Source organism: Alphaproteobacteria bacterium (assembly GCA_023898745.1).
GTDB lineage: Bacteria > Pseudomonadota > Alphaproteobacteria.
In genome coordinates this window covers 172,897-403,582 of record CP060237.1, presented here as the reverse complement: position 1 = coordinate 403,582, position 230,686 = coordinate 172,897, and the positions used below count along the sequence as shown (strand labels likewise).

The 230,686-nt window shown below is 38.8% G+C and carries 196 protein-coding genes, 14 tRNA genes, 3 rRNA genes and 1 pseudogene (2 of these 214 running past the window's edge); 114 read left to right on the top strand and 100 right to left on the bottom strand.

Annotated elements, in window-relative coordinates:
• A protein-coding gene (locus tag H6850_02005) for a hypothetical protein (GenBank protein ID USO02740.1) crosses the window boundary here: on the bottom strand, positions 1-126 show its 5' portion. The gene continues 1,062 nt to the left of window position 1, outside the view; only the first 126 of its 1,188 coding nucleotides appear in the window; it begins with the start codon at positions 124-126; its stop codon lies beyond the left edge, outside the window.
• A 185-nt stretch (positions 127-311) separates the two neighbouring features.
• Between H6850_02005 and H6850_02000 the strand changes: the two genes are divergently transcribed.
• From H6850_02000 to H6850_01980, 5 genes are all read left to right on the top strand, one after another.
• A complete protein-coding gene (locus tag H6850_02000) occupies positions 312-920 on the top strand; it encodes a hypothetical protein (GenBank protein ID USO02739.1) in 609 nt (202 codons plus the stop codon).
• A gap of 435 nt (positions 921-1,355) precedes the next feature.
• On the top strand, positions 1,356-1,979 hold the full coding sequence (locus H6850_01995; GenBank protein USO02738.1) for a hypothetical protein: 624 nt from the start codon (positions 1,356-1,358) through the stop codon (positions 1,977-1,979).
• A 103-nt stretch (positions 1,980-2,082) separates the two neighbouring features.
• Positions 2,083-2,445 (top strand): hypothetical protein, encoded by a 363-nt coding sequence (locus H6850_01990; protein ID USO02737.1) that lies wholly within the window; start codon positions 2,083-2,085, stop codon positions 2,443-2,445.
• 328 nt (positions 2,446-2,773) lie between these two features.
• Positions 2,774-3,040, top strand: coding sequence for a hypothetical protein (locus tag H6850_01985; GenBank protein USO02736.1), 267 nt, complete (start codon positions 2,774-2,776; stop codon positions 3,038-3,040).
• Between the two features lie 79 nt (positions 3,041-3,119).
• A complete protein-coding gene (locus tag H6850_01980) occupies positions 3,120-3,755 on the top strand; it encodes a MotA/TolQ/ExbB proton channel family protein (protein USO02735.1) in 636 nt (211 codons plus the stop codon).
• A 149-nt stretch (positions 3,756-3,904) separates the two neighbouring features.
• On the opposite strand, the gene H6850_01975 is transcribed toward H6850_01980, so the two are convergent.
• The 5 genes from H6850_01975 to H6850_01955 form a co-directional block, all read right to left on the bottom strand.
• The gene (locus H6850_01975; protein ID USO02734.1) at positions 3,905-4,948 is read right to left on the bottom strand and encodes a cysteine desulfurase; all 1,044 of its coding nucleotides are present in this window, start codon (positions 4,946-4,948) and stop codon (positions 3,905-3,907) included.
• 234 nt (positions 4,949-5,182) lie between these two features.
• Positions 5,183-5,407, bottom strand: a complete 225-nt coding sequence (locus tag H6850_01970; GenBank protein USO02733.1) for a hypothetical protein — start codon at positions 5,405-5,407, stop codon at positions 5,183-5,185.
• Between the two features lie 10 nt (positions 5,408-5,417).
• Complete coding sequence (locus H6850_01965) at positions 5,418-6,119, bottom strand: hypothetical protein (protein ID USO02732.1); 702 nt, start codon at positions 6,117-6,119, stop codon at positions 5,418-5,420.
• A 106-nt stretch (positions 6,120-6,225) separates the two neighbouring features.
• The gene (locus H6850_01960; protein USO02731.1) at positions 6,226-7,377 is read right to left on the bottom strand and encodes a hypothetical protein; all 1,152 of its coding nucleotides are present in this window, start codon (positions 7,375-7,377) and stop codon (positions 6,226-6,228) included.
• A gap of 212 nt (positions 7,378-7,589) precedes the next feature.
• Positions 7,590-8,621, bottom strand: a complete 1,032-nt coding sequence (locus H6850_01955; protein ID USO02730.1) for a type II secretion system F family protein — start codon at positions 8,619-8,621, stop codon at positions 7,590-7,592.
• A gap of 172 nt (positions 8,622-8,793) precedes the next feature.
• Between H6850_01955 and H6850_01950 the strand changes: the two genes are divergently transcribed.
• Positions 8,794-10,707 carry a hypothetical protein gene (locus H6850_01950; protein ID USO02729.1) on the top strand — a complete coding sequence of 638 codons (1,914 nt, stop codon included), beginning with the start codon at positions 8,794-8,796 and terminating at the stop codon, positions 10,705-10,707.
• Here H6850_01950 and map read toward each other — a convergent pair.
• Positions 10,694-11,446, bottom strand: coding sequence for a type I methionyl aminopeptidase (gene map, locus H6850_01945; GenBank protein USO02728.1), 753 nt, complete (start codon positions 11,444-11,446; stop codon positions 10,694-10,696). The two genes, H6850_01950 and map, sit on opposite strands and share 14 nt — an antisense overlap.
• 128 nt (positions 11,447-11,574) lie before the next feature.
• Positions 11,575-11,662, bottom strand: a tRNA-Ser gene (locus H6850_01940).
• 346 nt (positions 11,663-12,008) lie between these two features.
• Between H6850_01940 and rpoZ the strand changes: the two genes are divergently transcribed.
• From rpoZ to H6850_01925, 3 genes are all read left to right on the top strand, one after another.
• Positions 12,009-12,377, top strand: a complete 369-nt coding sequence (gene rpoZ / locus H6850_01935; GenBank protein USO02727.1) for a DNA-directed RNA polymerase subunit omega — start codon at positions 12,009-12,011, stop codon at positions 12,375-12,377.
• Between the two features lie 376 nt (positions 12,378-12,753).
• Positions 12,754-13,158: a hypothetical protein gene (locus H6850_01930; GenBank protein USO02726.1), complete on the top strand. Its 405-nt coding sequence runs from the start codon at positions 12,754-12,756 to the stop codon at positions 13,156-13,158.
• A 40-nt stretch (positions 13,159-13,198) separates the two neighbouring features.
• On the top strand, positions 13,199-13,738 hold the full coding sequence (locus H6850_01925; protein ID USO02725.1) for a 4'-phosphopantetheinyl transferase superfamily protein: 540 nt from the start codon (positions 13,199-13,201) through the stop codon (positions 13,736-13,738).
• Positions 13,739-13,743: 5 nt separating this feature from the next.
• On the opposite strand, the gene H6850_01920 is transcribed toward H6850_01925, so the two are convergent.
• Both H6850_01920 and H6850_01915 read right to left on the bottom strand, forming a co-directional pair.
• Positions 13,744-14,034, bottom strand: a complete 291-nt coding sequence (locus H6850_01920) for a hypothetical protein (GenBank protein ID USO02724.1) — start codon at positions 14,032-14,034, stop codon at positions 13,744-13,746.
• A gap of 19 nt (positions 14,035-14,053) precedes the next feature.
• Positions 14,054-14,713, bottom strand: coding sequence for a hypothetical protein (locus H6850_01915; protein USO02723.1), 660 nt, complete (start codon positions 14,711-14,713; stop codon positions 14,054-14,056).
• Positions 14,714-15,163: 450 nt separating this feature from the next.
• On the opposite strand from H6850_01915, the gene H6850_01910 reads away from it, so the two are divergent.
• Positions 15,164-16,393, top strand: coding sequence for an MFS transporter (locus tag H6850_01910; GenBank protein USO02722.1), 1,230 nt, complete (start codon positions 15,164-15,166; stop codon positions 16,391-16,393).
• 2 nt (positions 16,394-16,395) lie between these two features.
• The gene (locus H6850_01905; GenBank protein USO02721.1) at positions 16,396-16,917 is read left to right on the top strand and encodes a DUF1013 domain-containing protein; all 522 of its coding nucleotides are present in this window, start codon (positions 16,396-16,398) and stop codon (positions 16,915-16,917) included.
• Between the two features lie 205 nt (positions 16,918-17,122).
• On the opposite strand, the gene H6850_01900 is transcribed toward H6850_01905, so the two are convergent.
• Entirely contained in the window at positions 17,123-18,250 is a 1,128-nt protein-coding gene (locus H6850_01900) for an ATP-binding protein (GenBank protein USO02720.1), read from the bottom strand.
• 605 nt (positions 18,251-18,855) lie between these two features.
• Between H6850_01900 and H6850_01895 the strand changes: the two genes are divergently transcribed.
• Together H6850_01895 and H6850_01890 are read left to right on the top strand one after the other, a co-directional pair.
• The gene (locus tag H6850_01895; protein ID USO02719.1) at positions 18,856-19,557 is read left to right on the top strand and encodes a Bax inhibitor-1/YccA family protein; all 702 of its coding nucleotides are present in this window, start codon (positions 18,856-18,858) and stop codon (positions 19,555-19,557) included.
• A 228-nt stretch (positions 19,558-19,785) separates the two neighbouring features.
• The gene (locus H6850_01890; GenBank protein ID USO02718.1) at positions 19,786-20,349 is read left to right on the top strand and encodes a hypothetical protein; all 564 of its coding nucleotides are present in this window, start codon (positions 19,786-19,788) and stop codon (positions 20,347-20,349) included.
• 112 nt (positions 20,350-20,461) lie between these two features.
• Here the strand turns inward: H6850_01890 and dnaA are convergent, their stop codons facing one another.
• The 4 genes from dnaA to H6850_01870 all read right to left on the bottom strand — a co-directional run bounded on the left by dnaA (position 20,462) and on the right by H6850_01870 (position 25,605).
• Positions 20,462-21,793, bottom strand: coding sequence for a chromosomal replication initiator protein DnaA (dnaA, locus tag H6850_01885; GenBank protein ID USO02812.1), 1,332 nt, complete (start codon positions 21,791-21,793; stop codon positions 20,462-20,464).
• Entirely contained in the window at positions 21,784-22,146 is a 363-nt protein-coding gene (locus H6850_01880; GenBank protein USO02717.1) for a hypothetical protein, read from the bottom strand. The genes dnaA and H6850_01880 overlap by 10 nt, the downstream gene beginning before the upstream one ends.
• Positions 22,147-22,302: 156 nt before the next feature.
• Positions 22,303-23,547 carry a hypothetical protein gene (locus H6850_01875; protein USO02716.1) on the bottom strand — a complete coding sequence of 415 codons (1,245 nt, stop codon included), beginning with the start codon at positions 23,545-23,547 and terminating at the stop codon, positions 22,303-22,305.
• A 285-nt stretch (positions 23,548-23,832) separates the two neighbouring features.
• Positions 23,833-25,605, bottom strand: coding sequence for an ABC transporter ATP-binding protein (locus H6850_01870; protein USO02715.1), 1,773 nt, complete (start codon positions 25,603-25,605; stop codon positions 23,833-23,835).
• Between the two features lie 287 nt (positions 25,606-25,892).
• Here H6850_01870 and H6850_01865 point away from each other — a divergent pair, with 287 nt between their 5' ends.
• Both H6850_01865 and H6850_01860 read left to right on the top strand, forming a co-directional pair.
• Complete coding sequence (locus H6850_01865) at positions 25,893-26,780, top strand: transposase family protein (GenBank protein USO02714.1); 888 nt, start codon at positions 25,893-25,895, stop codon at positions 26,778-26,780.
• Positions 26,781-26,976: 196 nt separating this feature from the next.
• On the top strand, positions 26,977-27,528 hold the full coding sequence (locus H6850_01860) for a cob(I)yrinic acid a,c-diamide adenosyltransferase (protein USO02713.1): 552 nt from the start codon (positions 26,977-26,979) through the stop codon (positions 27,526-27,528).
• A gap of 394 nt (positions 27,529-27,922) precedes the next feature.
• Here the strand turns inward: H6850_01860 and H6850_01855 are convergent, their stop codons facing one another.
• The 3 genes from H6850_01855 to H6850_01845 form a co-directional block, all read right to left on the bottom strand.
• On the bottom strand, positions 27,923-28,348 hold the full coding sequence (locus tag H6850_01855; protein ID USO02712.1) for a hypothetical protein: 426 nt from the start codon (positions 28,346-28,348) through the stop codon (positions 27,923-27,925).
• Positions 28,349-28,468: 120 nt separating this feature from the next.
• Positions 28,469-28,792: a hypothetical protein gene (locus H6850_01850; protein ID USO02711.1), complete on the bottom strand. Its 324-nt coding sequence runs from the start codon at positions 28,790-28,792 to the stop codon at positions 28,469-28,471.
• Entirely contained in the window at positions 28,765-29,277 is a 513-nt protein-coding gene (locus tag H6850_01845; protein ID USO02710.1) for a phage gp6-like head-tail connector protein, read from the bottom strand. Before H6850_01845 ends, H6850_01850 begins: the two co-directional genes overlap by 28 nt.
• Positions 29,278-29,463: 186 nt before the next feature.
• Here H6850_01845 and H6850_01840 point away from each other — a divergent pair, with 186 nt between their 5' ends.
• Entirely contained in the window at positions 29,464-30,285 is an 822-nt protein-coding gene (locus H6850_01840; GenBank protein ID USO02709.1) for a hypothetical protein, read from the top strand.
• A 23-nt stretch (positions 30,286-30,308) separates the two neighbouring features.
• The gene (locus H6850_01835; GenBank protein USO02708.1) at positions 30,309-30,980 is read left to right on the top strand and encodes a hypothetical protein; all 672 of its coding nucleotides are present in this window, start codon (positions 30,309-30,311) and stop codon (positions 30,978-30,980) included.
• A 136-nt stretch (positions 30,981-31,116) separates the two neighbouring features.
• On the opposite strand, the gene H6850_01830 is transcribed toward H6850_01835, so the two are convergent.
• Entirely contained in the window at positions 31,117-33,072 is a 1,956-nt protein-coding gene (locus H6850_01830) for a ribonuclease J (protein USO02707.1), read from the bottom strand.
• Positions 33,073-33,282: 210 nt separating this feature from the next.
• Positions 33,283-34,962 (bottom strand): hypothetical protein, encoded by a 1,680-nt coding sequence (locus H6850_01825; protein USO02706.1) that lies wholly within the window; start codon positions 34,960-34,962, stop codon positions 33,283-33,285.
• A 148-nt stretch (positions 34,963-35,110) separates the two neighbouring features.
• On the opposite strand from H6850_01825, the gene H6850_01820 reads away from it, so the two are divergent.
• Both H6850_01820 and H6850_01815 read left to right on the top strand, forming a co-directional pair.
• A complete protein-coding gene (locus H6850_01820; protein ID USO02705.1) occupies positions 35,111-35,941 on the top strand; it encodes a GNAT family N-acetyltransferase in 831 nt (276 codons plus the stop codon).
• A 99-nt stretch (positions 35,942-36,040) separates the two neighbouring features.
• Positions 36,041-36,847, top strand: coding sequence for a hypothetical protein (locus H6850_01815; protein USO02704.1), 807 nt, complete (start codon positions 36,041-36,043; stop codon positions 36,845-36,847).
• Here the strand turns inward: H6850_01815 and H6850_01810 are convergent.
• Positions 36,810-38,171, bottom strand: coding sequence for a hypothetical protein (locus tag H6850_01810; protein ID USO02703.1), 1,362 nt, complete (start codon positions 38,169-38,171; stop codon positions 36,810-36,812). The two genes, H6850_01815 and H6850_01810, sit on opposite strands and share 38 nt — an antisense overlap.
• Before the next feature lie 122 nt (positions 38,172-38,293).
• Here H6850_01810 and H6850_01805 point away from each other — a divergent pair.
• The 6 genes from H6850_01805 to H6850_01780 all read left to right on the top strand — a co-directional run bounded on the left by H6850_01805 (position 38,294) and on the right by H6850_01780 (position 48,424).
• Positions 38,294-38,381: transfer RNA gene (locus H6850_01805), tRNA-Leu, on the top strand.
• Positions 38,382-38,826: 445 nt separating this feature from the next.
• On the top strand, positions 38,827-40,071 hold the full coding sequence (locus tag H6850_01800) for a hypothetical protein (GenBank protein ID USO02702.1): 1,245 nt from the start codon (positions 38,827-38,829) through the stop codon (positions 40,069-40,071).
• Entirely contained in the window at positions 40,068-41,318 is a 1,251-nt protein-coding gene (locus tag H6850_01795; GenBank protein ID USO02701.1) for a hypothetical protein, read from the top strand. Before H6850_01800 ends, H6850_01795 begins: the two co-directional genes overlap by 4 nt.
• Complete coding sequence (locus H6850_01790; protein USO02700.1) at positions 41,315-46,171, top strand: hypothetical protein; 4,857 nt, start codon at positions 41,315-41,317, stop codon at positions 46,169-46,171. The genes H6850_01795 and H6850_01790 overlap by 4 nt, the downstream gene beginning before the upstream one ends.
• Positions 46,172-46,237: 66 nt before the next feature.
• Positions 46,238-46,909, top strand: coding sequence for a TVP38/TMEM64 family protein (locus H6850_01785; protein USO02699.1), 672 nt, complete (start codon positions 46,238-46,240; stop codon positions 46,907-46,909).
• Between the two features lie 327 nt (positions 46,910-47,236).
• Positions 47,237-48,424 carry a dicarboxylate/amino acid:cation symporter gene (locus H6850_01780; protein ID USO02698.1) on the top strand — a complete coding sequence of 396 codons (1,188 nt, stop codon included), beginning with the start codon at positions 47,237-47,239 and terminating at the stop codon, positions 48,422-48,424.
• Here the strand turns inward: H6850_01780 and H6850_01775 are convergent.
• The 3 genes from H6850_01775 to H6850_01765 form a co-directional block, all read right to left on the bottom strand.
• Positions 48,415-49,128 (bottom strand): hypothetical protein, encoded by a 714-nt coding sequence (locus H6850_01775; GenBank protein USO02697.1) that lies wholly within the window; start codon positions 49,126-49,128, stop codon positions 48,415-48,417. The two genes, H6850_01780 and H6850_01775, sit on opposite strands and share 10 nt — an antisense overlap.
• Before the next feature lie 207 nt (positions 49,129-49,335).
• On the bottom strand, positions 49,336-49,926 hold the full coding sequence (locus H6850_01770) for a hypothetical protein (protein ID USO02696.1): 591 nt from the start codon (positions 49,924-49,926) through the stop codon (positions 49,336-49,338).
• Between the two features lie 349 nt (positions 49,927-50,275).
• Positions 50,276-51,700 carry an ABC transporter ATP-binding protein/permease gene (locus tag H6850_01765; protein USO02695.1) on the bottom strand — a complete coding sequence of 475 codons (1,425 nt, stop codon included), beginning with the start codon at positions 51,698-51,700 and terminating at the stop codon, positions 50,276-50,278.
• Between the two features lie 336 nt (positions 51,701-52,036).
• On the opposite strand from H6850_01765, the gene H6850_01760 reads away from it, so the two are divergent.
• Entirely contained in the window at positions 52,037-53,626 is a 1,590-nt protein-coding gene (locus tag H6850_01760) for a leucine-rich repeat protein (GenBank protein ID USO02694.1), read from the top strand.
• An 89-nt stretch (positions 53,627-53,715) separates the two neighbouring features.
• On the opposite strand, the gene H6850_01755 is transcribed toward H6850_01760, so the two are convergent.
• Positions 53,716-55,935, bottom strand: coding sequence for a hypothetical protein (locus H6850_01755; GenBank protein USO02693.1), 2,220 nt, complete (start codon positions 55,933-55,935; stop codon positions 53,716-53,718).
• Between the two features lie 266 nt (positions 55,936-56,201).
• Between H6850_01755 and H6850_01750 the strand changes: the two genes are divergently transcribed.
• The 4 genes from H6850_01750 to H6850_01735 are packed head-to-tail and all read left to right on the top strand — an operon-like array spanning position 56,202 to position 58,366.
• The gene (locus H6850_01750; protein USO02692.1) at positions 56,202-56,540 is read left to right on the top strand and encodes a hypothetical protein; all 339 of its coding nucleotides are present in this window, start codon (positions 56,202-56,204) and stop codon (positions 56,538-56,540) included.
• Positions 56,540-56,815: a hypothetical protein gene (locus H6850_01745; protein ID USO02691.1), complete on the top strand. Its 276-nt coding sequence runs from the start codon at positions 56,540-56,542 to the stop codon at positions 56,813-56,815. Before H6850_01750 ends, H6850_01745 begins: the two co-directional genes overlap by 1 nt.
• Before the next feature lie 56 nt (positions 56,816-56,871).
• Entirely contained in the window at positions 56,872-57,162 is a 291-nt protein-coding gene (locus tag H6850_01740; GenBank protein ID USO02690.1) for a hypothetical protein, read from the top strand.
• A complete protein-coding gene (locus tag H6850_01735) occupies positions 57,140-58,366 on the top strand; it encodes a hypothetical protein (protein USO02689.1) in 1,227 nt (408 codons plus the stop codon). Before H6850_01740 ends, H6850_01735 begins: the two co-directional genes overlap by 23 nt.
• On the opposite strand, the gene H6850_01730 is transcribed toward H6850_01735, so the two are convergent.
• From H6850_01730 to H6850_01715, 4 genes are all read right to left on the bottom strand, one after another.
• Positions 58,312-59,517: a hypothetical protein gene (locus H6850_01730; protein ID USO02688.1), complete on the bottom strand. Its 1,206-nt coding sequence runs from the start codon at positions 59,515-59,517 to the stop codon at positions 58,312-58,314. The genes H6850_01735 and H6850_01730 overlap by 55 nt on opposite strands.
• A gap of 326 nt (positions 59,518-59,843) precedes the next feature.
• Complete coding sequence (locus H6850_01725) at positions 59,844-60,368, bottom strand: hypothetical protein (protein USO02687.1); 525 nt, start codon at positions 60,366-60,368, stop codon at positions 59,844-59,846.
• A gap of 505 nt (positions 60,369-60,873) precedes the next feature.
• Positions 60,874-60,950 (bottom strand) — tRNA-Met (locus H6850_01720).
• A gap of 8 nt (positions 60,951-60,958) precedes the next feature.
• Positions 60,959-61,036 (bottom strand) — tRNA-Glu (locus tag H6850_01715).
• Positions 61,037-61,516: 480 nt separating this feature from the next.
• Between H6850_01715 and H6850_01710 the strand changes: the two genes are divergently transcribed.
• Together H6850_01710 and H6850_01705 are read left to right on the top strand one after the other, a co-directional pair.
• Positions 61,517-62,101 (top strand): NifU family protein, encoded by a 585-nt coding sequence (locus tag H6850_01710; protein USO02686.1) that lies wholly within the window; start codon positions 61,517-61,519, stop codon positions 62,099-62,101.
• 255 nt (positions 62,102-62,356) lie between these two features.
• Positions 62,357-62,659, top strand: coding sequence for a GIY-YIG nuclease family protein (locus H6850_01705; GenBank protein ID USO02685.1), 303 nt, complete (start codon positions 62,357-62,359; stop codon positions 62,657-62,659).
• Positions 62,660-62,965: 306 nt separating this feature from the next.
• Here the strand turns inward: H6850_01705 and H6850_01700 are convergent, their stop codons facing one another.
• The gene (locus tag H6850_01700; GenBank protein ID USO02684.1) at positions 62,966-64,198 is read right to left on the bottom strand and encodes a serine hydroxymethyltransferase; all 1,233 of its coding nucleotides are present in this window, start codon (positions 64,196-64,198) and stop codon (positions 62,966-62,968) included.
• Between the two features lie 13 nt (positions 64,199-64,211).
• Between H6850_01700 and H6850_01695 the strand changes: the two genes are divergently transcribed.
• Positions 64,212-64,361, top strand: a complete 150-nt coding sequence (locus tag H6850_01695; GenBank protein USO02683.1) for a hypothetical protein — start codon at positions 64,212-64,214, stop codon at positions 64,359-64,361.
• A gap of 135 nt (positions 64,362-64,496) precedes the next feature.
• On the opposite strand, the gene H6850_01690 is transcribed toward H6850_01695, so the two are convergent.
• Positions 64,497-66,401: a leucine-rich repeat protein gene (locus tag H6850_01690; GenBank protein ID USO02682.1), complete on the bottom strand. Its 1,905-nt coding sequence runs from the start codon at positions 66,399-66,401 to the stop codon at positions 64,497-64,499.
• A gap of 349 nt (positions 66,402-66,750) precedes the next feature.
• On the opposite strand from H6850_01690, the gene H6850_01685 reads away from it, so the two are divergent.
• The gene (locus tag H6850_01685) at positions 66,751-67,635 is read left to right on the top strand and encodes a hypothetical protein (protein ID USO02681.1); all 885 of its coding nucleotides are present in this window, start codon (positions 66,751-66,753) and stop codon (positions 67,633-67,635) included.
• 322 nt (positions 67,636-67,957) lie between these two features.
• Here the strand turns inward: H6850_01685 and H6850_01680 are convergent, their stop codons facing one another.
• Both H6850_01680 and H6850_01675 read right to left on the bottom strand, forming a co-directional pair.
• Positions 67,958-69,097 carry an ATP-binding protein gene (locus H6850_01680; GenBank protein ID USO02680.1) on the bottom strand — a complete coding sequence of 380 codons (1,140 nt, stop codon included), beginning with the start codon at positions 69,095-69,097 and terminating at the stop codon, positions 67,958-67,960.
• Positions 69,098-69,297: 200 nt separating this feature from the next.
• Positions 69,298-70,377, bottom strand: coding sequence for a phage portal protein (locus H6850_01675; GenBank protein ID USO02679.1), 1,080 nt, complete (start codon positions 70,375-70,377; stop codon positions 69,298-69,300).
• A gap of 237 nt (positions 70,378-70,614) precedes the next feature.
• Between H6850_01675 and H6850_01670 the strand changes: the two genes are divergently transcribed.
• The 3 genes from H6850_01670 (at position 70,615) to H6850_01660 (ending at position 72,853) form a co-directional block, all read left to right on the top strand.
• Positions 70,615-70,690 (top strand) — tRNA-Phe (locus H6850_01670).
• A gap of 77 nt (positions 70,691-70,767) precedes the next feature.
• Positions 70,768-72,303: a hypothetical protein gene (locus H6850_01665; GenBank protein USO02678.1), complete on the top strand. Its 1,536-nt coding sequence runs from the start codon at positions 70,768-70,770 to the stop codon at positions 72,301-72,303.
• A 64-nt stretch (positions 72,304-72,367) separates the two neighbouring features.
• Positions 72,368-72,853 (top strand): hypothetical protein, encoded by a 486-nt coding sequence (locus H6850_01660; GenBank protein USO02677.1) that lies wholly within the window; start codon positions 72,368-72,370, stop codon positions 72,851-72,853.
• 67 nt (positions 72,854-72,920) lie between these two features.
• Here H6850_01660 and H6850_01655 read toward each other — a convergent pair.
• Positions 72,921-72,995, bottom strand: a tRNA-Val gene (locus H6850_01655).
• Positions 72,996-73,423: 428 nt separating this feature from the next.
• On the opposite strand from H6850_01655, the gene H6850_01650 reads away from it, so the two are divergent.
• The 5 genes from H6850_01650 (at position 73,424) to H6850_01630 (ending at position 78,187) form a co-directional block, all read left to right on the top strand.
• The gene (locus H6850_01650) at positions 73,424-73,981 is read left to right on the top strand and encodes a DUF2628 domain-containing protein (protein ID USO02676.1); all 558 of its coding nucleotides are present in this window, start codon (positions 73,424-73,426) and stop codon (positions 73,979-73,981) included.
• 26 nt (positions 73,982-74,007) lie between these two features.
• Complete coding sequence (locus tag H6850_01645) at positions 74,008-75,312, top strand: hypothetical protein (GenBank protein USO02675.1); 1,305 nt, start codon at positions 74,008-74,010, stop codon at positions 75,310-75,312.
• Between the two features lie 21 nt (positions 75,313-75,333).
• Positions 75,334-76,482 (top strand): LD-carboxypeptidase, encoded by a 1,149-nt coding sequence (locus H6850_01640; protein ID USO02674.1) that lies wholly within the window; start codon positions 75,334-75,336, stop codon positions 76,480-76,482.
• 174 nt (positions 76,483-76,656) lie between these two features.
• Positions 76,657-77,316, top strand: coding sequence for an rRNA maturation RNase YbeY (gene ybeY, locus H6850_01635; protein USO02673.1), 660 nt, complete (start codon positions 76,657-76,659; stop codon positions 77,314-77,316).
• A complete protein-coding gene (locus H6850_01630; GenBank protein USO02672.1) occupies positions 77,306-78,187 on the top strand; it encodes a CBS domain-containing protein in 882 nt (293 codons plus the stop codon). The genes ybeY and H6850_01630 overlap by 11 nt, the downstream gene beginning before the upstream one ends.
• A 247-nt stretch (positions 78,188-78,434) precedes the next feature.
• On the opposite strand, the gene H6850_01625 is transcribed toward H6850_01630, so the two are convergent.
• Together H6850_01625 and H6850_01620 are read right to left on the bottom strand one after the other, a co-directional pair.
• Complete coding sequence (locus H6850_01625) at positions 78,435-79,862, bottom strand: protein kinase (protein ID USO02671.1); 1,428 nt, start codon at positions 79,860-79,862, stop codon at positions 78,435-78,437.
• 432 nt (positions 79,863-80,294) lie between these two features.
• Positions 80,295-81,011 carry a hypothetical protein gene (locus H6850_01620; protein USO02670.1) on the bottom strand — a complete coding sequence of 239 codons (717 nt, stop codon included), beginning with the start codon at positions 81,009-81,011 and terminating at the stop codon, positions 80,295-80,297.
• Positions 81,012-81,116: 105 nt separating this feature from the next.
• On the opposite strand from H6850_01620, the gene H6850_01615 reads away from it, so the two are divergent.
• Both H6850_01615 and H6850_01610 read left to right on the top strand, forming a co-directional pair.
• Positions 81,117-82,811 carry a leucine-rich repeat protein gene (locus H6850_01615; GenBank protein ID USO02669.1) on the top strand — a complete coding sequence of 565 codons (1,695 nt, stop codon included), beginning with the start codon at positions 81,117-81,119 and terminating at the stop codon, positions 82,809-82,811.
• A gap of 882 nt (positions 82,812-83,693) precedes the next feature.
• The gene (locus tag H6850_01610) at positions 83,694-84,428 is read left to right on the top strand and encodes a hypothetical protein (GenBank protein USO02668.1); all 735 of its coding nucleotides are present in this window, start codon (positions 83,694-83,696) and stop codon (positions 84,426-84,428) included.
• A 260-nt stretch (positions 84,429-84,688) separates the two neighbouring features.
• Here H6850_01610 and H6850_01605 read toward each other — a convergent pair whose 3' ends face one another.
• Entirely contained in the window at positions 84,689-85,357 is a 669-nt protein-coding gene (locus tag H6850_01605; protein USO02667.1) for a glutathione S-transferase family protein, read from the bottom strand.
• Between the two features lie 151 nt (positions 85,358-85,508).
• Here H6850_01605 and H6850_01600 point away from each other — a divergent pair, with 151 nt between their 5' ends.
• Entirely contained in the window at positions 85,509-86,198 is a 690-nt protein-coding gene (locus tag H6850_01600) for a DUF389 domain-containing protein (protein USO02666.1), read from the top strand.
• Here the strand turns inward: H6850_01600 and H6850_01595 are convergent.
• Positions 86,172-86,438: a hypothetical protein gene (locus H6850_01595; protein USO02665.1), complete on the bottom strand. Its 267-nt coding sequence runs from the start codon at positions 86,436-86,438 to the stop codon at positions 86,172-86,174. The two genes, H6850_01600 and H6850_01595, sit on opposite strands and share 27 nt — an antisense overlap.
• Positions 86,439-86,584: 146 nt before the next feature.
• Here H6850_01595 and H6850_01590 point away from each other — a divergent pair, with 146 nt between their 5' ends.
• A complete protein-coding gene (locus H6850_01590) occupies positions 86,585-87,166 on the top strand; it encodes a hypothetical protein (protein ID USO02664.1) in 582 nt (193 codons plus the stop codon).
• 135 nt (positions 87,167-87,301) lie between these two features.
• Here the strand turns inward: H6850_01590 and mtaB are convergent, their stop codons facing one another.
• From mtaB to H6850_01575, 3 genes are read right to left on the bottom strand one after another with little or no spacing between them, the layout of a single operon-like run.
• Positions 87,302-88,498, bottom strand: coding sequence for a tRNA (N(6)-L-threonylcarbamoyladenosine(37)-C(2))-methylthiotransferase MtaB (gene mtaB / locus H6850_01585; GenBank protein USO02663.1), 1,197 nt, complete (start codon positions 88,496-88,498; stop codon positions 87,302-87,304).
• A 54-nt stretch (positions 88,499-88,552) separates the two neighbouring features.
• Positions 88,553-88,843, bottom strand: a complete 291-nt coding sequence (locus tag H6850_01580) for a type II toxin-antitoxin system RelE/ParE family toxin (protein USO02662.1) — start codon at positions 88,841-88,843, stop codon at positions 88,553-88,555.
• A complete protein-coding gene (locus tag H6850_01575; protein USO02661.1) occupies positions 88,833-89,081 on the bottom strand; it encodes a type II toxin-antitoxin system Phd/YefM family antitoxin in 249 nt (82 codons plus the stop codon). The genes H6850_01580 and H6850_01575 overlap by 11 nt, the downstream gene beginning before the upstream one ends.
• Positions 89,082-89,660: 579 nt before the next feature.
• On the opposite strand from H6850_01575, the gene rpmE reads away from it, so the two are divergent.
• From rpmE to H6850_01560, 3 genes are all read left to right on the top strand, one after another.
• A complete protein-coding gene (rpmE, locus tag H6850_01570; GenBank protein USO02660.1) occupies positions 89,661-89,885 on the top strand; it encodes a 50S ribosomal protein L31 in 225 nt (74 codons plus the stop codon).
• A gap of 6 nt (positions 89,886-89,891) precedes the next feature.
• On the top strand, positions 89,892-91,952 hold the full coding sequence (locus H6850_01565) for a UvrD-helicase domain-containing protein (GenBank protein USO02659.1): 2,061 nt from the start codon (positions 89,892-89,894) through the stop codon (positions 91,950-91,952).
• A 247-nt stretch (positions 91,953-92,199) separates the two neighbouring features.
• Entirely contained in the window at positions 92,200-94,428 is a 2,229-nt protein-coding gene (locus H6850_01560; protein ID USO02658.1) for a tetratricopeptide repeat protein, read from the top strand.
• Here H6850_01560 and H6850_01555 read toward each other — a convergent pair.
• Positions 94,422-94,568: a hypothetical protein gene (locus tag H6850_01555; GenBank protein ID USO02657.1), complete on the bottom strand. Its 147-nt coding sequence runs from the start codon at positions 94,566-94,568 to the stop codon at positions 94,422-94,424. The genes H6850_01560 and H6850_01555 overlap by 7 nt on opposite strands.
• Before the next feature lie 342 nt (positions 94,569-94,910).
• Here H6850_01555 and recG point away from each other — a divergent pair, with 342 nt between their 5' ends.
• The 4 genes from recG (at position 94,911) to H6850_01535 (ending at position 100,855) form a co-directional block, all read left to right on the top strand.
• Positions 94,911-97,022, top strand: a complete 2,112-nt coding sequence (recG, locus tag H6850_01550) for an ATP-dependent DNA helicase RecG (protein USO02656.1) — start codon at positions 94,911-94,913, stop codon at positions 97,020-97,022.
• Between the two features lie 516 nt (positions 97,023-97,538).
• Positions 97,539-99,170, top strand: a complete 1,632-nt coding sequence (gene recJ / locus H6850_01545) for a single-stranded-DNA-specific exonuclease RecJ (GenBank protein ID USO02655.1) — start codon at positions 97,539-97,541, stop codon at positions 99,168-99,170.
• A gap of 263 nt (positions 99,171-99,433) precedes the next feature.
• Complete coding sequence (locus tag H6850_01540; GenBank protein USO02654.1) at positions 99,434-100,402, top strand: hypothetical protein; 969 nt, start codon at positions 99,434-99,436, stop codon at positions 100,400-100,402.
• A 288-nt stretch (positions 100,403-100,690) separates the two neighbouring features.
• Positions 100,691-100,855, top strand: a complete 165-nt coding sequence (locus H6850_01535) for a hypothetical protein (GenBank protein ID USO02653.1) — start codon at positions 100,691-100,693, stop codon at positions 100,853-100,855.
• A 176-nt stretch (positions 100,856-101,031) separates the two neighbouring features.
• On the opposite strand, the gene H6850_01530 is transcribed toward H6850_01535, so the two are convergent.
• On the bottom strand, positions 101,032-101,967 hold the full coding sequence (locus H6850_01530; protein ID USO02652.1) for a hypothetical protein: 936 nt from the start codon (positions 101,965-101,967) through the stop codon (positions 101,032-101,034).
• Positions 101,968-102,178: 211 nt separating this feature from the next.
• Positions 102,179-103,909, bottom strand: a complete 1,731-nt coding sequence (locus H6850_01525; GenBank protein USO02651.1) for a leucine-rich repeat protein — start codon at positions 103,907-103,909, stop codon at positions 102,179-102,181.
• A 123-nt stretch (positions 103,910-104,032) separates the two neighbouring features.
• On the opposite strand from H6850_01525, the gene H6850_01520 reads away from it, so the two are divergent.
• Entirely contained in the window at positions 104,033-105,226 is a 1,194-nt protein-coding gene (locus H6850_01520; protein USO02650.1) for a tyrosine--tRNA ligase, read from the top strand.
• A gap of 118 nt (positions 105,227-105,344) precedes the next feature.
• Here the strand turns inward: H6850_01520 and H6850_01515 are convergent, their stop codons facing one another.
• The 3 genes from H6850_01515 to H6850_01505 form a co-directional block, all read right to left on the bottom strand.
• Complete coding sequence (locus H6850_01515) at positions 105,345-106,754, bottom strand: sel1 repeat family protein (GenBank protein ID USO02649.1); 1,410 nt, start codon at positions 106,752-106,754, stop codon at positions 105,345-105,347.
• Positions 106,755-107,166: 412 nt separating this feature from the next.
• Positions 107,167-107,733, bottom strand: a complete 567-nt coding sequence (locus H6850_01510; protein ID USO02648.1) for an NUDIX hydrolase — start codon at positions 107,731-107,733, stop codon at positions 107,167-107,169.
• Positions 107,734-108,006: 273 nt separating this feature from the next.
• Positions 108,007-108,795: a DUF547 domain-containing protein gene (locus tag H6850_01505; protein ID USO02647.1), complete on the bottom strand. Its 789-nt coding sequence runs from the start codon at positions 108,793-108,795 to the stop codon at positions 108,007-108,009.
• A gap of 320 nt (positions 108,796-109,115) precedes the next feature.
• Between H6850_01505 and H6850_01500 the strand changes: the two genes are divergently transcribed.
• From H6850_01500 to H6850_01490, 3 genes are all read left to right on the top strand, one after another.
• Positions 109,116-109,682 (top strand): LON peptidase substrate-binding domain-containing protein, encoded by a 567-nt coding sequence (locus H6850_01500; GenBank protein USO02646.1) that lies wholly within the window; start codon positions 109,116-109,118, stop codon positions 109,680-109,682.
• A 110-nt stretch (positions 109,683-109,792) separates the two neighbouring features.
• Positions 109,793-112,486 (top strand): translocation/assembly module TamB domain-containing protein, encoded by a 2,694-nt coding sequence (locus tag H6850_01495; GenBank protein ID USO02645.1) that lies wholly within the window; start codon positions 109,793-109,795, stop codon positions 112,484-112,486.
• A 427-nt stretch (positions 112,487-112,913) separates the two neighbouring features.
• Complete coding sequence (locus tag H6850_01490) at positions 112,914-113,708, top strand: hypothetical protein (GenBank protein USO02644.1); 795 nt, start codon at positions 112,914-112,916, stop codon at positions 113,706-113,708.
• Between the two features lie 580 nt (positions 113,709-114,288).
• On the opposite strand, the gene H6850_01485 is transcribed toward H6850_01490, so the two are convergent.
• The 3 genes from H6850_01485 to H6850_01475 all read right to left on the bottom strand — a co-directional run bounded on the left by H6850_01485 (position 114,289) and on the right by H6850_01475 (position 116,720).
• Positions 114,289-114,711 (bottom strand): hypothetical protein, encoded by a 423-nt coding sequence (locus H6850_01485; protein USO02643.1) that lies wholly within the window; start codon positions 114,709-114,711, stop codon positions 114,289-114,291.
• Positions 114,711-115,148: a hypothetical protein gene (locus H6850_01480; GenBank protein USO02642.1), complete on the bottom strand. Its 438-nt coding sequence runs from the start codon at positions 115,146-115,148 to the stop codon at positions 114,711-114,713. Before H6850_01480 ends, H6850_01485 begins: the two co-directional genes overlap by 1 nt.
• Before the next feature lie 258 nt (positions 115,149-115,406).
• Complete coding sequence (locus tag H6850_01475) at positions 115,407-116,720, bottom strand: hypothetical protein (protein ID USO02641.1); 1,314 nt, start codon at positions 116,718-116,720, stop codon at positions 115,407-115,409.
• Positions 116,721-116,837: 117 nt separating this feature from the next.
• Between H6850_01475 and H6850_01470 the strand changes: the two genes are divergently transcribed.
• On the top strand, positions 116,838-118,160 hold the full coding sequence (locus tag H6850_01470) for a hypothetical protein (protein ID USO02640.1): 1,323 nt from the start codon (positions 116,838-116,840) through the stop codon (positions 118,158-118,160).
• On the opposite strand, the gene H6850_01465 is transcribed toward H6850_01470, so the two are convergent.
• On the bottom strand, positions 118,157-118,549 hold the full coding sequence (locus H6850_01465; protein ID USO02639.1) for a hypothetical protein: 393 nt from the start codon (positions 118,547-118,549) through the stop codon (positions 118,157-118,159). The genes H6850_01470 and H6850_01465 overlap by 4 nt on opposite strands.
• Positions 118,550-118,580: 31 nt before the next feature.
• A complete protein-coding gene (locus H6850_01460) occupies positions 118,581-119,090 on the bottom strand; it encodes a winged helix DNA-binding protein (GenBank protein USO02638.1) in 510 nt (169 codons plus the stop codon).
• Positions 119,091-119,197: 107 nt separating this feature from the next.
• Here H6850_01460 and H6850_01455 point away from each other — a divergent pair, with 107 nt between their 5' ends.
• From H6850_01455 to H6850_01445, 3 genes are all read left to right on the top strand, one after another.
• Complete coding sequence (locus H6850_01455; protein USO02637.1) at positions 119,198-119,611, top strand: TraR/DksA C4-type zinc finger protein; 414 nt, start codon at positions 119,198-119,200, stop codon at positions 119,609-119,611.
• 63 nt (positions 119,612-119,674) lie between these two features.
• Entirely contained in the window at positions 119,675-120,130 is a 456-nt protein-coding gene (locus H6850_01450) for a hypothetical protein (protein USO02636.1), read from the top strand.
• A 125-nt stretch (positions 120,131-120,255) separates the two neighbouring features.
• Complete coding sequence (locus H6850_01445; protein ID USO02635.1) at positions 120,256-120,918, top strand: hypothetical protein; 663 nt, start codon at positions 120,256-120,258, stop codon at positions 120,916-120,918.
• Between the two features lie 86 nt (positions 120,919-121,004).
• On the opposite strand, the gene H6850_01440 is transcribed toward H6850_01445, so the two are convergent.
• The gene (locus tag H6850_01440; GenBank protein USO02634.1) at positions 121,005-121,205 is read right to left on the bottom strand and encodes a hypothetical protein; all 201 of its coding nucleotides are present in this window, start codon (positions 121,203-121,205) and stop codon (positions 121,005-121,007) included.
• A gap of 263 nt (positions 121,206-121,468) precedes the next feature.
• On the opposite strand from H6850_01440, the gene H6850_01435 reads away from it, so the two are divergent.
• Positions 121,469-124,354, top strand: coding sequence for a hypothetical protein (locus H6850_01435; protein USO02633.1), 2,886 nt, complete (start codon positions 121,469-121,471; stop codon positions 124,352-124,354).
• A gap of 423 nt (positions 124,355-124,777) precedes the next feature.
• Here H6850_01435 and rodA read toward each other — a convergent pair whose 3' ends face one another.
• The gene (rodA, locus tag H6850_01430; GenBank protein ID USO02632.1) at positions 124,778-125,830 is read right to left on the bottom strand and encodes a rod shape-determining protein RodA; all 1,053 of its coding nucleotides are present in this window, start codon (positions 125,828-125,830) and stop codon (positions 124,778-124,780) included.
• A gap of 213 nt (positions 125,831-126,043) precedes the next feature.
• On the opposite strand from rodA, the gene ruvB reads away from it, so the two are divergent.
• Positions 126,044-127,009: a Holliday junction branch migration DNA helicase RuvB gene (gene ruvB, locus H6850_01425; protein ID USO02631.1), complete on the top strand. Its 966-nt coding sequence runs from the start codon at positions 126,044-126,046 to the stop codon at positions 127,007-127,009.
• A gap of 128 nt (positions 127,010-127,137) precedes the next feature.
• Here the strand turns inward: ruvB and H6850_01420 are convergent, their stop codons facing one another.
• On the bottom strand, positions 127,138-127,725 hold the full coding sequence (locus tag H6850_01420) for a hypothetical protein (GenBank protein ID USO02630.1): 588 nt from the start codon (positions 127,723-127,725) through the stop codon (positions 127,138-127,140).
• 147 nt (positions 127,726-127,872) lie between these two features.
• Here H6850_01420 and H6850_01415 point away from each other — a divergent pair, with 147 nt between their 5' ends.
• From H6850_01415 to H6850_01405, 3 genes are read left to right on the top strand one after another with little or no spacing between them, the layout of a single operon-like run.
• On the top strand, positions 127,873-128,187 hold the full coding sequence (locus H6850_01415; GenBank protein ID USO02629.1) for a hypothetical protein: 315 nt from the start codon (positions 127,873-127,875) through the stop codon (positions 128,185-128,187).
• A 30-nt stretch (positions 128,188-128,217) separates the two neighbouring features.
• A complete protein-coding gene (locus H6850_01410; GenBank protein ID USO02628.1) occupies positions 128,218-128,514 on the top strand; it encodes a hypothetical protein in 297 nt (98 codons plus the stop codon).
• Between the two features lie 19 nt (positions 128,515-128,533).
• Positions 128,534-129,085 carry a hypothetical protein gene (locus tag H6850_01405; GenBank protein USO02627.1) on the top strand — a complete coding sequence of 184 codons (552 nt, stop codon included), beginning with the start codon at positions 128,534-128,536 and terminating at the stop codon, positions 129,083-129,085.
• 3 nt (positions 129,086-129,088) lie between these two features.
• Here H6850_01405 and H6850_01400 read toward each other — a convergent pair whose 3' ends face one another.
• Complete coding sequence (locus H6850_01400; GenBank protein ID USO02626.1) at positions 129,089-129,682, bottom strand: triosephosphate isomerase; 594 nt, start codon at positions 129,680-129,682, stop codon at positions 129,089-129,091.
• A 233-nt stretch (positions 129,683-129,915) separates the two neighbouring features.
• Here H6850_01400 and H6850_01395 point away from each other — a divergent pair, with 233 nt between their 5' ends.
• Positions 129,916-131,424, top strand: coding sequence for a peptidyl-prolyl cis-trans isomerase (locus tag H6850_01395; GenBank protein USO02625.1), 1,509 nt, complete (start codon positions 129,916-129,918; stop codon positions 131,422-131,424).
• Positions 131,425-131,663: 239 nt separating this feature from the next.
• Here H6850_01395 and H6850_01390 read toward each other — a convergent pair whose 3' ends face one another.
• Together H6850_01390 and H6850_01385 are read right to left on the bottom strand one after the other, a co-directional pair.
• The gene (locus H6850_01390; GenBank protein ID USO02624.1) at positions 131,664-133,295 is read right to left on the bottom strand and encodes a hypothetical protein; all 1,632 of its coding nucleotides are present in this window, start codon (positions 133,293-133,295) and stop codon (positions 131,664-131,666) included.
• A gap of 267 nt (positions 133,296-133,562) precedes the next feature.
• The gene (locus tag H6850_01385) at positions 133,563-134,786 is read right to left on the bottom strand and encodes a DUF21 domain-containing protein (GenBank protein USO02623.1); all 1,224 of its coding nucleotides are present in this window, start codon (positions 134,784-134,786) and stop codon (positions 133,563-133,565) included.
• A gap of 195 nt (positions 134,787-134,981) precedes the next feature.
• Between H6850_01385 and H6850_01380 the strand changes: the two genes are divergently transcribed.
• Together H6850_01380 and ruvC are read left to right on the top strand one after the other, a co-directional pair.
• Positions 134,982-135,058 (top strand) — tRNA-Arg (locus H6850_01380).
• Between the two features lie 110 nt (positions 135,059-135,168).
• Entirely contained in the window at positions 135,169-135,639 is a 471-nt protein-coding gene (ruvC, locus tag H6850_01375; protein ID USO02622.1) for a crossover junction endodeoxyribonuclease RuvC, read from the top strand.
• A gap of 88 nt (positions 135,640-135,727) precedes the next feature.
• Here ruvC and H6850_01370 read toward each other — a convergent pair whose 3' ends face one another.
• Complete coding sequence (locus H6850_01370; GenBank protein USO02621.1) at positions 135,728-136,819, bottom strand: D-alanyl-D-alanine carboxypeptidase; 1,092 nt, start codon at positions 136,817-136,819, stop codon at positions 135,728-135,730.
• A 202-nt stretch (positions 136,820-137,021) separates the two neighbouring features.
• On the opposite strand from H6850_01370, the gene H6850_01365 reads away from it, so the two are divergent.
• Entirely contained in the window at positions 137,022-138,443 is a 1,422-nt protein-coding gene (locus H6850_01365) for a replicative DNA helicase (GenBank protein USO02620.1), read from the top strand.
• On the opposite strand, the gene H6850_01360 is transcribed toward H6850_01365, so the two are convergent.
• From H6850_01360 to H6850_01350, 3 genes are all read right to left on the bottom strand, one after another.
• Positions 138,409-138,645 (bottom strand): hypothetical protein, encoded by a 237-nt coding sequence (locus H6850_01360; GenBank protein ID USO02619.1) that lies wholly within the window; start codon positions 138,643-138,645, stop codon positions 138,409-138,411. The two genes, H6850_01365 and H6850_01360, sit on opposite strands and share 35 nt — an antisense overlap.
• Before the next feature lie 213 nt (positions 138,646-138,858).
• Entirely contained in the window at positions 138,859-140,007 is a 1,149-nt protein-coding gene (locus tag H6850_01355; GenBank protein USO02618.1) for a hypothetical protein, read from the bottom strand.
• Between the two features lie 142 nt (positions 140,008-140,149).
• Entirely contained in the window at positions 140,150-140,383 is a 234-nt protein-coding gene (locus H6850_01350; protein ID USO02617.1) for a hypothetical protein, read from the bottom strand.
• 118 nt (positions 140,384-140,501) lie between these two features.
• Here H6850_01350 and H6850_01345 point away from each other — a divergent pair.
• Positions 140,502-140,586: transfer RNA gene (locus H6850_01345), tRNA-Leu, on the top strand.
• Positions 140,587-140,729: 143 nt separating this feature from the next.
• Entirely contained in the window at positions 140,730-142,121 is a 1,392-nt protein-coding gene (locus tag H6850_01340; GenBank protein USO02616.1) for a hypothetical protein, read from the top strand.
• 346 nt (positions 142,122-142,467) lie between these two features.
• On the opposite strand, the gene H6850_01335 is transcribed toward H6850_01340, so the two are convergent.
• Entirely contained in the window at positions 142,468-142,728 is a 261-nt protein-coding gene (locus tag H6850_01335; GenBank protein ID USO02615.1) for an RNA-binding protein, read from the bottom strand.
• Positions 142,729-143,039: 311 nt separating this feature from the next.
• On the opposite strand from H6850_01335, the gene H6850_01330 reads away from it, so the two are divergent.
• From H6850_01330 to H6850_01315, 4 genes are all read left to right on the top strand, one after another.
• Positions 143,040-143,603, top strand: coding sequence for a hypothetical protein (locus H6850_01330; protein USO02614.1), 564 nt, complete (start codon positions 143,040-143,042; stop codon positions 143,601-143,603).
• A 171-nt stretch (positions 143,604-143,774) separates the two neighbouring features.
• Positions 143,775-145,949, top strand: coding sequence for a hypothetical protein (locus tag H6850_01325; GenBank protein USO02613.1), 2,175 nt, complete (start codon positions 143,775-143,777; stop codon positions 145,947-145,949).
• 69 nt (positions 145,950-146,018) lie between these two features.
• Positions 146,019-146,094: transfer RNA gene (locus tag H6850_01320), tRNA-Lys, on the top strand.
• A 48-nt stretch (positions 146,095-146,142) separates the two neighbouring features.
• Positions 146,143-146,481 carry a hypothetical protein gene (locus H6850_01315; protein ID USO02612.1) on the top strand — a complete coding sequence of 113 codons (339 nt, stop codon included), beginning with the start codon at positions 146,143-146,145 and terminating at the stop codon, positions 146,479-146,481.
• 237 nt (positions 146,482-146,718) lie between these two features.
• Here the strand turns inward: H6850_01315 and H6850_01310 are convergent, their stop codons facing one another.
• Positions 146,719-147,546 carry a ribose-phosphate diphosphokinase gene (locus tag H6850_01310; protein USO02611.1) on the bottom strand — a complete coding sequence of 276 codons (828 nt, stop codon included), beginning with the start codon at positions 147,544-147,546 and terminating at the stop codon, positions 146,719-146,721.
• A 215-nt stretch (positions 147,547-147,761) separates the two neighbouring features.
• Between H6850_01310 and H6850_01305 the strand changes: the two genes are divergently transcribed.
• The 4 genes from H6850_01305 (at position 147,762) to H6850_01290 (ending at position 153,039) form a co-directional block, all read left to right on the top strand.
• On the top strand, positions 147,762-149,465 hold the full coding sequence (locus H6850_01305) for a protein kinase (GenBank protein USO02610.1): 1,704 nt from the start codon (positions 147,762-147,764) through the stop codon (positions 149,463-149,465).
• 140 nt (positions 149,466-149,605) lie between these two features.
• A complete protein-coding gene (locus H6850_01300) occupies positions 149,606-151,288 on the top strand; it encodes a serine/threonine-protein kinase (GenBank protein USO02609.1) in 1,683 nt (560 codons plus the stop codon).
• A 39-nt stretch (positions 151,289-151,327) separates the two neighbouring features.
• Positions 151,328-151,630, top strand: a complete 303-nt coding sequence (locus tag H6850_01295; protein USO02608.1) for an iron-sulfur cluster assembly accessory protein — start codon at positions 151,328-151,330, stop codon at positions 151,628-151,630.
• A gap of 155 nt (positions 151,631-151,785) precedes the next feature.
• On the top strand, positions 151,786-153,039 hold the full coding sequence (locus H6850_01290; protein USO02607.1) for a serine/threonine-protein kinase: 1,254 nt from the start codon (positions 151,786-151,788) through the stop codon (positions 153,037-153,039).
• Here H6850_01290 and H6850_01285 read toward each other — a convergent pair.
• Positions 153,029-154,222 (bottom strand): M48 family metalloprotease, encoded by a 1,194-nt coding sequence (locus tag H6850_01285; protein USO02606.1) that lies wholly within the window; start codon positions 154,220-154,222, stop codon positions 153,029-153,031. The two genes, H6850_01290 and H6850_01285, sit on opposite strands and share 11 nt — an antisense overlap.
• Before the next feature lie 341 nt (positions 154,223-154,563).
• Here H6850_01285 and H6850_01280 point away from each other — a divergent pair, with 341 nt between their 5' ends.
• Entirely contained in the window at positions 154,564-155,355 is a 792-nt protein-coding gene (locus tag H6850_01280; protein ID USO02605.1) for a hypothetical protein, read from the top strand.
• A 226-nt stretch (positions 155,356-155,581) separates the two neighbouring features.
• On the top strand, positions 155,582-157,783 hold the full coding sequence (locus tag H6850_01275) for a hypothetical protein (protein USO02604.1): 2,202 nt from the start codon (positions 155,582-155,584) through the stop codon (positions 157,781-157,783).
• 1 nt (position 157,784) lies between these two features.
• Here H6850_01275 and H6850_01270 read toward each other — a convergent pair whose 3' ends face one another.
• On the bottom strand, positions 157,785-159,011 hold the full coding sequence (locus tag H6850_01270) for a histidine--tRNA ligase (protein ID USO02603.1): 1,227 nt from the start codon (positions 159,009-159,011) through the stop codon (positions 157,785-157,787).
• 314 nt (positions 159,012-159,325) lie between these two features.
• Between H6850_01270 and H6850_01265 the strand changes: the two genes are divergently transcribed.
• Entirely contained in the window at positions 159,326-160,510 is a 1,185-nt protein-coding gene (locus H6850_01265; GenBank protein USO02602.1) for a DNA-packaging protein, read from the top strand.
• Positions 160,511-160,879: 369 nt separating this feature from the next.
• On the opposite strand, the gene H6850_01260 is transcribed toward H6850_01265, so the two are convergent.
• Together H6850_01260 and rpsT are read right to left on the bottom strand one after the other, a co-directional pair.
• A complete protein-coding gene (locus H6850_01260; protein USO02601.1) occupies positions 160,880-161,887 on the bottom strand; it encodes an NAD(P)/FAD-dependent oxidoreductase in 1,008 nt (335 codons plus the stop codon).
• Positions 161,888-162,003: 116 nt separating this feature from the next.
• A complete protein-coding gene (gene rpsT / locus H6850_01255) occupies positions 162,004-162,294 on the bottom strand; it encodes a 30S ribosomal protein S20 (protein USO02600.1) in 291 nt (96 codons plus the stop codon).
• Positions 162,295-162,797: 503 nt separating this feature from the next.
• Here rpsT and H6850_01250 point away from each other — a divergent pair.
• From H6850_01250 to H6850_01235, 4 genes are all read left to right on the top strand, one after another.
• Complete coding sequence (locus tag H6850_01250) at positions 162,798-163,742, top strand: hypothetical protein (GenBank protein ID USO02599.1); 945 nt, start codon at positions 162,798-162,800, stop codon at positions 163,740-163,742.
• Between the two features lie 212 nt (positions 163,743-163,954).
• Positions 163,955-164,422 carry a 50S ribosomal protein L13 gene (gene rplM / locus H6850_01245; GenBank protein ID USO02598.1) on the top strand — a complete coding sequence of 156 codons (468 nt, stop codon included), beginning with the start codon at positions 163,955-163,957 and terminating at the stop codon, positions 164,420-164,422.
• Positions 164,422-164,850 (top strand): 30S ribosomal protein S9, encoded by a 429-nt coding sequence (gene rpsI, locus H6850_01240; GenBank protein ID USO02597.1) that lies wholly within the window; start codon positions 164,422-164,424, stop codon positions 164,848-164,850. Before rplM ends, rpsI begins: the two co-directional genes overlap by 1 nt.
• A gap of 3 nt (positions 164,851-164,853) precedes the next feature.
• Entirely contained in the window at positions 164,854-165,510 is a 657-nt protein-coding gene (locus H6850_01235; GenBank protein ID USO02596.1) for a hypothetical protein, read from the top strand.
• A gap of 15 nt (positions 165,511-165,525) precedes the next feature.
• Here H6850_01235 and der read toward each other — a convergent pair whose 3' ends face one another.
• The 5 genes from der to H6850_01210 form a co-directional block, all read right to left on the bottom strand.
• Positions 165,526-166,857 carry a ribosome biogenesis GTPase Der gene (gene der, locus H6850_01230; GenBank protein ID USO02595.1) on the bottom strand — a complete coding sequence of 444 codons (1,332 nt, stop codon included), beginning with the start codon at positions 166,855-166,857 and terminating at the stop codon, positions 165,526-165,528.
• A 146-nt stretch (positions 166,858-167,003) separates the two neighbouring features.
• Positions 167,004-168,164: a PQQ-like beta-propeller repeat protein gene (locus H6850_01225; protein USO02594.1), complete on the bottom strand. Its 1,161-nt coding sequence runs from the start codon at positions 168,162-168,164 to the stop codon at positions 167,004-167,006.
• A 73-nt stretch (positions 168,165-168,237) separates the two neighbouring features.
• Entirely contained in the window at positions 168,238-168,939 is a 702-nt protein-coding gene (locus tag H6850_01220; protein USO02593.1) for a tetratricopeptide repeat protein, read from the bottom strand.
• Between the two features lie 115 nt (positions 168,940-169,054).
• Positions 169,055-170,554, bottom strand: coding sequence for a hypothetical protein (locus tag H6850_01215; GenBank protein USO02592.1), 1,500 nt, complete (start codon positions 170,552-170,554; stop codon positions 169,055-169,057).
• Between the two features lie 89 nt (positions 170,555-170,643).
• A complete protein-coding gene (locus H6850_01210; protein ID USO02591.1) occupies positions 170,644-172,170 on the bottom strand; it encodes a hypothetical protein in 1,527 nt (508 codons plus the stop codon).
• A gap of 110 nt (positions 172,171-172,280) precedes the next feature.
• Between H6850_01210 and pheS the strand changes: the two genes are divergently transcribed.
• The 7 genes from pheS to H6850_01175 all read left to right on the top strand — a co-directional run bounded on the left by pheS (position 172,281) and on the right by H6850_01175 (position 181,855).
• The gene (pheS, locus tag H6850_01205) at positions 172,281-173,225 is read left to right on the top strand and encodes a phenylalanine--tRNA ligase subunit alpha (protein ID USO02590.1); all 945 of its coding nucleotides are present in this window, start codon (positions 172,281-172,283) and stop codon (positions 173,223-173,225) included.
• Between the two features lie 68 nt (positions 173,226-173,293).
• Positions 173,294-175,357, top strand: a complete 2,064-nt coding sequence (locus tag H6850_01200) for a hypothetical protein (GenBank protein USO02589.1) — start codon at positions 173,294-173,296, stop codon at positions 175,355-175,357.
• Positions 175,358-175,423: 66 nt separating this feature from the next.
• Positions 175,424-176,272 carry a tRNA lysidine(34) synthetase TilS gene (gene tilS / locus H6850_01195; protein ID USO02588.1) on the top strand — a complete coding sequence of 283 codons (849 nt, stop codon included), beginning with the start codon at positions 175,424-175,426 and terminating at the stop codon, positions 176,270-176,272.
• A gap of 14 nt (positions 176,273-176,286) precedes the next feature.
• Positions 176,287-176,363, top strand: a tRNA-Pro gene (locus H6850_01190).
• Positions 176,364-176,526: 163 nt separating this feature from the next.
• A complete protein-coding gene (locus tag H6850_01185) occupies positions 176,527-176,766 on the top strand; it encodes a GIY-YIG nuclease family protein (GenBank protein ID USO02587.1) in 240 nt (79 codons plus the stop codon).
• A gap of 570 nt (positions 176,767-177,336) precedes the next feature.
• Positions 177,337-179,859, top strand: a complete 2,523-nt coding sequence (locus H6850_01180; protein USO02586.1) for a hypothetical protein — start codon at positions 177,337-177,339, stop codon at positions 179,857-179,859.
• Positions 179,860-179,998: 139 nt separating this feature from the next.
• A complete protein-coding gene (locus H6850_01175; protein ID USO02585.1) occupies positions 179,999-181,855 on the top strand; it encodes a hypothetical protein in 1,857 nt (618 codons plus the stop codon).
• 11 nt (positions 181,856-181,866) lie between these two features.
• On the opposite strand, the gene H6850_01170 is transcribed toward H6850_01175, so the two are convergent.
• The 3 genes from H6850_01170 to H6850_01160 form a co-directional block, all read right to left on the bottom strand.
• The gene (locus tag H6850_01170) at positions 181,867-183,039 is read right to left on the bottom strand and encodes an MFS transporter (protein ID USO02584.1); all 1,173 of its coding nucleotides are present in this window, start codon (positions 183,037-183,039) and stop codon (positions 181,867-181,869) included.
• A gap of 122 nt (positions 183,040-183,161) precedes the next feature.
• Positions 183,162-184,868 carry a hypothetical protein gene (locus tag H6850_01165; protein ID USO02583.1) on the bottom strand — a complete coding sequence of 569 codons (1,707 nt, stop codon included), beginning with the start codon at positions 184,866-184,868 and terminating at the stop codon, positions 183,162-183,164.
• Positions 184,855-185,196, bottom strand: coding sequence for a hypothetical protein (locus H6850_01160; protein USO02582.1), 342 nt, complete (start codon positions 185,194-185,196; stop codon positions 184,855-184,857). The genes H6850_01165 and H6850_01160 overlap by 14 nt, the downstream gene beginning before the upstream one ends.
• A 137-nt stretch (positions 185,197-185,333) precedes the next feature.
• On the opposite strand from H6850_01160, the gene H6850_01155 reads away from it, so the two are divergent.
• A tRNA-Arg gene (locus H6850_01155) sits at positions 185,334-185,410 on the top strand.
• Positions 185,411-185,536: 126 nt separating this feature from the next.
• Positions 185,537-186,883: a deoxyribodipyrimidine photo-lyase gene (locus H6850_01150; GenBank protein ID USO02581.1), complete on the top strand. Its 1,347-nt coding sequence runs from the start codon at positions 185,537-185,539 to the stop codon at positions 186,881-186,883.
• Here H6850_01150 and H6850_01145 read toward each other — a convergent pair.
• The 8 genes and pseudogenes from H6850_01145 to H6850_01110 form a co-directional block, all read right to left on the bottom strand.
• Entirely contained in the window at positions 186,870-187,103 is a 234-nt protein-coding gene (locus tag H6850_01145) for a hypothetical protein (protein ID USO02580.1), read from the bottom strand. The two genes, H6850_01150 and H6850_01145, sit on opposite strands and share 14 nt — an antisense overlap.
• Before the next feature lie 313 nt (positions 187,104-187,416).
• Positions 187,417-189,779, bottom strand: a pseudogene (lon, locus tag H6850_01140) (endopeptidase La).
• A gap of 204 nt (positions 189,780-189,983) precedes the next feature.
• Positions 189,984-190,808, bottom strand: coding sequence for a metal ABC transporter permease (locus H6850_01135; protein USO02579.1), 825 nt, complete (start codon positions 190,806-190,808; stop codon positions 189,984-189,986).
• Complete coding sequence (locus tag H6850_01130) at positions 190,798-191,376, bottom strand: ATP-binding cassette domain-containing protein (protein USO02578.1); 579 nt, start codon at positions 191,374-191,376, stop codon at positions 190,798-190,800. Before H6850_01130 ends, H6850_01135 begins: the two co-directional genes overlap by 11 nt.
• A 204-nt stretch (positions 191,377-191,580) precedes the next feature.
• Positions 191,581-192,330, bottom strand: coding sequence for a response regulator transcription factor (locus H6850_01125; GenBank protein USO02577.1), 750 nt, complete (start codon positions 192,328-192,330; stop codon positions 191,581-191,583).
• A gap of 135 nt (positions 192,331-192,465) precedes the next feature.
• Positions 192,466-193,281: a hypothetical protein gene (locus tag H6850_01120; protein USO02576.1), complete on the bottom strand. Its 816-nt coding sequence runs from the start codon at positions 193,279-193,281 to the stop codon at positions 192,466-192,468.
• A gap of 12 nt (positions 193,282-193,293) precedes the next feature.
• Positions 193,294-194,025 carry a hypothetical protein gene (locus H6850_01115; GenBank protein ID USO02575.1) on the bottom strand — a complete coding sequence of 244 codons (732 nt, stop codon included), beginning with the start codon at positions 194,023-194,025 and terminating at the stop codon, positions 193,294-193,296.
• A 591-nt stretch (positions 194,026-194,616) separates the two neighbouring features.
• Positions 194,617-196,212 carry a hypothetical protein gene (locus H6850_01110; protein USO02574.1) on the bottom strand — a complete coding sequence of 532 codons (1,596 nt, stop codon included), beginning with the start codon at positions 196,210-196,212 and terminating at the stop codon, positions 194,617-194,619.
• A 130-nt stretch (positions 196,213-196,342) separates the two neighbouring features.
• Here H6850_01110 and H6850_01105 point away from each other — a divergent pair, with 130 nt between their 5' ends.
• The 5 genes from H6850_01105 to miaB all read left to right on the top strand — a co-directional run bounded on the left by H6850_01105 (position 196,343) and on the right by miaB (position 200,984).
• Positions 196,343-196,876, top strand: coding sequence for a hypothetical protein (locus H6850_01105; GenBank protein ID USO02573.1), 534 nt, complete (start codon positions 196,343-196,345; stop codon positions 196,874-196,876).
• A 103-nt stretch (positions 196,877-196,979) separates the two neighbouring features.
• Entirely contained in the window at positions 196,980-197,852 is an 873-nt protein-coding gene (locus H6850_01100) for a class I fructose-bisphosphate aldolase (protein ID USO02572.1), read from the top strand.
• 73 nt (positions 197,853-197,925) lie between these two features.
• Complete coding sequence (locus H6850_01095) at positions 197,926-198,522, top strand: hypothetical protein (GenBank protein USO02571.1); 597 nt, start codon at positions 197,926-197,928, stop codon at positions 198,520-198,522.
• Positions 198,519-199,367: a lipase family protein gene (locus tag H6850_01090; protein USO02570.1), complete on the top strand. Its 849-nt coding sequence runs from the start codon at positions 198,519-198,521 to the stop codon at positions 199,365-199,367. Before H6850_01095 ends, H6850_01090 begins: the two co-directional genes overlap by 4 nt.
• 195 nt (positions 199,368-199,562) lie before the next feature.
• Positions 199,563-200,984 (top strand): tRNA (N6-isopentenyl adenosine(37)-C2)-methylthiotransferase MiaB, encoded by a 1,422-nt coding sequence (miaB, locus tag H6850_01085; protein ID USO02569.1) that lies wholly within the window; start codon positions 199,563-199,565, stop codon positions 200,982-200,984.
• Between the two features lie 197 nt (positions 200,985-201,181).
• On the opposite strand, the gene H6850_01080 is transcribed toward miaB, so the two are convergent.
• The 4 genes from H6850_01080 to H6850_01065 form a co-directional block, all read right to left on the bottom strand.
• The gene (locus H6850_01080; protein USO02568.1) at positions 201,182-201,619 is read right to left on the bottom strand and encodes a hypothetical protein; all 438 of its coding nucleotides are present in this window, start codon (positions 201,617-201,619) and stop codon (positions 201,182-201,184) included.
• A gap of 188 nt (positions 201,620-201,807) precedes the next feature.
• Complete coding sequence (locus H6850_01075; GenBank protein USO02567.1) at positions 201,808-203,370, bottom strand: alkaline phosphatase family protein; 1,563 nt, start codon at positions 203,368-203,370, stop codon at positions 201,808-201,810.
• Entirely contained in the window at positions 203,367-203,828 is a 462-nt protein-coding gene (locus H6850_01070; GenBank protein ID USO02566.1) for a hypothetical protein, read from the bottom strand. Before H6850_01070 ends, H6850_01075 begins: the two co-directional genes overlap by 4 nt.
• Positions 203,829-204,064: 236 nt before the next feature.
• Positions 204,065-205,651: an alkaline phosphatase family protein gene (locus H6850_01065; protein ID USO02565.1), complete on the bottom strand. Its 1,587-nt coding sequence runs from the start codon at positions 205,649-205,651 to the stop codon at positions 204,065-204,067.
• A gap of 224 nt (positions 205,652-205,875) precedes the next feature.
• On the opposite strand from H6850_01065, the gene H6850_01060 reads away from it, so the two are divergent.
• A complete protein-coding gene (locus H6850_01060) occupies positions 205,876-207,300 on the top strand; it encodes a leucyl aminopeptidase (protein ID USO02564.1) in 1,425 nt (474 codons plus the stop codon).
• A 66-nt stretch (positions 207,301-207,366) separates the two neighbouring features.
• Here H6850_01060 and H6850_01055 read toward each other — a convergent pair whose 3' ends face one another.
• Entirely contained in the window at positions 207,367-207,789 is a 423-nt protein-coding gene (locus tag H6850_01055; protein ID USO02563.1) for a hypothetical protein, read from the bottom strand.
• Positions 207,790-208,194: 405 nt separating this feature from the next.
• Here H6850_01055 and H6850_01050 point away from each other — a divergent pair.
• The 6 genes from H6850_01050 to H6850_01025 all read left to right on the top strand — a co-directional run bounded on the left by H6850_01050 (position 208,195) and on the right by H6850_01025 (position 214,507).
• Positions 208,195-209,692 (top strand): 16S ribosomal RNA (locus H6850_01050).
• Positions 209,693-210,122: 430 nt separating this feature from the next.
• Positions 210,123-210,199: transfer RNA gene (locus tag H6850_01045), tRNA-Ile, on the top strand.
• Between the two features lie 7 nt (positions 210,200-210,206).
• Positions 210,207-210,282 (top strand) — tRNA-Ala (locus H6850_01040).
• Positions 210,283-210,778: 496 nt separating this feature from the next.
• Positions 210,779-214,046: ribosomal RNA gene (locus H6850_01035) — 23S ribosomal RNA — on the top strand.
• A gap of 78 nt (positions 214,047-214,124) precedes the next feature.
• Positions 214,125-214,239 (top strand): 5S ribosomal RNA (gene rrf, locus H6850_01030).
• Together the 16S, 23S and 5S rRNA genes with 2 tRNA genes alongside form the textbook arrangement of a ribosomal RNA operon.
• Before the next feature lie 97 nt (positions 214,240-214,336).
• Entirely contained in the window at positions 214,337-214,507 is a 171-nt protein-coding gene (locus H6850_01025) for a hypothetical protein (protein ID USO02562.1), read from the top strand.
• 463 nt (positions 214,508-214,970) lie between these two features.
• Here the strand turns inward: H6850_01025 and H6850_01020 are convergent, their stop codons facing one another.
• On the bottom strand, positions 214,971-215,474 hold the full coding sequence (locus H6850_01020; GenBank protein USO02561.1) for a hypothetical protein: 504 nt from the start codon (positions 215,472-215,474) through the stop codon (positions 214,971-214,973).
• Positions 215,475-215,530: 56 nt separating this feature from the next.
• Positions 215,531-216,913, bottom strand: coding sequence for a DASS family sodium-coupled anion symporter (locus H6850_01015; GenBank protein ID USO02560.1), 1,383 nt, complete (start codon positions 216,911-216,913; stop codon positions 215,531-215,533).
• Positions 216,914-217,063: 150 nt separating this feature from the next.
• Between H6850_01015 and H6850_01010 the strand changes: the two genes are divergently transcribed.
• Entirely contained in the window at positions 217,064-217,978 is a 915-nt protein-coding gene (locus H6850_01010; protein ID USO02559.1) for a hypothetical protein, read from the top strand.
• A 174-nt stretch (positions 217,979-218,152) separates the two neighbouring features.
• A complete protein-coding gene (locus H6850_01005) occupies positions 218,153-219,004 on the top strand; it encodes a glycine--tRNA ligase subunit alpha (protein ID USO02558.1) in 852 nt (283 codons plus the stop codon).
• 36 nt (positions 219,005-219,040) lie between these two features.
• On the opposite strand, the gene H6850_01000 is transcribed toward H6850_01005, so the two are convergent.
• The 3 genes from H6850_01000 to H6850_00990 all read right to left on the bottom strand — a co-directional run bounded on the left by H6850_01000 (position 219,041) and on the right by H6850_00990 (position 220,466).
• Positions 219,041-219,589 carry an NAD(P)H-dependent oxidoreductase gene (locus H6850_01000; protein USO02557.1) on the bottom strand — a complete coding sequence of 183 codons (549 nt, stop codon included), beginning with the start codon at positions 219,587-219,589 and terminating at the stop codon, positions 219,041-219,043.
• A gap of 149 nt (positions 219,590-219,738) precedes the next feature.
• Entirely contained in the window at positions 219,739-219,951 is a 213-nt protein-coding gene (locus tag H6850_00995; GenBank protein ID USO02556.1) for a helix-turn-helix transcriptional regulator, read from the bottom strand.
• Positions 219,948-220,466, bottom strand: coding sequence for a hypothetical protein (locus tag H6850_00990; GenBank protein USO02555.1), 519 nt, complete (start codon positions 220,464-220,466; stop codon positions 219,948-219,950). The genes H6850_00995 and H6850_00990 overlap by 4 nt, the downstream gene beginning before the upstream one ends.
• A 270-nt stretch (positions 220,467-220,736) precedes the next feature.
• Here H6850_00990 and H6850_00985 point away from each other — a divergent pair, with 270 nt between their 5' ends.
• The 3 genes from H6850_00985 to H6850_00975 all read left to right on the top strand — a co-directional run bounded on the left by H6850_00985 (position 220,737) and on the right by H6850_00975 (position 223,151).
• A complete protein-coding gene (locus H6850_00985) occupies positions 220,737-221,648 on the top strand; it encodes an aspartate kinase (GenBank protein USO02554.1) in 912 nt (303 codons plus the stop codon).
• Positions 221,649-221,699: 51 nt separating this feature from the next.
• The gene (locus tag H6850_00980; protein ID USO02553.1) at positions 221,700-222,422 is read left to right on the top strand and encodes a hypothetical protein; all 723 of its coding nucleotides are present in this window, start codon (positions 221,700-221,702) and stop codon (positions 222,420-222,422) included.
• A gap of 144 nt (positions 222,423-222,566) precedes the next feature.
• A complete protein-coding gene (locus tag H6850_00975) occupies positions 222,567-223,151 on the top strand; it encodes a hypothetical protein (GenBank protein ID USO02552.1) in 585 nt (194 codons plus the stop codon).
• A 105-nt stretch (positions 223,152-223,256) separates the two neighbouring features.
• Here H6850_00975 and H6850_00970 read toward each other — a convergent pair whose 3' ends face one another.
• Both H6850_00970 and H6850_00965 read right to left on the bottom strand, forming a co-directional pair.
• The gene (locus tag H6850_00970; GenBank protein ID USO02551.1) at positions 223,257-225,743 is read right to left on the bottom strand and encodes an AAA family ATPase; all 2,487 of its coding nucleotides are present in this window, start codon (positions 225,741-225,743) and stop codon (positions 223,257-223,259) included.
• Between the two features lie 63 nt (positions 225,744-225,806).
• Positions 225,807-226,994 (bottom strand): hypothetical protein, encoded by a 1,188-nt coding sequence (locus tag H6850_00965; GenBank protein USO02550.1) that lies wholly within the window; start codon positions 226,992-226,994, stop codon positions 225,807-225,809.
• A gap of 101 nt (positions 226,995-227,095) precedes the next feature.
• Here H6850_00965 and H6850_00960 point away from each other — a divergent pair.
• Positions 227,096-227,181 (top strand) — tRNA-Leu (locus tag H6850_00960).
• A 188-nt stretch (positions 227,182-227,369) separates the two neighbouring features.
• Here the strand turns inward: H6850_00960 and H6850_00955 are convergent.
• From H6850_00955 to dprA, 4 genes are all read right to left on the bottom strand, one after another.
• Complete coding sequence (locus H6850_00955; protein USO02549.1) at positions 227,370-228,401, bottom strand: hypothetical protein; 1,032 nt, start codon at positions 228,399-228,401, stop codon at positions 227,370-227,372.
• Between the two features lie 53 nt (positions 228,402-228,454).
• The gene (locus H6850_00950) at positions 228,455-229,603 is read right to left on the bottom strand and encodes an ATP-binding protein (GenBank protein ID USO02811.1); all 1,149 of its coding nucleotides are present in this window, start codon (positions 229,601-229,603) and stop codon (positions 228,455-228,457) included.
• 124 nt (positions 229,604-229,727) lie between these two features.
• Complete coding sequence (locus tag H6850_00945) at positions 229,728-230,060, bottom strand: 2Fe-2S iron-sulfur cluster binding domain-containing protein (protein ID USO02548.1); 333 nt, start codon at positions 230,058-230,060, stop codon at positions 229,728-229,730.
• 43 nt (positions 230,061-230,103) lie between these two features.
• On the bottom strand, positions 230,104-230,686 hold the 3' portion of the coding sequence (gene dprA / locus H6850_00940) for a DNA-protecting protein DprA (GenBank protein ID USO02547.1). It continues 506 nt past the right edge of the window; only the last 583 of its 1,089 coding nucleotides appear in the window; its start codon lies beyond the right edge, outside the window — the gene reads right to left on this strand; the stop codon is at positions 230,104-230,106.

Genomic DNA, 230,686 nt, shown 5'->3' with positions numbered 1-230,686 from the left:
TTTTAACTCAGCAACCGTGGTGCAAACAGTGACAGGACACATATCAATGCATTGCGGCGCCGCTGCAAGAAAATCCAAAACATCTTGAAAAGAAACAGTTCCACACGGACATAACAAAGCTTTCATTGGTGTAAAGATATAAGTTTAATATTTTCATCTTATCGCTTAAATACAAAATTTAGAATAAATTTATAACGAATACGCTTTGTTTTTATATAAAAACTTGAAAAAACGCTGATTTTCTGGTATAATGGGGGCTAAGAGCTACGCTATTGTAGCTCCCGTAATTACATATAAGGAGACATAATAATATGGTAAATGTTTATTTTTACACACCTTTGGAATTAACAACAGGTTCAGCTATCGCCCTTTCACAAGGCCAAAGCTTAGCAACAACAGGCGTGCAAGTATTCACAGGTCCGCTAAACGTACCATTCGTGACGTTTTCAAACACTGTTAACGCTATTGCAAACACCTTTAGAACAAGCAATGCAAATTCTCTAAATGTTGATACAAAAACAACAGATGATATATTTTTAGATGCAGTTTTGTCTGTAGAGACAAATCTTTTATTGGGTGGAACTATTGCCGCAACTATGCCTACGGGCGGTGCAGGAGCGGCAGCAGCAATCGCAATTATTGAAACTTTGTTAGCAGGTGGAGATGATGTGGCAGCAGAAGCAGTGGCATTATTAGCTGGCGCAACTGATCTAGTCGAAATAGCGGCCGGAATCGCACAAGCAAAAGTTGTTATTGCAGCAACACAACCTGTAATTGTTGCGCAAGTGCCAACATTCTCCAGAGACCAAGCGGTTTGGAGCGGCATTGCACTTATGAGTTCAGCATTAAAATTCTCTAATGTGCCATTTAATACAAATGGAATTGATTTACTTCCATTTTCAGCATTCCCATACTCTTAAGTATGCGATCATGAGCGCTTTTTGCGCTTCATGATATCTGAGATACTTTGAAAAAATCTCACTTAAGTATCCTCTAACTAACAGGTTTATATAAACTTCACACTGAATTTAGTAATTTCGCAACCCCTACAGGATTTGCAGGATATAAAAATAGACTCTTCTAAACAAATGGTAGAAATAAAACAATTTGTTCAGATATAGACCCTCTCACTAGACCTAAACAATAATTAAAGGCATCTTTTAAAATAGACCACAGTTTATCACTATCGTTCCTGAAGAATTTTTAGTACTATATGCGCTCATCCTACCACAACCTTAAAGGTTTTGTTCCAAGTCTTTTTGCGCATAAAATATAGACAAAATCCATTTTTTATGATATAATGAAACCTGAGAGCTATATCATTAGCTCTCAAAAATAAAAAAAGGAAACATAACATGGCAGAGTATTTTTATATGCCATTAGAGGCAACAATAACACATACTATACAACTTTCAACTATGCAGTCATCAAATTTGAAAAGCTTGCATATTTTCTTTAATAGCAATACAAACCTTCCGTTTAAAACTGCAGGAAAATCTATCAAAGAAATAGCCAATATCTTTAGAACCCACTCTAACGAAGGAATTAATTTGACTTTCGGGCTCAAAGATATTACTACATTTGTAGAAGACAAAGAAGCTGCGGCTGCAGAAAAAGCTATAGAGGTGTTAACATTTCAGAGAGGGATGAGCGCTTTGCCTGCAGATAGTACAATTCTAGAAGCTGCGCTTGTAATAGGCGCACAAGTCGCTCAAAATGCTGGCTTTACAGCCACTGTCAATGCTGTAATCAATCAAGTGCCAAACATTATTGTGCCCCCTATAATAACTGCAGGAGAAGTTGGATTAGCAGTAGAAGAAGCGGAAACTGTTTTTCATCAAATAACTGATGGCAAAGTCGTTTTAATCGCTGAATGTCCTGCATATTCAAGAGATCATGCGTTTTGGACTGGACTAAGCTTGCTTAACAGAATTTCTAATATTCAAGCAATGCCGTTTACAGCATTTCCATACTCTTAAAAAATAATGAGCGCAATTTCTCGCTTATTATTTCCCAAAAAAACCTTTATTTAAAATAAATTTCGTTATATACTTAATATAGAAGATATATAATAACGTATAAATGTCTTTCTTTTTAATCAAACAAGAGCATGGGCTCGCACTATTAAAGCAAGCGGTTTTGTCGCAAGCGCCTGATATGCAAATCGATATCTTGGGTATTGAGCTTATTGGTGATTTTAACATGGATAATCTATGTGCGTTGTTAGAAAATCCTGCTGCACCCTTGCAGCATTTTGATTTAAAAGACGGAGATACGGTAATTTTTGAATTACCACTTTATGTATTTGATCATGTGTTATGGACAGGCATTGTGCAATACAAAAAGGCTATTGACAATAAATTACAGCAATTATCTGGCAATACTAATGACTCTATTAATGTAATTCCTATGGCATGCCCCTCAAGCAGTTTGCAAAATTGTTAAATGATGAATATCGTCACCACGAGTGTTCTTTAGAACACATGGTGATCCATTATGGATTGCCACACTCTCTGCGAGAGCTCGCAATGACGGCGCTCTGTGCATAACGTCATCACGAGGAGCGAAGCGACGTAGTGATCCATTATGGATGGTCACGACCCTAAAGGGTCTCGCCATGACGGAAGTGCGTCATCACGAGCGTTCCTTGGAACGCGTGGTGATCTATTATGGATGCACCATGAAGGTATTCAATGACGATTTTTTTCACTTTACCCTTGAAACCTATTTTTTATTTCCTATAAACAAATACATTCACTTTAAACTTTAGAAAATGTTATTATTTTTAACTGCAAGCTCCTCTTACACTGCAACTCCTCAAAACGTACAACCGTTTTTTGATGCGATTGTATCCGAAAGAGGAATCACGGAACAAATGCTCGAAAAAGAAGATTTCGCACATGAAATCTTTGCTGAAGCAACCATGAAATATATAAAAATGAATGGAATTATTCCTTCAAGACATGCGCCTGACACACACCCAACAGAAACCCGCTCCCCAACAGCTGAAGATGGCTCTGAAGCGCATAAAGACCAATAAGTAAAGGGTATTAAAGAGCTGTTTACATCTACTACACAAACGTTCTACCCTAAATTAAATAAATCGCGCCTCATATCACATGAATTATTTCAATATTTTCGCACATGCACCTATCAGCATAAAATTTATATTAATCAGTCTTGTAGCCGCATCTGTATGGTCCTGGACTATTATTTTTGCCAAGTTTTTTATTCTCACTCGCATGCGCGCAAAATTTCAACGATTTGAACGACTGTTTTGGTCAGGAGATTCTTTAGATGATATTTATGCTATGTTGCAAAACAGAAAAAATGACCCTGTTTATAGTATCTTCATTGTTGGCATGGAAGAATGGGGTGCCAATGCTTCAAATACGACATCTCAAATAGATCGCATTGAAACCATCATGACAGCGCATTTAGATCGCTCTGTAAACGATGTTTCACGCGGTCTAAGCTTCTTATCTAATCTTGGAACAAACGGTGTAATTGTAGGATTATTTGGAACCGTTTTAGGTATTATGAATAGCTTTCAAGCCATTGCGCAGCAGAAAAATACCAATCTTGCAGTTGTAGCACCTGGCATTGCGGAAGCATTGTTTGCTACAGCTGTAAGCCTTGCAGCTAGCATTCCTGCAGCCATTGCATACAATAAGATTGAAAATGATATTGAAACATATGCGAATGATGTGCGTTGCTTTATTAAGGAGTTTAAGACGATTGTAGCGAGGCAGTAAGCAGAGCTTCGTCATGGCCGAGCGAAGCGTGTGAAGTGGATGTCTCGCCGAAGCTCTTTAGAGCGTAGGCGGACACCTCCATGGATCACCACGCCTTGCTATGCAAGGCTCGTGATGACGTCTGCGCATATTTAATTCGTGGGGATACGTCAGCTCGTGATGACGGAAGTCAGAGCATCCACCTCATCTTCTGTCACAAACCGACTCAACGAAATCCGAAATGAATGTGCAATTTCATCTTCGGTTAACCCCATTTCTCTCAATACATAAGAGGGCTCTTTAAGGCATGCAGAGCCTTGAGACATAGCGACATTTTTTATAAACTCCGCTGGTATTTTTCCTTGAAATCGCACATTAAAAACATCTGGAACACGATATTTATTATCACCATTCAATATAACACCATAATTCTGTAGCGCTTTATAAAACCGCTCATAATATTCGGTAGGATAGGGTGTTTGCATCATGAGTTTACATGCCGCACCGAACCCTATACATAACGCTGTTGGGGGTGTACCAGACCTTTCAATATGTAATCCTTTTCTCACATACAGCGCACCAACGCCTTGAGGGCCATAGATTTTGTGTGCTGTGAAACTCATAGCGTCTACCATATGCGCATCTATATCAACCTTACCGACCGCTTGAGATGCATCAGTATGAAAGGGAATGTTATGCTTCCGACATATGGCTGCAATTTCCTGGATTGGCTGAATAATACCGGTTTCGTTATTCACCCACATAATTGATACCAAGCCTGTATCTGCTGTAATGGATTTTTCTAATGTGTCTAAACAAATGCGCCCATCTTTTTTCACAGGAACATATGTTATTCTAATGTCGAGATTTTTGCATGCATATAAAACAGATTTATGCTCAATCACACTCGTGATAATGTGTGTTTTTTTGTTCAATTGCCTTATCGCAATATGATTTGCTTCTGTTGCTCCACTCGTGAACACAATTTCCTCTGGGTCAGCCTTTATCAAGCGTGCAATTCTGGTTTTAGCTTTTTGAATCGCGTGTTTTGCTTTCAATCCAAAGGCATGTTTGGAATTTGCATTTCCATAAGGCAGACCCCAGTATGGCTCCATTTTTTTGACAACTTTTGGATGACATGGGGTGGTTGCTGCATAGTCTGCATAAATGGTTTCATTGTGATCTTTAACACAAAGGGCGAATAGGGTAAGCATGGTGTGTTGTCATAGCGAGCGAAGCGTGGCCATCCATCTGGATCACCACGTCGCTCCGCTCCTCGTGATGACGATGTTGCTGATTTAGATTGACACAACTTTCACCCTCACTTCAATTGCACTTTCGCCTTCACGTTGCTCGTCATGGCGAGCGAAGCGTGGCCATCCATCTGGATCACCACGCAGCTCAGCTCCTCGTGATGACAGTAAATTTTGCGCTCCTCGTAAAGACGGTTATTTTAATTGCACTTTCGCCTTGACCAACCCCTTATGCTTGTAAATCTCAAACTCTTGCAAATACGGATATATCTTCTCCAAGCACTCATAAATCTCTCGATCATCACACGCCGTCAATGTATTATCCACTAGCTGAATATGCGGATAAGGTTTCATCAAAGCCTCTAGGGTAGGTGGTTTGCGAAAATAATTCGCACCAAGATATCCCACAAACAAGAACATACAAGTCATATTAATTTTTCGTAGTGTTAACATAATGCGGAACTCCTTTCATAATTTCGTCGGGCGTATCGACATAAAAATTTACATTTAACACCCTTGGTTTATTGGTAATTTTTTTGACACTATTACTGGGTTGTTGTTCTAAATAATTAACCATCTCAAAGAAGTTGTGCTTACAACACAGATTTTGGGACGTCTGTGTAAAAAGTGTAGCAAAACCAATAAAAACAAGAGCTGCAGTATGCGCAATATCTAAAAGTGGAAATTTTGCATTCAGATTAAACTGAGAGATAAAAGCGTTCTGAAACACAGCGTGCTTAATGTTCTCAATGTGACTTTTCTTGTTATAGATCACATTGTGTGATTCTTGCTCATCAAACCCAAATCGATGAAGGTAATCATATAATTCGCTAAGATGTTTAAAGTGTTTGATATCTTTAAAAATCCTATACCCTTTGGTGATGAGCGCTTTTGTGCCATAAATCACAATATTCCATCCTTTTTGTAGCTTCTTATAGGCGTGAAAATAAATGATATGACTATACGCAAACACAGGTTGAGTGGTTTTTGGCAGGTTTTTGATGTCAAACACATTCATCATCATGTGTTTAAAGCGCTGTCCTTTTTCTGTGAAGGGTAAGTAGACTTTTTTATAGATATAAGAAATATCCAGCTCATCTGTGATCAGGCAATTCTTATGTTCAAGAATCAATTATGTAGCAAAAAATGATGCATTTGCTCGATTATCTCAAGGTTTGTTGTGGAATTTGAGATGAGGTGAAAAAAATGTGAAATATTTTGTGTGGGGTAAGGGTTTATTAAGAATTAAGACCTTGATCAATTTTTCTCGGTAAGTTTTGAGCGACTACGTCATAAAATGCATCCGTCAGACCATCCGGCATAGGAACTTTATAGTTGTTTTTAGCTTTTGCCCATTTAAAGAGCGCCAAATTATATGCTTCTGGTTGATGGCCAGAATATTGTTGCTTTAATGTAAGCAATATATTAGAAACATAGGACTGCCCATTAGATGTTCCAGCAACCCATTGGCCGTTTATCAGATATGCTATAGGCGCTCTTATGAAAAGAACATTTGAGCGCTCTATTTGTTCAGACGTTAGATTATTTGCTATAGCATCCCATTCGCTAGGCGTACCGTCCCAATATCCCCCTACAATCATAACTCTAGGGTTGTGTTGCGCAATACTTAATATATCACGATATACTTTAGGCGAAAATTGTGTCTTTTTTGATGAATTGCCATCCGCAATAGTCTGCATATTATCTCCATCATTTCCAGCTATAACCACAGCAATTCCTTTTTCTGCACATCGGCTAATTTTTTGAGTTAGTGTTTCACCTATAAGCCATTCGAACATTTTTTCGTGAAACCATGTAAAAGTATCAATCATGCAAGAAAATCCGAAAACCTCTGTTGTGTCAGGAGCATGATCGGATGACCCCTGTATAGGACATACAAGAGGCTTTGAAGGGCTTGTAGAAAGTTTAGAGTTATGGACGGACGAAGAAGGATTGAGATTTTCCTTAACATTATCTTGTAAAACCGCCCTGAAAGCATTCGAAACTTCAAAAGTTCTGGGAATCTCTGCAGCATGCACCTCTAAAGCTCGAGCGCCTGATGAATGCAAAAACAAAGACCCAAAATAGGCAAGTGTTTTAAATCCAGTAAAATAGGCGGCCCACTTCCAATAACTTGACGGACGAAAATAACATTTAACAGCGGCAATAGTTGCAGCATTGGTCAAACAATAGACGGGGGTATTATATTTCGATGTAAAAGCTAATAGACTGAAGATTTTGAAATCAGTTGCTAAAGCACTAAATGTAAAAGCTGCGGCAAAATATGAAGGTGTTACCATATCTGCAGAAAACACCTGCTCAAAAGTCACATATTTTGTTTCAGCTGTTTGAGGTTTAGGGTCAGTTGCAGCGATAAACAATAAAAACATAAGATTTTGATAATATGAAACTTCTACAAAATTATAGGAAGGTTTGTTTCATATTTCAAATCATTTATGGATCACCACGCAGCTCAGCTCCTCGTGATGACAACTCACCGTCATTGCGAGCATTCGTTAGAATGCGTGGCAATCCACATGGATCACCGAGTCGCTACACTTCTCGTGATGACAGCATTACAGAAGCTCCTCGTGATGACAACTCAGCTTACCTCATACAACGGCCCCCATATCGCCATAACAATCATAAAAATCACACCACCCAAAATCACAATTAACGCAGGTTCAAGAATCTTGATGAAAAGGTCAATGGTATCATTCACCTCCTTCTCCTTAATCACAGATAACTTCTCTAACCCTTCTTCTAAAAATCCATATTCCTCCGCCATGCGAATGAAATCTTTTTCATACGGAATCACATCATAAAAATGTTGCCCTTGATCTAATCCTTGTAAAGCTACTGCAAATTTATCATGTAAGGTGCGGTTCACAATCACAGAATTTGCATATGTCAAAGCATCTGTCAGAGGAATTTTTTCTTGCAGGAATAACGCGGTGATTTTGAAATATAAGCTCACATAATATTTCTGAATCCATCGTCCAAAAAACGGAATTTTCAAAATCAAATAATCCGATTTTATGCATCCATATAAACCCAATAACATGAAACCTAAACCATAAGGCGCATATTTTGTGAACATAACCAAAACATAGGTTAGGGTAGGGATTGGTTTATTTTGCTCTGTCAAAAATATCATGAGCTCTGGCAACAAAAACTGACTCAATGTGTATAACAGCACAAACAGGAATCCCAAGATAAATGCTGGATAAATCAGCGCACGTTGGAGGCGCTTTTGGAAAGCTTGTTTGGTTTGCAGATAAATGTAAATCTGATGAAAATAATTTGCACCTGTTTGCTCAGAAAGCGCTATGTATCTAATAAAAAGTGGATCAAATATCTTAGGGTAATTTTTTAATGCATCAGATAAAAGTGTCCCATTTTCTAATTCACTTATAATGTTTGTAATCGTGCGTCTTAAGGATTTCATGTTCGTGGCGCAGCATTTTAATGCTTCGATTAAAGGAATTTTGAGGGCTATGAGTTGATTCATAGAATAAGCAAAATGAATGAGCTCGTCTTTGATCATGCCACCCTCGTCATCCCGGAGCGAGCCAAAGGCAAGAATCCGGGATCCATACAGCGCTGCTTGGATCCCGGGATTTAGCGTAGCCAAAGACCCAGGATGACAGCTTTTTTCTTAGGATGATAGGTTTTAGACTCTCTACAAATGCAATAAAACAAAAACTCAAAATATTTCCTCAACGTAACAATTTGTTAAAACTCTTGAAATAGAAGAAAAATTTCTTTATAAATATAGAACTACGCACATGGAGATAAATTAGAATATGTTTTTGTTTTTGAGTTTATGTGGAAGCGCTCCAGAACCAATTCCGCACCATGAAATTTACGGAACTTATGATTGCGCCGCTCCAACTGAAGCGCTTTATTTGAGCATTTTGAGAAGCTCTGCGACTGCATGCCAAAATACTATTAGCAGCTCAGCTCAAGATATGTTTTTATGCTCTGGAGAAGCTTTGGGAAAGACTCCTCTAGAAGCTGCAGCATTTCAATATCAAGCAGCTAAGGATAGATATGAAGCGATACGAGGAAGAAAGTTTAAAAGAGAAAATATAGATAAAAGACTCGCGGAACTTTATTGTCGTTCTGATGCAACAGCTGAAATGAAAGCCTTTGTAAACACAGAAGTTCTAGAGTCGCCTGAACAGCTAGAGAATTTTGCTATAGAATGCGGCCTAATAAAATGGGATGTTAAAACTCTTTACTCTCAAGCTGAGAAATATGAAACTTCAGACACAGTAAAAAGTCTAAAATTATATCAAAAAATTATCTCAAACCCACAAAACCGTTCTCAGTCTAAACAATTTTTTGATTACAGTTTAATTAAACTCAGTTTTCTTTATCATGATAAACAAGACTTTCACAAAGCAAGGGATGTAATTAAGGTCTATTTAGAATTAAATCCTGTAGATCGAGAAAATAGCGAAGTAAAAATGGGTGCATATGCAAACCTACTTGTTTTATTAAGACAAACTGGAGAGTTTGCGGATTTCAATCGATATATGAATATGGCTTTGCAAGAACCTCACAAAGAAAAATATCCCGCAAGATGGGCAAATATTTATATGTCGAAAAGCTCTGTCCATATTTTAAAAGAGGAGCATGAAGCAGCTATTGATGCCGCCACTAAAAGCGTTGAAATATCTCAAAAAACAACCGATGCGCGATTAAAAGCGGAAGCAAGATTGCAATTAGCAGTAGCATACACACAATCAGAAAAATTTATGCAAGCTGAGAAAATACTGCAAACTCTTGCTAAAGAAATCAACATTGTAACGCTAGGAGAAAATTTTCAATTTGTTAACACTCAAATAAATCAAGAAATGGCTCGTATGTATTGCAAGAAAGGTTCTTATCACTTCTTTCAAGATAACTTTAAACAAGCGAAGGAGTTTTTTGAACTTGCTCTAAAGCAACACATGAAAACTTCAGGAGTAGAAAATTACTCTAAAAGATTTTTATTTTATATTGATCTTTTAGAAGAAGGCGTATTGCAAGTTGTAGACCAAGATCTTATCGAACGCACCTATTATTCATCCGTTCAACAAACTATTTTACAAAACACAAAACTTTCCACATCTGAAGCAACAAGTGCAGCAGCTACAGAAAAAATACACTCTCAAGCAAAACCAAAAGAGGATCAAGCTGTCTCAGAAAATGAAAACCAAGAATTTTTAGAAGAAGCACTGCAAGAAAAGAGAAAAAGCTGGAAAGAAATGGTTGAGGAGTTACGAAAAAACAAAGCAGCAATCAAAGCTGCAGCTCGAGCTGAACAGAAAAGCAATCTTATACCCACAGTCCAACCTGCGCCAATAACTCTAACAGAAGATGATTACAATTTAGCTATGAGAATATGGGGGAAAGCTAAAGGCCCTGAAGCACACATTTCTCACACACCAATTGAGCATTTTGGTAAACTTTTAAAAGCATTAAGTAAAGATAAAACACGCTCAGGATACGTTCAGAAAAATACCGCTTCTGGCACTCAATATGTGTTCGTTTTAGAAAATAGGACTAACCCTGGAGTTTTTGAAGAAGGATTTTTACACAGAAAGCACGGCAAAACTGCTGGGAGTCAAAACCAGAGTCTTCAATTAGCTGGTTATGATAACTGGATGGCGAAAAACTTACTTGAAAGAGGGGGGTACCTTGACGAAACATCTGTTATTACGAAACCGTAAACACCTCAACCCCATCCTTCGTCACGCCCATCGTGTGTTCATACTGAGCAGACAAAGATGAATCCCGAGTAACCGCTGTCCACCCATCAGCCAGAACTTTGGCATGGTATTTACCTGCGTTAATCATAGGCTCGATCGTGAAAAACATACCCTCTTCCAACATCTCACCTTCTCCAGGGCGACCAAAATGCAAAACGGAGGGTGGGGCATGAAAAACTTGACCAATACCATGGCCACAAAAATCGCGTACAACGGAGAAATTTTTAGACTCTGCAAGTGTCTGGATGGCATGCCCAATATCACCCAAATGCACACCTGGCTTAACCATATCAATGGCACGCATGAGACATTCATAGGTTGTATCCATTAAGCGCTTTGCTAAAAGTGACGGCTTTCCAACTGTATACATACGACTTGTATCACCATACCATCCATCTAAAATCACCGTAACATCGATATTCAAAATGTCACCTTTTTGCAATTTACGATCTCCAGGAATTCCATGACAAATCACATGATTCAAAGATGTACAGATAGATTTTGGAAATCCTTTATAATTTAAAGGCGCAGGAATCGCCTTATGTTCAATAATAAAATTATGACATAAATCATTTAATTCAAGCGTTGTTACACCTTCTTTCACATAGGGCTCAATATAATCAAGAACTTGCGATGCAAGCTTACCTGCTTTGCGCATACCTTTAAAATCGTCTTTTGTGTGAATAGTGATGTTGCTCATAATAAACCTTTATTGTTTTTGAGGGCCCGCCTTCGCTCTTACGAGCTTCGGCGAGGCATCCACTTCGCACGCTACAACGCAGTCGCGTCGTAGCTAAATTTTGTCTTCGACAAAATTGCGAAGACGGATGGCGGATGGAGTGAGATTCGAACTCACGAAAGGTTTCCCTTTGCCGGTTTTCAAGACCGGTGCCTTCAACCACTCGGCCACCCATCCTCACTTAATTATAGGAAGTTTATACGTCAAGCTCAAGGATTATTAATACTATCGTCATTGTGAGCGTTCGTCAGAATGCGTCGCAATCCATCCGTCTTCGCATCTCGCCATAGCCCTTCGGGCGACGGCGGATAGCTACGACGAGATGATTTATCATCAAGTCGGAGCGTGTGAAGTGGATGCCTCGCCGAAGCTCAAAGAGCGTAGGCGGGCTATCTCAATGGATCACTACGTCGCTGCGCTCCTCGTGATGACGGCAGAGCGCGCGCTCCTCGTGATAACGGTATAGCCTTTTCTCTGCCAATCATGTAAACTGATTGAGAAGATCATTATTTTGAACAGATTTATGACACAAATTACCGTTGATGATTGTCTGCGCGTTGTACAAGACAGATTTGAGCTTGTGCTACTTTGCGGAAAACGCGCTAGAGAAATTGCTATGACTGTTGGTGAGCGTCATGACAAAGATGATGTTGCAGCCTTGCAAGAAATTGGTTCAGGATATTTGGATATCAATGACTTAAGACAAAGGTTATTATATGCCATTCATGACATTCCATTTATGTCAAAAGAAGAGTCCGAAGAATTAGGTGACTTAGAAATGTACGTGACTGATTTAGCTGGATATGAAGCAGCGCCTGCAGACTTTTATAATGCAGAGCTTGAAGACACCGAAGAGAACAAGCTTCGCGTTGATGATCACAGCAGTTCTTAGGTCGCCTATTGAATAACCGTCATCATAGAGAATAAGGCAGAGTCATGTCATCACAAACTAATTCATCCCCACGAATTAAATATGCGCAGATGTCATCACGAGCCTTGCGAAGCAAGGCGTGGTGATCCAGAAAACATGGATGGCCACGCTTCGCTCGCCATGACGGCGTTCCACAGATCGTCATCACGAGGAGCGCAGCGACGTGGTGATCCATAATAGATCGCCAGGCATTCTAACGAATGCTCGCAATGACAGGCTGAGTCCACGCTACGCTCGCCATGACGGCTCCGAGGGTCAAAACTTAACCGTTCGTTAAGAAAATCTTAATTCTTTTTTTACCATTTCAACTTGGAAGTCATTTATTTAGGACGCTTCTGTGTTTTTAAATTTTATGTTACTTTATGCAGAACTTTCACATACCTGTCCTTCTGAATCACCAAAAAAAGCTTGTATTACATTTGATGAACCAGCTATCACTCAATATTGCAGCAGTTGTTTATCACATGCGAAGAAAACAAATGTAACACACTTGATATTAGGGCCAGAAATTGGATTTATGGCTGATACAATTGGAAAACTTAGAAGCGCTATACTGCCCAACTTAAAAAGAATATCTATCTCTGGAAAACTTAAGGAAGCTGATATAATAGAGCTATTAGTCTGCCTCGCAGCAAGCGAATGGCATAATAAAGAAATAAATGTACATATGAGGCAAGAATGTTTAGGTGCTAGCGCTGATTTGTTGAAACAGTTTAAGAATATTTCCTTTATGCCGGGTTAGTGCTGTAGTATGTACGTATGATCAATACGCGAAAAATATTTTGACATTTAAGCGGGAACTATTTCAAGAAGATCATTCGGCTATACCTCAGGATGACGTGTTTTTGTTTCACGAGAATTATCAAAATCAAAAAGGTGAATCTGAGCAATTTTTACGTCAGATATTAAAAGAGCATTTTAATCTAGAAAATTTCATATTAGAACGAACAAAAACAGGTAAACCATTTATTCAAGGCGGCCCACATTTCAACCTTAGTCATAGTCATAACAAAATTGTTTTGGCTGTTTCTTTAAATGGATCAGTTGGTGTGGATATTGAGTATATACGACCACGACCCAAATTTCAGAAATTAATGCAGCGGCATTTCACCAAAGAAGAGCAAGAATTTGTTGGCGACTCTCTGGAAAAATTTTACGACTTATGGACACAAAAGGAAGCGCTGGTGAAATGTTTAGGGAAATCAATCTTGTCGACTGAATTCAAACATCATGGACAAATCAACACTTCGTACCATCCTATAAAAGCAGAAAACTTCAAAGGATGCGTTTGTTTCTCTCATTACACAAAGGACCCGATTTAGGTTGCTCAATCATCGCAATTAGGTTCATCAGATACAGATAGATCAGGGATCTTCGTTTCTTCTGTTGTTTTTTTAGAGCGTATAAAAGCTTGATAGTTTTGTAGAGCCGTATCAAATCTCTTAGTGCCTACAGATCTTGCTAACCCTAAAATACCGTTACGCGCCTCATTTGCAGATTCCGCATCACCACTTTGACTAACTTCTATAAGACCTGCAAGGGCTTCATCTAAAGAATTTTTGCTCCTCAGGACAGTTGTCTCTAGCCGTCTGGTAGGAGAATAAAAGAAATAAATCAAGGCTATAGCATAACCTCAATTACCTTTTAACTCCTAATTTGCGTATTTTTGCATCAATCTTGCCTGATAACTCCAAAAATAGCTTCAAAACGTTGCCCTTTGTATACCCCATGCTATCCTCAAAGGTATCCATGCTCTCTTGAGTTTTTCGCTGTAAATCAGCTAACTCCTTTAAGTTGCGCGCTTGAGTCAACTCCTTTTCAAGAGCTTTGTAATACTTAATATACTCTAATTCAATATTGCAGAGTTGAACTGGATGAGGTTTCCGCACTTGCAGTGCATCTTTAGAATTCGTAGAATCACTATCCTCAATTCCAGCTTGCTCTCGCCTCACATTAAAAGAACTACCAGATTGCAAAGACCTCTGTGGTCCTTTAGAATCAACACGGGCAGCATCACATTCAGAAAGAATGAATGATTGAAGGGCCTCTTTAGAGTCCGCAGAATCACTCGCTTGATAAATTCCTGTTGATTCTCGCTTTAAGTTGAGAGAGCTGGATTGTGTGACCTTTTCAAAATTCAATGATGATTGAGATTGAGATTTACTTTCCTCAACGACATGTAAATTCGGCAAAATCGCCTTTTGAAAATTGCCCCCTTTTCTTAAAGCTTTCACATACCCCTTTGGTAAAATTACAGCATTCGCAGGACTTTCTGACGCGCCTAAAAATAAAAACATAACACCTCTGATAATTTTCTATCTCTCCTTCATAATAAGGTTAATAAAAGTATTAAAAAATGGTAAATTTTCATATTAGAACGAACAGCAACAGGTAAACTATTTATTCAAGGTGGCCCACATTTCAACCTTAGTCAAGGAAGCGCTGGTGAAATGTTTGGGGAAATTAATCTTGTCGACCGAATTTAAACATCATGGACAAATAGTCGCATCATATGAAAAAATTGAAATTTCAGGTTTTAAGGGATGGGTTTGTTGCCAATTTCGTGATAAAAACTCGTCATGGCGAGCGTAGCGTGGCTATCCATAATGGATCACCACGCCTTGCTTGGCAAGACTCGTGATGACGTCCTGCTATTTCGCTCCTTGTGATGATGGCCATGCTTACCTGCTTGCAACAACCTCAAAATTTTTCTATTATAACTCAGATGACAGCATTCCATTTTATTGATGCTCGAGAGCCAGACTACGAAGTCTAAAACTTCCCCAGAACACCAAGCGAATCATAAACCGACTGTTCTTTATATGAGCGTTGCGATGTTCTTAATGAATGCATCATTCTTGATGGTGTTCAGTTTATTCCCAGCATACCTCATGTCTCTTGGATACTCTCAAACAAACATTGGTATTCTTGAAGGGGTCTTTGAATGTCTATCTCAATTACTCAAATTCGGCTCTGGATTTATCAGTGATATATTGAGAAAGCGCCAAGCTTTGATTTTCTTAGGTTGTGGTATTATTTTCCTTGGACGTTCTATGATCGCATTTTCCTCCAGCTTTTTTTATATCCTGATGGGTCGATCGATTGATAGAATTGGAAACGGTGTATACTCGATTCCTAGAGATTCCTTGATTTCTGCCGCATCCTCCAAAGAAACACGCGCACAAAGTCTTGGATTTGTGAGAAGTTTAGGACAATTGGGCAGCGTTGTTGGCGCTGTTATTGCTTCGTTACTCATGAAACGTGCAGGATTTGGATTTAGAGATGTGTTCCAATTTGCTGTTGTGCCGGCATTTATCATTTTATTGATCATTGCTTTTAAGGTTAAAGAAATACCATTCAGTCAACCAAAAACAAACGGTAAACGACGATTCCGTTTGTCAAAACTTAAAGAAATGGGAACAAGCTTTATTTTGCTTATGATTGTGAATGCAATTTTCATGCTAGGTCGTTGTAATGAAGCTTTTATGGGAACTTATGCCATCCGCAACTTCAATATGGCATACGAAAATGTTCCATACATTATGATAGTATTTAACATCAGCTGGGCGTTATTTTCTTACCCAATCGGTGTTTTATCTGATAAGTTTGGTAGAAGAAAAATGCTTTTGGTTGGTATTTTTTCTATGCTTGTGTCTGACTTTTTCTTCTTTTATGCGACCTGCTTAAAAGGCTTCTTTTTGGGTGTCATTTTCTGGGGTATGCAAATGGGTATCACAACCAATACGTTCACAGCCCTAACAGCAGATGTGGTTGACCCTGATGTAAGAGGAACAGCGTTTGGTGTATATTACCTCATTAATGCAATTTGCTTATTTAGCGCTGATGCTTTTGGTGGATATATCGCGGATGTGTATGGAAATTCCTATGTTTATTTCTATAGTTTCATCTGGGGCGCTTTATCTTTCCTCGCATTAATGATAATAATGAGATATCGAGATTTAACACACCAGAACTAGATATGGCAAATGCATCTAGCGCATCACCTCTAATGCCAAAGGGAACAGCATTGTGGTTGATTCGAAATACAGCGCTATCATTTAAACAAATTGCAGATTTTTGTGGATTGCATGTTTTGGAAGTACAAAATTTAGCTGATGATGAGCATACATCTATCGCGCCATTTGATCCTATCGCCTCAGGGCAATTAACCGCACACGATATTGAAGAGGGTGAAAAAAACACAAATCGCTCCCTATCTTTAGCTAAAGCCACACCGCTTGTGAAAAAGAAAGGCGCAAAAAAGTATGTGCCTGTTGCACGCAGAAGCGACAGAACAAATGCAATTCTTTGGATTATAAAAAATTATCCAAAAATCCCAGATTCTAAGATTGTAAAATTATTAAGCTCAACTTTGAAAATGGTTCAATCCATTCGCGACAAATCCTACTGGAATTATGCAAACTTGGAGCCGCACAATCCTGTGAGTTTGTACTTATGTAAAGAGTTTGAACTTGAAGCACTTGTGGAGAAATATAGTTAAGAAGCATAACGCCGTCATGGCGAAGCCCTGAAGGGGCTGTGGCCATCCCCCATATGGATCACCACGTCGCTTCGCTCCTCGTGATGACGGAAATATTGCGCTCCTCGTGATGACGGTAATATTGCGCTCCTCGTGATGACGGCCTCTGCGGAGTTTCGTCATTGCGAGCATTCATAAGAATGCGTGGCAATCCATGATGACCAGGTTACAGTGTTGTCCACTCTAAAAGTGGAACCACATCAATCCCCTCATCCAAAAAATAAGATTTCTCACCAGGATACACAACATACAACTGATCCAACTTTAAGAGATCACGTGCAACCTTCATAGAGTGTGTTAACCGAGGTGCGTCTGCCATTTTAAACTCAAACCCAATTCTTCGCCCTTCATGTATAATCAGAAGATCTAGCTCCGCACCTGAATGTACAGCCCAGAAATAAAAATGATCCTCGCCTTTGAGTTGATAGATACGTATGATTTGCTCCAACGCAAACCCTTCCCAAGATGCGCCCATTTTAGGGTGTGTATAGATATCTTTAATACCTAGAAGATAATGAAATACACCGCTGTCTCTGAAATAGATTTTTGGCATTTTGACTTGGCGTTTTTTGATGTTCTCATGCCATGGCTGCAAAACACGTATCATTAAAGTATCTGATAAAATATCAACATAATGCTTTACAGTCTTATGTGAAATATCTAAAGAATTCCCTATTTCAGATGCATTCATAATCTGCCCATGATAGTGTGCTAACATCATCCAAAAACGGCGCATCTTGCTTGGCGCAATCTGAAAACCAAAGCTTGGAATATCTCTTTCTAAAAAAGTCTTTTCATAAGCTTTGATCCATTGTGTAGCTTGTTCATTTGTATCAGCCAAATAAGCTTTTGGGTAACCTCCTCTGAGCCATAATTTTCTCATATCATCCACTTCAAATAGCGAGAATGGTGGAAGCTCTATGTATTCAATTCGCCCAGCTAAAGTTTCAGAAGATTGCATCAATAAATCACGAGACGCGCTTCCAAGTATAAGAAATTTGGCTTTATTATTGGGTCGATCAACAAGAACGCGTAGCAATTCGAATAATTTCGGCCTTTTTTGCACCTCATCAATTACAATTAATCCTTCTAAATTTTCTAAAGCGCGCTTTGGGTGCTCAAGTTTAGAAAGATCTTCTGGATCTTCGAGATCAAAATAATTACTGTCTGGAAAATGAGAAATATATTGCCTAGCCAGCGTTGTTTTTCCACACTGTCTTGGGCCTAACAGACCAACAATAGGATGAACTTCAAAAGCTTTTTGAATTCCTCGAAAGAAAATATCACGATTCATTTATTTGAAATTTGGAAGGCTTACTTCCAATTTTCATATTTTTTTACCTCAAATGTCAATTTTTCTTTGAAATTTGGGAGAGTGGCTTCCAATTTTCATGCTTTTTCGCAACAGCAGTCATCATCGCGAACTGGCCCATCCTCACGAATTAAATATGCGCAGATGTCATCACGAGCCTTGCATAGCAAGGCGTGGTGATCCATAGAGGCGAAACATCCGTTTCAAACACTCCGACTCAATCAATCTCGTCGTAGCTAAATTTTACCTTTGGCAAAATTGCGAAGACGGATGGATGGCCACGATTTTCTTTCGAAAATCTCGCCATGACGGCAACTGTCCTTATATTTTTCTGTCTATTTCTCCAGAAGAAAAGCTTGTATAGTTAAGCGTTCGAGACTTTTTTTGGATTTTAGAAAATTCGTGGGGATAGGTCAGATCGCGAACTACCTCCATAGATCACCACGCCTTGCTATGCAAGGCTCGTGATGACGTCTGCGCATATTTAATTCGTGGGGATGAATTAGCTCGTGATGACGATTATGACATTGCCATCCTTCAAAAAACTCTGCTAATCTACACTAGTATCACGTATCAGTAAGGGTTTCATGGCTATTACTCGTAGAAAAACTATTGTCTCAGGCCGTCAAGTAGATGGTTTGACATCTTATATCAACGCTGTATTTGCGCACATGAGCTTTGGATTATTTCTCACAGCTTTTGTAGCATACTTTATCAGTACATCTCCGCAATTGATGTATACAATCTTCAGCACGCCACTGCGTTATATTGTATTGTTTGCGCCAATTTTGTTTGTAATGTTCTTAAGCGCACGTATTCATATGCTATCTAAAGGTGCGGCGATGGGGCTGTTTTATGCTTATGCTACATCCATTGGTATTTCGTCATCTTTGATTTTTATTGTGTATTCTATGCCTAGCATTGCCAATGCATTTCTCACAACATCTGTTTTATTTGGTGTCATGAGCATTTATGGTTATGTCACAAAAACAGACCTAACCAATATGGGCTCCTTCTTAATGATGGGGTTATTTGGATTGGTAATTTCTTCCATTATCAACTGGTTCATGCAATCTCCTGGATTAGCATATGCTTTATCTATGATAGGATCTTTGATTTTTGTCGGTTTAACAGCTTATGACACACAACGCATTAAGAATATGTATTATATGACAGATGAAGATTCTCGTAGCAAAATGGCTATTTTTGGTGCTTTGATTTTATATTTGGATTTCATCAACTTATTTTATATGTTGTTACATCTTTTAGGGGATCGTAACAAGCGTTAATATAGCTCCCGTCATCCTGAATGAGCAAAACGAGTGAAGGCTCTTACTGTGAAAAACTCAAGAAGATCCTGCGCTACACTCAGGATGACGCTCCTACATTTTGTCTGCAAATACCAGTATTAAACCACATTGCTCCGTCTAGCATTTTTTGCTATAGTGAAGGCTAGCGAACCAACATAACTTTCAATTTTTCCCTTTATATCACTGCAAGCAAATACATTTGATCATGTGATTTACGCAATAGAAAATCATACACTTTCCCAAAGAGAGCTGAATCTTAGCGCAATGCAACTTGGCGATGCAGAAGTTAAAACTTTAGCCGATGCGCTTTGCAGCAGTGAAAGTATACAAATTACAAGACTCGATCTTAGTCGTAATAGATTTGGGCCTAAAGGTGCAAAAGCGTTAGCCTGTTGGCTCGCAAGAACCCAAACCCTAGAAGAACTGATATTAGAAGAAAACTCCATAAAATCTGATGGTTTAATATATTTAGCAGACGCTCTTATCACGAACAAAAGTTTGAAAACGCTTAATTTTAACTTCAATAAAATAGAAGATGAGGGAGCAATCTACCTTATCAGGGTGCTAACTTTAGCAACCCAGCTTATTGATATTTATGGCATACAAACTGCATCAACCAACACACAAACAACCTTAGCCCTATTAAGTCTAGAAAGTTTTGGAAACTTTATTGAGCCTTTAACAGAATTTAACCTTAGCCAAGCTATAGAAACGCTCAATCATACAAGGCAGAAATGTTTACAACAAGACAAAACAGTCCAGAGAATATAGCATAGAATTACCATCCATGGATCACCACGCCTTGCTACGCAAGGCTCGTGATGACATCTGCACATGTTTAATTCGTGGGGATGCGTCAGTTGGTGATGACGAACTTTGCGAGTTATCGACGCAAATTCAAAGATGCTCTTAGTGTATCCACATCAGATTTATAACTCTCATCTGTCTCTAGATATGTCTTCACTTTATTCACAGAATATAAAACGGTTGTATGATCTTTGCCGCCAAATTCTGCGCCAATGTTAGGGAAGGATTTATCAGTAAGCTCTTTAGCTAAGAACATTGCAACTTGTCGAGCGCGCGTAATACTTTTCACACGTTTGGCAGAGTCTAGTTCTTTGACCTTCACGCCAAAATATTCGCATACACGTTTTTTGATTTCATCGATGGTCATTTGACGATCAGTATCTTTGATGACACCTTTTAAGATTGTCTTGATAGAAGCAACATCTAAGGAACGGCCCATCAAATCTGCGTGAGCTGCAACACGATTTAAGGCACCTTCCATTTCACGCACATTGCAATCCGATAAATTGGCCGCCATGAACTCTAAAACTTCATCACTAATATTGAGATGCATTAATTCAGCTTTGGATTGCAAAATACCTAAACGCAATTCATATGTAGTTGGATGAATATCCGCAACCAATCCCCAGCTCATACGAGACTTTAAGCGATCTTCGATGTTGACCAACTCAGTAGGAGGTTTGTCTGCTGATAAAATGATTTGTTTTTTTGCATCAATGAGCGCATTAAAAGTATGGAAAAACTCTTCTTGTGTTGTCGTTTTTGTGCTGAAAAATTGCACATCATCAATCATCAATACATCAATATTGCGAAACTCTTCTTTGAAGGCCACCATGTTTTTAAAACGCAGCGCCTTGATAAATTTGTACATAAACTTTTCAGCGGAAATGTACAAAACCGTTTTCTTTGGATGTAGCTCTTTGATTTTTAAAGCAATCGCATGCATCAAGTGGGTTTTACCAAGCCCAACGCCTCCATAAAGAAACAAGGGATTGTAAACCATCTTCTTACTCTCAGCCACACGCAATGCCGCTGCATAAGCAAATTCATTCGGTTTGCCTACCACAAAGTTTTCAAAACTTTTAACTTGATCAATACCATCATCGGCTTTTTCAAGAGCTGCAACCGTTTCTTTTTTTTGCGGTTGCGTTAGTATTGCATCTTCAACAAATGTCACAATCTCAATGCTTGGATCTATCTTTTTAAGCGCTTCTAAAATAAAGTGCGAATAATAAGTTTCAACCCAATCTTTGGTGAAAGAGTCTTTTGCAGCGATAAATACTCTGTTGCCAGCCTGCTCTTTAAATACAAGATCTTTGACCCAAGACCCAAATTGCTGCTCTCCAACTTTTGCTTTGATATCTGCACTAGCTTTTTGAAATACGTTTTCCACGGTTATTATCCTGATTGTCCATCTCTGATCAACTCTACATAATCTTTTTTAAAGACCATGCGAATTTCAAATTCTTGACCTAACATATATTTTTGATTGACATTGACCGTGTTGTAACGCGCAAAAATAACGCCACCCTTTGCGCCAGCTTTTTTGGGTGTTACAACCACCGTATCTTGGGCACTTCCTGGCACAACATCAAATTCAATCACCTCAACTTTGCTCGGGAATTCTTTTTTGAGATCATTATATTCTTCAAAATATTGTGTGCTCGTTTTGTTACTAATTTTATTCATATAAGATTCATCGTAAAAATACACAACATGAACTTTGATTGGCACGCTATTGTTGGCGTTTTTTTCTGCCATCCAGGAGATTTTTTCCAACCATATTTTGGAAAGCGCAAGAGGATTAAATTGATCACATGAAACAAGGGCTAAAAATAGGAGGATAAAATACATAAACCCTTGTTAAGTTGGTCATTACTACATAAGAGTTTAGCAGTATGAGGGGAGGGGGTCAATTTAAGATTCATCGCCTAGATCGAAAAGCGCTTGTATTTTTTCAAGCTCATCTCTATGGGATGTTTTTTCTAAAGCTCTTCCATGTCTTTCGACATACGTTATAACACCATCGCCCAATGCTAAAGACCAGTGAGAACTTCCCGTAGATTTATCTAACTTCCCGCCTAAAAGTTTCAACGCCTCTCTTATAACCCGATCTAGCTCTCTTTTTTTACATGTACGTCGAAGTTTTAGATCTTGTATCGTTTCTTTTAATGCCGCAATTTTCATAGCTTGCTCTTTTTCTTGAGTATGATCTGCTGCAACATCTTCAGCTATCTCTTCTTCACTATCGCTTGCATCTTTATCAGATGTATCTTCTGGCTCTTGCTGATCTTCAGTTCCTTCAACTGCCTCAATACGCTCCAATCCCTCGTCTAATTTCTGCATAGAACTTTTCAATTCTTCCTCTGCTAGATCTTCTTCTGAATCAGTTGACTTGGAATTTACAAACATTAAAAAATGTAATAAAAATTTCGCATCATTTGAAGGCTTCAATGCAATCGATCGCTCCAAGTATTCTCTTGCTTTTGCTATATTTTCATCAACTAAACCATCAGTTTTGTTGAGATAAACTAAAGCTTTTTGAAAATTAATGATGCTGAATAACTTCGCAAATCTAGGCTCAGCAATCTCTTTATCGATACCCATCAAATAAGCTATAGGATCTTCTTCTAAAAATGGATTTTCTTGGAGTAGCTTATACATTTCAAATGCAGCCCAACATTTTAAAACTTTTGCTGGAATTACGCTAACGCATTTTTTGCTTTCATCTTGCGCAATTGTATTCTTTAATAATTTATAGCGCATTTCTGCGATATGCTTTCTGTTTTTACTTTTTCTATTTTTATAAGCTTCTGATAGATAGAAATCTACACTTCGGAATTTTTCCTTCACAATAGCTGGCAACGCATCAAAATACTTTATCCCTTTTGAAAAAAATCCATGCTCTGCCAAAGCAAAACCGTACTTTACTTTGCAAGCATCATACTGAGTGCTATTAAGTTGTTTAAGCGTATGCTCCAACTTGGACAATACGCCCTCTTCTTCAAAGAAATGTAGTATCAACGCCTCAATTGCAGCAACTTTTTCCTTTACATCAACAGATCGCAAGGAGTTCTCCAGTTTCTCTTTCACTATCTTTTTCTCTTCAGGAGACATAATTTCTTCAGTCTCTTGAATCAGACGAAGAAACTTGAAAAGCATTTATATGAATTAATATACTATGTCCCATATTTATAAGAAAAAAATTTGTTTAAAGCAAGAGTCCCGTCATGGCCAGCGAAGCGTGGCTATCCATCCGTCTTCGCTAATTTTACCGAAGGTAAAATTTAGCTACGACGAGATGATTTATCATTGAGTCGGAGCATGTGAAGCAGATGTCTCGCCGAAGCTCAAAGAGCGTAGGCGGGCTATCTCCATGGATCACCACGTCGCTTCGCTCCTCGTGATGACGATATTCCGTGGTCTACTCGTAATGACAGAATTAAATTACTTCTTCTTCCCCTTCATTTTCTTCGTATCACCAATAAAACCTTTTTGTTGAGCCTTCCACAATTTTTCATATAGGCCTTTTTTCTTCATTAATGTATTATGCGTTCCCTCTTCCACAATCTGACCTTGATCAAATACAACGATACGATCCATAGATAATAGTGTAGATAAACGATGCGCAATGACAATTACTGTTTTTTCTTCCATCAAACTTTCCATCGATTCTTGAATCAATTTTTCTGTTGCAGAGTCTAATGCCGATGTTGCTTCATCCATCAGTAGGATAGGGGCATCTTTCAAATACGCACGCGCAATCGCAATACGCTGCCTTTGTCCGCCAGACAATTTCGCACCACGTTCACCCACAATTGTTTCGTATTTCTCAGGCAACCTTTCGATAAATTCATGACAGTGTGCCATCTTGCACGCTTCTTGAATTTCCTCTTTCGTGGCATTCAATTTTCCATACCGCAAGTTCGATAAAATGCTGCGATTAAATAAAACAGGATCTTGTGGAATATATGCAATAGCACTGCGTAGAGATTTTTGCGACACTTTTGTAATGTCATTTCCATCAATCAAAACACTTCCAGAATCTGGATCAAACAAACGAGAAATTAGGTTGATGAATGTTGTTTTTCCACCGCCAGAAAATCCAACCAAGCCAACTTTTTCTCCCCCAAAAAACTTGATGGATAAGTTCTTTAAAACAGGTTTTTTATTGTAACTAAAATTCACATTTTGAAATTCAATCGCACCGCGTCTTACGCAGAAATCTTGATCCGCATATTTATCTTCAATTTCTAACGGATCACTCATCAAAGATGCGCCTTGTTTCGCTGTTCCCCAACGGGTGGAAAATTCGGAAATTAATTCCATGATGAAAAACATTTTTTCAATCAATGAGATAGACGTTAACATCACAAACGCAAAGTCACTCATCACAACCCAACCGTTTTGCGCACCATACACAAGAAGCAACAACATGGTAATTTGTAAAATTAATGCAAACCCACCAAGAAACACCCACATTAAGATTTGTTGATAACGTAGATTGCGATCTTGATTCACATATACATCAAAACTTTCATATTGCTTTTGAATTTCATAATCTTGTTTACCAAACAAACGAATTGTCATGATATTAGCCAAACTATCAACAATACGACCAAACGTTGCGCTTCGAGAATATGCGCGATTCAAAACTTGCACCTCTAAACGTGATGCAATGATAGAGGTGACAAACAAAAACATGATAATCCATACCACTACAACCATCGCAAAATAGAGGTGAACTTTTGCCATAAAAAATATTGTCACACACACACCTACAGTCATGCGGAAAAAGTGCATCAAGATCGCTAAAATACGCTCAACACCTAACTGCAAATCAGCAATTTTTGTGGATAACGTTCCGGGCATTTTTTCTTGGAAATATCGGTGTGATTGCTTTTGCAAATATTTAAACAAATGCATGGCGATATTTGTTTCTACATATGGAATCACGGATCGTTCAACCACATGTTTCACTTGCCATGAAAGCGAATATATAATTCCACCCAAAGCAAAATATGCGATATAAGGAACCACAGAAAAAAACAAGTTAGGCCCTTGATGATGGGTCACTTTATCAATAATCATTTTGAGCAAATATGGCTCAAGTGAAATATAACTTCCGACATAAGTCATAGCAATAAGAATTGCCATGTAATGAAAACGATATGGTCTTATGTACTGATAAATTAGTTTTGCAAACTCTCGGTTAGTCATAAGTTACCTCCTACTTACCTATAGTATAGCGCCTTTTTAAGTTCTGTTCTATGATGATCACTGGGAATTTCGTCATCACGAGGAGCGAAAAATTTTACGTCATCACGAACCTTGCGTAGCAAGGTCCGCTCGCCATTATAAAAGTTCATTAATTCGGTTCTAAATTCTGTAAACTAACACAACAGAATTTAGGAGACCTTAAATGAAGAAAGATGGTAAGAGTCGCGGTCAAAATACCACTATAGAAAAGAGATATATTCACCATATGCTAAGTTATATAGATGAATATGAACAAATCAAAAGAAAAGAGCATCCAGAGCTCAACACAGCTAAAGCGTTTTATGAGAAACACCAGATCTGTTATCAAAACTTTCTTAAGCTATAGGCGCTATATCAATGCAGGAAGAGATATAGATAAACTTATCCCTAAAAAGGTAGGGCGTAAGTATAAATCTACCATTGCCTATATGCCTGAAGTCTTAGATACCATTAAGCTTTATAGAAAAACAGGACACAATAAGTTTGAGATCAGTTCTTTTGTATATAAAGATCACAGTGTTGCAATATCTCCCAGTTCTATTTATAGAATAACAAGACACCTTGGTATCAATAAGCTAAACCCAAGACTTAAAGAAGCAAAAAGGAGAATTATTAAGATGTATGCAGGAGAGATGGGGCACATAGATGTTCATCATGTCACAAAAGGAACCGTTAAAGATGTGGGTAACAAGAAGCTCTACATCGTAGGGCTTCTTGATAGTTATTCACGTGTATGTTGGTTAGAAGTGGTAGATTCTGTTAAATCTATAGATGTTATGTTCTCAAGTCTAGATTGTTTACTTAAACTCAAACAAAGATACGATATAACGTTTAAAGAGATTCTTAGTGACAATGGAGCTGAGTTTAGCAGTAAAAACAATATACAACATCCATTTGAACGTATGCTTAAGTTCTATGATATTAAACATAGATATACAAAACCTTGTAGACCACAGACTAATGGTAAGATAGAACGATTCTGGAAAACATTAGAAGATGAATTGCTACAAGATGAGACCTTCGAGACGTTGCAAGAATTTAAAGAGCATATCTTGGGTTATACCTTGTACTATAATGAGCATAGAATGCATCAAGGCATTCATCTTAAAACACCTAAAGAGATGTTGGTATCATAGACTATGAGTGCTTGTTTTTATGGTTTTAGGTGAGGAAATGTTCTAAGTTAACTTAGAAAGAAAACTTTCTCGGATTTTAGAACCGAATTTGTGAACTCGTACAGCCATGATATCACGTACAATCCGATAAGAATGATTGACAACAACCCAGTCTAAAGATTATAAATAGATATCCCATATAAAAGCTTTCAGAAAAGTGGTTAAACTCACTAAGATTTACACGAAAACCGGAGACAAAGGAAAAACGAGTTTAGCCACAGGAATACGCCTCGACAAATGCGACGACTACTTCAATGCCATTGGTGACGTGGATGAGTTGAACTCTCACATCGGTATGATTTTCTCATACACAGATGATGAAAAAATTAAAGAGGCATTATGTCGCATTCAAAATGACTTGTTCGATATTGGAGCAGATTTAGCTACACCAATAGACCAAGTACTAGAAATTCGCATTAAAAAAATGCAACATATTTTTTTAGATCAATTGATTGACTTTTATAATGAAGAATTACCTGCGCTAAATTCTTTTGTTATGCCACGCGGAAGTATTTTGGTGAGTCAAATCCATATCGCCCGCGCTGTATGTCGTCGCGCTGAACGTTCATGCGTTTGTTTAAAACGCAAGCACTCTATTAATGATGATGTTGTCATTTACCTGAACCGCTTGTCGGATTTGATGTTTGTCTTGTCTCGTTTTGTCACTAAGATGGAAGAAGAGCTTTGGAAGCCTGCGCTGTATCAATAATGTAGGGACTCGTCATAGCGAGCGGAGCGTGACCATCAATGGATCACCATACCTTGCGACTCCGAATCGTCATTGCGAGCAGTCTTTAGAATGCGTGGCAATCTATATGGATCACCACGTCGCTCCGCTCCTCGTGATGACGATCTGTGGAACGCCGTCATTGCGAGCGTTCGTCAGAATGCGTGGCAATCCGTTATGGATCACCACGGGACTTCGTCCCTCGTAATGACGTTTTACGCCGTCATGGCGAGCGCGCCGTAGCTTTAGCGAAGGCGGCGTGGCCATCCATGTGGATCACCACACCTTGCTTCGCAAGGTTCGTGATGACGAAATTTAGATGTATCTCGTGATGACGGTAAGTTGTGCGTTCCTCGTGATGAAGGACTTGCGCGAATCAACCATAATTATCCCAAACTTTTTGCCACACAACAGCTTGATAAAACTGTTGCACACTTCTTGGATTTTGAATCAAAGGAAGGTCAATCACGTTACCCGTTTTGCGCAGATTTGCTAGGTGTGTGTTGGAGAGTTTCATGGATGTACCATTGATCGCTTTTTCAACATAACTGCCAATTTCAAGAGATTCACGGATGGTCGACATATGGCTCATGATGGTGATGCGGAAGTTGATGCGAGCTTGCGCTTCATTAAATCCCGCCTCACTATCTTCCCAAATTTCATCGATGTCTAACAAGATAAGGGGAAACTTGGTTTTCACAGGTAATGTGAAATGAATAGAGCTAGCCAACCCCGCTTTCTCAATTCCCTCATCGTTTGCAAGCACATCTCTGATTGTTGTTAATAGACCATAATCGACCATGATTGTCCCCTTTGTATGTATATAGAATTATGTATGCTGATTCTGAACGTTGGACTGGACTGAACGTAGGGCATCGTCATGACGACCGCTATAACACTCTCCGTGATTGCGTTTCCCTGTTCACGATGATACTGAGGCAATATCTTCAAACGCCTGACAAATCAGAAGATGTGGCGTTAATTTGAAGACCTGAAATGTAATATATCTCTTACAGTTCCAAGTTAGACAAATGGTCGAATTAGGTCTACTGTGAATGTAAAAATTTTTAGGAAAAATAAAAATCACTCTTGCCTTTGTAGCAGATTTGCTCTCACTGGCATCCAGCATAGTCTCAGCATATGCAAGGCTCTCAAGCCCCTGTGAGTCAGGCTCTCCGCACATAGTAATTTTGATATGTTCGCGTAAATCACGTAATTTTATATGCTTAAATTTTCTTTGTAACATTTCAAAAGCTCCATGCTTGGATGATTTGCGATATCTTTATCTTCAAAAAACGCTTGCGCCACCATGCAAATTAAATTGCGATATTCTGTATCTAAATCTTCTGGTTTTTCTGCCATGCCTGCTTTATAAATAAACTCAACATGATAATAAAGATCATTGATGCAAATATACCTTTCCATCTCTATGGTATATCTGCGAATACGATTGTTCATGGTTAGATCAGTCAACTTATCAACTGTTTTTACTGGCGTCATAGGCATTTTTACAGCTTGATAAATACTCGCCTCTGAAGGCTGCTTCCATACATATTTATAGGTTTTTAGAAGAAAGCTTTTGCCAAGTGTGCGCTCCACAAAACGTGTGGCAAGCTTGATGTAATTGATAATACTTTCGTTAAACATATCATCTTGCAAATTCAAAAACTGTTTCATTTCTTGAACCGATACGGCTAGATATGGGCTATCTTCTATAACATCGATGGTCATGTGATTTTCCTCCTGAGTGACACTTGGTTAATGTATACTCAGATTTGAACATCAAGAGAGGGTAGGGTCAAACATTTTAGCCCATAAAATGCATAGAGTTTTTTATATCCCAAGTTCTTTATTCGCTCTTGTTTTGTAAAACATAAAACCTATAACTGAAATATACAAAGAAACTTAAATGAAAAAATGATGTTTTTATTATTTTGCAGCACTCCACCTACCCCATTGACCAACAGCTCACCTGCTGGCACTGAAATGCAGGAGTCTCAAACGAATGATGGGTGGCATTCTATGCAGCATTTATCTGATTTAGCAGGATTAGTCACGGATCCTAATGTCGACAACTTAGCGAATAGAGATGACTTCACAAGAAAAACTATTGAAGGCATAAAAGGCGCTATCGAAGCTTCTAAATATAAAAGTGAATTAGAGACAGAATTTTCTCGTACATTTAAAATTGATCGCGCTGTTAGCGCAGACTCTGCAATGGACAGCTTATTCAACCTAAGTCTTTTTGATAAACATATCTGGACTTTAAATTTAAATATTCTACAAGATATTTGTGATTATCTCATTTACAAAAAATTCTCAAACGAACCCATGAAAAGGCTAGAGGCTCGCGATAAAGAATGGCATAAATTAAAGGAAAACCCTATAGCAAAAGATTTGATTGCTTTGGAATGGTGGAAAATGGTCGGCAATTATTTTGTTTGCATAACAATAACTGCAGGTCTTTTAACGTTGATGTTTGATTCCTTCGTTAAATCCGGCCAGATGTTAACAAATGTCACGCAAATTGTTACAACAGGAAATCCTGCTAAGGTCTATCCTGCAATTGAATGGGCTGCGTCAGGCGTGTTTGTGTTTTTTACTGTGATGTTCGGCATTAACGGTGAAAATGCTCGTTTAAAAAGAAAAAAGCATTACGATGATTACAAAAAGAAAACAGACAACGAACTTTCGAGGGATGCGCTTGCAGAAAGTACACTTTCTATTTTAAAATCTTAACAAGCAAATCAATAGAAATTATAATGTTTTTACTTTTTAGCTCAACAACCAATCAAGCTTCGGACTCTACTATAACTATTCCTGAAATTACTATTGTGCAAAGCGGGCAACATTACGCCACACAACAACAAAATACAATTCGAAACCTCAGAAACTTAAAAGAAACAGCCTCAAAACTTGAGAATTATTCAGATATAAGTGATTCCATACAAGCAATAATGAGCCTGTTTGGCATGCGCCCTAAAGAAATCGATGCGCAACTAGAAAAATGGGACATATCCTCAGGCCATAAAAACAAAGGCATGCATTTACAACTCATGGTAATGCGTGCGCTAGCTAAACGCAGCAATCAAGGCTGTCATCAAAGCGCATTCTGGCTACGGAATTACATAGACACGACTCCTACCTGGTACTTTAGAGGCAATGAGGCTGTAAAAACCGCTCTTGCAACATACAAAGAGCAAATTTCAGAGAAACGCGTTGACACAAAACCTATGGGAACCAAACGTACATTTGAGAGTTTAGACGCTATGGTCGAGTATTTCACAAAAACTTATGGCATATCTTATGATTACAAGCCGGAAGGTTGGGATTGGGTTTATCAACAAAGTCGTGCGTTAGTAGATAGTCTATGTTGTTGGCCTTGGTTACGTGCATCAGAACCTGCACAAGAAGAAAAAGTTCATTCGGAATAATTTAAGATATTACACTACCGGGCACAGATTTATGCTTGAGAACTCGTCATTCTGAGCGTAGCGAAGAATCTTTTCCTGAGACGTATTCAAGAAGATCCTTCTCTCGCTACGCTCGCTCAGGATGACGGCGCAAGGATTACAAAAAGTGCACCTTAACTTCAGGCGACTTGCTCAAAAGATTCATGGATAGTTGTTTCACGCGGTCGATAATACGCGCTTCTTTAAGTGTTTTATTTTGTGCAGTTTCATTGTCTATCACAATTTTACGCACACTGTCGCGGATACGCTTATTGTATTCTTCAAAATTTTCTTCTAACAATCCATGACTGCTCACAAAAACAAAGTTCGTGCCTTTGATAGAGACAAACACAGCGCCATCAGTTCCCATCAAACGACGCTCTTTCACGATAGAGGATTCATAGTTGATGAAACGATTTCCATCCAACACAATACGACCAATGCTGTAACGCTTTAAAATTTCACGCTTTTTCAAATCAATCAGCGTTCCATTTTCAGGCGCGAGCGCATCAAACCCACAGCTTTTCGCAAATTTTGCATGCTCATAAAGGTGACGGAATTCTCCATGCACTGGAATCACATAGGATGGTTTTACCCAGTTGTACATGTCTTTCAACTCATCTTGATTGGGGTGACCGGATACGTGAATATCAATATCTCGATCTGTTACGATATCTACCCCCAAACGTGTGAGGTTATTTTGCAACAAGTTAATGCGACGCTCATTTCCTGGAATAGTTTTGGATGAGAAATAAACGATATCACCTTTTCCAAGTCGCAATACACGATGCACACCACGTGCGATACGTGCAAGCGCTGCATTAAGATCACCTTGCGAACCTGTGCATATGTATAGTACTTTCTCAGGTTTTAATCTTGATGCGTCAACATCAGAAATAAATTGATCCACATGCAATGGGAACTGACATTGATCTGCCGCCTCTGACATTTTGTGAAGTGAGCGACCTAATAGACAAACTTTTCTGCCATGCTTTTTTGCCAAATCTGCGATGATTTTTACGCGACCAATATTGGAAGCAAAGCATGTAACAGCAATACGCCCACGCTTTCTTGCGGCAAAGAGTTTATCAAAGTTTTTTGCTACCACTTCTTCTGAGCCGGAGCGACCTTTTGACATTGCATTAGTAGAGTCGCATACCATCGCTAGGATATTTTGTTTCGCAAGGTTCTTATAGCGATCTGCGTTAACAGGCTCACCAATACCTGGGTGCATATCTAACTTCCAATCACCCGTGTGGAACACTGTTCCAGATTTTGTTTTGATGGTAAGCGCATTAGACTCAGGAATAGAGTGGGTGATATCCAAATATTGGATCTCGAAATCTCCTACAGTTACACGGCCATGTGCTGGAATTTCGTGCACATAATATTTCATCAATTCTTCCGCATAAGGTTTATTTTCCAACTTGCGCTCTAAAATTGCCTTAGAGAATTTTGTCACATAAACGTGAAACTTAAAGTAAGGCCAAATTTCATGCACACCACCAATGTGGTCTTCGTGCGCGTGTGTGATGATCACACCTTTTAACAAACGACCAATGGATGTGCTTTTGATAATATCCAAATTTGCTGTTACAAGATCAAATCCATAAGGCTCATCCGCAAAGGTAATACCCAGATCCACCATAATCCATTGATTGTTATGACCATAAAGGTTTACGTTCATACCGATTTCACCAGATCCACCAATTGGCAAGAAAAAGAAATCGTTTTCTTTTGGCGTAGGAATTTTTGTGTAATCGTCGAACTTGATCATTTCTTTTGGTTCATCACGACGACGTCTGTTACCACCACCGCTGCGACCATAATTAGCAATTTGTCCGTCACGTCTTTGACCTGGAAGGGAGCTTTTTTGCCTTTGATCTGGACGACCTCTATTGTTTTGATATTGTCCAGGCCCCTTAGAACGCGCTGCATAATCGCTTTTTTTCTGATCTCTTTGTTGTTGAGGTCTTGGTTTGTGAATTTTTTGCTCTGTCGTTGTTTCTTTTTTGCTGTCAGATTTACCTTCAGACCTTCTGTTTAAAAACCCTTTCTTGAAAATGTTCTTCATGTACGAATCCCTTCATTGCTCAGGGATTAAAAACATAAAAAGCACTCGTCATGGCGAGCATAGCGTGGCTACCCATGGATCACCACGTCGCCTGCGCTAACGCTGCGGCGGACTCGTGATGACGTGCTTATATTGTATTCTCAATCCCATTATTATTTTTATTTTTTTGGTTGATTCATTATAGCAATGTTTTTGAGGAAAATGGAATGCTTATACCAAAGCTCCACCACATTCAAAAGAACCCTCTGTGTTAGACGATGTTTGCCGCCCTCCTGCAAGATCTCTGCTAATTCTAGGACCTGAAAGTTTGTTTGATATTCCAAGCGAATTATCTGCAGCTCCAGGATTTTGTCCATTTTCAAGATTTGTATCAACGCTTGCCTTATCTAAAACATCACTTTGTGTAACATTTTGAGAATGAAGGGGGTTTTGAGGGTCTGCGTTTCTATCCTTCTCTCGCCTATTTTTATCTGCTTGTTTTTTTTGTTGTTTTGCTTCTTCTTTTAATGTGGCGTTTTGGTTCACACCAAAAAGCTGATCAGGAGAAATTTTAGGTGGAATTGATTTACGTACCTGTGTAGGAGAAGCTGCAGAAAACTCTCCTTTTTCAACGGTAACAGCATTATCAGAATTAAGCTTTGACTGCACATTAGAAAACCTTCTTGCTTCAGAATTTACATCTATTTTCACAACAGCTATTTCACCTTCAAAAGTTATACCTGTATTAATATTTATAGAACTGAAATTGACTTGAAAATCAGTACTAATGCCAACTTTTGTTGTTGTAACAAACTCCCCATTACAACCTCTCTTCAATTGAGCAGCAGTAACACGACCTGCGAGATCATCTACTGCGCTATCAATTGCTTCTTGCACTTTCTCTTCAGCAATTGCCATAGCTTGCTCTGTCATAAACCCTGCTTCAGCACCAGCTGCTCGGGCCATTCTGTCATTTATTTTCATTTTCATTGTTTGCATTATTCCGATATCTAAATCACTTTCTCGCGTTGTTGCATCTGAGTTGTCCATTGGAGTGTAAATTGTTAAAAATGTAGGAAGTGTAATAAAGGGCATACCTGTGTCAAATTTTTGCTCAGATACAAACACCCCTGTTAAAACATCAAACTCAGCTGAGTAAATCGCTCCACCTATACCGTCAGCCCAAAACAGTCTGTTGCCACTCACAACCACATCCTTAACATCAATAGGTGCAGTCATAATGTTTAACTGTTGTTCCGCTCCTGTAGCAACACCAGTTGCATCAAACAAACCAGAGTATATGGTACCGGTAAATTCATTACTCCAAAACAATCTCTCCCCTAATACTGCCAAACCAAAAGGGGTAGTAACGTCTACAAACCCAAGTTGCGTTTCACCACCACTCATGGTTCCATCAGGATTAAATAACGCAGAATACACTGTTCCACCAAATGTATTGGCCCAAAAAATACGATTTGTAGAAGACGCTATAGCTAACGCTGCAAGTCCATCAACATTTGTAGCACCAAAAGCAGAAGGTGCGCCAACAATATCTCCACTTGCATTAAATGCCGCTGTTTGAATGCCTACTAAATTGTTAACGTTGCTCCAAAATAGCCTTTGACCTGAGATCACAAGATCTTGCGCCCCAAGAACAACATTAACAAATAATTTTGGTGAACTGTTTATAACGCCATTATCATCAAATGTTGCAGTATAGATTGCGCTCAATAGTCCATTGATCCAGAATAATCTTTTGCCTTTGCTATATACAGCTGCGCCTAAAGGAAAAGCAATCTCAGGAATTGCAGTTGGATTGAAAAGTGTTGCGTTCGTCGCAATGCCATTTTCATCAAATGCAGCGGATGCGATTGTGTCAGTTCCTGTGTTGCTCCAAAAAAGTCTTTGCATGACCAAAACTGCAATGTCGTAATGTTACCCCTATTATACCTTAGAATGGTAATTTTTTCAATGAATTTTATTGTCATACCGCTTAAGCACTTGATTATACGCTGAAAAATTGCTATGTTCTGATAGTTGAAATTGAAAGGAATCTGCAATGTTTTTTGCATTCTTAATGGCTTCAACTCTTTTAAAACAACCTTGCGCTAAGTCTTTTTTTTATTTTCCTGGTATGCGTACTACTGCCAATGTGGGCTTACTGGGTTCTCCTTTCTATAATACTCAAAAAAGATTTTATCAGGCATTTGAAACTTTGGAGTGCGAGACTTTTAATCCTCAGAATGATAGTGATTCGGAAGCATTTTTAAGAATCGGCTTAACAGAAAAAGTAAAACGCTCTTACGGAGGAAACACACACCTTGGTCAATTAAATGTCATGGTTGGACTACTAAATGAGTTTCAATATATGGTGAATATTGGAAGTGGACAAGGACCTTATGTGTTTAGAAACAAGCAAGGGGTTGTTGTTGGGTTTTTTTGGATGAATGCACCTCATACAGGAGCGCCCAATACACAAAATGCTATATTATTTGTTTCCGATGAATTTCAAAGCCAAGGATATGGCCTCAAAATAGCAAGTACCGTAATTGGGGATATTTTACCAGAAATAAGACGCATAGGTGAATTAAGTGCACAACAGAGGCTTGGGCCCATTTTTCATGATTGTCCTGGGAAGACCATATTAAGAAGGGTTGTTGCAACAACTGATCCGGAGAATGCTCCTATGTTACGGATATTAGATCAGTTAGACTTTCAGCCAGATTTTACCCCTTCATCAGATGGTGCCCAACCTGCAGAGATAGACGGGGCAGGAAAATTGAGAGCATTGTTAAGGGCAAAAGATAGTGGTAAAGGCGGTGAGCGCTTTTGTTTTATTAAAGAAATACCTGCAGCAGAGCCAGAAGGAAAATATAAAAAAATAAAATGAATTGTGATAGATGATACTTTTGTTATTGCCACATAAAGGTGTTGCTTTAAACGAACGTTTTATTTAGACTATCCTTGACTCTGGCAGAAATACAAATCAATGTTATTGTCATATTTTATCGTTCATATTGACGCTTGCACAGGTTTATTTCTACCTTCTAAAGTGGCACGATGTCCAACAGGTTCAAACAGCTACTCTCTGCATCACTCAAATTACTTTTCAATTGTGTCAGGCCGTCAAAGATTTTTTTGCACGCATGAAGATCTTACTTTTCGAACTTTTGTGCCAAAAAAAGATTCTCGCGCTTTTATGGAAATGCATCTTCCAAAATCTAATACCCCAAAAGATTTCAGGAGTATAACGCAATCATTAAACCAATTTGAGCAATATTATGAAAACTCACGTTTTGAAACCCCTATTACACTTGAGGAGCATCAAAAAAATATTGCGTATTTTTGGATAAGCGCACATATGCCCGCAATAGGACGGTTAAATTTTTGCATAAATCCAACTCAAGAAAATTATGCAGAGATCTTGGGTATCGCATTCTTTTTTATGACTAAAATTTATGGGCCAGAAGTAAGACGTATCGCAACCATGGGCAGAGAAAACGGAGCGCCTATTTTTGATACACTACCTCAAGCAACCAGTTTAGAAGCATTGTATATAGAAGTTCCAGAAAATGATAAGCCGCTTTTAAGGCAAGCAGAAAAGCATATGCGTCCATCTTTTGCATCTTTTGATGATGCTCAAGGTGTGCATATTTCTCCAAGACAAGAGATTTATCAAGGCAAACAATTCGCTATTTATAACTCACCAGAAGGTAAGAAGTTTTGTTTCTGTGCTGATGTGCCGCTATTCAATGATCCTATTGATGCGAACAGTTTGTTTTCTGACAAAAAATAAATCTGGTTATGGTATACAAAATAAAATTGGCTCCTAATCCAACGATTAGCTCATGAATATGCGTCTGTTTGTCTAACCCTAAAATCACCCAAAGCGCCATAACAAAAACTGTTAACAGCATTATTATAAAAAATGCCCATCCAGGAATAGTTTTTTTATAAAAAATACCTAAAATAGGTGTTAAAAATAATGGCCCCCAGAGTTTATATATAAAAAATAACATTTTCAATCTAGAGCTTGAGAGAATGAAAAATGCAATGATAAAAGATAATCCGCCAAAGAAAAGTGCGCTTGTGTATATTATAATCTTTAAATTTTTTGCGCGACAACGAAAGGGTGTGAGAACATCATTTATCAAGGCAACAATGGAAATGTTAAGCAAATTTACAATTGATGATAAAATAGCTATCAACAATCCAATTGCAATAAAAATTTTTAAAAAAGGTGGCGCTTTTAAGAAAAGATTTTCAAAAGCGCTGGCTGAATTTATATCAAATGTCATTATTCCCATACCACATAACACCAAGAATGCTGCAAATACAGCAATACAAAAGCCGGAGAGAAGAAAGCTCATCTTAGCTTGAGCTTTGGTTTCTGCCATATGCAGCCCTTGAAATACAGAGGGCATAAGGGCATTACCTAACATCAACCCTATAAATATGGAAAATATTTCTACATAAGATTGAGAGTTTGAGATTGTCCAAGACTGCATAGGAATATGTGTTAAAAATTGCCCAAAGCTTCCATGATAGTAAACACTGAAACCCCATCCCATTAAGAGCGCTAGAAACATCAGTGTACATTGCAGAATGCTCATACACACGTTTAATATCATTCCTCTAAAACAGCAGTGGATTGCAAGAATGAGCGTGAGAGCGCTCATAATATAAGCTGTTGATGTACCGATAAAAAAAAATAGGGTGGTATTCATAGAGTATATGAGTGTTATAATAAGACCTAAATTAAAAATAATTACAATGAATCCTGTAAGGATTTTCATCCACTCGCCATAATGCGGTTCAAAAAAATCTCCTATTGTTACAATATTTTCTCTTTTTTTTGGCGCAATAAAAAATGCGATCAATATCAACTGTATAGGAAACCCTAAAAGTCCAAGTAAAGCAAAAATCCCATATGACGCGCCACTCTCAATCCCACCAATAATTGCGCCACTTCCTATATGAGATGCTATAATTGTAGCAGTCAATACATAAGAGTTTGTTGATATAAATGCGAATGTTCTCAAGCTTTTCATCTCTTTTTCAAAACGGATGGTAAATAAAAAAGATAAAATAAGAAATACAGTTATCGCGTAAATCATCATTTCAGCTACGAAACGCTTAACTCTTGGACAGATATTAAATTATTTCAAGTGTAATTTCAATATACGATTATATGCTCATACATTGACTTTTCTCTGAATTTTCTGCACCCTAAGCTTAAGGTGCCTGGGTGGCGGAATTGGTAGACGCAACAGACTTAAAATCTGTCGCTCTTTATGGGCGTGCCGGTTCGACTCCGGCCCTAGGCACCACTGATTAACTTCGTCATGACGAGCGAAGCGTGGACATTCATCCGTCTTCGCATCTCGCCATAGCCCTTCGGGCGACGGCGGATAGCTACGACGAGATGATTTATCATCAAGTCGGAGCGTGTGAAGTGGATGCCTCGCCGAAGCTCAAAGAGCGTAGGCGGGCTATCTCAATGGATCACCACGGGACTACGTCCCTCGTGATGACGATCTGCAAAACACCGTCACGGCGAGGCCCTTTAGGGTCGTGGCCATCCATAACGTATCACCACGCCTTGTTACGTAAGGCTCGTGGTGACGACACTGTCTCGACGTTTTTCCAAATTCATGATATAATGAACTTAAAATGGATGCTCTTCGTCATCCTGGGCCAGCTTCATGCCATCGTCCAGGGATAGCGATGCGCAGAAGCTCACTCAGGGTGACATAAACGATTGAAAGTTGTGTTATGTCAAACGACCCGAGGCAACAGATTCTTTCTTTATCTTATGACTACCAGCGTAAGTGGCTGTTCCGCAGAGACCATGAACTTATGCTTAAGGCAAAGAAAGAATTTTCTGACTGGGATTATGTTGACCAAAGGCTAGAATGGCATGCACGACCTGAGTTTCATAGAGATCCAGAGAAGAGTAAGGTGCAACCTAGAAAACCTTTACACTTACCACGTGATCCAAATTATATTCCAAAGCAGGAAACAATGGAGAGTTTGTGCTTTGTGACAGGCGCAAGCTCAAATGCTCCGTATTTCGATTTGGTTGTTCAGTTACTTGAGTCTCTTAAAACCACACGCTGGTATGCTGACGCTCCAATTAAGCTGCTCGACTGCGGCTTAACTGCTGATGATAAAGAGTATCTGATAAAACGCTTTGGATGTGAAATTAAAGATCCAGACTGGGATATCAACCCTTTTCTCATCATAAATAAAAAGAAATGGGGAGATATTAATGCATTCAAAGGCTTAGTCTCCAGACCTTATATCCATAAACATTTTCCTGGATATGACTATTATTTTTGGCTAGACGCTGACACCTGGATTCAAGATGATCTCACTCTAGATAAAATGATCTGTATTGCTGAAAAAAACGGCTTATCTATCACAAAAGATCATGATTGTTTCTGGGGCGACGAAACATTCTTTGCCAATCCCTGCATCACAAAACACGAGGCTAATTTTTTAAAACATAAAGACATTCTTACCAATAGTATTTACTGCATAAGAATTGATATTGCAGAAAAATACCCACCCTTATGTGAAGAGATGCTTGCACGAAGAGGGCGTTATCAATTTGGCTTTGATCTTGCATCACTAAACTATCTTTTTTACAAAGAAACATCTGGTATCGTTCTGCAAGAACTTCATTGGCATTACCTCAATATCTTCAGTAAAGGCGCAAAAGTAGATGATGCGCAAAATTTATATGACCTTGAGGGCAATCTTTTAGGGATTATCTGCTTAGCAGCAACCCTTAAATTACTTCCGCGTCGCTTGTTATTTGCGAATTCTGATATTGGCACAGATAATATCATGGCTATTCAAAAAGCAAAACAAATTGCTGCAAGCAAGGATGCAATATTCAAGGAAACAGAAGCTCATATTATATGCAAAACACATGGATGGAAACAGGGGAGTTACTTCTATCGCACCTATCTTGATCCTGAGCTACTCTGCGGGAAAATGGAGGCATGGTTATGACAGTCAAAACAAAAGAAAATATTTTGCAATTGTCTTACCAATATCAACGTGAATGGCGTTTTGAAAAAGATAAAGCGCTTATATTGGAAGCGAAAGAACTTTTCCCAGATTGGAATTATGCTGATTTGAGATTAGCGTGGCATGCACGACCTGAGTTTGATAGAGATCCGGCAAAAAGCAAGACGCAACCAAGACAACCTTTGCACTTACCACGTGATCCAAATTATATTCCAAAACAGGAAACAATGGATAGTCTATGTTTTGTGACCGCTTCTGGATCTGATCAACCGTATTTTGATTTATCTGTGCAGCTCTTAGAGTCACTTAAAGCGACGCGTTGGTATAAAGATGTTCCTATCAAAATTCTCGATTGCGGCCTTACGCAAGAGGATGCAGATTATTTAAGACAACGCTTCAATGCTGAGGTAAAAGATCCAGGATGGGATATGGATCCAGAAAAATTGTCTAAAGAAAAACAAGGTCCTATAAATGGATGGAAAGGTGCTATTTCAAGACCCTATATCCAAAAACATTTTCCTGGATACAAATATTATTTTTGGTCAGATACAGACAATTGGATTCAAGATGAACGTGCTATGGATAAGCTGGTTTGTTTATGTGAAGAGCAGGGTATCGCAGGTGTAAAAGAAACGCAATTTCCGCAGTTTATGCGCAATGATCCTTTTAATGTTGGGTATTTTCGCTCAATCCCCAAAGATTATTTGGATTTCATGAAAGTTGAGAAAGGCGTCAAAACTACATTGAACCCATCTATATTCTGCATCTCGGATACCATGGCGCAACGCATGGCTGAATATACAGACCATACTGTTTCTGTTATGCCAACAATCATTTGGGGCATTGATACTGCGATATTCAATTACACATTTTTTAAAGAAGTGGAGAACGGAAAGTTTTTTGATGATGACAACATTCATTATATTGACCTAGCTTTTAAGGGCGGGTTTTTTGATGAAGCGAAAAACATTTACCAAGATATTGAACGTCAACATGTATTGGGCGTTTTATCTCTTGGTGGACACACCAAAGGTTATGGATATTATATCTTATCTTCAAATACATCTGCGCAAGATAACATCCAAGCGCTTCACCTATCACAACAAAGACTCGATCATGAAACATTGGATCAGCATCGTGCAAAGCATGGTTGGACACATGGAACATATTTCTATCGAACATATTTAGACCCTGAATTAGTATATGGAAAAATGGAGGAATGGTTATGACAATCAGAACAAAGGAAGATGTAATAAAGCTGTCTTATCAATATCAACGTGAATGGCGTTTTGCAAAAGACAAAGCCCTGATGCTGGAAGCCAAAGCATTATTTCCAGATTGGAACTATGCTGATTTGAGATTAGAGTGGCATGCAAGACCTCAGTTTGATAGAGATTTAGCTAAAAGCAAAACACAACCACGACAACCATTGCACTTGCTAAGACTTCCTGAAGAAACGCCTGCAGAAGAAACGTTGAAGAGTTTATGTTTTGTGACAACTGGCAGCTCTAAAAGGTCGAGCTTTGAATCTGTTGTGCAGTTACTTGAGTCTCTTAAAACTACACGTTGGTACAAAGACGTTCCTGTAAAAATCCTTGACTGCGGTCTTACACAAATTGATGCAAATTATTTGCATGAACATTTTGGGTGTGAAGTCAAAAAAGTTAAAGATGCAACGCAAGAACATGTGCAACCTTATATGCATAAATATTTTCCAGGATATCATTACTATTTTTGGTTGGATCATACTGTATGGATTCAAAACGAACGTGCTTTAGATAAACTTGTCTATTTGTGCGAAAAACAAGGATTAGCTGCGGGAAAAAATGGCAGCAATGTTTGGACTGCTAAGCATTATGCAGCGCCTTCTATTGCGGTGGAAGACGTACAATTTATGAAAGGCAAGGATGTCCTTGCAAATGATATTTACTGCATAAGAGCTGACATAGCGCATAAACATCGCGGATTGTTTCGCAACATGCTTGAAGAAGCGGGTGCGTATAAAACAGGGTTTGATCTTGCGGTATTTAACTATGTTTTTTATAAAGAGGTTGCTGGGGTTATTTCAGAAGGGCAGTTTAATTTTGCTGCACAAGAGGTGAAGCTAGATGATGTTGGTAATCTGTGCGATTTAGATGGTCATATTTTAGGTATTGTGCATTTGAATACTTCAGCCTATCGTGGATTGTTTGCAAATTCAGATGACGTGAAAGAAAATTTGGATGCTATGCAAAGAGGTGTGCAACTTTTTGGCATGCAAAATGCTGAGTTTTCTGAATTGAAAATCGCTTCACTGTGTGAAAAACATGGTTGGAAGCAGGGGAGTTTGAGTTATCGCACGTATGTGGATCCTGTTGTGTTGTATGGGGAGATGGATCAATGGTTGGATTCGAAGTTAGATATTTTGAAACAATCTTACCAATTCCAACGTGAATGGCGTTTTGAAAAAGACAAAGAGCTTATGCTGCAAGCAAAGAAATTATTCCCAGATTGGGATTATGTGGATATTCGTTTGGAGTGGCATTCACGGCCTGAGTTTCATAGAGATCCTGAGAAGAGTAGAGTGCAACCGAGACAGCCATTACATTTGCCACGTGATCCTGATTATATTCCGAAGCAGGAGACGATGGAGAGCTTGTGCTTTGTGACGGGGACAAACTCTGCTCCTTTATACTTTAACCTTACGGTAGAACTTTTAGAATCTATCAAAGCCACTCAACACTACAACAATATACCCATCAAAGTTGTAGATTTTGGCTTAACCGAAGAAGATATTGCCTACTTAGAACAACGGTTTAATGCAGAGGTCAAAGATCCAGGATGGGATGTGGATGTATCAAAAATTGATTTTGGAACTACGTATTTTAAAAATAATGAGAAATTAGATTTAAGCAATGTACTAAAACTTGAAACTTCCAGAGGATACTATGACGTGCATTTCCCTGGATATGAGTATTATCTTTGGATTGAGTCTGATTTGTGGGTTCAAAATGACAGGGCTTTGGATAGGCTTGTGTGTGTTTGTGAGAAGCAGGGGTTGTCTTTGTTTAAAGGGTTTAATGAGAGATTTTTTGCAGGATTTTATGATATTCCTATAGTCCAAAATGCCTTTTCGATAGAGGATTTTGAAAAACACTTATCAGAAAAATCTGAAATGTTTAGCTCTTGTTACTGTATAAATAAAGAATTTTTACAACATTATCGAGATCATGAAAAAGAGGTAAGTAAATTCGTTATTGATTCTACCTGGCCTATTATAAACTATATCGCGCATAAACATATAGAAAATTTTGAAGTTATAAACGAGCTAGACTTGCATTTTCCACACGTACACATGATCAGCGCAAATAATGTGTTGTATACACCTGACAAAAACCCCATTGGAATAATTAATTTATATTTAGATATGAAACATTTTCCAAGGCGCATGTTATTTTCTGAACAGCCTTATCAGGAGGTGGAAAATACTATACAGCTGTCAAAAAAACTATACACAAAACCTACACATGAAGCAGAAAACGAGAAAAGTAAATTATGCGAAACAAACTATTGGTCACAAGACAGTTACTTTTATAGAACATATTTAGCTCCTGAAAAAATGCACGGCCCATTACATAGCTGGCTTAAAACAAAAAGCGATATACTGAAACTCTCTTACCAATATCAACATGAATGGTGCTTTGAAAAAGATAAAGAGCTTATGCTTTATGCAAAAACACTATTTCCTGATTGGATTTATGTTGATCAACGCTTAGAGTGGCATTCAAGACCAGAGTTTCACAGAAAGGCAGAAAAAAGCAAAACACAGCCAAGAAAAATATTAGACTTACCACGGAATCCGAATTATATTCCCAAACAAGAAACAATTGAAAGGTCTTGTTTTGTAACTGCCACAAGCTCTAACCCACCATATTTTGCTTTAGCTGTGCAGCTTATAGAGTCTATCAAAGCCACAAAAAATTATAATAATATCCCTATTAAAATCTTTGATTGCGGCCTTGCACAAGAAGATGCTCAATATTTGTATGAAAATTTTAACTGTGAAATTAAAGATCCGGGCTGGGATTTGGAAGAGCATTTGATTGATAAAAATGCATGGCACGACAACCCGAATGCTTTCAAAGGCTCCATTTCTAGAATTTGCTGCCATAAACACTTTCCAGGATACGAATATTACATTTGGATGGATTGTGATATCTGGTTTCAGACCGAGCTGAGTTTGGATCGACTACTAAGTATATGCGAAGAAAAAGGCTGCGCCGGAACAAGAAAAATAGAAGACTTTACCCCTATACATGCTTTTGATTTTTGTTTAACAGAGGCGCACCTGAACCTCATTGTGAATAAACCAGGCATGACAGGGGGCTTAATGGTTATGCATAAAAATTTCTTGGAAAATATGACACATGAAATGCACGCATTAACACAATCAGTGCCTTTTCAACATGGAACTGATGATGCGCTTATGATTTACACATTATATAAGTATATAAGAGACCCAATCATCTCAGACAATCGCACTTTTCATGCGATTGGATTATACCGATATGGTGTGCACGCTGATCTTGACGAAAATCAATACCTAAAAATAAACAACGAATACATACATTCAATATCCCTACATGACGACTTAAAACACTTACCTTATTGTGTTCCATTTTCTCAAAATCCCTCCGATCAAGAAAAAATAGTTCAATTTATGGATTCAATAAAAAATGAAACCCCATTAGAACAAGAAGAGATACTTCATCAAATGTGCTTAAAGCATGGCTGGAAAAAAGGAAGTTATCACTATCGCATATACCCCACACCTGAAAGTTTGTATGGCGCACTCGACAAACCGTTACTTATTAAAAAAGAGGATGTCTTAAGACTGTCATACCAATATCAACATGAATGGCGCTTTGAAAAAGATAAAGAGCTTATGCTTTATGCAAAAACACTATTTCCTGATTGGGATTATGTGGATCATCGCTTAGAGTGGTATTCACGGCCTGAGTTTCATAGGGATCCAGAGAAGAGTAGGGTGCAACCAAGACAACCCTTATATTTACCACGTGACCCAAACTATATTCCGAAGCAAGAAACAATGGATAGCTTGTGTTTTGTTATGGGCACAAGCTCTAATGAACCTTACTTCGATTTAGCCATACAACTCATTGAATCCATTAAAGCAACACAATCGTATAGCCATATACCTATTAAAGTTCTTGATTGTGGTCTTAGTCAGGAAGATAGCAACTATTTACATGAGCGCTTCGAATGTGAAGTTAAAGATCCCGGTTGGGACATTGATCCTAATATCATTAATAAGAATGCGTGGCATGATAATCTCAATGCCTTTAAGAACATGACAGTTGTACACTGCTTACACAAACATTTTCCAGAGTATCAATATTACATTTGGCTGGATTGTGATCAATGGATCCAATCAGAATTACTATTAGATCAACAAATTACTTTATGTGAAAAACAATCGATCGCTGGATCGTTTATACGAATAACTCCTGAAAGGTTGCGGCTATGTTGGGAGGGGCTTTTCCCAGAAGGGTATATGGATAAAATTGCAGAAAAACCATGCATAACAGGAGGATTTTGGGTTGCGCATAGGACATTCCTTGAACATTATAATCATGAAATGAATCTATACGTTCAAACAACAGGAGAATATCGTTATGGGTGCAACGACTCTATACTTTCCTATACTATGCACAAATACATAGAAAGCCCTCAAGTGTTCCAAGAAGAACACTTATGGCCATATTTTCCTGAACACCCTCTGCACATTGACCAGAATAAATCTCTTAAAATCAACAACGATTTTATTAGAATGTTGTGTGTAGATTTTTACGGGGCTAAAAAGAATCCGCTTTGCTATCGCTATTTATTTCCAAATTCCACACTCCAGCAAAATAGCGAAGCTATAAATACTTCAGAAGAACTTATGTCATACCCGCTTGATCAACGAGAAGAAAAAGCACATCAATTATGCATAAAAAATGGTTGGCAACAAGGAAATTATCTTTATCGCATCTATCCAACACCAGAATCTCTCTACGGAAAACAAGAAGATAACTTGTAAACCTTCCCTCACACCCTAAAACCCTCTAAGCTAAACTAAGCTACATCACATAAAACCCAGCCTCTCATGAAAAGCCTCAGAAAATACCTCCCCATCATTTTCATCGCCACATTCGTCATAACCTTTTGGACAATGGGGTGGTCGCAGTATTTAACCATCGCAACCTTTAAACAATACCAACACCAAATCCAAGATTTCATAAAACACAACTACCTGCTCTCAATGCTCATTTTCCTGTTGATAGACACAGCTATTGTAAGCATATCTATCCCCACCATATTTCTCACAATCATGGCAGGATTTTTATATGGACCGTATATAGCCACTCTTCTAGCCTTAATTTCTGCCACAATTGGATCATGCATTCTATTTTTAAGCACGCGATCAGCTGTGCCAGACACACAATCCAAAGCCTTTATTGAGAAATTGCGCAAAGGATTTCAGGAAAATGCATTTTTTTATTTATTATCCTTAAGACTTACCCCTGCAATTCCATTTTTCGTGCTTACGCTTGTATCAGCATTTCTTAAAATTCCATTTCGCACATTTGCAGTTGCAACATTCCTCGGTGCGATTCCAGGAACATTTGTGTTTGCATTTATTGGAAATGCATTAGAAGAATCATTTGAAACTTTGACGATTAATAATGACTTGATCATTGGGTTGGCAGCGCTTGGGGTGTTATCATTTTTGCCTGTGGTGATTCAATTTATAAAGAAGCTTATTCGGAAAAAATAAACGCGTCATGGCGAGCAGGCCGTAGCTTTAGCGTAGGCGGCATGGCAATCTATTATAGATCACCACGTCGCTGCGCTCCTCGTGATGACGGAAGGTTACGCTCCTCTTGATAACGCGCCGCCGTCATTGCGAGCATTCGTTAGAATGCGTGGCAATCTATGATGGATCACCACACCTTGTTGCGCAAGGCTCGTGATGACGGAAGGTTGCGCTCCTCGTGATGACGGAAGGTTGCGCTCCTCTTGATAACGCGCTCTTCATGACAACAGCCTTCGTGGCAACATGAGAGTATGATACCATGAACTAAAGAGTGATTTATTTTTCCCGATGTTTCAAAAATATTCCATGATCATCTCCATCATCATCGGCGTCATTTTAGGCATGTATGGACCAGAGGTTGCTTTTGGATTTGCTGGGTTTGTCAGCACCGTTTTTATGCGACTTCTGAAATTCGTTAGCTTGCCGATCATTAGTTTATCCATTGCTTCAACCATTGCTAATTTGGATAAAAATCCAAACGCCTGGCTCATGACACGCCACATATTGTTTTACACGATTCTCACAACTGTATTGTCTGCAACCTTAGGTCTTGGATTATTTGAACTAGCACAACCTGTTGAACCTTCAGAAGTTCCGCAAGTTGCAAATGCCGTTTCAAATTACTCTACATATTCTGCTGAGTTCGTTAAAATTTTCCCAGACAATATCGTAAAACCATTTTTGGATTTCAATGTGATTGGTGTTTTAATTATTTCTGCGTTTATTGGATTAGCTTCTTTGGCTTTACCTAAAGCACAAAAGCAATCCATCAGCAACGCATTGAATCTGGGATTTGCTATGATCATGCAAATCACAAAATGGATTTTGAAACTTCTGCCTTTTGCCGTTGTTGCTTTCATTATGTTGTTTATGAAAGATCTAGGTAAAACCTTTGAAGTGGGCGCGCTAGCAAAATATCTTGGTGTAATTACAGCGGCTAACCTAATTCATGGCGCATTAATTTTGCCACTTATTTTAGTGCTGCATCGTATTCCGGTTTTGGATACCTTTAAGGGCATGTTCCCAACATTATCATTGGCCTTTTTCACAAAATCTGGTGCTGCCGCTATCCCAACTGCTATTCAAAATTCAGAAGAGAATTTGGGTGTTAGTCCTGAAGTAAGTCGTATCACATTTCCTTTGTGCACAACTATTAACATGAATGCATGTGCGGCATTTATTTTGGTGACATTCTTATTCGTTGCAACATCACATGGTGTTGTGTTCACATTAACGCAAAAAATTCTGTGGATTTTGATTGCCACAATTGTAGCAATTGGCAATGCAGGTGTGCCTATGGGGTGCTTCTTTTTAACCAACGCGTTGCTCTCTAGTTTCAACGTGCCTGTTGAATTAATGGGTGTAATCTTGCCGTTTTATGGTGTGTTGGATATGCTGGAAACGAGCATCAACTTATGGTCCGATTCTTGTGTGACTGTGATTGTGGATAAATGGTGGAAACGCAATCAAGGCTGAAGCTTATCATTTGCTGAGCGAAAATAGTAAGAAAACGTTTCGACGATATTTGTTCCGAGATATTGGTCTGACAAGATAATGCACGCAAGAATTCCTGCAACACTGAGAAGAGCTTGCATTTCTCTAGCATGCAATATATCCCTAAGAGGCTGCAGCCTTTGTTGATCAAACAACTGACTCTCAATACGGTTTTTCTTTTTTGTAATCTCGATTAAATTTTCACCTAGAGCTTTATCTTTTCCAGCTAAAACCTCTAAAGCATTGAACAAATCTCTCCGCTTCTCTTCATATTGCTTTTTTTCTTCACAAAGGTTTTTAATTTGTTGTTCGATTGCTCTCAAGGCCTCAGAAGTTTCCTCAACAACTTCGGAAGGATACTTTTCACGCTCAGAACTGCCTTCAAAGGCGCGCTTTACATTACGAGCAATGCGCGCTTCTTCAGCTTCAAATCTTTCCTTTTCTCTCTGTTTAACTTCTGGATCTTCATAAATACGTGAAATTTCCGCAGCTCTTGATTGTTTCAACTGTTCTAAATCCCTATTACATTGTTCCAATTTCTCATTCAAATCTGAATTTTGTCTATTGTTCTCTTCAATTGCATTATTGTTTGTTTGAATTTGCATCTCACACTCCAACTGCGCCGTTTCTAGAGCTTGCATCTGGATCTCAAGATCAGTTGCACAAAGTATATTCAAAAATAACATGTTATAAAATCCTATTCTGTTACTAGCTTATTTATAGTAAAGACATAAAAGTTTTTCAAGACATTCTAGATGATGGATCACCACACCTTGCGTCGCAAGGTTCGTGATGACGTTATGCACAGAGCAACGTCATTAAAAGGCAGTAAGGGACTTCGTCCTCGTATGACGGAGTGTCTACGATAGTATCATATGATACTATCACGACGACTAAACCACCACCTCCATCGACAACTCCACCATTCGTGAATCTCCCTCGCATAAATCCGCCAACACAGCACAATCTTCACATACACTTGAACTATTAGCATAATATGTAATCAAATTATTTGAAGAGATGCGACCAAATCTTTCAGCAGCTATATAGTCTTTAAATTTCGCAAAGGTCCAATGCATAGGCACCTCTACAGTCAAAGCATTCTCAAATTTCGCTTGAGGCACCCATAACTTCCTAAAATAATTCATATGAATCATCATGGAAGGTGTAATGCGAATTTCCTCTATGGGAATATCCCTTAAAGATTGACCGTTTTCCAAGATTTTATCTTGTCGCGTCAAAACAAACATATTCAAGTCTGGATAATATGTTTTTATGTGATTCTTCAAATCCAAAACTGTCCATGTGTCAAATGACATATCATCAAAATAATACAGTTTACCATTTATATCTTTTATAACAAGCGATTTGCACGATTCTACTTCTGGGACATCAGTTGCATAAGAGGCTCCCAACACCAATAATGGCAACGCACAGGAAACGGCTGCTGCTAGAATAAGTTTACCGGTAGAGGAGCGTAGCATAATTTTTTGAGTATTTATCGCTAGTTATAGTATATCATAAAATTTGAAATCGCAGAGTACCGTCATGACCAGCGGAACGTGGCCATCCATATGGGTCACCACGTCGCTACGCTCCTCGTGATGACGAGATTTATGCGCTCCTCTTGATAACGAGCCGCCGTCATTGCGAGCATTCGTCAGAATGCGTGGCAATCTATGGTGAATCACCACACCTTGCTGCGCAAGGTTCGTGATGACAACTCTGAGGGCGTCATGGCGAGACCCTTTAGGGTCGTGGCCATCCATATGGATCACCACGTCGCTACGCTCCTCGTGATGACGCAATGATAAAGCTCCTCATGATGACGGGTCAACGACCCAAATCAATCACCCGGTCAAAATCTTTCTCCTCAATATCATGAGAAATCACAATCACAGTTTTCACTTTATCAAACAACAATTGCAGAATATCTGCAGCCTGATCTTTGGGTAAAGAGCGCAAAGATTCATCTAAAACAATCGCATCCGGTTTTTCTAATAACGCCCGCGCAATAAGTACTTTGATTTTTTCCCCAACAGATAATTCTTTGCTCAGCATTTTATCCAACGACATATTCAAATAAACTTTTTTCAAGGTATTCTTTAATGTTGCATCAGATGGCGCAGACTCAAGCGCAAAGGTTAAATGAAAGCGCAATGTTTCACTCAACAAAATAGGCTCTTGCTCAATCACAATAAATTTATCTGGTCGTTGCAAAATTCCAATGCTGGGCACAAGCTCTCCAGAAAGTATTTTAATTAAAGTAGATTTTCCTGCACCATTTGGGCCTTTTAATAAAACCTTCTCCCCTTCTTTGATCAACAAATCAAAATCATCAAACACAGGTGTTTCAGCTCCATAGTATCCAAAAGTCAGTTTGCGCACCACAATATCATCGCCAAATAAAATATAAGGTGTTTCATCTTTCAGTCTTAAAAACTGAATAATCTTTTTGAAATCAATAAAGAATTCCGAGATATAAATAAGGGCTGTAAAAAACAAAGAGAATGAGACCATCATGTTGGTGAAATGCGTTTGGATAAATACAAAATCACTTGCTTTAAAATCTTTCATCAACAACGCATTTGTGAAAACAAGAACAATCACAACTGCAATACATAACTCTTTTTTTAAGAAGAAAATGTTCTTAGCAACGTTGCTCACTTGCCACTTTTTGTTTTCTCTTTTCAGTTGATCATTGAGATAATCCTCAAGCTTTTCTTGATACAATGAATTCCAGTTTTTTTGATGCAAAAACTCATGGATCATAACACCTGTTCTATCTGTTGTTTGCCACCCGTCCTCACGTGTTTTGAGGTACACAGTTAACCAGAAAAAGGGTAGGGTGATCATAATCAAACACAACATATATGTCGTGCCATCCAAAAAATCTAACTCATAAAACACCACGCCTGTGATAATCAAACGATATAAAGCAGGGAGAAAATTCAACACACCATGGCGATAAAACATGCGAAACCCTAAGCCGATGCGTCGGATAAATGAAAGCAACTCACCTTCTTTAATGGAGGACTGACCCGAGTGCCATTTTTTGCATAGGTAGAATTGGGTTTTTTGAATCATCGTATTAATGATAGGAAATGATGTAAGATCTAAAAAATACTTGATGCTTTGATGAATCAACATCAACGCACTATACCAAACCACACCCCAAATGATGGCATTTTGCACCGAAGCTTCTAGCAAATTCTTCGCCATTTTTGGCACATAAATGCTGACAGTGATATCCAACATGATGATGAGGAAGAAAAGGATGATTCTTATGATCACAGGCGTGTGATGTGCGCAGGTTTGCCTTATTTTAGGAGAAAGGGTATGGTGGGTTCAAGCACGCCCGTCATGGCGAGCGTTCGTTAGAATGCGTAGCCATCCATCCGTCTTCGCAATTTTGCTAGAAGCAAAATTTAGCTACGACGAGGATTGATCACCACGGGACTTCGTCCCTCGTGATGACGATATCCTCAAGAACGCACTTGCACCTCATAATTTATAAATACAACCCCATTTCCTTGCCTCCCCCCACATCCTCAACCTATAATATTCTCAGACACAAAACATACAATGAATCCTATGCTTTTCTATCACCTCTATGCCTCTAGTGTACCAACCTCTCTAACTACACAACCTGCCATAGTAGATCAAACTGTGCACGCTTCAGCTATTCCTCCTCTAAAGAATGTAGGCTCAACTGATACAATCCTCTGGCGCGCTATGAGTATGAGCAGGGGTGTAACATCTTATCCATTAGCTGTTCTTTTTCATCAAAACGGACTGTATCATTTGATTGATAATACGTTTGATTTTAACTTGGTCAAAGAAGGTACACGCAACCACATAGATGCATTACAAGATATGCATAAAATTCTCTCCATACTTGCAGGTCAAAAAGATCAAACACTATCTCAATACTTAAACCTTCCTTATGCATGGGTTCATAAAGGCGGAAGCTTTGATTCTATTCTACAACAACATAAAGATCAAACACATCTTGTGCCTATGTCTAAAGTAAAGTCTCAAAGTCCTTATGTACAAAGAATGCAAGTGATCTTATCTACAAAATTCTCAGAGTATGAACTGTATATCAAGGAACAAGCTTATACAGAACAAAATGTGTTAGAAGACTATGCAAAAGGATTTTGTAAGTCACATAAAGAATATAAAGCTTTTTCTGAGATTGAGTGGAACCAAGACGAAAACCAAGCAGCAGGTGTCAATAGGTTTGGTCTAGAAGGTGTAAGGTATCTTATTGTGCAACCCACAGAGTTAACAGCAGAAAACATTAAGAAGCTTGAAGAACTTCTGAGAACCTGTGAAGATATTAACATTCTTGTTCACATTCAAGATGAAGTTTTAACGCAAGGATCTCATCTTCCTGAGTCAGATTTAACATTCATATTCGCAGGAAATGTGAAAGAGATAGGTGAACACGCTTTTAAAGACAAAACACTTGGGTCTAAGGTGGATTTATCATATGTGAAGAGGATAGGAAGGGGGGCGTTTATGGGATCAGTCCTCAAGAAAGGATTAAAACTGGCAGATGATGTTGTGTTGGAAGAGGACGTATTTGCGGAAACAACATTTGAAGAAGACGTAGATTTATCGAATGTGAAGAGGATAAGAAGGGGGGCGTTTATGAGATCAGTCCTCAAGAAAGGATTAAAACTGGCAGATGATGTTGTGTTGGAAGTGTCGGTATTTGGGCAAACAACATTTAAAGAGGATGTGGACTTATCGAATGTCAAGACGATAGGAAGCGAGGTGTTTGTGAGATCAGTCTTCAAGAAAGGATTAAAACTGGCAGATGATGTTGTGTTGAAAAAATACGCATTTGTGCAAACAACATTTAAAGAAGATGTGAATTTATCGAATGTGAAGACGATAGGAGAAAGGGTATTTTTCCAGCCAAACTTCGAGAAGGGGTTAAAATTTGGCACGAGTCTTACGATACAAGCAGAGGCTTTTAAAGACGCCATCTTTCCAGATGATTATCTAAATCAAAAGCATCTTAAATCAACTGATGTTACGATAGATCCTAAAGCTTTTGGTACACCAAAGACGAAAATCACAATTGAGTTTGAGGATGTGATACTTGAATTTACAAAAGATGGGGTGAAGCAGGTTACAAAACCCGTCGTCATCCTGAATGAGCAAAGCGAATGAAGGAGCTTCTTGAGACAGGTGAGATACGATCCTTCGCCTTCGGCTCAGGATGACGGGGTATAAATTCGCAGGATAATAGAATATAATTCTCAGGATGATGGTGTGTGTTGTGCCTCATAATTCTCATAATGATTCACATCATCCAACGCAATCACATAGATACACCGCTTCAACTCTGCTGTTGATTTGACAGCACCCAAAAGATACTTTTGATAATCTGCATCTGACTCGTCTGTTTTTGCAGCACGTAATGGCACAAACACCAAATCAGAATTTTGCAAAAACTGTGGCGCATCTGACATACGCTTTACAACGACCACTTCAATATCTGCTTTAATACGATTCACACGTATAAAATTCTCAAGATATGTTTCAACCGCTTCAGCACTTTCTTTGGATTCGCTGAAATGATAAAACTTCACTTTACGATTAAAATCCTGACACGTGTTTTGAATGGTTGATAAGAAATTCAAACTCAAATCGATACTATCACGCGCTTTAGAATCCCACCATAAGCTGATGTTTAAATCTGGATCATCCAGAGAAAACTCTGACGCTGCAGGTTCTTTATAAAACAAAACATTCTTCTGACGTTTTTGGCAAACTTGTACGATTTTATAGTCCAGTTTGCTCAGCTTATCACCTTCAATTAATCTCACCACCGTGTTCGGTTTTATTGGCCCTATGCCATAAGCTTGTATATACGATAACAAATCCTCATCTTCTTCAGGTGTCACAATTTCTGCCAAACAATTGAGCTCATGTTTTTTGATAAAACTCTTCATGGAGGATTTAAGATATAAAAGTTTTTCTTTGTTTTGCCATGTCTCTGGCGCAACGGTTAGAAGTGAACATAAGCCTCCGGATTTTGCCAATGTATCAATAAAGTAAATCATATTTTTATCATCTTGAAGACTTTCATTAATAATCAAAAATTGTGGCACCCATGAGCTTTGATTTGTTTCAGATTCAGACAATTGATTCATCAATTGCTTCATCAAATAAAATTTAAAATTCGAGCGTAAATCATGCGAGTCTTTTTTATAGCTAATCTGACTCATCACAAAATATAATCCCAACATAATCAGGATAATCGAAAATCCTAACCCCGCATTAATCAAGAAAATCCCAATAAAACAAAAGATGCTACACATTAATGGCAACAACGCTGGAATACGGAAAACAGGGCGCCAAATAGGTTTATTAATCGTAAGATTGATCAAAGCAATTAAATTGATGCACCCAAAATTGATGAGATAAACTGTGGCAAAAATAGGTAAGAAATAATCAATAGAATATGTCACAAACAGTGTCAGAAAAACAATCAACAAAGGAATAATGAGTTTTTTGTAAGATTGGGCAAAACTTGCAACCCATAAACGCCCAGAGTTTAATGAAATCACATCCACAATAATTCTCGTCGCATTCTTTAAGCTGGTATATTGATTAATCGTAATAACAGAAAACAGATACATAAAAATAAAAATAGGATAGGGTGTATTTTTAACAATTGCTAAAGAATGACTCACAGCAAAAGCTTTCGGAACATAGGCCGAATAGAAATTCAAAAAAAGGATGCATAAAAATCCAACAAGTGCCAAAGAAATAACTGTTTCTAAAACCTTGCGATAAATCGTTTTTTTAAAAATAGCCATGCTTTCAAATGCACTCTTAGAAAATTCAATTGTGAAGTTTGTCACAACAGGGAAAAACAAAGCAAACGTTGTCCAAAACGAAAACTTTTGATGCGCCAAAACAGTAAAAGATTCATACGCATCAGATGTTGGGTAATGCGCTTTAGCAATCATAGCAATGCTGACAATAAACAGCCCCAGTGTAAAAAAATGAATCGTGTTTTTATATTTATTGAAAATAATGGCACACACATTTAATCCGATAATTACAACTGGAAAAAACAATTTTAAATAATATTGATTCAACAAATCTGATAACAGAATTTTAAAAATCCGAAACCCCAAAACGATACTCAAAACTTCAGACACAAGAAGTAATGCACTTAATGCGACGCATATTTCCTTGCCTAGGGATTTGTTGATAATATCGATGAGGTTCAACTCACGCTCGAAAGAGTAACTTGAATACACCATCAACTTAGAAAGCGTTGTAATTAAGACGATGAAAAACGCTAACCCAATGGAGAGTAAAATTGTTGAATAAGAAGAGTATGCATAAATCGCACTAAATGAAATGAGCAACAAAATGGCTGTGGAATAAAACACATCAGGAAGAATGATATAAAACAAAGATTTTTTGATTTGATTTAACAGTGCGGAAAACTCTTTGAGCATAGAAGGGATGAATGATACCTATCTACTGAATGCTACTATAGGTTGGGTTAGGATGCTACTTTTGACCTACCCTCGCAAGGGATAAAAAAGTCTCGCCATCACGAACCTTGTGAAACAAGGTGTGGCGATCCAATGGATGGCCACGCTTCGCTCGCCATGACGGAAGCGCGTCATCACGAGGAGCGCAGCGACGTGGTGATCTATAAATGATGACCCATTCAAAATTTTATGGTAGAATGAACTTAGAAAGCTAAGCACGTAATATCATGACAGAGCAAGGTTGTGCATGTTGTCCAGCTCTAGAAGGTCAAGATCCATGTAATGCGCTTGTTGCAGGTGTGTTTCCTGCAATTGTGCTTGTTGTGATTGGTGGAATTTTCACACATGTCATTTTAAAATATCTCCCTGAAACACGCACTTTCATTCCTAAGTGGGCGCAGTTTTTGGTGCGGTTTGTTGTGCAAGTAGCTGTGGGATATATGATTCAAAACTATGGATGTGTACGCAATATGTGGAAAGTACCTACAACAAATGGGATTCTTGCAAGCATCTTCTTCATGGTGTTTGCGCCACTCTTGTTACCAATTGTTTTAAGAGCATTGTAATGTCAAAGTGTTATCAATTTGTATTTTGGAAAATATGCCCCATCATTTTGATTGTATTTATCAGTATGTTGATTAAATACATTGGCAAAATCCTTGACCTCGCCTTACAGAAAGCTTCAAAGTATACAACACTATCTTGGTTTGTAGCCTTTGCTGCATCTTTGGGGATTGGCGCTGCTATTCAAAAATATCTGGGGATACGGAACATGTGGAAAAGCCCTTTGGCAAAGAAGGAAGCTTCTGGTTCAGGAACATCCTTGAGTAGTTTGGTGTGATACTGCGCACCCTTAAATGTGCTAGAATGAGACTATAAAATTTTATCCGATACAATTTGTATTTTTATTTTATTTGGCCAACGCAACAAGAAGCGCAAACTAGATTTGAAAAACAGTCTTTCGCTCTAATCAAATTATCTTGGGAGCTGCAAAGGCAAGAAGCCGATTTAAGTGAAGAATTACAAAAAAGAGAGTCTAAAGAATCGAAAAAGAAACAAAATGGTCAAAGGATGAGTGCAGACTATGATATCACTAAGACAGCGCAATTAGACAAACTGCGAAAAAAAATTCAAAAAGCAAATGAAACGTTAGACAATCTTATGAATGCACACAAACAGAAAAAATAAGCTCTTGATTATCACAGGCCCAACTGCATCCGGAAAGACAGATCTGGCTTTGAAAAAGGCTAAGGAGCTAGGCGCGTGTATTATTAATGCGGATGCATTGCAGCTGTATAAGGATTTGCCAACGCTAACTGCCCGTCCACTTGAAACGGAGGGTGTGCCACATTATTTGTTTGGTATTTTGGAGCCATATGAAAAAATGAATGTAGCACGATGGTTGAATTTAGTGAATGAGATACTAAATGCAGAGTTGTCATCACGAGGAGCGCACGATCTAACGTCATCACGAGGGACGCAATCCCGTGGTGATTCAGAATGGATGGCCACACCGCCTTCGTTAAAGCTACGGCGCGCTCGCCATGACGACTACATACTCACAGGCGGTACAGCCTTCTACATCAAGACCTTTCTCCAAGGGGGGCTTTCAGAAATACCAGATATACCTAAAAACATAGAGGATTATGTACGTGGATTAGATAAAGACGCAGTGTATCAAGAAATCCTCAAACATGATCCGGAAATTTTGAATCATGTACATCGTAACAACACACATAAATTAATGCGCGCGCTGGCTGTGAAATTGGCAACGGGGAAGTCGATAAGAGATTGGCGAAGCGGCGCTTTTGCATCACAAGGAGTGCACGATACAACGTCATCACGAGAGGCTCACGGTACAACGTCATCACGAGGGACGAAGTCCCGTGGTGATCCAATGGATGACCACGCTTCGCTCGCTATGACGGAAGCGCGTCATCACGAGGAGCGTAATATATTACGTCATCACGAGGCGCGAAGCGACGTGGTGATCCATAATAGATTGCCACGCGTTCTTGCGAATGCTCGCAATGACGGAGCTGTGGCACCCGCAATAACAGTTATCAACATGAATAAAGAAGAGTTAAACCAACGCATCCGCGCCCGCACACATCAAATGCTCGAAAGTGGTGCGATTGATGAAGTTGCAGATTTATTAAAACGTTACCCAAATCTCCTAGAACTTCCTATTACAAAAGTGATTGGCGTGAAAGAAATTGTGGCATATCTTAATGGTGAGATGACATATGATGAGATGTGTTTAAAAATCCAAACACTTACGATTCAATACGCGAAACGCCAGCGAACTTTTATGCGTACACTGCCTTCCTGCATGCATTACCCCAACCCACAAAATCTCACAATATCATCAATCAAACTACGTGGATCATAAGGCAAATGATGTCCAACACCTTGCAAATATTGAACTTTCACCAAATTCTTATTGCGTACACGCTGCATAAAGGATGTATCATGTCCACCTTGGATACGATTATCAAGAGCGCCAAAAATAAAAAATACTTTGTGCTCTAAGTAACTTTGTTGTTCCAAAATATCGTAAATTGTATCACCTACAATGCCCTTGAATTCATAAGTTGGTGTGTGCAAAAAGATATAATGATCAAACCAATTTTCACTGGTTTTGTCTTGCACGATAAATTGTCCAACCAATCCCCCAAAACTCATGCCGATAAAAATCTTAGGCACGCCCTTAGCTTGTGGACAGATATCAGGAAAATAATTGAGAAAATTCTTGATTTCACGTTTGATTAAGCTCATTTCACCAATATAAAATGCCTGATGTTTTAACGCTAAACGATTGCCTTTTTGAACCACAAAAGGATCATCAGAATAATACGTATTAAACGGATCTCGAATTTGCACGCGACAATCAGCAAGTCTCAGTGTTACAACAGCAATGCCGCGCTTAAGAAAGCCACGGAAAAACCGTTTGTACAATGTGATAGTATTATATTCTTTAGAGGCGGGAACATCAGATGATGCAACATAAATAGGATAATAAAAACGGTCCAATCCGCCACCATAAATATCAAACACCACACCTTTGATGCGCCCTTCTGGTAGATAAATGCGATAGTGTGTTCTGTCGTCATAAGATATGTTGGAAGATGATTGAATAGAGAAAGGCACGCGCGGTCCCTGCGTAACTTGCAATTCTTCTGCACTATAATCCACAAAATATGGGAAACCAACTTTTGTTTTAACAGTGTTAGTTTTTGTTGGTGACACTGTTGGATCATGGTAAACGAGTTGACACATTTCACTACGCTTAAATTCTTGCACTTTTTCTGTTAGGTCTTTTCTCGTAAGACCGTTGCGACTTAACGCAGCATCAAGATTTGAAAGATACGTGTTGGCGTAGTTGCCTTCCAATGTAAGAATGACAATATCTTTAATGTGCACGTTAAGATTATTAGAGCCATTTTGAGAGATCTTCTCAATCACAACACCATCATCAAGTGTAAGTTCAGACGTTGCTGGATAAGATTGAGTGCTGGAAAATGCAAAAAGAGATAAGAACAAGAGCGCTGCCTCCTTCATTTTGTGGTGTCATCATCATGAGGCAAGGTGTTACGTCATCACGAGGCGCATAGCGACGCGGTGATCCACATAAGGGTCCACCTACGCTCTTTGAGCTTCGGCGAGACATTCGCTCCGCACGCTTCGACTTGATAAATCTCGTCGAAGCTAAATTTTGCCAAAGGCAAAATTGCGAAGACGGATGGATGGCTACGCTCCGCTCGCCATGACGAAATATCTCCATCCCGGAATGACATGTTTAATGAGGCAGATCTTATACCTACATTATATAATGAAAATGGAATTGCTTCAATACGGAGAAGTTGCGTTCAGTTTATCCAAGGCTCTTTATATCCTTTTGCTTTGAGATCTTTCCATAAACTATAAGATTCTATATATTCCATAACTACAGTTTTAAAATAATCCTTTGTTTTTTCATCCCCTCCCCAAGAGGCTTCAACAAACTTTTCTGCCAAATCTATTTCGCCATTAATAATTAAATTAATAGTGATGCGTAGATTTTCTTGAACTGTAGGCATAGCAAGCACTTCCAGCTGCGATCCACCTTGTGCGTTTTGTTTGAAATCGATTTTTGTCTTTGATGCATAATCTAAAATATTTTCTTTATTTATAATTTTTATAATTCCCCAGCTTTTTAGAGGGTTATCAAAAAGATTAAGATATTCAAAAGCAGGTTTAAAGCTACTGTCTGCTGATTTTTTATAAAAGGCAGATATACGTGGACAGGCCGCTTCACAGATAAACCCAGATTTTGAGTATAAGCGTTCTCTTGTTTCAACTAACGCACCCTCATTTTTATGTATTATTTCAGCGTCCTCTAAGCAATCTTGCACATGAAATACTCTTTTTAATTCTGGTGTAAGCTCATAAATAATGTAGCCATTGCTCGGTCCATTTCCCCCTGAGTAAAGTGTTAAACATAAATAGGGGCGTTCAGTTGTGTCGCCTACAAATTTTATATAGCCTAAGAAATCTATGTGAACATGCCAGCTGTTTTTGATTGTTGTAACGACACGGTTACCTTTTTTGATGATAATGTAACTTCCATTATTTAGATCATTTTCATCAGTTTTAATTTCAAGAATTTCATAATCGAAAAGCGTTTGTTTTTTTAATCACCATTTCTTTAGGGTTTATTGTATCAATAATTTCTTGGCAAAAGATCCATTGAACAAACATTCATAGACTGTATTGGAGTAATGATATGGGATTTTTGCACGATTAATTAAAATATACAAACAGCATAAAGTATGCTGCCCCTAAAGAAAATCTGTTTATGATATAAGGTTTCTCGCATAGCTAGCATAAGATAATCAGAGAAAATATGATCAAAATAGTTGGTAGCGAAGGAGGGACTCGAACCCCCGACACACGGATTATGATTCCGTTGCTCTAACCAACTGAGCTACTTCGCCAAATAAGATGGCATCTCCAACGGGATTCGAACCCGTGTTTTCACCTTGAAAGGGTGGTGTCCTAGGCCAGGCTAGACGATGGAGACACTCTCTTATTTTGTAGCAAGTTTATGGGGGAAAAGCAAGGTGGAGGTAGAGAATATCGTCATCACGAGGCATGTATAATTTATCGTCATCACGAGGAGCGAAGTCCCGTGTTGATCCATATAGAGGCCACGACCCTAAAAGGGTCTCGCCATGACGGTGTTTTGCAGACCGTCATCACGAGGGACATAATACATTACGTCATCACGAGGGACGTGCAACTTATCGTCATCACGAGGGACATAGTCCCGTGGTGATCCATGGAGGTAGCCCGCCTACGCTCTTTGAGTTTCGGCAAGACATCCACTCCGCACGCTCCGACTCGACCAATCTCGTCGTAACTATCCGCCGTCGCCCAAAGGGCTATGACGAGATGCGAAGACGGAGGGATAGCCACGGATCTCAGCTCCTCGCCATGACAATTCTGTACAACCCTCCTAGACTCTGGCATGATAATAGTGACAAAAAAATAAACTAACACCATGAAAATCAATGTTTGCGAGACCCCCAACCCACTCAGCATAAAATTTATGCCAGAATCTGCAAGCATTTACCCTCTAGGTATGGAACCAAGTCGCACATTTTTTATCATGGGTGATGCATGCTTAACCTCTCCTTTTGCTAAAGAGGTTTTAGCAATCCAAGGTATTCAAGGTGTGTTTTTGGGTAGAGATTTCATTACAGTGACAAAGACACCCCAATATGAGTGGGATGATTTGAAGCGTCAAACGTTGGAAATTATCGAGCGCTATATCAAAGACAAAAAACCATTCTTTATTGTGTCAGAGACTAAAATCAAAGAACCAACAGACAAAGATTTGGGCGTGGAAAAACAAATCAAAGAAGTTATCAATACGCGTGTACGCCCATTTGTTCAGCAAGATGGCGGGGATATTTCGTTAGAGTCATTCAGAGATGGTGTTGTGTATGTGCGCATGTTGGGCGCTTGCTCTGGCTGCCCAAGCGCTTTTGTGACGCTTAAAGGTGGGATCGAACGATTACTCCAACACTATGTGCCTGAGGTTAAGTCTGTTGAGGCTGTTACGCCGGGGTATACGCCTGCATAGTTTATGCCGTCATCACGAGGGGGTGTATAATTTACCGTCATCACGAGGGACGTGTAATTTATCGTCATCACGAGGAGCGTAATATATTACGTCATCACGAGGGACGAAGTCCCGTGGTGATCCATCATGGATTGCCACACTCTCTTCGAGAGCTCGCAATGACGTTGTTCCACAGGCCGTCATCACGAGGGACGAAGTCCCGTGGTGATCCATTAATCAATTATTAACCCTCTCCATGTAACCATGAAATAAAACATGTCATATGAAAAATATCCTTGCGTTTATATTGTAGCAAGTAAAAAATATGGAACTTTATATACAGGTGTTACATCAAACTTAGTTAAAAGGATATATGAACATAGAAATAAATTATGCTCTGGATTTACACAGAAATATGCGTGTAAGTTTCTTGTATTTTATGAGTTACATCATGAAATGGAGTTTGCAATTTTAAGAGAAAAGCAAATTAAGAAAGGATCTAGAAAGAAAAAGATTCAGCTTATTGAAAGCATGAATCCGAATTGGGTGGATTTGTATATGTCTATATGTGGATTTTGATGGATCACCACGGTTTGCTTCGCAAACCTCGTGATGACGCACTTCCGTCATTGCGAGCTCTCGAAGAGAGTGTGGCAATCCATGATGGATCACCACGGGACTTCGTCCCTCGTGATGACGGTAAATTATACGCGCCTCATGATGACGTTATGCACAGAACCTCGTCATGGCGAGACCCTTTAGGGTCGTGGCCATCCATATGGATCACCACATCTCGCCTTCGCTAAAGCTACGGCGGATTCGTGATGACGATAAGTTGCACGTCCCTCGTGATGACGAAATTTAGATGCAGGTTCGTGATGACGATTAAGCCAATAAACTCTTCACACCCTCACGAATATCTTTCTTCAAATCAATCGCTTCATGCATCAAATCTGCCAATATTTCAAACTCACGCTCTTTAAAGCCAAGTGTTGTCATTGCAGGCGTTCCAACACGAATACCAGATGTCACCATAGGTGGATTTGGATCATTCGGGATGGTGTTTTTGTTGCAAGCAATGTTCATACGCTCTAACAAATCAGATGCATCATGTCCTGTAATACCTTTGCTGCGAAGATCCAACAACAACAAGTGTGTATCTGTTCCACCTGTGATCAAATCAAATCCATGATGCTGCAAGCGTTCACCAAATGCTTTGGTATTTGCTACAACTTGATTAATGTATGTTTTAAATTCAGGTTGCAAGTTTTCTCCAAAACCAACAGCTTTTGCCGCAATAATATGCATCAATGGCCCGCCTTGCATACCAGGGAAAATTGCACGATTCACTTTTTTCATGATCTCTTCATTGTTGCTCATCACAATTCCACCACGCGTACCACGCAATGTTTTATGTGTTGTTGATGTAATAACATCCGCATACGGAACAGGGGAAGAGTGTGCACCTGTAGCAATTAATCCAGCAATGTGTGCAATATCAGCCATAAAATATGCACCAACTTTATCTGCAATTTCTCTGAATTTTGCAAAATCGATATTGCGTGGATATGCTGAACCACCTGCAATGATAATTTTTGGTTTGTGTTGTTGTGCAGATTTCAACACATCATCATAATCAATCAAATGTGTATCAGGGTCTACACCATAACTGACCGCATTAAACCAAGATCCTGCGATGTTCATTTTATGACCATGTGTTAAGTGCCCACCACTGTCTAACTTCAAGCCCATAATTGTGTCACCTGGATTAATCAAAGCAAAAAATGCACCTACGTTAGCATTAGAGCCAGAGTGTGGTTGCACATTGACATATTTTACGTTGAAAAGTTTTTTCAAACGCTCAATCGCTAAAGTTTCAATCTCATCTACAAATTCACAACCACCGTAATATCTACGTCCTGGATATCCCTCTGCATATTTGTTGGTGAGAATTGAGCCAGCTGCTCTCATAACATTTTCTGAAACGTAGTTTTCAGACGCAATCAATTCAATGTGATTTTGTTGACGCTGACGCTCTTTTTCTATGATATCAAAAATCAGGTCATTGCTTTTATTTTCAAACGTTTGCGACACGGTCGCGATCTTTTGTGCTGTCATTTATTTTGGTTTTTTGCATGATATTTTATTTAACATCAAAAGCGAAAATGTTGCAATTAAAACTGTGGGAATTTTAGAAATATGTGGCATGATATTTGCGAAAATGCACCATGCTGTGATGGATAATCCGCCAGGTGGTGGTGGATTATCATATATCCAATGACAGCGACACAAAGGAATTGTTTATATCAAGGCAGAGGTAAAATTTATGATGAATCAAGAAATGTTGAAGTTGGATTTTTGAATCTCTGCGCTATTGAGAAAACTCTCAACTCACTTCATCCCTTCCTAACAAAGATTAATCTTTTGTAATTCGCTTCATTCCATCTTTTGTAAACTCGAGAATTGCGTCTTTAAACACAAGTTTAATGACTTTACCTTCTGGTAAATCACCAAACGCTTTATGATGTATTGTAACATCAGAAACATTTAAGTGCGTTTGTTCTACTATATCTGGGAAGTATTTTACACCTTCGAAAGCGCCTTGCTCTACCTTTGTATTTTTTGCGAATTTAATGCTCCTAAACACACGCTGTACAAAACTGCTACCGCTAGATCCAAGCGCCTGAGAAACCGAGTCTTGATCATCTGAAAAGCGAGCCCCATGAAACGCCCCTTGCTCTATAACAACACCAAAAGGAAGTATCAAAAGTTTGTGAAAAGTAGATCCCGTAAAAGTGCCTTGCCTTATTTTGGAATTTCTCCATGTTGATAAGTCTAAGACCACCTCAAATGTTTTATTTGAGAAATTAGCATTTTCCTCTAAAGGGGCTGGTGTTAAAGTTGTGATTTGCCTCATTCCATCTTTTGTAAACTTGAGAATTGCGTCTTTAAACACAAGTTTAATAACTTTACCTTCTGGTAAATCACCAAACGCTTTATGATGTATTGTAACATCAGTGAATTTAAGATGTGTTTGATCAAGATGATTATCCGGAAACGTCGCATTTAGAAAAGCATATTCATCTATCGTTGTGCCTTTTGCGAATTTTAATCCTTTCTTGAATTGTGCGTATTGAAATGACAATCTTTTTATCGTCTTCACATTCGATAAATCCACATCCTCTTCAAATGTTGCTCGTTCAAATACGCGTTCTTCTATCACAACACCATCTGCTAGTTTTAACCCTTTCTTGAAGGTCGCTCCTAAAAATACCCCTTTTTCTATCGTCTTCACATTCGATAAATCTAACTTAGACCCAAGTGTTTTATTTTCGAAAGCAAGTATACCTATCTCCTTCACATTCCCTGTTAATACAAATGTTGAGTCTGTTGCAGGAAGGTCAAATCCTTGCATTAAAACTTTATTTTTACAGTGTATAGTAAATGTTACATCGGGACATTCTTTAGACACAGTTTCAATTTCAACTTTGTGATCTTGGAGAGCTTGTGGAGTTACAAGGATATAAGAGTTTGGTTTTAAACCAAATACTCTATCATGTTGGTTTGGATCATTTTTAGTCCAGTCAATCTCACCAAGTGTTTTATAGTCATCTGTATATTTTTGACAAAACTTTTGCGCCACTTCTTCAAGATGCTCCCTATGAACATACAACGCATCACCAGGAAACTTATGAGCTAAGATCATTTGCATCTTGCGCACCACGGGATCATCTTTTGTTAGGGTATTGATATCAATAAAATTATCTTGTGTAGCAAAAAAAGCTGAGGATGAACCCTCTTTACGAGCCCAGAAGAAGGGAAGGTCTCTCACAAGACTATCTTTAAACTCTCTTTTCATTCCATCTGTTGAGTGTTGAGTGAAAGTCTGGAGCAAGACTGTTAATTCTTTTAATGTCAGGCCTTCTAAAAACTTATCAAATCTTTTATGCCTTTTTGCATAGAATAAAGACCAATAGACCAATTTACAGTACTCTGCTTTAGAAAATAGCATGGCCATAGCAGAAGGTGCTGTTGCCTCACTTTGTGGAGACCTTATAAAAGGTAAAACATTTTCCAATAGACGTAATCCCTGTGTCATCCTATCGTCATGCGGTTGTAAAAAGCCTTCAAACGAAACTGTTAAAGCATCTAACGCAGATGAAGCCGCTGCAGCAGCTGCACCAACGAGAGCCTCACATCCTTCTTGTAGACCCAAATCCACTTGTTCTTGACCTTGGGAGTGTTGCCCAGAAAGCACGGTAGGTGAATGCGCATAGGTTGCCTTTGTAGGAGGTGTTGCATTTAGATGATAAATCAGCATGTATTTTGATATATAATTTAGGCTTTGGCTTAACTATAGGGAGAAAAAAAGGAAAGAGCAAGGAGGGAGGGTGTTGTTACCTTGTGAATCAAGAGATGTTGAGGTTGGATTTTTGAATCTCTGCGTTATTGAAAAAACTCTCAACTCACTTCATCTCTTCCTAACAAAGATTAATCTTTCGCAATAGATGCAAAGCTAAATTTACAAGATGTTTTTTCAGTCTAATATGTACGTGGACTAGAACAGAATCATGTGACTTGTGCACTTAAGTCAATTTACAAACGCTATACTTCGTTATACTCATCATTTATGGTACATTAAAGTATGACCTGGCGTTAAAAATCAGCTAATGTCTTTTGCACTTTCTCTCGAGTTCACAACCAAAGGCTGCCTCCTTGATAATCAGGTTTTAACCGGCAATATCATTTCTGGTTTAATTAAAGGCAGCGACTCTGTTGAAGCACTAGTTGATAATGTGTCTACGCCCATTCATCTGCAAAGCGGCGAGTTATTTATTGTTGATATTTCAAGTTTAACACTGACACAAGGCATTCATACACTCAAAATCCAAAGCACAAATCCTGATAATCCTTTCGATACTTTTTCTTGTGAGGCATATATTCTAGTATTTGATGATCAAAAGATTGTGGTGAATGAACTGGATTGCAAGAAATTGCTTAAGTTCTTTGAAGCGCAGCCTGCAAAAATCGTAGGTATTATAATTGGGTTTGTCACATCACACCTTAACCTTACCTCACCATGCAATTGCATCAAGCCGTTATTATTAGACGGATTATCCTTGAAAAAATTTGGTGGCATTTACGGATATGCCGTGAAAGTTTTAGAAAGTGAAGGCAAACGCATCATTAAATCCTTTAAGGATTTTCATGAGGATTTTATGTGTTTAGGTATCCAAAGAGAATGGTTATCACCCCTTTATTGCCAACTAATGGAAATCTTGGATTTTCCCCGCACGAAAGATATTTGCGTGCAAACAGAATGTAAGCTTTCGATTGATTTATCTAAAATTGTTTCCAACCATAAGAGTGACTTTACATATGAATTGGTTGGCTTGGATATTACAGGTGAGGCGTGCGTGAAAGGCACATGCTTGCTTTACACCCCACCTCCACAATCGTTGTTTTCCATTTATCTGGTTGGATATATCACGTATAAAGTGACAAATGGACAAGGGAAATCAAGTGAGGGCACGGTTACGATTAAGATGGTGTGATTGTCACACGGACCACCTTATCACTAGCGGACAACCTACTGTCATCACGAGGAGCGAAGCGACGTGGTGATCTGATTCATCCCCACGAATTTTCTAAAATCCAAAAAGTCTTAAACGCTTAACCATGCAAGCTTTTATTCTAGAAAAATTGATAGAAAAATATAAGGACGGCGACCGTCATGGCGAGCGCGCCGTAGCTTTAGCGAAGGCGGCGTAGCCATCCATGTTTTTCTAGATCACCACGCCTTGCTACGCAAGGCTCGTGATGACGTCTGCGCATATTTAATTCGTGGGGATGAATCAGCTCGCAATGACACTTCTCTTACATCAAAATGGACTGAACATTCCTCCAAGATACAACGCCCTTTGGTAAATCCTCTTCTCCCGCATACACCAAGTGACTTCTCGATCCTTGAGATAGCGTTTTAAAATAATTCAACTCTTTGAAAAACTCCTGACGAAATGTTTGGCTCGCTTTTATTTCTATCGGCACCAATTCATCCCCTGCTTCAAAAACCACATCGACTTCATGCCCCGCACTATCGCGCCAAAAGTAAAGATTATGAGTTTTTAACTGATTCCATCTCGTCTTGATCAGTTCTGTCACAACAAAATTCTCAAACAATCGCCCTTTGAGATTGTGTTCTGGTGTTATCTCCTCTACATCAAGCAATGCACCCGCAAGCCCTGTATCATAAAAATATAACTTAGGCTGTTTAACTAAACGCTTGTTAAAATTTTTGAAATGCGGCATAAGCGTAAACGCAATATAACTTGTTTTCAAAAGCGAGAGCCAATTTTTTGCTGTGTTTTGAGAAACGCCACACTCTAAAGCTAAAGCAGATACATTCAACAACTGTCCTACTCTCATAGCACATAGCTTCATAAATTTCTGAAATGTATCCAAATTTTCTATATTCTTAATTTGCCTCACATCTCTTTCTACATACGTTTGAATGTAGGATTTGTAAAAAAGCGACGATTCAATATTGGCATTATAGATCCGTGGGTAAAATCCTTTAACAAGCAGCTCATAAGGACTAGCTATAGAAATTTCAGTTTGAATTTCATGATAACTCAATGGCAACAGCTCAACAACACCAACGCGCCCAGCTAAAGACTGCGTGATATTCTCCATCATCAGAAAATTCTGCGACCCTGTTAAAATAAACTCTCCTGGCGTATCTTTTTGATCTACACGCACTTGTATATATGAGAATAATTCTGGCACATATTGCGCTTCATCAATAATTGCACCGTCTTTATAAAAAGATAAAAATTCTTTTGGATCGCTTTTTGCTAATTGCCTCGGACCCAACTCTTCAAGATTCACATAAAGTTTATCAGGAAATAAAGTTTTTGCTAACGTTGTTTTGCCTGATTGCCGAGGTCCTGTTATCGTGATAACCGGAAACTGCCTCGCAAGTTTTTTAATATGATCGGCAATATCGCGCTTAAACATATGAATATACAAGACTTTTTTTTATTTTAACTAACAGGTTTGTAATTTTGCAATATAGACTGATGAAAATTCTGCATTCAGAATGCAGAATTGCAAGAATTAGGTCGTCATCACGAGGAGCGAAGTGACGTGGTGATCCATGGATTGCCACGCCGCCTTCGCTAAAGCTACGGCGAGCTCGCAATGACGGTGCCCTGCTATTACGACACATCTTTTGGAGAATACCCCACAGCCTCCCGCTTCTCATCATCCGTCAAAAACTTACATGCATTTAATTTACTCCATTTTTCATCATGCTGTGATGTCAGTGCAGATATATGATCTGTATTAAATTCAAAGTGTAAATCACTATCGTAACACCTGTGCAAAAATGTGTTGAGCATCGAAATTATCTTGGTTAACAAGGGAATTACAGTATCTTCCCACAGCTGCATCCGCGCCTCTTTGTAATTGTTGTAACTTGCCTTATCAATTAGCCCCACCAAAATCGGTGACACACCAAAACTTGTGGCAATTTCGCATGCTGCCCCATTTTTCGCAGATAAGAAATCCATATCTTTAGGTGACAACCCCATCTCGATCCATTTGAATTTTCCTTCTAACACTAAAATGCGCCCCGCATTAATTTCACCCGTATAATAAGCATTAACATTGCGACGTAACTCCTCTCTTTGAATGCTTGTCATATATTCATTTTCCAACATCAATGCTCCCGTTGGTCGTCCGCCGTTTTTTATGAGACTTATATTATGCATCACAATGGAATTGTAATATTCGATCGCCTGAATCGCAGCTTCAACAGGACTCAAACCATAATGCTCTTGCCGTGGGTGAAATGTTTTGAGATGCAACACATCCTCTACACAATGCATCTTTTGATCTTCAGTTTTATAATGTGTAATTTCACCAAATTGATTCGTTACAATCGAAACAGTTTCAGGCTTGAGAAATCTAAACTGTCCATCTTGGAAATGCAAATATACATTCCCAAACAACAGATAATGTGAAATCACTTTCTCCATAAAGCTATGATAATTCATATGCAAAACTGGCTCTCTTATCAGATCTAACAAAGGGTGGTTGTCATGAATTTCATGTGTCTTATTGTATAAAATTAAAGGAATGCTGGCTGCACTTTTGGCAATTAAGCTGATACAGCGATACACGATGATGTTTTTTTCATAGCCATTTTTGGATAGTGCGGTATAGTTTTTCTCAGGGTATAACTGCGCTTTTTGTGCGGCAAAAAGAGAGATATGAGATTTTTTCTTAAAGAACATAGGTAAAAATTTGGGTGAATTATGCAACAAATTAGCTGGGGTTTTGGTTAGTGTCTATGGTTTTTGAACATTTGGGCTAAATTTTAGATGGCCCGCCTTCGCGCTACGCGCTTCGTCGAGGTGTCCACCTCACACACTTCGACACAGTCGTGTCAAAGCTAAATTTTGCCTTTGGCAAAATTAGTGAAGACGGACGGATAGACATACTCAACAAAACCATTTAATATTCAGTATGGGGCCCGGATAGCTCAGTTGGTAGAGCAAAGGACTGAAAATCCTTGTGTCGGTGGTTCGAGTCCGCCTCCGGGCACCATGTCTTTTAAAAAATCTTTGCTTCAATATGCTATATAGTTTAGGATATACCCACAGGTATCAATATATTATTAAAAAATGTTTTTAATTGCTACAACACTGCATATTGTTGAACAGCCAATTATGCAAGACCCTAGAGCTTTAGAGCTCAATCAAACCACCGAAACAATTGGAGAAATTGTTGAAGCAAAAATATTGCAGCAACAACAGTTTAAAACCACACTAGAAAATCCAAACTGGAAAGTTTTTGTTGAAAAAATGTTGTCCAAACCCCCAGAAAAAGATGATACGCACACAAAAGAAAAAAACACCATAATAGAAGACTTTCAACGCACAGGGGTAAAAATTTTATCTCATAACATCGAAAGTCTTAAATTATTAAAACGTCTCATCACGAACTATCAATACTCACAAACACATGAAGATTTGACAGCTATATTTTTAGATTTGTACACAAAATTTCTTGTAGTAGAGCACCAAAAATCAAGTTTAGATTTTTTCTCAAAAAAAGCATCTTCCCAACAAAAATCAACTATGGATACAAGCACACTCCTTAAATGCATAACAGAAGATATATTTTTATTTGATGCTAGTATATTTCATGAAATGATAGAGGTGTTAAGTGTATCATGTGGTAACGTTTTTTCAAGTCTTTTGCGAAACATAGGTGTGAAAAGGTATTCAGGCCTTAAAAGTCATCCTGAATTTTTAAAACTTGAACTAAAAACAAGCTTAAGCGTTTTGCTTCCAAAAATTACAAAAGAGGAATTCGCACGATATCCTGGCATAGGTACAACTGAAAACAGCAAGGTTATGCGAAATTTTCTATACACACGCACAACTGAAGAAAACGAATTCTTTGAAGGGGAGTACAGCATATTTGATGTTATGAGGCAAGATAGTTCTCTAACCGCTCAGTCATTTTTAAGTAAACTTGGAAAAATTCTTAGTATTCAAATATTAGCGCTCTTTGCATTACAGAAAAAGGCAATAGAATCTGTGGCATCACAATCTATAGCATCTATTGAAAAAAATAAAAACACCAAAACAAAACAAGTTAAACAACAGAGCTCTAAGCCAGAACAAAACACCGCAACTCACTCAACAACCAATACAGAACAAAAAACTTTTTCAACCCCTAATCAAGAACTCAATGATGATAACAACGAGACACCAAAAACCACACACTTTAATCCAACAAACTGTAACTCTATTGTTTCAAAACCAAATATCACCCAAACACATAAAAAAAATGCCGCGACACATATTAAAGACCTTAGACTAAAGTTAAAAGAACAAAACTACAAATACGACAAAGCTCTCAGCGTTTTAAAAAAGGTCTTTTCAGACGCATCAGTTTCTAAAACAACAAAAGGTCATTTGTTTAAAATACCAACGCTAAATCCTAAACACCCAATGTTGTATCGCTTTAGAGAGGAGATTGATGAACTAACAGAAAAAATGCAACAAACATTCTCAACTCACAAACCTCACCCGAGCGAATCATGGAAAACAGGATGGCGACATGCGCTGCTAGAGATGTTGGATGCAACAGGCTGGACGGATGAGGTTTTGGATGGAGTTTTAGAAGTAGAAAATCCCAAAGATGATTGATTTACCCTCTTGTTTTGACTTTAAAATAAGAAAACAGCTTATATAAAAAACCATTCTTTTTTTATTGGCCAAATATATTTTGATTGAAGGCGAAACCAAACACCCTAAACAAGTCATCACATATTATATGTCACCTCTGTGCAAATCGTGTTTTAAGTTTCACAAAAACCCATCTGTTGAGAAAGATACCATGATTATTTATCAACCTGTTTTAATGGGTGATCATGATGAGGCGCTGCAGATTTTTGTTTTGAGTTTAATTAAGAAGTTTAGAATATCTGAGTTTTGGCACATTAGTGAAAAGTTTTACAAATTTGAGCAGGATCCTGAACTCTCTCCTAATGAAATCGCTCAGAAACTAGGTTTTTCTGATGCACAGATAAAATGGATGAAGAACAATATTTCGTATCAAAAAATGGTGCATGCAGAGTTAAAAAATCCTATTGAAGCTAAATTGGTGGATGGTGAGATTCAGTATATGGTTTTAAAGGATGAAGAGATTGGGTATGTGCCGATGATAAAGCGAGGGGTTGTCATAGCGAAACCCTGAAAGGGTTGTGGCTATCCATGGATCACCACGTCGCTGCGCTCCTCGTGATGACACCTCAAACCACTAATGGTGATCACAACAGGATTTGAACCTGTGACCCCTACCATGTCAAGGTAGTGCTCTACCGCTGAGCTATGCGATCCTGATTAGTTTTAGCATATTTTTGTTAGATGAGCCACTCCGAAGTCTCGTCATGGCGAGCGAAGTGTGGCCATCTATTATGGATCAACACGTCGCTGCGCTCCTCGTGATGACGCTACCCCCCTGTTAAAAACCTGTGAATTCATATGTATAAAAAATGAAAAACCACCCCCTCTGTGGATAAGGTTAAAAACCCACCTAGTTTTCAATTAGTTTTTCACACCTAAAAAACATACTTTGAAACATTGTTTAAAACAAGATAGGTAGCACCTTTAGGTCACACTTTATAATTCAAAAATTACACTTTTCCACACTTTCCCCAGGGCCAACAAAAACAACCAAAATATATATTTATATAGTTATATTTATTAAACTTGAAAACTTTTATGAAATTGCTCACTATGAGTAAAATGATTCTTATTCAAATATATGGATAAAAAAGAATTTACAGCCTTTGTGTCATTTGATCCAAACAAACCAAGCCAGGATGCGGAGTATTATTTCAAACACAGAAACGAATCTATCAAACCTATCTGGACGAGTTTAATTTTTGGAACCTTCTGGTTTTTATATCGTCGCATGTATCTTGCGTTTTTTGTGATGTATTTTGTTGTTGGGTATGGATTGCAGTATTTCTTTATGGGTCAAGGATATGATTTTGGCGCTTCTGGTGCTTATAGCACGATGATCATCAACCTTGTGACTGCAATATTTGGCCATGGGTTGTTCATTAGCTTTGTCACGCACAAAATGGAAAAACTTAAACACCTAGGAACGCATGTGCGCTTGTTTGCACCATTTGCGATATTGATTCGCAACATTTTTGCAATTCTGATCATTCAGATTTTTGGTGTTTGGTTTAAGTTGGATTTCTTGATTTCCTGGGTATATCCATTTTTGTATGCTTCATTTTTCTACACCATTGCGCTTTATGTGTATTACTTTATGGACTGGCGGTGTCGCGGACTTTGCAAAACCTCGAGTTGACAAAACCCCCCTTTATCTTTGTATAGTTGTCTAAAGTTGATATTTTGATTTTACAAATGAAAAACAATAAATTTTCACAAAAGCTACTTAGTGGCTTTTCTACAATAACGTGCGCATCAGTTTTAATTCTTGGTGTTTCTAGTGGATCATATTTTTTAAGTGCTGGTGAAGAGGTTTCTGTTTCTGGTCAACAGCTTTTCGCTTTTTATGAGACTCTTAAAAATAATCAAGAGCTTAGTTTGAGTGATGGAGAGTATCAATCTCTAGGAATGGGGTTTAATGAATACAAAGGACTTCCTGAGGCGTTTCGCGCTTACCCTACAGAAGAAGCTTTTCATGGGGTTTTTAATTCACGGTTTTCATGGTTTTTTTCTGAGGATGTTTTTCCTGGAGAGAGGTTAGAGAAAATCAGAGCTAGCCTTGCTAAAGCACTTTTGAGTTATTCTCAACAAAACCCGAAAGAGCTTCCTGAGCTTAGGAGCGAATTAGCTAAACAAGCCTCTCTCGAAGAAAAGTCAAACGCTTTTCTTGAAAAATTAAACCAAAAGAAACAAGATTCTGATAAGAGATCTGGCGAATTAACCGAAGAGATTGAAAGTCTCAAGGGTAAAGTCGGTCGTCTTGGAGGGGTTTGCACTGCAATTTCTAACCTTTCTGAGGGGGATGTTGATCTGGATGGTAAGGCTTGTGGTGAGGCTTTGACTTTAGCAAGCGCTGCGCTAAAGGAAGCTCAACAAAACAAAACTCGTTTAGAGGGTGAGCAAAAGGCTTTAGACGCAAAGAAAGAACAAGTGCAGAGCGTTCTTGCGGAGTTTAGGTCTCTTGAAGGTGTTTGTAACAAACTTTCCGAAACAGAAAAAAAGCTAAAAGGGGAAGCTCAACAAGCGCTTGGTTTGACTGACACAAAAGAATCCCAAGAGATGTGTGAGGCTCTGCAAAGCAAGTGTCGCGCTTTAGAAAACGATAAAGAGGCTTTGGAGTCTTCTTTAAGTGCTGGTGAGTTTTTAGAGAATGCCTTGTCTCGTGCTGTACCTGATTTGGTAAGTCTTAGAGACCAAACAGAACATAAAGAGCTTGATTCTGTGAAGTCCATAATATCTGAAGCCCTGAGGTCGCTCAATGCAAAATCTAACGAGTTTAAAGAAAGCAAAAACAATAAAGAGCAAGAGCTTACTGGGGTTGTGTCACGACTTGAAGGTCTGGAAGAGTTGATTTCCGAACTAACAAGAGTTTCAAAAGACCTGTCTGAAAAGAAAGCTCAACTTGAAAAAATAGCTCAAGAGTGTGGAGAGTTTATCGCTCAAGGTGTTGCTACTGACTCTGCGGCATAAGAAAATTAAAAAAGAGGTTTTATGGCTTTGGGGTATGTTTTTCTCATAACATCTGGCGATGCCAAACACCCCGAAATTGCCAAAGAGGTTATCGGTCAACACAAAATCATTGGTGACTTAACGGACAACACATTTGAAACGCGGTTTAAAAACTTCAAAACAGCGCTGTCTTTAAATCCAAAGTATATCTGGTCTGTCAGAGGTGGGTTTGGCGCTTCCAGCACGCTTTATTTGTTGGAAAAACATGGTATTCGACCATCGCAAGACTCTGCGTATGTCGGGTTTAGCGACTCAACGTTTTTGCTTATGTGGTTTCGCACACATCAAAAGCTCGCGATTCACGGTCCACAACCTCATGCCAATACGGTGATTTACAAAAAAACAGGCTATAAACCTAATCGTAAGGTAAAATTCTCGTTCGATCCGATCAAAAAACGCATATATGGGTTTGAAACCCTACACAACCCCAAGAAACTTAAAACCTTAAAAGGCGCGATGATCGGCGGTAACCTAACTTGTATACATGATCAGCTTGGATCTAAAACCCAGTTGCAAGGTAATAATCAGGTTGTGTTTTTAGAGGAAACTAATGAAAAGTCTGGAAACCAGGAAAAATTAATTCAAGCCCTTATAGACGCAAAAACATTCGAGGGTGCAAAAGCTGTGTTTTTGGGTGATATGAATGAGCCAAAGCATATGGCGCTTATGATACACAGGCGTTACCCTCACCTTTTGATTGTTTATTCACCTAAATTTGGGCACGCGGATTACAACGGCTTTTTACCGTTTGGGTTTGAAATGAATATGGACCTTGAAACGCAAAAGTTTTATTTTGATAATCAAAAGCACTTACCCTACGAACCTGTTGTGTTTGATCGACCTCACCGTGTGATGCGTGGGGAGTTGGATATGGTGTCTTTGATTTCTCTTAATGGTCAATATAAGGTGAGATTAAAAAGTGATGTTGTGTTAACGCTTCAAAATCCAGATTATAGACCGCGCATTATTCGTAATATTGTGAGTTTGTTGCGCGCAGGAACCTTGAAAGAAAACACAACGGTGTCGATTAAAAAAGATGTTGTGATAGAGTATCCTGATAGTGATGAGGATAAAAGATTGATTGCGCAGGAGTTATGGAGGTTGTGTAAGTTGAGGATTGTATGGGTGTGATGAGGTGTGTCATGGCGAGTGTAGCGTGGCCATCCATTATGGATCACCACATCCGCCTACAGCAGGTTTGTGATGACGGGGGGCGGAGCGGTGGATTCGTGATGACGATAACTCCTTCGTCCTTCGTGATAACGATATTCGAGAGCCTCGCGTGATGACGGAGGGTGAGGCGACATGACAATAGACACAATAGACATAGATATTAGAAGCCCACTTTGGGAAGAGGTGAAAAGTGTTGATGAATGGGAGGGGTTTTTTTCTCGTGTTTTAAAACTCGTCATGGCGAGCGTAGCGTGGCCATCCATGGATCACCACGGCACTCCGCGCCTCGTGATGATGGCTCAGCCAGAAATTTCCCTCTCCCTCATTGAGGATGAGGAAATGCAAACCATCAATAAGAAATTTCGCAACAAAGATAAACCCACAAATGTACTAGCATTTCCTTCGGGTTTTTTACATATGGGTTGTCATCACGATGCCGTTCCGCCCCGTCATCACGAACCCGCCGTAGGTGGGTGTGGTGATCCAGAAAATGGGTCGCCACGTCGCTGCGCTCCTCGCGATGACGCGACTCTCAGCGAAACTCTTGCATTTTTCGCTGGTTTGTCGCAAAATACTTGCTTAGGAGATATCGTGTTATCGTTTGAAACGATCAAGCGCGAATCATTAGAGCAAAACAAATCTCTCACAGATCACATTACACATATGTTTGTGCACGGTGTATTGCATTTGCTGGGGTTTGATCACATAGAGGAGCGAGATAGAATCGAGATGGAAGAAGAAGAGATACAGATTTTAGAGAGCCTGGGGGTTAAAAATCCTTATGTTTCATAATATTTTTTCGAAAGTAATTTTTTTCTTTTTAAGAAACTTTCTCAAGTTGTGGCTAAGATTCACAAAAAAAGATCCAAGTGGTGAGATTGAGTCTACCGTGATCGACCTCATTCAAGAGGGTAAAAACGGTGAAGATGAAAAGATTGATGAGGATGAACGCGCTTTATTGCACAACGTCTTAGAACTCAAAGATACGCAGGTGAGTTCAATTAAAATTGCGCGTGCAGAAATTATTGCTCTATCCGATACATCCAAAACATCCGAGATTATTGAGTTGATGCGTAATAAAAACATGTCTCAGTTGATCATCTACAAAGAAGAGATTGATAACATCCTAGGGTATGTGGTGTTGGAAGATATCATGGCGTTTGAGCGTGAAGGTAAGGATAAGTTTGATATCAACACCTTTATGAAACCGATTGATTTTGTTTCACCTTCTCTACCAATTTTAGATTGCCTTATGGGTATGCGTGAAAATGGTCAAAAAATGGCGATTGTTGTGGATGAATATGGTGGCGTAGATGGATTAGTGACATTCACGGATTTGATTGAGGAAATTATTGGTGATATTCAACACGAAGAAACTGTTACCCCTCCTGGACAAATTGTGATTGAAGATAGTGGTGATGTTATTGCAGATGGGCATACACGCTTAGACGATCTTAATGAAGCAATTGGCACAAGCTTCAGAAGTGGTGATGACGATGATGATGTTTTAACCATTGCTGGTATGATCTGTGAAGTTGCGGGTCGTGTGCCTTCTCGTGGTGAGATTGTGCAGTATGAAGATGGTGTTGAGTTTGTGGTGTTGGATGCAACACCTCGTAAGATCAAGAGGGTTGCGATACGGGGTGTGAAGCTGAAGGAGTAACGCGTCATGGTGAGACCCTTTAGGGTCGTGGCCATCCATCCGTCTTCGCTAATTTTGCCTTCAGCAAAATTTAGCTACGACGAGATGATTTATCATCAAGTCGTAGCGTGTGAAACGGATGTCTCGCCGAAGCTCAAAGAGCGTAGGTGGGCTGTTCTTCTATGGATCACCACGTCGCTTCGCTCCTCGTGATGACGTTTTAGGTCGTTGTTGCGAGCGCTCGTCAGAATGTATGGTGATTGTTTTTTTACTTCAACCGTTCAGCAATCTCAGGGTGTAGTTGCGCAAGTTCTGGGTTTTGCTCAAACAATTCTTCTGTTGTGCTCTTTAAATAAGTTACTCTTGTGAGAGTTCTAACTGGATCAGGTCTGTCGTCGGGGTTATATGATAAAAGTTGTTCGCATAAATCTAACAAACCCTCATTTTCTTCAAAATCACCTCTAAATTTGTTGAGCTGTTCTAGCCTATCATCGATGGAAAAACTCTTTCTTTCTGATAAGAAGTTGTTTGAATCTGTTGTGTTGCATTCAAATGGATACTCACCTTCAGTTAGCATCCAAAACAAAACAACACCTAAAGAATAAAAATCACATCGAAAATCATATTTGGTAAAATCTGGGCTTACCATTTCTGGTGCCATAATTTCTTCCGTTCCGCATGCACGTGTTAAATCTCTAATACCAGCTTCCTGATCTGTTGAAAGCCCGAAATCTGCTAGAAATGGTTTGTTATGTCTGTCGATAAAGATGTTTTCTGGTTTTACGTCTCTGTGAACAAAGCCTGTTTTATGTGCGTACATCAAACTCAATAACATGCGAGCAAATGTGGATTTGATAAAAGAGGTCTCAAAAGATTCTTCTTGTTCCATAAAATCACTCAGATTGCATGCATAATTTGGCATCACCAAAAGCGCTTGAACGCCATTCGTAACAACTGCGCTTTTTGCAACAAAAGGGTGGTTTTGTGCAATTTGGTGATTTCTAAGTTCTGTAGCGCTTTCTGATGACATGTTTCCTGATAAGGGTAGCACTTTCACAACCAAGGGGTACTCTCCAGCTGAAACAGATCTAGCTCGTTCTTGGGACTTAAAGTGATGAAAGCGTGCTTTGTATAAACCGCAATTTCCTGTCGCATTATATCCAAATCCTTTTGCTCTAGTTAAAATGTCGACAATATTTTCTTTGTAATACGAAGGGGTGTTTCCTAGATCACCAACGAACTTTAAGTGTGGTAATTTCTGCCTGAAATCTTGCTGGAATTCGCAAAAATCTCTAGTGTTTTTAAAGTGCAAGCTGTAAAATTTTTGGTTGTATGTGAAAGATACTTTGCAACCCCTTGGTTGTAATTCTTCAACTGAGAAATGGGTTTCTTTAGAAAATTTAAATTTAACAACTCTGCTTTCGGGGTTTTCAAATTCAAAACCTTCATTTGTAATGCTTACGGAAATTTCAGGCCCAACCCTTTCGTTGTGCTCAACTTTAACGCTATGCATAGTGGTGCGTTGCCTTTCTCGTCTAATCCCTAAACCTCCTTGTTGAAAAGGTGTTTGAGTCGAAAATACTTCAGTAAAACGAGTTATGCTATTTTGTCGGGTGTGTGAAATCGTTTGCAAAACGCTTTGTTGACGGGGTTGAGAAGTTTGATAAGATGCTCCATATAACACCTTGAAAAACATATTTTTATTTTTTTGCGAGTAGGTTTTTATTATAGGAATTAAGTTTTTCTGTTTCAAGGGTTGGGGGTGAAATTTTTCAAATTTTAAGTGTGGAATGGATCATCAAGTTGCTCCGCTCTTCGTGATCTGACCCATCCCCGCAAATTTTCTAAAATCTATAAGGACAACGACCGTCATGGCGAGACCTTTTAGGGTCGTAGCCATCCATCCGTCTTCGCTAATTTTGCCTTCAGCAAAATTTAGCTACGACGAGATGATTTATCATCAAGTCGTAGCGTGTGAAACGGATGTCTCGCCGAAGCTCAAAGAGCGTAGGTGGGCTGTTCTTCTATGGATCACCACGGGGCTTCGTCCCTCGTGATGACGACTTAGAATATCCGTCATTGCGAGCATTCGTCAGAATGTGTGGCAATCCATAACGACGGTTAAAATTCACCCACGACAGTTGTCATTTTCATTATCAAATTTACGCTTTGGCAGACGCTCATATTCATCCCTCTTATACAACTCAAAGTAATCTGTTGCTTCTTCGATATTGTCGTTATGTAGGGCGATCATCGCATGTGCGAGATTTTTCACACGTGGTGTGTTTTTATGTTTTGCCCAAAAGCTTTTTTCAAAATACACAAACGCATGAACTTTATGCATAATCCAACGATCCAATTCTTGGTTATTTATTTTAAAGGCTTTCATGAGGTTAGCTCTGATATGGTGCATCATACCTTTTTTCTCTTGGAATCTTTTGCAATACGCCTTCCACTCTTTTTCAATCTCTTTATCTGTAGATTTAGGATCTAGCAAAACAAGATGAATTTTGGAATACTCCTTGCTCATACGCATAAATTCTTCAATCATCGGGTCGGATGGGTCCATATACGTGAGAGGTAAATCATACTTCAAGAGCTTATCAACCGGGCTCATGTCTTGCCACTCTCTTACGCGAAAATTGCTCATATTCAAATCATATAAAATCATCACCAAAATATGGAACTCTTGCATATGTGTTTTTCTGTATTTCCCTAAGACGCGATAGGCGCGGTTGATGCCAGAGGCTAATTTATCTTTTGTATAAACGCGCTCAAATTCTTGTGTGTTAGAGGTTTGATCTCCCATACCAAGGAAGGGTTGAAGGTAAAAGTTAAACAGCATAGTGTTGGGTGTTGCTTATTCTGCTGTAAGGAGGGGTGTGAGTGTTAAGATTTGGTTAATTGGGTGTTGTCTTGATTGGTGGCTGTCTAGTATCCAGAATGTATTTTGCTCTTTCCTTTTTTTCTCCCTATAGTTAAGCCAAAGCCTAAATTATATATCAAAATACATGCTTTTTATCACCTAAATGCAACATCTCCTGCGAAGGCAATCTATGCGCATTCACCTGCCCCGCTTTCTGGGCAACACTCCCAAGCTCAAGAACAGGTGGCTCAGGGTTCACAAGAAGCATGTGATGCTCCCGTTGGTGCAGCAGCTGCTGCAGCCGCTGATACCTCTGCGGCTAAAGAAAGGTTTCGAGCTATTGGATCGATTGTAGAGCCTCTTGATCCTAGACCCACAACAGGGCTTCAGATGTTAGGTCAGGCTTTAGCCTACATACCAGAAGATGAGAGAATAGCGTCTCTATTATTTAATGCAAAACACCGTAATATGGTTTTTGCCTCTCTTGCCCTTGCTAGAGAGTATCAAAGATTTGATCACTTTCTAGAGTTTCTTTCACTACAAGCTTTAGAACGTATGATAAGTATATTCTTTAAAGGTAATGATAAGTTCTTAGAAAAGTTAGACTTCTTCTGGGCTCGTAAAGAGGGTTCGTCCTCAGCTTTTTTTGCTACACAAGAGGATTTTATTAACATCAACACTCTAACAACAGATAATCCTGTGGTGCGTAAGATGCAAATGATCATTGCACATAAGTTTCCTGATGATGTGCTTTATGTTCATAAAACACATATTGAAGATGTAGCAAGGCAGTTTTGTCAAGCATATGCGCAGGAGTATAAAACATTGGATGAGATTGATTTTGAGCAAGAAGGCAAACCCATCAACTATAGGTTTGGCTTAAAGCCAAACTCTCATATCCTCATAACTCCACAAGATCTCCAAGATCACAAAGTTAACATTGAAACTGTGTCTAATGAATGTCCCGATGTAACATTTGTCATACATTGCAAAGATGAAGTTTTAACGCAAGGGTTTGATCTTCCTGAAACAAAAGCAACATTTGTATTAGCAGGGAATGTGAAAGAGATAGGTGTGGATGCTTTTAAAGACAAAACACTTGGATCGAAGTTGGATTTATCCAATGTGAAGAGGATAGGAAAATGGGCATTTCGCGGGGCAACCTTCACTAAAGGGATAAAACTATATAGTGATGTTGTGTTGGAAGGGGGTGCATTTCATGGAGCAATCTTTAAAGAGGATGTGAATTTACCCAATGTGAAGATTATAGGAAAATGGGTATTTTTGAGGGCAACCTTCATGAAAGGATTAACACTCAAAGATGATGTTGTGATGGAAGAGCAAGCATTTGAGCAGTGTATTTTTGAAAGTTGTCCATATTTTTCAAACCTTAAATTTTCAGATGAGACAAAAATAGAAAAAAATGCTTTTCAGGATGCGATACCTGAGAAGACGGTATGTCTTTCAAAAGTTTCCAATATACAACATTTTCTAAAACGGATGCATAGGGTATCATCCTACAACACATTAAGATTAAACTATCTTATGATTTCTTTAGGGTTACCATTGGACTGTGCTTATCGTTACGCCAAAATAGTTTTAAGCATACACCACATTCTTCTTAATCTTTTCAAACGCCCCGTGCTCAATCTGTCGCACACGTTCCTTAGAAATATCATATTCTTTTGCCAATTCGCTCAAGCTGATAGGCGGTTCATGAATGCGACGTTTTACGAAAATATCATATTCTCTGCGACTCAAAGACCCCATAGCACTTGAAATAGCCTTTCTGCGGTGTTTAAGCTCATCATTTTTCATCATTTTTTGGTCTGGTTGCTCACGTTTATCTTCCAACCAGTCGATCCATTCAGACTCATCATCAGCTTTGATTTTGGCATGTAATGATGCGTCTTTTTGCATGCGTTGATGCATATATATCACTTCATGTTCAGGTACATTAAGTTCTTTTGCGACTTTTGTGATATTTTCTGGAGATAATTCTTTGTATTTATGTTTCATTTTGGCCAAATTGAAGAACAATTTCTTTTGATCGGCGTTTTTCACCATGCGAACCAGGGAAATATTGGCCAAAATATAGTCATTGATCATCGCCTTGATCCACCAGTAGGCATATGTGTGAAATCGGAAGCCTTTTTCTACATCAAAATGTTTCAAAGCATGCATCATGCCAATATATCCTTCAGACTTTAAGTCATCCAAGGGCAGGCCATAGCCTCTATAGCCAAGCGCAATAAAGTTTACAAAGCGTTTGTGATTTTCAAACAATTTCTCTAAGGCTTTAGGATCTTGATGATTTTTCCAATCTTGAATAAGCTCTGCTTCCTCATGACGAGCCTGTTCATATGCACGTTTTTTAAGATCCTGCATGTTGTTGTATAACACTACCTTCAACAACAGTAAAAGCAGATAAAAGTGAAGAAATGGTTAACCTTACACGCCGTCATCCTGACCATGAGTGAAATGAAGGAGAAGGATCTTCTTCAGATACACTCGGGAAGATCCTTTGATCTAAAGATCTCAAGATAACAGAAATACATAAAAGTCAAGTATTGACAAGTAAAATAAAAATATAAAACTTGATTTTTTACGTAAAGTATGGTAAAATAACAACGTAACAATAGATACATATATATTACAATAATGAGTTTACAAGGATTAGATTGGTTTATGGCCTTTTCAGCGGGGGAAATGGACATAAATTACAATCTAAAGGCGCTTAATAATCAATATGATTTTATATTTTATGCGCCGAATTCGAAGAAAATGATGCTTTCCCCCGTTATTGGTATATCATTTACGAAGAATAAATTTTATACAAAAGCGCAAGCAGGTTTAAGCCTTTCTCTTTTTGGGGCTTCGCATGTCCAAGAAATAGGAGAATTAAGGTTTGCAGCTGGATATGAATTGATGGATCGGTTTGTGTTTTCCGTTATTTTTGGCATTCAAAAGGCAAGAATACACGATATGAAAGTTAAGACACAATCCAGACATGAAAAATATACCATTCCCAGAGACGAAACATGGGCTGATGTGTATTTGGCTTATGAGGCACAAAGTGTGCATCCGACATTTACGCCCTTGTATAAATTTGTAGGTTTTGAAGGGCAATATGAGGTGAAAAAAGACTTTTATATTGTCGGAGCTGTTCAATTTGGAATCAATGATGTGCAGCACGGAAATTATAAAATATTCGCAAGAGAAGATGTGGATTCATCGTTTTTTGGGATGAATCCTTGGACCTTTAAAAAAGGTCTTGAAATCCCTACAGGGCTTGATGACAAAGTTTCTTTAGGCGTGAGTTCACGTATGCGCGTCAAAGGATCGATCGGCGTTTTGATTCGCTCAGGAGGGTTGGGTTTTGGTGCGGCGCCTTGAATAGCGTCATCACGAAGTGTATAAAACTTTACGTCATCACGAGGGACGAAGTCCCGTGGTGATCCATTATGGATGGCCACGACCCTAAAGGGTCTCGCCATGACGTACTCAGAGTTGTCATCACGAGGGACGAAGTCCCGTGGTGATCCATTATGGATGGCCACGCATTCTGACGAATGTTCTCAATGACGGCGGCTCGTCATCACGAGGAGCTGAGCTGCGTGGTGATCCATAATAAGACGCGGTCCATGAGGATGACGCTAAAAATCCAACAACGCGTACCGTTCAAACGGTTTAACTTGAGGTACTTTATCTTTAAGGAATTCCTTAAAGGTTGGGCGGGATTTGATGCGCATATACCAGGTTTTCATATCGTAATTATGGTCAAATGGTATAAGGCCTAGATAATCTAAGGCAGAAATGTGTGCAGCGGCAGCAATGTCAGCCATTGAGAAATGATCTCCTGCCAAGAAGTTGCGCCGTTCGCATAGCCAGCCAATATAGTCCAAATGCATCAACAAAGCCTGTGAGGCTTTACGTAAACGTGCAGAATTTACGGTGTTGATTTTTTTGCAATAGTTGAAGTGTTTCTCTTCCAGAAATGGCATAGACACTTCGCGTGCAAACTTTAAATCAAACCAATACATGAGTCGTCTGACTTCTGCCCGTTCCTTAGGAGATGTTCCAATCAAATTCGGATTTTCATATACTTCATTGATGTATTCGGTAATGGCATGGCTATCTGACACAACTTGCCCTGACAAATCCACAAAAACAGGGATTTCCATAGCATGATTCAGTTCAAATAATTCTTCGCGCTTTTCCCAAAAGGGCTCAAGTTTTAATGTGAAATCAAGCTTTTTTTCCGCTAGCATAAACCGAATTTTTCGAGAAAATGGACATAAGGCTTGATGATATAATATACGCATTTTTTTGTTATTTTATTTTTAGTATAGCGCTGGGTTCTGAGAAGTTGAAGGGGTGGTGGTCATCCTGAGCGAAGCGAGGGATCTTCTTGAGCTTTTCTGTGAAAAGATTCTTCGCTTCACTCAGAATGACAGAGTTTGTTGAGCTCTCGTCATGACGATTACGAAGTGCATACCAAATAAATCCATGATATCATTTAAGTGTATAAGACAAGCATTTACCTCATTGGAGCTATTTGGCAAAACCATCCATCCAAACGCTTTAATTGAAAATGCAGCTGATAATGGCATCATCAATTCTCGTTTTTTGTTTTTGGTTTTCACATCATCTATTGCTTCAACCGTAGGATTGCTCATTAATTCTCCTGCTATTATCATTGGCTCGATGTTGATTGCACCTTTAACAACCCTTGGGCTTGTGCAAGGTTTTGCGATCGTTACAGGTGACCTCACTTTATGGTTTGATAGTTTATTAGCGCTAGTCATCAGTACTTTTTTGAGTTTTTTTGTTCCTTATCTTTTAGTGAAACTTCTACCTGAAGATAAAACGCAAAGTACCCTGGAGCTGTCTTCTCGGGAAAATTATGGTGGTAGAGAAGTGTTGGTGGCGCTTGCTGCTGGATTGGTGGCAGGTTATGGATTTTTATATGAAGATACGATTGCCTTTGCAGGCAGTCAGATTGTTTTGTCTCTAGTGCCAGTAACTGCGGCAACTGGATTTTTCTTGGCAAAAGGCAATAGAAAATCTGCACTAAATGCATTCATCTATTATTTGATTAATATTGGTGCTGTTATTTTGGGTGTGATTTTGGTGAAGTTATTTGCAGATGTCATCATGAGCTGATTCATCCCCACGAATTAAATATGCGCAGACGTCATCACGAGGAGTGTAGCGACGTGGTGATCCATTATGGATGGCCACGACCCTAAAGGATCTCGCCATGACGTACTCAGAGTCGTCATCACGAGCCTTGCGTGGCAAGGCGTTGTGATCCAGAAAAACATAGATGGCCACGCCGCCTTTCTTTGCTAAAGCTACGGCGCGCTCGCCATGACGGTCGTTGTTCTTATATTTTTCTATCAATATGACGATTGTTGTGTTCGCTCAGGATGGCGTTTCTTTATAAAGCAAGCACACCAAACAAAAAAACACCAAAATTCTCCCATAATCATTTAACGCAAAAAAACATATTATATAATGAGAACATAGGTGTCTTTATTGAGAATAAAATGTCGATAGATCTTAGCATTACTGTATCTGCGATAGATGATTTTTGTGTCAGCGCAATTGCAATTGAGTTGCATAAGTTGGTGGGTGGTGTGACGCAATATCAAGGAACATTTTGGCATGCAGCAGCAACAACAGAAGGTGATACAACAGTAACAAAAACAAGCCCAGTACCGCAGGTAACACTTGATTGTCCAACTACTGCCCCTGAGAATTATTTTGGTAATATCAATGGCATGTCTGCTCCCATAAGTATTCCGTTGAGCAATTTAACAGACGCGGATAATTTTATTGTGATCAAAGCATGTGTTTTTACTAAAGCGATTGGAAAAGTTATTGATGATTTAAATGGTTCAACAGGAAAAGCAACTGCTGGAACGTTGTTGGCGAATGAAATTGCAAGTCATACATCTGCTGGCAGTGCAGCTCCTACAACAGCAGAGATTGCGATGGTTGATAGCTGGAGTGATGGTACAAATAATGCCGCAGGTTCTATTTGTTGGTACTTCCCTGTGAATCCGGCTGCAACGCTTACCACGGCTAGTTCAGCGGTTACGTTGTCTGTGACTGGAACTCTTATATAGCTGTTTGATGCGAGTTGTCATTACGGCGTGCACAACTCATCGTCATCACGAGGGGCGTGTAATTTATCGTCATCACGAACCTTGTGAAACAAGGTGTGGTGATCCATGGATTGCCACGCATTCTGACGAATGTTCTCAATGACGGTATATCAAAACGTCTCCCACCTTCATCCCGTCCGTTGCTTTAAATTTCACCGCCATAAAGTGATCCGTTTTCCCGTATGCAACGTCATTTTGGATTCTCTCAATCAACACGTTATCTGTTTTTCCAACCCATCGTTTCAACAATCGATCCATACAATCTTGGCGCACACCTTGCATAATTTTTGCACGTTCTTTAATTACACGACTATCTACTTGCGGCATTTTGAATGCGGGTGTGTTTTCATGCGCGGAGAATGGGAAGACGTGCAGCATATCGAGCTGTTCATACAGTCCCACAGAATGCTCAAACATCTCATCTGTTTCGGTTGGGAAGCCTACAATAATATCGGCACCAATGGTCGCCATAGGGCGATGCTGTTTCACAAACTCTAAGAATTCAAACACATGAGATCTTAAATGGCGGCGCGCCATGCGCTTGAGAATCGTATCATCACCAGCTTGTAAGCTTAAGTGAAAGTGCGGTAACAAACGAGGATCTGTTTTAATCAGATTCCACAGTTCTTCATCCATTTCACTTGGATCCAAAGATGACAAACGCAGTCGTTTCAAATCTGGTAATAAATTGAACAACCGTTTGATGGTTTGACCCAATCGGGGGCGACCTGGCAAGTCAAACCCATAATGTGTGATATCCACACCTGTCAGCACAAACTCTTTATACCCGTTTTCCATGAGTAACTTGATTTGGTTTACAATCATTTGCAGTGGCGCACTTCGTGATCGACCACGACCATATGGGATTGTACAAAATGTACAGCGGTGGTTACACCCATTTTGAATTTCAATAAATGCCCGCACTTTGCCATCAAATGATGCTACCAAATGTGGTGTCATTTCTTTGACTTTCATAATGTCAGAAACAAAAATGCGATCTGTCTTTTGATAGCTTTCACGATCAAATTTATGCTCATTCCCAATAATCTGATCCACTTCTTGCATGTCTGCATACTTACTTGGATCAATCTGCGCATCACACCCTGTCACTACAATCCTGGCATCAGGATTTTCTTTGCGTGCTTTTCTTATCGCTTGTCGCGCTTGCTTAGAGGCTTTTTTTGTCACGCCACATGTATTAAAAATGATCACATTTTCTTCATCTACCAGGTCTTTAATCACCTGCGATTCATACGTATTTAATCTACATCCAAATGTCACAACTTTTGCCATGCGTTTGTGTGGGTGGTGGTATTTATTGGTAGGATAACAGATTTGATTGCAGTTTCATATTTCTACCCTTTTGCGCATAAGTTTATAAACATAACTTTTATCGCGTTTTGCAATAACAATCACTTTCACAACGAACTGCTGGTCAATCACTTCATACACAAGTCTATAACCAAGATTTCGTAGTTTAATTTTATAAAACTGTTCTTTAGTTGCAAGTCTGTCTTTTAAAATATGTGGATGCTTTAAACGTTCTGCAATTTTCTTTTTGAATTGCTCTTGAGTAGATGTATCCAATTGATTCCATTCTTTCCGTGCCTTTTGTATGAAATAAAGCTTATAAGTCATCGAGCAAAACTTCTTCACTCGGATCATTTGATCTTTGCTTTGCCAACGTTAAAAGTTCAGCATTTTCCAAAGTTTCAAGAAGTTTTGCATACATTTTAGCTGGCACACAATAGAAAACAGGGTGATTGCGATTCAAAATTGCTACAGATTCACCTTCTCCAGCGTTTACCGTATCCATAGGGCTTTTCTTAAGTTCTGAAATACTTGCTGTGTGTTCTGAATAGATTTTTTCTACCATTTTGTGTATAGATTTAGTTCATCTATCTTATTTTAGTACTTTTAAAAGCACTTTTAAAGACCTCCGTCATCCTGAGCACAGCGAAGGATCTCCTTGACTCTAACTGAGGAGGATGCTTCGACCTAAAGCTCTCAGAATGAGGGGGCTTACTATGTTCGTTTATGATACATGACAATTCTGGAGCCAATTCCGTAATTGTCTTGACAATTCTGGAATAGAGTCCATAATTATCAAGAAATTTATAGGTTATGTGCCATGTGTACAGTTGGTGCAGGATATCCAGTGCGATGTTGACACACAGGATGGATACAAGTGAAGTGTCTGAGTCAGTTGGATTTATCTGAATACGTCTGAGAGTCGTCATCACGAGGAGCGCAGCGACGTGGTGATCCATAATGTGGATGGCCACGCTTTATTCACCATGACGGTATTCGATGATTTTTTACCCAACATTTATTACAAAAATAGTATAAAAAATAAAAATTTCCCGCATTTTCACCCCTCGGTTGAAAAAAAAGACTTGATTTGTAACCAATTATTTATTAAAAATAGTTTATATAAAGTCTAGAAAGTAGAGCAATGGCAAAAAAGACAGAGCATCCAGATTATCATGAAATTACAGTTGAGATGACGGATGGCACAACATTCAAAACAAAATCCACTTGGGGTAAGCCAGGTGACACTTTGAAACTTGAAGTTGATCCAAAAAAACACCCAGCTTGGGTTGGAGGAACAAGTACATTGGTTGATACAGCAGGCCAAGTTGCGAAGTTTAACAAGAAATTTAAGGGATTTGGAATATAAGGGCGAATGACCACATTGAATGAACAGCAAAGTGCAGCAGTTGCGCATGTTGACGGACCATGTCTTGTATTAGCGGGCGCAGGAACCGGAAAAACTAAAGTTTTAATTGAGCGTGTTGATGCGTTAATTAAAAACGGTCATGCAACATTAGATAACATTATCCTTGTTACATTTACGAACAAGGCTGCACGTGAAATGAAAGAGCGCCTCGCGAGATTAACAGGCGCGCCTGTAACCAATAGTTATATTGGAACATTTCACTCTATTTGTACGCGTATTTTAAGAAAATATGCGGATGTTTTGGGGTTTGACAGTTCATTCTCAATTATTGATCAAGACGATCAAACAAAGTTGATCAAACAAATTATTTCTGCAGATTTTCCAGAAGAGAAGGAGAATGCAAAGAAGATTATTGCTTGCATTAACAAGTGGAAGGATAAAGGATATCTTGCGAATGATCTTGATCCTTCAGATAGATATGTGGGTATTTATACGGCGTATCAAAATAGATTAAAGATTAGCAATGCCTTTGATTTTGGGGATTTGCTGACGTATTGCATTAAGTTGTTCAAAGATTATCCTGACGCCTTGAAAGAAATTCAGGATCAATTTAAATACATCATGGTGGATGAGTATCAAGATACAAATACAGCCCAATATATATGGCTAAAGTTGTTAGCAGGGCGTGATAAGAACGTTTTCTGCGTTGGAGATGAAGATCAATCCATTTATGGTTGGCGTGGTGCTGAGATCGATAATATTTTGCGATTTGAGCGTGATTTTGAGGGTTGCAAAACTATTCGTTTGGAAGAAAATTATCGTTCTTCACAGCATATCGTAAAAGCGGCATCGCATCTGGTGAGCCACAATAAAAACCGAATGGGCAAAAATCTTCGCTCTAGTATTACAAATGATAGAAAAATTATCGTGCAAGCTGCATGGGATGCAGATGATGAAGCTAAGTTGGTATGCGACAACATGGTAAAAATAGCTAATGCTGGCGCAAACTATAACGATATGGCGATTTTGGTAAGGGCTTCTTTTCAAACGCGTGAGTTTGAAGAGCGTTTGATGAAGTTGAAGATTCCATATTACATCGTGGGTAGCACGAAGTTTTATGATCGTATGGAAATCAAAGATGCAATTGCGTATTTGCGTATCATTCATCAAAAAGATGACTCTATTGCATTTGAGCGTATCTTGAACGCGCCAAAAAGAGGCGTTGGTTTAACGAGTATCAAAAAAGCACATGCCATTGCAAAAGCTGAGAATGTGTCATTTTCAGAAGCGTGCATGAGATATTGTGAAATGCCAGGCGTTCAAAGCGCAAAGCGTGCGTTGAAAGATTTCTTTATGAAAATTGAGCACTGGAAGAATATGTCAAAAACCAAGCCATTCTCTGAGTTGGTAAAAGCCGTTTTGGAGCAATCTGGATATTTACACCATTGGCAAAGTGATAGAACATCTGAAGCGCAAGGGCGTGTGGAAAACCTGAAAGAGTTTATGCGTGTAGCAGAAGATTTTAAAGATCTGGAGTCTTTCTTGGATTACGTTGCTGTGATGATTGAAAGCAACAACATGACCAAAGAAGGTGTGCAAATTATGACATTGCATGCAGCAAAAGGCTTAGAATTCCCGTATGTCTATTTACCAGGCTGGGAAGAAGGTTTGTTTCCACATCAACGCGCTTTGTCTGAATCTGGAGAAAAAGGTCTAGAAGAAGAACGTCGACTGGCATACGTTGGTATTAGTCGTGGTAAGAAGCAGGTATGGATTTCTTACGCGATGCAACGTCGTTACTACCAGTCTTGGCAGAGCAACATTTTGTCTCGTTTTATCAAAGAGTTGCCTGAAGGGCACATTCATCACTACAACCCAAATGGAATCGAAATCACAAGCGCCAAAGGTGGTGATGAATTTATTATTGGTGAGCGTGTCACAAGTGATCAATATGGTGATGGTGATGTGATGGACGTGGATCCATTTGGTGTATATGTGAAGTTTGATCGCTCTGGCATCAAAAAGTTAGCTCATAGGTTTATTCGCAAAGTCTCTGCGGTGGCTTAATAATTCTTCATTTTGAACAGTATGTGTCGTCATGGTGAGCGAAGCGTGGCCATCCATAGTTGCCCTTCGTGATGACGGCTCTGAGCCCGTCATTGCGAGCATTCGTTAGAATGCGTGGTAATCCAAAAATGGATCACCACATCTCGCCTTCGCTAAAGCTACGGCGGATTCGTGATGACGTTTTCACTTGAAACATCCCCCGAATTTTCCTATAAATTAAGAACGCGACAAATAAAATAGATTAAGTATGTTTTTGTTTTGGAATTTATGCGGGGCTGCGGCATCAACAGTTCCTTCTAGTGTTTCCTCTTGCTCTTTTGCTTGTCTCCAATTCTATGGTGCTCAGGGTCCAGCGCCAACAGCGCAGATGCGCTATGAAAGTTTATTAGGTTGTTATGCGAGAAAATATTTTTCCGCAATGCATAGTGAGGCAGAACTATATTTATCCTCAGGAGAAGCTTTAGGCTTAACCCCATTTGAAGCAGTAAAAAGTCAGTATAAATGGGCAAAGGAAACTTATGAGAAAAAAAATGGTCGCATGACCGTAGGTATAGATCCAAGATTGATAGAACTATTTCATATGCCAGATGCTACAGATGAGATGAAAGCGTTTGCTTCAGATAAAATGCCTGAGGGATATATAAGTCACGCAATTTTGGATTTTGTAAAAGGGCTTTTTGAAAATGCAGGAGATATTGGCAAATTAAAAGATTTTTGTATTTCTAGATTTCCTAAAATATTGAGCATGTCTAGGGAAAGGCTTGAGTATATGTTTTCAAATAGACAGCTTGCTCAGCAATTTGCGCAAATGCAGTCTAAGGATTCTTTTGTTGAATTTAAGACCCAAGAGCATGCAACAGTAGGTGTTTTTGATACGTTATTTTGTCAGTATATTTGTTTTTCAGGATTTCATGATCAGGATGCTCCAAATTTTGCAAGAGGTATTTTTGGTTTGTCTCAAGTTAAAGGCACCCCAACACTTTGGGCGAATTTTTTTAGAGAGTATGCAGAAATGCAAGGGGACGTTTTAGCACTTGCTGCGCAAGCAGATAGTTGCACTGATCCTGATAAAGTATTGAGTTTGCGTGAAGAGGTTGTAAGAAAGCTGATGACTCAACCTGTAAAATCTTCACAAGATACAGAGACTCTCTTAAAATGTTTATATAAACTTGGCAATGAATATATTGCAAGACGTAATTTTGCTAAGGCAGCAAAATATTATGAGCTTTATCTAAAAGAATATTCGGTACCACCTCTATCACTAGTAAGTTCTTCTGAAGAAGTGGGTGTGATTCAGAAGTTTTGTGTTTATGCGAACTTGCTCAATAATTTAAGAGATACTCGTGAGTTTGAAAAGTTTGAAAGGTATTGTGCGCAAGCATTAGATGAGCTAGAAGGTAAAGCAATATATTTTTATAATTCTGTGGCGAGAATTTTTATGCTCAAATCTTCAGTTCATGTATTAAAAGGTGAGAATGTGCAAGCTGCTGAGGCTGCGCAGAAAAGTGTTGAATACTCTAGCCATACAACTGATAAAGCGTTGTCACAAATGGCGAATTTGCATTTGGCGCAAGCGTATACTCAAAATGGAAGATTTGATGAAGCAAGAGAAATATTATTAAGAAAGTGTCCGCAAACAGCCGAAACGTTAGAGGAGTGTGGACGTGTTAACTTCATGTCAGGGAGATACAATTGTGCTTTTCGTGCATGGGAGAGCGCGTTAACGAAAGAAGGTTCTTCTGAAACAAAAGCTCGCATCCGATATTATCTTTTGCCTATGGCTCATATGCATACGCACTTGCAACGATTTGAGGCATTTGATGTTATACAAGATCAAGAAGATGTCTCAGATTCAGATCATGACGCAGCATCTCATATTTCAGACGCAGATCAAGAAGCGATAGATGAGCTCTATGATGACATGGTTCAAGATGATGCACAAAGTGATCTGAGTGCTGTTTCTGATGACGAGGGTGTCGAAGTAGCATTAAGTTGGAAAGAAAAAGTGCAATTAATAAGAGCAAAAAAAGAGCGTTGGAAAGAAGAAAATAAGAGAAAAATCGCAGACTGTTATAAACCCTCAAAACCAAAAACCGTCTCTCAAAAAACTTACAATGCTATACGTTTGATATTTGGTAATGCTGATGAAGCTATTGGCTATTTAACATTTCAACAGTTTAGTGATTTACTAAAAGTATTAAGTGACAATTGCGTACAAACGGGTTGGTTTAAGGGAGAAAAAAACACATTCGTTATACGTCACAAAGATAAACCAGATGTATTTATAACACGCCCTTTACACCCCAAACACGGAAAAGACGGAAAAAGTGAAGCTGAAAAATTACGCTTCAATGATAGGTATGAGAAAAAGCTGATGAGAAACCTCCTCATAGACGCTGGATTTTATGGTCCAGAATCCTGTGTTGTTGAAACTGGAGCGGCTGCTGCTTCGTTAGTTTCAGGAGATGATCAGTAAATCTCCATCTCGAGCACGCCAATTTTATCATCCACTTCAGGGTAGGTTATATACCACCATCCCAGCACACTTATTGCTAAACAAAAAAAGAATGCAACCCACAACCAGTCCCAATCATAATTACTTAAAGGATGCGCCATTATCTGGAATGTTGGATGTCTTATAATTCATTATATCATAAAAAGTTGTCATCATGAGGAGCTAGCATAATAGATTGCCACGCATTCTAAAGAACGCTCGCAATGACATTGCTCCGTGCATAACGTCATCGCGAGGAGCGTAGGGACGTGGTGATCCAGTATGGATTGCTGCGCGCTCTAATGAGCGCTCGCAATGACGGAGTGTGATGAAGGAGACATTAACACGTTTCTATTTTTTTTAAAACCCTCTCAATCTTTCGCAAATTATTTTTTATTTATCGCTAGACCATTTTTTATTTTCACTTTATACTGAAAGCGAAAGTGGTAGTTTAGTTCAGAAAATTGTCTTCAGTTACATCGCGTCAGACCATCAGTGTTTTAGATGATATCAGTGTTTTATCCGACATTTCCCCTAGAAGAAAAAACTTATTTCGCAAGTTGATGGGTGATCGTGTCATTGATATTTTATGGCATTTGCCTTACAACATTAATGACCGTCAAAAAAAGACCCATCTGAAAGAATGCACACCCGGCACATATGTGACGATTATTGTTGAAGTGTCATTTCATGTGCCAAGTCATGCGTTGAAAAAACCAGCGAAGGTTGTATGCACAGATAGCAATGATAAATTGGAGCTGTTGTATTTCAACACATCTAAACACTATCTTACCAAAATTGCGCCATCAGGCGCGCGTATTGTTGTGAGTGGGAAAATTGATTATGATCCCAACCAGCGTATCTGGCAAATGATTCATCCGGATCATGTGGGCGGTATGGAAACCTTGAATCATTGGATTGGCACGGAAGCTGTTTATCCTTTAACTTCAGGCGTGACGCAGACTATGGTGCGTGGTGCGGTACACAAGGCGTTGCCATTTTTGCCACGACTGCCGGAATGGCACACAAAAGAAACTCTAGAAAAATATCGTTTTCCATCCTTCCACCAAAGTGTAAGTTTATTGCACAACCCAATTTCTAAAAAAGAACTGTCCTTCTTTCACCCGGCAAAAATGCGTTTGGTGTTTGATGAATTTTTGGCGCAACAATTGAGTTTGCAAATTACGCGTCGTCATCACGTGCAAGTTCGTGGTGCGATTTTAAAACATAAGCGACGTTTGGTGAATTCTTTCAAAAAAGCTTTGCCATTTAAATTAACAGATGCGCAGTTAGGTGTGTATGACGAAATCGAGAGAGATTTATTGCGTAATACGCCAATGTTGCGCTTACTACAAGGTGACGTTGGTTCTGGTAAAACTGTGGTTGCAATTATGGCAATGTTGCAGGCGGTTGAAGCAGGATATCAAGCGGCGATTTTGGCGCCAACTGAAATCTTAGCACGTCAACACTATGTGTCACTGCAAAAATATGTAAGCGCCTTGGGTGTGAATGTGGAGATTCTCACAAGTCGTGAAAAAGGTAAAGCGCGTCAAAATATTCTGGATGGTTTGATGAGTGGGCGCATCAACATCCTCATTGGAACGCATGCCATTATCCGAGATAATGTGAAATTCAAACGTTTGGCATTTGTAACAATCGACGAACAACATCGTTTCGGTGTGGAACAAAGATTAGCTTTGAGCCAAAAAGGTCGTAACACGCATATTCTTACCATGACAGCGACGCCGATTCCAAGAACTTTGATGATGGCGAGTTATGGTGAAATGGACGTTTCATTTATCCGCGAAAAACCAAAGGGTCGTCAAGAAATCAAAACAAAACTGATCAGCGTAAATAGATTAGATGATGTTGTTGAAGGGATGAAACGATTCTTGGAGCGTGATCAGAAGATTTATTGGGTATGTCCATTGATTGAAGAATCTGAAAATTTAGATATTGCTGCTGTTACAGATCGTTTTGAGCATTTGTCTCAGATCTTTCAAAAGCGCGTAGCGATGATTCACGGTCGGTTGAAGAGTTTGGATAAAGAAGTGATCATGGATCAGTTTGCACGAGGCAATATTGATATTCTTGTGACAACAACTGTAGTTGAAGTGGGTGTAGACGTTCCAAAAGCAACATTGATGATCATTGAGCATGCGGAGCGATTTGGTTTGGCACAGTTGCACCAATTGCGCGGTCGTGTTGGTCGTGGTGATGATGCTTCGACATGTATTTTAATGTATGGCGACAAGCTTGGTGGCGTTGCGCAACGACGCCTTGAAATTATGCGCGAATCAAGTGATGGATTCTATATCGCTGAGGAAGATTTGAAATTAAGAGGTGGTGGCGAGCTTCTTGGAACGCGTCAAGCTGGTTTACCAAAATACCACTTTGCAGATTTTTCTATTGAAGATCCGCGTGCAAAACGTTTGCAACAAGAGTTGTTGTCTGAAGCGAATGTTATCGCAAAAGATATTCTTGAAAAAGATCCGACACTTAAGAGTGTGTCTCATATGCTTTTACTTGATTTGTTTAATAAGGCTGATGTTGCAAAGTATAAACGCTCTGCATAATTGAATTGTCAGGCCCGTCATCACGAGGGACGAAGTCCTGTGGTGATCCAATATGGATGGCCACGCCGTCTTCGCTAAAGCTCTGACGGACTCGCCATGATGGGGTGATCTTATGATCCTGGTTGAATGATTGGCTTCTTTTTGCCGCAACCGCATGCATTAATCATTGTATGTCTCCTTATGTCGTTTCAGTGAAATTGTTGCACGTCATTTGAATAAGTGTGTTGTCGTCATGGCGAGCGTAGCGTGGCCATCCATATTGGATCACCACAGGACTACGTCCCTCGTGATGACGATAGGCACAAATTTCAAGATGGTGTGTTTATACTTGTTATTCACTGCATCTATATTTTATCAAAAAAACGTAAAAAAGTCAATGATTTTCAGGGTCGTCATTGCGAGCATTCGTAAGAATGCGTGGCCATCCATGGATCACCAGGTCGCTTCGCTCCTCATGGTGACGATCGACGTTGAAGCCGAAAAAGCGTATCATAAAGAAAAAAGCGCCTAGTCCTTATGACGCCGATTTTGTCTCAAATTCTAGAAAAGCGCAACATCACAGATATAGAGTCATTTTTAGATCCAAAGCTTAAAGATACCATGCGGGATCCGTTGGAAATTCCTAATATGCGAGAAGCGGCAGATCGCTTTATAGAAGCGCTAGAGAATAAACAAAAAATAGGCATCTTTGGTGATTATGATGTGGATGGCGGCACAAGTGTGGCGCTTTTGATGCGTGTTTTTAAAGATGTGCCGTTTGAAGTGTATATTCCCAATCGTTTGACAGAGGGGTATGGTCCTAACAAGCAGGCGATGGATTATTTCAAAGACAAAGGTGTTGATCTAGTTGTTTTTGTAGACTGTGGAACACAGGCTATAGAGGTGCTGGAATATGCTAAAGGTCTAGGGTTAGATCTCATTGTCTTGGATCATCACGTATCTCATGATCCTTTATGTGAACATGCAATTATTGTGAATCCGAATGCACACGCAGATGTTGATGTATCATTTAAAAACCTATGCGCAGCAGGGGTAACATTTTTATTTATCACGGTTTTGGTAAAAAAATTCCCAGGCCATAAAAATATTTTGCTGCAGAATCTTGATTTGGTGGCGCTTGGGACTGTATGTGATATTATGCCGTTACTTGGATTAAATCGCGCAATAGTCAAACAGGGTTTGAAGGTTGCAAATTTACAACAAAACCATGGAATCACCGCATTATCATCTATTTCTGGCATCGAGGGGGAAATTAAATCTGAACATTTTGGGTTTCATATCGGACCTCGTATTAATGCTGGTGGCCGCACAGGCCGTTCAGATTTTGGATATAAAATTTTATCTACAAACTGTCAGACAGAAGCGATTTTACATGCAACAGAACTTAACAAGCTTAATACGGAACGCAAAGATATTCAGCAGACAATTTTGGATGAAGCCATTGAGGAAATTGAGCGCAAGAATTTAAATCGAAATAACGTGTTGCTGCTTGGGCAGCAGCATTGGCACCCAGGTGTGATTGGTGTCGTTGCAGGGCGTATTAAGGATATTTATCACAAGCCTGCTCTTATTGTTGGGTTCAATGAGAATGCTTTAGGTATTGGATCTGGGCGTTCGCCCGATAATTTTTCTGTGTTGGATCATATTTCAGAAGCAACAAAACAAGAGATTATTCTAGGTGGCGGTGGGCATGCTTGTGCCTTTGGATTCAAGCTTACTTTTGATCAGCTTGAGCCATTTCATGAGTTTTTGATTCACAAAACCAAAGAGCTGGAGATTCCAGAAAAGACGCATGATGTTGATGTGGAGCTCGAGTCTTTTGAGTTTTTTTCCCATGAGTTGGTCCAAGATATGGCGAAGCTTGAGCCATTTGGTCACAAAAATCCTGAGCCGGTCTTTAGAATTAAGAATGTGATTTTAGAGTCATTTGATATTCTGAAAGGGCGTCATTTTAAAGGTATTTTCCGAGATCAAAACGGTCGGACAATGAAGGGTATGTGTTTTGATTTTCAATATAAATACTTGAGTACAGATTTAGAAATGCTGGAGAAAAACACACCTGTTGAGATTATTGTGCGCCTTTCTTCCAATGAGTGGATGGGGCAGTTGCAGTTGACGCTGCATATATTGGATTTGACTGTTATGTAGATTCGTCATGGCGAGCGAAGCGTGGCCATCACTGGATCACCACGTCGCTGCGCTCCTCGTGATGACGAGAGTTATACGCTCCTCTTGATGACGAGAGTTATACGCTCCTCGTGATGACGGCTCTGAGCCCGTCATTGCGAGCGTTCGCTAGAGCGCGTGGCAATCTATTATGAATCAGTTCGTAATGACGTTTCTGCGCACTTCCTACAAAAAAACATATTTCTATGTTATAATGACACTGTAGATAATTTAAACCTAAACACATGTTCTTGTTTTTAGATGCCAATCTTACAGTTGGAGTTACAGTTACAGGAGCAAATTTCACGAAACTTTTTGGTTTCAAACATGAGAAAGCTTTGTCAGAAGCTGAGAGAAAAGAATTAGAAGCGCCAGAAGATGATAAATTGCAGGATATGGGCTCTGTGATTGACGCAACAGCTAGAGCGAAATACCCAATTCTTGTAGCTATGATCAGGGATCTTAGAGCATTTGGTGCGATAAATGGCATAGGGCAAATGATGAAAGCGCAGATAGATGCTGAAATTACAACACATGATAAAACTTTAAGAACGAATGTTCTTAAGGCAGTATTAAAGGATGACGCTTTAGCAGCAGAATTTGAAAAATTAAAGCCAGGCACAAAACCTTCCGCCGCTTTAACGCAAAAAATCTTTTATGCAACGTCTGATGCGCAAACAATTGCACTCTTTGAAAAAGGAAGAAAAGCGGGGCTTTGGGCTGATGTTGAAGAAATGGAAAGTGTTGTGAATCAATATGCAACAGCAGGTATTTCAGTGCAAGCTGATTTTGGATGGAATGTGAAATTCAGAGAAAACATCCATTTCCATTTTGTTGGATCATTTGGCAAGACATTTAAACAACAAAGCGCATACTTTAAGCCTGGAATGTTTGGACAACTTTCCATTGAGCCAACATACATGTTGAAAGAGAATATCGGCGTATTTGCGTTGGTTGGAATCAGACATACACGCAACGTGTATGCAACAGACCATGATCTTCATAAAGATATCAAAAGCTTAAACTCTGTGCCAGTTGGTTTTGGTATCAATTATGCTGTGGGTAAAAATACGCGCATGAGCTTGAAGTATTTTTATAACTACACATGGGGTGGTGATGAGTTTTCTGATGATAAAGAAAAAACAACACACTACTATGCTGCACAATCCTTTAGCTCCCACAATGTGGCAGTTGGATTGACTTGGATGAAATAGCGCATCATCTTCATGGATCACCACATCGCTTCGCTCCTCGTGATGACGTTTACGCCGTCATGGCGAGACCCTTTAGGGTCGTGGCCATCCATCATGGATCACCACACCTTGCTTCGCAAGGTTCGTGATGACGAGCCGCCGTCATTGCGAGCGTTCGTTAGAACGTGTGGCAATCCAGCAATACGATACCCTGCGCCTTTTTTATTAAAAAATATTCACACCTTATTGTAAAATAAATTCATTTATAGATATAATAAAACATAAAATGATATTTTATATAGGATACATATGGAAACAAAATTATTGTGGGTTATGGGGCTCATCGTTTCAGGATTAATGGCTGTATTGTTCTTAGTGACAAAATATTTTGGTATCAGTGAAATTTTTGAATATTTTGGCGCCTCTATGGGAGAAGATGAAGGTAAACGAGTTTCAGCTGAAGAAGGGTTTTAATCTCACGCGTGGAGTGTCGTCATGGCGAGCGTAGTGTGGCCATGGATCACCACGTCGCTGCGCTCCTCGTGATGACGTTTCTGAGTCCGTCATTGCGAGCGTTCATTAGAACGCGTGGCAATCCAGGAAGTGGATCACCACGGGACTTTCCCTCGTGATGGCGTGCACGCTGCATGTCAATGTGGTAATTTCTCCCCTTTAATAAAATGTCTCATACATACCTGACCAAACGTATCTGTGAAAACCAAATGCCCATGTTTGATGGGTTTTCTAAAATGTACTTTTGCACCTAAATCTATCAGACGTCTTTCAGAATCTTTGGATAAAGAAAATGGCACAATGCGATCTTTTGGGCAGTGAATTAATAACACTCTCTTTTCTGTTTGTGGTAATTCCAAAGGAATGTGGGGATGCATGCCGCCTGCAACAGATATCACTTTAGATAGCGCGCGATTTTGTGTAAGCAGATCAAGAGCCACAACAGCACCTTGTGAAAATCCGCACACCATAACATTTTCATATCCACCTACAAGCATCGCGAGATCATCTAGCCATTGCATTAAAAAGGGGCGATTTTCTTCAAGGCCTTCCTTAATCGTGATAGGATTAGGCCTGAAAATTGAGCCAGCCCCCAAGGAAAACCATTGATAATTCCACGCTAGGGGTAATGGGCCTGGTAGGGGATAACACACTTTAAATCCTTGTGGCACAACATACAAAACATCATCTACATCTGGCGCAAGAGTAGCAAAATTTTCAGCAGAATCTAGCATGCCATGCAACATGAGACACACTTTTTTGAAAGGCCGTTCAGGATTGCGGTGAACGGTGTAAACAACTTTGTCAGCATACACCTTTTTTTGAAATAGAATCTTATCAATTAATTTTTGAACGCGTTCTTTTAGTATTGGATTATCTAATCTTTCGCGCAGTGCAACGAGTTCAAGATAGGCTTCATCAGCTTTCTTAAAAAAGGAAGAGTAATCTGTTTTTTGAATTTTTTTGAAACCAGGTCGACTATACGTGGGGAATATTCGGAATTTGTCTTGCTCTAAGCAGTCTGCGATGTCTTGAAATTGCGCCTCTTCGGTCGAAATTTGTGTAGTCCCCATGGTTTTTTTAGATGCAATATTTTTTCTTTAGTATATGGTTTTGAATTATTTCCAAATGGTTAATTTTGACAATAATCTAGGCTATTTTTAAGGGATTTTTTAGTGGAACGCAACAGCATTTATAAAATAAATTTTGAAGACGCGCTCAAAATACTTTGTTGCAGGTTCTAAGTTTACTTTTATGCTGTAATTTATCAACAGATTCATTCATTTAACGATAGGAAGAAGGTTTATCTAGAAATTTAATTTGTTCTTCAAAGCCATTTTCTTTTAACGCAAAAAGAATACCATGCTGGTACGGATGGTTTTGTTCTATTGGTAGTAAAATTTGTTGAAGGGTTGTGGGCGCTACGCCTTTCAAAAAACCACGATTATCAACAGACGTAAGGTTTTTACAATCAGAGATATCAAAATATTCTAAAGAAGTGCAGTCAGATAGAAAACAGCACCCGATGGTTTTAAGATTTCTCCAGTCAGAGCTTCGAAAGCGTTTTAAGGATTTGGATTGAGATAGAAAATACGACCCAATTTTTTTAATATTGATCCATCCAGATCCATCAAAGGACTCTAAAGCGGTGCAATAAGCCAGAAAGTAATGATCAATCGTTTCAAGACTTATCCAATCGAAGGAGTCAAACTTCTTAAGAGAGTTGCATTTAGATAGATAATTTTCCCCAATCTTTTTAAGGCTGGTCCATCCAGATCCATTAAAATACTCTAAAGACGGACAGGCAAAGAGAAAGTTCTTCCAAATTCTTTCAAGGTTAAACCAGTCAGAGCCATTAAACCGCTTTAAAGATCGGCAATTAGCCAGAAATTCACCGCCAACCTCCTTAAGATTCGTCAATCTAGATCCATCAAATTCCTCTAAAAATTGACAATGAGTCAAAAAGTAAGATCTCACTTCCTCGACATTAGAGCCTATCACATGCAATTTTTTAACAGAGGGAGGGAGGTCGCTGCGACCAAGCTCAATCTCTTTCTCGTAAAAATATAATACAAGGGTTAAATCTGGACGTTGTTTAAATATATATTCAATTTCTAGCTTGCGTAGTTGATACATTAAATCATCATCTGATATGACAAGATACTGTGTTGTAGGTAAAATATTATATTTTTCTTTTATAAAGTTAAGCGCATCTTCCTGTGTTTCAGAAGCGTTAAGTTTTTGTTCTATCTCGTCAACATATTTTAGTTGCGATTCAAAAATAGTATATTTTTCTTGCGCTTCTTGAATAATAGCTTGCTGCGCTTCTAAAAGCTTTCGAGCAAGTGTTTTTTGCGCGTCTATATTGCTTCTTTCGATAGATTCTGCAACATCGCGATATTCCTGATCTGTTTGTGTATCTGTTTTTTCTGGAATAGGTTGGATTTCTGGTTTTGGGAGGTAGATATAATCGGCCCTCATATACTCTTTAATTCTTGGGTCTATGCTTGAAGAAAGTTTCTGGCCTTCAAAATACTCCTCTAACCATTTTGGTAAAAGTGTTTTTCGCAATAGTGGCTTATCGCCTAATCGCTGCTTTAAAGTGTGCACGATATTTCCTTGAGAGCGCTTTGTATCTGCAACGCTTAATACATTTTTGGTTTTTTCGGAAATAGGTCTGTTGTGCATAATAGAGTTTACGTAGGATTCTTCAGCTTCACTCATATGTTTGCTATATATAAAAAGTTCTCGCATGGTCGGATTTGATGTTGCTTTTAAGGCATCTTCTAAAGATAATGCGTTCATAATGTGTCTACCTACCGCAGGGCTTTTAAATATTTCTTCCCTAGAGTCAGGGGTCACATAATCATCAGATAATGCATATAAACCAGGCTTGTAAAAAGATCGGCTGGAGGTATGTGATAAGCATGTCAAAATCCAAGCGAGCAAAGGTAGCGCCCAAGAAATAACGATAGCTAGGATGAGTTTAGGAGTAAAGTGATTTGAGAAAGACATGTATATACCTAAAAATCTTATCAGTTACATTATATCATTTTTTATGCAAACGATAAATGGCAAGCTCCACATATCATTAGCACATTGTGTTAAAGTAAAATATATACTTATCAAATCCAATTTATGAACACAAAGCTTCTTTCCACTCTCAAAGACCGTGGGTTTGTCTACCAAACCACAGATGAGCCAACCATCGACCATATGTTTGAAAACGAGAAAGTTACCGTATATCAAGGATTTGACGCTACAGGAGATAGCCTTCATGTAGGGCATTTGATTGGCATTATGATGTTGCGCAGATTAGAAAAAGCTGGGCATCAGCCAATTGTATTGTTAGGTGGTGCAACAACATTAATTGGCGATCCATCAGATAAAGAAAAAGAGCGCCCATTATTAGACAAAGATACGATTCAAAAAAATCTAGAGTCATTAGAAAAAACCTACAGAATTTATCTCGATAATCCGATCATTGTGAACAATGCAGACTGGATTAAGAGCCTGAATTATATCGATTTCTTAAGAGAAATTGGTCGCTATTTTTCGATCAACAGAATGATTGGATTTGAGTTTGTGAAGAATCGTCTAGATAACAATAAACCCATTTCTTTCCTTGAGTTTAACTATATGATTTTACAGGGATATGACTTTTATCACCTCTTTAAAAATCATAATTGTAAATTGCAAATTGGTGGATCTGAACAGTGGGGTAATATCATCAATGGCGTTGAACTCATTCATAAAATTGCAGGCAAAGATGCATATGGTTTAACCATTCCATTGCTCACCACCTCCTCTGGTACAAAGATGGGCAAAACTGGTGAAGGTAAAGCCATTTGGCTCAATGCAGACAAAACCTCACCATATGATTTTTGGCAATATTTTAGGAATGCACATGATAAAGATGTGGAAAAGTTTTTGAAGATTTTTACAGAACTACCGTTGGATCAAATTGCTGTGATCATGAAAGGCAATATCAATGAAGCAAAGAAAACACTTGCAGATGAAGTAACAACTTTATTGCATGGTGCAGACGTTTTGCCAGGAATTCATAAGACAGTAGAGCAAGTGTTTGAAAACAAATCAGGCAACTTGGACTCATTACCTGTGTTGAAAGTACTGCATGAAAAGTTGCTTGATACACTCGTTGAAAATGAATTATACGCAAGCCGCTCTTTAGCGAAAAACGGTATTTCCAGTGGTGCCGTGAAAATCAATGACGAGAAAATTACAGATATTGCCGCAACTGTGAAGTGGGAAAAAGATATGATTTTAACGGTTGGGAGGAAGCATCATTATCGTATTGTTTCGCCATCCTGAATTAACAGCACCGTCATCCTGAGGCGTAGCCGAAGGAATCTCGTAAAAACAGGCAGAGCATGCTTTAGGAGATCATTTAATGTTCATTGATGGTGGTTTACTCTACTTCGTAACCTCGTCACTTATGTCGCTTGAAACTGCTGATGTCAAAATACCCAGCTTCTTCAAAAAGACTCTTTATGAACCAGTGCTCATATCCTGTCATTTGAAGTCTATCATTATTACCCTCTTTTCTATGTTTTGGATGTAAAAATCTAGTCACGATTGTATCTGGATTTTCTCTTTGAGGTAAAGTAGCTTTGTGAGGCACTGTTTTAAAATCAAAATCTCCTCCAAGATGTTGTAAGAGATCCTGATAGGATTTGAATTCTACCCACCCTTTTGGTTCACGAGATTGTTTGAAGATTTTTTTTAATGTTTCATAATCGTTCGCAGGAACGTTTTTTGGTGGTAATGTTAATTCCAAAGCTTTTTTGTTTTGATGTATTTGACGCTCTATGCATTCTATGCATTTTTGCCTTTGGTCTTTCCTTGCCGCATAAGCCTTCAGCTGCTCTTGATAACTCGGGATACCTTTTTTTTGGGCGATCCACTTGGGAGAGGGTGTTTTATCTGATTGATCAGCGTCTACGGTTGTCTTTGGTTTTTTTAAATCTTGCTCTTCCTCATACGTGACATCATAAAAAAGATGTTCTATTGTTTTTTTATTCGTTTGGTCTATTTCGGCTTCATGTATTTTATTTTTTTCTATTGAGATCAGCATGTTCAAAAGAAAGATGTTATGCTGTAACAGCTCCAAATGGTGTTTTTTTTCTGATGTTTGATTGGAAGCTCTAATGAAAAATTTTTTAGCCTTTGCAAAAAGCTGTTTTTCAAAGTAGATGTATCCTAAATTTTGACTTGCCATAAACGAACCGCTTGCTGATGCTCGCTCTAAGTATGGCTTTGCTTCATCGGTCTTGTCTAAGTGTATATAACAGTTTCCAAGCGCAGCTTCAGCTGCAATTTTGATATTTCGATCAATTGCGAGTCCAAAGGCTTTTTCATAGTACGTAATTGCTTCGCGTATGCGCTCTTCTGATGTTTTGTCGTTACTAAAAAATTTCATAACTTGAGCTTTATAAAAATAAACAGCGGCGCGTTCATCTACAAATTTTGATTCTGAACCATCCTCTCCTTTTAAGAATAATTCAAAATACCTTTCAAATTCTTCAAATTCCCTGTTCTTGTAAAAAATTTCCATTAAAATTGCATAGGATCTCATTTTGAATGTATTGTTTTTTACTGATAATCTTATAACTTTTTTCAAAGATTCCACTGAATTTTTTTGATTTTCATGAAGTGCCTGATTGAATAGACTTTCAATATAGCGTTGTTTGTCTTCATTATTAAGAGAGAATTTTTGATATATCCAAATTAATGAAAAAAGAGCAAACCCTAGAAGTGCGGTGGTTTGTACGATTAACAGCAACTCTTTTGGGTAATTTTCTTTTAAGTCGGGCATTATGTCAGGGAATTTTTGATACATCCAAATTAATGAAAAAATAGTACATCCTATAAGTTCAGGAGCTTTGAGGGATGCTAAGAAATCTTTTAGGTCATTTTCTTTTGGTTTGGGAGGCGAAGCAAAGATTATATTAATTTCATTATACTGATTTATAACAATGTATGCTTTTCTTTTGCCTTGAGTAACGCCCGCTTACTGCAATGTTTGTATAGCGAGGTCAGCATTTTCAAATGAAGTACTCGCATATAAATTCCAAAACGAAAACATACATATCTTACTTATTTTTTTGTCGTGCCGTTGTTATAGAAAATTTTTGAAGGTATTTCAAGCGTATGCATGTACATTGTTATCCTAAGCGCAGTAAAAGACCCTCGTAAGATATACTCCAGAAGATCGTTTACTCGGCACTCTCATTCAGGATGACGGAGTGTGGCTAATTCCTCACCGCAACAACCGGCTGAATATTCATCAACCTGTGGCGCGTCTCAATCGCATCAATATTATGTTTGTTAAACAATTCATACAAAAACTTTTTGTTACGACGAATACCTTCCGCAAAGAAGTAGCGCAATTTGTGCTCTTCATCTTGATATGTAAATGTTTTTCTTCCGCGATAAATCGCATCCAAGACCAAATACAAGGGGAAAAACTTTCCATTGCGAATATCTCCAAACCCTTGTCCATGTTCTGGGCTATCCACACGAATATCATTTTCGCGGATAGAACTGTTCACAGAAATGAACGTTTTATGGTTGGTTGGGTGATCCGTTCCTTTTAAGGAATAATAGTCCAAATAATTGAACAATTTTGGATCACCTTTTAAGGAGCCTAATGACTCTTCATGTAATTCGCGCACGGCTGTCATTGTGAGGGACTTGTCTGTTTCTTCTTGTCCGCCACCGAAAATACCCCAGTGCTTGTTGGATTCTTGAATGAGAAATATCTTGGGCATAGTGCCTGCGTTATTAATAAGCATGACATGTCCTGTGTTCTTACCCATGACTTTCCATTTTAATAATTATCCTACTTTACATAGTAGGAAAGTTTCTGTTAAAATTCAAGGAATTTTTTCAACACCGAGGAGGCGTCATCACGAGGCGCTTCTATAATGCTGTCATCACGAGGAGCTGAGCTGCGTGGTGATTCATTATGGATGGCCACGACCCTAAAGGGTCTCGCCATGACGTACTCAGAGTCGTCATCACGAACCTTGCGTAGCAAGGTGTGGTGATCCATGGATTGCGGCGCATTCTAACGAATGCTCGCAATGACGTTATTTTCTAGGCTCTTCAAAATCATTTAATCGCCAGTCATAATCATATCCATCAATCCAATTGCGATGTTCCAGTGCTTCTTTCAAATCAGGGCGGGCATATTTTTTAAGATGCTCCAAAACAGATGGTTCAAAATCTCCACTATACCATTTGTAGATTTTTGAGGCTCTGAGATATCCATTATCTGCATCAACTGCTACGCCGCGTCTGTGGTTAATATAAAGACTTGCCACGCGGTCGAGGATGAGATCTATATCCTTCCCTTTGTAGGCCTGATTTCTCAGATTGGGGCAGCTATAAGATGCGCAATTCAAGGCATAATGAATACGTGCATCTTTCCAGAATGTGCGGAGAATATTGTTTTCAATATCATATAAAGATAATTCCACCCCTGAAATTTTGATGAGTTTTTGTTTCCATGGTCCAAAAAAAGACAAAAAGCCAATGTTTATATCTTGAATGCTTTTCACAGGATAGTGGTCTAAAACTAGCAGGATAGTTAAGGCGTTATAAAGATTAATCCAAAACGCTAACTGTTCTCTCTTATTATAATGTGCAATCGGGATGCTCTTGAGATAATTGATATAGTCGTTTAAAAGGTCTCGCGCTGCCTTTGTGTGTTTTGCATCTTTATATTTCACAACAGATCGGCCATCCCTGAGGATAACAGTATATTTCTGCAAGAACATGTTGAAAGAATCATGATCAATTTCTTCTTGTGAGGTATTGCTATGCTGTTGAAAATCATCAATAGATTGCGCAAAAAGTGTGAAGAAAAAGAACAGCATGATTTTTTATATAATGTGCTTTGTCCTAGTATCTTACTTTTTTTGGGAAATTGGTAGGGGGCTTCGTCATCACGAGGCGCGTGTAGCGCCGTGGTGATCCATTATGGATGACCGCATCTACCTATGGCAGATTTGCCATGACGAGTTGTTTTTATGCGAAAAATCTCAGATATTTCAAATAATAATTGAATTTATTTAAAAAGTAATAAAAATTTACTTTAATATATTGAAACTCTTCACAAAGTTGTTTCTATAATAAATTAGGGTAAGTCATAACTTCATTTAAGCCAATGAGCGCGTTTCCAAAACATCTACCACTTGTGTTGTTTAAAAATGAGGTTTTACTACCAGGCAATGAAATGTTGTTGCCCGTTGAGGGCGCTACTGCTCTGGCGTTAATTGCAGCCTCTCTTAAAACGTCTAAATATATTGGTGTTGTGCAAACAAAAGAAGAGGGTGGTTTTTATTCCACAGGTACACTCGGACGTGTTTTGGATTATGAAGAAATAGAGCCAGATAAGATCTGTTTATTTGTTGAAGGTATTAAATGTTTTGATATTCTATCATTTAAAACAGAATATGCTCTCATTCGAGGTGAGGTGCGTTATACCAATGCAACAACGCCGCATCAAGAGTTTAGTCGTGAAAAACTCAAAAAGGCGCTCGCGCATTATTTCTTGAAATTGAATATGCAGCCAAATTGGGAAGTTATACATAATTATTCTGACAAAAAGTTAATGCAGTATCTATTAAACTTTTGCCCGTTTCAATCTATTGAAAAACAGTGCCTTCTTGAGGCAAAATCGTTACATGAACAATGCTTCTTGCTAACGCAGCTTGTGGAGCTTTCTTTTCCGAGATGCCGCTTTGAAGGAGCGATGAATTAGCGTTTTTGTGAGAGGGTGTGTCATGGTGAGGAGCTGAGCTCCGTGGCCATCCACTGGATCACCACGGCGCTGTGCGCCTCGTGATGACGAGTTGTACAGTAGAGGGCAAAATGTTTCGAAGACTATTTCTTGTCTTTCTATTTTTTCAGTTGCCTCCTATCCAAAATTCCATTATTAAAAGCGCGAATTTTTTAACAGCTCCTTTGGGGTATACATATTCTTTTAACCAAGTCTCAGGTTTATTTCCATTTTTTATTAAAATTGATCACTTTGTTGTATATGAAGGTAAAAAACAATTCCTGACAGGAAGAAACTTTTACCTCAATTGGCGGCGCGTGGCGGCAGATTATTTGTGGATTCGTCAAACAAACCCAGATGCGTATACAGATTATTATGCTGTGTATAACGGATTAAAAAAGTTAACCTTTTTTCGTCGCATAGATCTACATTGTCTGCAATATGAGAATCATTTTTTCGCCCTGCAATCGATCAATAAATCTGGTTTTAAAAAAGCGCATCTTGTGTATAGGGATAACAATAATTCTGAAAATGATTTTGAAGCGCGTCTTAAAGTGAAGGAAACAGATGGCTTTATTCAGTTCAAGACTTTGAATTCGATGCATGTTTCAAAAATTCATCACGATGCAAAGCAGTTTCATATTTTCTTTCAAGATTTTATTTTCACCTCTGATAAAGAGATGAAAAAACATCGATTATTTTATAAGAATCAAGCAGTTAACACAGAATTTTTTGGGAATGTTTTATCTATAAAGCATACAGATTTTAATGCAAAAATTGATTTGTATAAGAGGGATGGGGTTTTTCAATACAAAACTGAAGCACCGATAAAAGCACAACTTTCGTTGAAGGGCGATCAGTTGATTCTGTTTTCCAAAACGGATGTGTTTTTGCGATATGATATGGTGCAAAATGTTGGGTTTATCCGATATGAAAACAATACGGCGCTTTACAAAGATGGAGTCTTTAAAAATATTCAGATCCATCTAAAGGATTTTCAAAATCTGCACAATATTAAGGCTGATGGGTTTTTGAGTGTTAGTGCGATTCCTTATTTCAATATAAAAGCGCAGATATTCAACAAATACCCCGTGGAAATTGATCTTACGCCTCGCAATATTTTTGCACGCACAAAATATTTTGAAAGTACGTTTGAATGGAACTTTAGTGAGGTATATCTTACGCACTTTAAAGGTCAAAAGGCCGTTTTGAAGCGTAAGACATTACTTTATCCTATAGTGAGCAATTTGGAACTTGTGTCGGGTGCCAAAAAAGTTTTGGTATTGAAAAATTTTGACTACGAAGATTTTGAAAAATTATATATGGATTGGAAAATCTTCTTACCGTTTGTTCATTGTCATGCCAAGGCAGATATTTCCAAAAAACAGACGAAAGATAAATCCTATTATAGTGGTGCTGTACAACTAAAGCGAATCAAGTCGTTTTATTTGGATAAGATGATGGATATTTATTTTAGTGTGAATAAAGAGGCGCTGGATATTAAAGCAACTATGGCGTGCCGAGATTTTATGAAAGGCGGTTTCAATTTAGATACACGTAAAGGGTATGCGATTTTTCATACCCAATCTCAGGATATTTCTATTCCAGGCAATGAGATTTTGGGCAATGTTGAAGGGCGTGTGGATATTATGCAAGATGATGATTGGCGCTTAAATGGAAGTGTATTTGTATCAAATGGGCGTTTTGAAAATAGCGATTATGGCGTTGTGTTAAATAACGTCAAAACAGATATTCATTTTGATAATGAGCTAATTAAATATACTTTCAGCGCAGATCAATGCAAAAGCTCTGGATATTACAACATTAAAACCGGCAAATCGTTTTATCGTCTGAATTTAGACCAGTACAATGCAACACAAACCGATGATTTAGCTTTAAAACTAACAGGCGAATTGGAGGGTACACTCAATCCTTTATATGCTAAGGGGCAGATATATATTGACGAAGGGTTTTTAGTGATCAGAGAGCCGCCTTATGAACAATCGTTCGATTTAATGAAAGTAGAGACTCAAAGCACCTCTGTAACATTTCCTTTTGCGTGTGATATTGACGTGGCGATTCGAGAAAAAGTTGGCATGGATGCATTCGATTTGAAGGCGGACTGGGAAGGTAAAGTGTCTGTTCATGTGCACAATGAAATTTTGGAGATTGTTGGCGCATTAAAAGCGCGTAAAGGTGGAGATATTAAGATATTAGGAACGCCTATGGTCTTAAAGCATGGATCTTTGGTATTTGAAAAAGAGGATGCCTTAAATCCAAAGTTGGATCTTTTGTTTGAAACAGAAATGGAAGGCAAGACACTGAATGTTCAGGTGAAAGGTGAGGTACAGAGCTTGGATATGCCAATATTCTTTTCTACGCCATCTATGTCCCCAGAAGACGTAATGAGCTACATTCTTTTTGGCGCTCCAACTCAGAAACTATCTATTACTGATGCAATTCGATTAACCTTCTATTTGACAAAGTTTAAAATGTTTACGCCAAAGTCAGGGTTAGACATATTGATGGAATATGTGGATTTGAAAAAAGTAGATGAAGAAGATGACTCAGGTACTCAAGTGATAAGCATTGGGAAGAGGTTCGGGGATTTAAAATTTGCGCTTGAAAGACGCTTGAGAGGTTTAGAGATTCAAGATATGAAGGTTTTGCTCGGGTATAACCTAACAAAATCTATGGCACTTGAGGTGAGTATATCCGAGTTTGAAGAAAGAGATCGGATGAATGAGCTGGGAGCAATGTTGCGGTATAAGCAGAGCTGGGAGTAGGTGTGAGCGAAGGGGAAAATTGCGCCGTCATCACGAGGAGCGCATGAATTTCATCATCCTGAGCTGATTCATCCCCACGAAAAATATGCGCAGACGTCATCACGAGCCTTGCGTAGCAAGGCGTGGTGATCCAGAAAAACATGGATGGCCACGATTTTCTTTCGAAAATCTCGCCATGACGGGCTCAGAGTCGTCATCACGAGGAGCGCAGCGACATGGTGATCCATTGAGATAGCCCACCTTCGCTCGCCATGACGTGCTTTCCGTGCACCGTCATCCTGAATGAGCGAAGCGAATGAAGGATCTTCCTGAGACAGACTTGAGAAGATCCTTCGCCTTCGGCTCAGGATGACGATTTAAAAAAGTAAATTTGAATAATACTTAAATATTTGTCAAAATAAAATAGAAGTATATATTTTCTTTTACTATGACAACTGCAGCACTGCCCGTAAGAAGTACTCTGCCTCAAAATATCATGACAATTCTAAGCGTGAGCCTAGCGGTTTCATTTGCTGTCAGCCTCATGTTTTATAGAATTCAAATGGCGAATTTTCATAAAAAATTCTTAGAATCACTACAAGCAACCGTTCCGAATTACGATAAGTTAATTTACAATCAAGGCAATATTAGAAGTTTCAATGCAGATAAGTTGATCACGTATGAAGACTTTGGATATGACGAATTCAAAAAAGAAAAAGGCAAGATTGTTTTAAATTGGGATCATATTGCAAGAGAGCATAATATTCCTGAGCAAACTGGCGAAGTAAAGCGTATCAATCTTGATAACGTTGTTCAGCTAGAAGCCTTTGATCAAGATGTATTTACAGTGAAAAATGGACGCATTAGCTTGGATATTCCTAATATTTTGGCAGAAAATTATGTATTAAAAGATGCAAATAAATCTAGAACGATTGATACAAGACTGTTGAATACGAATGATAATCTTAAAGAGTTATATATTGATTTGAAGACTGGTTTAGTGAATCATTTTTCTAACTTAGGTAAGTTTACAAAATCTATGTTGAAAAATCGCACATTGATTGTGGATAGCAATTGGCGTGAAACTTTTGAGCCTTTAACGCAAATGAGCCAAGGGCAAATTTTACCACTTGCACCTTGGAAGATTCGCTCCACAGCTGAGGATGTTGGGGATTTTATAGGGTATTTTGCGGATTTGGTAGACTTGGAAGCTGCGAAGAGTGCGTCAGTGTTGACTGCATAGTGCGGCGTCGTCATGGTGAGCGTAGCGTGGCTATCCATCCGTCTTCGCAAATTTTGCTTTCAGCAAAATTTAGCTACGACGAGATTGGTTGAGTCGGAGCGTGTGAAATGGATGCCTCGCCGAAGCTCAAAGAGCGAAGGCGGGCACCTCCATAGATCACCGCGTCGCTGCGCTCCTCGTGATGACGACAGATATAACACTCCTCGTGATGATGTAAGCGCTAAGAAACAATACTCGGCCGACTCAATAACTCCACACATACCCTTAAAACAACATATAATCCAATATAATACTTCACCAGTAATTTATCGCGCCTTTTATAAGGAATTAGCTCGTTATTGATAGGTTGGGGCATAGGTTTCATTCTGAGCTTGAGGCTGTGTTTCATATAAAATAACACCTGTTTTCTTTAGGACAGCATGAAAAAGGTTAAGAAAAGTTTATGGCGGCAGGGGTGTCATTACGAGGAGCGCTATATTTTTCGTCATCACGAGGAGTGTTATATCTGTCGTCATCACGAGATCTGCGAAGCAGATCGTGGTGATCCCTTGTGGATGGCCATGATGTCCCGCGGTGCATTTCAAAACCCTGGCGGTTTAATTGACCTCTTAGGCGCATCTCCCCCAAACTCAAATGCATAAATATCTTTTAAGCACGATCCCAAAATACCAGCCAAAGTAGATATAATAACCAATATTTCACTGGAAAGATTTGGTTTTTGCATTAACCAAAAACACCCTCCTAACCCTAAACAAACAAAACTAAAAAAGAGAAATCGTCTGTAGAAAGATTTATTGGTGAGGCGCGCTTTTTGCCTATCAATTAAAACCATCTTATGCATTTCTTGCTCAAGCGTCATCAAGTGTTTATAAAGTTCAAGCGCTTTATCAGGATGCTCTTTTAGGATGCGAGATAGTTCTAACGGATCTTTGGTTTGTAGCAATCCAGGAAAATGTTTGGTGAAAAATTTTGCTGTTTCTAAGGCTAACGTTATCCAGTCCATTATACTCTCCCTTTGAAACAAATTTGTACAAACTTACTTGCAGCATCTTTTTTGTAACCTCTGTAAGATACAAGATCACCATATTGTATCGCGCCACTTTCTATGCCCGACAAAAGATTTTGTGTGATATCAATGACACGGTCATCATTTTTAAAATACGCCTGTGCAATGTGTGATAGTGGTAAAGTATCGCTATAAACTCCACCACACGGACTGTTTTCTGTAAGCGGGTCTTCAATCGCAAATGTATGTTTGTGAGTGAGATTTTCATGAATGAAAGATAGTGATAATAAACGCCCTTTCGCATCAAATTCTGGTCGCATTTCAAATGTAAGTTCTAAGTGTGGATCTGTGGTGAGGTTTAGCTCACCCTTAAAAGATATTTTTGTTGGCGTTGGTTTGGGTTTTGCTGCAGGAGAGGGGATGAAGGATTTCATGTGACACAAAATATGAGTGAATCTTTTTTACTATATCAGATCATTCCATTTCTTCTTAAAGATAGAAGTGTGAAGGGCTTTTTTAGTTATCGAATATGGACAATCTGCTATCTATCCAACTGCGCAGCTATTTCATCCAGCGTGTTAAATCAGAAGAAAGGTGGTTAGTCTTGTGCATAAACCTATCTTGGTAATTTAGGTCTGCGTTACCAAAGTTAGATATTAGATATGTGTTACTTGCCATAGCTTTTAATAATTTTAGAGTTGCTCCAACACATAACCGTTTCCTGTTCGGTTAAGGCGCACTCCGATCCATGCCTCGTCAAGAGGCAAATTGGGGTCATCTTTTAGCTTTTGATAAATTATTTCAAGCCACTGGTCTTTTAAATTTTCGGGACCCACTTGTTGGCTATCGTTGATGAGTGCAAGATAACTACGCCACAAGCTTCCTACTTTTGCGTTTGGTCGGGATTCGGTTAAAAGTTTCAGGTCGTTTATGATTGCTTTTTCTGGGTTAGAAGTCATGCGACCCATCATTTCAACACCTTGAGACAGTGCTGTTATGAGTGCGTCCATACCATCCGATATAATTTTTTTTACTTCAATAACGAAATTTATAAATTTATCTGGGTCGTTTTTATAGGGCGTGTTATTAAGATAAGAAGCGAGTATCACAAGATCTTCTGACGGGTCTATTGCGTATAATTTCTCTGCATCAGCAACAATTTTATCCCAATAAGATTCTTCTAAATAAGCAAACAGAGTAAGTGCATAAGATAGTCTGCGGTCATGAGATTTGCTCATGAGTTTAGCAATTAAAGGTGTGACTCTTGTTCTTAAGCGTTTTATTTCATTGTCATCCTTGTTTGTGATGAAAGGGCTCAGAGAGCGAAGCAAATCATCTGCAGACTGAGATGGATAAGGATAGTTCATAGAAAAGTCAAGTGTATTGTTATTTAGCAGTTCTTCAAGCCACGCACGTGCCTCTGGTGACATTTCACGTAATTCTGTGAGTTTTTGCCCGATTGCAGAAGCTTTTAAGTGGTTAATTTTTTCCGTACTTAAGTTTGGAAATAATTCATGCATTTCTATATTTTTTATTAAGTTTTTTGCACCCAAGAAAATTGCTATATTTTTCCAAAATGTTTGATCTTCTCTTTTAAATTCAACATTATTTCCATTTATATAATTCATGAGGTCATTAAATATGAGACGATCTGCCTCAATTGACAAAGTTATGCCGTTTGAGTTTTGCGTTGGTATTCTGACAGTATATGTTCCATCAGGGTCTGGATGATCATCTAACCAAGTTGTGGGATCGGTTATTTTCGCCAGTTCTTCCATTTGTGCATTTATTATGGTTTGACGCGTTACAATACCTAATTCTCTTCCCTTATAAAAAAGTTTAAGTTGCATGTTTTCATCATCTGGCGCAGCATACAAAGATGCATACGAAACATTGGAAGAAACCTGTGATGTTGTGCTATAGGAACCTATCCAAAGCAGTAAAGGCAGCGCCCAAGAGACACATATAGCCAACACAAGTTTTCCAGCAAAATTATTTTTAGACATGAGGGTATTTGTTTTTTAATTTCTTCATTATAACATTTTTGCATTTTGTGTTCTATAGTGCAGAAGTTTGATATGTGTGATATACTCAAGCTATAAACGTACCTAAATTTATAAAATATGAGCAAAAATTATGGCGTTATTCATGGGGCGGTTTTTTTAGGGAGTGCGTTGATTTTTCCCACAATAACATTTGTAGGTGGGTATTTTTTTCGCAAAGAATCTGATGATTCTGGAGAGGATGTGCAGTCAGATGAAATAGTTATGGCAATAGCAGGCGAGGGTGAGTATGGAGCTCCGATGGTTGACAGTGATGGAGATCAAGATCCAGCAATTGGACCCGAAATTTTAATTCAGCCATATTTTTTGCCTAATCCAGTTCCAAATGCACAGGTAATGGAGGCGCAAGGTTCTTTTACAGAAGCTTTATGGAAAGTCAAAGGTGTTCATGTGATGGATCCAAGTCGAAGAGTGAATGATTATATTATAAAAGTTTTGCAAGAAAATGCGGTAGCTGCTCAGCAAGCCAGGCAGGCGTATTCTGTAACAATCGAAAGTATATTGCTTGCGAGATCATCTCCAGAGTCAGAGCTTTATAATTTAAAGCATTTAAATGAAATGAACCCGTTTCTTGTAGCGCAGAATGCCTTAAGGGTAATTATGCCTGTACAAGTTGTTTCCCGGAGAGATATTAATCGATCGTGGGTCATTATGCCATGTGCGCCAGGAGTTTCTATAATAGCCTTTCTGCGAGATCGTAGGAATGATGCAGATGCTTCAAATGTCTTAGCAGATTTCGGACGAAGATTGAGAAAATTTCATAAATTTATGCATGGGGCGCATAATGATTTAAACGCGAATAATGTGTTTTATGACAAAGAGACAGGCGTGTTTAGTTTAATCGATGTGCAGTCGATGAATTTTTCATACGATGAAGTCTGCAAGCAAGACCTTCTTTTTGATGTATTTATCTTTCGGCCAGAATTTATTGCGGTGCTATATAAAAAACTTGGAGAAGACGCAGAGTTTCGACAGGAATTTTCTGGAATTGTGCAGGAGTTAGACATGGGTTTTGAGCTTGATCAATATCGAAATAGCCAAGCATTTACGGATTATTTTTATCGTTTATGTAGGCATAATGAGAGTATTAGATTTCTTAGACCATACAGAGCTCTTATGAGGCGCAAAGATTTTGTGGAGCAGAGTTTAGCAGCAGTACCCCAACCATTGAAAGATAAAATGTTTGAAGAGTATCTTTTTATAGAAGATGTAAAAAAATTTGCAGACTCTATCGGCATGCTAGCATTTAGCCCTGAAGGTAAAGAAAGATTACATCCTGTTATTCATAATTTTTTGGTAAATTACGTGTCTGAAATAGACGATTCAGAGAGTTTTGTTTCTCAGATGATCATGAGCCATACGAACTCGTATCCTCTTTTTTAACCGGAAATAGGTAGGGATTTTTCCTGAGCAGACATCAAAAGCGGTTTGTCACGTTTCCAAGAATAATCCCCCCATACGATTTCTTGCACTGTTTTAGAGTGTTGCCATAATTTTTCAGAGAGCTCCTTTATCTGATTTTCGGTTAGACTTCTAACATTAATGAGGCGTATTTTTTCTAAGCTCTCCAAGCCTGGCTGACTTAAAATATTTTCCAATTGATCTATTATTAACTTATTCCATTGACCGGTCGTTGAGCGCAGTTCTAAAGTTTTTGTGCCATTTGGAAACGCCTGAGGTATATCAACTGTAGATCCCTCCTGGATTGAATATGAAAACACTACAGCTGCAACGGCTTGTGTTTGCTCAGCAGAACTGAATAAAAAAAACATGCTTCTCCTAAATTATCAATAAAATATATTCTTACACCATTCTTATAAGAACATATTCAAGCTTCGTCAAGGTCTCTTTCAAATTTTCGAAATCTTGATCAGACAAACCATATTTCAACAACACCTTCTTTTGCTCCTGAATTGCCTTATGAAGCTTCGTATACACTTCTTTTCCTTGTTTTGTAAGTGTCAAATATACAGAGCGTCGATCAAATTGAGATGGCTCTTGTTTTAAATATCCTGCAGATGTGAGTTTTTTTACATTATATGAGACATTTGAGCCAATAAAGCAGCCTTTGTCTATGACTTCGCCTATAGATAACTTACGATCACCAATATGATACATAATCATGGCTTGCATGTTGTTGATGTCCAAAATTCCTAATTTGCTTAGCTCAGTTTTTAGCACATCTAAGTAGAGTTTATACACAACTTCAACAAGGGAAATTGCTTCTAAATGATTTTCTCGCATGCCAATAACATATTTTATTTTCTTTCCAATAGAATGGAATGAGAAAAATAAATAAAAAGTTAATTTCAATAGTTATATATGTTTTTTTATTAAAATTTTGTATAAATTTTATTGAGAATTTGATCTTGTTTGTGTTCTAATAATTTTATGAAGTTGGGAAATTATTTTGCAAGGTAATGAACAATAATCAAAAAGATTACACCCCAGAAAATGAGGATGATTTTATGAATGAAGAGCAAAAGAGTTATTTCAAGAAGAGACTTGTGAGCTGGAAACAGTCTTTATTGCAAGAGCGTCAAAAGGCTGAGAAGATTGTGGAAGCGTCCCTAGAGTCGGATATTGCGGATATTGCAGCGAAAGAAACGGAACAAAGTTTAGCCCTAGCATCTAAGCAACGTGATAGCTTGTTGATTGAGAAAATCGATCAAGCGTTAAGCAAAATTGAAGATGGATCTTATGGGTACTGTGAAGAGACGGGTGAGCCAATTGATATCAATCGTCTCATTGCAAGACCAATTGCAACACTGAGTTTGGAAGCGCAAGAGAAAAAAGAGAAGTTAAGGCGTTTTCAAACCAGACGTCATGCATAAAACGCTCCGTCATCGTGAGTCCTCGCTCTGTCATCCTGAGCGTAGCGAAGGAGCTTCTTGAGTATGTCTCAGGAAGATTCCTCTCGCGCTACGCTCGCTCAGGATGACGAGTCTGTGGCACCTTCTAACACTGCCGTTATCTCAAAAATCTTACACGACCTTGCCTCACCCCTGACGGTTTTAAATTTTTTATCAGAAACGCACCCTGATATTAAAGACGCTGTTGATGATATGACATGGCGGTTTAAGTGTTTCCGTCATATTTTTGTCAGTACATCTATCCCAGCCCATGAGGCGCAAGATTTATCCAGGCATATCAAAATTAATCTGGAGGGTGATGAATATAATAAAATTTTTGTGCTTTTAGGATTTATTTTTAGGAATACACCCATGAATCTTAAAATTAAACATCATAAATTAGAACTTTCCAAAGCGGATATTAAAAAAGACGATGAGATTTTGATGCGTGTTTTGAAAGAAGAATTAAAGCGTTTTAATATTACACTTTTGATGATATAATGAGATAATAGATATTTGTTGCATAACGCATCGTCATCACGAGGAGTGTAGCGACGTGGTGATCCATTATGGATGGCTACGAACTTCCAGGTCTCGCCATGACGCACGCCGTCAAGAGGTGAGAAATGTCAAATTTATTCGGAAATTTTTTTGAGGATTACCCCAGAGGATTTTGTTTATTTTTATTGGTTGGAGATGATAAAACTATTTTCTTTGGTCCGCGTACAGAACATTCTTTCGCAACACAATTATTGTACAGTAGCTCAGCAAGCTTAATCACAGATTTGCGTCGCATGCTTAAGAATCAGATAGCATTTAATATCGAGAATCCAGATAATAAAAAGCCTTTTAGTCTGTTTTTTAGTGAAAGAATTGGCCATTCTGCTCAGTATGCTCAAGATGTTGCCGCATACTTTTCTCAATTTTTAAATCAGTATGTTTTTAGTGCAAATGCATTAAATGAATGCGGCGCACCGATTTATCTTAAGAATATCTTTTACAATGGTTACAGTGGTGGCATTGGAGTTGATAAGAAAAAAGATTTTGCACATTTGATTTATGACCATCAAAAAACACTTGAGTTGAGTCCGAGGCATAAAATAACACTTGAAGTACCTGATATTGTGAGATTTGAGTGCCCTAAACCCCCAACTTTGCCTGAAATGAAAGAGCCTGAGGTGCAAACAATTTATGTGCAGCAACCCCCTGATTATACTTGGATTTTTGGTATGATGATTGCGGCAATTGCAGCTTTTGCGCCGCTTGTATATTACGCTGCGAAGGATTGAGCGACTTCGAAGTCTCGCCGAAGCTCAAAGAGCGTAGGCGGGCTACCTCCATGGATCACCACGTCGCTGCGCTCCTCGTGATGACGTCACGATGACATCTGCTTCCAAAATGCGCACATCTTTTTTTCATTCTTCTCGCGAATATAAAAATAATAATATTCATGCATATGCATGCAGAAATGCGTTAATATAAAGCTTAAAACTACAGTGAGCAAGGTTTTTCTCAGATCATAATGCACCAGGCCTTCCACAAGACTAAGCGCTAGGAATTTTATATAGTTTTTCAAAAAACCTCACTTGATCAAGAGCTTCTGCTTCATTGTGGAAGGAGAAAGTGTGTACAAAAGGTTAACCCGCCTACGCTCTTCAAGCTACGGCGAGGTTCCGTTTCGTACGCTCCGACGCAGTCGCGTCGTAGCTATTTCGCCATAGCCCTTTGGGCGATGGCGAAAGCGAAGACGGAAAAAATATTTCAAAAATACTTAAATATATATTTTAATATTACTTAAATATGATATAATAAGGTAAAGAATCTTAATGATTAAAAATTATGGCAAAGTTTATTTATAGTTGTCAAAACGAAGGTTTTACACTTGAAGTAGATGATTCAACTAAGAATTACACACTCAAAGGACCCGTTTCACAAACAGGAAAGTTGGTAAACAAGAATATCAGCATTGGGGCGAATAATAAGTTTTACTGTTGCAGTGACAGTCAAACTGTTCTTTTGCTTTTAGTTGATCCTGCAGGTCAATATGAGGCGATTGAGTTTAATCATATGGGGCAAGTGAGTCAAACATTTGTGCCACGTTGTGGTAAGTTTGGTGCGCAAACTATGTGCGGAACTTGCGATGAGTTTTTAGCACTTACATGTTGCGATATTTTAGATACAGTAACACCTCCAGCTACTCCAGCTTCTCCGGACGACACTCAAGGAGAAGATGGGTTTAAAGAGATTTATGTTGCAATGAAGGAAAATGGTCAAATTCTTATTTATCGCTATACTCACACAGGTAGTCCAGTGAATGTAGGCAGTATGAATACTCCAGACACAGGGCCTTTGACGCTACAAAAAATGGGCTTTCCAGGTAACGTATTAGAATTAGTTGATTTAAATTGTTGCGGAACAGCAACGCCAGGCCTAACTGATATAGGTTTCTTGCAGGTTATTGCAAGAGATATAACTGATCAAGAATATGTTTCAGCTGCTATAAATCCTGCAGCTCCTTCAGCTACACCTATTGATTTAGAGCAATTTGAAGCCCCTACAGATTTGCCACTTTCAGCGAGCTTTATAAAAACATTCTGCTGTAATAACCAGTTTTTTGCTGTATTTGAAGTGAATGGACAAAATAGAGTTTATAAGAGCGCAGCAGCAGCAGTTTTGAATCAAGTTGGGTTAGTTGACCTCAATACGGGAGCTGGAAATCATTTAGTTTTAGGTGCCTCAGGTGATAAATTTGTTAGTTTGTTGTGTTGTGATGTAACAACTGCAGCAGATTCTGAAATAGTTGTGATCATGAGAGGAACTGATGGAAAATTCAAGTTCCATATTTTTGAAACAACTGGCGCAACAACACAAGCTTCTGGCGTTACTTTCGGTGCTGGAAATGAAGCGTTTGTGAGTGTCACATGTTGCGAAGAGGTTGATCAAGTGTTCGTAACACTAAAAGATGCAAGCGGTAAATTTAAACTATTTGGATTTAATAACGCAGGCGGTCTCGTAGGTGGAACATTCACAAATGGACTTACTTTGTTTGCGCATGAGTGTAATGCAGATATGGATTTGCAATCTGAAGTAATTTTTGTGTTCCAAAATGATGATATGCAAAACTTTATTTTCATCGTTGATCCAGATGGAACAAACGTGATTTGTCCAGCGTCTGTTGGGTATTGTGGTGATATCGTTGAGAGAATTGAATGCTGCGATATTGCAAAAAATTCAGATACAGGCGCATTTGAAAAGCGTGCAATTTTCGTTGTGTTGAGAGATGCGAGACTAAATCAATTGCGCCTACATGTTCTAGTTGTGACGCCAGCAGGAATGGGAATTCCAGCATTGTTGTCTCAAACGATGAATTTAGGAACTCCAGGCGATTCTCTTGCGCATATTGAGTGTTGTGATTTCACGAGAGAAATTATTACAACAGGAGCTTCAGGTGATAAAGAGTTCGTTGTAGTGTTAAAAACACCTCAAGGACTTCATAAACTTGAGCTTTATAATATTAGTGAAAATGGAACAGGTGTAACTGAAGTTTATGGACATACGTATCCTAAGACACTTGGTCTAAAAGGAGATAAGTTCTTTGCGCTTGTATGTTGTGAGCAAACAACAGATATTAAGAGACTCATTCTTGTTTTGAAAAACGAGTGTCATTTTAGTGCTTACAGTTTCTTAGATCTAACAACAACCCAAGCAACAGTGGGTCAAAAAATAAAAATTGCGCAAGATGCAATTTTGCAACAATATTTCCAATATGTGGATGATGGTGTTGTGTTTGCTTACAAGATTTCCGGCGGGTCAAATGTGTTGTTTATTTTGAATGCAGACGGCACAACAAGAATTTGCCCAGTGGAGTTGCCTGATGGACGTGTGCAAAATGTTGGATTCTGCGATATCGATAACAACGGATTTAACGAATTAATCGTTACAATGAAAGAGGCAAATGGACAAACACGCTTGTACGTTTTGACAGATACAGGAACAACTGTTCCAATTTTCAGCCGTATCATTGCAGATCGATGTGAGCGTTTTGTAGATTTCTTGTGCTGTGATCTAGATAATGATCACAATAAAGAGCTTGCGTTCTTGTTTAGAAATGATAAAACATGTTGCTATCGTTTGGTTGTATATGATCGTTATGGTGATAGATGTTTCTGCCAATACATTTCAGATGAAGGTTTGCAATTTGTAAACATGTCATGCTGTGGCGTGAGAAATGATGAGAGCAATGATGTAATGCTCACATTCAAAAATCACAAAAAAGAGTGCTATACACTTTATGCTTATAACTCAAAAGGATGTAGATATCGTTTGTTTGATTTGCAATTCAAAGAGTCAAAAACTGAAGTTGTGTTTAGATATACAGTAGGATTCTACGATGAGCGTCCAAAGCTTTACAAAGTAACAAAATGCGGCGATCTTGTGCACTGCCCAAAGACATGTTGCTCAAAACCTAAATGTGATGAAGGTATTTATCATGATGATCATCATGAAGCAGATTATTGCGGTAAACCAACAAAAAGTTGTGGATACAGTGAAGGATGTGGCTTCACTGAAGAAAAAGAACCAAAGAAAAACTTTAAATGCAAAAGCACATGCTATGATGATGAGTATTTTGAAGAAGAGTGTTGCAACTTAGGTCAAGGATGTTCTCAAAGCAACTGTTATGATAGATCAGGTTGCTGCAATTACGGCCCTAACGGTTTCTACTAAAAAAATCTAGTGGGGAGCTGTTATAACAAGCTTACCCATCCCCACGAATTTTCTAAAATCCAAAAAGTCTTAAACGCTTAACCATGCAAGCTTTTCTTCTAGAGAAATGGATAGAACAATATAAGGACAGCTACCGTCATGGCGAGCGCGCCTTAGCTTTAGCGAAGGCGGCGTGGCCATCCATGTTTTTCTGGATTACCACGCCTTGCTACGCAAGGCTCGTGATGACGTCTGCGCATATTTAATTCGTGGGAATGAATCAGATCACGAGGAGCGCAGAGCGACGTGGCGATCCAATAGATGGCCATGCTTCGCTAGCCATGCCAACCTCAGGGGTGTCATCACGAGGGATGAAGTCCCGTGGTGATCCATAATAGATGGCCATGCTTCGCTAGCCATGACGATCTATCCAAAAGATTCTTTTTAAACAAACCGTCTAACTTTTGGCAGATGAAAACGATAGACAATTCCCAAAGATAAAAATAAACTCAAAAGTGATGTGCCGCCATAAGATAAAAAAGGCAAAGGAATTCCCACAATTGGCAAAATTCCCATGCACATTCCCATATTCACAAATGCGTAAACGAAAATGGATGAGATCAATCCGCATACAGTAAACATTTCAAAGCGATTTTTGAGACGATCCGCACGGTTTAGCCCCCAAACAATGATCCAAAGATAAAGAACAATTAATACAACAGCCGCAATGCTGCCCCATTCTTCAACAATCATGGCAAAAATAAAATCTGTTTGCTTCTCTGGCAAAAATTGTAAACGTGCTTGTGTGCTTTGCATGAACCCCTTCCCAAACAAACCACTGGATCCAATAGCAATTTTGGATTGCATCACATGGTATCCAGCATTTTGAATATCTGTTTCAGGAAATAAAAATACCAAGATACGTTTTTTTTGATATTCATGTAAAAATTTCCATAGAATTGGTGATAATCCGCCCAATGTTAAAAATGCTGCGCCAAATTTCCATAACTGAATGCCGGATGATAAGGCCATAAATAAACTGCTGCCCATAATCAGCAGAGCTGTCCCTAAATCAGGCTGTTTTGCAATAAGCAGAACAGGAATCATCACCATAAATGCTGGCACAACAAGGGTGCGCATTTGTGTAATTTGATGTTTGAAGTCGCCAAAGTAACGGGCTAATGCAAGAATAACCGCGATGCGCATAAACTCAGATGGCTGCACATAAAGTGAGCCAAAATGTAACCAACGTTTGGCGCCCATTCCTACAAAGCCCATAAGTTCTACGAGAATGAGCGCAATTAAACAGATGAAATAAAAGGGGTAGGACCATGCATAAAAAAATGGTCTAGGTAGTCTTAATGTTAAAAGCATAACCATCACGCCTATGCCGTAGCGCAGGATTTGTTTGAATGCCCATGGGTGAAAACTACCATCTGCAGCAGAGTAGAGAGTTGCAATGCTAATGACAAAGAAAACGATTAGGATGTAGGGCATATCTTTTACACGTCATAACGAGGAGTGAAACGACGTGGTGATCCATTTATCTGATTATTATAATTGTACAGGCATTTTATGGCATAATAAATAAAAAACATAAGGGCGCACAGGAACGTCATCACGAGGAGCGCAGCGACGCGGTGATCCATAAGGGATAGCCACGGTCCTTCGGACCTCGCTATGACGGTCGGCGGCTCATAACAGGTTACTATGCAACGAGACGAAGATATTATTGACACCATACGACCCAGTCATTTTGATGACTTTGTAGGTCAAAAACCAGTGTGTAAAAATTTAAAGGTGTTTATTGAAGCCTCAAAACTCAAAAAAGAGGCATTAGACCATGTTTTGCTCTACGGCCCTCCAGGTTTGGGTAAAACAACTTTGGCCAAAATTATTGCAACAGAGCGCAACGTTAATATCAAAGAAATATCAGGACCAGCCTTAACAAAGAGCGGAGATCTTGCAGCAATTTTAACAAACTTGAATCCTTATGATGTTTTGTTTATTGATGAAATTCATCGTCTCAACATCAGCGTTGAAGAGTTATTATATTCTGCCATGGAAGATTTTAAAATTGATATCATTATTGGTGAGGGTCCAGCGGCTAAATCTATCACATTAGACCTTCCAAAATTCACTTTGGTTGGTGCTACGACACGTGCAGGTTTGTTGACACAGCCATTGAGAGAGCGCTTTCTAATTCCCTTAAGATTGCAGTTTTATGAAGAAGATGAATTGGTGAAAATTATTAAACGCGCATCCTCCATCTTTAACATTGAAATAGAAGAAGAGGGGGCGTATGAGTTAGCGAGATGTTCACGCGGAACGCCACGTATATGTGGCCGTCTCATTCGTCGTATTCGTGATTTTGCCACAGTGAATAACGTGAAAGTTATCAATAAAGAATTGGTTCAATATGCTTTGAAAGAACTTAATGTAAATGCACTAGGTTTAGATCTACAAGATTTAAAATATATCAAGTCTATTCAAGAATTTTATAATGGCGGGCCTGTAGGAATTGAAACATTAGCTGCTGTGTTATCAGAGCAAAAAGACACTATCGAAGATATTATTGAGCCATATCTTATCCAAAAAGGCCTTGTGAAACGCACATCAAGAGGGCGTGTTTTAACAGATAAGGGGTCTGAATACTTTTTGGCTCACGCATCTTAGTTTAGATGTCATTACGAGGCGCAGACCGCCATGGTGATCCAATGAATGGCTCCGCTCGCAATGACGATTTCCATCATCATGAACCTTGCGTAGCAAGGTGTGGTGATCCATAATGTGTGACTTCGGCGCTATAATGATGCCGCGCTTTCGTTCAAAAGATTTTTCACATGCTCCAGCGTTTCCAAAATCAACTCCTGTGGATATTTCACTTTTTCCACAATATCCTTATACCCTTTTAAATGCCAGTATTCATAAGATTCAATATCATATTTACCTTCTGCACAGTAGGCGCAAAACACCATTCGTAAAGATTCTAAAGATTTTATATCTTTCTGTTTGGGAGGTGTTTTTGTTGTGAAGCAAACCAACGTTTTGTCATAGACATAATCTATCGTTTCTGTAATAACATGATCGCCCAAAGGTTTAGAAATCGCTTGGTATAATGGCGCAATCTCTTTGAGAGAGTTAAGAATACGACTTTTTTGATAATGCCAAAATATGGCATCATCGTAATCTATGGACTCCGTCATGGCGAGCGGAGCGTGGCCATCCATTGGATCATCATGGCTCTCTAGCCTCCCTATGGCAATGCGTTTCACAAATCGCTTAAACGGCTCTTTGGATTTCAATCCATAAATATAACGTGCTTCAAATTCTAAGGGGTCCTTTACATATGTTTCCAGAGCTTTATGGTTTAGATTTTTAGGAAATTTCATTGTGCTTATTTCTGAGGAATCACCATATTATTTATTATCTTCGTGTGAAAATGCAATTTACCCCTTTTGTTATTTTTATATTGACTTTTTTAAGAATATATCCTATCAAGTAATCAGAATACAAAATAGAGAATTAAATTTATGTTTATGCTTTTTGCTACGCAGCAGCCACCACAAGATAAAGTAGTCCAACATATGGCAACTTTATCAAGGCGTATAAATTTTCATCAAGGTGTGTTTACTTCTCAAAACTTAGATGGCACTAGTTCTGGATGTCAGAAAAGTATTAATAGATTGGTTGATGCGCTGAATAAATCCCGCCATCAAGATGCCTGGAGCTTATACTTTCAAGCCCCACTTTCTCTAGAGGCTAGTGAAGTATTTTTATACGATGATAAAAATATAGGAAAAGATCTTCTAGTGGCTTTGACTTACATAAGCCAACAATCTTTAACTCCTTAAAGATCTGACAAAGATGTATCTGATTTATTGATGAAATATGAAAAGCGTTATGCAGAGCGTAAAACTTGGGCAGATTATTTAACTATGGCGCTGAGCATATCTTTTGTATATTGTGTACTTGATTATTTATATTTAAAAGCAGGTTCAAACAAATCTATCCATGAAGATTTTGTCGATTTTGTTAAAACTGGACCATTTTCTTTACTGTTATTTACTGCAATTCCTGCAATGAAGTTGGTTTTAGAGGGATTTAATGTTTTTTATAAAGAAAGCTCTGATGTGTATGAACTGCGAATTCGTATCAAGTCTCTAAAAGAACTTTTATAATATCCTAGGAGGCACAAAAATGTTTTTTTATTTTGTAAATACTTCTTCTGATGATAAGATTCCAGAAACCCAGCTTTTATTAAATTCTTCTATATCTACTCCTAGAAAACTTGCATTGACTAATATATCTGAGGGGATGAAAGTTATATTAGCGAAACTTGAATCTAAATATGTTTTTTCATTTTTGTCTGCGGATGGAATGGATGAAAGAAATAAAAATGATGTTGCGTTACACCATATTGTAAAATGTTTATCTTATCTTGAATCCAATAGATTTACTTTAGAAATAAGCACCAAATTATTTTTCGATGTATCAATTAACGTTTTGAATTGTCTTAAAAAAATTTACCCATTGCCTCAAAATTATACTGAAAGTCATTTATTTTTCTATGCATGTATGTTGTATGATGTGCAATTGAATCGAGACAATCAATTAATCTGGGATCTTATAGAGATTCTCCGACCGCTTTACGAGTATAAAAAAAGTACTTGGTTAGGGTATTTAGAGAGTCTTACTGATTCAGAGTATCCTGAGTCTCCTAAGAGAGTGGAGAAAGACAAAAAAGCGTAACGGTTATCTTATAATATTCTGCATTTCCATGACATCCAAACTCGCTCCCCCAATCAAAAATCCATCGCATGCATCACGCAAACTATCGGCATTTTTACTGTTCACAGAACCGCCATATAAAACCGTCTCGCATTCAGTGCGCATTTTAAATGCATTCACCATCAAGAAAATTTCAGATGGTTTAGGTGTTTTGCCAGTTCCAATAGCCCACACAGGTTCGTAAGCAATCATATAGCTTTTTGGATCAAGGTCGATATCCATAAGTTCTGCACTACAGATAATTGGTGTCATACCTGCCTCAATGACGCGACGCGCTTTTTCCAATACAACAGCTTCTGTCTCGAATGCTCTTCGTTCAGAATGTCCCACAATAACATAAGAGCATCCTGAATCTTTGAGCATTTCAGCACTTACCTCACCTGTATAAGAACCTTTGTAGTATTGGCTACAGTTTTGCGCTCCAACAGTCAGTGCACTGTTTTGAAAATGATGGATTAAGGGGTAGGGCGGGCAGACAATAACGTTCATGAGATGTCTTTTATAAGATTCACATAGCCCTTTATCTCCATTCATCTTCCAGTTTGCTACGTATATCATTTTAGAACTCCTTGTTGTAAAGGTCCGTCATTACTATGGATGGATGGTCAAGGTCCTTCAGGACCTCGCCATGACGGGCTTAGATCGTCATCACGAGGAGCGTAGCAACGTGGCGATCCATAAATAGGTGACCAAAGTTCTGCTACGATGACGAGTATTTTCCCTCTAACCATTGTTACAATGGAGAATTTTTATTACAGTGTAAATAGGTAAAATACGGACATCAATAAATTATGGTTCAAAGTAAATGGCTTAAATGGGGATCTGTTGTTCTCACAGTTCTGATTATTGCAAGTTTTGTTTTGCAGGATCGCTATGGACTCATCTCATCCACACAAAAGCATTTTGCAAAGATTGATGGCAAATCCATTAACAACAGAAAGTTTTTCCAATTGCTAGATCATCAAATTAAGTCTATCAAGGAAAAATCACCTCATCTCACAATGGACGATTTCAAAATGGCGCACTTTCCAGAGCAAGTGCTAGATGAATATATTGGAAGCACGGTGAGAATATTGGAGTTAAGACATCAAGGTTTTACTGTTTCTGAAGATATGCTTATTAAAAAGCTTAACCAATATGGTCAAAACTTTAACCTGTACTTCAACCAGATGGATCCAGAGCGCAAAAAAGTTATGCTTGAAGATGTAAGGCGTGAGATTGTCGAGCAACAATTGGTATTGCCATATCAGTTTCCAAAAGGCTATCAGAAGCTTATTCATCAAAGTTTTAATTCAGATCGTGTGATTGATGTGATAACTATTGATTATTCCAGTATAAATGTTTCTGAAAATCCAGCAGAAGATGAATTGCAAGCAGTGATCGAACAAAATCCACAAGCGTTTATGACGCAAGAGAAGCGCTCATTCTATTTAATTAACTTGAGTCGCAAGAAATATAATTTTACACAAGACGAACTTCAAACATACTATAAGAAGCATAAAGAAGCCTTTATTGGATCTGACAAAAAACCACTGATTTTTTCAAAAGCCTTGCCAGAGGTTGAAGCGCAGCTTCGTTTTGCAAAAATTGCTGAAGCTGCAAAAAATCTCAAAGCGCGCATTGAGAATGATGAAATCAATATTGATGATATCGAAGCGCAAGGATACAGAAAAGAAACTTTTAAGAAAATGACGAAAGAAACGTTATTTACCTATAGTTTACCTGTTTTGAATTTTGCGTTTGAGCAAGAGTTAAATGTTTTATCGGATGTGTTTGAAGATCCAGCAACAGGCGATCTGTTTGTTGTGCAAGTATATGAAATTGATCCAGAGACACAAATGAAAGGCGCAGAATTGCAAAAAGCCGCTAAGAAGATGTGGTCTGTCAAAAAGAAAGAAGAAAAAGCTAAACAAGATCTTGAAACTTTGTATCAACTCGAACGCAAGGTTCAGGAATTTTATGAATTTGTAGCAAAGCGTAAATTTAAAGTGAGACGTAATGTTGCAATCAACCGCGCAATGCAAAAGACAGAAGGTCTGAACCCAGAGTTGTTGTTTAGAGTATTCCAAACATCTGCAGACGGAAAAATGGTTTACATTTATACAGATAAAGGTATAACGTTAGCGCGTATTATTAAGGATGAGCTATACAAAGGCGGTGCATTTGAAACAAAACAAGCTGCACAATTCTTTGGTCAAACTGCGCATCAAACGGTTATGTCCACATTCTTGCAACACTTGTCCACACGTCACAAGATTGAGAAAGATGTGGATTATCTGTATCAGGAGATTCAATTCTAGTCCAAGCATAGACGCCGCGCCGCCGTCATGGCGAAGCCCCGCGAAGGTGCTGCGGCCATCCATCCGTCTTCGCTAATTTTGCCAAAGGCAAAATTTAGCTACGACGAGATGATTTATCATCGAGTAGGAGTGTGTGTCTCGCCGAAGCCCAAAGAGCGTAGGCGGACTCTCTAATGGATCACCACGTTGCTACGCTCCTCGTGATGACGGCAGTTGCTGCGCGTATTTCGTGATGAAAATTATTTCCAATCGAAATGCCCCTCTCCCTTTTGCAAGGCTAGAGGGCGATTTTGTACATCAAGCCAATTGAGCTCATTCCTCCAAGGTCCTTGGGTTCCTGCTGGAATTATGTATAGATGTCCATCTATTTTGGCAATTTTCATAAGTTCAGGAAATTGTGTCATATCACATAGCGACTTGGGATTTTGAGGATCAAAGTCTGTGATGCCTATACTAAACTCACCATTTGTTTTCACTCTAACGGTGAAAGGTAAATCCTTGCGATACCAAATATGTTGAGCAGCTCTTCCACTATATTGCGTATGCCCATTCGTTGTGTCGGGCTGACACTTAAATTGATTCTCTGTTAACACGTGATCTAACGTTCCAGGCTGTGGTTTTTTTCCAGCAAATTTCATGTATCCTTTTTTCTCTGCGGAAATAATATCCAAAAGCATTCGCTCTTCCGCATGAACCATTTCAGCAAAATTACTTGCATCTAAAGGTTTTGTGAGCTGTTTGTTTTGATAATACTCCTCAACAGCCAAAAATGTTCTTTGAGATAATGCATAATCTAGCTCAGTAACATCACAAAAAATAAGCCTCATATTATGTTGCTCTTTCAGCATATTGAAATACTCATCAACCCAAGACATATCAGGATCAGCATCAATATTGTATGCAGTTCCATAATGCTCAATAGCTTGCTTTAAAGGTTTCCATCTAGCTGTTATATTTGCTATGGTTTTATCTCGTGAAGGAGCGAAAGGGATCTTGGTTTTAGTTTGATACTCTTCTTGAGCTGTTCGTCCTAAGTATCCAGCCGCATGTTCCTCTTGACCATAGGCATCATCTACATGCTTTGTCTTAAAGAAAATTTCTCTACTGACAGTAAAGGCATCTGGATCCATTAGCAGTTGATCAAAGATGCTATACAATTCTTCAATATTCCAGCGGCGCAGTTGTAATAAATCAAGAGTTCCAAATCTGCTAAATTCATTTAGATCACAATAATAAACCAAAAATGCATCACATAAATCTATAAATGCTAATTTAACCTTATCTCTTTGGTTTTTTTCAGTGAAACTTCCAGGAGGTAGCGCGCCTATAATTGGAGGCAAGACATCTTTTAAGCTTGCCATAATTGCCCTGATATCATTCAACGATGCAAAAGATAAATCTTTTTTTCTGACCTTAGCTTTCTTTGGTAAGAAAAACTTAGGCTTTTTTCCATCACTATAATTGGTTGCTGCTTCAAACCAAATAGCTTTTAAACTCCTTGAGAAATGCTGCAGCCCATTTAATGGTCCTTGCAAATCTTGTGCAAATTTATTCTCAAAAAATGCATCCAATTTTTTGATCAGCTTCATATCTCTAACGAAACTTTTTACTTCTTTTTCCAATATTGGGAGTTGATGTGTATTGCCTTTTGCATGAATACGTCTTAATCGTTTTGCAAAAGTATGTTCTTTTCTAGAGAGTCTTCTTTGCAGGTGTTCATCCACACTTGTTTGTAAGTTATGGATTTGAATTAAATGTTTTCTGATACAAGTGTCATGCCCCTGTGCGATTTCCACAGCACTTGGTTGATTTTCTTCTATAAATTCCCAGTCACTACCATGTATGTTTGATAAAAAGATCCATTGCAACATGCTTAATACTCAAAAAAGTTAACCCTAGACATTGAACGATATTTTATAAGAGTATGTCAACTTACTTCAGAACGTCATTACGAAGAGTGAAAATTGACGTCATCACGAGCTGACCCATATCCCCACGAATTTTCTAAAATCCATAAGGACAACGACCGTCATTTAGATCATGAGGAGTGTATAAATTTCGTCATCACGAGGGACGAAGTCCCGTGGTGATCGATGGATGGCCACGCTTCGCTCGCCATAACGGTGGTGGCGCTGCGACTACTGCGAAGACACCTTCACTAAGCTAATATAATTCTTATTTCGTTTCATAACTTCAAATCGCACACCTTGCACATCATATACACGCCCAACTTCAGGAATTTTTTGCGCAACATGCAACAACAAACCAGCAATAGTTGCTTCGGTGTCCTCAAGCTCAAAGTTAAACTGACGATTTAAATCGCGAATAGTGAAATCACCAGGTAGTAAAATAGAACCATCTTTGCGCACCATAACATGACCTAATTTGATATCATACTCATCGTGGATTTCTCCCACGATTTCCTCAATCAAATCTTCCAATGTCACAATACCTTGGAATACACCAAACTCATCTACGATTACAGCAAAGTGTGCATTTTTTGTGCGAAACGCTTTCAATTGATCCAAGAGATTTGTGGTTTCAGGAACGAACCATGGAGCTTTTGCTAATTCTAATACATCGAAATTTTTGGCCGATTTGCCTTTTTTGATAAAGAATTCCAAAAATGCTTTTGCATGCACAACACCAACAATATTATCAGGCTGTTCTTTCCAGATAGGTAAACGGGTGTAAGGTGTCGTTTTGATTGTATTAATAATATTTTCAAGTGTGTCGTCAGCATTTAACATCTGCACGTTTTTACGAAATGTCATAATATCTTGGACTTCAACTTTAGATAAATCTAAGATGCTGTTAAGCATGCTTTTTTCTTCAGAAATTTGCTGCATTTGTAAGTCAATATAAGTACGAATTTCTTCATACGGATCTAGCGAGTCAGAATGTTTAACGCGCAGCATTTTCAAGGTTGCATCTGCAATAAAACGCATAAGAATGTTGGGGATTTTGCATATGCGTGTTAACAATCGTAGAAATCTTGCTGATTTTAACAATACAGTTTCTGGACTGCTTAATGCAATCATTTTTGGCACAGTTTCTCCATAAATCAGGAACACAATGGATACAACAACCCCCACAATGGCTTGCCCTAAATCACCAAAATGCGCCACCGCCCAAATAGCAGTTAAAAATGGAATAAGCATTGTTGCGATAGAGACGCTTGTCAATATAGCGCTGATAACTTCCCCAGCGTTATCTTGCAATTCTTTTACAACAACTGCAGATTTATTACCTTCTTTAACGAGTTTATGAATTTTAGATTTTGATGCTACATTTAAAGATGTTTCGCATGATGCCAAAAGTGCTGCGAGCAATAAAAGAAAAAAAACAAGAACGAGAACCATGAAATCCTGTGCGTTGTCATCTAAGTCGTCATCACGAGAAGTGAAGCGACGTGGTGATCCATTATGGATAGCCACGACCTTCCAGGTCTCGCCATGGCGGAGTGCAAAAACCTCAAGATGACGTAATTTATATCTTCACCATATTATCACTCTCGGGCTTGTCTAGACAACCAAAACACCCTAAAATACTTATAAGCGCCTGTAGCTCAGCAGGATAGAGCAACAGCCTTCTAAGCTGTGGGTCAGGAGTTCGAGTCTTCTCAGGCGCGCCAGATTTTATGTGCAGGGGGTCCGTCATGGCGAGCGAAGCGTGGCCATCCATAATGGATCACCACGTCGCTGCGCTCCTCGTGATGACGTTTGTTCAACCGAAGGTTTATTTATGACAACAGAAACCATCCGCGTTCTCGGCATAGATCCAGGTCTTGTAAAAACAGGCTTTGGGGTTATTGAAAAGAAAAATAATCAATCCCGTTGGATTGCGCATGGTGTGTTAAAAACCAAAATCAAAGATCCTTTGCCAATACGCCTTACAAGTTTGCATCAACAAATGAGTGCTGTTATTGAGGAACATAAACCGCATATTTTATGCATTGAAGAAATTTTTATGAACAACAACCCACAATCCACTCTCAAGCTAGGCATGGCACGCGGTGTTTTAATCATGCTAGCCTCTGTTTTCAACATGCCATTTTTTGAATATCGTCCGAATTATATCAAAAAAACTGTGACAGGTAGCGGGCATGCAGATAAAGAGCAAATAATGAAAATGGTGGAATTGCTACTTTCGCCTCAAGAGCCGATTACGCAAGATTCTTCAGATGCGTTGGCTGTTGCACTGTGCTACATATAATTGCCTAGCACATCGTCATTGCGAGCGGAGCATCGCATCTATGAATCACCACGTCGTTACACTCCTTGTGATGACGACCTATGCACCATCAATAAAACAATGCCTTCACATAATCCACAGCATATCGTGCCCACGACCCTTTTTTCACATCTTCTTTTGTATAAAGTGTGTAAGTCTTCTCACCATTAGACGTTTTAATCGTCGCAATTCCTACAGGCGTGCCTTTATCCACAGGTCCTTTAAGATATTTTTTCGCTATTGTGATATTGCACGTCGGCTCTTCAGAATTCATGCCCAATGTTACGCACACAGGCGTTTTTGCTCCCAAATCAACAGACCGTTTATCACCAAATAAAACAGGTATTTTATGCGCTGTTGCGCCTTCTTCTAAGAAACAATAAGCTTTTGTTTGATACATTGCAAAACGTGCCATCCGTTCAACATCCCATTCGCGATCGCGCTCAGAATGATATCCATTTGCAAAGACAAGAATACGTCGTTTGGTTTCAGGATTTACCATACTCACAACAGTGCCATAAGAGTCATCAAATCCTGGCTTTACGCCGTCAAACCAATCATTTTTTAGCAGGCTATTTTTACTTGTTTGAAGCACACCATTAAAATTAAATGTTTTTTGTTTAAATAAATAATAATATTCTGGGAAATTTGTAATTAAATAATGAGTTATTTTGATTAAATCTCGTGCAGTTGTGTAATGCTCTTTATGAAACAGGCCCGAGGCGTTTGTGAAATGCGTGTTTGCTGCGCCAATACGCACTGCCATATCATTCATGAGTTCAGCAAAATTTTCTTCTGATCCAGCAAGGGCAATAGCCAAAGTTTTCGCAGCATCATTTCCAGATACGCAAATTAATCCTTTTAGCAAATCAAATACAGATACTTTTTGTCCTAATTTTAAAAACATAGACGTTCCTGGTGCGCGATATGCGGCTTTTGGAACGGTGAGCATTGTTTCCAATGTAATTTGTTTATTTTTCAATGCCTCAAATATGACTAGCGCTGTCATGATTTTTGTCATAGACGCTGGATAAGTTTTTGCATCTGCATCACGTTCTACAATAACATCTTGGCTTTGGTAATCTATAATCAGGACATGAGGTGCTTTGATTTTGAGTGGACCTGTTGTTTCAGGTGCGGCTTTGGAAAATAAAAAAAACATGGTTCTTTCTCTGTCGTCATCCTGAGTGAGCGTTGAACGAAGGATCTTCCCAAGTTTGTCTCAGGAAGGTCCTTCGCTGCGCTCAGGATGACGGTGCGTCGCTATATGACTTATGTATACAAAAAATTTAACCAAAATTCAAGGATGGATTTATTCAAAAATTGCGCCTATTATGGAAGTTGTTAGCAAGTTTTTATAAAAAATGGCGCAAGTGAAAGAATTGAAACAAGAGAATCATAGCTCTCAAGAGCATGCATTTGTTGCGCCTCAAAACTTGCAAGCTGAGCAAGCATTACTAGCTGCGCTTTTGATTAACAATAAAAGCTTGGAAAGTATCATTGAATTTCTAGCACCAGAGCATTTTGCTGATGCGTTTCACGGGGAAATTTATGCAGCAATTATGCATTTTGCAGATCGCAATAAAATTGCTGATCCAACGACATTGCAAAACTATTTTGGAGATAAAGAGTGTCAAGAATATTTATTCTCCTTAGCCAACAATGTGATTTCTGTCATCAATGTGGAAGATTATGCGCGCACGATTTATGATCTTTATTTAAGACGTGAATTGATTGATATTGGTGAGCATATCGTCAACGATTCTCGTGATTTTAAACTAGACACAACTTCTCAAGATATTATTGAAGAATCTGAGCAGAAATTATTCCATCTTGCGACGCATAAAACGAACAGCATTATTTCTTTTAAACAGGCTTTGAATGCAGCTGTAGAAAGTACAGAACATGCATTTAAAAGCCCAGATAAAATCGTGGGTGTAGGCACAGGTTTTAAAGATTTGGATCATATGCTTGGTGGATTTCATAAATCTGACTTGTTGATTTTAGCGGGACGTCCGTCCATGGGTAAAACCGCTTTAGCAACGAACATTGCATTTAATTCAGCGAAACGATTCAAGGAGACGGGTGCGCCTGTGGCATTCTTCTCACTGGAAATGTCATCCGAACAATTGGCGCTTCGTATTTTATCAGCTGAAGCACACATTCCATCTGATAAAATGCGTCGTGGTGAAATTCATGAGCATGATTTCAAAACCATCACCAAAACAAGTTTCGATTTACAAAACTTACCTTTGTATATTGATGATACACCTGGTTTATCTATTATGGCTTTGCGTAACAGAGCGCGTAGATTAAAGCGTCAGCATGGTATTGGTATGATTGTGATCGACTATTTGCAATTGCTATCAGCCCAAAGAAAAAGCAATGATAGCCGTGTGCAAGAAATTTCCGAGATTACAAGGTTGTTGAAAAACCTGGCTAAAGAATTGGATGTTCCAATTTTAGCGCTATCCCAGTTGTCTCGTGCGGTTGAGCAAAGAGAAGATAAGCGCCCGCAATTGGCTGACCTTCGTGAATCTGGAACCATCGAACAAGATGCCGACGTTGTAATGTTTGTATACCGTCCAGAATATTATGAAGCGCGCAAAATGCCAACGGCAGATGAAAATGACCCAAAGCATATTGAGTGGAAAGATAAAATGGCCAAGTTGCACAAGAAAGCTGAGCTGATTGTAGCAAAGCAACGTCATGGTCCTGTAGGAAGTGTGAAACTTGGGTTTGATGGAAGAATTACGAAGTTTGAGAATTTGGAAGATGGCAAATAGACTTGGTTTTTTTAGTTGAAGCACCGGTTTTAGAGTTGTTTAGTATGTCCTCTATAATATCCAACCCTTGAGGTGTTACTGCAAAGGGGTCAGTCATTTCCTCGTTAGTGTTAATCGATTCCACATTGTTTGAGCTGCGCCAAAGCGTTTCGCTAAGATTGCTTTTTAAGGGATCTGAAGCTGAAGTATACAAAAAGTACATGAACATCATATTTTATTTTTGGTGCGTTCTAATAATAATGGTTAAGAAAATCTTTACATTAAGTTAACAAAAGGCACTATGTGGGTTTTATATATTAAACGCAAAAGCAAGCTCAATAAGTTGGCAGTGATTGCATAAAGGCAGCGTCACAAAAGGCAAATTTGAGATATGAGTTGTTAACTTTGAGAATTTGACGGAGAGTGGTAGTTAAGATCACCACTTACTTGCTGAATGTCCGCAAGGGTAAAAACCGTGAGTTGCTGGAACTATAATTTGCGTCCCTGCTTGAACCTCTTTTAATCGCGCATCAAATGTTTTGATTTCTAATTCATATGTTTGAGAAGGATTAAGAAAGTCTCCTATAGCTTTAGCTACTACCATATCTAAGAATCGCGTCATTTGAACAACTTGAAAACTATTGGTGAGAAAAGTAAAGACGTTAGGTGATAGATTGGTGCATAAGCGATCTCTCGTTGTATGTTCTTCTAACATTTTAAGAAATGCGTTAGGCGGTGTTGTTGTGTCGATTGGAAAGTCTTGTGTCACTTTATCCGAACCCTCTCTTTTCATTCGTTCTGAAAACCATGATTGAATCATGTGAACCAGCTCTTGAATTGTGAGGTCTTTATTTAATTTTGGCTCAAAAACTTCATGATAAAATGTTCGACGATCTAATGCTTTTTGAACATTTTGTAAGCGTATTTCATAGCGTTTTGCTTCTGTTGATACACGCTCTTTTTGTTGTTCGATTTCACGAATTTGTAAGTTTTGCTGTCTTAACTCTTCTCGTAAAGTTTCTTCATTGGCTTTGTCTTTTTCGATTTGAGATTCTAATGCGCTTGCTTTTGCCTTGTATTGTTTTAAAGTGTCATCTAGCAACTCCAGTTTGCTAAGTTTTTCGGCGCTTAAAGATTGACTTAATGCGCGAATACGACCTGAAACCATCTCTGCGCTTTCTTTTCCAGCGGCCATAGCTTCTAATGCATTAAGAATTCCATCATTTATTGTGTTCAAGGTGCCAATTTGTTGATTTGCAGCTTGCAGTGCGGCTAAGTGAGTTTCTGCGCTGCTTCCTATCGCTCTCGCTGCACCTAATTGCTCGGCAAGTTGGAGATTCTCTTTTCTTGCTGTCTCAGCCTCTTGTGTTTTAGCGTCTAGCAAGGTTTTTAATTTGTTAATTTCCGCTTGCTGTTGGGTGGGGGCACTTGCTGCCGTGCTAGCAGAAATTTGGACTGGTGTTGTGCCCGTCATTCCAGGTCCTATAGCGACTTGTTGCTGTTGTTGAGTAGGGGTTAACCAGTTTGACACAAATTGTGGCACAAGCCAGTTCCAACTGGAAGCATTGATAAAAAGTAAAAACATATTTCAAGGTTTTGAAAGTTCTACCGCATGTTACGGAAGAATTAAAAGATATTCAAGGGAGAGTAAACTGTTATATGGCAGTGTTTGTGGATTGCGACGCATTCTCAAGAATGCTCGCAATGACGAGTCCAGCATATCGTCATCACGAATCCGCCACAGCCCCTTCGGGATTTTGCCAGGCTGCCGCTCTTTCAACAAAATGAGATGCCTTTTCTAATTCCTTCAAACCATCTTTTTGTAACACATCCAAACAACTCTTTAAATCTTCAGACACATGCTCAAACACTTCTATTTCTTCACGCAGTTTTACACATAGGCCTGTTAAAACCGTCACCTGAGAAAAATCATCACATGAATTTGCTTTGATAAAAACCATAATTTACCATTTGGTGTGTGGTAATTATGGTTTTAGGAAAAAATAATCTTAAAACAAGTCAAATAAGAATGTGTTTGCATCTTCTCTTTCTAATGAAAATTCACTATAATGACCGTATGCGGATGTGGTGAAATTGGTAGACACGCAAGATTTAGGTTCTTGTGGCGAGAGCTGTGGGGGTTCGAGTCCCTCTATCCGCACCATCCTTCTTCGCTTCCGCCGTCGCCCAAAGGGCTATGGCGGATAGCTACGACGAGATCGATCGAGTCGGAGTGTGCGAAGTGGATGTCTCGCCGAAGCGTAAGCGCGAAGGCGGACTATCCATAAAAACAGAAAGGCCACAAAAATGAAACTAAGTGTTGTTAGAGACGAAGAGTTATCCAAAGAGTTCCATGTGCAAATTTCTAAAGCAGACTTTGATAAGAAGTTTGAAGCGGTTATACAAAAAGAAAGTGCAAACATCATTATCGATGGATTCAGAAAAGGAAAAGCCCCTTTAGAACTCGTTAAAAGACAACAAGGCCACAAGTTTGAGCGTCAAGTGCGCGTTGAGCTTTTAGAAGAAAGCTTAGATGATATTGCAAAAAAACATAAAATTGATAAAAAAGATGTGGACGTAAGATTCAATCCAGAAAAAGATAATGTTTTGGATTTTAATGTGACTTACGACACAGTGTCTGATTTTAAATTGAAAGAATTGAAAGATCTTAAGCTCAACAACTATTACGTTGATGTTGAAAGCAAAAAACTGCAAGATCAAGTATTAAATCGCATTCTACTAACTGAGCGCGTAGAGTTCGATAAAGAAGTGAAAGACAAGCCAGTTGGGAAAGATCATTTTGTTGTGATTCATATTGATGTATATCACGATGACAAATTAAAAATGGAAGCGTTTTCCAACAGAAAGTTAGATGTATACATGGGGGATGAGTCTTTCTTAGGGAAAGATTTCATAAAGCAGCTTGAGGGCATGAAACTCAATGAAGAAAAAACATTTGAGATTACCTTTCCAAAAACACAACCATCTAAATTCTTAGCTGGTAAGAAACATAAGGTTTCTATCAAGGTTGTGAAAATTTATACTCTTGGAAAGCTCAATGAGAGTGGATTGTTGAAAAAACTTCAAGAAAAAAATCCTGACCTAAAAGACTTGGATCAATTGAAGTTGCAATTGACACAAGAATTTGGCGGACAACTCGTTACGGATTATTTAGATATCATTCATAGAAGAAGAACGTTAGATGCCATTGATGATACATATGACTTTGGCATGTCTGCTCGATTGGTAGAAAATGCAATTCAAGATATCAAAAAAAGCTTTGAAGAAGAGCAAAAGAAAGCTAAAGAGAATGGAATCATTCTGCAGGAAGATATCATCAGAACACCAAAAGAAAACGAAGCTGAATTTGAGCGTTTAGCAAAGCGTCGCATCAAGGCGCATGAAATTTTCATGAAAATGAGAGATGCATATGCGAAGGATCTTCAAGTTACAGAAATGGATATGCGTAAAGCATTGATAGAGTATGCACAAAATTATGGCGTGCCTTTTGAGCAAGCCGTAGAATTTTTGAAGAAAAATGAAAATTTTGCAAAGCGTATCATGTCACGCATTTTTGAAACGAAAGCTCTTGATCTTTGTCACAAAAACGCTACACTGACGCAAAAACCAATAGCAGATATTATAGAAGTTTTCGCGTTGTATGACGAGATCATGCCAGGAATTTTGGTTGGCGTATAACCCGCGCGGAAATGCGTCATTGCGAGCGTAGCGGATGTCTCGCCGAAGCTCAAAGAGCATAGGCGGACTATCTCTCCATGGATCACCACGTCGCTGCGCTCCTCGTGATGACGATATTCCGTGAGCTCCTCGTGATCTGACGCATCCCCACGAATTTTCTAAAATCCAAAAAAGTCTTAAACGCTTAACCATGCAAGCTTTTCTTCTAGAGAAATTGATAGAAAAATATAAGGACAACGACCGTCATGGCGAGCGCGCCGTAGCTTTAGCGAAGGCGGTGTGGCCATCCATGTTTTTCTGGATCACCACGCCTTGCTACGCAAGGCTCGTGATGACGCGCTTCCGCTTATCCAAACACCTTCGCAGATTTATCAATCGCTTTTTCCACTTTTAGGGAGCGACCCATGTGTTGCGCTTTATTAAGCGCTTCAATTGCTTTGTCTTCATCGGCACTATCTTCGAATTCTATAAACGCATACCCTTTAATGCGATTTCTCTCGTGATCTTGAGGGATGGTAACTTTTGCTACAGCCCCATATTGTCCAAATAATGCTTCTAAATCTGCGTATGTTGCTGTGTATGCGATATTTCCGATGTAAACTGACATGGGTCTTTATCCTTTCGTAAACTTGGTGACTGATGTTCGGGACTGTGGCGAAAAATGTTTTTTTCTGCCTCCCTCTAATTAAAATGTTAATTAAAATATTTTTTAAAGAACATCTTGTTATTTAAAAAATATTATATATTTAAATTATTTTACTTTATTAATAGTTTATTAATACATTTTTACTATTTGTTAACTTTTAATATGAGACATAGATAAATAAAGGGCGACATGTTGTCATGGTGAGCGTAGCGTGGCCATCCATATGGATCACCACGCAGCTCAGCTCTTCGTGGTGACGAAAGGACAAAGTTATGAAAAAAAGCATTTCACTTCTTGCAACTCCCTCGTGGATTAATCTCAAAGATGTATTACATAAAATAGAAGCTGCACAAGATGTGGATTCATTGCATATAGATGTCATGGATGGGCATTTTGTGCCAAATATCGCTTTTGGCCCTGATTTAGTTAGAGATATTGCTGAAAACACAAATATTCCTATTGATATGCATCTTATGATTGATTGTTTTGATGCAATGTATAACGTCTATAAAAACATTCCACATAGAAAACTATACGTGCCTTTTGAAAAACTAAAACATGCAGAATATGTTTCGATAAATGTTGAAACAAATGTTAGTGATGTTTTGCCTTATATAAAAGATATAAAATCTATTTTATTGATGACAGTTAAGGCCGGTTTTTCTGGGCAGAATATGTTAATGGATATGTTAAATAAAATTACAATACTAAAAGATGTCAATCCATGTCTTGAGGTATGGGTTGATGGTGGTGTTAATGAAGAGACAATAAAGATAGTGCAGCAGTATCGTGTGGATGGTGTTGTGATGGGGTCTGGGTTTTTTGAAAAAAGGTGAAGATGGTGTGATGTATACCCTAGATCACCACATCACTCCGCTTCTCATGATGATGGGCAGTGCGTCATTGCGAGCGTTCGTTAGAACGCGTGGCAATCCATGTTAACCATTTGTTAACTTTTATAACAGTTTTTTGCGAAATAAATAGGTGAACAGAGAGGTATTATATTTATGCTGTTCTCTATATTATTTGCTGCTAGTCCATCTGATAGCTATAAGAGCACTCCCTCCGATACTGTAGACTTAGGTGATTTTAGGTATATAGAAGGAGAGAGCGCTATTTTTGGGGTATGGATGGACAATGATAATGATACTGAGGATGAGGATGTAGTGACTTCTCCTCCAGTGCGCCAGCAAACAAGTTCTATACAAGGGTCTCCGGAGCCTTTTAAACTGGATCCTACCGCCTTAAGTCCAAGTCTTAGTCCCATGAACGGCTCTTTTGCAAGTGCAAGAAACAAACAACGAAGAAGCACCGTGACTATGCCTAACACTTTTTTTGCTGGAGATATGTTTAGCAGCGGTGAAGATAGAAAGAAATTCAGGGCTTATTGTGATGAATTTCAAGAAATTTCGAGCGACTTAAAATTATATTTGCGTGACGGTGATGCATCAATAAGTCAGTTAGGAAAAGTTTCCTTTAGAGAAGGTGTGGATATTTTATACTCCATGCGTGACAGGATTTCGACTCAGTCAGCAGGGGTAGGTCGTCTAAACTTAAGACCTTTAGAGGAGCTATTGTCTTTTTCTACAACCGCGATTTTAGAGGTATCTTCCCAAACCATCGAAAGTTTAGCAAATCGTTTTCTTTGCAGTGCATTGTCTCGAAAATTCAAAGATTTGTGTCAAACATTGAGTGTGGAAAGGATGGGTGTTGGTGATGATTTAACACACCATCGTTATACGCACTTTTTATATATGCTTGATAAACAACAGACCTTATCAGGGTTTATGAGTGTTTTAAGCACCTACATTCGTAAGCCTGATATGTTTGCGACAGTTCCTTATATGAAGGAATTGGATCAGGAAGGGGAGTTATGTAAAGTCGCAGCAGATAAGGTAGATAAAACTTTTGTTGAGGAGCTGTTGTATTTATTAGTATCAGAACGCGAAAAAGCATTTCAACAACAAAAAGCAGCAGCTTTCTATGAACAGCCTTCCAATAGACTTTCTCCTCAGAGTGTTCTGGGGTCGAATCTCGACAGTTTTTTTGCAGCTAAAGCTGATATGATGAAAAGATTGAGCAATGAATCAAAGCGTTTGGAATTAGAGCAACAATTTGAAATTTTAAGATATAGTCCGGGCGGGCCGATTTTTAGAGAGAGATTAATAGAGATATGGAAATTTTTGAATGAAAATAAGTTGAGAGATGAGAATTTACAGCGCATTTTATTGAATAGTATTGGGATATCTCGAGGCAGAATAGAAGGGCTAAAAGCTCGTTTGTTGCCAGTAGTGGGAAATTTGTCAGATGAATTTGCGTTATTTTGTCAGAATCTGAATAATGCTAGAAATTTGGCTTTAAGTAATGTTGAGGGGTGGATTTATTTTTCTTTTTTAGAGTCTTTGAATAGACAAAAGACTGTGTTTGGATTTATGAGAGTTTTGAGTACATATATTCGTGAACCTCAAAAATTTAATAGTATTCCTAGCGATAACGCATTAGACAAAGAGGATGAGTTGGCAATGGGGCAGCCAGACTCTAAACGAACTCCTGCATCGATGCTTTATTCGCTCCGGACAGCAAGACGTGTTGTGATGGAAGAGTTTCCAACTGAAGCTATTAGTGCGCGAGCCGACTTCAGAAAATTTTATAAGGATTTTGTGCAAAATTTAAAAACAAAAGCTCTGATTTTAGCAGTTGAGGGGAAGGAAGAAGGTGCAACTCGTGTATGTGAGCTTTTAGAGAGGTTAGACTTTATGCCAAATCTTAAGGATTTTAGGGATGGTTTAAGGGGGATTAAGCAGTTGTTAGAAGAATTGAATATGCCAATCGAAGCATCTTTTTTTGAAGATTTTTTATTGCGATCTACTGTTGTGTCTGAATCGCAAATAGATGCTTTAGCTGTGCATTTTACGCCAGAGGGTGTAAAAAGGCTGAAAATATTGATTGCACGTCTTAACCTTTTAAGATTTCAGCAAGATAAATATACGCAAACATATAAAACTTTCTTAGAGAAATTGAGTATTAAATGGGATGATATTGTTGAGTTTGAAGGGGTGTTGCGCGATAGTCAAAAAGGCGCTATCACAGATGCAGCAAAGCAAAAGATAGGGGAGTTGCTGGAGTTAACAAAAACGTTCCAAAGAGTGCAAGAGTCTAAAAAGACCACTTGTTTTTGTTGAGAGATGTATTTTGGTATTGCAAAATTGCGCTCAACTTGGTTTAATGGACCTATCCGAAAGGATTCTTTCGGGCGCTTAGCTCAGTTGGTAGAGCGGCTGACTCTTAATCAGTAGGTCATAGGTTCGAATCCTATAGCGCCTGCCATTTTTTCATGTTAAGATATATGTAAGAGATGAAATCTAGTTTAGATCCGTGGTAGATTTATCGACAGCTGGAGCAGGTACTGACTCTGGAGAGCAAGTGAGCTGCAAACATTCTTTATTAGATGAATTCATCCAATATGTTTTGTCCGTCATTGTTGCTGGGCTCATTTTTCTTCTAGGTGTTGGATTGCTTGAAATTTCAACAGAAATTGCAAAGATTCTTGATCCTAATGATGTATCAGGTAAAACGCTTAGCAGTGTGAAAAAGACTACATCCGAAGTTTTTCCTTTGGCGGTAGATATTTTAGGGTATTTTTTGATCGGTGGATCGATATTATTCTTATTTTTTAGGACAATAAAATTTTTCTTTGAATTGATAAGGGGATAGTTATCCTGGGCTGATTCATCCTCACGAATTAAATATGCGCAGACGTCATCACGAGCCTTGCGTAGCAAGGTGTGGTGATCCATGGAGGTGTCCGCCTACGCTCTAAAGAGCTTCGGCGAGGCATCCACTTCACACGCTTCGACTCGACCAATCTCGTCGTAGCTAAATTTTGCTGAAGGCAAAATTTGCGAAGACGGATGGATGGCCACGCTGTGCTCGCCATGACGGGTTTATGACTCAGGATGACGAGAGAATTTTCAACTCCTGCATAATTAAAGGATTCACATCAATCTTATTGCTTTTATGTTCAATCGTATTTGTTGTAATCACCTGTGCATAAACTGTTTTCAATTTCTGATATATCTCTTCACTAAATACGGCGTGAGTTAGGATGGCTATTGGTTTTGCATCTGCAGGTAATTTTTTATAAATCTCTAAAAGCGTTGCGCCACTTGAAGCGATATCATCAATCACGACAGTTTGTTTGCCATGTAAATTGATATTAAATGGCTCAATCTCAACATTGCGATCTCCATAACGTGTCTTTTTTGCAATTGCATAGGGGCAGTTTAAGAAATCAGCCACAGTTTTTATCCATTGCTCACTTTCTTCATCTGGCCCAATTAAAAAAGGATCCTTGATAGAATCTTTTATATATGTCTGTATAGCTTCCTTGGCATGCAAGACTGTAGATGGAATTTTGTATACTTGCTTAAGATTTTTAATACGGTGTAGATGTGGATCAACTGTAATGATGTAATCAAAATATTGTGATAAGAGTTTCCCGCAGTGTTTTGCTGTAAATGACTCACCTTCGTTAAATATTTTATCTTGTCGCATGTAGCATAAATAAGGCGCAACAAGAATAACTTTTTTTGCACCATTATCTCTTAATGTTTCACTTAAGAATAATATAGGAGGGATTTTTGCATCTGGATGATGAAGCGCGCACCAGACGACACAGACTTCATCTTTGACAGGAGTTTTGATGCGAATATAAGATTCACCATCTGGGTAGTGCCTATATTCAAGAGTGTCAGAGTTTTCGAGCTTGAAGATTTTCATGCACGCTCCTTTTTTTGTGGAAAGGGCGTCATAGCGAGCGGCGTATGCCGCGTGACTATCCATTATGGATCACTACGGGACTGCGCCCCTCGTGATGACGGAGGGTTTTTTTTAGTCTGCGAAAAAAAAGTTTAAAAAATTTTTAATTTTACCCTTGAAACCCTAAAAATCATTTCCTATAACAAAAACCTACTCACACTTTTAAAATAGAATCGATGTTTTTTGCTTTTTTGCAAACAGCTACACCAGATGTAAAGCGCCAACCAACAAGAGCGATTTTTGGAGAACGAAGAATTAATACTCCTACGCCTCGTTATCGCTCTAATACTTCCTCCAGGACAGTACCTACCAGGTTGTTTCATGATCCAGCTCCTGAAAATGATTGCCCAGCAGCTTGTGCTTTAGACTTTGGAACACCTAAATTTGATTTGAGCGAGCGTATTGAGATGCTTTTAGAAGAGCAAGAAACGGAGCGCGGGATAATTTCTCACTCGTATATGACCGAGATGCAAAATTTTTCTAGGTTTTTTATAAGTGAAAGGCAACTTCTAGAAGATTGGAGATTTGAGGCTGATGTTATAAACTCTATGTTTTATGAAAGCTTAGCTGCGGTGTATCGAAATTTTCTCAGAACTTTTTTGTATATCTACTCAGCTTCTGTTTTAACAGTAGAAGATAGAGAAAGATTATATACGTCTGATGGTATAAGTCTAGCGCGTGACAACACAATGAGAGAGTTTAAGCGGCGCGCTGATGATGAAAGAAGGTTTTTAGGTAAAACTGGCGTATTTGAGAGAGTATCTCCTCCAGGCCAATTGTTGAGATTTCTTCCAATTAAGTTAGATATTCAAAATGGAAGTATTGTGATCTCTAGACAAGGTCAAAAGTTCATCACCTATCTTACAGGAAGAGTGTTTCTTGATGTGAAGCACACAGATCACAATTTTGCATTTGTGTGTTCACTGTATATCGGTCAGAAGGAGGTGTTTTTTACATCTAAGAGTTTGTTTTCGCAGTTTCGTATGGCTGTGCACAACGCAAACAGAGCTGTTGGATTTAGTACAGACATTATCCCTCCGCGCCAATCAAGATCTTTATTTTATACTACTTCTGATATAAATTTTTTTCTTAAAACCTTAAAAGCGTCTGTTTTGAGAGAGGCGACTTATGAGGGGCAAAATTCAAAAGATGCATTGTACTTGGGAGAAAAAGACGGCAGATCTTGTGTGATAAAGGTGTTTAATACAAATGCATTTAACGCAAAAGAGATTGCAGCCCATTCAATAGCGGCAGCTAGACAAGGCTCTTTTTGCGCAAGCGGTGAGTTTTGTACAGATGGATTGAAAAGCGCAATTGTAATGCCAAAGTATCCGCAAGATCTCCAACAACTTCTTGAGGAAAAGTATATTAAAAAAGACATTGCTGTAAGTGAAGAAATGGTTATCCGCTTCATGAAACAAATCCTTCAAGGATATAATTTTTTGCATCAACAAGGAATTGTGCATAGAGATGGTAAATTAGAGAATGTTTATTGCATTGATGAAGAGAATGTTGTCGTGGCAGATTTTGGATTTGCGACAACTCCACAAGAAGGAATGAGAGGCTTGACCTTAAAATGTGGTACGCCATATTATTTAGCTCCTGATATGCTGAGAGATGGTCCAACTACTTATCAAGTGGATAACTATACGATTGGTGTCATAATGTTTATTCTTATGCATTTTCATTTTCCGCATAAGGATAATATTCCAAATACCTGGGCGGCATTACATGCTAGAGAAACTTTTAATGTATATGATCATATGCCTAGAAGAACTTACCATCCATTGTTGAGGCGGTTGTGCGGTCAACTCTTGGATCCGAATCCAGAAACTAGAATGGAAATACCTGACGCGTTATCTATTTTAGATTCTATATAACATTCTATTTGTTTGGGGCGCTTCAAAATTCGTATACAGAATAGCGCGCTTAATTTTAAGGAAATTTTTTTTCCTTTTACTCTTGAAACCTTAAAAACCATTTCCTAAAAAAGAAACCTACTCACTCTAAAAATGAACTAATGTTTTTTGATTTTTTGTATGCAGCTGAAGTTGTTCACGCTTCAAGCGTTCCAACAACTCCAAGAAGGCCGGCGTTGGGAGGGAAAGCAATAAATACTCCTGATTATAAAAGGTGTGAATCTAAAGCCTTGAGCTTAGTTGGCGAAAACCAACAACATTTGCATTTTGATCCGGAAAGTATATTAGCTCTTAGAGCTCCTGCGATTGATTATGCTACTGAAATTTCGAAGCTTGAGAAGGATCATGTAGATCGAATGCAAGAAATTGTTGATGAAGAGACGTTGAATATAAGGACTTTTTACAATCAGTTTGTATTGGGGAGCGTTGAAATTTTAGAGAAACACTCACGTCAAGAACTTAAGTATATGGAAGAGCTTAACTATATGGCGTTATACAGAGGTTATCTTATAACTTCTGCTTGTCATTTATTAGATATGCTTAAACCACGAGAAGGGGCTGGATTGCATCAAGGGTACAAAACTATCAGTAATCAGCGTGATCAAGAGGAGAAAGCACTTCATGATCGTTTTAACAGTGAAAAGCGTTTTTTAGGAAAAGGCGGTATATTCCTGAAAACCTCTGGGCCTTTGCGCCAATTAGACGGAGAGTCAGTGAAAATAGAGTTTGAAGAAGATTTTATTGTGCTTAAGCAGGGGGCATGTCAGCAAAAAATAGAAATTACGGCTCAGTCATTTTTTAGAGTTGAGCATCAAGATCATCATTCAGCTTTTGCATGTTCGTGTTCTATTGATGGTAAAGTTGTGCTTTTATTTACATCTGCCGATTTGTTTTCTCACTTTTCTTATTCTATATCAACATTTGTAAATCCTAGTGCTAAATTTAGCACTGATATAAATGCAACAGAAGATATAGAAGGATTATTTTCTGAACTTGATTCCTCTGTTTATGGTCTGTTAAAATCCCGTGATTATAAAGTATTAAGAGAAGGAAGAGATGGAAAAGAAGCGTTGTATATAAATACATCTAAGGATACTATTGAGAAGTTGTTTTATGTTACTTCAGGGGGGATTCCAGAGATTATAAGTCATTTAAAGATGGCGAAGCATTCTCACAGCCTTAAAGGTCAATTTATTTTTGATGGATTAAGAGGTTTGCTTGTTATGCCAAAATGTGATTCTGATTTATATAATTATATGTTGCAGCGAAAACAGCTGTCTGAGGCCACAATGGTGCGATGGATAAAACAGTTAGCATCTGTTTTGAATTATTTGCATTCAAACCAAGTGCTTCACAGGGATATAAAACTAGACAATATATTTATGAAGGGTGAAGATGTGTTTTTAGCGGATTATGGATTTGCAAATGCCGAAAATGAAGGTTTTCACAATCTTAGAAGACGATGTGGAACACCAGCGTATTTGCCGCCTGAAATTTTATCTGCAGAGCTTTATGGTCCAGCAATTGATATTTACTCACTCGGAATTGTGTTCTATGCGATGCAATTTTTGGGGTTTCCGTTTAAAACTGATATGAAACAATCTGACTGGATGGGATTGGCAACGGAAGCAAGAAGAACTTTCAATATGAGTACACAAATTCAGAACTTGGCTGTTGGTTCAACCTCAAGAAGAATTGCGGAGTTTACAGCGCGCATGTTGCAGTTTCATCCACAGGATAGACCAACCGCTCAACAACTCGATGATTTTGCAAAAACTCTGTAATTTTCTGGTACTATAAAAAAAAGACATACATATAAGTCTATGCTCCACATCACAGAAAGTGCCGCTGCACAAATTAAAAAACTTAGCAAGGGAAAAGCTTTGCGTCTTCGCGTACTTGGAGGCGGATGTGCTGGTTTTCAATATACGTTTGAGTTGGATGAAAAACGAGATGAAGACATTATATATATAAAGAATGATGCGAGTGTCATTACCGACCAAGCCTCTTTAGATTTGATTAATGGCAGTACCATAGATTTTATTCAAGATCTTATGGGTGAGCGATTTGTGATTAAGAATCCAAACGCAACTGTTTCATGTGGGTGCGGCAACTCCTTTAGTTAGGCGCTGTCCTCTTGAATGAGCGTAGCGAGTAAAGGCCCTTCTTCAGATAAACTCAAAAAGATCCTTTGTTTCATTCAGGATGACAATGTTTTCCTTGAAACTTAAAAAACATTTCCTATAAAAAAAGTCCACACACTTTAAAAATAAAAAAAATAATGTTTTTTATAGTTGCAACAACAGTTGTTGATACGCAAGTAAAAGTGCCTTTGCAGTCAAGGATTCCTAACGTGCCTATAACGCAAGAAGATTCTAGAGTAGCGACATTGTTTGCAACAGAATATCAGGCAAGATTGGATTTAGAGTTTGCTGCATTGCAAGAAAGAGAAGAAATTCAAAGGCCTCAAATGCTCACAGTTTTAGACTCTCTAGAGCTTGATCATCAAAAAGCCACAGCTTTTTTGACTCATATCCAAGATGGCTGCATAGACGTTCAGCATGTAAATAACCCCAATCCATTCATAGCATTTTGTTTTATTGGAGGGGTAAAACTTTCTTTTGCTTTTAAACATAGTTTTGGTGCGTTTCGTCAACGCATGCTTGCATCAAATCCAAATCTAACATTTAGCACAGATGCAGGGTTTGATACGGTAGATATGGAGGAAGATACAACCCATCGCTTAATTCAAACTGGCGTGCAAAAATTAAACGTTCTAAGTAAATATCCTCTTTATTTAATTGATGGAAATGTGGTGAAAGCTTTAAAACGCACGAGCGATACTATGAATGAAATTAAAAACCAGCTTTTTTTGCAGGATCACCCTTATAATGTTCAGACATTAAGAGTGCATCTAGATCCTCTCCAAGCACTTCTTGTAATGCCTAGATATTCTATGGATCTGTATGAGTTTATATTTGAGCGTGAAACTGGAATATTGCCAGAAAATATGGTGAGAACAGCTATAGCCCAATTGACTAGTATATTAGCTACTGCACATCTTCGTGGAATTATCCATAGAGATATTAAGCCTGAAAATATATTTTTAACATTCGCAGAAGGTGGTATTTTGGAGAGAGTTGTTTTAGCAGACTGGGGACTTTCAACAAATTCGGAAACTGAAGATTTGCAAAAACTTACTCGAAGGGTAGGAACAAAAGCGACTGCTGCGCCAGAGGTTCTGAGTAATGACGCTGAGTACAATTATAAGTGTGATGTATATTCATTAGGTGTAATTTTATTTGTGATGATGTATGGAGAATTTCCTTTTCAGGAAAGAAATATCACTAAAGCGATCCAAGAACGAAAGGATTTTGATTTTATAAAGGGATATATTCCAGATTATTCTTTCCAAATTCAAATGCTCTGCAAACGTATGCTAAGTTTTGATCCCAAAGAAAGACCTGAATTAGTAAAAATTTTTCAAGCGCTCACAGATAGAAGTGGCCGCGTAAGACCTGAGCTCAACGTATAAGCTCTTTCATCTCTTTATATAAGTCAACAAAAACATCCGTATCTGCCTTATCAATATGCTTTTTCACAAATGTCATATCTTTCGCTAAAAACGCAGCCTGACAACGACAAAACCACATTGTCTTGATATCGCCCTTTAACTTATATATATGTCCTGTTAAATGCCATAAATAAGGCGAGGCGCGTTCTTTAGCGCGTGCATGCGCCAAGATTGCCAATCCTGCATCAAGGTCAGACTTTAATAATATGACGCAGGACACAATTTTCATGGGTACATATTTAAGATCTTTATTTTGCTCTGCAATCTCTTTATATATAATGTGTGCATTTTCAATATCACCCTTTAAAAACAAAATGTCAGCCTTCATTTCTTTATAAAAAACATCATTTTTATCTTTTTCTAGCAGTTGATCGATTGTTTTTAAGGCGTTTGCAAAATCACGGCGCACATACAAAGCCTGTGTTTTTTCATATAAGTCTTCAGTTTTTTCGTTTTTCCGCATGTAGCCCATAACTTTTGCGCGAATGCGTGAAAATTTTTTATGTATATCAGAACTGAGGGTGCCTTTTGCGCCTCTTGACATTTCTTCAATTCTTCTGATGCGGTCACTACTTAAGGGATGCGTCGTTAGTCCAGTCAGTTCAATTAAATAATCATGTTCTTTGAGGCGTTGCAAAAATGTGCGTAGTCCATCTGTGGGCCAATTCATTTTTTTGAGAGTTTGCACAGCAATTTGATCTGCCTCAAACTCATGAACACGCATGTAAGATAAAATAGAGCTTTGTGCACCTCCTGCACCCATAATTGGTAAGACAAGCAGCGAAAGACCGCCTGTAAGAGGCGCCAAGATAAGACCAAGACCAAATCCAGCGCTCAAAGCAATGTTCATAGCTTTGCCAGCCTGGTAAAAATAAAACGTATGCGCTTTTTGAATATGCCCAAGTTCGTGCGCAAGCACACCTATAAATTCATCTGCATTTTTACATTCTGCAATGAGCCCTGTGTGAATTAGCAAGATGCCATGCCCTGCCGCTGCTGCATTCACATCTTCGGTATCCATGAGATAAACGGGGATTTTTTTGTTCTTAATCCCCATTTCTTTGGACATCGTGGTGACAATTTCATTGCAAAATAACTCGACTTCATCGTCAAATACGAGATGTTGGGCAAAAAGAAAAAACATAAAATCCCTAAAATTCAATTGGATTGGGTATGAAAAAAGATTAAAATTCTCACCAATCCCTATTGTAGCTCTCATTGCATTTGGCTAGAATCAAAGTCCGGACTCTCATCACCAAAATTTTATGAGATTCTATTTTAGGGTGACAAAAAAATCCGGGATTTACAAGCTCGAAAAACGTCAAATAAATCGTTTTAGAGCCCGTTTTAGACATAAATCAATGTTATGTATGCTTTTCCTTCAATCTACCATGAAAAACGCTATATGAGCCTTTAGAAACAAGGAAATTTGCCTTTTGATTAAAGGCATAGTATAATGGGGTATAAGGAGGAAGTATGAGCTTTATGTTTTTACTACAAGCAGTAAACTTTCATATTGGATTGCAAGGCGATGCTGAGAGGCTATTGCGCGTGATTAGCGAGTTTGAAAAGCAGAAAGAAACTTCAGCTACTTCTACAGGTACACCACCTGCATCTGTGCCAACTCCACCGTCTGGAGGTGCTGTGCCTAAGGCTCCTTCTGCATTTCCCATGGGGAAAAAAAAGATGGCGCCCATCCCAGGAGGGGCGGCTCCTACGCCGGTTGTAGTAGCACCAGTACCATCTTCTACACCAACTGCTCTTGAACCGTCCTATGAGTTGAAAAAAGAGGATAAGCAATTTAAATTTTTTGCCTCCGCTTATTTGGGGGCAAGTCATACTTTTTTTGAAAAGTTTTTGGTGCAATTGAACGTTTTTGGCGGGTATGCCATAGCCCCTCTTTGGCATAAAGAATTTTTTAATTTGCCGTATTTTGTTGGAGGGGAATTAATTGCAGGTTTGCAATTTAACAAGATTACACTGGGTTTTTCTGGTGGTGGAGAAATGCTCTGGGATAGGATAGCTAAAATAGAGTTTGAAAGCGGAAGTCCAAATACATCCTTAACCTTTGATACCAATAAATCTTATGGACAAAGGCTTTTTGGAGGAGTGCTCTTTAAGCATCAAATCCAAGAGCGTTTAAGCTGGTTTGTTAAGCTTCATGGCACTTCTACAAAAGACAGAAAAAGAGAGTTAAAATCCGAATCAAATGCATATGATACTAAATACCGTTATTCTGGATTTCGCGCACTAATCGGTGTGGAGTTTACAATGTAATTCACTTGTTTTTCAGTGAACTTGTCGCGTATATCGTCATCACGAGGAGCGAAGCGACGTGGTGATCCATATGGATGGCTACGCTTTTGCTCGCCATGACGGTGCTTATTGTATGCGAAAGTCTCTTAGGATAACGCTGCATTTCTTCCACACACTTGACAGAGTAAATAAAAAAACCTATAAACAAAGCAGACTCTGGTCATAACAAACAACCAAGGAGGTTATTATGTTTTTATATTTTTTAGGAGCTACAACGACAACTCAAGTTCCGACCGTAGACGATATGGGCTATATTAAGGAGGCTGTCGGCATTAATGTTGAGGATAATCACTTAATGCAAAATTTGCGCCCTGAACAACAAAGATTGATATTTGCACGTTATTTTGAATGGTGTGAGGCGTATAAGAAAAGCGATTCAAGCCCTGAAACAAATGAGGCTTTTAGTCTTTTAAGAGCGGAAGGGCTTAGAGTGTTATTAAAACACCATCTAACGGAGCCTGAAAAGTATAAAGATAATCATACTCATGTGCTAGCTCGTGCAACACAGTGGCATGCCTTTCATGCGTTAGCTCAGAGCTCGTCAGAGAATTTTTTAACTTCAGATCGATTTTTAAGAATACATGCTGAACTTGCATCTATGCTTCATCGATACCCTCACTCTCCTGCTGCAAAAAAAGAGTCCGTCGATGCGTTGAGAGAGCATGCTATAATGCAATCCAGTTCCCCGCTTATGCATAGGGCTGTTGTTGCAGCCAGCTTTGCTGACGCAGCTCCCCAACCGACAAACTCCTTGTTTATGAATGTTTATAATACTCTTTATCAATCAAAGACCAATGGATTGCAAGAATTTTTACAAACATTTGCAGATTTGCCTGCAAGAACGCAAATTAACAGTATTGAGTTTTTTAAGTACTTAATAAAATTGCCACACGAGCTTGCAGCAGGATTAATAGATGCAGGCGTTATAGAAGTTGTAAAAGCAGAACTAAACGCAGGAAATCTAAAAGTTTCATTCCAAGAAACCGCTAATATTTCGAAAGTTGTGGACTGTACTGCAGCACTGCAGGAATATTTCAATCAAGCCTCTCTTGCTATTACACTTGCTTTAATAAAAGCGCATATTAAGACTTTACCAGCTGAGCAAAGAGGAATTTTAGGCGCTCAATCAGATGAAACGTTAGATCAATTCGATCCAGGCAAAATTATTCCATTGAAGTTCCTTGAGCAATTGCCAAAAGAATTAACGAAAGCAAAAGCTAAAATAGAAGATCAAAGAGGCAGTGGTATAGTTCAAAACATAGAAAATATAATACGCAAAGAGGCGAATGACGCACAACAAGTCGCGCAGCAAAGCAACACTATAGGGAGTTGGATTGCATGGGGCGCGCAAACTTTTACACCGCAAATGCTTCAGGATAGGGTTAGCTCTGCATTTAGATACGTTCAAGATGTTGCGTTTGGAAAACTGGTTGATTTTGTTCAAACAGATATTATGCCACAGAACAAAGCGGGTAGCTTTGATTGTGAAGGTGCGAGATTTTTTGATGATTATTCGGAATTGCGGAAGGTGATTTGTACTTTGATAGCAAGATTAATATGGGAAAATGGACTGACTGGCGCATTAGGGATTATAGATAAGCTAACAGATTTATCTATACAAAATGATGTAGAGAGAATATTTAATCCTTCCTTAAATAGCAACAAAGATGAGACTATACGCTTTATTGAAGAATTTTTCCCTGTATTGACTGAGGGAAAAACCAAAGCGCAGTTAATAGATGCTGCAAAATTAAAAACTAACGACCAAGCGCTAAAGAATGCTGTGGAAAAATTTATTAACGAAGTGTGCTCAAATGATTCAGTTTCTGCCAAAGAATTAACATGTTTAAGAAATCTCTCAACTTACCTGAAAGATACATATGCAACTAAATTTACCCAAGATGATATAGCTCAATTGCCTGCTTTATACGTTCTGCCCAATGTGTGGGTTGGGTTACTTGAAGAGAGTTTATCTTTTATTAAAGAAATTGAAGATCGCGAAACGGAAGTTAAGGGCGCAAAAGCTGCGGTTGCGAAAAAAACTATCATTTTAAAAAGAACAGTTGCCAAAAAATTGATTGAAGCTTTTAAACAAGCTTTTGCGTCCAGGGAAGGTTTGACTCCTATTTTGGCTCGTTTAACAGGAACAACGCAGAATACGCCCGCTCTTCAAGCGTTAGTTAACGCTTTTGGAACGTCCCAAAATTTAGCTGCTTTTGAGGAATTCTTTATAGGGATAGAGAGGTTGGAACAAAATAATTTACTTCCATCGCCAGGAAATGGAAAGTCGCAAGAGCACTTCAACGCAGACCCTCACTTGCAACTTCAGCTGCAGCTTGAAGCAGTTTCAACAAGTTCTGTGGGTGGAGATGCTGGGCGGTCTCAGTAATTTACAAGGCTAGAAAATCAAGAATTTCACCCACACTTTTTGTCTGATTCCCCTCATCACTCCCCAAAAATTTCAGCGTCACAGTAGACGCTTCAACTTCATTTTCACCAATCAACAAAGCATACTCAGCCTGACGTTTTTCAGCATATTTCAAATCTTTAGATAACTTGCCTTTAAACGACACTTCACACATCACACCGTTATCACGTAACGTTTCGCATACATCCATCGCATATGCTAAGCAATCATCAGAAAACGGAATCACAATAACAGGCGCATTAACATCACCCACTTCACTTAAAAACATCACGCGGTCTATCCCCATCGCAAATCCAATGCCAGGAATATCCGGCCCACCCATGGTGGACACCAAGCCATCGTATCGTCCGCCAGCTAAAAAGGCTGACTGTGCACCCAAATCTTCATGCGTAAATTCAAACACCGTATGTGTGTAATAATCTAATCCACGCACCAAACGGGAGTTCACGTGATACGTCACATCAAAAGCATCCAAATATCCACAAACGGATTCAAAAAACGCCTTAGATTCTTCATTTAAATAACCCTCGAACTTTGGTGCATTCATCAAAATCTTTTGATCCTGCATATCTTTAGAATCCAAAATACGCAAAGGATTTCGAAGCAATCTCTCTTGGCTATCTTGAGACAGTTCGTTTTTTTGCGGGGTAAGATATTTAATCAGCGCATCATTGTAAGCTTTTCGTGATGCAACATCACCAATGGTATTGATCTCAAACTTAAATCCTTTCACACCTAAATCTTCAAGAATGCGATGTGCCAGCAAAATAATCTCAGCATCAATATATGGATCTTTCTCACCAAATGCCTCAATGCCAAATTGATAAAACTGACGATATCGACCTTTTTGCGGACGCTCATAACGAAACATCGGCCCTTGATAGAAAAACTTTTGCGGCAAATCTTGTGTAAGCTTATTCGAAATTAATGCGCGCACGACACTAGCAGTTGCCTCAGGTCGAAGGGCTAATATTTCCCCATGACGATCTGTTAGTGTGAACATTTCTTTATTCACCACATCACTGACATCACCCAACGTGCGCTTAAACACATCAAGTGATTCTACGATAGGTAGTTCAATGCCTTCATATCCATATAGCTTTGCAATCGTTTCGCATATTGTTTTGATTTCGGAAAATGTTTTGAAATCGTTTTGCAAAAGGTCTCGAAAACCACGAATAGGCTGCATAGGAAAAAGTTGAAGATTGTATAGTGTATTATGATTTTTTTGTGGTTGGGTTGTCAAAAACTATCGAGTTCGTCATGGCAAGCGGAGTGTGGTCATCCATGGATCACCGCGTCGCTTAGCTCCTCGTGATGACGGCTCTGAGCCCGTCATTGCGAGCGTTCGTAAGAACGCGTGGCAATCTGTGATGGATCACCACGCCTTGCTACACAAGGCTCGTGATGACGTCAGACTATAGCCCAAAAATTTCTCAGCAATAAAAAAACATCTCATTTCATGATATCGTAAATCCAAACATTTCCTCATAAATTCACCAAATGACATTTGCGCAAAGGTGGCAGCCACGCGATAAGCAAAGGTTGCCCAATGATTTTTATGTCTGGCTTATTATGGCCGGGCGTGGTTTTGGTAAAACCAAAACAGGTGCAGAAAGTATTGTGTCATTGATGGAGCAGGGTAAGGCTAAAAATATTGCCCTAATTGGTCAAACTATCAAAGAAGCGCATCGTGTAATGGTAGCAGGTGTGAGCGGTTTGCTCAGTAGTTCGAATATGCCAAAAGCATATCATTATCGCAAAACTGAAGGTCTCATTACGTGGAAAAAATCTGATATTAGAATTCAGCTATTTGGTGGCGATCAGTATGAAACCTTGAGAGGTCCGCAGTTTGATACAGTGTGGATTGATGAGTTAGCAAAATTCAAATATCCAGAGGAATTATGGACACAAGTTGAGTTAACACTTCGCATGTCAGCTCAACCCAAATGCATCATCACAACAACTCCAAAACCCATAAAACTTCTGCATGATTTGCAGCGCCTGCGTGGCACAGTTGTGACAACAGGCTCCACGTTTGAAAACAAGAAACATCTTAGTGCGCGATTTATCCAAAATATGGAAACGCATTATGCAAAAACGCGTTTGGGTGCGCAGGAGTTATATGGTGAGTTATTTCATGAAGATGAGTTTTCATTATTTAAACAATCATACTTTCAGCACAATCCAAAAGTTCCTGAATTGAAACGTATTGTTATTGGTTTAGATCCAGCTGTCACCAAAGATGGATGTGAAACAGGCATCATTGTATGTGGATTATCTCATGCAGGTAATGTGTATGTTTTGGAAGATCTCAGCGGAAATTACACTCCATGCCAGTGGGTGCAAAAAGCATGCTACGCGTATCACAAATACCAAGCAGATGCTGCGGTTGTAGAAGTCAATCAAGGTGGTTCGCTGATTACAGAATTGTTTCACATTCACAATGGTGCTGAACTTCCCATCAAAGAAGTTGTAGCAAAGCGCAGCAAAATAACACGTGCAGAACCTGTGATTGCGTTATATGAGCAGGGTAGGGTGGTTCACCGTAAATATTTCAATGCGTTAGAAACACAACTCACTAGCTACAAACCTGGCCGTGCAGCAGATCGCATGGATGCATTGGTATGGGCGATTACAGAGTTGGTTTTGACAGGAGAATTTGGAACGTGGTGGGCCGCTCGATGATATCGTCATCACGAAGGGCATACAGCGTATCGTCATCACGAGGAGCGCAAAATTTACCGTCATCACGAGGAGCACAAAATTTACCGTCATCACGAGCCTTGCGTAGCAAGGCGTGGTGATCAAGAAAAACATGGATGGCCACGATTTTCTTTCGAAAATCTCGCAATGACGAATGTCGAGCCGTCATCACGAGGAGCGGAGCGACGTGGTGATCCATAGAGAGATAGCCCGCCTACGCTCTTTGAGCTTTGGCGAGACATCCACTCCGCACGCTCCGACTCGACCAATCTCGTCGTAGCTAAATTTTGCCTTTGGCAAAATTAGCGAAGACGGATGGATGGCCACGCTTCGCTCGCCATGACGAAGCTTCTACAACTCCTTCACACCCTTCGTCGTAGAATACTCAAAGTGAAACACTTTTCCAGGATTCAAATAAGCACGAATATTGTGAGCAGCAGTAAATGCTTCTGTAAATCCAATCGCAATTAATTTTTGCTTATTGTCATAATGTGCAATGTCGCCAATGGCGTAAATACCCTCTTTAGGTGAGCGCATGGTTGTAACATCAACAGGGATCATATCTTTTTTCAAATCCAAATCCCATTTCAAAATAGGCCCCAAATCAGCAGATAATCCAAAAAAAGGCAAAAAGAAATCTGCTTTTATCGCATCAATGCTATCATCTTGAATGTTTTGCACATCCACTTGCGTTAAAACACCATCATTTCCATGTAATGCTTTCACTTGCCCAGGTGCTTTTAAGATCACTTTCCCAGATTCAATCAATTTATCTAACGCTTGCTCACTAGAATCGTGGCAACGAAACTTTGTGCGTCGGTGTACTAAATATACTTGCCCAGCAATTTTAGATAATTCTAACGCCCAATCGACGGCAGAATCACCTCCGCCGGCGATGACAATATTTTTATCTTTAAACATAGATTTATCTGACACATGATAAAACACAGATTTATCTTCAAATTCTTCAATGTTGGACAATGGCGGTTTGCGCGGGCCAAATGCCCCGATACCACCAGCAATCACAACAGCTTTTACGTTGACTGTGTCTTTGTCCGTTGTTAACGTGAATCCATCATCAGTTTTTTGAATATCCAGAACCTGCTCTTTTAAGCGATATTCAGGACGAAAGGGTTTGTGCTGTTTTTTCAGCTTGCGCACCAATTTTTCTGCTGTGATTTTGGGGTAGGCGGGGATGTCGTAAATTGGCTTGTCTTTATATAAGACACATTGGCCACCGAGTTCTTCTTGGAAATCAAAGAGGTAAGAGCGATACCCCATCATGCCATTGGCATAAACAGAGAATAATCCAACAGGGCCTGCGCCGATGATTGCGATTTCGGGAGAATTTTGCGACATATTGGACCTCTTTCTAATGAAGGTCGTCATGGCGAGCCGGCCGCAGCTTCAGCGAAGGTGGCGTGGCCATCCATGGATCACCACAGCAACTTCGTGCCTCGTGATGACGTTATGTGTTAAGACGCGAGAGTTTTTAACTTCTTGTTCAATCTTGAAACTTTGCGAGATGCTGCTTTTTTGTTGATCGCACCTTTTTGTGCTGCGCGCATCAGTTGCCTTTCTGCTGCTACCAAAACTGGCTTAGCTTCAGTTGGCGCCAAAGCTGGAGCTGTAGAACCAACTCTTATACCTAATGCAACCTCAGCTTTTTTCACAGCCGTCTTCACCAAAGATCTTCTATTCTTATTCACAGCCGTTCTTTTTGTGATCTTGCGGATCATTTTTTCCGCACTTTTATGATTAGCCATAATATTATTTTTTATATCCTTACATAGGCAGTATAGGACTTTTTATTTGAAAAATCTACCACTTCTGTCATCACGAGAATCTACTATTTCCGTCATCACGAGCTGATTCATCCCCACGATGCGCAGGCGTCATCACGAGGAGCGCAGCGACGTGGTGATCCGTGGAGGTGTCCGCCTACGCTCTAAAGAGCTTCGGCGAGACATCCACTTCACACGCTTCGACTCGACCAATCTCGTCGTAGCTAAATTTTGCTGAAGGCAAAATTTGCGAAGACGGATGGATGGCCAAGATTTTCTTTCGAAAATCTCGCCATGACGGTCGTTGTCCTTATATTTTTCTATCAATTTCTCTAGAAGAAAAGCTTGCATGGTTAAGCGTTTAAGACTTTTTTGGATTTTAGAAAATTCGTGGGGATGAATCAGATCACGAGGAGCATAGCAACTTGGTGATCTATAATGTTTTCTGTTACATTGAAAAAAAAAAGAGGGAAATTTGAAATTTTATGTTATTCACTTTATTTGCAAACGGGTTTTATTTTGGTGTTAACGGAAACTTTGGTGGGCTTCACAAAGGGCCGCGTAAGTTTGGGCCTTCCTCAGCTCTTTCATCAGATAACAAATTTAAAAAAGATTTTGAAGAAGAGTTAAAAAAGAAATTTAACGTTGATTTAACGCTCGATGATTTTTTGTCTAAGACGGGTATAGACTTAGCGCGCGCTTCTGCAGCCGTGAGTACTAATGCAGAGGAAAAAGAAATGGCAATGACTGTGCTGGATAATGCCGAAAAGACCTTGGAACAGCTAGGTAAATGGTCGAATTTTTTTAATTGGAGTGTTGGTTGCGGTTTAGGATATCGCTTTATGTTATCTCAAAAGTGGTTTTTAGATTGGGGATTTTTTGACTTTTCTAAAGGTTTTTCGTTTTTCACTAACTTTAGAGTGGGAAAGATTTATTCAGACAAATGGTCATTTTATGGCAGCGTCTCCCCATGTGTATTGATGTCAACAAATCTTAAGGATCTTTATGGAATCTATCGGATTTATAAGAGTAAACGAACTATTCCCGAGAAAACAACTACTCTTTCAAGTGGTGGTTTTCGTTGGGAGGCTGCGCGCAAAGAGCCTTTTACGACTCAAGATGTGAATGCTATTTTTAAAAGTTTTGGATATACGTTTCCATTTATAGGTTTAGGTTTTGGTTTAGGTGCTGGAGCATCGTATAGACTTTCTCCTCGAACATCATTTGTAGCAGAATATAATGTTCAGATTAGTTATCTAGATGGTTATTATGCGGCCTATGCCCTAGCGAAACGATGGGCGAAGGATGTAAAAGGACTAGATGATATTAAAGAGCTAGAGCCTATATTTAAGCCGTTTTTGTCCTCAAGAACAATTCGTCAGCGAATATCTCTTGGGATAGAATTTCACAGCTCAGCCCGCGACGAGTAACGTAGGACTCCGTCATTGCGAGCGCTCGTTAGAGCGTGTGGCAATCTATTATGGATCACCACGGAGCGAAGCTCCTCGTGATGACGAGGTTGACTTGCCGTTCGTGATAACGGGATAGATTTGCACCCTATAATGACGTCTCTAAATTTTCTTGCATGCTTTACATAAAATGCTCTATACTGACTTAGTACTCGCATATGAAAATTATAATAATGCATACAAAGTCATTGAAAGCGAAAGAAATCGACAAGAAATGGGTGCTTGTAGACGCTGAGAATCTCGTGTTGGGCAGAATGGCAAGCGTGATTGCAATGCGCCTTAAAGGTAAGCACAAACCATCTTATACACCGCACATGGATTGTGGTGATAATGTTGTTGTAATTAATGCAGATAAAGTGCATCTTACAGGCAAAAAGATGGAAGATAAAGTATTCTATCGTCACACAGGTTATCCTGGCGGAATTAAGGAAGAGAACGCGAAGGAGCGTCTTCAAGGGCATCATCCTGAAACTCTTGTAAAAAAAGCTGTTGAAAGAATGCTATCCAAAGGCCCATTGAGAAATCAATTAATGCGTAACCTGAAAGTTTACACAGGTGCAGATCATCCACATGTAGCGCAAAAACCAGAAGTTTTGAATGTTGCTATGATGAATGAGAAGAACATAAGGAGAGATCAATAATGAGTTTATCTGATAATCAAGAAATTGCAGCACCTAAGCTCGACAAACTTGGCAGAAGTTATGCAACAGGAAAAAGAAAAAGCTCCATTGCGCGTGTTTGGATCAAAAAAGGCACAGGCAAAATGAGCGTGAATGGTCAAGAAGCGCATAAGTATTTTGTACGCCCTACTTTGCAAATGATGGTTCACCAACCATTTGAGCGTGTAAACCAAGAGTTTGATGTGTTTGCAACAATTGAAGGTGGTGGATTATCTGGTCAAGCTGGTGCCTTGAGGCATGGTATTAGCAAAGCCATTTCGTTATTCAACCCAGAGCTTCGCCCAACATTGAAGCAAGCTGGTTTCTTGACGCGTGACGCACGTGAGGTTGAGCGTAAAAAACCTGGTCGTCCAAAAGCACGTAAGAAGTTCCAATTCTCCAAGCGTTAATTTATGTTTTTATTCGCGGGAAATTTTACGTTTGATCTTTTAGGAAATTTTGGCAAGGGTTTTATAAAGGCTGATGGATCAACTGTTAAAATTCATCCGTCTACTGCAGTTCAAGAATCATACAAAGATGAAGAAGGTTTCATAGGTGGTGTTGGTTTTGAAGCTGGGTATCAGTTTTTTTCAAGGTCTACTTATTTTTGTGAATGGAATTTTTTGAGTGCACATGGTTCAATTCATTACAGCTACCTTGGCCGAGTTACAGGTTTTAACTGGGCAACTCTTCATCCTAAAGATGTGCAAGGTACAGAGAAAGTTACTCTGTTAAAAGGCGGTATAGAGGGCGATCTAGGTGTAACACAATTTCGCTTCGGTAAATTTTTTAATGAGCGTTGGAGTGTGTATGGCGTTGTTAATCCCGCAACGCTTTTTGCTGGAAATATAGCAGGTATATGTTCTTTGGTTTTTAACGTCGGATTTTTAGGTGGTATTGGTGCCCGTTATCGCCTAACGGATTGGTGTTCTTTTGCTGGAGAAGTCAGAGGCATTAAATCATATTATATTCATCCCATAGGTGCGTGGAAAAATAGAACATGTGATTGTAAGTTTGACTCAAAGTTATCTATTGTTCGGTTGTTTTTTGGGTTTCATTTTACCAAGTGATCAAATTTGCTCTGTTTAAGATGATGTTTGCTCAGCAACATATGGATTTTTCGTTGCTCTAAAAAACACTCTTACAGGTACACCCTCATATCCAAACTCTTTATGAAAGCGATTCATCAAATAGCGCTCATATTTTTTCAATCCATCGTGAACAACGTTCACAAACACACATATGCGCGGTGGACGTGTTTTGACTTGTGTAGCAAACTTCAATTTTACAGCGCGGCCGCCATGAGAGGGTGGGGCAACTTCTAAAGCGCTCTCTTTTAACCAGGAGTTTAATTTACCTGTGCTGATGCGTTTATTCCAAAACTGCAGCATTCTTTTTACAACATCAAAAATTTTACTCACACCAAAGCGTTCAAACGATGAAATTGGCACAATAGGAACATATGAAAACCCTTTAATCATAAGCGTATGTTTCACAGTATCGAGTACCATCTTTGGATCTTTAACTTCGTCCCATTTGCTCATACATACAACAAGGCAACGCCCTTCTTCTAGGATTTTGTAAATCATAGCTAAATCCTGCTGATCCAGTCCAAATTGTGAAACTTGCTTGCCATCAATCATATAAATAATACACTCAGCAAACTGAAGCGTATCAAAGCTTGCGCGTAGACTTAATTTCTCTAAGTCTTCTTTGGTCTTAGCTTTTTTCTTGATACCAGCCGTATCAATCAATTCATAGGCTTCGCCATGAAAATCAAATGGATATTTCACGGACTCGCGTGTTAATCCAGGCATATCTCCTGTGAGTTGTCGATCTTCACCTAAAATGGCATTAATAAACGTGGATTTTCCAGCATTTGGACGACCTAGCACAGCAATCTGACTGCGTCGCTCAGCTATAGAGCCCTCCATCAAACGTTGCGCGTCCATAGGGGCAAAAATATCGTGCAATCCAATTTGATGTTCTGCGGAAACGGCAACTACATGCTCAAACCCTAGCTCATAAAATGTTAGCTCATCAAAATCTTTGCGATCAACCTTATTAACCAATACAATGACAGGCTTGCCAAATTTGCGAATTAATTTTACGACATCACGATCAATGCTTGTTAATCCGACTGTCCCATCAACCATGAGCCACAAATAATCTGCGTCTTCAGCTTCTTCTTCAATGCGTTTTAAAACTTGTCGCTTTAAGAGTTCATCTTCATAAAGATCTATGCCCGGCGTGTCTGTCAAATAGAATGAATAGTCACCCCATTGAATCAATTCTTTTTTTGGATCGCGCGTTACACCAGGTTGGTCATACACAATGGCAGATTTCTCTTTAGAAAAGCAGTTGAATAGTGTGGACTTTCCGACGTTGGCACGTCCTACGAGTGCGATTTTAATCATGGACTGTCCCCTTTTCCGTATCGAAGGTGGTCGTCATCATGAGGAGTGCACAGTATATCGTCCTCACGAGGAGCTGAGCTTCGTGGTGATCCATGGATGGCAACGCTTCGCTCGCCATGACGACGGTCTGTGACGATGCGCGTGATCTACAGGACATACAAATTACCCTTCGTTAACGCAAACAATTGTTCGCCAGCAACGCCAATATCATGCACTTTTTCACCAAAATCTACAACGCGCTCTATAGCACCAGTCTTTGGATCAATAAATGCACCTTTGGATGAATATTTATGCAGTGAGGAAACAAAAATACGATCATTTACACACACCATATTCGTAAAGTTGATAGGTGTGTCAAGTTTCGGATTGAGGTTTGTCACCATGCGAATATTACCATCTTTCTTATTCACAGATACAAGCATGCCGTATTTATCTAAGATATAAATATAGTCACCATTTAAAAGCAAATCTCTATTGCTACTAATATTCTTGCTCCATATCACTTGCCCATCATACGCCTTGTATGCAGATAAATTATTGTCCGTTCCCACGGCATATAAAATATCATTCTCAACAATAGGTTGTGATGTGACATGCAGTAAGTTGTTTCCCATTAAGTTGATTTGCCCATACAGCGAATCGTTCCAATGTAGAAGCCCCGTGTCTTTGTTAATTAGACTAAAGTCACCATTTGTAAAGCCTGTGATAAAAAATTCTTTGTATAAAATTGGTGAAGAGCCTATGCGATATCCTGAAGCATATCTGTTTTTATAGGTCCACAACTCCTTATTTTGTTTGAAGTCAAAACATAAAATCATATCGCCAGCGGTTTGAATGTAAATACGATTTTTTTCAATAAGGGGTTTCGAACTTATAGCCATGCCCAGATCTTTTTCAAAGATAATTTTTTCGGTTTGCAGATCCAAAATAACCACACGCCCGTCACGCCCAACAATTGCCATGAAATTATCTTTCTTGTTCATCAAGACAGGCTCTTTAAAATCACCTTTTATTTCGATAGGTGATATCCATTTTTTGTCTTTAAGAGAAAAACGCTCAATTCCATTGGAGGAAAATACATATAGGAAGGTTTTATCAAACACCATGTTTTTGGATTTATGCCCAACTGAAATATGTTGCGGTCTATCGCTTAATTTCACAGTGTTTTTTGTTTCAAATACAAAAGGTTTTTTTGCTTCTATAGGATCAACAATGACATTTTCAATGTAAGTTTCTTTTTTGTGTGGTGGCACTATGGTGTCGAGGGTTTGCGCGCAGCTTGTGAGCGAGAGAATCGCAGTCGTCATCACGAGGAGCGGAGCGACGTGGTGATTCATATGGATGGCCAAGGCCCTAAAGGGCCTCGCCATGACGTTTCTTTTACTTCTTCGCATCCTTTTGTCTTTCCATATGAATCAACCTCACCATTGCTTGCGCGCGTTCACGCATACCATGATCAATACCAGGTGTTTGCGCCAATCCAATATATGTTGAGCGTGCTTTTTCATGGTCACCTTGTAGGTAATAAATATACCCTTCAATTTCCATCGCCATTTTTTTCACATGTTCATTCTTTAGCTTTGCAAGTTCGCCGGCAAAACCTTCTAGATCTTTGTTAGATGTGTTGCCTTGATCGATCTTAAAACGGATCAAATTCAGTTGAGCCAACTCACGATAAAAACTGTCTGTTTTTCTGTTGTTAATAATAGCTTGATATGTTTCTAGAATTTTTGTGACATTGTTCATAGAGCGATAATATTCAATTAACAAAAATTGAGACATCGTTTTATAGTTAATTGGACCTTTTTCAACAATTGTGTTGAGTTTTTGCACAGCAAATCCAACCTCACCCTGCATCAAAGACATGCGCGCTTCTTCATAAAGGTTAGAATATGTCACCGCATCTTTTTGTGCTGCACTACTGCGCCAGGAGACAAATGCTGCACCTGCCAAAACTACTGCCACAACAATAATCAAATACAGGCCAAATTGATTCCACAATTTGCGCCATTTCGCCATTCTAGCTTCATCGGCAATAGCTTGCTCAAGCTCGTTATAAGACTGATCTTTATCTTTAGACATAGTGTTGCTGTACGGTTCGTTTCATTGTCTATTTTTGCATAAAAGCGGGGGAGAGTAAAACACCCGAAGAGGGTTTGAATAAAACATAAAGGAAAGCAATCAAGCCATCCTCTGTTTAGTCTTCAGTTTGCCACACGTATCTAGAGTAAATTTTGCTCATAAGACTACTCAAAACTTTTTCTTTGTTCTCATCATTAACCGATGAAAATTCTTTCTTTAATTCCAAAGCAATATCTTTCATTGCCTCTGTATCAAACTCAAGGGCTTTGGTTTTCCCGGTAATTATATAATCGAGCGCGTTTTTAGTCCAGCGCGCGTCATTCCAATTTGGGAACAATACTTCTTTGAGTGCCGAGAATAGCTCAATTACAGAATCTAAATCAACCTTCTCTGAAAGAAGCTTTGTGTAAAAATACTCATCTTCCAAATATTTAATTTCTTTATCAGGATTTATAACTGGCTCAATCTTTTGAATTGTGCGAACAAACTTTTCTCTCACTTCTGATCTTTCTTGTTGTGTATTATAGGGATATTTATTAAAAACAAGAGCGTTAAAAAATTCTTTCTTTTTCCATAAAATCATTTCTGGATCGCCCACATACTCTGCAAGTAAGGTATTCAAGTCTGCAGATTTCGCAAAAATATCATCCACTTCATCTGGATCTAAGAAAAGCACCCCTTCGAGGTCAACGTTATAAGGTATATTATCTTTAAAGAGAGGGTTTGTTGTTATAGCGTTTAAAATTTTGGATAGATTTTTCTCAACAGGGTGTTCGCCATTAAATTCTAGTTTATGATCCTTGTTTCCTACTTTTGTTTGATTAATAGCTTTGCAAATTAGTCTAGACAAGTCGCGGCGCCAGCGAGGCTTTTCAGATTGTTGTGCAGAATCGAGGATGGCTTGGATTCTAGGGGACTGCATAAGTTCTATAGTGCTAGTCATGTATTCAGGATTGAGGGAGGCGGCGCGATAGCATTCATTGGCAATGAGTGTAATTCCATCAATGCTTTCAAAATCTGCCGCGATTTTAACAAAATCCTCAGGCAGTTTAAGTAAACTTAAACTCTCCTCTCTTTCGATAAAAATGCGCGGCGAGATGTAAGCTTGATTTTTTATTATTTTATCATAAGCTTCTCCTCTATAGTCTCCTTGATACTCAGCCCAATGGGGTAAGTTTTCAGCTATAAGACTCAAATAGTCGCTTAAAAAAGTTGAGAATCGGTCAAAATTATACCGGGTTTGGTCAGAGGTCATAAGCCATTTGTTTAAACCGCTAAGAATCGTATTGATTTTAGATACATCATCTCTTGAAACTGCATTGAACCACTGATTTGTCAGGCCTTCTGCTGTTTTATCAAGAAGTTTATCATTATCTATTTGGGTATGGTCTCTTAAGTATGGAATGAAACTGCGCGCGATGCTTATAGCCTCATATGACGTATAAGGATTATTCTCAAACGGAGCGGCATGAGGTATTGAGTCAGTTGATGCATATAGGGTTGGTTTAGAATATGTGGGTGCGCTTATTCCCATTGTTAAAAGCCACACCAACAGCGGCAAACACCAAGATATAGCGATACTCATAATAATCTGACCCGTACAAGAATTTGACATAACATAATCTATTCAATCGTTTGATCCATTATATCATATTTTATGTGCAAGTGTATATTTTTTATGTTTTTGACAAGTTTTTTTATGCATTAATAATTCTCTTCTCGTTCCCTTTCATTGTACTGTCTTAGGAATTGCCAACTATGAAATAATTCTCCTATGTTTACTCTCACGTCCGTTATATTCTGCTCATTAATGACCGGAAATTTCTGACGTATTTTTGTAAGAACTTTATTTATGTCACTCTCATTTAAGGTGCGTGTCTTATCTTCTGGTGGAGATAATGTTATGGGCCCCACTGCGTTGTAAAGAATACTCTCTAGAAGCTCTCTATGTAAAGATACGTTGTGTATATCTCCAAAGAGTTCTTGTTTTATTAGATTGAACCATCTTAGAGCGGTATCTAAATCTGTATTGTCTTGAGCAATTCTCTTGCTTAAAAACCAAAGCCCATCCTCATAAATACGATCCTGGAAATAAGGATCAAGAAGCGCGGCTTGTAGCTTCATAAATGTTTCAAGCATTTTTTCTCTCAGTTCCATGCGTTCGTTATCTGGTGTGTCTGCTAATAGCAATTGCTCTAATATTCTAGCTTTGTCATGATCTTCTATAGGTCTTTCAAAAGATGTACGTGCATTTTGATAAATATGTTTCAACTGAATAAAAATCTGATAGATCCTGTTGTATTCTTCATGAGGGATGCGCTGTAATATTTGTAAAAATGTACCTTTTAAGCTAGTAAAATTATTCACAGAAAATGTGTCATCATCTATCCATCTTAAAAGCGTATAAAACCTATCAATAAGTTCATTGGTATTGGAAGGAGAAAGACTTTCTCTGCCTCGGTAGTTTCTTTGCTCTTTTAGTTTATCTATTGTAACTCTAATTAGACCCATGACACGAAATTTATTATCTGGGTGACGTGAAAAAATTCTTTTATAATTTCCTTGTGCAGCAATAACATTGACCGTTGCAAACGCATCTTCTAATTCTGAAAAAGTATGGAAAGATCGAACTAAATAAAAAATTTCTGCAAAATCCTCAATTCTTTCGCTTGATATAAGTCTTAAAAATGACATGAGTATAGCTATATCTTCAGAGATGAGCACTGGAAGGATATCTGAAAATGCTATAGGGTTAGCCATATGATCAATAAACAAAACAGGCGGAAGCGCTAATATACGTGCTTTAGTTTGCTGATAATTTGCTCTAGCGATGCCGCCAAAGTAATATCCTAAAAAGCTTGATAAATTTTGTCCTTTATATTGGTGTCCTGCTGCTTGTGCAAGCCAAGGCGCTAAATCATCTAAAACATTTTGCAAGTTAGGTTCTGTGGAATTGCCTGCTCCGCCAGGTAAAAACCACTGATCGACCACAAATTCCATATTAACATCTCGCATATCTGAATAGTCTCTAAAAAATGGTCTTAATGCATTCCGTGCATCATTTCGCGTGAATACTTCTGGAGCTGCATTTGGAAGTTCAGTTGATGCATATAAAGTTGACTGAAAATATGAAGATGCGCTCATTTCCATCGTGATAAACCAAGCGAGCAGCGGCAAACACCAAGAAATTGCGATGCTTAAAATAATTTGTCTAATGCAGGAATTTGACATTGTTTATTGTGTTACAATTTGCTTTTTCAGTATATCATACCTTTTGTTCATTTGCACTCATCCCCGAAATAATCCTATAAATAAGGTAAAGCTTATATGAAAAAAAACACATGCTCGAATCTGTCAAAACCCTTAAAGACTTAGAAAATGAAAAAGTACAACATCTAGGCAAAAGCGGCACTATTACGAAAATGTACCAAGATTTGCGTGCGTTAGATGGGGAAGAGAAAAAGCAAAAAGGACAAGAGATCAACAAATTAAAAGAGGAATTTGAGGCAGCCTATAATGCTAAAAAAGCTGAACTAGAAGAGCAAGAGTTAAATACGAAATTACAAACAGAAAGTATAGATATTTCACTTGAGCCACGCTTGGCAAAAAAAGGCGCATTGCATCCGCTCACACATTCTATTGAAACGATTAAGCAACATTTTTTGGCACAAGGATTTACGTTAGAAACAGGGCCGGAAATTGAGGAAGATTTTTACAATTTTGATGCTTTGAATATTCCTAAACATCACCCAGCGCGACAAAGTCATGACACCTTTTATATTGGGGAAAAATTACTTCGTACACATACATCCAATGTGCAAATTCGCACAATGGAACAACGCAAACCACCATTGCGTTTGATTTCCATTGGTCGTGTGTATCGCGCGGACGATGTGGATGCAACGCATGCGCCGATGTTTCATCAATTTGAATGCATGGTGATTGATGAAACCACAAACATGTCACACCTCAAGGGTACGTTGGAAAACTTTTTCCAGCATGCATTTGATGATAAAAATTTAGAGATACGATTTAGGCCGAGCTTCTTTCCATTTACGGAACCATCCTTTGAAGTTGATATTAAACTCAAAGGCAAATGGGTTGAGATCTTGGGTTGCGGCATGGTGCATCCAAATGTTTTGAAGAATGTTGGCATTGATCCAGAAAAATATCAAGGCTTTGCCTTTGGTATGGGTGTTGAGCGCTTTACGATGATTAAATATGGCCTGAATGATTTAAGGCTTTTGTATAACAATGACTTGCGATTTTTAGCTGCGTTTAAATAATAGCACATCTATAGTGACTAATGAGCTAAAATGATATAATGTAGCCAAAGCTTCCTTAATCCTGCCATATGTCTAGCAATAATTCTTCTACACCCAAACTCCTTTTGGCTATATGTGTTTCTTGGATCTTACCTTTTTTTTCATGGATCTTGGTATGTGTATGTGCAACTGATGCATTTTCTATCAATCAAATACCTGTTGTTTATGCAGCAGGTGATGAAGCGCCTGCATGGCCTTCTCCATCGGCGCGTAAAACACCCTGGCCAACATCTCTTGCAAGAAAATTAACACTTGAGCAGCAAGTTGATCGACTCATTCATCCGATAAATCCTCCTTCTACTGGAGGGTTAAAGACGTGGAGCAAAATTTCTTTTCAAAGTGTAGGAACGCTTTTAGCATCTAAGCCAGAATATTACAATTTGATATGCCGCTCTCTTGCGCTTGGAAAACATCACAACCGTTTTGACCCTTTTTTAGAGTCTTTAGAACACAAAAATTTAGCGGCTATTATTCAAGTATGTTTTGGAAAGGCGGATCTATTTTTTGAAGATTTACATCTTTTTTTAACCCCAAAATATAGCGAAACTTCAGCTTATTTTGATAAGTTTGCTGATGTTTTTCTAAGTTTTAATCCGTCTTCTACAACCATACACCGAATACGGCGCGCAACTCTCCAGCTTTCTGATTCGGAGAGAGAAAAAATACTGAAAATGCAAATCATTATGGCGCTTAAATTTTTTCAAGATGTGCTTTATGTTCGTAAAGACTCTTTAATTCAAGTCGCGGAAAATTATCTTAAAATTTTGGATCGATCCAAAAATCAAGTGTATATAACTGTTGATGAATTGCCTGGCAAGCTTTCTCAGTGGCATGAGGATGAAGTAAAGGGGCAAGAATTGCCATCAGAAATATATATTTTGGTGCGTGGTAATGAAGACAAAGATAATATTGAGAAGCAATTATCTAAGCTTGATTTGCTTGTGTGGCAACCTCTCATAAAGCTTGTACTTTTGGTAAATACGCTATATTCTGACGGTTTTACGATTCCTAACATGACGCAAGATCTTGTGATCACAGGTAATGCAAAATCAATCAGTCGTGGATTCAAAAATCAAATTTTTACAGGGCACTTAGATTTGTCATGTTTGTATGGATGGAATAGCTTTACACGCGATTTCAACAGTCCTGTTCACCCTATTTTTCGTGATACATTTTTTCAATCCACCTTTCACAATGGGCTGCGTCTTGGAAATGATGTAAAAATGCACGCAGGTGCATTTAGCGAGGTTGTATTTGACTGCGATGTTGATTTTTCGAATTTAGATGAAATGTCAGAGGGTGCATTTGTTAATGTAACATTTAAAAGAAATGTCAAATTGAAAGATAGATTGGTCATAAGATTAGATGATTCTTCCAGGAGCGCTTCTATATTTTTTGCCACCTTTGAAAGTGCAATAGATTGGTCAAATTTACAAACTATACCTAGAAGAGCCTTTATGGATTCAACGTTTAAAGCATTAAAATTGAATGACGATGTTTTAATAGAGGAGCGGGCATTTGCAGGCGTTACCTTTCAGGATGCGGTAGAGTTTTTGACTCTGAAAATATCAAAAGATGCATTTAAAAAAGCTATTTTTAAGGGTAGGGCAGTGTTTAAATGCGCCCCTGGATCTGGATTTTCGGGCGCTGTATTTAAGGGTGATGCTGATTTTTCTGATGCTACAGAAATAAAAGAGCGGGCTTTCAGCGAAACAGTTTTTGAGAAGAAGTTGAAGATTAGTGATGGTGTAAAAATAGAACAATATGCTTTTAGCAGTACTGTGTTTAAGGATTGCGTTGACTTTTCTAGTATTAAAAAAATAACAGAATTTTATTTTAACAGATCAACTTTTGAAAAAGGCTTTAAACTCGGCAAGGGTGTGATCGTAGAAAAAAATGCTTTTTACGGTCTGATATTTTCATCCAATACGCTAGACCAAACACATCTTAAATGCAGTGAGGTCAATATAGATCCTGAAGCTTTTGGAGAGAAGCTTATAATGAAAGATAAGATCTTTAGAATTGAATTTGAGGATGTAATTCTTGAGTTTACCGCAGAGGGTATGAAAGAGATTGCTAAAAACCCAGAATAAAGCTGTAATTTGCACTCACCTCTCAAAACTCCTATAAATAAAGTAATATGAGTCATTAAGCTTACTATGGCTGTAAAACCTAAACTCGCGTTAGCCGTATCAGGCGGAAAAGATAGCATGGGCATGGTGTATGCTCTCAAGGATCTTCCCAATATCGTTGTCTTAACGGTTGATCATCGCCTGCGAGAAGAGTCAGCAGGGGAGGCTCTGCAGGTGCAAAGATGGATGATGGAGTTAAATGTTCCACATGTCATTTTGACTTGGGAGCATGATGGGATTGATACAGATATTCAAAACAAGGCGCGCACGGCCCGCTATGATTTAATGACACAGTGGTGTTGGGAGCATGGCGTGAAATATCTTATGACAGCGCATCATCGTGAAGACCAAATTGAGACATTTTTTATGCGACTTGCCAAAGGGTCTGGTTTAAAAGGTCTTGGCGTGATGCACGATGCAACGACTTATAATAATATTACAATTTTGCGACCATTTTTATCTGTTCCAAAAAAGACATTGCATAATTATATTGAGCATGAGAATTTCATTGAAGATCCATCCAATCAAAATGAAGCATTTGAACGTATTCGTTTTCGTTCACTGGTGAAAGATTATATCAAATTAGATCCTGATGCGAATATTTTGAAAACCATCGATAAGTTGAAAATGGTAGATGAGTATTTAGATGGTGCAATACAAGATATATCGGTGGACAAATTGTTAGAATTGGATTATGTTTTGTTTGAACGCGTTATCAATTCGATGTTTCAAGATGATTATCCATTCAAAAGTAGAAAAATTAAAGGGCTGTATGAACGGCTTCATGATCCTGAATTTAAGGCTACAACATTCGCCAATCATCTGTTTAAAAAAACAAAGGCAGGGTTGGAGATTGTGAAAGAAGAAAAAATGTGACAGAATAAAGTGTTCGGGACGTAGCGCAGCCTGGTAGCGCACCTGTTTTGGGTACAGGGGGTCGGAGGTTCAAATCCTCTCGTCCCGACCATCCGTCTTCGCTGATTTTGCCGAAGGCAAAATGTAGCTACGACGCGATTGCGTCGGAGCGTGCGAAACGGATGCCTCGCCGAAGCTCTTTAGAGCGTAGGCGGGTCATCCTTAACGATTTCTTAATCATCTATAATGCAAACTGTAAAACAAACAATAACAGTATGTATTATGTATATTTTATTCAAAGCATTAATCACTCAAAGAGACATTATGTTGGACTAACCACTGATCTGAAACGTAGAATGACTGATCATAATAGCGGGCTATCTATCCATACCAATAAGTTTCGACCATGGAAAATCATTAGTTATATTGCATTTGTAGATAGGTCTAAAGCCGAAAAATTCGAAATTTATTTGAAAACTGCATCGGGTAAGGCGTTTGCGAGGAAGAGGTTTTAGGTAAGCGAGCCCGCCTACGCTAAAGCTACGGCGAGGCGTCCACTTCGCACGCTCCGACTCGATAAATCTCGTCGAAGCTATCCGCCGTCGCCCGAAGGGCTATGGCGAGATGCGAAGACGGATGTCAAGTCCTCTATCCCAAAAAGTTATCCACAAAACCTGTGGAAAACTCTGTGGAAAACTATCATTTCAGAAGTGTTTCGTGGTAAACCCTGGGGGTTTGGCACAGGGGTGATGCAAAATATGGCACCTATTTTCAACCAATAGTTGAAAGCGTTCTCAAATCCAGTCTGTATAAGGGTGTCAATATAGCGTTTTAGAAAAAGAAAATATTTTTTGATTGTTTTTTGGATAAATTTATAGATAAATCGAAACAAATTCTGAACGAAAACATGAGATAAAATAGCGCAATTAAAGTTGTGTGGAAAATAATACATTAAGCATTACTTATTTATACTTTGAGATTTATGAATTGTGTGCTCATGTGATCGATGTTTTGAGATAGGCTTGCATGGAAAAACAAGTTCACATATGATATAATGTATCCAAATAAGCATGGGATTAACAATTATGTCTTTTAACAATAGCTTTGCTGGAAAGCTCGTGCTAGCAATATGCGTATCATGGGTTTTGCCTTTATTGACTTGGCTTTGTATGCATGAGACTAACGAGAAGATAATTCGCAATGCATCTTTGTATGCAGCGCCTGATGATGGGCCCATGGTTTATGAAATGCCTAATAGTTCTCAGATGGTGAGTTTTATGTTTAATGATCAGGAAATAGGCGTAGCGCAGGTTGAGGAGATTAACCAGTCTGAATTTAGCACTTTAATCAAAAGAGTAAAAGCTTGTGAACCAGGAAAAGTATGCAAGATAGATTTTTCCAACGATCCAATTATGAACGGGGAGGGGGGCTCAATTTATCGCACCTTATTTACAAGTCAGCTTTTGCCTTATATCAGAGAAGGGCGGAGCTTCCCTAAGTTTTCTGAGGAGGAGTTTAAGCGTCTTTTAATAATTCAAGAGAAAGATAAATGGGAAAAGTTACTTGCTTTTTTTGGTAAAGAGTTTGATGTTGATTTTTTGATTATGGGTGCAAACAATGAACTAGGCAAATTTTCCGCTACGCCTATTCAGCTTTCTGATAGAGGATTGATTGATTTTTATATTTCATGTGAGAAAAATGCAGACGGTTATTATGTCATAAGATTTGCTGATGTAGGTACAGCACAAGTATTTCAAAATTATATGATAGATTTTTTCACAAAGCGTCCTAAGGACATTTATCGGGAGCGCGGGTATTCTGGGAGTTTACAAAAGCCTCTTTCTTATACTCTTGCAGAGGATTTAAAAACTAATCCTGCGCGTCAAATAGCTGCAATTAAGATAGCTGTAAAGTTGGGTCTAATGTCACTTGCAAAACAGCTAGGCGCTTATGGTTTTGACCCATCTTCCACTAAGTTCGGCACGGTTAATGTGTGGGTTCAGGATGCAAATTTTATAGAACAACTTAAATCGGTTTTTAAAGAGAGTAAATTCGACATTCTTGAAGAAAACGGTATGATTATTTTGCATGATACTGAGTTGGAAACCTTTAAAAACAGGTTTCCATCATATGAGGGTCTTTTTGATAATATTCCAGACTCTGTATCAATTGCTTTAGAGGTATTTGGATTAATTGGGCTGGGCCTTGCGAAAGAGTTATTTGTAAAGTATCCAAGATTAATTGGGGCGGTGGTTAATGGTAACAATGACCAATTTAATAAGTTTTCTGCACTTCCAATTTATGTTCCATATGAGGTGAGAAAGTTAAAATTGTTAGATGGAGCATTTGAGTCGTCAGAACTTAATCCTTTGAAAAGAGATTATTTAGGACATCTAGTTTTTTTTGATATCTCAGATTTTCCTAAGTTGGAGGAATTTCCTGATGATTTTTGTAGAGATTTTACAGAGCTAGAGACTTTAAGATTGCGCAATCTTCCTAGGGTAGGAAGTATAGGACATAACTTCTGTCGGAATTGTCCCAAATTAAAGTTTATTGATTTAACCTGTTTTAGGGGTATAGAATCTGGAGAATATATAGGCTATGGGTTTCTTTTCGGTTCCGGTGTAGAAAGAATTAGAATGCGGGCTAGTCAAAGAGAAATTTTTGCAGACGATATTGAGAGTTTTAAAAAAGCAAAAACCGAAGAGCAAAGATTAAAGAGAGAGGTGTTGACACCAGACGCAACTCCAGAATCAGTGCGGCAATATATATTGGATACGCTTCAACCAACTCAAGAGGAAATTAACACTGCTAATACAAAAGCTCTAAGTTTTGAAGAAGGTAGTTTAAAGTTATTTCGGGATTTATATAATCGAGTTTCAGAGTTCAAATATGCTCAGTTCAGAAAAGCTCTTCAGCAAGCAATTGAAGCGCTGAAACCAACAAGAAACGAGCTAAAGCGCTTTTTAGATGAAGGTGAATTGAGTGCTAAATTTCAGAATGATCAAATTGAGATTGAATTTGCAAAACTCAATGAAGCAGAAAGAAAGGAAAAATTGGATTTGCTTACGGCGCTTTACGTGAAAATAACATCAAATAGAGGGGGGGTAGCTACTTCAACAGAAGGCAATGTAAGATCGCTTTCATTAAGCGATTTAGAAAGGAAATTATGGGGCCTTGCGCCAACAAAAATAGAGCTAGATCACTATGGTTGTAGTGATAAATATAGTGCTGATGTGGAGGTGTATTATGATATTGCTTCGTATAAATATTTTAAGTTTCCGAAAATTACAAATACCTATGCTCAAAAGTATGTTGAGTTAGCGCAAAAAATTTATGGCGATATTGTAACGCAAAGAGACAAGGTATCTGAAGCAGAAAAAAATCTATTGCTTGATAAAATGTTGAAAGAAATTTATTACCGGATTGTCAAAGAGCCCACAGAAGATCTTACCCCATTTGAAAAAATGAGCACATTGCCTGAAGTTGATCAAGGAACGTTAGTTTTATTTGAAAGAATATGTAAAGATATTGTGTTTGATAGGGTGTCACGAGGTGAGATAGAAGTAGAGCCGGCTTATGAAGTGACAATAGAAATTGAGGGATAGGTGAACAGAAAAGTTACATTTTATACTTTGAGATTTATGAATTGTGTGCTCATGCGATCGATGTTTTGAGATAGGCTTGCATGGAAAAACAAGTTCACATATGATATAATGGATCTAAATAAGCGTGGGATTAACAAGTATGTCTTTTAACAATAGCTTTGCTGGAAAGCTCGTGCTAGCAATATGCGTATCATGGGTTTTGCCTTTATTAACTTGGCTTTGTATGTATGAGAATAGTCATAAGATGGCTCATAATATATCTTTGTATGCGGCTTCTGAGCAAGTTAGAACTGTTAAATTTCAGATTGGAGAATTTATCTCAGAAGCTGTTGGGGAGTCTGCCATTAAGGCAAAGAGGTTAACATATATCATGGATAGACTTGCGCAATGTGAAGAAGTGCAAGAGTGTGTTCTAGATCTTAAAGATACTGGTATGACTGAAGAAAATGTGTCGCTCTTAACATCTTATATTGGTAGAGAGCGCTCAGATAAAGACACCAGGGATCCGCTTGAAGCATGGTGGATCTTTCATGCACGCCTTTCTGGCAGTGAATTACAGTCCAATCGAGATGCTTGGATGCAGATTGCTAAGGTTACTGGGTCAGAAGTTTTGAGGCATCAATTAGATCCGCAACCTAAGCCTGAAGATTATTGGGTTAATTGTAAATTTAAAAATTATAACACTACGCTGGTAAGAATGCATAATATTAGACGCGCAGGTTTTAGAAAGTTAGAACGATTCATTCAAGATAGATGCTGGTTAGAAAATGGTTTGTGTACTATGGAATTTCCTGAAGATTCTGTTATGAGTGATAGTTTGTCTAGAAGAGGGAAGATAGACAGAGGATTCGCAGAATTTTACAATATATTCGTACCTTTTATTGAAGGAGAAAAACATTCGGATAATAAGAATTCTCAGCGTTTTCGGGAGCATCTTATTTATGATTTGTATGATAGAGGGCGTTTTGAGAATGCGCCAGAGCGTATTGTATTCTCGTTACAAGCTATGTGGCTTGATATTGCAAGTTTATTAGGTTCTGAACCTTTAGTAAAGCAGCTAGCATCTTTTAATATTCGTGAGGATTTACGCTGGGATGGTGCTAATTATTGGCCTTTCCATGAAAATTTTAAAAATTTGAGGCATAACAGAGTTGAATTTAAACTATTAGGCGATAATCCGAGTACTTTTGATTTAGCAAAAGGGTTGCGAGGTTCTACTATTTTTACAGCCACGGAAGGAGTGTTTTGTCTTACGATTAATAGCAGCTCGCTTAAAGAGAATTTATATGCTGAAAATATAATAGCAATCTTTAGCGCTATTCCATCAAATTGGTCAAAAGTTTTGAAACTTCACATCCCTTATACTTCTTCTGTTGAAATAGTTAATGTTGCGGATAGAACGCCGCGTGGTTATCATGCAGAAAGACTGTTTAAGGCGATTAGAGATCAGTTGAGCGAAGTTTTTCGCTTGAAACCCGATGTAATTTTAGAAATAGATCCAAGTGGTCGGGAACGATTCTTTTTTCTTGAAGAATATTTTGAACTTTCAGAGGATTTTCGTCGTGGGGGAGAGAGTATTCAGTTTATGTCTGTATTGCCGAAGAACATTAAACATCTACGACTTGTAGGTAACTCAGTGGTATCTTTGGATTTTTCTGGATCATATCTTCGCAATTGGGGTCGATATCCAGTCGATCCAGTAGCGCTAGATGTTTTGAAATCAATTGATTTTTCTGGTTTGCCAAACCTTAAAGAGGTGCCAACTAATATGCCGTTTCGGTTTTCTGATTTGGCAAAGATAAGGCTATTATCATCTCAGAAAGGCCTTTTTCTTCCCATTATTAAAGCGTCCCTTGAAAGAGAAGCAGAGCAAAAAGTAAGGGATGCAAGCGGGCTATATACAGGGGAAGAGTTGGATAAGCAAATAAAAGAAGCGCGTGAGGAATTGGCTAAAAATATGGATCAAATATTAGAAAAATTAATTGAGTACGTATAAGGAAAATTCAATTAAGCTGATACTCTAAATTTCTCCCGAAAAAATCCATACAACATAACAGCTGCAAAGAACACACCAACGGCACCAGCATAGAAAGTTGCATTCAATCCATATCCATTACACAAATAGCGGAAGATCATGCTGCTTGCAAGTGTGGCAAAAAATCCTGTGAGAAAGAAAATGCTAAATGCTGTTCCGCGAAGGTGGAAAGGTGCATAGCTTGCGATTAAAGTAAACATAACAGCGTTGCTAGCACCTGTTTGTACGCCCCATAAAATGACACCCATAAACATTACGGGCAGTGTTGCGGCAAGTCCGCATGTTAAATGCGCTAGAGCGCTGACAATAAGACAGCCAAATAGTATTTTTTCCTTTGGCGAATTGTCTGACATTGCGCCTACAGGATAAGCAACTGCACACATAGCAATATTGTATATTAAGAAAATTGCAGAAGAGTATGCATGACTCAATCCAAGATATTCTGTAGCTTTCACAGCTAGAATTGTTTCATTGTATTTAAAAGAAAAAAAGATGAAAATCACCAGGATAAACTCCCAGAATTTTCGACCGAATATTTTTAGTTCTCCCCAGTGAAATCTTTTCGGACTGTCTTTTTGAAGGGCAAAAGAGTCTGGGATAAAAAAGTATGCGATACCAAGCGATAGAAGAGCGGGGATAGTTGAGATATTGAAAATCAGATGAAAGTTTTCTCCTGTCATAACCATCAGTTTTATACCCAAAATAGAACCAATGGCTGAGCCTAATACGGTTAGGGCGTTCCGCAAGCCGTAACATCGTCCATGAAGATGTGTGTCACATAAGTCTGCAATGAGAGCGTCTCGAGGTGTGGATTGAATACCATTTCCAACACGATCTAAGATGCGCGCAAGAAAAACGACAGATAGAGACATGGAGAACCCAAGCATTGGTTTGCTGATAGCAACTAAGGCAATTCCAAAAAGAATGAGTGCGCGGCGCTTGCGAAGGAAATCTGAGAAAAATCCAGCGGTAAGTTTTGTGCCGTAGCTGCTGGCATCAACGATACCTTGAAACAATCCAATGTCAGCTGGATTAACACCTAAAACTGTTCTTAAGAAGCTTGCAGAAAGACCGAAAACGAGACTGGTGGAAATATTGCACAGGAGGCCAGCGAGATTAATCACCCAAATATTTCTTGGAAGCATTCATGTTTCTTATATCAAACACATGCTTCAGTATATCATATAAATATTTTATTTATATTATTATTTTATTTTAAAGTATTTATTTTTATATTTCGTAATGACTAAAAAGTGAGGTTCAGACGTCAGGAGTGTTTTTGACTTGGTGTGTTAAGTTTATGTTCTTGCGCTCTAAACCATCGACTTAAAGAAAAAGCATCCCGCGCTTCTTTGGGTTGTTCCTCATATCTGCGTCTTAATTGAGCTTTGGCAGGTGTTTCATCGTTAGAGATAGTGCTTAAATCTTCTTCTATATCTGATCTGATGAGAGCGGAGCGAAGAAAAATATTATAGCGTCTTTTGCACACTCTATTTGGTATGTCCATAGCCGTATCCCAGAAGAGTACACGATCATCAGAAGCGCCTAGAAAATCATGAATCAAATATATGGGAGGAAATGAACCCCCGGCTAGGTCCGTCCCTTTTCCTGTTGTTATTTTTTGCATTGTGCTTTTAGGGGAGTAAAGCAGCATTTGAAACCCAGCTGTACTTGATAACCATAGATTTCTTTCAAGATATCGTAAGCTTTGTGGAGTTAAATTGCCCCTGCTTGTGAATTCTATCACAGATCGATTTGTTCGTAAGTGTTTTTCCAATACTGCTGGGACATTCATACTCCGTGATGGACTTGATATATCCAACTGAACTTTTTTGATGGATGGATTTGATTGTAGTAAATTCATAAACCGCTCTAATTGGTCTGAAGGAATACTTAGCATAACCTCAAAGTCACGAGCTCTTCTTGTGTGTTTTAATGTGCCTATTGTGAGGTAGCGTCCCATTTTATACTGCAGATGTTGAAGGCTTTTATTTTCTTGCATGATTTTTAAGAGCTCTGCGAAGGTTTGCATATCAATTGATTGAGTAGAATATATCGGATCACACAAACATGTAATACGGATGGATTTGAGTTTTGGTTTGTGCCGTAATGCATTTACCAATTTTGCACGATTGGCAGCATCTAACAATGTAGAGATATCAAGCGTTTCAAGCTCTGAATTTGCTTCAATTTTGCCTATTAACATATTAATGAATTCATCATCTATTGGATCTGTGCTGTATCGGTATAAGGATATATGGTTACCTAAAATGCACAAAGTTATATTTTGCGCATCGATTCTTAATCGGAGAGGGATTTTGCAATTCTGTCTCATCAATGTTTTTACGTCCTCAAGAGTGATATGAATTTCATTTGAAATTTGAAAAGAAAGGTTCGGATTTTTTTGCATTGCAGCATTTAAAGTATGTAGTCCTTTGATGCCAAAGCGATTTTCAGATACGTCAATCCACCTTTGTGTTTTGGTTTTTGCAAGCGCATTAGCGAGTACAATAATTTCTTCATCTTTGAGTTCGCACTTTGAAAGATCTAACTCTCTGAGAGATGTATTTGTTTCTAAGTGCTCACTTAAGGAATCAATATCCTGCTTTATTAATACGCTACCACTAAGAGAAAGATGTTTTAGTGCAGTGTGTTGGCTCAACATCGTGATTAATCGCACTCTTGTTACAAACTCATCTTTGTATATAAGTGGAGCGCTAGCTGATTTTTCTTCAGGCGCTTGCCTAAAATGATCTTTATTTAATTTTAATTTTAGTGTTTGGAGTGAGGTGTTATATCGCAGATTTGAAAGTATTGATTGCAAAGTTATACAATCTATTTCGTTATATCGAAGATCTAGCTCTCTTAGATTGGTGCTATTACGTAATGCTTGTATGAAATTAAAGCTATTCGTTGAAGGTGTAATTTTGCAGCCTAGGAAGGTCAATGTTTCCAATCCACTATTCTGTTCCATTATTCTGTTCCATAATACCCAGAAGTATTTCTGTAGCTGTTGCGCAATCGCTAAATGTTAAGTCCTTAAGATGTTTATTTGTTTGCAAAACTTTTTGAAGTGCAACTGCACCGTCAGCGCTTATTGGACATCTTAATTTTAATTGTTTCACTGTTGTATTGTGCTCAAGAGCTTGTGCGAATTCTATAAACTCCTTTTCAGTGATTTCGTGTGTGCACAATGCAACAGTGTGGGCTTCAGATAATGCGGTTGCGCTGAGGCTGTGTTCTGGAACGGGCTTATGGTAAATTTCAATTTGCGTTAGTTGTGTTGCATATATAGAAAGCATACCTTTTTCATTTTGCCATGTTGTTGAGTCATTTTTAGGAAATTTATGCGAAAAAGCAACATTTTTCTTTTTGATGAACGCTCTGAAGCATGTAGACGGGCTGTATGTATGAAAAAATATTCCTTATAATAAGTCAAGCATCCATAGCTCAGCTGGATAGAGCGTTGCCCTCCGGAGGCAAAGGTCGCACGTTCGAATCGTGTTGGATGCGCCATTCACCTTCGCTGATTTTGCCGAAGGCAAAATGTAGCTACGACGCGACTGCGTCGGAGCGTGCGAAGTGGATACCTCGCCGAAGCGCATAGCGCGAAGGCGGGCTGTCCTTATAGTGGGGTGAGAAATGTACCAAAAAAGCTTATTCATCTTCCGTCGTGATTTACGCGTTGATGACAATACAGGTTTGATTGAGGCGTTAAACCAATCCAAAGACGTTATTCCGTGTTTCATTTTCGATGAGCGGCAAGTGGGGAATGTGAACTCCTATAAAAGCAATAATGCGATTCAATTTATGATCGAATCTTTGCAAGATCTGCAAAAACAACTTGAGAAAAAAGGTGGGGTCTTGCATCTCTTTCATGGCATTGCAGGTGCTGTGGTAGAAAAACTTATAACCGAGCATAATATTGATGCGGTATTTGCGAATTGGGATTACACGCCATTTTCAAAAATGCGGGATCGTGCAATTCATAATATTTGCAAGAAACATAATATTGCCTGTCAATTTTATCATGATGCACTTTTACATGATCCAAAAACACTTTTGAAAAGCAATCAATCTGCATATACAGTTTTTACGCCATTTTATAAAAATGCCCTTAAATATCCTGTCGCAAAAACACAAAAAAATTCTCATAAAAACTATGCGAAAAAACTAGATGCAAAAGAGATTTCATTTGAGAAGATTTTGCCACAAAATAATTCTGATATTGCTGTGAATGGTGGGCGCAAAGAAGCATTAAAAATTCTTAAACATATTGAAGATTTTAAAAACTATAACGCAGAAAGGGATTTTCCTGCGTTAAATAAAACGACCCATTTGTCCGCACATTTAAAATTTGGTTGTGTATCGGTCCGTGAAGTATATGAGGCTGTAGAAAGCAATGAGGCATTGATGCGCCAATTGTATTGGCGAGATTTTTATACGCAAATTGGACTATATTTTCCACATGTTTTTGAGCATGCTTTTCTAGAAAAATATAAGAATATCAAATGGTCTACGAGCAAGGAAGATTTCAAACGTTGGTGTGAAGGTAAAACTGGGTTTCCAATTGTGGATGCAGGTATGCGCTGCTTGAATAAAACAGGGTGGATGCACAATCGTGTGCGTATGATTGTCGCATCATTTCTCACAAAAGATTTGCATATTAATTGGCAGTGGGGTGAGAAATATTTTGCGCAAAAGTTGGTTGATTATGATCCATGTGTGAACAATGGAAGTTGGCAATGGGCAGCAAGTACAGGCTGTGATGCGCAGCCATATTTTCGGATTTTTAATCCTTGGTTGCAGCAAAAAAAGTTTGATCCAGAGTGTGAATATATTAAGGCATGGGTGCCAGAGTTAAAGGATTTTAGTGCGCGTGAGATTCATAAATGGTATGAGAGAGAGGATTATGGATCGTACGTTCAGCCGATGGTTGATCATAAAAAATCTGCTGAATATGCGAAAAAATTACTCAGTCTTTCTTGAAGTGTATAGGGTCAATTTTAAAGAACTCTAAAATTGATAGTGTGAAGATCGTGCAAGATAATGTTGCATATCCAAGAAGTTGATAGTTTTCCTGATCATTTAGGTACATGGCGCTAAACGTTACTGTGCAAGTAAGTGAGGTCAGCAGAGTTAAGGGGTTTTGCAAGATTTTGTCCATACAGTTTGTTTGATCTGGTTTTTCTCTAAGCGCTTTTTGCATTTTTATTTTAGCGGTTTGAGGATCGAAACTATTTGATTGCTGATTTTTTATAGGCATTGCTGTGGTTGCGATTGCATTTCGTTCCAGAAAGAATCGCTTGCTAGAAGTTGCATTGTAAGGAACATTATTTAATGTTTTGGTGTTTTTTTATTTATAGGGGGTTGTGGCGTGTGTTTCAAGAGGTTTTTTCATTGTGGATTGCCACACACTCTTCGAGCGTTCGCAATGACGAGCTCGGAGTCGTCATCATGAGGAGCGTAACGACGTGGTGATCCATGTATGACGTGCGCAAACCTACTTCTTCCCCGTCTTTTTAATCTTCAGCTCTTTCCCAAAAACATGTGGAAAAGCTTCATCTGCTTTTTTCAGCAATACAATTTCCAGACCTTTTTTCACGTTTTCAGGCAATTCATCCAGATCTTTTTTGTTGTCATAAGGAATCAATACTTTTTTCATGCCAGCGCGCAATGCTGCGAGTAATTTTTCTCGCAAACCGCCAATTTCTAATACGTTGTTTACCAGATCAATCTCACCAGTCATCGCAACATTTTTCTTAATCGGCGTGTTGGTTAATGCTGATAAAATTGTGACATACATACCAACACCTGCCGACGGCCCATCTTTAGGAGTTGCGCCTTCGGGCACGTGAACGTGCAGATCGTGTTTATTGAAGTATTTTTCATCTAAACCGTATTTTGCGCCATTTTTCTTCGCCAAAGAAAATGCAGTTTCAATAGATTCTTGCATGACTTCGCCTAAGTGTCCTGTGAGTGTTTTTTTGCCAGATCCAGGGAATGTAATGGCTTCAATTTTTAGTAAGTCACCACCCATTTCTGTCCAAGCTAATCCATTGCACACACCAACTTCATCTTTTTCATGCATCACACCAAATGAGTATTTAGGAATGCCGCAATATTCGCGCACAACTTTTTCATCTACGGTGACTTTTTTGGTTTCGCCTTTTCGAATAGCAACAACTGTTTTTCTGCAAACTTTTGCAATTTCTCTATCAAGGTTACGTACACCAGACTCTCGTGTATATAATCTTATAATTTCAAGAATGCCACCTTTTTTAAATGCAATTTCTTTTTTATCCAAGCCATGCGCTTGCATTTGTTTTGGAATTAAATATTGTTCAGCAATTTCATATTTTTCTTCTTCTGTATATCCAGGAACACGGATAATCTCCAGACGATCTAGCAAAGGTGCGGGCATGTCTAACGTGTTCGCAGTTGTGATGAACAGTACATTGGATAAATCGTAGTTAATTTCCAAATAATGGTCATTGAATTGTTGATTTTGCTCAGGATCTAAAACTTCTAATAAAGCGGAGCTTGGATCGCCGCGCCAGTCTTTACCAATTTTGTCGATCTCATCCAACAAAATGAGTGGATTATTGGACTCAACTTTTTTCAATCCTTGAATCACTTTGCCTGGCATGGATCCAATGTATGTTCTTCTGTGTCCACGAATTTCAGATTCATCTGTCAGACCGCCTAAAGAGATTTTATGAAACTCACGACCTGTTGCTTCTGCAATTGCTTTTCCTAAAGAGGTTTTGCCTACGCCGGGAGGGCCTACGAGACATAAGATTGTTCCCGTCGGTTTTTTGACACGTTCTTGAACAGCCAAAAATTCAATAATACGCTCTTTGACTTTTTTAAGAGCATAGTGATGTTTGTTCAGTACTTTCTCCGCATTTTCAATGTCATGCTTTAGTTTGTTATTTTTGCCCCATGGTAAACCAAGAATCCATTCTAAGTAATTGCGCACAACGGCTGCTTCCGCTGAAGATGCGTTCATTGTGCGTAGTTTTTTAATTTCTGCTTCAGCTTTCTTTTGCGCCTCTTTGGGGAGTTTCAGTTTTTTGAGTTTATTCTCAAATTCAAATTCGTCATCAAAACCTTGATCCGTATTATGCAGCTCTTGATAAATGGCTTTAAGCTGTTCATTTAAATAATAATCCCGTTGGGATTTTTCCATTTGTCCTTTGATGCGGCCTTTGATTCTTTGTTGAACATTATGAATATCGAGTTCGGTATCAATAAATCCATAAATAAGCTCCAAACGTGTTTGAATATCAGTTGTTTCTAGAAGTCTTTGTTTATCTTCTAGGCGTAAATTAAAATATGATACAACTGTGTCAGCAAATTTACTGTAGTCTGAGATTTGCGAAACAATGCCAATAATATCAGCTGGGATTTTCTTGTTTTGTTTGGTGTATTCATCAAAACTTTCCGTGATACCTTTTTTGAGCGCTTCAATTTCGAGCAAATTTTTTGTTGGTTCTATATCCTCCAATGGTTCGCCATATCCATTGAAAAATGCCCCCTCTTCTTTTGTTGCAAGTTCAATGGAATCAACCTTGAATCTTTGCTCACCTTCCACAAGAATTTTTACTGTACCATCTGGTAGTTTAAGCACTTGCAAAACATTTACAAGCGTTCCCACGCGATATAAATCTTCAATTTCTGGCTCTTCGATATCTGGGTTTTTTTGTGTTAAGAGTAAGAGGCGATGCGGGTAATCTTCTAATGGCATTAAAAGGTTAATCGCATTGATAGAGCGCTTTCTACCCACGAAAAGCGGTACGATCATATGTGGAAAAACTACAATATCTCTAAGGGGCAAGATAGGGTAAACGGTTTTTGTTTTTTTCTTTGTAACAGAAGACATGATGACTCAAAGTGCTCAGCTTGAGTCAGTATAGCAAGAAAGGAAAAGCGGGCTCAAATGTTGGTTAACAAGAAGTTACCGAGTATCGTCATGGCGTCTCAGAGGTCGTCATCACGAGATCTGCAAAGCAGATCGCAGTGATCCATTTTCTGGATGGTCACAGCCCCTTCGGGGCTTCGCCATGACGTTCTGTCTAGGTTAGTCTTAGAAACGACGCACAAGGAATGCACCCAAAAACACCACGCCCAAAATTGAAATAATCAGTGGCCCTGTTGGGAAATCAAAATAAAACGATAGAAGTAGACCTAGGTAGCTGGCAATAACACCAATAATGCTGCTGGTTATCATCATAATCCATATGTTTTTGAATAATAATCTAGAAGTAATAGCGGGTAGCATGATAAGTCCCATTGCCATTAATGTTCCAATTGCAAGTGAGGCAGAAACAAGAAGGGCAGTAAGGCTGCCCCAAATGATGAGCTGATAGAGGGTATGTGAACGGCGTGTAATGATCATGAATGTTGGATCAAAGCAGTCATATAAAACTTCTTGTCGGAAAAAATAAAGTATCATTAAGATTGCAGCATTTAAGAATGAAATATATAAAAGCGTTTCGTCTTGGATGGATAAAATATTACCAAACAATAAATGCAGAATATTAAAATTTCCGTGATAATGATGCAACAAGACAACGCCAAGCGCTAAGGAAAATAAATATAACCCTGAGAAGCTTGCATCTTCGCCCAGTAATGAGCGCTCCTTGATAAATGAACTTAACATAGAGAGTGTTAGGCCAGCCAAAATGGCAAATCCAATAAAACCTGGCAACCAAAATCCGAACAATAAAAATGATAGAGCGATCCCTGGGAAAATTCCATGTGATAATGCTTCGCCCATCAAGCTCATTTTTCGTAGTAAAAGCAATAATCCAACAGGGCCGCTCGTGATGGATAAACTTATGCAGGCAATGAGAGCTTTTTTCATAAACAAAAATTCTGTAAAAGGCGTAATGAGATCGTTAAGATGCATAGTGTTGTCCACAAAACATCATTTGTGTCATTTTTTCAAATGAGATATCTTTGACGGTGAGTTTTTTAATAAAATCATGCCCAACGAATATACACTCTTTGAAATGTTTTTGAATGAGGTCGAAATCATGCAAAACGACCAAAATTGTTTTACCTTCCTTATGCCATAATTTCAGCTGTTCAATCAGATAATTGAGTGTTTGGCAATCAACTGCATTGAAGGGTTCATCCAATAAAATAAATTCAGGATTTTGCACGATAAGACGCGCAAATAATGCGCGCTGAAATTGCCCGCCGCTGAGTTCATCTAAATATTTATACCGCATATTCCATAAGCCTACACGCTCAAGCGCAGTTTTTACAGGTAAGGCTGTGCTGCTAACTTGCCCCATTTCCACCATTTCATATAGCGTGATGGGGAAGTGAATATCTAAGGTGTTGCGTTGTGCCAAAAATCCTATTTGATTTGTGTTGAGTATCACATTTCCAGAAGTTGGTTTAATAAGTCCTGTGATTAATTTGAGAAACGTTGTTTTGCCAATGCCATTTGGTCCAAAAACTGCCGTCATAGAGCCTTTTTTGAGTGTTAACTCTACATTATGAAACAGTGGGTATTTGATGTAGTTAAAACAAAGGTTCTGGACGTGGAGCAAAGGGGTTGGCCTATTTACGATCTGCTTAATTATAGTGGTGTTTGAAGGGTAAAAGCAAAGAGTTTTGGGAGCGTCATCACGAGGATGGTCACGCTACGTTCGCCATGACGGAGTTTCGTTTTATCGCCCCAGCGTTTGCGATGTATTTGTCGGAGAAAATCCTACAACTTTATCCACAATAATGTCATCTGGTGCATCTGGGTCTTTTAAAATATATCCACGGCCCCACACAGTGGAGATGCAGTTTTCATCGCCAAGTAAGCGCGCCAGTTTGCGACGTAGTTTGCAAATAAAAACATCGATGATTTTCACTTCTGGTTCATCGATTCCACCATATAGATGATTCAAGAACATTTCTTTGGTAAGCGTTGCGCCTTTTCTTAGTGCAAGTAGCTCCAAAATAGAGTATTCTTTTGGTGTTAAATTTACCGCTTTGCCTTCAATGGAAACAAGCTTTTCTTTCATATTAATTGTCATTTTTCCGACATTAATCACAGAGGATGCATGGCCTTGTGAGCGACGCACAATAGCTTGAATACGCGCAACAAGTTCACTGCTGTTGAACGGCTTGGTGATATAATCATCAGCACCCATGCCAAGACTCTTAATTTTTTCTTCGCTTTCTGTTAATCCAGAGATCACACATATTGGTATTTTTTTATGCCCATCTCTTAACTTTTTTGTGACCTCATGTCCTGTGATATCAGGTAATTTTAAATCCAATAAGATAAGATCGTAATCATAAATTTTGCTAATTTCTAGACCATCGCGGCCAAGTGTCGAAGTATCGCAAATCATTCCCTCTGCTTCAAGAGTGGCTTTAATGCTTTTAGAAACGATTGGATCGTCTTCAATCAATAAGATACGCATGAGGCTTTTTTAAATGTTTCTTCCTAATAAAATGGTAGCCATGAGATAGGAGAGAAATCTAGTTTTTTATTTAGATATATTTCAAATTTAGTTAAGTATTTATTAACTTTTGTTAAGAATTTTAGAGGTTATTCATTATTCAGAATCTGAAAATTCTGACACATTTCCTGCAGCTTTGAGCGGATGTCGCTGCTTTTCTTGTGAAGGGGTGAGAGCAACAAGAGGTATCATTTTTTCAAGGGCGGAGCGTTCGGTATGACATATGTATTTTCCATATTCTGGATGCGTGCAGCATTGAAAAATTATTTTTAAGCCGGGCCTTTTTGCAAATATATTGGCCATTTTTTGCAAATGCGCATTATCCGCTGCTAGCCCTTCAGGTGTATTAGCCTTATCTGATAGGTCCATGACATAAAATTCCGCACCGTCTGTATCTTGAGCAAGACTTGCATATTTTCCTGCAACCATAGGATGGGTTTGCATTTCAATTAATGCATCTTTGATGTTATGCGCATCGCAGCAAGGGTTTAAGCCTTGCATATGCAGATGATAGATAATGCTCATTTGCACAGGAGAAACTATACCGGATAGCTGTGATAGTTTTAACCCTCCTAAAAAACGCTCTGTGTCTTCTATGTACGAACGTGAGCGGGGGAAAATATTGTAAAACACAATAAAATATAAAGACGCGATAATTTTAGCGTGCGCGTTAAATATTGCGGATATAAAACCTCCGCTACTTGTAAAAAGTATTTCGCGACTAACAGAATGACCTTTGGTGTTGCGCAAAAAGAATCGAGGCAATTGAGTTTTGTTGCGCTGGCAGGTCTCGCGTGCCTCTTCTACTAATTGGCACATTTCGTTTGTTGCGTTTCGCGCTGCATCGTCATACTTTGTTCGATCGATGAAATATTGAATAGGTTGAGCATGAAGAGAGAAAAATAAAAACATAGGTATCCTCCTTTATTTTTCAGCTGGAACTGGATCAAATCCTAGCTGCTCTCTATAAATTGTCACCAACTTAATTGTTCCCCAGCTATCTGCGAATGCATAGAGTATATCTGTAACATGTTGATGTTTTGAAAATATGTCTTTGAATTGAGGTATTAGACTTTCAATATCTTCTTTTACATCGTTATCTGTGCCCATATAGTGTTCTGGAGATTGGCTCATAACATAGGTTTGTGGGTATCTTTTTGGAGGGTTGGCGGCATCAGAATATTCTGATTCATGTGCTCTAGAAAGCAGATCTACAACACTTGCGAATTTTGAGTTTTCTTTACCTCTGCGTATAAAGATCGACCGCTTTTGAATATATTCACGCACAAAAATGGCAATTTGTGTTGTTGAGAAGTTTATGTTTTTCAACAGCCCAATAAAATGTTGTGCGTTTAAAAAATTCGTACAAAAACAATCGAATGGTAAGCAGCCGTATACTTTAAGCATTTCGTTTTTGAGATTTGGTTCATCAACTGTAAAGTAAAAATCTTTCCATTCGATAGCTTGCGCAGCGTTGCGCTCCATTTCTGCTAATAACTTAGGCGAAGCGTATTTTTCTTCAGACTTTTTAAGTTCAAACATGTCAAGTGCTAATTCTCCAACTTCAAGTTTCGTTTGGCCGGGAACGCAAGCCGTTAGCGGTTTGTCTGAGTCGGTTGAGTGGTTTGCATATAGAGTATTAAAAAATAAAAGCATTGATTGTTGTCTACTATTTTGTATAGTCAAAGAGAGTGCAAATTCTTAACAAAATCTTACAGAGGATGAAAATTATCCATCGTTCTCACTGAGCTGACGCACCCCCACGAATTTTCTAAAATCCAAAAAAGTCTTAAACGCTTAACCATGTAAGCTTTTCTTCTAGAGAAATGGATAGAAAAATATAAGGACGGCGACCGTCATGGCGAGATTTTCGAAAGAAAATCGTGGCCATCCATCCGTCTTCGCAAATTTTGCCTTCAGCAAAATTTAGCTACGACGAGATTGGTCGAGTCGAAGTGTGTGAAGTGGATGCCTCGTCGAAGCTCTTTAGAGCGTAGGCGGACACCTCCATGGATTACCACGCCTTGCTACGCAAGGCTCGTGATGACGCTTCTAAACTCGTCATGGCGAGATTTTCGAAAGAAAATCGTGGCCATCTATGTTTTTCTGGATCACCGCGCCTTGCTAGGCAAGGATCGTGATGACGTCTGCGCATATTTAATTCGTGGGGATGAATCAGCTCCTGAGTGAGCGAAGCGAGAGAAGGATCTGCTCGAGGTAGAATTAGGAAGACCCTTCGCTTTTGGCTCAAGATGACGGTGTATTATAAAAAGGACGCGAATCCCTAACAAAATCTTTTTGTAATCTCTCATCCACAAGGTTTTGTGTTGTTGTGTTATTTTCATCTTCAATAATTGTGGCTTTGATCAAAATCACAAGCTCATAGACTTCTTCTTGTAAATCTTGTGCACCAAGCGCGCTACGCGCTTTATCAAAACTTGCAGGTCGCATAATGCCAGTAGATTTATCATGAGATTTTATGATGGTTAATCCACCAAGGATAGTTGTATCTCCATTATCCAGTTTCAAAACGGAATCCATTTCTCGCACTTCAACAACAGGCACTTTGGATTCCGGAATATCTTGCGTGATTTTTGCAGAGCGTGCATTGAATTCTAATGCTGGATCTTTCACAGAACCCGCATGTCTTGAAACAGTGGGTCTAACAAACAGTAAAATTTTACCTTTTTCAGGTTGGATAGAAGCCTGAATTGGCATAATAAAACCAATAGGTTTAGATTTAATTTCCGAGGTGGACATGGTTTTAAAGCGTTCATGATCAGCGTTTGGTTGGTTAGGGTTTTCTACAATGCCGAGATATTGAGACTGAAAATCCATTTTAAAGAAAATGCTATTTTCTGCAACTTTAATCATAGACGTTTGGTTATTCAACAAAACAAGTCGAGGACTTGAAACAGTGCGCAGCGAGCCAAATTTTTCAAGAGCTTTTAAGATAAACGTAAAATTTGCACTTTTAAAATTTAATGCACCTTTGAAATCTATAGATTCAGTTTGTTGTTTGCTAAACCACTCCCAATCTATACCTGTATTAAATTCTTGATTAAGTTTCACTTCAATGATTTTGGCTTCAATAAGAACTTGCGCATTAGCGGATTTTTCTAGTTGATCGAGGTATGCACCGACAAATTTATGTTGTTTGTCCGTTCCTGTCACGATCACCAAGCCACTTTGTTGGTTGATATTAAAATGATCATCTCCAATATAGAATGCCAAACCTTTTTTTAACTCATCCCAAAAATTGATTAAGCTTTTGACATTGATTTCACTGCCTGAATTATTTTTGGTATGGGGTTTTTTATCGTGCTCGTTAAAAATATCCGTGGTGGTTGAAATATTATTGTAGCTTTCACGTTCAAATTTTAAAAAATTTACAGGATAAGTCTTTGTATAAGGCGTGTCTTTTTCAAGTTTTATAAATGTGCCTTTTATGGTGAAACGCAGTTTAAGATTTTCTGCGAGATCTTCAATCACATCAATGAATGGTTTGTTTTTAGCTGTGTAATATACAGATTCACGGATATGATGATCAATCAAAATAGAGGCGCCAATTTGGGAGGCGGCTTGCGTGAGTATGGATTGAAATGGCGCATTTTCATGAAGAGTGATCGAGATCTTTTTGTAAAAAATTGGATGGATTTTTTGCTGCTCTTGTCTAGGTTTTTGTAGTCTTGGTTTTGGCTGAGAATGAGGTATGGCTGTCGCAAGGGTTTTTATATCTTCATGTGTATTTTCTTTGATCATGCGCTTTTCATCTATCACGCCCCAGCAATTGGTGAGAATGAGAAAGATGAAAACGCAGTAATGCATATATAAAAATGCCACTTCTTCTTTTATGGGATCAGCTTATTTCTTAACAATTGGTAAAAACTATTCTAATATGATGTATATAGCCGTCATCACGAGAAACTTCGCTCGCCATGACGGTATGTACATAGATGGAAAGGTTTAGATTATGTTATTAAAAAGAGTTGCATTAATCAGTTGTTGTTTTATGCTTTTAGGCGGGTGCACGCCTGATGTGGATGCCGATGATTATGAAGTAGAAAATATTGGACAAATCGCTGCAACACAAAAGGGTGTTGTTGTTTATAGACGCGATATCAAAATGAATTTTACACCACAAGGTCAAGTTGATGGTGGCGCAACGACAGGAGCGGCAGTTGGTGGTTACGCAGGTGCAGCAGGCGGTGCGGCAGCTGGTGGAGATATAAAAAGCGCAGCTGGTGGCGCTATTTTAGGTGCAGTTGCAGGTTCTTTACTGGGTTATGGTGTGAATCAGGCAACACGTACACGCCCTGGGTTTGAGTATCATATCAAGTTAGAAAAAACTGAAGAAATTATTGTTGTAACACAAGGAAAAAAGCCTGAAATTAATGTAGGTGATAAAGTTTTGTTGATTACACCAAAAGAGGATCCAAATGTAATTAAAACAAGTGATAAATTTGATAAAGCGAAAAGAACGCGTATTGTTCCGATTAATTACTAAAGTAGACCTCCGTCATCACGAGGAGCTGAGCTGCGTGGTGATCCATTCTGGATGGTCACGCTTTGCTCGCCATGACGATGCCTAGTTCTAAAGGAGAGAGAAAATGAAATGCTTTGAAAACTTAGGTGTTGGCAGTAAGCTCTACACACTCTTCAATCACGGCGCACTAAAAGGCACAGGCAAATTATTTGTTTATGCCGTAGACCAAGGCATTGAAATTGGTCCAGCAGCTTCGTTTTCAGAAAATCCTGATGCATATGATCCAAGCTATCATATAAAATTTGCTGTTGATGCTGGACTTTCAGCTATTGCTGCGCCGCTTGGTTTATTAAAGGTAGCGGCTCCTGAGTTTATTGGAAAGATTCCGATGATTCTGAAGTTAAACAGCGGAAACCGTTTGATGAACAAAGAGCGAAATGCGCCAGATCAAGCTATCACCGCCTCTGTAGCGCAAGCGCTAGAACTGGGATGTGCAGGTATTGGATTCACAATTTATCCTGGTTCTGATGCTTCCCTTGATATGTATGCCGATTTTCAAGTTATTGCGCAAGAAGCAAAAGCGCATGGATTATTTGTATTGGTATGGGCATATCCAAGAGGAAATATGGTCAATCCAAGAGCATTAGATATTATAGCCTACAGTACACACATTGCTTGCGTATTAGGTGCGGATATTGTGAAAGTGAAAATGCCTGAATCTGAAATTGAAGAACAGCATGACATATACAAAGCAATTCCATACAAAGGTAAAGCAGATCGTGTGAAACATATTATGGATACTGCATTTAAAGGCAAAGTTCCCGTTTTATTTTCTGGTGAGGTAAAAAAAGATGAGAGTGAATTATTAGATGATGTGCGCGCGATTAAAGCAGGTGGTGGTACAGGATCTATTATTGGGCGAAATCTGTTTCAACGACCTTATAAAGATGCGCTAAGAGTAGCAAGAGAGATTGTGAGGATATTAAATAACTCTTGATCTGATGCATTAAAAATTGACTTTTAATATAAAAAATGTTTTTTAATATTAGTATTAATTTAAACTTATTTTTATGTTTATTTTTATTAATCTATGGTTAAAAGCATCAACAATAGAAGATGCGTTATCTAGAGAAGAAAAAGCGGATGTAGAAGTCTATGCTAAGAGTTGGTTTCAAATTCCAGACCAAGGACGTTTTACTGAATTTCCGGCATTTGTCAAAAAAGCTGTAGAGTCTGAAAATACATTTTTGTTCCATATGTGGCGTAGTGGTAGAGACGGTATTATCTTTGGTGGAGCGCTTAGTTTTATACGATCACAGTTTTGGGGTTGGGAGGGTGTAACATATCTAGAGCCATTTTTTAAGTTAAGTCGATGGTGTCTATGTCAGAACCAAGCTAAACCAATACATCAAGAAAATAAACTAGGAGAGTTTTTTCCTTTTCTTGAATGGTCGCGCAAGCAAGATAGAACACAATCTCAGCCTGACGATTACTTTGTTGGTCTTTTAGGTGGGGTGTTTGCTGCTGTGTTTGTTAGTCTTTCTTTTGAAACTGTTGGGTGGGTTTGTTCTTGGCCAAGCATTAGATACAGGTTATTCCTATCTGAAGAACAAAAAAGAAATGTTTTATTAGGGTATATTGCCCAGCTAAAGGAAGGTCAAAAATGATTTTTAATTTTGGTTTATTTATTTTTGCAGCCACTTTTAATGATGCGGTTACCGCATATAATGATTGTAATATACGAACAAGCGTAGTAAATGCTATGCTTTTAACGTATCAACTTATTGAAAATCCGGCTGTAAATTCAACAGAGGTTATGCATAAAGGGTTAAGCGAAAATTTTTGGACGGTAGTTGATACATCCTTACAAATCAAAACAGGAAAACATGTAGATGGAAAGTTTACAGCATTTAAGAGTGTTGTAGTAGCATCAAATCAAGATTATATTATTTTTGCTTTTCCTGGCACAAGTGATTGGAAAGATGTTTTAACAGATGCCAAGTTTTTACCTAAGAATACAGGCATAGATGGGGCTTATGCGCATATGGGTTTTGCAGATGCGGCTGAATCATTTCGTCAGCAGATGGAGCAAAAAATTTCCGCTTTACAGTCTAATAAGAAAAAACAAGTTATTTTTACAGGGCACAGTTTAGGTGGTGCTAATGCAGCAATGTGTGCTGTGAATTGTCTAGATTATTTTAGAAAGTTATATAAACGAACGAATTTAAGTAATAATGATGGTCAGATTATATTAATTACTATGGGGCAGCCGCGAGTTTGGTGTTCTGATTATTTTTCAAGAGCATTGAGGATGTCTCAGATACTGCGACTTGTTGCAAGAGGAATAACAGGGAGAGCCGATATCGTAACGGTTTTGCCACCAGGATATTGCGAGTATGGACCTTCCCGTACCATTAGAATGCCTTTTAGTATTTTCAATCCTTTTAGCAATGCTGTTTTACACTCTTCAGATAAGTATGCAGAACAAATTTTAGAGGATGAATACTGTTGATTAAATTTTGTTGTATTAGCTAGGGTTTGAATGAAATAAATTATATAAGAGGCGGTTGTCGTAGTGAAATTTTCTTGAGAAAATTGTGGTTCTCTATTTTTTAGATTGTCATGTACTGTTTCGTTTGATGAGCTTGGTTTACTCTCTGCTTGTAAAAACCCTATAATATAAGCATCTAAATATACCCACAAAAAAATGACTTCTCCAAAAAAAGTATGTATTAAAACCTATGGTTGTCAGATGCAAGTGTACGATTCTGACAGAATGTTGTCATTGCTGAAACCATTTGGATATACACAAACTGAAGATCCAACGGAAGCGAATTTGATTATTTTAAATACATGTAATATTCGCGAGAAGGCAGAGCAAAAAATATTTTCAGAATTGGGGCGAATTCGAGAATATAAAAAAGCGCAAGAGGCGCAAGGGCAAGAGTATTTAATTGCAGTTGGCGGATGTGTGGCGCAAGCGCAAGGCGATGAGATTGTGCGACAGGCGCCTTATGTATCTGTTGTGTTTGGTCCGCAAAATTATCATAGATTGCCGGAGTATTTAACCAAAGTTCGCCGAGAGTCTTCCTGGCGAAGCCCTGAAGGGGTTGCGGCCATCCAGAATGGATCACCACATCGCTGCGCTCCTCGTGATGACGTGCCTGTTCGTAAGCACCATGTAGATGTAGAATTCCCAGTTGAATCCAAATTCGACTACATTCCAGCTGTTTCAGAAACAAAGGCGTCAGCTTTTTTAACGATCCAAGAGGGATGTAATAAGTTTTGTCATTTTTGTGTTGTGCCTTATACGCGTGGCGCAGAGTATTCTCGTCCTGTAAAAGCTATCATTGAAGAAGCGAAACATTTGGTTGGCTTGGGTGCAAAAGAAATTACACTGCTCGGGCAAAATGTAAGTGATTATCATGGTGATGATGAAAAGGGCAATCCAGCAAGTTTGGCAGTTTTACTCGAAACAGTTGCAAAAGAATTGCCAGAGCTAAAACGTTTGCGTTATACAACATCTCATCCAAGAGATATTACAGATCATCTCATTGAATGCCATGGTTCATTACCCCAGCTGATGCCATATCTGCATTTACCTGTTCAGACAGGAAGTGACAAAATGTTGAAAGCTATGAATCGCAAACACACAATTGATTTATATTATGGATTGATGGAAAAGTTTCGCAAAGCACGTCCAGATATTATGGTGTCTTCGGACTTTATTGTGGGATATCCAGGTGAAACTCAGGAAGATCACAAGCAAACCTTGCAGTTGGTGCAAGATTGTATTGATGTTGGGTATTCATTTAATTATAGTGTCAGACCCGGCACACCTGCGAGCGTATTAGATCAAGTGCCTGAGGATGTGAAAACGCCACGATTGTATGAATTGCAAGATTTGTTGCGCATGAAACAATTGTTGGCACATCAAAAACAAGTTGGTTTGGTGAATGAAGTTTTGGTGGAGAAAAAAGGCAAAGAGCCAGGACAGTTGATTGGCAAGAATCCACATTTGCAGTCTGTGTATTTTGATGGTGATGAATCATTGATTGGAGAGATTGTGCCGGTGAAGATTTTGGCCGCGTATCAGAATTCTTTGCATGGCGAGTTAATTGAGGCATAATCGTCATCACGAGGAGCTTTGCTCCGTGGTGATCCACGCAGAGATAGCCCGCCTACGCTCTTTGAGCTTCGGCGAGACATCCCTTTGCACGCTCCGACTCGATCAATCTCGTCGTAGCTAAATTTTGCCTTTGGCAAAATTAGCGAAGACGGATGGATGGCCACGCTCCGCTCGCCATGACGTGAGTGCGCGGTAAGTTAGTTGTTTTTCACCTCATCATAAACCCAATAAATCACAGCACCTAATGCTGTTCCTGTAAGTGCATGAATAGATGTTTTGCGCAAATTTCCAAAATACGAATCTAAAACATATAGTCCATGTACGGATAACCATATAAAACCGGCAAAAACTGTGAATAAATCTTTCATGCGTCTTTGCATCACAAACAAAAAGAAAGATGTGGAAACGCCTGTGGTAACGCTAGGTGCAGTGTATTCAAAATTTGAGACGAACGTAGTAATCCACTTTAATCCATATAAAATACCCGCAGATGTGCTGAGTAAAATAATCAAATCTTTTCCAATCTCTGAGTCATCTAAGAAAAATGTTGTGAGAATAAACAGCGTGTAAAATTGGGATGTGCCAAAAAAACGAAATCCATCAAAGGTTACAAAAGGGTAGGTAGTTGGATTCATTTTTTTGTTTAGGTAAGAATTTCTAGTTTCAGTATATCATATTTGCTCAAGTTCGTCATTATGAGTCTTATTATAATAGTAGAGCGCAGTGAGCTGTATAGATTGCCACGCGTTCTAACGAACGCTCGCAATGACGGACTAGAGCCGTCATCACGAGGCGCGTAGCGCTGTGGTGATCCATCATGGATTTACTTTTGAGTCAATCCAGGCACATCAATAAAGTACCTCACAGGTGCCGCTCTATTTTTCAATGTGCATGATTCATTTTCTGCGAATAAAATAGCCTGCATATTGTTTTGTTTGAAGTAGAGTCTCAACCAGTTTCTTTGAGAAATAAAATGATTATGGGTGGGCATAGGTAAAAGCAAATCTTTATACCAATAGAGCAAATTTAACTTCATGGATGGCTCGTTTTTTATCGGTGTTGGAGGGGAGAGGAAATGTTCTGCAAGCCCAAGAATGAGCGTAACAAAAGTGTAATTTCGCTTTGTTCGTGCTGTTGTGCTACCAATGCCAGAGCTTGTTAATTGCACAAAGTAGAGAGGATTATACTGTGGAGGGATAAATGTTTTTTCATAAAGCGCACCAGCAGATGCAATGTGCATTTCACCAGACAGAAATGTAATGCGAACAGGTTGGTTATTTGAAAATCTTTTCTTTGTAAATTTTATCAATCGTTTAAAAAACGCATCTCGTTCTTCAAGATGAAAATCACTGCCCCATTGGTCTAGAATATTGGAACCCAGACCTCTTTCAATAGCGCGTGGCGTTTGAGGATCTAGATCATTGAAGAATTTGCTGATGAATTGGAAAGAGCAAAAAAGGAAGGGGATGCTGCTCATTACAAGAAGGTGTTTGCAACCAGTCGGCAAAGTCTCCAAGGCATCAAACACAGCATCGGTTGATTCTTTGGAAAGCATTTGATGTTGTGTTCGCTCACCATGAAGATCAAGGCCTAAAATCGAAACAGGTCCAGCATGTCGTAACGTAGAAAACGCGTGTTCATGTTTTTTTCCGAAATAGCCAAGCTGAGCACCTTCATCTTTTGTCATATTGTGTTGGAAAAGTAAGTAAAATCTGTACGCAACTTTGAAAATAGTTTTATATATAAATGCTTCGTGTGAGTGGGTTGGCAAAGATCCATAGCCATTGAAGATTTCATGGTCATCTGTGAAATTTAAAAATGGAACTGATGCAAGCATCTCTCTATAATAGGGCGCCGTCATATAATGTATGTAGGTTTCAAGATAAAAACTTTCTACAGTCTGTTGAAAGTTTTCTTTAGAGGTTGGGTTGTCTATATACTGTTCTGCGATGCTTAATACGCCGTCACTATAAATTTGATCACCTCCGCCAAGACCTAGGTGAATTGGATTCTTCGCATGATCGAAAACCACTTCTCGCCAGTTTGTTTCAAAACCGCCCTTTTCGGGGTGTTCTTTGAGCTCATATCTATTGCAGGATGTGTAGAAAATATTGGGATAAGTGTTTTTTGCGGGAACGGTTAATGCATAACTTTGTTCTCCAACGGTGTATGGGATAACTTGATCTTCGTTTGTTTGTGGTATGGCAATTTCATATCGTAGAAATTGATGGCTTTGTATTATGTCCACAATAAAAGGTTCTAATGTTTCACTGAAAACGGCAAAAGCAGGAATGTCATCTGATTCATGTATGACAATCAGTGCACTAATTTTCCAATAATCGCTTTCGCATCCCCGAAAATAGAGCGATGGTCCTACTATAATCATTTGTAAATTTTAGGCTGAATGGCAAATTTATAAGTGAGCGCCAGTGCAGCGCCGAAAGCTGTGCCTGTAAATACATGAACAAAAGATTTAGAAGCGCTTCCCAAGTAAGAATCAAAAAAAGCTAAAACATGAACAGTTAATAAAGTAAGGGAGGCTAATATAATGTAAACTGGCGATGTATTTTTTGTGATGATCATAATGAAAAATATAGTTGCTAAGCCTGTTGTGATGCTCGGCATATCAATATCATAATCTGTTATGGCCAATATAATGACTTTTAACAATAACAAGATGATTGATGATACAGCCAGAAGAATAGCAAGCTCATTAGCAAATTTTGTTTGTCCTGCTAAGAAGGTGACTAAAAGGAAAAGGGTATAGAATTGCACGCTTCCAAAAAATCTAAAGCTTTCTAAATCGAAGTCTGTATGATGCTCCAGTTCAGAGGAGTTATGCATTGTTGTATAGTATATTGCATTTCTAGCTATAGTATATCATGAGAATTGACAAGCGTCATCCTGAGCTGACTCATCCCCACGAATTAAATATGCGCAGACGTCATCACGATAGATTGCCACGCATTCTAACGAATGCTCGCAATGACAGGTTCAGAGCCGTCATCACGAGAGGCGAAGCCCCGTGGTGATCCATTATGGATGGTCGCGCTACGCTCGCCATGATGTTATGTTTTTATTTAAAGAAGTCCCGGTATATCCATAACATACTGCACAGGCTTCTTATCTTTATTGATATCAGAGTTAATATGTTCTGCAAAAAGAGTTGCATGAATGTTTGTGATACCTTTGCGTTTATCGTCTGCAAATCTAAGTGTTAACCAATTGCGCTGCGCAATAAAAAAGTTTTTATTTCGGATTTTGAGCAGGGCTTTTTTGTCAAAATGCAGCATTTGCATTTTTATATTTTTATTGCTTTCTGCGCGCGTCTTTTTTTGAAAAAAGAATTGCAGCGCATCTAGCACGAAAAATTGTGAGTAACTCTGACTAGCTCTTGTTTTTCCAAATGTTGAACCAACACCAGAACTTGTGAGTTGCAAAATATATTCTGGATTTTTATAAAACGGTGTGTGTTTATATTTGTATACAACACCTGCGCTTGCCATATGTGTGTCGCCGGCTAAAAAGGTTATACGCAATGGTTTGTTTTGTTCTTTACGTGTTTTTGCAAATGTTAAAATATCTTGAATGAATGCATCACGTTCTTCAAATAGTAGGTAACTTCCCCATAAGCCAACCAAGTCAGATAAAGAAGGCATTTGAAGTTTGGATGTATCAGAGTCTACAATGCGGGTTAATACGCGAATTTCAGGAAATACAATTGGGATGCTGGACATAATAAGAAGATGGGTAGCGGTTTCAGGAATAGTATTGAGTTTATCTAAAATGAGCATACGAGCATCTTCCGGTAAAATGCTTTGTTTTGAAATGTCGCCACGAATGTCCATGCCTAAAATGTATACATCTCCGGCTTTTCGTAGAATAGAAAAATTCTTACGACCGTTTGGTCCAAAATACCCAAGAGATTTTGCTTCTGTGGTGGTGGTATGGTTTTGAAAAATCATATATATTTCGTAAGCATGATCAAAGAGAATTTTGCATAGAGGGTTATTTGCAAACTCGGTTGTTATGCCTGCATTATTAAATATTTCATGGTCATCTAGCATATTTAAAGCAGGTATAGATGCAAGTATGTCTTTATAAAATGGTTGAGAGATATAAGAAATATAGAGTTTTATATAAAAATTTAGAATCGTTTCATCTAATTCTTTTATTTCTTCGACTGTGAGCGCGGATTTTTTTATGTTTGTACGCACAATAGGAATTTCTAGCACATCATCAGCATATACTTGATCACCACCGCCTAAATTTATATGAAAAGGCGCTTGCTTATGTTGGGTGACGATGGTTTTCCAGTTCGCTTGAAAGCCATTTGTTTCTACCCAGCGCTCTTCATCATATCTGTTGCAGGATGTGTAGAGGATGTGAGGGTTTTGCCCTGCAGCTGGCACGATAAAAGTATATTCTTGATTGTTGATTGTATAGGCGATGTTTTGTTGTTGGTCTGTTTGAATAATTTGAAGTTTAAAGCGGATAAATTCATAATTTAAAATTTTCGCGAACGGTTGGGGAGGGTTTAAAGGCTGTAGATTTGGTCTGCCTAGGATAGGAGGCGTTTCATTTTTATCACGATCAATGACAACTAATATGCTCACATTCCATATTTGATTTTCGCAACCGCGAAATGCAAGTAGGGGTCCAATCATGTGTGTTGTTAAGACTATAAGCTAGTTTCATTATACCTTAGAAATTTCCCGCCGTCATCCTGAGTGAGCGAAGGATCTTCTTAAGCTAGACTCAGGAAAATCCTTCGCTGACGCTCAGGATGACAAGTGAATCATAAAAAATATCTGAATTTTTAATTACTTATATTGTGTATTTAAACAAAATTACGTTCTAATAGACCAGTGTTTATTCATCAGACAAAACCATGGCACGATTGGATTTCAAATTTTCATTTGGAAAAGAAGTAAACTCAGATTTTCATGTGATCTGTGTAAAAAAAGATCAATGGCAATCTCAGTTAGATCAAGAACTGAAAGATTTAGCAACAAAGTATGCCTTTGAAGGTAAGGAAGGGCAAAAATTTTTACACCAAACAAAAGACAAAGCGCGTTTGGTTATTGCGTGCGGTGAGAATTTTTTGAAAACAGGGCGTATAATTTATACATTGACAAAAGATTTTCCATATAACGCACATATTTCTTTGATTTGTCATGGATTTGAAAAACATGAAATTCAAGATATAGTGATTGGTCTAAAATTGCAGGCATATGAGTTTATGTCTTATAAAACTGTTTTTGAAGAAAGTTATAAGAAGAGACAGAATGCGTTTCATATTGTATCAGATCTAGATATAGCTGGAGATGTGATGAATTATGATCCTGTAATAGATGGTGTAATGTTTACGAAGGATTTAAGCAATGAGCCTGCGAATATGTTGTATCCCGAAACACTCGCTGAGCAGATTAAAGAAAAATTAAAAGGGTTACCTATAACAGTAAAAATTCTAGATGTTCCTGCTATGGAAAAGTTAGGTATGGGTGGAATTCTTGCAGTTGGCCGTGGAAGTATAAGACCTCCGCGGATGATTATTTTAGAGTATAAGGGTGGGCCTATTAACGAACCTTCTCTTGCTTTTGTTGGAAAGGCTGTCACATTTGATACCGGCGGAATATCAATTAAACCATCTGCATCTATGGAAGATATGAAACATGATATGACCGGCGGTGCAACTGTTGCAGGGTTGTTTTATGCTTTGGCAAAACGTGGTGCAAAAGTGAATGTCATAGGTGTGATTGGAGCTGCAGAAAATATGGCAGATGGAGACGCGTATCGTCCAAGTGATATTGTAAAAACCGCCTCAGGTAAAACTATTGAAGTTTTAAATACAGATGCGGAAGGGCGTGTAGTTCTTTCTGATGCGCTATGGTATGCGTCTAATTATAAGCCAAAGCTTATTATTGATCTTGCAACATTGACAGGCGCTATTACGGTTGGTCTTAGCTCTATTTTTGCAGGAATATTCACAGAAAGTGATGCGTTAGCTGCGCGTTTATCTGAAGCAGCAGAAGCAGTAGGAGAGCCAGTTTGGCGTATGCCACTTCACAAGAGCTTCACAAAAGCAATTAAGTCAAAGATCGCAGATGTGAGAAATACAAGCACAATTAAAGGTGGCGGCAGCAGCACAGCCGCAGCATTTTTACGGGAATTTGTTCCAAAAGAGATTGACTGGTGCCATATGGACATTGCAGGTGTAGCTTATGGAATTACGAGCGACCATCTTGATAAAGAGGGCGCATCTGGGTTTGGTGTGCGATTGTTAGACGCGTTTGTGCGTGAATATGAGAAATAAAATAACTTTATCTATACTCAGTTAATAACATCTCAAGAGCGCTCAGATTTTTTTGAGGTAAGAGGTTTATTCTGCTCTTGTGCGAAAAAAAATCTCGGATAATTTTTGGTATGTCTCTAACTTTTCTTCTCCTGGATCTGTGAGAGTTATAGAAACAAAACGTATAAAAGTTTGAAAATCTACAGTTTCAGATTGATGCCTAACTAACACTTGATCCGCTAAAGATTTAGGGAATCCAAACGTTATGCCGCGCTCGCCAGCCCATTGGTCTACAATAATATCATGTGCCAAGAGGGTTATTTGATCAATTTCAAGGTCCGCTGGTAATCCAGAAGAAATAAGGGTTAGGTGATTATCTACCCGTTTTGTTCTCTCTGTTTCATCTACTCCTAGCTGTTCAGCTAGGACATCAAAGTGTCTAGACATCTCTTTTGCAGCCGGAATATGCTCTATTCCTGCATTTAATAAATTATAAGTTAAAAATAGCATCTTACTTTCCCTTTAAATCAAACAGTTTATTTCGGTACATTTTCTTTATAGAAACTTTTCTTAAAAAAAACAACAATTCATGAGTTGTATTCTAAACTCTTCTTGTGCTAAAACTATATTGTAAAGTAAAGAAAAGAAGACGCGTGAAAACGTCTTTATAGTTTTTTCTACGCAATGACGGGGCGTAGCCCTGTCATTGCCTGAATACCTTTCATCCACCCACTGTCCTTAAGATTTAAGCACAGTGTCTGGATGCATCTGTAGGTTTCATAGAAAAGGTCGATGAATAGCGTAAAGACATCAGCGATATTGTAGTGCTGATGTCAACTTTAATTCTTTTTGAGTAAGCCAATCTCTTTCCTTAGAGGTTGTGCAGAATAAAACTAGGATGTTTTAAACAATCAAAGTTTAATTTGAGAGTTTGATCCTGGCTCAGAACGAACGCTGGCGGCATGCTTAACACATGCAAGTCGAATGTTACTTTCGGGTGACATGGCAGACGGGTGAGTAATATATAGGAACGTACCTTCTTGTTTGGAATAACGTTTGGAAACGAACGATAATACCAAATACGCCCTACGGGGGAAAGATTTATCGCAAGAAGAGCGGCCTGTACCGGATTAGGTAGTTGGTAGGGTAATGGCCTACCAAGCCAATGATCTGTAGCTGATCTGAGAGGATGATCAGCCACACTGGGACTGAGACACGGCCCAGACTCCTACGGGAGGCAGCAGTGGGGAATATTGGACAATGGGGAAACCCTGATCCAGCGATGCCGCGTGAGTGATGAAGGCCTTCGGGTTGTAAAGCTCTTTTAGCAGGGAAGATTATGACGGTACCTGCGGAATAAGCACCGGCTAACTTCGTGCCAGCAGCCGCGGTAATACGAAGGGTGCTAGCGTTGTTCGGAATAACTGGGCGTAAAGGGCGTGTAGGTGGTTTGAAAAGTGAGGTGTGAAATCCCCCGGGCTTAACCTGGGAATTGCATTTCATACTGGCAAACTAAGTGCGAGAGGGGAAAATGGAATGGCGAGTGGAGCAGTGAAATGCGTTGATATTCGTTGGAACATCAGAGGCGAAGGCGATTTTCTGGCTCGTTACAGACACTGAGGCGCGAAAGCGTGGGGAGCAAACAGGATTAGATACCCTGGTAGTCCACGCCGTAAACGATGAATGCTCGATGTTGGTGGCTTCGGTCATCAGTATCAAAGCTAACGCGATAAGCATTCCGCCTGGGGAGTACGATCGCAAGATTAAAACTCAAAGGAATTGACGGGGATCCGCACAAGCGGTGGAGTATGTGGTTTAATTCGAGGCTACGCGAAAACCTTACCAACCTTTGCATGGGAACTGTGCCTTCTTGAAAGAGAGGGTCATTTAGTTGGGTTCCGCACAGGTGCTGCATGGCTGTCGTCAGTTCGTGTCGTGAGATGTTGGGTTAAGTCCCGCAACGAACGAAACCCTTGTTGTTAGTTGCCAGCACGTTATGGTGGGCACTTTAGCAATACTGCCGGTGACAAACCGGAGGAAGGTGGGGACGATGTCAAGTCATCATGGCCCTTATAGGTTGGGCTACACACGTACTACAATGGTGGTAACAAAAGGAAGCAATACTGCAAAGTGGAGCAAATCCCAAAAACCACCTCAGTTCGGATTGTCCTCTGCAACTCGAGGGCATGAAGTTGGAATCGCTAGTAATCGCAGATCAGCACGCTGCGGTGAATACGTTCCCGGATCTTGTACACACTGCCCGTCACGCCATGGAAGCTGGTTCTGCTTTAAGCAGGTGCTCTAACCTGGATTTATTCAGGAGGAAGCCTATCACGGTGGGGCTGGTGACTGGGGTGAAGTCGTAACAAGGTAGCCGTAGGAGAACCTGCGGCTGGATCACCTCCTTTCTAAAGAGTTCTCTGAGGTGAATTTATCGTTATACTTCAGATATTTTTCTATTTTCAATCCTCACGTACCAAAAAGTACGCTGCGGTTGAAAATAAAAAATTTCTTTGTCTAACAATAAATTCCCTCTCAGATAACCTCGCGTTCTAAACGTGAGGTTGTTTGCTGGAATTTAAAGAAATTACAGCGTTTTATTTATTAAAGTAAGCGCGCGCTATTCTTCGACCTTTTCTATACGTGGAGCAAGGTTTTTCCTCCATCCAACGAAACTCAAAGTTTGAATAAACTCTGAGCTGAAAGAGGAAAAGACAATTTGCTAGGGGTTTTGAGATGGATACAAGGAGGATTTGAGATTTTATAAGGAGTGTACTGAATGTACATGACGCGATAAAATCGAAAACCGACGAAGTAAACACTCAAAAACACAGCAAAGTAAGGGGCTTGTAGCTCAGTTGGTTAGAGCACACGCTTGATAAGCGTGGGGTCGGAGGTTCAAGTCCTCCCAGGCCCACCAAAGCCATGGGGGCATAGCTCAGTTGGTAGAGCACCTGCTTTGCAAGCAGGGGGTCATCGGTTCAAGTCCGATTGTCTCCACCAGATGAAAAGGTAGTATTTAAAGTTAAAAACAGACAGCTTAAAGTGAAACGTAAGCTATTAATATCGTTATCTTGAGGCGCAGCTGAAAGATCTTCTTGAGTTTATCTTAGGAAGATTCTTCAAGCACTTCGCTCCTCAGGATGACGCTTAATATAAATGATTAAGTTATGAGAGTGGTAATACATCTCTTCATTTATTGAAGAGATGTATAAGATACCATGTCTTATAACAAAAATAAACGCAGTTGTGTGACTAACACCATTGTCACACAGCAAACTGAGTAATAAATTATAAGACAAAAGGTAAATGCCTTCCACCTTGAGAGAGGAGAGATTAAACTTCGATTTAACTCCCGGCCTCAAGGTCTAGGTCATTTAGGAGGAAAAATGTTTTAGATACGAGGAGAAAATTTATTTTGCGATTGAATGTAGTAAATCTACATGATTGAGTAAAATCAATTTTTGACGAAGTAGATGAAATATTTTTACCCTAAAGAATCAGGTAAGATAGGAAGGGCGTTTAACGGATGCCTTGGCACCAAGCGGCGATGAAGGACGTGATACGCGACGAAATGCTACGGGGAGGAGCGAAAGACCTATGATCCGTAGATCTCCGAATGGGGAAACCCATATTTTTAGTTTGGATTGAATGAATTTGAGCGTTAGCTTCAGATATTTAGAATTTTTTTTCCTCGAGTAGATCTACTACACTGCGGAAAAAAATTCCAAATCTCTTTGCTACCATCTCAAATTCATTCAATCCAAGTCTAAAAATATACTCTTCGTTTACGAAGAGAGCGAACCTGGAGAACTGAAACATCTAAGTACCCAGAGGAAAGGAAATCAAAAGAGACTCCGAAAGTAGTGGCGAGCGAAATCGGACCAGGCCGCACCATAGAGTGCGCTTATAAAGTTAAGAACTGGAATGTGTTGGGAAGCACAGCGATACAGGGTGACAGCCCCGTACAGGTAGAAAGATTTTATAAGAGTGAGTAGAGCGGGACACGAGAAATCCTGTTTGAACATGGGGGGACCAATCCTCCAAGCCTAAGTACGTCTTGGTGACCGATAGTGAACAAGTACCGTGAGGGAAAGGTGAAAAGAACCCCGAGAAGGGGAGTGAAATAGACCTGAAATTGGACGCCTACAAGCACTCAGAGCTACAGCTTGCTGTAGTGATGGGGTACCTTTTGTATAATGAGTCAGCGAGTTTATATTGCAAGCAAGCCTAAGCCGTTAGGTGTAAGCGAAGCGAAAGCGAGTTTTAATAGAGCGCCATAGTTTGCAGTATAAGACCCGAAACCGGGCGATCTAGCCATGAGCAGGTTGAAGATTTGGTAAGACGAATTGAGGACCGAACCCACTGATGTTGCAAAATCAGGGGATGACTTGTGGTTAGGAGTGAAAGGCTAATCAAGCTCGGAAATAGCTGGTTCTCCGCGAAAACTATTGAGGTAGTGCGCCTTGATATAAGCACCAGGGGTAGAGCACTGAATGGGCTAGGGGGAGTCACATCTTACCAAACCCAATTAAACTCCGAATACTGGTGTGGCAGGCAAGGTAGTCACACTGCGGGAGCTAACTTCCGTAGTGGAGAGGGAAACAACCCAGACCAACAGCTAAGGTCCCTAAGTGATCACTAAGTGGAAAAGGAAGTGAAGACGCCAAGACAGCGAGGAAGTTGGCTTAGAAGCAGCCATCTTTTAAAGAAAGCGTAACAGCTCACTCGTCTAGATAAGTGTTTTTGCGCCGAAAATGTAACGGGGCTCAAGTGATCCACCGAAGCTTTGGGTTTTTTAGATCTTAATGTAATGTTATATACATCATGTATCAAAAATGCCACAATACAAAAAAACATCAACACAGTATGAAGAACAATGAAAATCTTAGATACACTCTATGACATGACCAAACGCATTATTCAAGAACAGAATAATGATAGGGTTATGAATGAACTAAGAACAACATTACTAGAAGCCTTAAAGCAGTTCAATCGCTTTAATGCAAAACTAGGACGCAAAGAAGCTCTTGAAGCAGCCATCATATCTATTGATGATGCTAAGATTCTTCTTAAACTCTGTGTGGAGTTAAAATGCATCACGTACGATTCTTACAAAACCTATGAAGAAAACCTTCAAGGTTTGGTTAAGATGATGGTGGCAGAAAAGAACATTATGTTTGGATCTAAAAAAGCGGTAGCGGAGCGTTCTCTAGGCCGATGAAGGTCACTCGTTAGAGGGGCTGGAGGTATGAGAAGTGAAAATGCTGACATAAGTAACACAAATCGTGTGAGAAACACGATCGCCGAAAATCCAAGGGTTCCTACGCGATAATAATTAGCGTGGGGTGAGTCGGCCCCTAAGGCGTATGCGAAAGCAAAAGTCGATGGAAATCAGGTTAATATTCCTGAACCCAGTATTCGTGACGAATACCGTAACTTGTTCCTGCTTAATGGATTGTTGGGGGCAAGGAAGGTGTTCCAGGAAATAGCGAATACAATAAATGGACCGTACCCTAAACCGACACTGGTGGATACGTAGAGTATACGAAGGCGATGAGAAAATGGTGTTGAAGGAACTCGGCAAAATGCCCTTGTAACTTCGGAAGAAAAGGGACCTATCCCTGCGCAAGCAGAGGTAGGTGGCACAGAATAGGGAGTGGCGACTGTTTAGCAAAAACACAGGACTCTGCAAACACGAAAGTGGACGTATAGGGTCTGACGCCTGCCCGGTGCTGGAAGGTTAAAAGGAGGTGTGAAAGCTCCGAATTGAAGCCCCAGTAAACGGCGGCCGTAACTATAACGGTCCTAAGGTAGCGAAATTCCTTGTCGGGTAAGTTCCGACCTGCATGAATGGCGTAACGACTTCTCCGCTGTCTCCAACACCAACTCAGTGAAATTGAATTCTCCGTGAAGATGCGGAGTACCTGCGGTTAGACGGAAAGACCCCGTGCACCTTAACTACAGCTTTACAGTGGTATTGTTTGTGTTATGTGTAGGATAGGTGGGAGGCTTTGAAGCGTGAGCGCCAGCTTGCGTGGAGCCATCCTTGAAATACCACCCTTAACATAAGCGATATCTAACCATGACCTATTGTCTGGGACCCTGTATGGTGGGTAGTTTGACTGGGGCGGTCGCCTCCGAAAGAGTAACGGAGGCGTGCGAAGGTAGGCTCAGATTGGTCAGAAATCAATCGGTGAGTGTAATGGCAAAAGCCTGCCTGACTGCGAGACCCACAAGTCGAGCAGAGACGAAAGTCGGTCATAGTGATCCGGTGGCACTGTATGGAAGGGCCATCGCTCAACGGATAAAAGGTACGCCGGGGATAACAGGCTTATCTCCCCAAGAGTCCACATCGACGGGGAGGTTTGGCACCTCGATGTCGGCTCATCACATCCTGGGGCTGTAGAAGGTCCCAAGGGTTTGGCTGTTCGCCAATTAAAGTGGTACGTGAGCTGGGTTCAGAACGTCGTGAGACAGTTTGGTCCCTATCTGCCGTAGGAATTAGGATGATTGAAAGGAGTTGTTCTCAGTACGAGAGGACCGGAATGAACATACCTCTGGTGTACCAGTTGTCGTGCCAACGGCAGCGCTGGGTAGCTACAGTATGGACGGGATAACCGCTGAAAGCATCTAAGCGGGAAGCCTCCCTTAATACGAATCATCCCTATGAGGGTCGTGGAAGACTACCACGTTGATAGGCGGGAAATGGAAGCATGGTAACATGTGTAGTTCACCCGTACTAATAACCCCATTGGCTTATCTGAAAACTCAACTTACACAGTAGAGTCAACCACTCTCATAATTTAATCATTTGTTATTAAACACAAAAAGCACAAAACATGATTGGTCATCATAGCGGAGATGCAACACCTGAATCCATCTCGAACTCAGACGTGAAAAGCTCCTGCGCCGAGGGTACTTAGCCTTAAGGCTTGGAAGATTAGGTCATGACCAATCTTGTTTTTTGCTTGGAATATATACTATTCCTCCTCTTGTTTTTTTAAAAGACTATCTGATGCTTAGTAATGTTATAATGAGTGCCGGGTGTTCGTGTGTGGCGGATATACTAAAGGGTATCAATGCCATAGAAGAGCGTAAATTGTTTATTGAAAATGAGTATAATCCTCTAAATGCACAAGTATGTCTATCAGAGTTAATGACGGGGTATATGTTTATCGCAACATATTTGCGATATATAAGAGGTGCTTTTTGGGATAGGAGATGAAATATTTTATTTCATTGGATGAATTTCTTCTGTTTTTCTCAAAATATTTCAACCAGTCTGCGGTTGTGAAGGTGTTATATCTATCACGCTTTTCTTGCGTTAGTTTGTGCCATTTGAGTAAGCCTAACGCGTTTGTAGCGTTGTGTCAGTCGCGCTTCACTTCGTAATCCTTTTCGCCAGGGTAGTTAACACTCTTTTGAGCGGGTTAATTGTTGCACGGTAAAAAAGCCTTGAAAAATCATTTCTTGAAGCTGAGCAGGTCTTGCGCGCCAATTGACAAATGGCGTATCAACAGGTTTCGACACTTCAGTATCTGAAGACGCGTAAAGAACGTTGGGTGAAGAGATGTTTTGAGTTAATTTGCTGCTGATGAAAAATGTAATGCACGGTAGAACCCAGGATGCTAAGATGCTTAAAATTATTTTTCCTGAAAAGGTGAATTTGTATTAACTAGATCTGATGTTTAGAGTTTTGCATAATCTTTCAATATATTGTATGCATTCAACAAACTGCCAAAATGCAAAATAATATCTTGAGGTTCTGCGCGATAGATAAATCGTCCATCGTTGGCACCTGCTCCGAGTTCAAGTTCTATAGAAGGATTTTCTTTGACGAGAATTGTATCTAAGGAATCGCCTAGTCGTTCGCTGATAGTTTCTGTGTTCTCGAAAAAGTTGTTGCGAATACGAAGTGCGCAAGCGACACAGACAAAGAATCGAAACAAATCACCATCATTATGGTGCAATATTTTATCTATTTCAGTTTTTCTTATATTTTCATCAAAATCTTCCTCATCTAAAGCAAGGATTTTTTCGATGAGCCGAATTGCACCTTTCATAGCGTCTTTATCAATAAGCTCTCTTCCTTCCCAAGCACCAAAAGGCATGTCAATAAGCTGCATATCAAGATCAGAATCAAGCAGAGATACAGTTGCATTTTCACCTATAGGAATTTTTGTGATATCCACAGTTGTATGTTTTATTGAGATGTTTCTTAAGGAGAGGAAATTTTGCTAATAAAGAGTTAATAAAGGCCGAGGAACTTCCACCATAGCATTCCAATACCAAACCAGCAGACTACATAAAGCAAGCTAATAAAAAACCCAACTTTCCACCAAGTTTTTACAGGCACAAAACCAGCAGCAAAATAAATGGGCGCTGCTGCTGTGGCATAGTGTGTAAGGCATGCATAAAGTGCGCTCAAGAATCCTAGCAACAAGGCAGACAAAAGTGGAGGTGCGCCAGACATTATACATACCGCTAAGAAGGCAGGATAAACAGATGTAACTTGTGTCGTGTTGCCAGCAAAGAAGTAATGAATATATAGATAACTAAAGGCCAATATCATTAATACACTCATAGGTGAAAACCCTTGAGTTAATGCGCTTAGATAGCCCGCCATCCAGCTAATCAAACCAAATTTTTGTAGATATGTAGACATTGTGAAGAGGATAGATAGCCACAATAATGTATTCCAAGCTTCTTTTTCGCTAATAATATCATCCAGGTCTAAAATATTCACCAAAAGACATAATGATACACCTAAAAATGCAACAGTTGTGGCATTTATGCCAAAGACAGTTTCTCCAGCCCATAATAAGAGCATAACAACAAAAATACCTGCCATATATTTTTCTTTTTGTGACACTGGTCCAAGTTTTTTAAGTTGCGCTTGCGCAATTTTGGTTGCGTTTTGCAACTCTGTTTCTTGAGGTGGGTCAAGTTTATAAATGAGATAAGGCATTAAGATAATAGAGCACATTGCAGGTACACATGATGCGATAAACCAATTGCTCCATAAGATTTCAATACCTTGTTGAGCTGCAAGACTTTGCGCGATGAGGTTAGCTGCGGAAGCGGTTAAGAACATAGCGCTTGTAATAGCATTTGCATGAAAACCAACTTGTATAAGGAATGAGCCAACCTTTTTTTCTGTTCCATCTGCAGGCGTGCTGCCAAGTGTTTCTGAAATTGATTTAATGATAGGAAACATTACACCGCCTGCACGCGCCGTGCTGCTAGGAATAAATGGCGCAAGACACATTTCCGCAAAGGACATAGCGTATCCAAGATATAATGTTTTACTGCCAACAAGTGATAAAAAGTAATAGGCAATACGAATACCAAAGTTGGTTTTGATAACCGCTCTAGCAATAAAAAATACCATCACAATGAGCCAGATTACATGTGAACTAAAACCTGTAAGCGCCTGAGTTTTTACATCAAGCGTGTTGGTGAAAATTGCAATACAAAGCCCGACTAAGGCGGTTGCACCCATGGGAAGCGGCCTTAAAATAAGACCAAAAATTGTTCCAATGAAAATAGCAAGTAATTTCCAGGCTTCTATAGAGAGTGAAGCTGGTTGTGGAAGTAGATAGATGAATAAACCGATAAAAACACAGAGCAAGAGACGATGAAAGCTGTGCATGATGAAAACGAACTAAGGTTCTTATGTTGATAGTAAAGGAAAAATAAGAGTATACGCAATGGTTTTAATTTGCAACCCAACCCACTTCTATCCTAAAATGATTCAGATTAAACGAAACACAAGGTTTTCATGTTATTTTTATTCGCAAGCACAACAGCTGCAGCACCTAGTGCAGCTAATGAAGAGATGGCAACAATTTTTGAAGCTGATGAAAAGGAAGTTATTGTTACATATAAGGGTGGCGTTGTAACGCGTAAAGATGTGATTGATCAGCTTAAAGGATCTGGTATCAATTTCAACAAGCCGCAAAGCAAGAAAATGCTTAAAGAGTTAGAAAACAGGATTGGTTTATCTATTGCATTTCAAAGATATATCACAAATGTTATGCCTGAACATAAGATGAATGAGCAGGATAGAGCGCAATTGAATCTTTTAAAAGGTCAATTTATTGCAAAGAAATTTGTTGAAAATAAATCAAAATCTGGTGTGACAGATCAAGATATTAGAGATTTGTATAAAGAATTGCGCGCAAAAGCAAAAGACGAAAAAACATATGATCTTTCCATTTGTGTTGTTGCGGATAAAGCTAAAGCAAATGAAATTGTGAAAACGGTTTCTAGCAAGTCTCTTAAAGATCAAAGAGGAGCATTTACAAAAGCGGTATCCGACCACTCTTTGTTTGATCCAAACAAGAACAATGCTGGTAAGATGCCTGCATTTACCAAGGACATGTTACAAAAAGTATTTGGCGAAAAGTATACAAATGACATCACATCCTATGCAAAGAATTCTTTTATTCCTAAAGTGTTCGAAGTAAAGGGGAGTTATTTTATTTTCTTCTTAGATAATATCAAGAAAGTAATTGATAGCATGCCTGAAGTTTCAGACGTGCGTATTGACGAAATCAAACCAACGCTTTTGGATCAAGTTGCGGCGAAGAATCGCGTTTCTGTAATTCGTGACATTGCGAAAGATGGAAAAATTCAAGTTAAAGGCATGGATACTATGCCTGATGATTATTTGCAATTGGCAGTTGCTCCTTAATTTTTTCAAAACGTTATGCTGAGCGCGTAGCGCGAAAGCCCCCTCAAGATACCCTCCCTTACTTTAAGCGATCCCTGGCTCTAGTTTTGACATATATGTTTATTGGTAGTTTTAGTTTTGAGACATGTAAAAGAGCGTGCTAACATGAGCAAGAGCATTGCATAAGAATAGTTTATGCAAAAAACGATTTTTAAACTTCAAGAATATTGGGCAAACCAAGGGTGTGTGATTGTGCAACCTTATGACTTAGAGGTTGGTGCGGGAACATCAAGCCCTATGACAGTTTTGAGAGCATTGGGTGATGATGCTTGGGCGTGCGCATATGCACAACCATCAAGACGTCCAACAGATGGTCGATATGCAGAGAATCCAAATCGCACTCAAATGTATTATCAGTTTCAAGTTCTTATGAAGCCCGCGCCAGAAAATACGCAAGAGCTGTATCTGAAGAGTTTAGAATATATTGGTTTGGATTTATCCAAACATGATATTCGTTTCGTAGAGGATGATTGGGAGAATCCGTCTTTAGGTGCATCAGGTCTTGGATGGGAAGTGTGGTGTGATGGTCTTGAGATTACACAGTTCACATATTTTCAAACTGTTGGTGGGCTTGATTTGTCCAAAGTTTCACTTGAGTTAACGTATGGTGTTGAGAGAATTGTTGCGTTTATGCAAGGTGTGGAAAGTCACTTTGATATCAAGTGGAATGATCAATATACGTATTGTGATATTTTTGAACGCAATGAAGTTGAGTTTTCACACTACAATTTTACACGCGCGAACACGGATGTTTTGTTGCAGCACTTTAATGACTATGAAAAAGAATGTGAGAATTTGCTGTATTACGAATTACCTTTACCTGCGTATGATCAATGTCTAAAAGCAAATCATGTGTTTAACTTATTGGATGCAAGGGGTGTGATTAGTGTTACTGAGCGCGCGCATTATATTGCGCGAATTCGTAAGTTGTCGAAGGGGTGTTGTGAGGCTTATTTGAGTGGGGCCGCGTCATCACGAGGGGCGTAGCGACGCGGTGATCCAGTATGGATGGTTACAGCCCTTTCAGGACTTTGCCATGACACCTCCCAACGCCTTCACCATTTTCTCAAAATAATCCACGGTTTCATTCACATATGTCATATTAAAGCTACCATCTTCTTTAAAATCTTCGCGCGTAATCAATGCATGTTTTGGTACGATAAATGCCTGAAAATCTATCATAAAGCTATTCATAAGACCAAGGTGTGCAAGGTAACTGCTTTTTGAGCCTGATATAGCAATAATACCAATGACTTTGTGATGAAATACTTTACCAGTGAGTCCATTTTTTTCATAAGGCGTGCCAAGCATTTCCATGAAATTTTTTGCAACAGAGTTGATATCCCAGTTGTAAACTGGCGCTACTAGAAGAATACCCTTGGAATCAATTAATTTATCATGAAGAATTTTGACATTCTTATCTTCAAATGCAGATTGTGTCCATCCATTACAATGAGGTAGGGGGTAATCCTCTAAATCAACATAGTTGAAATTTTTATACTCTTCTTGAATTTTATCGAAAACCCTTCTGCCTTTGCTTTTAGGGTTGAGGCTGCAGTTGACGACATACATGTGAGAAAATATCGAGCTTATAGCTTTATGTTAGCATATTTCTTGCGTTACTCTGAGCTGTTTCGTCTCACGAATCCGCCGTAGCTTTAGCGAAGGTGAGATGTGGTGATCCATGGAGGGCCACGCTTCGCTCACCATGACAGCATTCCTCAGGATGACGGTGTTGGCTGATAAACCAACAAATCTCCAGGTGCGCAATTTAAATGTTCGCATAGTGCGCTAAGTGTGGAGAATCGAATAGCCTTTGCCTTATTGTTTTTAAGAATTGAAAGATTTGCTTCTGTAATGCCAACTTTTTGCGCGAGGTCTTTGAGTTTAATTTTTCTTTTGGCCATCATGACGTCTAGATCAATGATAATCATACGGTTAGTTCCGTTTCTTTCTCAAGCTCATAAGCTTTTTTCATGTGTTGCATCAACAAAACTAGCAAGCCAGCAATAATCAAAAACTGAATTTGATCATTGTTTATAATGACAGAAATGAAACCACCTTCACCTTTTTTGAAGTGCCAAAATGTGATGAGTCCGAATAAAGGTTCTAGCAAGAAATCCCAAATAGCGAGCCCTAAAAATGCGTAAGAAATTTTTGGCAGAATTGCGATCATAGCTTTAAAATTTTCAGCTTGCACAATACGTGCACAAAAGTACGCAATGAGAATATGAATGGCTTGTGTTACGCCAAGGGCACATATGCCTAGGATATATTGCATAAAAGGAATCGTATGTTTAATTTTTAAAAACATTTTTATGGCAGAATTTTTTTCAGATGGCATATCAGGAAAATAGGTTGCTGCAATATCAAAATTAGGGATAAAGAATAAAATTTTGACAAGACATAGTAAGATGATGCCTAAGATTAAGAGTTGTTTGAGTTTCATTTATGCGATTTTTTTGGTTTTCATATTTATTTTTTACAATAAAAAATTATCGTTTGTCAATATTATTGTTAATCGGAAAGTGTATTATGGGGGTAAAAATATAAACGCGTCATCACGAATCCGCCGTAGCTTTAGCGAAGGCGAGATGTGGTGATCCATGGATGGCCACGCTTCGCTCGCCATGACAGAATTCCTCAGGATGATGAAATATGTTCGCATGCGCTTAGAATAGATGCTATAATTGCGAAGAGCATAAAACGATAACTTTACGTGTCACTCATTGTTGCAAAATTCGGTGGATCATCTGTAGCCAATATCAGACGTGTTGAGCGCTGCGTGGCTATTGTGAAAAAGCTTATGCAACATCATAAGGTTGTGGTGGTTGTATCAGCTGCCTTCAACACAACAAATCGGTTGGAGGATCAACTCAGTCATTTTGAAGGTGATCAAAAAACATCATTCCATGATTTAGTTTTATCTACGGGCGAGCAAGTGGTTGTTGGGCTTTTCTCCTTAGCTCTGCAAAAGCATGGTATGAAGCCCAAATCATTTTTAGGATATGAAGTGCCAATTATCACAAGCGCTACACCAACGCATGCAGAAATTGCAGATATTCCAACAGGAAAGTTGTTGGCAAGTGTGCGTGAAGATTTTATACCTGTTGTGGCAGGATTTCAAGGTGTTTCAAAAGATGGTGTTATTACGACATTAGGTCGCGGAGGGTCTGATCTAACAGCTGTGGAATTAGCTCATTATCTACAGGCAGATGAATGTCAGATCTATTCTGATGTTGAAGGGGTGTATACAAGTGATCCTAAGATCATTCCAACAGCACAGAGGTTGGATTATTTAACTTATGATGAGATGTTTCAGTTATCGAAATGCGGAGCGAAAGTTTTGCAAGAAAATGCTGCGCGAAAGGCGTTAGAAAAGAAAGTTAAAGTTCGATTGGTATCAAGTTTTATTGATAGTCCTGGAACAGTTTTGGTTGAAGATGTAAAAGAAAAATCCAGATTCGCATCTTTATATATGAATGGCAAAGAAGGGTATATCGTGGGCAAAAATGTCAGCGCAATGAATATTAATGGACAGAAGTTAAGTGATGCAGTTTTGCAAATTGATACAAATGCTGGGGATATAAAAACATTACATGATGATTTATTAAAACTATCTTTTAGTTGATTTTTAAGGATTAAGGTGTGAAAAATAGAAGTGGTTTTTTTTGGAGTGTAAATGTTATTTTGGTTCGCGCTTGACGCAAAAGCCCCTGCGGATAAAAAAGAAGAGAAAAGGGCAAAGCTTGTAAGGGCATTTACAGTAACGCCAGGCTATATGGAGCGTGCATTTAACTCAAATGAAGCGATGATACATGGGCCGCTGAGCCTAATGCAGCTGTCCACAAAATTAGGTGATATGTTTGTGGATTATATAGTAACGCCTTTTGATGATAAGGACTCAACCGAGTGGATTTCAGCTGAAAAAGCTTCTGCTGTGGTTAAATTTTTATATCTTTTTCTATACAGCGGTCCCCATGAGCATTTTGCTCGTATAAACAGTATTGTTTACCATGAGTTTGGGCATGCCCGCGCAAAAAGTTCTTTAAATATACCTTATCACTATAACGCTTATTCAGAGAAGAAGGCTGAAACAAACTACGCTTATGGAATTTATATTTCAAGATTTTTTAATTTTTTAAAATGGTCGGAAGGAGCGTACACGAAGCCTATTTGGAAAGATAGTGATTTGAATGTTGATAATTTTGAAAAGTGGGACGAAGCAAATAGGTTTTATTGGGATTATAAAAGAGGTGATTTATTATATTCCGATATGGCGGGTTTGAATAACGAAATGCGTTTGGCGCAATCCATTGCTGATATTATCTTTCACAAAAACGGACACATTCTCTATGCGGTTGATTATGTCATGAATAAGTTAGGGGCTTTTCATTATAGTTAAGCACCTGAATCGAGAGAGCAAAAAAATAGCAATAATGAAGACAAGAAAGATAACGGCGATATTGCTAAAATAGTCAAGCATTACAAAGAGAGAGATTTTGGCATTACCAAAAGAGATATCGAAGCCGGGAGTATACTGTCTCTTGTGTTAAGTGCAACAACATGGTCCTTCGCTTATGCAGCGTTTAAAAATTTATCGAGAGGTGATTTTGCAGTCGAGCCACTCGTTTGGAAAGGGTGGAGATTGCCAGATTTTAATTTCTATCTAACAACACGAGGGGTGTCGATGGAGATGGTGACCGGCTATCAGTTTAATGATAGATGGTATGTTGGGTTAACAGCGGAGCATGTTTATAAGGGAAAAAAAGCATGGGAATTTGGACCTAATATAAGTTACACATATCCTTCCTCTATAGGAAAATGGACATGCTCGGGGCAAGCAATTCTGAATGCAGCTTCGGGAGCGTTTGGCGCAAACGCAAGTGTAGATTGGGCCTTTAAAGATAAGCTTTGCGTTGGTATAAAGTATATTTATCATGACGTTAGAACTCTTGTTGGGGAAAGAAATATTCCATTTTTGACGGATTTTCCTAGCGCTGATTGGGGTATGCGAGTTGAAAGTTATACAACTCCTCAACACCCTTACGGATCAACGAATAAGTATTTCATTCAAGAAAAATTAAATACAAAAAGTCATGAAATTTGTGTAACGGCGAGTTATTTTTATTAAGTTGCAGCGGGGCGTCATTGCGAGCGCTCTTTAGAGCGCGTGGCAATCTATAATGGATCACCACGATTTGCAAGCAAATCTGGTGATGACAAGTTTCACAAGCGGTTAAATCGCAAATACCTTCTGATTTGGATCTTTAATAATCTTCATCGCCAATTCATTTTCTACAGTTTTTTGAATTAACCGTTTCAATGGGCGGGCACCATAAACAGGGTCGTATCCTTCTTTTGCTAATTTTTTTACAGTTGCTTCATTGTAATTAATCGTAATATCTTTTGTTTTCAAGCGATCTTGCAATTTCTTTAATTCAAGTTCTGTGATTTGATAAATTTCCTCTTCTTGCAGGCGCTCGAACATTACAATTTCATCAATACGGTTTAAAAACTCCGGTCTAAAGAATCCTTTTAATTCATCTAAAACACTGTTTTTAACATTTTCATCCACAATATCTGCATCAATAAGATAACGCGCGCCTATGTTGGATGTCATGACAATAATCGTGTTTCTGAAATCCACGGTGTTTTTGTGACTATCAGTTAAACGACCATCATCAAATACTTGTAGCAGTAAGTTAAACACATCAGGATGTGCTTTTTCAATTTCATCAAATAAGACAACGCTATAAGGGCGACGTCTGATGCGTTCTGTTAATTCACCACCTTGCTCAAATCCGACATATCCAGGGGGCGATCCTATCAAGCGTGAGATAGAGTGTTTTTCCATATATTCAGACATATCAATGCGTACAATATTGTCTTGATCGTCAAATAAAAACTCCGCCAGTATTTTGCACAATTCGGTTTTTCCTACACCTGTTGGACCTAAGAATAAGAAGTTTGCAATGGGTTTATTCGGATCCTGAATACCTGCGCGTGAACGTCTTATTGCATCACTTACAGATTTTACAGCTTCTTTTTGACCAATCACTTTTTTAGCTAAAATGTTTTCCATTTCGATAAGTTTTTCTGTTTCATCGGAAAGCATTTTTTCCACAGGAATACCTGTCCAGCGAGATACAACATAAGCAATATCATTTTCTGTAACTTTTTCTGTGGCTGTTGGATGATCTTCCAATAATTTCTTTAGTTCCGCTTCTTTTTTTGGAAGAATGGAGTACATGATTTCTCCTGCTTTGGATAAATCCGCGCCAGATCTTTGGAGTTTTTCAGCCTCAGATTTTAGATCATCAATTTCACTTTTAAGAGTTTTGACTTTTTGAATGGAGCCTTGTTGGGCTTCCCATGCTTTTTCTTGATATAAAAGTTTTTCACCCATTTCTTGAAGTTCTTTTTTGAGTTCTTCAAGGCGATCTTTTAATTCCGGCTCTTTCATAAGCGCTTCTTTTTCAATTTGCATACGACGCACTTGTCGTGTGAGTTTGTCTAATTCTTCAGGTTTTGAGCTCATACGAACACGTACGCGGCTGGCAGCTTCGTCAATCAAGTCAATAGCTTTATCTGGCAAGAATCGATCTGAAATATATCTGTGTGACAACTCTACAGCTTTTACAATTGCAACATCTGAAATGCGCACACCATGGTGCAATTCATAGCGCTCTTTTAGGCCACGCAAAATAGAAATTGCATCTTCAACAGATGGTTCGTTAATATAGAGAGGTTGGAAACGACGCGCAAGGGCAGGGTCTTTCTCAATATATTGGCGATATTCATCTAATGTTGTTGCGCCAATACTTCTTAACTGACCTCTTGCTAGGGCTGGTTTAAGCATATTGGATGCATCCATGCTTCCTTGAGCAGAGCCTGCGCCGACAAGTGTATGTAATTCATCAATAAACAAGACAACTTTATCGCCTTGTTGTTCAAGTTCATTGATGACAGATTTTAAACGCTCTTCGAACTCACCACGATATTGTGTGCCCGCAACCAACGCGCCCAAATCGAGTGAATAAATGCGCACATCTTTTAACAATTCTGGAACATCACCTTGCACAATTCGTACTGCAAGCCCTTCAGCAATGGCGGTTTTTCCTACACCTGGATCACCAATTAATATCGGGTTATTTTTGGTTCTGCGCAACAAGATTTGCACCACACGTCTGATTTCATCATCACGCCCTACAACTGGGTCAATTTTATTTGCTTCTGCAAGTTTTGTGAGGTCTTTGGCAAAGCGCCCTAATGTGTTGACCGTTTCTTCGAAATTGCGACTTGTAGCAAGTTTGCCTTTTGAAAGCACATCAATTGCGCCTTTGAATTTAAGCTCTGTTAAGTTCATAGATTCAAATAAAGGCCTTAATCTTGCGAATAAAGCGCGTATTAAGGAAATCACAGAAACAAATTGTTCACCTTTGGCGATAACCATCGCTTGATCTAACAAGTGCGTGAATGAAGTGTCAAAATTTACTTGCGCATCGCCAGATATCGTAGGCTCTTTTTGAATATCTTCTTTAACTCTTGCCATCAACGCCTTTGGATCTGTGTGCGTGAGCTCACAAATCTGCAACATGATCGCATCATTTTCGTTTAAGATAGCGTATAAAAGATGAATCGGTTTTGCAGACGGGTTCTGATATTCAAGTGCAGAAATGCGTGCTTTTGAAACATAATCTTGGGCTTTTTGTGTGAGTTCCATCTTATAAAGGTGTTGCAACTTTATATATTATTATTAGAACAAAAAGCGTTAAGAAATAAAGAATTATGAAGAGAAATAAGCATCTATTAACTGTGAAAAAGATTCACCTGTTTTAGCATTAGGTAGCTCGAGACCGCAATTATCATTGTTTCTTGCGCGTTTCATAGTTATTGCTATGCAGTCATCTATTATTTGAGATCTTGATTTGGTAGGGAATTTTTCTATGTATGCTTCAATTAATAGTGTGATAAATTTTGCAGCTCTAGCTGCTGCAGGGGAGGTTCCATTTTCCGGTTGTCCCTCAAAGTATATAAAACTTGGGCACCTTACAAATTGAATATTGTGATCGATAGATTCGCGTTTTGTTAAGCTAACGCCTAAATGATCATACCATGGCCCAATAATTATTACATGTTTTCCATATACAGAATCTTTAGCAATAGAGCGCTTATCTTCGGCGACTGCTGAATCAGGAGCTACTGTTAAAAAATTTTTGTTTGCTTCATTTCCGGCCGTTATAATTGCAATACCCCCTTCTCCTGCACATGCTTCGTATTTTTCACGCATTGTTGCGTAGCCCATTTTTTGCAAAAACCATTTTGTTATAGCGATCGTTAATGGGTTAGAAAGTCCATGTGCATTAAGAAAGTTATATACTTCCTGAGGTCTGTCAGAATAATTAAAGGCAGCAAATGTTGTTATTCTAATAGTTTTAGAATCTGGAGCTTGTATATGGTCTGTAGAAGCTACATTTAATTTGTATGCGTGAGTCTTAGATTTATCTCCCTCTTGATTGTAAGTATCAAGCATCAAGTTAGCGTGATGGGGAGTAGAGTTATAAAGAGGATATATTAAAGCAAAAGCTGAAAGCATAGATACTGAAAATTTTAGAGTTGAAAAGTGTATTAGTATAGATAGTAGCGTATCTGTTGTGCAGATTGGATGGCTGAATATGTAATTATGTGCACAAACCATCAGAGTGATGCTTGTTGCCATAATGACATTTGTAAATAAGCTTTTTGGATCAATCGTACTGTGCACCACATCAGAGACAGGGATGAGAGTGGAGGCTAGAAAACTCAGCGTGAGCGGGGATAATTTTTGCTCCTTTGGGTTTTCGTTTTGACCCCACTTGAGGTAAAAAGGGGCATCAGGTGCAATAACGCAAAATTCGTGAAATACAGTCTCAACATGCATGACATTGGATCCAATCTTACCCTGATCAGGCGTGGAAGAAAATAAAAAAAACATAGTAATTATCTGAGTTTTTTGCTTACAAAGGAAGTATAATTCTTTTATTTGATTAAATCAACATTGACAAATCATGAAAAATTCCTAAGAATACAGTATGTGCCCCTGTGGCGGAATGGTAGACGCGGTAGACTCAAAATCTACTGTTCGCAAGGATGTGGGAGTTCGAGTCTCCCTGGGGGTACCATCCATCTTCGCTAATTTTGCTGAAGGCAAAATTTAGCTACGACGTGATTGCTGCGCTACGAAGGCGGGTTATCTATTATTTCTTGAAATTTTTCGTAAAAATTATTGACTCAGCTGAAATTATGCAATCCGGTTGTTATGCTGTGATGAAGCGGCGCTAAAGTAAGGTGTATGAGAGTTGATTGAAAATTAAAAAACACCATCTTCTTTTGGTGGCAGCTCTCTTTTCTTTAGTTCGAGCTCAATTAATGGCCATAAAAAGTCAAATAAGGCTTCTGCTTCTTCCGTAGCCGGATAGTAGTTTTGGATTGGCAATTTCATAGGCCCTCTATAGTGGGTCCTGCGGCGCAGCATTTCTGGTTTTATTGTTTTCCAATTTTCAGTTTTTATATAATGCGTTGTATATTCTTGCCCTGCCCAGGTAAACGTTAGAAGGTCAGAATCGTTAGGTTGCGCGCAGTAGTTGAGAGGTATTTTTAATGGTTTTTCGTCTTGTTTTAAGATCAAAAAATGATTTAAGCAGTTTGGGCCACCTCCATAAGGCACATGCATTACAAAAGGCACGCCTGTATTCATGAGCATTAATTTAAGCAAATCATTGGACGAGGCGTTTGGATCGGATGTTTTGATTAAGAATCCATCCGTTAACATTATCCCAGTTTTGGGACGCAATAAGTTATAAGCTTGAATATATGTGCCTATGGGATCTACTAGGTGACGGAAACAGTAGTGAGAAATAATGAAGTCTACACTATCCTGTAAATGAAAATTTTTTGCTTGAAATTCAGCTTCAAACTCTTCTACTTTGAAACAGCCAAAATTATATCTTGTGCAAAAAGACTGTGTTTGTTTTACGTGTGGAATATTTTCTCCACCTACACTTACAATGTGTACACGTATTCCATCTCTCAAATCTTCTTTCTTATCAAGAGCAAATATTTCAAATGCTTTTCCCCATTGACAATCACCTGCGCCGATTTCCAAAATCCAGAAGTCTGTTTGATTGTGTGGAGCATTATTGATTATCGATCTAATAAGTTCAAACTCATTTATTTCAACCATGGAATAAGGCCAATCTCTTCCATTATGCAGCCCCCATGTAGAACACTCGTTTCGCGCTAAACCCTCAAGCGCTTCGTTAATGTTTGATTGTACAGTCTGCGGTCTAGTTCTCCAGTCTAAGAATGAGGAAGATGCTAGAATTGAGAATATCGTAAACATTTTTTCGTATCAATAGCGTTTCTCTTACTTAATATTATAGTGATTTTAATTTTCTACACAAGCTCAGATAAAAAGGTTTTTGCTGGAACAACCAAAGGTGTGTTTACTTCAAAACAGGATTTATTCACATAATCTACATTGAATGCAACTTGCAAAACATGCTCGGCATGGATCTGATTTTGAAAATATAGTAAATTTGATGATAATCGTTCATTTCCATTGAGTTTCGCTTCGACAAGGAGCCAAGGCATCTTGTTTTTTGTTACCAAAAAATCTACTTCTTTTTTATGCTTGTCTCGTATATAAAATAACTCAAATGCACCCTTTCCTAAATCTTCCCATAAGTGAACAGCTTTTAATAAATGAGAGGCGAGAAAGTTTTCAAATTTTGCGCCTTCAGATTCAACAATTGACCAATCCCACATGTATAATTTTGACTCTTTAATAAGGCTGCGCGCTATGTTTTTATGCCATGGCTTCACAGAAAAACAAAAATAAAAGCGCTCTAATATATCAACCCATCTTCCAACCGTTTGCGCTGTAGTCTGTATCTTTTTCGCTAGATTCGTTCGATTTAAAAGTTGCCCAGCTTGATAACGCAATAATTCAGACAATACCTCCATTTGCTGAATGTCTTTTATGGCGCTTATAGATTGTATATCATCAAAAAAAAGTTGCCGATGCTTTAAATTTTGCCACTTATTAGAAAAACTTTGATTGTTTTGTAAAAATGGATTTGGAAACCCTCCAAACTTATATAAGTTGCTCCAATTTGTGCTATCAATTTTTTTAGGCGGTTGAATAATTTCGGTTGCAGGATCTAAAATTTCTCTTGTTGAAAGTGGATGTATGCGATATTGAAAGTATCGACCCATAAGACTATCGCCACCAGATTTGTATATATCTAATCTTGCACTTCCTGTAACTAAAATATGATAATCCTTGTTATATTGATCGTAAAATCCTTTGAGATAGTTTTTCCAATCTTTATATTTATGGATTTCATCAAAAATAATTAGAGGTTTTTTTTCTCTCAATATTGATAGTGGAAATATGTCTTCAATAAAGTCTTGTCCTGATAAAATTTTATTTCTATCTTTTATGATATCGTAGTTGAGATAAATGGATTCTTTAAAACTTTTCTGGCAATTTTTTGCAATGGTTGTTTTGCCTACTTGTCTTGGTCCAACAAGAAATAGCATTTGTTCATGGTGTTTAAAATGCTCTAATACAAGCTTTTCATATACTCGTCTCATTTATGATGCATCATATATTAGCCGTAACTATTGTATGATGTATCATATTTTAGCCAATTACAAGCGTTGCTTAATCAAACGCTAAATGACGACTTTCATCCGGTAAATAAACTTTTAATCCATCCAATTCATCTGACATAAGAATCTGACATCCAAGCCTAGATGTTTTGGTTAAACCAAATGCCATATCCAACATATCTTCTTCAGCTTCTTCCGCGGCCTTAAGTTTTGAAAACCATGCATCATCAACAACAACATGGCAGGTTGAGCACGCAAGAGATCCTTCGCATGCACCTTCTAGAGGAATTTCATTTTGATGCGCAACTTCGAGCAAGGAAATTCCAACAGGCGCTTCGACAGTTTTTTCTTCTCCATCACCATAAACAAAAGTAACTTTAGGCATAAGCGATTTTTTTGAATTTTTCGTATAATTTACTGTAGCATTTTCATGTTCGTCTTAAAAAGCGGCCGTCCGGGTGTTTTTGAATTTTTCCTTCAATTTCAAATTGTGTGAGGGCAGAAAGTAGAACTTGTGGTGTGAGTTTGAGATGTTGCGAGAGTTCTTCAAGGGATATGGGTTCATTTATAATCATAGCGTTGAATATGATATGGTCGTCATCTTGCTGTTGCTCCGTCATCACGAGGTGCGAAGCGCCGTGGTGATCCATTGGATGGTCACACCTTGCTTCGCAAGTCCCGCCATGACGGTCTAGATTTAGATGCTCCACAATATCATTTGCATTTTCCACAAGTATTGCTCCATCTTTAATCAACTTATGTGATCCTTTATAACGTGGATCAAAAGGCGAGCCTGGCACAACAAAAATATCTTTTCCAAACTCAACGCCAGATTTTGCTGTGCTTAATGTACCAGATTGAAAGGCCGCTTCAATAATTACAATACCTTTTGAAAGTCCGGCAATGATGCGATTTCTAACAGGGAAAGAAAAGGCGTTTGGGGGAATGCCTGCTTCGAGTTCTGAAAGAATAAGTCCATTATTATCCAAAATATTTTTATATAATTTTGTA

Excerpts from the sequence above, each read along its gene's own strand:
- H6850_02000 (USO02739.1), top strand. The coding sequence starts at position 312 with ATGGTAAATGTTTATTTTTACACACCTTTGGAATTAACAACAGGTTCA.
- H6850_01995 (USO02738.1), top strand. The coding sequence starts at position 1,356 with ATGGCAGAGTATTTTTATATGCCATTAGAGGCAACAATAACACATACT.
- H6850_01990 (USO02737.1), top strand. The coding sequence starts at position 2,083 with ATGTCTTTCTTTTTAATCAAACAAGAGCATGGGCTCGCACTATTAAAG.
- H6850_01985 (USO02736.1), top strand. The coding sequence starts at position 2,774 with ATGTTATTATTTTTAACTGCAAGCTCCTCTTACACTGCAACTCCTCAA.
- H6850_01980 (USO02735.1), top strand. The coding sequence starts at position 3,120 with ATGAATTATTTCAATATTTTCGCACATGCACCTATCAGCATAAAATTT.
- H6850_01975 (USO02734.1), bottom strand. The coding sequence starts at position 4,948 with ATGCTTACCCTATTCGCCCTTTGTGTTAAAGATCACAATGAAACCATT.
- H6850_01970 (USO02733.1), bottom strand. The coding sequence starts at position 5,407 with ATGTTCTTGTTTGTGGGATATCTTGGTGCGAATTATTTTCGCAAACCA.
- H6850_01960 (USO02731.1), bottom strand. The coding sequence starts at position 7,377 with ATGTTTTTATTGTTTATCGCTGCAACTGACCCTAAACCTCAAACAGCT.
- H6850_01950 (USO02729.1), top strand. The coding sequence starts at position 8,794 with ATGTTTTTGTTTTTGAGTTTATGTGGAAGCGCTCCAGAACCAATTCCG.
- map (USO02728.1), bottom strand. The coding sequence starts at position 11,446 with ATGAGCAACATCACTATTCACACAAAAGACGATTTTAAAGGTATGCGC.
- rpoZ (USO02727.1), top strand. The coding sequence starts at position 12,009 with ATGACACAAATTACCGTTGATGATTGTCTGCGCGTTGTACAAGACAGA.
- H6850_01915 (USO02723.1), bottom strand. The coding sequence starts at position 14,713 with ATGTTTTTATTTTTAGGCGCGTCAGAAAGTCCTGCGAATGCTGTAATT.
- H6850_01910 (USO02722.1), top strand. The coding sequence starts at position 15,164 with ATGCTCGAGAGCCAGACTACGAAGTCTAAAACTTCCCCAGAACACCAA.
- H6850_01905 (USO02721.1), top strand. The coding sequence starts at position 16,396 with ATGGCAAATGCATCTAGCGCATCACCTCTAATGCCAAAGGGAACAGCA.
- H6850_01900 (USO02720.1), bottom strand. The coding sequence starts at position 18,250 with ATGAATCGTGATATTTTCTTTCGAGGAATTCAAAAAGCTTTTGAAGTT.
- H6850_01895 (USO02719.1), top strand. The coding sequence starts at position 18,856 with ATGGCTATTACTCGTAGAAAAACTATTGTCTCAGGCCGTCAAGTAGAT.
- H6850_01880 (USO02717.1), bottom strand. The coding sequence starts at position 22,146 with ATGGCAGAAAAAAACGCCAACAATAGCGTGCCAATCAAAGTTCATGTT.
- H6850_01875 (USO02716.1), bottom strand. The coding sequence starts at position 23,547 with ATGCTTTTCAAGTTTCTTCGTCTGATTCAAGAGACTGAAGAAATTATG.
- H6850_01870 (USO02715.1), bottom strand. The coding sequence starts at position 25,605 with ATGACTAACCGAGAGTTTGCAAAACTAATTTATCAGTACATAAGACCA.
- H6850_01865 (USO02714.1), top strand. The coding sequence starts at position 25,893 with ATGAACAAATCAAAAGAAAAGAGCATCCAGAGCTCAACACAGCTAAAG.
- H6850_01855 (USO02712.1), bottom strand. The coding sequence starts at position 28,348 with ATGGTCGATTATGGTCTATTAACAACAATCAGAGATGTGCTTGCAAAC.
- H6850_01850 (USO02711.1), bottom strand. The coding sequence starts at position 28,792 with ATGTTACAAAGAAAATTTAAGCATATAAAATTACGTGATTTACGCGAA.
- H6850_01845 (USO02710.1), bottom strand. The coding sequence starts at position 29,277 with ATGACCATCGATGTTATAGAAGATAGCCCATATCTAGCCGTATCGGTT.
- H6850_01840 (USO02709.1), top strand. The coding sequence starts at position 29,464 with ATGATGTTTTTATTATTTTGCAGCACTCCACCTACCCCATTGACCAAC.
- H6850_01835 (USO02708.1), top strand. The coding sequence starts at position 30,309 with ATGTTTTTACTTTTTAGCTCAACAACCAATCAAGCTTCGGACTCTACT.
- H6850_01830 (USO02707.1), bottom strand. The coding sequence starts at position 33,072 with ATGAAGAACATTTTCAAGAAAGGGTTTTTAAACAGAAGGTCTGAAGGT.
- H6850_01825 (USO02706.1), bottom strand. The coding sequence starts at position 34,962 with ATGCAAAGACTTTTTTGGAGCAACACAGGAACTGACACAATCGCATCC.
- H6850_01820 (USO02705.1), top strand. The coding sequence starts at position 35,111 with ATGTTTTTTGCATTCTTAATGGCTTCAACTCTTTTAAAACAACCTTGC.
- H6850_01815 (USO02704.1), top strand. The coding sequence starts at position 36,041 with ATGTTATTGTCATATTTTATCGTTCATATTGACGCTTGCACAGGTTTA.
- H6850_01810 (USO02703.1), bottom strand. The coding sequence starts at position 38,171 with ATGATGATTTACGCGATAACTGTATTTCTTATTTTATCTTTTTTATTT.
- H6850_01800 (USO02702.1), top strand. The coding sequence starts at position 38,827 with ATGTCAAACGACCCGAGGCAACAGATTCTTTCTTTATCTTATGACTAC.
- H6850_01795 (USO02701.1), top strand. The coding sequence starts at position 40,068 with ATGACAGTCAAAACAAAAGAAAATATTTTGCAATTGTCTTACCAATAT.
- H6850_01790 (USO02700.1), top strand. The coding sequence starts at position 41,315 with ATGACAATCAGAACAAAGGAAGATGTAATAAAGCTGTCTTATCAATAT.
- H6850_01785 (USO02699.1), top strand. The coding sequence starts at position 46,238 with ATGAAAAGCCTCAGAAAATACCTCCCCATCATTTTCATCGCCACATTC.
- H6850_01780 (USO02698.1), top strand. The coding sequence starts at position 47,237 with ATGTTTCAAAAATATTCCATGATCATCTCCATCATCATCGGCGTCATT.
- H6850_01775 (USO02697.1), bottom strand. The coding sequence starts at position 49,128 with ATGTTATTTTTGAATATACTTTGTGCAACTGATCTTGAGATCCAGATG.
- H6850_01770 (USO02696.1), bottom strand. The coding sequence starts at position 49,926 with ATGCTACGCTCCTCTACCGGTAAACTTATTCTAGCAGCAGCCGTTTCC.
- H6850_01765 (USO02695.1), bottom strand. The coding sequence starts at position 51,700 with ATGTTGGATATCACTGTCAGCATTTATGTGCCAAAAATGGCGAAGAAT.
- H6850_01760 (USO02694.1), top strand. The coding sequence starts at position 52,037 with ATGCTTTTCTATCACCTCTATGCCTCTAGTGTACCAACCTCTCTAACT.
- H6850_01755 (USO02693.1), bottom strand. The coding sequence starts at position 55,935 with ATGCTCAAAGAGTTTTCCGCACTGTTAAATCAAATCAAAAAATCTTTG.
- H6850_01750 (USO02692.1), top strand. The coding sequence starts at position 56,202 with ATGACAGAGCAAGGTTGTGCATGTTGTCCAGCTCTAGAAGGTCAAGAT.
- H6850_01745 (USO02691.1), top strand. The coding sequence starts at position 56,540 with ATGTCAAAGTGTTATCAATTTGTATTTTGGAAAATATGCCCCATCATT.
- H6850_01735 (USO02689.1), top strand. The coding sequence starts at position 57,140 with ATGCACACAAACAGAAAAAATAAGCTCTTGATTATCACAGGCCCAACT.
- H6850_01710 (USO02686.1), top strand. The coding sequence starts at position 61,517 with ATGAAAATCAATGTTTGCGAGACCCCCAACCCACTCAGCATAAAATTT.
- H6850_01705 (USO02685.1), top strand. The coding sequence starts at position 62,357 with ATGTCATATGAAAAATATCCTTGCGTTTATATTGTAGCAAGTAAAAAA.
- H6850_01700 (USO02684.1), bottom strand. The coding sequence starts at position 64,198 with ATGACAGCACAAAAGATCGCGACCGTGTCGCAAACGTTTGAAAATAAA.
- H6850_01690 (USO02682.1), bottom strand. The coding sequence starts at position 66,401 with ATGCTGATTTATCATCTAAATGCAACACCTCCTACAAAGGCAACCTAT.
- H6850_01685 (USO02681.1), top strand. The coding sequence starts at position 66,751 with ATGTCTTTTGCACTTTCTCTCGAGTTCACAACCAAAGGCTGCCTCCTT.
- H6850_01680 (USO02680.1), bottom strand. The coding sequence starts at position 69,097 with ATGTTTAAGCGCGATATTGCCGATCATATTAAAAAACTTGCGAGGCAG.
- H6850_01675 (USO02679.1), bottom strand. The coding sequence starts at position 70,377 with ATGTTCTTTAAGAAAAAATCTCATATCTCTCTTTTTGCCGCACAAAAA.
- H6850_01665 (USO02678.1), top strand. The coding sequence starts at position 70,768 with ATGTTTTTAATTGCTACAACACTGCATATTGTTGAACAGCCAATTATG.
- H6850_01650 (USO02676.1), top strand. The coding sequence starts at position 73,424 with ATGGATAAAAAAGAATTTACAGCCTTTGTGTCATTTGATCCAAACAAA.
- H6850_01640 (USO02674.1), top strand. The coding sequence starts at position 75,334 with ATGGCTTTGGGGTATGTTTTTCTCATAACATCTGGCGATGCCAAACAC.
- ybeY (USO02673.1), top strand. The coding sequence starts at position 76,657 with ATGACAATAGACACAATAGACATAGATATTAGAAGCCCACTTTGGGAA.
- H6850_01630 (USO02672.1), top strand. The coding sequence starts at position 77,306 with ATGTTTCATAATATTTTTTCGAAAGTAATTTTTTTCTTTTTAAGAAAC.
- H6850_01625 (USO02671.1), bottom strand. The coding sequence starts at position 79,862 with ATGTTTTTCAAGGTGTTATATGGAGCATCTTATCAAACTTCTCAACCC.
- H6850_01620 (USO02670.1), bottom strand. The coding sequence starts at position 81,011 with ATGCTGTTTAACTTTTACCTTCAACCCTTCCTTGGTATGGGAGATCAA.
- H6850_01610 (USO02668.1), top strand. The coding sequence starts at position 83,694 with ATGAGTTTACAAGGATTAGATTGGTTTATGGCCTTTTCAGCGGGGGAA.
- H6850_01605 (USO02667.1), bottom strand. The coding sequence starts at position 85,357 with ATGCGTATATTATATCATCAAGCCTTATGTCCATTTTCTCGAAAAATT.
- H6850_01600 (USO02666.1), top strand. The coding sequence starts at position 85,509 with ATGACGATTACGAAGTGCATACCAAATAAATCCATGATATCATTTAAG.
- H6850_01590 (USO02664.1), top strand. The coding sequence starts at position 86,585 with ATGTCGATAGATCTTAGCATTACTGTATCTGCGATAGATGATTTTTGT.
- mtaB (USO02663.1), bottom strand. The coding sequence starts at position 88,498 with ATGGCAAAAGTTGTGACATTTGGATGTAGATTAAATACGTATGAATCG.
- H6850_01580 (USO02662.1), bottom strand. The coding sequence starts at position 88,843 with ATGACTTATAAGCTTTATTTCATACAAAAGGCACGGAAAGAATGGAAT.
- H6850_01575 (USO02661.1), bottom strand. The coding sequence starts at position 89,081 with ATGGTAGAAAAAATCTATTCAGAACACACAGCAAGTATTTCAGAACTT.
- rpmE (USO02660.1), top strand. The coding sequence starts at position 89,661 with ATGGCAAAAAAGACAGAGCATCCAGATTATCATGAAATTACAGTTGAG.
- H6850_01565 (USO02659.1), top strand. The coding sequence starts at position 89,892 with ATGACCACATTGAATGAACAGCAAAGTGCAGCAGTTGCGCATGTTGAC.
- H6850_01560 (USO02658.1), top strand. The coding sequence starts at position 92,200 with ATGTTTTTGTTTTGGAATTTATGCGGGGCTGCGGCATCAACAGTTCCT.
- H6850_01555 (USO02657.1), bottom strand. The coding sequence starts at position 94,568 with ATGGCGCATCCTTTAAGTAATTATGATTGGGACTGGTTGTGGGTTGCA.
- recJ (USO02655.1), top strand. The coding sequence starts at position 97,539 with ATGACGCCGATTTTGTCTCAAATTCTAGAAAAGCGCAACATCACAGAT.
- H6850_01540 (USO02654.1), top strand. The coding sequence starts at position 99,434 with ATGTTCTTGTTTTTAGATGCCAATCTTACAGTTGGAGTTACAGTTACA.
- H6850_01535 (USO02653.1), top strand. The coding sequence starts at position 100,691 with ATGGAAACAAAATTATTGTGGGTTATGGGGCTCATCGTTTCAGGATTA.
- H6850_01530 (USO02652.1), bottom strand. The coding sequence starts at position 101,967 with ATGGGGACTACACAAATTTCGACCGAAGAGGCGCAATTTCAAGACATC.
- H6850_01525 (USO02651.1), bottom strand. The coding sequence starts at position 103,909 with ATGTCTTTCTCAAATCACTTTACTCCTAAACTCATCCTAGCTATCGTT.
- H6850_01520 (USO02650.1), top strand. The coding sequence starts at position 104,033 with ATGAACACAAAGCTTCTTTCCACTCTCAAAGACCGTGGGTTTGTCTAC.
- H6850_01515 (USO02649.1), bottom strand. The coding sequence starts at position 106,754 with ATGTATCAAAAATTCCCTGACATAATGCCCGACTTAAAAGAAAATTAC.
- H6850_01510 (USO02648.1), bottom strand. The coding sequence starts at position 107,733 with ATGGGTAAGAACACAGGACATGTCATGCTTATTAATAACGCAGGCACT.
- H6850_01505 (USO02647.1), bottom strand. The coding sequence starts at position 108,795 with ATGCTGTTCTTTTTCTTCACACTTTTTGCGCAATCTATTGATGATTTT.
- H6850_01495 (USO02645.1), top strand. The coding sequence starts at position 109,793 with ATGTTTCGAAGACTATTTCTTGTCTTTCTATTTTTTCAGTTGCCTCCT.
- H6850_01490 (USO02644.1), top strand. The coding sequence starts at position 112,914 with ATGACAACTGCAGCACTGCCCGTAAGAAGTACTCTGCCTCAAAATATC.
- H6850_01485 (USO02643.1), bottom strand. The coding sequence starts at position 114,711 with ATGGACTGGATAACGTTAGCCTTAGAAACAGCAAAATTTTTCACCAAA.
- H6850_01480 (USO02642.1), bottom strand. The coding sequence starts at position 115,148 with ATGAAATCCTTCATCCCCTCTCCTGCAGCAAAACCCAAACCAACGCCA.
- H6850_01475 (USO02641.1), bottom strand. The coding sequence starts at position 116,720 with ATGTCTAAAAATAATTTTGCTGGAAAACTTGTGTTGGCTATATGTGTC.
- H6850_01470 (USO02640.1), top strand. The coding sequence starts at position 116,838 with ATGAGCAAAAATTATGGCGTTATTCATGGGGCGGTTTTTTTAGGGAGT.
- H6850_01465 (USO02639.1), bottom strand. The coding sequence starts at position 118,549 with ATGTTTTTTTTATTCAGTTCTGCTGAGCAAACACAAGCCGTTGCAGCT.
- H6850_01455 (USO02637.1), top strand. The coding sequence starts at position 119,198 with ATGAACAATAATCAAAAAGATTACACCCCAGAAAATGAGGATGATTTT.
- H6850_01450 (USO02636.1), top strand. The coding sequence starts at position 119,675 with ATGTCTCAGGAAGATTCCTCTCGCGCTACGCTCGCTCAGGATGACGAG.
- H6850_01445 (USO02635.1), top strand. The coding sequence starts at position 120,256 with ATGTCAAATTTATTCGGAAATTTTTTTGAGGATTACCCCAGAGGATTT.
- H6850_01435 (USO02633.1), top strand. The coding sequence starts at position 121,469 with ATGGCAAAGTTTATTTATAGTTGTCAAAACGAAGGTTTTACACTTGAA.
- rodA (USO02632.1), bottom strand. The coding sequence starts at position 125,830 with ATGCCCTACATCCTAATCGTTTTCTTTGTCATTAGCATTGCAACTCTC.
- ruvB (USO02631.1), top strand. The coding sequence starts at position 126,044 with ATGCAACGAGACGAAGATATTATTGACACCATACGACCCAGTCATTTT.
- H6850_01420 (USO02630.1), bottom strand. The coding sequence starts at position 127,725 with ATGAAATTTCCTAAAAATCTAAACCATAAAGCTCTGGAAACATATGTA.
- H6850_01415 (USO02629.1), top strand. The coding sequence starts at position 127,873 with ATGCTTTTTGCTACGCAGCAGCCACCACAAGATAAAGTAGTCCAACAT.
- H6850_01410 (USO02628.1), top strand. The coding sequence starts at position 128,218 with ATGAAATATGAAAAGCGTTATGCAGAGCGTAAAACTTGGGCAGATTAT.
- H6850_01405 (USO02627.1), top strand. The coding sequence starts at position 128,534 with ATGTTTTTTTATTTTGTAAATACTTCTTCTGATGATAAGATTCCAGAA.
- H6850_01400 (USO02626.1), bottom strand. The coding sequence starts at position 129,682 with ATGATATACGTAGCAAACTGGAAGATGAATGGAGATAAAGGGCTATGT.
- H6850_01395 (USO02625.1), top strand. The coding sequence starts at position 129,916 with ATGGTTCAAAGTAAATGGCTTAAATGGGGATCTGTTGTTCTCACAGTT.
- H6850_01390 (USO02624.1), bottom strand. The coding sequence starts at position 133,295 with ATGTTGCAATGGATCTTTTTATCAAACATACATGGTAGTGACTGGGAA.
- H6850_01385 (USO02623.1), bottom strand. The coding sequence starts at position 134,786 with ATGGTTCTCGTTCTTGTTTTTTTTCTTTTATTGCTCGCAGCACTTTTG.
- ruvC (USO02622.1), top strand. The coding sequence starts at position 135,169 with ATGACAACAGAAACCATCCGCGTTCTCGGCATAGATCCAGGTCTTGTA.
- H6850_01370 (USO02621.1), bottom strand. The coding sequence starts at position 136,819 with ATGTTTTTTTTATTTTCCAAAGCCGCACCTGAAACAACAGGTCCACTC.
- H6850_01365 (USO02620.1), top strand. The coding sequence starts at position 137,022 with ATGGCGCAAGTGAAAGAATTGAAACAAGAGAATCATAGCTCTCAAGAG.
- H6850_01360 (USO02619.1), bottom strand. The coding sequence starts at position 138,645 with ATGTACTTTTTGTATACTTCAGCTTCAGATCCCTTAAAAAGCAATCTT.
- H6850_01355 (USO02618.1), bottom strand. The coding sequence starts at position 140,007 with ATGTTTTTACTTTTTATCAATGCTTCCAGTTGGAACTGGCTTGTGCCA.
- H6850_01350 (USO02617.1), bottom strand. The coding sequence starts at position 140,383 with ATGGTTTTTATCAAAGCAAATTCATGTGATGATTTTTCTCAGGTGACG.
- H6850_01340 (USO02616.1), top strand. The coding sequence starts at position 140,730 with ATGAAACTAAGTGTTGTTAGAGACGAAGAGTTATCCAAAGAGTTCCAT.
- H6850_01335 (USO02615.1), bottom strand. The coding sequence starts at position 142,728 with ATGTCAGTTTACATCGGAAATATCGCATACACAGCAACATACGCAGAT.
- H6850_01330 (USO02614.1), top strand. The coding sequence starts at position 143,040 with ATGAAAAAAAGCATTTCACTTCTTGCAACTCCCTCGTGGATTAATCTC.
- H6850_01325 (USO02613.1), top strand. The coding sequence starts at position 143,775 with ATGCTGTTCTCTATATTATTTGCTGCTAGTCCATCTGATAGCTATAAG.
- H6850_01310 (USO02611.1), bottom strand. The coding sequence starts at position 147,546 with ATGAAAATCTTCAAGCTCGAAAACTCTGACACTCTTGAATATAGGCAC.
- H6850_01305 (USO02610.1), top strand. The coding sequence starts at position 147,762 with ATGTTTTTTGCTTTTTTGCAAACAGCTACACCAGATGTAAAGCGCCAA.
- H6850_01300 (USO02609.1), top strand. The coding sequence starts at position 149,606 with ATGTTTTTTGATTTTTTGTATGCAGCTGAAGTTGTTCACGCTTCAAGC.
- H6850_01295 (USO02608.1), top strand. The coding sequence starts at position 151,328 with ATGCTCCACATCACAGAAAGTGCCGCTGCACAAATTAAAAAACTTAGC.
- H6850_01290 (USO02607.1), top strand. The coding sequence starts at position 151,786 with ATGTTTTTTATAGTTGCAACAACAGTTGTTGATACGCAAGTAAAAGTG.
- H6850_01285 (USO02606.1), bottom strand. The coding sequence starts at position 154,222 with ATGTTTTTTCTTTTTGCCCAACATCTCGTATTTGACGATGAAGTCGAG.
- H6850_01280 (USO02605.1), top strand. The coding sequence starts at position 154,564 with ATGTTTTTACTACAAGCAGTAAACTTTCATATTGGATTGCAAGGCGAT.
- H6850_01275 (USO02604.1), top strand. The coding sequence starts at position 155,582 with ATGTTTTTATATTTTTTAGGAGCTACAACGACAACTCAAGTTCCGACC.
- H6850_01270 (USO02603.1), bottom strand. The coding sequence starts at position 159,011 with ATGCAGCCTATTCGTGGTTTTCGAGACCTTTTGCAAAACGATTTCAAA.
- H6850_01265 (USO02602.1), top strand. The coding sequence starts at position 159,326 with ATGACATTTGCGCAAAGGTGGCAGCCACGCGATAAGCAAAGGTTGCCC.
- H6850_01260 (USO02601.1), bottom strand. The coding sequence starts at position 161,887 with ATGTCGCAAAATTCTCCCGAAATCGCAATCATCGGCGCAGGCCCTGTT.
- rpsT (USO02600.1), bottom strand. The coding sequence starts at position 162,294 with ATGGCTAATCATAAAAGTGCGGAAAAAATGATCCGCAAGATCACAAAA.
- H6850_01250 (USO02599.1), top strand. The coding sequence starts at position 162,798 with ATGTTATTCACTTTATTTGCAAACGGGTTTTATTTTGGTGTTAACGGA.
- rplM (USO02598.1), top strand. The coding sequence starts at position 163,955 with ATGCATACAAAGTCATTGAAAGCGAAAGAAATCGACAAGAAATGGGTG.
- rpsI (USO02597.1), top strand. The coding sequence starts at position 164,422 with ATGAGTTTATCTGATAATCAAGAAATTGCAGCACCTAAGCTCGACAAA.
- H6850_01235 (USO02596.1), top strand. The coding sequence starts at position 164,854 with ATGTTTTTATTCGCGGGAAATTTTACGTTTGATCTTTTAGGAAATTTT.
- der (USO02595.1), bottom strand. The coding sequence starts at position 166,857 with ATGATTAAAATCGCACTCGTAGGACGTGCCAACGTCGGAAAGTCCACA.
- H6850_01225 (USO02594.1), bottom strand. The coding sequence starts at position 168,164 with ATGACGACTGCGATTCTCTCGCTCACAAGCTGCGCGCAAACCCTCGAC.
- H6850_01220 (USO02593.1), bottom strand. The coding sequence starts at position 168,939 with ATGTCTAAAGATAAAGATCAGTCTTATAACGAGCTTGAGCAAGCTATT.
- H6850_01215 (USO02592.1), bottom strand. The coding sequence starts at position 170,554 with ATGTCAAATTCTTGTACGGGTCAGATTATTATGAGTATCGCTATATCT.
- H6850_01210 (USO02591.1), bottom strand. The coding sequence starts at position 172,170 with ATGTCAAATTCCTGCATTAGACAAATTATTTTAAGCATCGCAATTTCT.
- pheS (USO02590.1), top strand. The coding sequence starts at position 172,281 with ATGCTCGAATCTGTCAAAACCCTTAAAGACTTAGAAAATGAAAAAGTA.
- H6850_01200 (USO02589.1), top strand. The coding sequence starts at position 173,294 with ATGTCTAGCAATAATTCTTCTACACCCAAACTCCTTTTGGCTATATGT.
- tilS (USO02588.1), top strand. The coding sequence starts at position 175,424 with ATGGCTGTAAAACCTAAACTCGCGTTAGCCGTATCAGGCGGAAAAGAT.
- H6850_01185 (USO02587.1), top strand. The coding sequence starts at position 176,527 with ATGTATTATGTATATTTTATTCAAAGCATTAATCACTCAAAGAGACAT.
- H6850_01180 (USO02586.1), top strand. The coding sequence starts at position 177,337 with ATGTCTTTTAACAATAGCTTTGCTGGAAAGCTCGTGCTAGCAATATGC.
- H6850_01175 (USO02585.1), top strand. The coding sequence starts at position 179,999 with ATGTCTTTTAACAATAGCTTTGCTGGAAAGCTCGTGCTAGCAATATGC.
- H6850_01170 (USO02584.1), bottom strand. The coding sequence starts at position 183,039 with ATGCTTCCAAGAAATATTTGGGTGATTAATCTCGCTGGCCTCCTGTGC.
- H6850_01165 (USO02583.1), bottom strand. The coding sequence starts at position 184,868 with ATGGAACAGAATAGTGGATTGGAAACATTGACCTTCCTAGGCTGCAAA.
- H6850_01160 (USO02582.1), bottom strand. The coding sequence starts at position 185,196 with ATGCTTTCTATATATGCAACACAACTAACGCAAATTGAAATTTACCAT.
- H6850_01150 (USO02581.1), top strand. The coding sequence starts at position 185,537 with ATGTACCAAAAAAGCTTATTCATCTTCCGTCGTGATTTACGCGTTGAT.
- H6850_01145 (USO02580.1), bottom strand. The coding sequence starts at position 187,103 with ATGCAAAAAGCGCTTAGAGAAAAACCAGATCAAACAAACTGTATGGAC.
- H6850_01135 (USO02579.1), bottom strand. The coding sequence starts at position 190,808 with ATGCATCTTAACGATCTCATTACGCCTTTTACAGAATTTTTGTTTATG.
- H6850_01130 (USO02578.1), bottom strand. The coding sequence starts at position 191,376 with ATGACGGCAGTTTTTGGACCAAATGGCATTGGCAAAACAACGTTTCTC.
- H6850_01125 (USO02577.1), bottom strand. The coding sequence starts at position 192,330 with ATGCGTATCTTATTGATTGAAGACGATCCAATCGTTTCTAAAAGCATT.
- H6850_01120 (USO02576.1), bottom strand. The coding sequence starts at position 193,281 with ATGTTTTTATTTTTCTCTCTTCATGCTCAACCTATTCAATATTTCATC.
- H6850_01115 (USO02575.1), bottom strand. The coding sequence starts at position 194,025 with ATGCTTTTATTTTTTAATACTCTATATGCAAACCACTCAACCGACTCA.
- H6850_01105 (USO02573.1), top strand. The coding sequence starts at position 196,343 with ATGTTATTAAAAAGAGTTGCATTAATCAGTTGTTGTTTTATGCTTTTA.
- H6850_01100 (USO02572.1), top strand. The coding sequence starts at position 196,980 with ATGAAATGCTTTGAAAACTTAGGTGTTGGCAGTAAGCTCTACACACTC.
- H6850_01095 (USO02571.1), top strand. The coding sequence starts at position 197,926 with ATGTTTATTTTTATTAATCTATGGTTAAAAGCATCAACAATAGAAGAT.
- H6850_01090 (USO02570.1), top strand. The coding sequence starts at position 198,519 with ATGATTTTTAATTTTGGTTTATTTATTTTTGCAGCCACTTTTAATGAT.
- miaB (USO02569.1), top strand. The coding sequence starts at position 199,563 with ATGACTTCTCCAAAAAAAGTATGTATTAAAACCTATGGTTGTCAGATG.
- H6850_01080 (USO02568.1), bottom strand. The coding sequence starts at position 201,619 with ATGAATCCAACTACCTACCCTTTTGTAACCTTTGATGGATTTCGTTTT.
- H6850_01075 (USO02567.1), bottom strand. The coding sequence starts at position 203,370 with ATGATTATAGTAGGACCATCGCTCTATTTTCGGGGATGCGAAAGCGAT.
- H6850_01070 (USO02566.1), bottom strand. The coding sequence starts at position 203,828 with ATGCATAACTCCTCTGAACTGGAGCATCATACAGACTTCGATTTAGAA.
- H6850_01065 (USO02565.1), bottom strand. The coding sequence starts at position 205,651 with ATGATTGGACCCCTACTTGCATTTCGCGGTTGCGAAAATCAAATATGG.
- H6850_01060 (USO02564.1), top strand. The coding sequence starts at position 205,876 with ATGGCACGATTGGATTTCAAATTTTCATTTGGAAAAGAAGTAAACTCA.
- H6850_01055 (USO02563.1), bottom strand. The coding sequence starts at position 207,789 with ATGCTATTTTTAACTTATAATTTATTAAATGCAGGAATAGAGCATATT.
- H6850_01010 (USO02559.1), top strand. The coding sequence starts at position 217,064 with ATGTTATTTTTATTCGCAAGCACAACAGCTGCAGCACCTAGTGCAGCT.
- H6850_01005 (USO02558.1), top strand. The coding sequence starts at position 218,153 with ATGCAAAAAACGATTTTTAAACTTCAAGAATATTGGGCAAACCAAGGG.
- H6850_01000 (USO02557.1), bottom strand. The coding sequence starts at position 219,589 with ATGTATGTCGTCAACTGCAGCCTCAACCCTAAAAGCAAAGGCAGAAGG.
- H6850_00995 (USO02556.1), bottom strand. The coding sequence starts at position 219,951 with ATGATTATCATTGATCTAGACGTCATGATGGCCAAAAGAAAAATTAAA.
- H6850_00990 (USO02555.1), bottom strand. The coding sequence starts at position 220,466 with ATGAAACTCAAACAACTCTTAATCTTAGGCATCATCTTACTATGTCTT.
- H6850_00980 (USO02553.1), top strand. The coding sequence starts at position 221,700 with ATGTTATTTTGGTTCGCGCTTGACGCAAAAGCCCCTGCGGATAAAAAA.
- H6850_00970 (USO02551.1), bottom strand. The coding sequence starts at position 225,743 with ATGGAACTCACACAAAAAGCCCAAGATTATGTTTCAAAAGCACGCATT.
- H6850_00965 (USO02550.1), bottom strand. The coding sequence starts at position 226,994 with ATGTTTTTTTTATTTTCTTCCACGCCTGATCAGGGTAAGATTGGATCC.
- H6850_00955 (USO02549.1), bottom strand. The coding sequence starts at position 228,401 with ATGTTTACGATATTCTCAATTCTAGCATCTTCCTCATTCTTAGACTGG.
- H6850_00950 (USO02811.1), bottom strand. The coding sequence starts at position 229,603 with ATGCTATTTCTTGTTGGACCAAGACAAGTAGGCAAAACAACCATTGCA.
- H6850_00945 (USO02548.1), bottom strand. The coding sequence starts at position 230,060 with ATGCCTAAAGTTACTTTTGTTTATGGTGATGGAGAAGAAAAAACTGTC.